This window comes from Providencia hangzhouensis (genome assembly GCF_029193595.2).
Lineage (GTDB): Bacteria > Pseudomonadota > Gammaproteobacteria > Enterobacterales > Enterobacteriaceae > Providencia > Providencia hangzhouensis.
Window position 1 is genome coordinate 2825904 of sequence record NZ_CP135052.1, and the last position, 230686, is coordinate 3056589.

Consider the following 230686-nt stretch of genomic DNA (forward strand, 5'->3'; position numbering starts at 1 on the left):
ACCAATTATCTCTTGGGTTAACCGTTATCAAACAAGGTGTTGAATTTGGCTCCGATGGCAATGACCCAATCAAATTGTTAATTGTACTGGCAGCAACTGATAGCAATAGCCATATTGGTGCTATCGCGAAACTCGCAGAACTATTTGATAATCAAGACGATGTAGATAACATCATGCAATCAGAAAACGTAGATGACATTCTAAAAATCATCGCTAAATACGAATAAGCTAAATATTAAGGTAAATATTATGAAAATTACTGTTGTTTGTGGAAATGGTTTAGGTACTAGTTTGATGATGGAAATGAGCATCAAAAATATCTTAAAAGATTTGCAAGTTAATGCAGATGTTGACCATGTTGATCTAGGCTCAGCAAAAGGCACTGTGAGTGATATCTTTGTTGGTACAAGCGATATTGCTGAACAATTAGTCGCTCAACAAGTTGGTGGCGAAATCGTTGCTCTCGAAAATATGATTGATAAAGTTGCAATGAAAGAACGTCTCACCATTGCTTTACAAAAACTCGGCGCGATGTAAGCGGAGGCACTATGTCATTTTTTCGTTTTCTGATGCAGGATGTTTTATCTGAACCAGCCATTCTTGTTGGTCTAATCGCACTTATTGGTTTGATCGCGCAGAAAAAACCCGTCACTGAATGCATTAAAGGCACCATTAAAACCATAATGGGTTTTGTGATCTTAGGCGCTGGTGCTGGCTTAGTTGTCAGCTCTTTAGGTGATTTTTCCGCTATTTTCCAACATGCTTTTGGTATTAATGGTGTGGTACCAAATAACGAAGCTATTGTTTCTATTGCACAAAAAAGCTTCGGTCGTGAAATGGCAATGATTATGTTCTTTGCGATGCTAATCAATATCTTGATTGCTCGCTTAACACCATGGAAATTTATATTCCTCACTGGGCACCATACGTTATTCATGTCCATGATGATAGCAGTTATCTTAGCTACCGCTGGAATGGAAGGAACTCTATTAGTCACTGTTGGCTCACTGATTGTTGGCTTTTGTATGGTATTTTTCCCAGCAATTGCCCACCCTTACATGAAAAAAGTGACAGGCTCAGATGATGTTGCGATTGGGCATTTTTCAACGATTTCTTATGTCCTAGCTGGGTTCATTGGAAGCAAATTCGGTAATAAAGAACATTCAACAGAAGACATGAATGTCCCGAAAAGCTTACTATTTTTAAGAGATACACCTGTCGCTATCTCTTTCACCATGTTCATTATTTTTATCATTACATGCTTATTCGCAGGCGGTGATTTCGTTCGCGAAGTCAGTGGTGGTAAGAATTGGTTCATGTTCTCATTAATGCAATCCATTACATTTGCTGCAGGCGTATACATTATTCTGCAAGGTGTACGTATGGTTATTGCAGAAATCGTCCCTGCGTTTAAAGGTATCTCAGACAAATTAGTCCCTAATGCGAAGCCTGCTTTAGACTGCCCAGTGGTATTCCCATATGCACCAAACGCCGTATTAGTCGGATTTTTAAGTAGTTTCGCTGCCGGTGTTTTGGGAATGTTCGTTCTGTATGCATTAAATATGACGGTTATTATTCCAGGCGTTGTACCGCATTTCTTCGTAGGTGCTGCTGCCGGTGTTTTTGGTAATGCAACAGGCGGTCGTCGTGGAGCTATCTTGGGTGCATTTGCTCAAGGGCTGCTTATTACCTTCCTACCAGTATTCCTATTACCTGTTCTTGGGGATATTGGTATTGCTAATACTACATTCAGTGACGCTGACTTTGGCGCAATCGGAATTTTATTAGGCATTATCGTCCGCTAAAACAGAACTCCCCATGGCAAATTTGCTAGTGGGGAGTTTTTTTACAACGCCCCTACTTTCCCAACCAAGCACCATCCCTAAATAAGAATTCCTGTAATAAAATTAAATCATCAGGTGTTACGTGGATCATACCTTCACCAGGAACATCAATTTCTGCAATCATAAATAGAGCCAACGTGGTTAATGACGGCAATATGAGTATCAACCAATTTTTCCCTTTTGTCCCGCGTATATTGTAACCAATAAGAATATTTGAACAGATAGCAAAAAAGATCAGTAAAAACCAAGTTGCATTTGGAATTTGGTGTCGCCAACTTGCCATCGTTTTTTGTTGAGAAAGATAAAGGTCGCTAAATGCACTGAGTACAGAAGCCACAATAGGGTTTGGTGTTTGACTTGCTTCTTTTACCGCGATTTCCCATAATTGACTCTGCTTTTCCAAAGAAGTCATCCGCCATTGGTTATTTTCGTCACTGATACCTGACTTAAAAAACTCAATCCGAGCTTCCAAGTATTGTTGAATAAGCTGAGAGGCTTTTCCTCTATCATCAGTGCTCAATAACTGTGCTCTCTGATATGCCGTACCAATAGCAATAGCTTCATTTTCTTCTGTTTGCTGACGGTTGTTATAGCCATTAATCGAAATTGATAAAACAAACCCTATCAATAAACCCAATAAAGATAAAATCGCCCCTAAAATAATTTTAGCTTCATCATCCGTCGCTTCTTCGTGGGCTGATTTACGCTTAAAAATATATTTACCAACGTAGGCAGAAATAACTAACAAGATAAATGTGATAACAAATAAAAGAATGGAATCGATTGGAGAATCATTGATCAACTCAGAAATATTAAACATCGTATAAACTCATGAAATTTATTTCCTGATGATATAACACAACTGCAATACAATTATCTAGACAGTACTATTTTTTTGCTAAATTTCAGATAATAACAACAATCAGGCATCATAATACGACATCCAATTAGCTAACAATAAAGCACAACCCCCCTAATACAGAATTCACTCACTATATTTACCTTAAGTTGATTATCAAAATATATTTTCATTACATTTTTTCGAAATAACCCCTAATTTTCATGATTAAATCAGGTGAGTTCTCATCCAATATATCAATATGGTGCCGTTTAAATAGTGCAGCACAGACACCCATACCGACTTTTAAAGTGCCATCAAACTGACCATTATAGATATGCTGACTACCGCACGAGGGGCTATTACTTTTGAGTACAACTAATCTCACATTCATTAATTGAATTTTTTCTAAAGCAATATACGCACCACGAATAAATTCTTGAGTGACATCGATATTATCGCTTCCGACCACACTAGCTCGCCCAGCGAGTACATCATCACCATTTCCCCCCATTATTTCTGCAGATGCTCTCGGTGTTGGTAACCCGCCAAAAACTTCAGGACAAATACTGATGGCCAGACCATCCTCATAGAGTTTTTTCAAAGGAGTATATAATTGATGCTTCCCATCATACCTTACACAATACCCTAACAAACAAGCGCTTACTGCAATCATAACTAATCCTATTAATAGACCTGACTTTTTAAGGTATTTTTCATGGTTATATTAGACAATAAGTTTACAAAATACTTCGCGCTAATAGTGCTCGTAGAACAAATAAAAACGCTTACAGCTTCATAGATCTGTAACTTGTGGCTGTTTACACCCATAACGCGGACTAAACTTATCTTAGTTTATTGACAATTAAAACGGAGACCTGTATTGTCCTTGTTTATAAATAGATGCTTAGGAAATTTAAATAAATGGCACACATTACTGTCAGTGTTGAATATGGTATCCATTGTCTACTTTGGTTTGTTGATAATCCCGAACGCTCTCTTAGCAGTAGAGAACTTGCAGAGCTACAAGGCATCTCTCCAAGTTTTCTAGCAAAAATTTTACCTCGGTTAGAAAAAGCAGGGATCGTGAGTTCGAATGAGGGAATTAGAGGTGGATATCGATTAGCATTACCCCCTGAAAAAATCACATTTCTATCTATAATTGATGCTATAGAAGGTTATAAACCGCTTTTCGAGTGCCAGGAAATACGACGCCGCTGTGCTGTTTTCGAAGAAAATGGTCTACCACAATGGGCCATTTCAGGTACCTGCTCCGTACATAAAGTCATTCTTCAAGCCGAAAATGCCATGAGAGATGTATTAGCTAACCAAACCCTCGCTGATGTGGCGCAGCGTCTATGTCAAATCGCCCCTAATAGTTTTTATAGAGATGTAAACTCATGGATGGATCAAAAAATTGAAGCTAGAACAGTGCGTTCGAGCAAAGGAGGTCGTGGTAAAACATAACATATAATCCGATAACCATAAATTATATCGTTTGTACCTAATTTTAATAACATCTTCACTGGTGCGGTTTTTTATTATTTAAAATTTGCAACTGAGCATTTAAAGTTAAACTCCAAAGGAATTCAATAATGACAGCTAAAATTGTTATTGCAGGATCTGGTTTTGCTGGCTTCTGGGCAGCTATTTCAGCAATGCGGGTAATTTCACAAGAAAATAAAGAAAATAGCATCAAAGTTATTTTAATTTCACCAAGACCGAATCTCACTATACGGCCGCGTTTATATGAAGCAAAGCTGGATAATATATCCCCTGATATTTCAAAGCAGCTAGCTGCCGTCGGTGTTGAATATATTGCAGGTGAAATCCAGAATATCGATACAGATGCAAAGTTATTAACCGTTAATCTAGCTAATGGCAACCAAACTACGTTAGTCTATGAGCGCTTTATTCTGGCAACTGGTAGCCAATTAAATGTACCTCCCGTTCCTGGATTTGATAGGTATGGCTTTGATGTTGATTCATTAGAAACTGCACATCGTCTTGAAACACATTTACAAGCACTAAAGAACAAACCGGAAACTTTAGCTAGAAATACCGTTGTTGTCGTCGGTGGAGGATTAACAGGCTTAGAAAGTGCTGCTGAAATGCCAGCCCGACTAAAAGCAATTCTTGGTGAAACAACAGAGGGCCGAGTATTTATAATTGACTCAGAATCCACTGTGGGAGCAGGAATGGGAGCCGAAATTTCACCTGTAATTCAACAAGCTCTAACTGAATGCGGCGTTGAATTGCGTGCAGGATTACGCGTCAAAGCAATAAGTCATGATGGTGTTACTCTGTCAAATGGTGAATACATAGAGTCAAATACTGTCGTATTGGCGACAGGAGTAAAAGCGAGTTTTCTAACAGAACAGATTCGTGGTGAACGTGACGCTAGTAATAGGATTATCTCGGATAATTATTTACACGCACAAGCTGTCTCAAATGTTTTTGTAGCAGGAGATACTGTCAAAGCTCCCACAGATAATCAAGGAAATCATAATTTAATGACTTGCCAACATGCTCTAAGTTTAGGTCGTGTTGCAGGGTATAATGCAGCAGCTGAGCTATTAGGTCTTCCATTACACCCTTATAGTCAACCTAAATATGTAACTTGCCTTGATTTAGGGGCTTGGGGTGCTCTTTATACCGAAGGTTGGCATAGGAAAATACATCATATTAAACAGGAAGGAAAAAAGATAAAGCAAGAAATTAATACCAAGTGGATATATCCACCTGAGTTAGAAAAAAATGAGTTATTTGCTATCGCTGCTCCGGATTATGTCATCGTTCCTTGAGATAAAGATAAAAATTAATATATTCAAATAAATCAGAGTAACCACATAAAAATACAATGAGTATGATTTGTATTGCTTTGTATCGTTTATTTTTTAATACTAATACATAACTAAATATTAATAAGGTTTCAATATGCATATTAAAAAAGTTATATTTGCTTTTTCATTAATTACTTTTGGGGCTGTATCTCAGGCCCAAGTTATTAATAATAATAATAATCCTTTAAAATATAGGCATTTTAAAACAGATTATACTACTATGCTCGAACTAGCGAATAAAGAACGCTTACCTTGGAGAGTCTTCTATGAAAGTCCTAGCGAGGGCGCCAATGCCGAATGGTTTGATGCCGTAAAGCAGGGAGATTTAGATAAAGTAAAACAGATGGTTACTGAGGGGCAAGATATAGAAGCCAAAGACACTGGTAGCTTAGACCAAACGGCTCTTGGATGGGCGGCCTTTATTGGCGATGAAGCAATGGTTGATTATCTTATCTCGCAGAATGCTAATCTTTGGGCAACCGATACAGGTGACGTATATAATGTACTAAAATCAGCGGTGCTTGGTAATAATGTCAATGTTGTAAAAAAAATTCATCATCTAATGAAAAATGAAGTAGATTTGAATAATCAACAAATTGAAAGTGATGGTGAAACATTAGTCATGATAGCCGCGAGTAATAATAGAATGGAAACGGTTAAATATTTATTATCGCAAGGAGCAGATATTAACCGGAGCACAACGACTGATGATGTAACCATGTTTTCTTATGACCAAAGTGCATTAACTTATGCATGTAAGAATAATCTTCCAGAAATGCAAAAATTCCTTATTGATAATGGAGCTCTAAATCATCGTACTGGTAAACCATCTTGTGATTGATTTATAGAAATATAGGGTAATAACAGAAAATTTTGCGTCAATCATGTAAAAATTATTTTCAGTAGCTCAAGAAAAGTATGTATTGTTAACATTCCTATGCATTTAAGTGAATATTCTAAAAAAGATATTGTATCACTTAGCATAATAAAAAGAGAGTATTGAGCGTACCCTTCCATAAATTGAATGGCCTGATTCCGGTTCAATATCGAAATCAGGCCTTATAACCCGTTGACTAAAAGTGCATAACCTTATGTGGTCACCTCAAGCTTAATAGAACGAGCTTTAACTGCGGTAATTCTTTTAATTAATATTACTGGCTATTACGCATATCCATAATCATTTTACCATCGTAATCTGCACCAACAACAATATTAGGTACCTCACCTTTATATTTATGAGCTTTAATCTGCTCAATCTCTAACTGTTTCCAATTGATCATTTCATGGGTAATAGTACGTTGCAATATCGCATTCGCTTCAGCTTCTTTCTGAGCAGCATACAATTTTGCATCTGCTTCTTGGCGCATCGCAAATGAACTTGCTTGTGCGTTACGTTCTCTGGCGATGGCTTGTTGTTCAGCAGACTCTCTTTCCGCTTCAGCAATAACAACCTTTTTCTGAGCTAATTCACGCTCTTTTTCTGCCTCTGCTTTTGCTTGGTTGATTTGCTCTTGGCGCATTTTGGTATTAACCACTTGCTCTTGTACAACCTCAGGCAAAGTAATATCTTGGATCATGATTTCTTTTATTGTATAGCCATAAGGAGAAGCATACCCTTGAATAGCATCACGAATAGATTCTTGTAATTTTCTTTGTGTATCTGCAGTATAAAGATCTTGTGCATTAGCAACATCTTTACCAAATTCTAAAATCGTTGAGATCAGCTTTTGGCGTACATATTTATCTAAAGCTTCGCTTTCTGTACCACCATTAATACGTAATACAGGAGCTTTCGCACCATCAAATTGAAGCATTACCGTAATATCAACAATAGATTTTAATTTATCTTGCGAAGGTACTCTTAGCTCTTTTAGTGATACTCGAATATCTTTTGTTGAGTACGTATCAAATGTTGTAAACGGATTAATTGGAAAATGTAAACCTGCATCATAAGCAACTGGGTCGACTTTTCCTAAAAATGTCCCCACCTTAACCGAGCCATCTTGTACAATAGTATATGAATTGATCCCTACGAGACCAATAACTAGAAGTAATGCAGCACCGACAACCAATTTAATCATTGATTTAAATTGCATGAGTTAATCCCTATCAAATTAATAATTATAATAAAGCGCCTTATTGTCACCACTTATTTTCTAACTACAAGTCTAATAATCCTAAATTTAAAAGCACTAAATCTGCTGTTTCTATTTTGGTAAAAATGAATCGCTGAGCCATTACAGATAATTTTGTTATAAACCTAGTTTTATCCTTTTAAATTATTAGTGCTTATTTTCAATCATAAAACACAGGTATGATTATTTATAATCACTCTCTCGATCAGTTTAAATAACATTCACTCCATCAAAAAGCCAAATTTGTATTATTTTAAGCCAATATAATGATAAAAATTAGAACATAGTTTCAATTAATGGTAAATGGAATTATTGCGATCTTGATCACTGTTGTTTTTAATTGATTAAATATAATCATAATGACTAAAATAAATCATGGCGGAGAAAACCATGCAAATAAAAAAATCGATTGAACGTATACCTGGTGGCATGATGGTTGTGCCATTAGTACTCGGTGCCCTAATCAACACCTTTGCTCCTCAAGCCCTCGAAATCGGTGGCTTTACAACATCACTGTTTAAAAATGGTGCCCCTGCTCTTATTGGTGCATTCTTGCTTTGTATGGGTGCAGGAATTAGTTTTAAAGCGGCGCCACAAGCTTTATTACAAGGAGGTACAATTACCTTAACAAAACTAGTCGTTGCGATTGCTATTGGTCTAGGCGTCGATTATCTCTTTGGAATGGAAGGGATTTTTGGTTTAACTGGTGTTGCAATTATTGCAGCAATGAGCAATTCAAATGGTGGCTTATATGCCGCTTTAGTTGGGGAGTTTGGTAATAAACGAGACGTTGGTGCTATCTCAATTTTATCTCTTAATGATGGGCCTTTCTTTACCATGATTGCGCTAGGCGCAGCTGGTATGGCAAATATCCCTTTAATGGCATTAGTTGCAGTTCTTGTTCCGTTAATTGTTGGCATGATCTTAGGAAATCTAGACCCACATATGCGCGATTTTCTAACAAAAGGTGGGCCAATATTAATTCCTTTCTTCGCTTTTGCACTAGGCGCAGGGATCAACTTAGAAATGCTATTACAAGGTGGACTCGCAGGTATCTTGCTCGGTGTGCTGACTACGTTTGTTGGCGGCTGGTTTAATATTCGAGCAGACCGTCTAGTAGGAGGCTCAGGTATCGCAGGCGCTGCTGCCTCAAGTACCGCAGGAAATGCTGTAGCAACACCACTCGCTATCGCACAAGCCGACCCATCCTTAGAGGCTATCGCGCTTTCTGCTGCTCCTTTGATTGCTGCATCCGTGATCACCACCGCTATTCTAACCCCTATCCTGACCTCTTGGGTTGCTAAACGCCAACAAGCAAGACAACCCCAACAAACTGAAGAGTAAGGAGTTATTTATGAAACTATTAGTTATTGCGGATGACTTTACAGGGGCAAATGATACCGGTGTTCAATTTGCTAAAAAGCATGCGCGCACAGAGATACTTCTTGATAATACACAAAAACATTCTTGGTTTGCTGATGTCGTTGTGCTTAATACAGAAAGTCGTGCATTAAATGCACAAGTTGCTTCAGAAAACCTACGAAATAGCCTGAAACCTTTTTTATCTCAGAAGGATAAACCTGTCATTTATAAAAAAATTGACTCAACATTTCGCGGTAATATCGGGGCAGAAATAGAGACAATTATGTCAGAAACAGGCTTAAAACTTGCTATTGTTGCCGCAGCTATTCCTGCGGCAGGACGTGTAACGTTAAATGGTGAATGTCTCGTTCATGGAAAAGCACTTATTGAAACTGAATTTGCTTCTGACCCTAAAACACCAATAGTTTCATCACGTATCCAAACTATTCTCCATCAGCAGACTACCCTGCCCGTTATTGAAGTGAATCTAGACCAAATACGTTCAGGGCGATTCGCAACATGGTTACAAGCACAAGCGCCAACGCAAGGCAGTATCATCGTCACGGACGCTGAAAATGATGAAGATTTAGCACTAATTGCTGAAGCCGTATTTTCAATAGATCGACCTTGCCTACTCGTTGGAGCTGCGGGCTTTGCAAATGCATTGCCTGAGAATATTTTCATGGATAAAAAGCAAGGGCTACCGTTATTTATTGTCGCTGGCTCAATGAGCAGCGCAACAATTGAACAGGTAAACTATGCACAAACACATTGTGATGCCAGTGTCATTGATGTTGATGTCACACAAGTACTTGCAGCCACTACACAAGATAACTACATGGCTGCGCTCATCAAAGAAATTAGTCAAACATTAAACCAACAAAAACACACCATCATACGAACCAGCCGAGATGTGCAAGATAGGCATCATATTGATGACCTATGCAATACCTACGGTATGACTCGTAATGAATTGGGGAAAAATATCAGCGACTTTATTAGTTTGCTGACCTTAAATACGCTGTCTGTTGCCAGCATCGGGGGACTTTTTTTAACAGGTGGAGATATTGCGATTGCGGTTGCCAATACTTTGGGAGCAAAAGGTTATCGAATTCAATCTGAGGTACTGCCATGTATACCTTGTGGCACTTTTATTGACAGTGAAATTGATGACTTACCCGTGATCACCAAAGCGGGAGGGTTTGGTCAAATAACCACTTTATGCGAAGCCATCAAATATATTGAGGAAATTTATTGTGAAAAATAATGTTGTTGCTATTACCATGGGAGATCCTGCAGGTATTGGCCCAGAAATTATCGTCAAATCCCTTGCAGAAGGTGAACTGGCAGGAGCCTCTGCCGTTGTTATCGGTTGTGCATCAACAATGCAGCGATTAATTAAATCAGGGGTAGTTCCTCAGATAAAAATCAATGTGATACAAAATATCAAAGAAGCTCAATTTTCAGCGGATACCATCAATATTATTGATGAACCCCTAGCCGACCCTAGCGCACTTATTGCGGGGAAGGTCCAAGCTCAAGCTGGTGACTTAGCATTTCGTTGTATTAAACGTGCGACTGAACTAGCTCTCGCAGGTGAAGTGAAAGCGATTGCCACTGCACCTTTAAATAAAGAAGCATTGCACCTTGCTGGGCACAACTACCCAGGTCACACTGAACTACTTGCCCAGCTAACCAATACCAAAGATTATGCCATGGTGCTTTATACCGAAAAATTAAAAGTCATCCATGTCACAACACATATTGCATTGCGTAAATTTTTAGATACATTAAATAGCGAGCGTATCATAACCGTGTCTCGTATCGCATCAGACTTTTTAAAACGCGTTGGCTATGAAAAACCACGTATTGCGATCGCAGGCGTTAATCCTCATGCTGGGGAAAATGGTTTATTTGGTGATGAAGAAATCGTATATTTACAACCAGCTATAGAACAGGTAAGGTCTGAAGGTATTAATGTTTATGGCCCTTGTCCTCCAGATACTGTATTTTTACAAGCCTATCAAGGGCAATATGATATGGTCGTTGCCATGTATCACGACCAGGGTCATATTCCTTTGAAATTATTAGGTTTTTATGATGGTGTTAATATCACTGCGGGCCTTCCGTTCTTGCGCACTTCAGCCGATCACGGAACCGCATTTGATATTGCTTGGACGGGTAAAGCAAATCCTGAAAGTATGGCCATCTCACTTAAACTTGCGATGAATGTAGTATAACTAATGAGCACAATGGATAGATTAGATTTAATACTTGAGTATCTTAAACAGCATAACCTCGTCACTGTTGAAGAACTAGTACAAGCATTATCCGTGTCAGCGGCCACTATCCGGCGTGATCTCATTAAACTTGATGAAACTGGGGTTATCTCTCGCACGCATGGCGGTGTAACCCTAAACCGTTTCATTCCTGTTCAGCCCACTACGTCCGAAAAAAACCAGCGTAATCTAAGAGAGAAACGGGCTATTGCGAAAGCGGCAGCCCGTTTAATTGAACCAGGTAGCACGGTTCTACTTGATGCAGGAACAACCATGCTTGAGCTAGCGCGAGAGCTCACTCATATGCCCCTGCGTGTTATCACCTCTGACCTCCATATTGCCCTTTTTCTTTCTGAATTCAAACAAATTGAAGTCACAATTGTTGGTGGAAGAATTGACGATAGTAGCCAATCTTGTATTGGTGAGCATGGGCGTGTTTTATTACGTAGCATTTATCCTGATATCGCATTCATTAGTTGTAACTCTTGGAGTTTAGAAAAAGGAATTACAACACCAACAGAAGAAAAAGCAGGTCTAAAACGTGACCTAATAACAAATGCTACACGCTCTGTTATGCTTGCTGATAGTAGTAAATACGGTAAATGGTCATTATTTCGTGTCGCTCAAATAGACGAATTGACAGATATTATTACAGATAACCAACTTCCACTCGATATTCAGCAAAAATTTATAGATTCTTGTCGTACTAATCTAATATTGGTTTCCACAAATGCCACTTAATGCTATTGAACTTGATTTCTTTATAAAATAAAGTAGCTCAACCTTCCAACCAAACCGCACCAAACATTGCATTTCATCTGACAACAAAATATGTAAGGAACCCCCATGAGCGAACTGAGATTAGCTTATAACAATTTATCACCTGAAGCTTATAAAGGGCTTATTGAATGCAAAAATGCATTGGATAAAAGCGGGTTAGGTAAAGAACTAATAGAGCTTGTTTATTTAAGAGTTTCACAAATCAATGGCTGTGCATTTTGCCTAGATATGCATGCAAGCTCATTACGTTCAAATGGTGTCAGTAACAAAAAAATAGACACACTCGCTGGCTGGCAGGTTAGTCATCATTTTAATTCATTAGAGCGCGCTGCATTAGCTTGGACCGAAGCTGTCGTTAATATAGCTACCAGTGGTACATCAGATGCTCTCTTTAATGAATTAAAATACCATTTTTCTGATGAACAAATTTCTGATTTAACTATCGCTATTGGTTTAATGAGTGCCTTTAACCGTATAGCAATAGCACTGAGACAATAGTAAAAATTTGTATAAAAAAAGCTTGCTACCTTTATGGCAGCAAGCTTGTAAATTCTACTTTTAACACTATTTTTCTTCATCACGTAATGTTAAAACTTCATACCCATCTTTAGTGACTAATACCGTATGTTCAGATTGAGCAGATAATTTTTTATCTCTTGTTACGACCGTCCAACCATCTTTCTTTGTTTTAATTTTCATCCCACCCTGGTTAATCATTGGCTCTATCGTAAATGTCATTCCTTCTTTTAATTCAACCCCTTTCCCTCGTACGCCGTAATGAAGAACTTGCGGATCTTCATGCATTTCACGGCCAATACCATGCCCACAATATTCGCGTACGACACTGTAACCTTTAGATTCCGCATAATGTTGAATAGCGGAACCAATATCACCCAATGTCGCACCCGGTTTAACTTGTTTTATTCCTTCCCACATAGCAGCATAAGTATCTTTAACTAATTTACGTGCTAGTGGTGAAGCTTCTGGCATTACATACATTTTACTTGAATCAGCGATAAAGCCATTTTTCTCTAGCGTAATATCAACGTTAATGATGTCTTTTGCTTTTAAAATTTCATCTGTTTTTGGAACACCATGACAAACGACTTCATTCAACGATGTATTCAAAACATATTGGTAGCCATATTGCCCTTTACTAGCAGGCCTTGCTTGTAATTCATTAACGATATAGCTTTCAACTTTATCATTAATCTCCATTGTGGAAATACCCGGTACAATAAATGAATCCAACATCTTAAAAACGCTAGCCAAAAGTCGTCCAGACTCACGCATCAGTTCAATTTCTTCTGCTGTTTTAATTGTAATATTATTCATGAACTTTTCCTTTTAATTCAATTGACTCTTTTTCTAACATTTCATTGACTAACATAGTAAATGTCTTATTCGGGTTTAGTTCAGCTTGCATACCAATTTTAATCCAAAACTCTGCCTGTGAATTAATCGAACGGGACATAACCTGGCTCGCATGACGCAGATAATCATGCAATTCATCTGAAATTTTTACGATACCCAAAGCAACCTCAACAATATGATGTGTATACAAATCATGTATAGATCATATAACAGGAAGATGATGATTCAAAGCATTCACGTTTTGTATAGCACAAAGCGCATGAAAAACAGCCCATAAATACTACTTTAAGTTGCTTAAGTTGATTCCGCCGTCAAAGTATTTGAATCGTTGATCCGCTATCATAAATTCCGAAAAATGTAATGATTATACGTAAATTAGCATTATTTTGATTAACTCGGCCATGTGCTGGTTTAACTGCCGTACTATTAATAAACTAATGATCCGATTACAACATGAGCTCAATAAATAAAAGCTGGAGAAAAACATGTATAATAAAATTTTAGTTCCTATTGATATAACAGAAAAAAGCTTAGCACATTTAGTTATGGCCCATATTCAATACCTTGCTGAATATGAAAAAGCACATATTCATTTTTTGGCAATTATTCCTACTGTTCCTTTCTATACCACAATGGGATTTGGTTTTGCTGAAAAAGCGGATAGTGAACAAGAAAACGTCACGAAGCAGCTCGCTGAAATAATTAAAGAATTTAATATTCCAAATGATAAATACAGTGCTCAAGTTTTAATGGGGACACCAAGAGATGAAATCTTACGTGTTGCAGAGGAAATTTCTGCTGATTTAATCGTTATTGGGTCAAGGCGCCCAGGTATGTCCACATACTTTTTAGGTTCAACAGCATCAATGGTTATTCAAAATTCAAAAATTTCTGTTTTGACTGTCCGATAGCCGCTATTAATTATAGTAATCTAGGTAGCCTATTATTGGGTTACCTTGTTTTTTCGTGTTAATCTTACATACATGGATTATTCACTCCACTAAGCTATGTATTGCAGATTTATTTTTCACTCAAGGAATGTAATGAAAAAACACTTACTCTGGATCAGTATTAGTATCAATATAATTTTAGCTATCGCTTTAATTACAGTTATCTACTCGTTTTTAAATATGAAAAATCAGGTGATGACTATAGTTGAGCAAGCAAAGTCAGGAAAGTATATCGAGCAAGTACAACAGCATACGAAACAACTTATTCCAAATACTCTTAATGAACTAAAAATCTTAGAAACGGGTGGCAACTCGTGTGACCAGTTTTATCAAAAAGTCGATGTAGTTATTGAATACTTACATAATAATCCAGAGATTATTGGAGCACAAACCTACACCGAACAATTATCTTCAGTAAAAATGGCCATTGATAAAACCCCGATTGTTTTAAAAAATAAAGCTTGTAAGAGTGGAGTTTCAAGTATTAATTATATCATTGAGGCACTACAACCGGATGAGCCATAATTGGCTCATTTATTAACAACATTAGAATGCTCAACATCCAACCAGCTGATAAACTGGGCTAAATATTTCAAAAATTCCTCATCAGCAAAAGGCTCTATACTTTGACGTAAAAAATAATTTATTTCATTTTGTCGTTCTGGATAATATTGAACGAATTTTTGTATATATTCAAATAATGTTTCTGGCCAGTCACTATCATTTTTCCAACGTAATATATTAGTGGAACGAATGAGCTTTCTCGATGCCGCCCGATATAATAACTTTAGCTCAGAGTCATCATGACAATGATTAATTTGATCGATATAATCATTCAATACATTAACAAAATCGCCATTAACTGCTTCTGCTATTTCTCGCGAAGGAACAAATTGGCTAAAATGTGTTGCTAAGTCATATCCATAAATGCAACGGCAATGATGCTTAATCCAATATCCCCAACTATATAGATTAGCCTCACTCATCACATCCGTAAGAATACCAATATCAAAATCAATTTTGCTGACCTCAATATGATTAACTGTTAATTGAACTTGTATTTCATTCAATCTGGTTGTTTCTAATTGAGTAAGGGCACCACATAATATAATGCATAGATCTAAATCCGATTGCTGTGGCTTCGCACAGCCTTTTGCAACACTACCATACACATACATGCTATGGAGCTTGTCTTTTAATATGCAACTCAGCCAATAAATAGATTCTGTTATTATTGACTGAAATTCTGGTTGAAACGGCCTCTCTTCAGGAACAGGAATATACTTATAATCTTTTAACTTCATAACCACCTAACTCTCAAAAATAAGTGTTTCTGTTTGTACTAACCATTCATAGTAGCCAATAACCTCGCGACCATTTAACCAACGAGACAACATATCTAATATTAACATTACACTGACTTCTTGTTTTTCTTTCTGTGAATGATTATTTGGTAAATAATGAATTCTCTGCGCATAACACATATCTGGTGTTGATAGAGCAACGTTTAAATATTGCTCATTATATTCGCCAACCACTAAACCAATAGATAAAGGATGATTGATTGCTATATTTTGAGCTCTTTGCGCTAAAATTTTCAATGTTTGTTCCACGTCAGATGGCAAAATTTGACTGGAAGAAATAGCGATCCCCGCTGAATCTAATGTCCAACTTAACAGCCCTGCGCTAAATTGTTCACTGACTATTATTTGTAATTTCCTTTCTCTTAGGGATTTGCCAATTTTTTGCGCTAAACCTTCTGTCCCTTCAAATATCAAGTTGTCCCCTACTCCTTGCTTCACTAATTGCCAATCTCTTTCCATCAATTCTTTTTGTGACGCAGGTCCCGTTAGCTTTAATTCAATAATAGGCATTGAAGAACGATAGCCTAAAACACAGTTTTCAGGTAAAGGTAAGCTATCAAATTGCTTCGCAAGACTACTTTCACTACGGCCAAAACTGGTTAGGCGTAAACAAACTGGTGGCTCTGGCAATGTAAAATGTGCTCGTAACCTTGGCAAAATTTGCTCATTCACCATAACCTTAAATTCAGAAGGAACACCAGGAGTAAAAAAAATCAGACAATCATTCAAGACTAAAGAAAAGCCACAAGCCGTTCCTACAGGGTTATCAATTAATTCAGCATTTTCAGGGAGTAGTGCTTGTTTACGATTCGTTTCAGGCATAACCCGCCCTCTGGCAATAAAATAACGCTCCATGGCTTCAACCCACTGAGAATGTTCAACTAATGGAACTCCCGCAGCTTTAGCCGCCGCCAAGGCGCTTAAATCATCACTTGTTGGCCCAAGCCCGCCGTTAACAATGAGAATATCTGCAGATAAACTACGCTCAAGGAAAGTAGCGACTAAACAATCTAAATTATCACCAACCGTTGTTCTGCTACTCAAAGGGAGACCTTGTTGAAAAAAACAGTCTGCCAACCAAGCGGCATTTGTATCAATTATTTGTCCGTGTAAAACCTCATCGCCGGTACTCAACATTTCAACAACTAACATCTATGACTCCCTGATTATATAAATCACATTAACTGACTAAATTACCTTATTATCAAGATGACTAACATCAATTTTTATTCACCTAAGTTCCCCTTTTAAAATATCCAGAACTCATTAAAAATAAATGGTTTAGGATAATTCTCACCCTATGTGGTCATAAAAAGGCTATAGTTTTATATGCAATTGAATCCATTATTTTTTCACAGCAATAATAGAGGCTACATGTTCAAACTAAAACCAATTAAATCTGTTGCATTATTTTCTTTAGTTTTATTAGTTTCTGGGTGCCAACTTGGAGGATCTCCAAATTCTAATTCAAACTCAGATTCAAAATTTGGAGATTTAAGTGAATTAAAAAAAATAGACTTTCCTTCCACAGAGGCACCTAAAGGTATTTCTGAAGGAGCATTTGAAGTTGAGTACGATAATGGTCAGCCAAAATTTAAAACATGGGTATCTAAAGGATGTTTTGATAAATATATCAAAACCTACTATGAAAATGGCAAGCCTGAATCCCATATTGAACTCAAAGACTGCAAGGTACATGGAACTGTCCGCACTTACCATGAGAGTGGCCGTAACGATATCGAAGTCAACACACTGCAAGGTAAATTATCAGGGCCATTTATAATTTATCACGACACACCTAGTAATAAACCCAATATTACGGGCACATTTAAAAATGAAAAACTCGTTGGAATAGTGACCGAATTTGATGAAAATGGAACGGTTATTTCTAAAGCTCTCATCCGCGATGGTGAAATTACCGTATTGCAATAATTCAACTAACAAGATAAAACAGATGCGTATGATTTACAAAGATAGCTAAAAATAGAAACCCGCAAGTAGCGGGTTTCTATTAAGTTGAAAATGAAGACGAATATAACTACATTAACTCTTTCACTTCAAAATTCACTTCACCGCTGAGATCAGCATCATAATCAACACCATTTAGGCCAAAGCCAAACAGACGGAGAAACTCAGCTTTATAGCCTTGGTAATCCGTTAGTTCATTGATGTTGTTATCATTAAGCTGCTGCCAAATTTCACGGCATGTGTTTTGTACGTCATCACGCAATTCCCAATCATCTAAACGTAGACGATGTTTTTCATCGGTCTCTGGCACTGCGTCATTGAATAACTTAGTGGCAAATAAGCGTTGAATTTGTTCAATACAGCCTTCATGGATCCCTTTTTCTTTCATAATCTTAAAGACAATAGAGATATATAACGGCATGACAGGAATTGCAGAGGAAGCCTGTGTTACAACAGATTTTAATACAGCAACATACGCTGCCCCACCCTTAGCTTGCAATTTTTGATTGATTGCATGAGCCGCACGGTCCAAATCTTCTTTTGCTTTACCCAATGTACCATGCCAATAAATTGGCCATGTTAAATCCGTACCAATATAAGAATAAGCTACAGATTGTGCGTTATCGGCTAAAACACCCGCTTCATCTAACGCATTCATCCACAGTTCCCAGTCTTGGCCACCCATGACTTTCACTGTATCTGCGATTTCCTGTTCATTGGCGGGTTCAACAACAGCTTCAATCAACACATCTTTGTTGGTATCCAGCGCAACAGATTTGTACGGTTCACCAATAGGTTTCAAGGCTGAACGTACAATTTCACCTGTTTCAGGCATTTTACGCACTGGTGATGCCAGTGAATAAACCACTAAATCAATTTGGCCTAAGTCTTGTTTAATCAAGTCAATAACGGTTTGACGGCATTCATCAGAAAAGGCATCACCATTAATGCTTTTTGCATACAGGCCTTCTTCTTTCGCTGCTTTGTCAAAGCCGGCGGAATTGTACCAGCCCGCAGAACCTGTTTTACTTTCACTGCCTGGTTTTTCAAAAAATACACCAATGGTAGCGGCTCCGCTGCCAAATGCGGCGTTGATACGAGAGGCCAGACCGTAACCGGTGGATGCACCAATAACTAAAACTTTCTTAGGGCCATTTTTCAACTCGCCACGTGATTTCACGTAGGCAATTTGCTCACGAACATTGGCTTCACAGCCTGCTGGATGAGCTGTAGTGCAGATAAAACCACGAATTTTAGGTTTGATAATCATAGTAATTTTTTCTTGGTAGCTAACAATCAGGGTCTAATATACCTGATATTATCCATTTACTTAAGACAGAGTGAAAATAAATAGGGTGAACAGACCAGTTTATTGGTTACTTTCCCACTAATTACCTATTTTAAATCATTGAGAGTTTCAATAACACGGCGTAATAAATCTAACTCTCGCTCAAGGTTAGTTGCTTTCTCTCTAGAATAATGACCATATATTTTTGTGACGCCAAGGCGACTGTCATTATAGCACTCATCACCCCAGCAAATATAAGACATTGAAATATAATTTTTTAAATATCTGCTGTTGAGATTAAGGAACGTATCATCATGTTCCCAGAGCAATCCTATGACGCACTTGGGAAATACTGCAAGATATTAAAGAACTCATCCAGAGGTAAAGGATATGCCTAAAACCATTACCAAGAGAAACAATAAACAGCCATAACCTGTATAAATAATTTGATAGCCGCTTATTGCGGCTTAGGGGGTATTAAATTATGTATAACCATCACTGAGTAAACAATATCTTTTTTATTGTGAATTTTGCGAAAATGGGCATTACTAACAATACCGACCATAATCTGCATGCCATCTTTCTCATAAACTCGCTTAAATGGTGTTGTTTCGTCATCAGATATTTTATCTAAGAAATAAACATTTCGTTTATAGCGTTCAATTGTTTGCTTTGGCAAACCATATACTTCAAACATTTTCTGGTTAATCGCATCATACTCAGCCAAAATGACTGATTGGTCACGGCTATCTTTTCCTTGGGAGGAAACGAGCATTAGAGTATTTTTTTCCCGAGAAAACATCAATAAAAACAGTTTATTTGCTATTTGAGGAGAGTTTGCTGATGAACATAACGCACCTCCTTCTTGAAACTCAGTACATTGCAATCCTTTTAACTGTAATTTTTTTATATCATTAGGGGTTTGCCCCCACTTAAACCCATAAGGGGCATCTAGCTTTTTCGTTGTGCAGCCAGAAGCGAGTACGAGTATTAACGTAAACAAAATTCCTTTTATCATCACTTCTCAAATTCCAATTAAGTCATCTAATTTGATACTATCAAAAATGAATAATTAATCAAAAATTAACTTTTCTATCATCATATTAAATGACTCGATTGATTTCTGTACCGTTAAAGCTGCCTTACTCTTCTTTGTTCTCCTGTTGTTTAGCCTCTGCCATAGCAATTTCTTTCAACCAATCTGCTAATAACGGTTTTGTTTTTACTGTATCTAATAACGCTCGTTCATGTTTAGTTAATCGTACAACTACAACTTCAGTTTTCATGTTAGACATAGCCTGATCCTCTTTAAGAATCAGAATAGTGACACAAAACACTAACAGAACGGTCTGACTTACGGTTTTTTACACGAATTTCGCGTTAGTTGACACAATCAAAAATACCTATGCTATTTCAAAAGAAACACATTGAATATAAAGAATAAATACACCTAATTAAACGACATCAGTTCAGCAGATACTAAATATTTGAAGGGAGTTAGATACAAAAAAACCACCTAAAGGTGGTTAATTGCTAATTTTAATCATTTCTGATTAAAATTGAGATGGTGCCCAGGGCGGGACTTGAACCCGCACAGCCTAAAGGCCGAGGGATTTTAAATCCCTTGTGTCTACCGATTTCACCACCTGGGCTAAATTGTCTTTCTCAAAAACTTGGATAAATTATTAATCTACCCGACTAACCCATGCATTTAATAAAACACATTGTGATTAGCTAACTTAAAATAAAACACTTAATAGCGTTTAATTACTTTAAGATGGTGCCCAGGGCGGGACTTGAACCCGCACAGCCTAAAGGCCGAGGGATTTTAAATCCCTTGTGTCTACCGATTTCACCACCTGGGCTAAATTTTGGAGGCGCGTCCCGGAGTCGAACCGAGCTACACGGATTTGCAATCCGGTGCATAACCGCTTTGCTAACGCGCCTTATCCGAATTTCTTTCGAAATTTGGAGCGGGAAACGAGACTCGAACTCGCGACCCCGACCTTGGCAAGGTCGTGCTCTACCAACTGAGCTATTCCCGCGTAAAGCTTCACTTTTCAGCTTATGCTTTTCAAACTGGCTGATTTACTTATTTATTTTCGTAAACCATGTTGCCGTTCGATGCGTTGCATTCTACTGATTTCACCTATCGAGTCAATACAATTATTGAAATAATTGGATCGTTCGCTGTTTTTTCAATCATTTCGATCACGCTTCGCTCAAATCACCCCATGCAGCCTTTAAATATTGGAACATTGACCAAAATGTTAAGATAGCTGCAACATACATTAATGCGATTGAAAGGTTTTCAATCAATGGCGTTGGACGCCACAATAAACCGACCAGTGACATCATCTGAGCAGTGGTTTTAAATTTACCAATCCAAGAAACAGCCACACTGCTACGTTTTCCTATCTCTGCCATCCATTCACGTAAAGAAGAAATAATAATTTCACGTGCAATCATGGTTGCTGCTGGCAAAGTCACATACCAAACATCGTAACTTTCAGTGACTAACACTAACGCCGTGGCAACCATAACTTTATCAGCAACAGGATCTAAAAAAGCACCAAACTTTGTAGTCTGCTTCCACAGTCTTGCTAAAAAGCCATCAAACCAATCAGTTACCGCTGCGATAACAAAAATAAGCGCGCATGCAAACGGCCCCCAAGTAACAGGGAGATAAAAGGCTAATACAAAAAACGGTATTAGGATGACGCGAAATAATGTCAACCACGTTGGTATGTTTAATTTCATCACGCTCACTAACTTTTTGACCAAGTTGGATATTATGAATATGTTGCCCTAAGACACTCACTGTTTCAATGCATTATAAATCTTTTCTGCAAGGGCGTATGAGATCGAGGGCACTTTTGCGATTTCTTCTATACTTGCATTACGTAAAGGTTGTAACCCGCCCATATATTTTAGCAACATCTGCCGACGTTTCGGGCCAACCCCCTCAATTGACTCTAATGCACTAGTACTTTTGACTTTTGCTCGTCGTTGTCGATGCCCCGTAATCGCATGATTATGTGATTCATCTCGGATGTGTTGGATTACATGCAAAGCTGGGGAATCAGGTGGTAATGAAAAACCTTCGCCTTCTGGTTTTAAAAATAAGGTTTCAAGCCCCGCTTTACGGTCGCTACCCTTTGCAACGCCAATCAGCAATGGGTGTTTTTTATCCCAATCAACCTCTAGTGAATTAAACACCTCCTTTGCCTGCCCTAATTGGCCTTTACCCCCATCAATAAAGATAATGTCAGGAACTTTGCTTTCATCAATGTGTTTACCATAACGCCGTGTTAAAACTTGATGCATAGCCGCGTAATCGTCTCCAGGGGTGATCCCTGTAATATTATAGCGTCGATACTCTGATTTCACCGGGCCCGATTTATCAAACACAACACAAGAGGCGACTGTTTGCTCCCCCATCGTATGTGAAATATCAAAACACTCCATACGATTGATGTTTTCTAAATTAACCACTTTTGCTAGTGCTTCCATACGTTGTTGCACCGTCGAGTGTTGCGCTAATTTTGTTGAAAGCGCAATTGATGCATTCGTTCTCGCTAATTTTAAGTAACGAGCCCTCACACCACGTGGCTGACTTTGAATATGAATTTTACGTCCCGCGATCTCAGAAAGAGACTCAGCTAATAATTCTTTTTCTGTTAATGCAAAATCTAATAAGATTTCGCCAGGTAGAGTTCTATTTTCACTCCCCTGCAAATAAAACTGACCTAAGAAGGTTTGAACCACTTCCTCAAGCTGTGTATCTGCTGGAATTTTAGGGAAATAACTGCGACTACCAAGGACTTTCCCTTGACGAATAAAAAGTACATGCACGCAAGCAAGACCAGATTCAAAAGAAACACCAATAACATCTAGGTCATCGCTATCACCAGATACATATTGCTCTTCCGTGACAGCTCTTACCGCTTGGATTTGATCTCTAAAACGCGCTGCATCTTCAAAGCGTAGTTCTAAACTTGCCTTTTCCATACGGTCAACTAAACCAGCCAAAACTTGTTTATCTTTACCCGTTAAAAATAAACGTACATATTCCACTTGTTGATTATAGTCTTCATCGGAAACCAACCCTTTAACACAGGGACCTAAGCAACGACCAATTTGATATTGTAAACAAGGCCTTGAGCGATTTCGATACATGCTATCTTCACATTGACGTATCGGAAATAACTTCTGCATTAACGCTAATGTTTCCCTTACCGCATAAGAACTCGGGAAAGGGCCGAAGTACTCGCCTTTAGCATGTTTCGCCCCTCGGTGCATCGAAATTCGAGGATGAGTTTCACTGCTTAAAAATAGATATGGATAAGATTTATCGTCACGTAACAATACGTTATAACGTGGCTGGTACAACTTAATGTAGTTGTGCTCAAGTAATAGCGCTTCTGTTTCAGTATGAGTCACCGTCACATCAATAGAGGCGATTTGCTTTACCAACTGCTCTGTTTTGCGGCTACCCACATTTTCACGAAAATAACTTGCTAAGCGTTTCTTAAGATCCTTTGCCTTTCCTACATATATAACCGTTTCCCCAGCGTCATACATACGGTATACACCAGGTTGATTAGTAACTGTTTTTAAGAAAGCTTTCGGTTCGAACTGTTCTGACACTCGAGTAAACCCTGTTTTGCTGTGATTAAACCATAACTGATAGCTATATGAGTTAATTCTACATCACTACAGATATTAAGTTTACTAAACATTCGATATCGATAGGTATTTACTGTTTTAGGGCTTAAGGAAAGGGACTCCGCTACCCGTTTTATAGGCATTCCCTGAGTGATCATTAACATGATTTCTAACTCACGCCCCGATAATAAATCATATAAATCTTGTTGATTACTATAAACTAACCGCTGTAGAGCAAGGTCTTGGGCAATATCCGGCGATATAATTCTCCGTTTAACACTTACAATTTGGATAGCTTCAATAATGTCTTCTTCTGTCACATTGATACTCAATAAACCGAAAATGCCAATATCTAATGCTTTTAAAAAAAATGCAGGGTTATTTCTTACATTGTAAATAATGATCCCAACATCTGGTTGAGTTCGACGTAATGTCTGGATTGTTTTTAGTGAGTCATAACGAAAACTATCACTACTGATTAAAATCATATTTGCTTTTTGGCATCTATTCCATGTAATCACGTGTTCTAGTGATGAAAAAGAAGCAACAATTTTAAAACGTATTTGACGTGAAAAAATAGCCTCAAAACCACGAATTACAATATTACTGTCGTCAATTATTATAATATTAATCAATTAATACCCCTATTGGATTTTAAACCTAATAGTGAAAAATAATAAATGAATAAATAAAAAAGTCATATACACTTTTTTATTTATTTTTGTTTTATTAAAAATAACTAAATTATAATTTACATGAATGAATTATGGGTATTAATAATTAAAGGCCACCTTATTGAGTGGCCTTTATATTAAGAATAAAATGATATGTTATTTTTTTCCAACTAAACGACAAATGGTTTCTGATACTAAGTAGCTTTTCTCAAAAGAGCTGATTGGTAAAAACTCAAAACATGAGTGGAAATTAAGTGCACCAGTAAAATAATTTGGGGTTAAGATACCTCTTGCTGATAAAGCAGAGCCATCCGTACCACCGCGCATTGGGATCACCTTAGGTTCAACCTCTTGAATTTTCAATGCATCAAAAATTAAATCAATCGCTGTACAGTCATCTCCTAATGAGTCGCTAATATTGCTATACACATCTACAATGTTGCACTCAATTTTTGCACGCGGATGACGCGCTTTTATTAACTCAATCGCTTGTTTTATAAAGTGTTTTCGAGCTGAAAAACTATGACGGTCAAAATCACGGATCGCCATTTTAATTTTAGCATTATCAGGATTTGCTATTAAATCTGTCACATAAAAGTAGCCTTCGCGATGCTCTGTATGTTCTGGGGTATCAAAACGATCAAAGCAACCAATAAAATCATGAGCTACACGAATAGGATTCAACAATACATTCTTAGCTGACATAGGATGCGCGGTAATACCTTTAATTGAAACTTCAATAGAAGCAGCATTAAACGTTTCGTACACAACCTCACCAAGAGCACAACAGTCAATGGTATAAGCAAAATCAACGTTAAAACGAGATAAATCCATAATTTTAGAACCGCGTAGGCCAATTTCTTCGTCGGGTACAAACGCAACGTAGATATCCCCACAATCAAAATCGGCATATTGCAGCTTATTCATTAATTCCATGACAACCGTTACAGCGGCTTTATTATCTGCGCCAAGTACGCTAGTTCCATCACTAAAAATAATCTCTTCACCGATATAAGGTGCAGCTTCAGGGTGCTCATCTGATTTAAACCAAATATTTTCTTTTTCATTTAAACATAAATCTTTGCCTTCATATCTTAAGGTTTGAGGCTTAACGATGGGAGATAACCCAACATCAACAGTATCTAAATGAGTCACAAAACCTATTTTTGGCGCTGAAGGCTTATTGCCTGGGCGCATTGCATATAAGATGGCATGGTCATCGATATAAACATCTTTCAAGCCATAACTTTCAAGCTCTTGCGCTAATAATTTTGCCAGCTCACGTTGCCCTTCTGTGCTTGGAACAACCGTGCTTGCTGCGTCACTTTGGCTTTCAATAGCGAGATAGCGGTAAAAACGCTGCTCTAATTGCTTACCTAATTCGTTCATTTTATATTCCTTGCATTAACTATATTTACCCTACCTATTTAATAGGTAGGGTATTGGCCCTACTTATGGTGCAGGATGCCATGTGTAACCACTGTCGAAACCAATTGGGATATCAAAAGCCCAGAATAAATATAATGTTGAAGTTAAAATAATTAATAGCCCAACGGTGAATGGGATCATCATTGAGCACAATGTTCCTATTCCTGCATTTTTATAGTATTTCTGGCAATACATCAGGATTAACGGATAAAACGGAAACATCGGTGTGCTCACATTCATTGCAGAGTCGCTGACACGAAATGCCGCTTGTGTTAATTCAGGTGAAATTCCGACTGCCATTAGCATAGGCACTAATACTGGCGCCATAATTGCCCATTTTGATGTCGCAGAAGTAATCATAATATTTAAGATAGCCGTTAATAGAATAACGCCAAAAACGGTCATTCCAGATGGCATATCAAGTGTACGTAATAACTCTGCCCCTGAAAGCGCTAATAATGTGCCTAAATTAGAATGTTGGAATGAATATAAAAATTGGGCAGCAAAAAAAGCAAAAACAATAAATGGGATAAGTGACTTAGTAATATTTTCCATTGCCTTGACAACATCTTTTGTTGATGTAAAAGATTTCGTCATATAACCATAAACAATGCCTGGCAAAGCAAAGAAAATAAATAATAAAGGCACAACAATTTGCATGATAGGTGCTTTAGGGCTAGTTAAGCTACCATCCGGCCCACGTAATGGAGAGTTCTCTGGCCATAATAGTGCAAATAATCCGATACCTAAAGCAATTAGTACTAAACCAGAAATACGAAAAGCACGATTCTCAGCAGCAGTAATTTTACCTAAATTTTTTTCAGAATCAGTATCAACTTCGTTTGAACTGATTGGGCAGTTTTTATTTAGCCATGGTTCAACAATCTTCTCAGTGATAAACCAACAGGTAAAAATAACCCCGAATGTACCACCCAAACTAAAGAAATAGTTACATAAAACATTTACGCTATAACCCGGCGCTAGCATTTGTGCAGCATCTTGCGTAAAACTTTGCATGATTGGGTCAATAATTGATGGCGTATAGCTTGCAGTAAATCCCCCCGCTAAGCCTGCAAATGCAGCAGCAATCCCAGCTAATGGATGACGACCACTCGCATAAAACATCATTGCTGCAACTGGCATTAAAATGACATAGGCAGAATCTGAAGCAATATGAGAAACAATCCCCACAAACACCACTGTAGGCGTTAACATTCTTGGTGAAATAAACGACAACATTTTTTTCAATGCGGTATTAATGAAACCACTGCTTTCAGCAATACCAATACCTAATGTTGCCACTATCGTGATACCAAGAGGAGGGAAATTAATGAAGTTTTTAACTGCCGCAGTGATAAATAATATGATTTCCTCATACTGAAACATATTAACTATAGCAATTTTTTCTTTTGAAATAGGATGGTAATAACTAAAATCTACGAAAGAAAGCAGATAAGATAAAAACCAACATATAATCAGGGCGTACACAAACAGCATAGTCACATCAGGCATAACATTACCGATGCGCTCGACACGGTTTAAGAACCCTTTTTTCTTGGGAAGTGTTTTTGTTGTCATATTTACAAGCTACTTATGTTATTAGAATAGAAACTTTATAACAGTAAATAACCTATATATAAAAGTAAAATATTTTTGTGATTAGTTTTTACAGGATAAACCAGTTACAAAATAAAATATTAGAATTATTTATATTAATTTTAATTACCAAAAATTACATATCTTAAATTTTATTAACTTATAGATTTAAATGCAGGGTATATCACTTAAGTATTTGACTTCGAGTCTGCGCATACAAAAAAAGGAATAATAATTACACTTTTTTTGTATGCAAGTAAATTACACTAATGTATGTTATTCACGCTTTAATTTTTCAGTATTTGCAATATAAAGTGCAACGACTAGTACCAAAATCGCCCCTGCATGCAACAAAGTTGTCATAGGGTCACTATGATCAACGATAATTAAACGAATAATCGCAGTAATACCAATATAGATAAAATACCTTAACGGGAAATGATAGCCCGACATAAAATATTTTATTATCAAGGCAATAAACTCAAAGTATAAAAAATAAATGACAATGCCTTCTAACAACTCATAGGCCGTCGCCCCTTTTGAGCTACCAAACATTAATGAAGCCATTGTCACCGTTTCTTTAGCTAAAAAGAATACAAGTACGGCAGCGAGTGAGATCAAGCCAATATTTAATATCCATTGTAGTACCCACGCGATATTACTCGCATGACGCATTCCTTTCATACTATTCATTTGTTATTCCTCTGAACAACTTCTAAACCTAGTCATTACCTTAATTGTAAAACAAATTTAAGTCGACCGCATGACAAATAAGAGGTCAATTTAACGAATAGAATCAAAAAAATATAGTCTGATCGACTGCCACTGCATTCCTTATTACTTACTATTAAATCTATAGCCACAGAGTTTAATCCGATGATGGGGACATCATTTCCATAATATCTTTCTCTGTCAACATGGGTGTTCTTTCAACAAAGTTATAATATTTGGGCTTACTATCTATGTAAATTTGCATACTCATTTGCGCATCTTTACTCTCTTTAAATAAAGCTGCTGATGCATAATATGTTGAAGGTGTGAGTAAATGATAAAAAAGGTGTGAACCACAATTTTTACAAAATGCACGTTCTCCCCATTGAGATGATGCAAAAATTGACACAGACTCTTGCCCCTCTACCATTAAATCGTTACCACAATCAACACTAAAGCCTGGGCCGCCATTCCATTTTTGACACATTCCACAATGGCATACACTGACATGACTAATATCTTTTGCTGTTGTGATTTTTACAGAACCACACAAACATTGGCCTTGATGCATAGAATTTCCTTTATGTAGGTCGTAGATTTATTACTCAATATACGCATATTTACAGCAAAAAATTCAGATATGACTTACTTTTCATGTATTCTGAATTGTCGGCCAGTAAAACGTTTATCGTTAACAATATTACGCAACTGAGAACTATCAAGTTCTTTCGCTTCCCTTTCAAACTCTATATCTGCTTCATTTTGGTCTGTATTTTGTAACACATACTCATACGCTACTTTATTGTGCGCTATAATTTCTGTTAATACTGTATTATTCGCAGCTTGGGCCGCTATTGAAAAGCCAGTCAAAATAACGATCATAATAAATATACGAGCTAGTAATGTTTTTTTCATCATTATCTCCTATTCCGTTATGACTGTTTTAGCGCAAATCCCTGTCAGAAAAAACAGGCTATAAGTAAGTGTTCTCATGATTAAGTAAAGAGACGTCAGAACTGTCAATGACGTAAATCGAAACCAAATAGGGTACTATTCCCTATTTGGTTAATACCAATATCTAGTTATAATTCTTCATGATTCGCCTTATCTGTAGAATTGACTTCTCTTAACAAATACCAGCAGAAATATATTAATACTAATATTCCAACAAATAACAATACCCATAAGGTAATCGTCAACCAGTTAAAACTACCGTCAACCACTTCCGTTATAGTTAGCCTATCTACACCACCCAACTCAATGATTGTATTATCAAGAAATAGCTGAGGATAATTTGTCATTAACTCATCAACGCTATCTGGTTTCCCTACAAGCTGGCTTGTGGTCAATTCATCAAAACTAGCTTGTTTATTCCCCCAAACAAGTAAATACGGAGCGGGACCTTGCAAATTAAAAATAAGGTTATAAGCATCTCGTTTTCCCGTTAGCCTTGGTGGCTGATCTTCCCAACTCCCTTTGAGGGCTGAAATTCTTACTTTCCCCACCATTTCACCATAGAGCGCTGTGCTCGGATTGCTAATTAAATCACCATCTATTGTTTGATTATATGCAACAATGTTAGTGAGTAATTTCCAGCTTTCACCTCTATCAGATGAATACTCTATTTTTAGTGGGATCACACGGTTTGATTGTTGCAATTGTATTTGTAATTCACTCAGTGGCTGTGCTCTTGGTAATTGATAGATTATATGATCTTTTGAAACACCATCATTCGTCATCTCAAAATGAAATAGTTCTTGACGATAAGTTGAATTAAGCACGCTAGAGGTCGTATTGACCTTTAATAAGTCAGGTATAACAATATCTGGACCACTTACTATTACAGCCATAAGATAAGGTGCATTCAATGCCTTTGAGTTGCCATTTAATAACTCAATATTATTGCTTGCAATAGTTTCTGAATTTAACTTCAAATTCATAATCGGCTGATTTGTTGCTATATTTAGCCAATTTTCTTTGTCGTCACTGGCAAAAACAAATACCTTTGCCTGCCATTCTTTCTCGCTTTTAGCCCAGTCTAATACTAGGTTTTTAATTGGCGTATCTTTAGTTTGACTTTGATTTTTCGTTAATAAATAAGCCTGATAAGCCACGTTGTCTTTAACTTGCATACTAGGCAACTCAATTCTATTCACTTTGCCAGGGATAGATTCTACTAATAGATGTTGCTTTTCTCTACGCACATCATCATGGGAGTTAACGCTATCAACCTGAGTGACCAAACGCTGTGGTGTAAAAATGATCTTTTCATTTGAAACGGATTTTTCCGTATCCGAAAATAATACTGAAGGTATTTCATTACCAGTACCATTAAAGACTCGAACATCTTGCAACGTTTTGGGGTACGCTGAGTTCATATACGCATTTACGGGAAGCTCTAACCAGTAAAAAGGAGCCGATGAATCAAGAACATTTATTTCTGAGCCTTGATAAAAACTATAAGGAGTAACCTCTTCTACTGCCTCTGCATTCAAATGACTTGAAAACAATAATGACAATGAGAAGACTGTAATGAGCCTTACTAGTCCTGTATTTTTAATTAAACTCATGGTTGTATCTCCTTTTCAACTTTCCCTTTTGTATCTTTTGGTGGTAATGGCGAAAAATACCCAACAATTAAAATTAATAATGCAACACCAATAAAAGAAATTGCACGAGAAATACCACCTTGCCCGTATATATCAATTAAGAATAACTTGGCAATAACACAAGCAAAAATACCAGCCCCCATAAACCACCAAATTCGATTTTTCTTAATAGAGGCAATAATAATACAGACTAAGGCAGCCAGTGCCCAACTGATAGAAAGTACAGTTTGCACTAAGCGTGAATCATAAAGTGTGTCATAGTTCCAATTTAGCTCAGCAAAATCTGCTATTGCACGAATTAAAATACCGTTAAACCAATAAGCAGAAAGTGCAATTGTGACTACTAACAAACTACGTAAAACCCAAAAGTTAACCGCTGTTACTTTACGTATTTTTTGAGAAAGCCCTTTACGTATTAAAACTAACGTAGCGATACTAAATAACCCAGCTTCATCTAATGGATTGATTAGCGGTATATAATTCCAAAATGTCAATTTACCATCTTCTAAATTAGCATAGCCGGACAATATAATTAGCCCGATAGCAACAGGAGTCATCGAATACCAATAAATCAGTCCATTACGTTTCATCGGCGGCATTCTATTTTGTTGTAGCCAATAGAGAACAATAATAGTTAGCGTTATGGCCATGACATAAATAAAATATCCCATTTCGTGCATGCCCCAAGGTAAAATGGAGACGAACCAATTCACTTGAGTGGCAATAAACGCAAGAATTAGCCATAAATTGGCGCTATGGAGTATTCTTTGCATCCAACGATCACGAAGCTTATATGCATGAATAACAAATAAAATAGAACTACCTAAAACAACTGGCCATATGAGAGAACCTTCACCACGCCCCATTGGGTTTTGGTCGTTTAAGAAATCTAAACCAAGATAATAATAACCTGCAATCCATAGAATAGACTGGCAAAGTAGCAAAGGTACCCAATTAATATAGATAGCATATAAATGCCAGAACCAAACTGAAATAACAACCAAGACTAGAATAATAAAGCCTTCAGACTCACGGCTCCATGATAAAATATCAGTAAATAACGGTAACCAGCACAACCAAGTCACCAAACCAATAATTAAGAAACCATAACTAAATAAAGTAAAGTTACTGTCTTCTTTACGACGAATATGGAAAAGCCCACCAGCCATAAAGCAGGCTATTAATAGCACAGGAACCATATAAGTACTACTACGACTCCAATATAAATAAGGATAATCACTTAACAAAGTGATTGCGCTAATAACAATTAATAACGAGCCGATAGCCACCATTTTTTTCTGGTTTTGCTGTAAACCGAACCAAAGGATTAACAACCCTTCTAATGACCAAATAATCGAGGTCCACTCAAATGTTAGCGCTAATGGAATAGCTAAAGTGATAAACCCAGCACCGATAATAATATTTGCTAATGCCATATTCTTGCCAGCGGATTTATAGCGTTTATGCACTTGTAAACCAGTAATCAGATATAACAAACCTACTATCAGTGAAATAAAGGCTGGCAGTAAACCTTCCCCTTCTGAAATAAAGAATTGAAGTGCAATACTGATAAAAGGAGGGACAAATAGAAGTGTATTATCAACAACCAATTGCTTACTGTGTTCAAAGCGTAGTGAGAATAGCTGTGTTAAGGCATTAAATACCACTAAATTAGCGATAATAAAAAGTTGGCAAGATAAATAATAGTCTGACTGGTAATTATCTAACCCCCATAAAATGGCAACACCATAAGTCATCACCATACCAACTAAATTTAAAGGTCGCCAAGCTTGCCACACACTAATAACTAAGATACCAATCGATAACATCAAATAATAAGAAAATAAAACAACATGGCTTCCACCGCCAGTCGAAAGCAATATAGGTGCTAAATACCCACCTATCGATGCAAGAACAGCTAAACTAATTGTGCGTTGCAATAATGCCAAAGCAATACTTGCCGCGCAAATAAGTAACATAAAGGCAAATGCCATCCCATAAGGCATCATCGTATACAGTTTAAAGGCAGCAAAAATAGTGATATACAAGCAACCAATTGCCCCCCCTTGTAAAATCAACCCAAATAATGCCTTTTTATTCCGTAGCCACCAGCCAGTACCTAATAAAGCTAAGCACCCTACTGCGCTGAAGATTAAACGCATTTGAGGTGAAATAATTTCATTTTGCACACTGTAATTCAGCAAATATGCGACACCTAGGAATAACAGTAGGATACCAATTTTAGCTACCGGGTTTCCTTTCATTAACCAACTAAAGAAATGATTGAATATTGATTTATCGTCACTGGCAGTATTTTGCTTTGTCTCAGGTTTATTTTGATTAAACCGATTTGCGTCTACTCGCTGTGCTTGCGTGTTATCAAACCTATTCGGATTGATACTTTCATTACTTAAAGGATGATTAAGGGAATTTTCATGGGTAGTTTGTTCCCTCATGAGAGGCGAGTTTTCTGTATCCGATAAATCATGCTCTTTTTCAACTGGCAGACAAGTCACATGGCTCATTGAGGAAATTTCTTGCTGTTTGTCTTGTTTAGCATCAACACCCGAAAGAGATTCGCTCCCCTCTTGCTCTATGTGCGTATTTTGTATTTCATCTAAACCTGATTGGGAAGACGTCACACTATCGACAGATATACTTGGCGTGTATTTAGCGTTTAAAAGCTGGGCTTCTAATGAAGAAACCTTCTGATTTAACAGCGAAATTTGGTACTGCATCCGACCTGTTCGATTGATGGCAATGATAGCAAGTATCGGAGCTAGCACTAGCAGGAAAACGAATACAAGTCCTATTAGTATCCAAGTGTCCACAAATAGGTTTCCTCATAAAAAAATTCACAATTTAGAATCTGGAAAATAAAGGCTGTGATTACTGCTAGTGTAGATAGCATTGATCCCCTTGCCAACCAAATGTAATAAACTGTTACAAAATAATTCATTACATCCTGCTTTAGGTATACTCCTGGTAAAAGAAACAATACCTTTCTTTGATGATTTATTAATACTCTCATTAGTCATTTTAGTAACTAAGAAAACCCTTAATCATCGTTTAATGACTATTTCGCTCATAAAAAAACAAACAATTGATTAAGCGCCTATATTTTTTTGATATTCTGTTTTTGATACTCATAATAGTACTAATAAAATTTTATTAGTACTATTATTTTTATTATGTTATGTATACAACACCTTTAACATCAATATATTAATTGAATAATTACTATCCTTAAATGATTATAGTTATTTAAAATTACATTAATTAGTTTCTTTATTAAACATTGCTAAAAACATATGTTCTTTAATTTAAATAAAAGTAACCACAAGGGAAAATATTAACTGTCATTTTACTGATTTTTATAAAGCAAAACCTACCGAAAAATATCAGGAGAGTTTTTAATGCTAATTCACATTATACTTGCCGCTTTAGGGCCCATAGTTCTTGGATTAGCCGTTGGTTGGCTATCGGGTAAATATGGGTTTATCAAACGAGAGTATTCCCAAGCCTTTGCTGACTTTGTGGTTAAAATAGCATTACCGTTTGCATTATTTCTTGCAGCCGCACAAGCACCGCCTTCAGTATTACTCAATATTGACTATTTATTAGCGCTAGCCGTAGGACTAATTGCAACGTATGTGATTGGTTTTATTTTTGGTAAGTTTATTTTTCGCCACACTAAAAAAGATGCGGCTATGCAAGCATTATCGGTGTCTTTTCCTGATATGGCCTACTGTGGGCCACCTGTATTACTTGCAACTGTCGGGTCATCAGGCTTGATAGCTATGGTATTAGGTAACCTGATTTATACCGTTATTATTATCCCATTTACTCTATTAATGATCAGCGGATCACAGCAAGGTAACAGTATCTTAAAATCAGTTGGTAAAGCCATTGCTCAACCCTTAGTTTTTCTCCCTATTCTAGGCGCAATACTAGCTATTTTAGGTGTTAAATTACCTGAAATATTACAAAACTCGGTAAACGAATTGGGCAAAACCGCGGGCGGAGTCGCTCTATTCTTCCTTGGTCTGCTCCTTTCAGGGATAAAACTTACAATTAGTAAGGAAATTATATTTAACGTCTTTATTAAAAATTTTGTTCAAGCCGCGCTCATTTTAGGCACTGGACTCGCCTTAGGTTTACAAGATGATTTACTTAAAGCCGCGTTTATCATTGGTGTACTACCCACGGCGACCGCAGTTCCCGCATTGGCAATTAGCAACCAAGCCTATACTGAAACCTCAGCAGGAACCGTGTTATTAAGTACATTAGCTGCCTTAATTTCGATTATCGGTGGTATCACTATCGTCGAAATGCTTTAATTATCAAATAAATAGTCGCCTATATTTAGGCGACTATTTCATTATGGCGCCAAATTCTCTGATGATTTAATCACCCATTATTTGCCAGACAGATCACAAAAAACGTATCATAGTGATAGGTACTTTTCTTTTATACATCTGGGATATGAACAAAAAATGAAAATTAGTGATGAGTTAGCTTCTGCTATCGCTTCCGTTACCGAGGTTGCAGCAGTGGCTGCCTTCGATTGGGTGGGAAAACAAGATAAAAACGCCGCAGATAAAGCCGCTGTAGAAGCGATGAGAAATCGGCTAAATGAAATTGATTTTCACGGTAAAATTGTCATTGGTGAAGGTGAAATCGACGACGCTCCCATGTTATATATTGGTGAACAAGTTGGCAAAAAGTCAGGTTCGATTGGCTTAGATATTGCGGTAGATCCTATCGATGGAACACGTATGGTAGCGTGTAATGAAAAAAATGCCATTGCCGTACTTGCCGCGGCTCCAACAGGAACACTACTTCAAGCACCTGATATGTATATGGAAAAACTTGTTGTTGGGGCTGCCGCTAAAGGGGCCGTTCATCTGGCAAATCCCCTAGAAAAAAATTTAGAATTCCTTTCTTCTGCACTTAATAAGCCCATTTCAAATCTTTCAATCGCAGTACTTGATAAACCTCGCCATCAACATATTATTAAAACTATCCGTAGTTTTGGTGCTAATGTGATTACCATCCCTGATGGTGATGTCCTCGCCTCATTACTTACTATCCTTCCTGAACATCCCATTGATATGATGTATGGAACTGGCGGCGCTCCTGAAGGCATTATCAGTGCAGCTATCGCTCGTGCTTTAGGCGGTGATATGCAAGCAAGACTAATTTCGCGAGATAAAGCCAAAGGAGATAGCGAAGAAAATAAACAACTCGCGGCACAAGAAATATTGCGCTGTCAACAAATGGGGTTAGAAATTGGTGAAGTGCTATCTTTAGACCAGATGGTGAGTACTTCTGATGTCATATTTGCCGCCACAGCTATCACACCAACCATCTTGATGGATGGTGTATCAATAGATGCGTACAGCCGTATTTCAAATACCATTTTGGTCAATGGTAGTGACCGCTCGCTAAAACTGATTAATAATCGCTATTTTAATTAATACGTCTATTACCGTATGTCACATATATCAAAAGGGCTTTTTAGCCCTTTTGATTACTGCGATTTAAGATGAAAATTAACGCTCAAGAGTCATACGATTTAACATCGGAGCGGTTAAAACCATCAAAATTGCAATCACACCAGTCACTAAACCAATCTTCAAGAATACGTCACTGTACACAGCCAAAGATTCGACTTTGCTGGTAAGTTCACCTTCTGGTGCTGCTGCCATTGAAGCAACGTACCCTGCAATAAATGCGGCCGCTGAGTTTGTTAAGAACCATGCGCCCATAATAAAGCCCATTAAACGCTGTGGAACTAACTGAGCTACCATCGCAAGACCAAGGCCTGAGATCATCAGCTCACCAATACTTTGGAAACCGTAACAAATAACCAGCCATTCAACAGAAACAATCCCCGCTTCATTTGCAAATTTTGCACCTAATGGCAAAACTAAGAATGCAGCAGAACATAACAACATACCAATCGCGAATTTATGTGGCATTGGTAAGTTATCGCCCATTTTATTATAAATCGCGGCTAAAATTGGGCTTCCAATCATGATCCATAATGGATTCAGAGCTTGGTATTGTGCGGGTTCAATAGAAAAACCAAAAACTTCATGTTCTACGTTATGTAATGCAAAAAAGTTTAATGATGTCGGCATTTGACTATAAAGAACGAAGAATACTATCGCTTCAAGCATTAAAATTAATGCAACAATCATTCGACGGCGAGCCGTACCTTTCAGTGCTAATGTTTCTTTGATAAAGATAACTAGAATACCCAAAGAAATAATCGCTAATGCTGTACGAGCAATACCGAGGTTATGCAATAGCCATGTAGAAATCGCGATTAATGCAATAACCCCTGCTACTGTAGCAACTAATCTTGAAAGAACAACAGGAGCAAAGTCAGGTTTTGAGCCATGTTGAGAAACCCATTTTTTACACATATAGAAGTTAATCAATGTGATAATCAGGCCCACAACACTAAGAGAGAACGCGACATCCCAACCATAATGTTTTGCTAACCATGGCGTTGCAATCATTGAGAAGAATGAACCAATATTAACGGACATATAATACATGGTAAATGCGCCGTCTAACCGTGGGTCATCTTTTTCATAGCAGGTCGATAAGAGTGATGATGGATTCGCTTTAAATAAACCATTACCAACTGCAATGGTTGCTAAACCAACATAGACCATCGATACATCATGCCCTGAGAAAGCAACAAATGCATACCCTGCAATCAGAGTGATTGTTCCAAGGACAATGACACGTTTTGTTCCAAGGACTTTATCCCCTAACCAACCGCCAACTGCAACAAAGCCATAAACTAATGCTGCAAACGCTGAGAAAAGTGTAATTGATTCTGTTTCTGACATACCCAGCACTTGGCTTAGGTATATTGGAAGGATCCCTTGAAGACCGTAGTAACCAAAACGTTCCCAGAGCTCGATAGAAAAAATAAGATAGAATGAGCGAGGTTGCTTAAACGCGTTAAGACTAACTTCCTCTTTGTTATTTGTTGTGGACACAAGTTACCTCTAGTACAACCTGTACATATGCAAAAAAACCACGGAACGCTCTATGCGCTCTCGCATTGTTATGATCTCAAGAATTCAAAGTTGAAAAGATTCACTTTTGGTAGGAGGAGTATCATTCCCTGACCTCAAAACAAACAAAACTGTGTGTAGACTTGTTTATGGATCTCAAACATAAATTCAATGAGTTAAAGCATATTTGATTATTTATTCAACATTAACTGGCAGATAACCCGCCAAGAACCCAATAATCAATTAAGCCATATACGTTATTTATGCACCAAAATTAAAGAATTAGCTAGTATTAATTACTACATCAATTAAATTTAATCGTGATTTACTTCAATTTTTTACAAAACTACCAAATTATCATCGATTACTAATTAATCATTTGTTCGTTAAATGTTAAGAATATTGTACTGCATTGAAACTATAATGCCGCTATTTATCACACTATGATTTATTGCTGTATATGTTATGGAAAGCTAAAAATATCCATTTCAAGGTAACTCTATTTTTACTTTTATTGGTAGGAAAGACGTTAGAAGATGTCGCTGAAGAAGCATTCAAACTGGAATTTTGGATAAAAAAAAGCCCAGTAACAAACTGGGCATAATGCATTCTACTCAAGGATCTTTTGCTAAATTCAAACTATCACTACGTAGGTGCATTATTACATTACTTCGTGTAAAGAAATGAATGATGAGGGTAAATATATGAATGTTTACGCAAGCAAACAGTATATAGATACTAATAAGACTGGCTAAGAAGGAAAAAAGTTCATCTTTTTTTAAAATTTTTATCTGTTCTTTGCCCAATGTGCTAATAGCAATAATTAACCATTTGATTTATTAGAATTAATATAAAATATCTTTCATATCATTGCAGGAACTTATCTAACAAGATAACGTAGCCATTAAGAGCTTAGTCCAAAGGATGTCATGTGAAAAAAATATTTTTATTGTGTTTTGTCTTTATTAACGTATTTTTCCTCCCTGCTTTTGCAGAAGAAACAACGCCACTAATAAATGAAAAAACACTAATTGCACTTGCGGAACAAGGCCAAGCCGAAGCTCAATTTAACTTAGGAATGTTTTATCAGTCTCATCAACAGTTTGACCAAGCTTTACACTGGTACCTTCTTTCTGCCAATCAAGGCTTTACAAAAGCACAAATTAACCTTGGCCTGATGTACCAGCAAGGAACTGGGGTAGAGCTAGATGAAAAACAAATGCTGCATTGGATGAAAATAGCAGCCGAAAGTGGTGACCCTATTGGCCAGATGAATATGGCCGAATATACCTTATATGGCATCAATGATTTATTAGAGAAAAACCCAGAAGAAGCTGAACGGTGGCTAAAAAAAGCGGCTGAACAGCATTTTCAACCTGCGATGCTCACCCTCGCCTATTGGTATGAAGAGGGAAAAGCTATCACAAAAGACCCGCAAAAAGCCCAAAAAATATATCTTGCTCTTGCGGAAGAAAACCATCCACAAGCGCTGTATTTATTAGGCTACCAAGCAGCAGTAGGTATGTATGACAAGGTAAACTACCCTCTCGCGTTTCAATATTTTACCCGTGCCGCAGAATTGGGCTTTTCCCCCGCTCAAAACAGCTTAGGTATGTTGTACTTAACTGGACAAGGTACCAAAAAAGATATCCAATCAGCTATAAAGTGGCTAACCCTAGCTGCTGAACAAGGTGAAGCTTCAGCTCAATTTAATGTCGCGCTTATCTATGCGCGCGGCGATGGTATCAAAGCCGACCAAGCAAAAGCCTGTCACTGGTTTATCAAAGCCGCTCAGCAAAATAGTGCCGATGCGCAATATGCAGCAGGAGCTTGCTACCAATATGGTATGGGTGTTGAGGCCGATGATAAAAAAGCCCTACGCTGGTATCAACTCGCAGCCGCTAAAGGCCATGAGCGGGCTGAAAAGAAAGTGTTAATTTTAAAAAACCAGCAGCAATAAACTCTATTTTTCCAACTTACTGTTGTACCACTGATATAAGTAAGATACAGAAAATCTGCATTGTTTATAACCAATGCAGAGCTTCTATCGATATATACTATTAATTCAAACACTCACAACTTGGCGCGGTAAATCCGTTGCGGTCGGCCAACTTTGCCATACTCAATTTCAGCTTCAATTTTATCTTTCGCTAAACAATACTCCAAATAACGTCTTGCTGTAGTACGACTAAGTTTGATGGTTTCAGCAATACTTTCTGCCGTATATTGCACATCAGGTTCAGTAAACAACGCGAGTATTTTTTCAAGTGTAATGATATCAATACCTGTTGGAAGTTCTTCCTTTGATTCCCCTCTAGCATAAGTATTAAACATATCGTCAATTTTACTTTGATTGGTTTTGCTATTTTCCTGTACAACAGATTTACGTTGAATATACCTATCCAATGTTTGGCCTAAACGTTCATAAGCAATTGGCTTCACTAAATAGTCAAAAACACCTAAACGAATAGCTTCAGAGACTGTGTCCATATCACTTGCGGCCGTCGTAAATACAATGTCTGCATTATTTCTTTCTTGTATTAACTCATGAACTAGGTCAATACCTTTTCCATCAGGTAAATAGTTGTCTAACAAGATAAGATCTGGCTTCATGTATTCAATCATTTTTCTCGCTTCCGCAAGATTACCTGCAAGCCAAACTTTGTCACATGCAGGATAGGCTTTTATATATTCGCTGTGCATTTCGGCAAGCAGCAACTCATCTTCCACTATGAGGATTTTTATCTTGATCATTTTATATCTTCACTTTCGGAATAAAAATTGAAAATACTGTACCATGCGGTTGATTTTCTTCAATAATCACTGCACCATTACAGCGTTTAACATAAGATGCAACGAGATATAACCCGATACCATGACTATCTGCTATATCTGTTTTCGTTGTGACACCACGCTCAAACCATTTGTCTTGAATTTCTGACGGGAAACCACATCCCTGATCAGCGACTTCAATGACAATCTCCTTTCCTTCATCTGAAAGGTATAACTCAACTTGCTTATTACCCTGATTATTTTTCAAACTTGCTTCAAATGCATTATCGAGTAGATTACCCAAAATGGCACAAAATTCAGTACTATTTAATGAATCAGGTAATTCATGTAACTGACTACCCGCAGTAAATTTTAATTGTAAGCCTAGTTCTTTGGCTCGGTGGTGTTTACCAAATAATAAACCAGCAACTTGCTTATCAAAAAACTGCCCACGGAGTGTATCAATTAATTGTTGCTGAGATTCTGACTCCCCTTTAATTAGCGCCAACGCTTGGTCATATTCTTTCATTTGCAATAAACCGCTTAATGTTGACATCCAATTAAGGTGCTCGTGCCGTAACGTACGTAAACTTTCTATATATTGGCGAACTTGAGTCAACTGAGAGTTTAGCGATTCAATATCATTTTGGCTACGAAAGCTAATGACCGCCCCCACAAGATGTTCCCCATCACGAATTGCCACCCGGTTTGCAATCACGTTTAGGCCATTGAATTCGCAAATCACATCATGCTTAGTCGTTTCAATATCGGTAATAAAAAAGTCGGCTGGCGAGATATGCTCCGACACAAAAGTCCCTGTTAACTGCCCCAGCGGCTTGCTTAGAGATAACATTTTCCGGGCATTAGAGTTAATATTAATAATCTGCCCTTGTATATTCACTGCGATAACACCTTCAAAAACGGCTTCAAATATCCCTTTTTGTACTAAGACTAATTGGGTTATTTCCTCAGGCTCCATACCCAACATTTGTTTTTGAATTAAACGTGAAAATGCCCATGATAAGAAGAGCAATATAATCAGTATCCCTAAAAAAGTGGCTCCTGTTTGTACGAATAACTCACTGAGTGATGTTTCTATTTTGTTGGATAGATAGCCAATAGAAACAACACCGATCACTTTACCTTGCTCATCAAAAATGGGTGTTTTTGCTCTAACAGCATTCCCCATTGAACCTTCGCCATTGATAAAATAGCTTTCCCCTTTCTCTAAGGCTCCTGGTTTGTTCCACTGCATTTGAAAACCAATTTTTTGACTATTCGGGTGATACAAACGAATCGAATTTTCATCACCAATAACAACATAATCGTAGTTAGAATCTTGGTTTAGTTTGTCAGCGATAACCTTCAACCCAGGAATATCTCTATACTTTACGGATTGAACAACACCATCAATAGAAGCAATCAGCTTTGCTTGGCTCATTGCTAACGATTGAATGTTCGCAATCAATCGATTTTCAGCTGTGTCCGTAAAATATTTACCCAGCCCGAGAGTTAAAAAAACAGAAACTATTAATAACAGAAAAAATACTCGTACTGAAAATGAAACTGAATTTACTTTTTTCAATGAGGAGAACGTATATTCTTTTTTCATGTTATATCTCGTTACTGGCTGAAAAGTAAAAATTTTGTTAACTCAAAAATGGTAGGATAACCGATAAATCGGATTCAAGCCAAAGATATAATACACATATTAATAATTAAACACATTAAAACCAAGCAATAAAAAACATATTCAATAATTAAAAACTTTAAAACCATTAAACAAATACAATCTCATTTGAGAAACATGAAATAGGTCAAATATATTAAATACAGTATCTTTAATATAAATATCAGAGAGGGTAATTAAATAAAAATTTATATTTGTTTTTATAAAAACAACCTAAGAGAATTTATTTAATTAACTTTAACATTAGCAACATTTTAAAAACATCTCTAAATGAGATGCAGGATACTATTATGTTCGAAAACATAACGTTTAACCAAGTAAAACGTCATGAGAACAGGAAACTTGCTGAAATAACTCAGTTTTTAAAGGAAAACGATTTAGAACTTGATTCAAGTATTGACGTTTTTATTACGATTTCTCGCAATGAAAAATTAATTGCGTGTGGAGGATTAGCAAAAAATGTTATTAAATGCGTTGCTATTAGCGATGATGCTCGAGGTGAAGGCCTTGCATTAAAATTAGCAACAGAACTGGTTAATCTTGCTTACGAAAATAATACAACTCATTTATTTATTTATACCAAATTTCAAAATGAAAGCTTATTCCAACAATGTGGTTTTCATACCATTGCCACAGTTCCTGATATTATGGTATTGATGGAAAATAGTTGCTGTTATCTAAAACGTTATATCGAAAGTTTAAAAGCACAACGTAAGGAAGGAAAAAAAATTGGCTCAATCGTTATGAATGCCAACCCCTTCACTCTTGGGCATCGTTATTTAATAGAGCAAGCTGCGAAGGCCTGTGATTGGCTACATCTATTTGTTGTCAAAGAAGATACATCACGTTTTCCTTATAAAGTTAGATTAAATTTAATTGAAGCAGGAACCAAAGGAATAGAAAATCTTACTATTCATAAAGGTTCGGAATATATTATTTCTCGAGCGACTTTTCCTTGTTACTTTATTAAAGATAAAACAGTTGCTAATAACTGTTATACCGAAATCGATATTAAGATTTTTCGTCAATATATTGCCCCTGCTTTAGGGATAACCCATCGATTCGTAGGCTCGGAACCTTTTTGCCAAGTCACCAACCAATATAACCAAGACATGCGCTTTTGGTTAAAAACCGATGCTATGAATTTTCCACCTATAGAACTCATTGAATTTCCGCGAACAATCATCAATGGAACGGCTGTTTCTGCCTCACAAGTTAGACGATTGCTCGCTAAAAAAGATCTTGCGGCGATTAAGCCGATTGTGCCTGAGGCAACCTATCAATATTTACAAGAGATGGTCGCCAATCAAGTCGCATCTGCTCAAAGCCACACCGAAAGTTCTGAATTAGCCATAGGTGAAATATGAAGATAAAGCACGCAGCAGTAGCTGGCACACTTGAATCAAGTGATGTCATGGTTCGCATAGAGCCACTAGAAGACACTCAAGAGGTCTCAATACAAATTACCAGTAGTGTTGAAAAACAGTTTGGGGATGCTATCGCAAAAATCGTACAAGAAGTTATCCAGCAACATGATATTCAAGGGGCACAAATCATTGTAGATGATAAAGGTGCACTAGAATGCGTACTCAAAGCCCGCTTAGAAGCCTTATTGGCTCGCGCTTGTGATATCGACTATCTGCCTTGGGAGGATAAGTAATGACTCCAGAACAAAAATCACGCACACGCAGAAGTATGCTGTTTGTTCCCGGCTCCAATGCAGCTATGTTGAGCAATTCCTTTATTTATAAAGCGGATGCTTTAATGTTCGACCTTGAGGACTCCGTCACTTTGCGCGAAAAAGATACGGCTCGTCGCTTGGTTTACCATGCATTGCAGCACCCGCTTTATCAAGATATTGAAACCATTGTACGGGTCAATGCATTAGATTCCGCTTTTGGTGTTGCTGACCTTGAAGCCGTTGTTCGCGGTGGTGCGGATATCGTCCGCCTTCCTAAAACGGATACGGCACAAGATGTTATTGATATTGAAAGTGAAATCTTGCGTATAGAAAAAAGCTGTGGCCGCGAAGAAGGCAGCACAGGTTTGCTAGCCGCTATTGAATCACCAATGGGCATCACTCAAGCTGTGAATATTGCTCATTCATCACCAAGACTTATAGGCATCGCATTAGGTGCCGAGGACTATGTCCGCAATTTGCGCACCGAGCGGTCTCCAGACGGCGTAGAACTCCTCTATGCTCGGTGCGCCATTTTACAAGCCGCTCGATCAGCAGGTATTCAAGCGTTTGATACCGTTTATTCTGATGCTAATAATGAAGAAGGTTTCCTACGCGAAGCCGCTCACATTAAACAGCTCGGCTTTGATGGCAAATCATTAATTAACCCAAGACAAATTGAGTTACTTCATAATTTATATGCACCAACTCAAAAAGAAGTCGACCATGCGCAGCATGTTGTTGAAGCCGCTGATGCCGCAGCCCTTGAAGGTAAAGGCGTAGTTTCATTGAACGGAAAAATGGTCGATGGCCCAGTTATTGACAGAGCTCGCCTCGTATTATCACGAGCAGCATTATCAGGAATTCGGGAAGAGTGAGGCAATAAAAATGACAAATAATACTCAGCGCCAGGCTCGCGTATCAGCCTACTTACAACCAAATACTGACGATGTACTACGTGAATTTAAAGATATTGGTAAAGTACAACAGCAGGTACAAAAGCCGAGAAATCGCAAATTGTGTGATGACTTGCAAGTCGCTATTCGCCGTTCTGGTCTTAAAGACGGTATGACCATTTCTTTCCATCACGCCTTTCGTGGTGGAGACCTTACGGTCAATATGGTGATGCAAGTCATTGCAGAGATGGGCTTTCGCAACTTAACACTTGCATCCAGTTCATTAAGTGCTTGCCATTCGCCACTTGTTGAACATATTCGTCATGGGGTTATTCGTAAAATTTATACCTCTGGTATCCGAGGCCCGCTCGCTGAAGCCATTTCACGTGGTGAGTTAGAAGAACCCGTACAAATCCATTCGCATGGTGGAAGAGCCAATCTAATTCATAGCGGTGAGCTAGTTATTGATGTGGCATTTATTGGCGTGCCATCATGTGATGAATACGGTAATGCAAACGGATATACCGGAACGGCCTGCTGTGGCTCTTTAGGTTATGCCAAAATTGACGCTGAAACTGCGAAAAAAGTGGTGATGTTAACGGAAGAGATACGCGATTACCCCCATAACCCATCCAGTATTAAACAAGATGAAGTCGATTATATCGTCAAAGTTAAACGCGTGGGTGATGCGGATAAAATCGGGGCAGATGCAACTCGTATGACATCGAACCCTCGTGAACTTCTGATTGCGCGTACCGCAGCGGATGTTATCGAAAAATCCGGTTATTTCAAAGATGGTTTCTCATTACAAACCGGTACTGGTGGCGCCTCTTTGGCCGTTACTCGCTTCCTTGAAGATAAAATGAGACGCCATAACATTCAAGCTGGTTTCGCACTTGGCGGTATTACCTCAACTATCGTTGATTTACATGAAAAAGGGTTAATTCGCAAATTATTAGATGTTCAAAGCTTTGATAAAGCGGCAGCTGAATCACTTGCTCGCAACCCGAATCATATTGAAATCAGTGCTAACCAATATGCCTGTTTTGATTCGAAAGGTGCTTCCGTTGATATGCTTGATGTCGTCGTACTCAGTGCGTTAGAAATCGATACACGCTTTAATGTCAATGTGTTAACAGGGTCTGACGGTGTTATTCGTGGTGCATCTGGAGGTCATAGTGATACTGCTGTAGCCTCAAAACTGTCAATTATTGTTGCTCCGCTTGTCCGAGGACGTATTCCAACGTTAGTGGATGAAGTTCTCACTTGTGTTACACCAGGTTCCAGTGTCGATATTCTTGTCACTGACCATGGTATTACGGTTAACCCTGCACGCCCTGAATTAAAACAGCAACTTGAAAGCCAAGGTATTAAAACCGTTTCAATGAGCTGGTTAAGAGAGCGAGCACAATTATTAACCGGTACTCCTAACCCAATTGAATTTACAGATAAAGCTGTTGCGGTTGTCCGTTATCGTGATGGTTCAATCATTGATGTTGTTCATCAAGTGAAGGAGTAAATATGTTTTACCCACTGCCTGATACTCAAGAGCAATTTGAAATTTCTTTACCTGAACTGTTGGATAGCCGTGATGCCCGTCAGGCTCGCCAACAAGCATGGATTGGTCTCCATCAGGTAACCTTGATTTCATTTACTGTCGTTTTTCCTGGAGCTGTCAAAGACAATTCTCTTGTTAGACATGTGTTTAATCAGGGCTTAAATGCGCTTGAACAAATTGCTTCATGCGGGCAGTGGGTGTTTTTATCACAACAATCTTGGGCATTCAAAACGGGGCCGGAATGCTTGGTCGCCGTTGATGGTGATGCTATCGAGATAAAAAAAGCGTTAATTCACCTAGAAGGATCGTCTGCTGTTGGTCGGTTATGGGATTTTGATGTGTTTGATGCGAATGGACAGCAATATTCGCGATCTCAATTAAATTTGCCACCAAGACGATGCTTAATTTGTGAAAATGAAGCAAAAATTTGTGCTCGTCAACGGACACATTCATTGGTTGAGATACTTGATCGTATCGAGGAGTTAGCAAATGCAACCTATTAAACAACTCAGCCATATCAATGAAAAATTAACTCGCTATTACAGCCAATTAGCATGGCAAGCGATGTTGGCCGAAGTGAATTTAACCCCTAAGCCCGGGTTAGTTGATAAACACAATACCGGTGCCCATAAAGATATGGCATTGACTGACTTTCATTTAAGTGCCAATGCCATCGCGACACATTTTCCACGATTTTTACAGGCAGGCGCTCAATATAAAAATTGCCCTATAGCGCAACTATTACCTTACATTCGCCCTATTGGAATGGATTGCGAAAGGTCGATGTTCCGTGCAACAAAAGGCGTTAATACCCATAAAGGCAGTATTTTTTCCTTAGGTTTAGTCTTAACCGCAATAGGTCGTTTGATTGCACAACAACAATGTGTCTCACCGGAAAATGTCAGCTTATTGGTTGCTAGTATGTGTAAGGGAATTACCAATGAACTTAAACAAAAAACCGAAAAACCCACCGCAGGCCAGCGTTTATACCAGAGCCATGGGCTAACGGGTGCAAGAGGTGAAGCCGAAGGCGGTTACTCGTTAGTAATCAAACATTCACTTCCTTATTATTTACAGCAACTTGCTAAAGGCAAACTAGCCGATATTGCCCTACTTGATACCTTGATTCTATTAATGAGCCTGAATGACGATACGAATATTGTCAACCGTGGGGGTGTCAACGGCTTAGCATGGGTAAAACAACGGGCGGAACAGTTATTAATTGCTGGTATCAATACCCGTGATGACTTAGTTAAAGTTAAACATTTTGATAATGAATGTATTCAGCTAAATGTGAGCCCAGGGGGAAGTGCAGACTTATTAATTCTAACTTGGTTCTTTGCGCGATTACCCAATCATTCTTTTATTTAACATTAAGTGATTTTTTAATTCTAATAAAATAGGAATAATTTAAAAAATAAAAAAATTTAACCAAATAAAAACCAATTAACTATTTAACTAAATTATATACCTTAGGGTGAATTACTAATGAAGAATTAAAATCATTTTATTCACTCAAGATACAGCCATATTTAAAATATCGTCATTTTAACAAATTCCTAATATTAAAGTTCATTCAATTTAATATTAAATAAATTTAATATTGATTTAATCAAGGAAATTGGCTTATGCAAAAAGAAAAAATATGGAAGCTATTCGTGTTAATAGCCATTCCAATTATTATTGCTTTAATACCAACACCAGCGGCCCTACCACATATTGCGTGGTTGCTATTCGGTCTTTATCTTGCCGCCATTGTTGGGCTGGTACTTAAACCATATTCAGAGCCTGTTATTTTATTAGCCACGATTGCTGCAAGTGCGGTAATTATTGGGGTAACGGGTACTAAAGATGTCAAAGCAAGCGAAGTTTTAAGCGGATATGCATCCGGTACGACATGGCTTGTATTTGCTGCATTTACTCTGAGTGCTGCCTTTGTTATTACTGGTTTAGGTAAACGTCTTTCTTATATTTTGATTGGTAAATTAGGCGGTACAACATTAGGGCTCGGTTATGTAACCGCAATCCTTGATTTAATTATCGCTCCTGCGACGCCATCGAATACAGCACGTGCTGGGGGAATTGTTTTCCCAATTATCAATAGTGTGGCCGTTGCTTTAGGGTCTGATCCAGAAAAAAGCCCACGTAAAGCAGGTCACTACCTCCTCGTCAACGTGTATATGGTGACCAAAACCACCAGCTATATGTTCTTGACAGCAATGGCGCCGAATGCACTCGCCCTTGCCATGATGAGTGACATTATGGGCATCCATTTAAGTTGGGGCGGATGGGCACTTGCCGCCTCTGTACCGGGTTTAATCATGCTGATTTTGACGCCGTTAATGATCTACAAACTGTATCCGCCTGAGTTGAAAAAGGTGAATAACAAAGAGATCGCAGCTAAAGGCCTTGAAGATTTAGGCCCAATGACTATGCGTGAAAAATTGCTGGGGATTGTCTTTGTTATCGCGCTGTGCGGCTGGATTTTCTCTGACCTTATCGGTGTTAGCGCGTCTAGCGTCGCGATTGCGGTCATGGCATTAACCCTGATCCTCGGTGTTGTAACTTGGGATGACGTACTGAAGAATAAAGGCGGCTGGAATACCCTGATTTGGTACGGTGGTATTATCAGTATGTCAGGCGTACTCACAAAAGCAGGCTTCTTCAAGTGGCTCGCAGATACCATGAGCCAATACCTTTCTTTCGGTGACCAAGCGATGCTGGCGTTCTTTGTCATCATGTTCATCAGTGTTGCCATTCGCTACTTATTCGCCTCTGGTGGTGCCTACGTTGCAGCCATGGTGCCGGTATTTGCCACTGTAGGTATGGTTGCAGGGGCTCCTCCGATGTTGCTCGCTCTGGGCTTACTGTTCTCGAATGCTTATGGCGGAAGCGTAACGCACTATGGTGGTGCAGCAGCACCTATCGTATTCGGTGCAGGTTATAACGATATCCGTTCTTGGTGGATCATCGGCGGGTTAGTTGCCTTCATTAGTTTATTCGTTCACATGACTATCGGTTTAGGTTGGTGGGAAATTTTAATTAGTACTGGATTAATTTAATTCTTCGTTAATAAACCGACACGACGGGCACAATCATGATTGTGCCCTATTTAACAACAAAATTATTAATTTCTCGCTGTTCCAGAGTTATTTGCAGTCTTGGCGCTATAACGTGAACTTTATTGGAGCAACCTTAATTCAGACTTAAGTTTACCCTAATAATATGAGTTAAGTTTACCGTAATAATACTTGACGGGTTTAACCTAATCGAATTCATAGGGTTACCTAATAATATTAAGTCAGTTTACCCTAAATAGTTCGCGTTGTAGCAAGGCGGCAAAACGAAGGTATCCCAAGGAGCATACATCAGTATGTGACTTGGGGGGCTGAGTGCAGCCAACACAGCTACAGCGTGAAATATGACGGGTAAACAGATGAAAAAAATTCCTTGTACACTAATGCGTGGCGGCACCTCGAAAGGTGTATTCCTTTTAGCGGACTCTCTCCCTAAAGACACTCAACAACGGGATGAACTGATCCTTGCTATTATGGGTTCTGGTCATGCTTTGCAAATTGATGGTATTGGTGGGGGTAGCCCACAAACCAGCAAAGTCGCTATTATTAGCTCTTCAACTCATCCTGATGCTGATATTGATTATTTATTCGCTCAGGTTTCTATTACTGAACGTATTGTTGATACCGCACCAAATTGCGGAAATATTCTTTGTGCCGTGGGTTCCTTTGCGATTGAAAAGGGGTTAGTTCCTATTACTGGTAAAACAACCACTGTCAGGATCCGTAATGTCAATACGAACACTTTCGTCAACTCTACGGTGCAAACGCCTGATGGCCATGTGGATTATGATGGTGATACCGAAATTGCTAGTGTACCCGGCCATGCCGCGGCTGTTGCCCTGACATTTTTAAATGCGTGTGGAACAAAAACAGGAAAATTGCTTCCTACTGGTCATGCTATTGATACCATTGAAGGCATTGATGTCAGTTGTATTGATATGGCAATGCCTGTGGTATTAATTGATGCTCCTCAGCTCAATAAAACTGGTTATGAAACTGCGGAGCAACTTGAATCCGATACCGAATTTATGCAAAAGCTGGAAACTATTCGTATAAAAGCCGGGGCAGTGATGGGGCTTGGTGATGTGAGCAAAAAAGTTATTCCTAAACCCATATTGATTTCACCCGCCATTCACGGTGGAACCATTAATGTCCGCTATTTTATGCCGCATAAATGCCATGGCGCTCTTGCCGTGACTGGTGCTATTGCCATTGCCACAAGTACTATTGTTCCTAATAGTATTACCCAGCAATATGTTCACTCTGTTGATATGAAAAACATTGCTATTGAGCATTTAAGTGGCAAATTTGACGTGTCGTTAAACCAACAAGGCAACTCACCGGAAGAGCTTCAAGCTTCAATTATTCGAACTGCAAGAAAACTCTTTGAAGGCGATGTCTACGTTCCTTAAAACTAATATCTTGGCCTGCCTCTTATCTAGAGGCAGGTGATTAATTTTATTTTTCTGCAAATAACGGTTCAAAATTGCCATCAATATAATAGGAAACTTGATGTGCCTCATCTGGCGTTGGCAACTCCAACTTCCCTGCCATTTTTTCCATAACTTGCTCCGGCACTGCATACTTACGTTGTTGATTTTGTTGCCGCCACTGTTTAAATGGCACTTCCAAGTAAACTAAATGGATTTTGGCTTGATAACGTTCAAATAAGCTGATCATGGTTCCCCGTAAAGAGGCACTTAATGATGTTGCATTCCAAATAAAATGTGTTTTAGTGCGTAACAATCGTTTTGCTTGCTCTTTAGCTTGCTGAGCTACCCACCCTTGTGCATTTTTATCTGCTGGGTTGATTTTATGTTCTCGGCGAATATCATCTAAACACACGACTGCCGTTTGTGGGTAAAACTGTTTGCTAAAATGGTCTTTTCCCATCCCCGGCAAACCACATAGCATAATCACTTCGCTCCCTATCTCTTCAAAAGGTTGGTAATCCGTAGTGCCTTTTTGATGATGAAAATAATGGAAGCGCCCAGCTGGTGAAGCGAATGATTTAGGTTTGTCCCAACAGCCCTGCTCACGACAAAATAATTCAAATAGCTCGATTCTAACTAATAATTCCGCTTTATCTTCACATGTACGCCCTATCGCATCAGCTTTCGCTAACATGCACAATAAAGGCATTTCAACGCGCAATGATGCCGCAAATAATGTACGTTCAGGATCTGGCTTTTCCATTAACCAAAGCGGTAGACCATGAAATCGAACTAAAGCCGCAATCTGTTCACGAATAGCAAAAGGTGTTTCTATTTGTCGAAATAATATATTTCGTACAGATAATTCACCTTTTTTAGCATGTCCAGGCGAATGAATCCGCCCCTCTTCATCTTCTTTTGTCGTACTGCGTTTTTCAACATCATGTAGCAACGCTGCCGCCCAAACGATTTGTTGTTTAAGTTCTGGAAGCTGTTGATATTCAGGTAAATCTTCCAAAGCCGCTAACACCATTTGAGTGTGAATGGCCACATTACCTTCCGCATGGTGCAAACGGTCTTGCAGCACATATTGCATATCACGCACAAAATCGAACTGTTTTTCAAGCTGCGCCCAATCACGACATTGGGTTAATTGCCAACTCATGGTTGTTCTCCTTGTAATTCAAAGGCCAGCTTGGCTCTCTGCCAATGCCGTTTCCAGTGGATATCTGTTTTGACATGGTTTTTACGCACATATTTAAAAACATGCGCCATAAAATCATCCACATGAAACCCTTGGCTATCACGGCTCACAATCCCTTCCATGCTACAGGCTTTCCCTGTATGTGTATCACGCGCAATAAATTGACTATCTAATGATGCCGCAGTAATTAATGAACTTGCATACTCTTGCTTATCCATCTGTTTACTGAGTGATAAATCTAATTGTGGGACAGTTGGAAAATCAAATAAAGCCGCATAAAATTGCACCTCTTCCCAACTAAGCCAATACTCCCCTTGCCTAACAGCAAACACATAGAAATAATCTTCAATATGTTGATATTCAATGGAATGTATTGCATAAAGGTTTTCGCCGAAGAGTTCGATATCCTCTAAATCATCTTTAATCAGCTGCCAACGTTGGCGAATTTGCTGGCTCCATGCCGATTGGGTTGGGGCACCATGAGAGCGTGCAAAAACTCCATGGCGGTTTAAGCAATTATTTTCACCATCCAGTTTTTCTGTGTGAACCAGTTTGTTTATATTTTGGATGTGCGACCACCAATCGCTATTGATGCGATCATCACTAGTCGTACCAGGGGAGAACGGATAGTGATACGTTCTACCATACTTTCTTGATTGCATATTCATCATGCTTTCTCTAAAGAAATAGAAATAACCACAAATCTTTTGTTAGATTTGCGTCTTTAATTGTTGAGAAATCAAGAGTAGGTATTACATATCTATTCCGAGTAATGGCCTCATTTTTGCTTGGCTAATAGTTAAAATTAGCGAAATTGAAGGAAAACAGTTGAATTTTAGTCTAATTGTCAAGAAAAAGGCTATCAATTTATTCCTAATCTCATTACTAACGCAACTATTCAACTGTTATACAATTTTCATCTAGGGAATATTTCACTACCACTTTATTACGATACAAACAATTATCCTGCAGAGTGATAGGTTCTTGTCCTTTGGTTGTCACTTTTTGCCAAATTTCATTATGACGGTATATAACTTCATTCTCTCGGGTAAATTTATGGTTTTTCTCATAAATATGGTATTTGTGTTCACGAGAAGTGCAGCTCAATAACTCCCCTTCGAGTTGATGTTCTGCAATATTAAATACCAACTGAAAAGCACTTTGTGTCGGATTATAAAAAACCAAATCGATATAATTATAAAAAATTGCCGCCCCAGAACCAAAAGGCAATACCCGCCCTTCATCTGGAAATGGGTCAAAACTATGATTAGCACGCTCAACCACTTGTAATGGAGAATGCAATACCATCCAATGAATTAAATTACTCAGTTGACAAATTCCCCCGCCAATCCCTGAACGAGCCTCACCAAACGAAAGTTCCATACCTTCAAGAAAACCTCTGCGCGCAGTTGGTTTTCCAACGAGCCGACAAAATGAGAAGTATTCCCCTGGGTAGATGATGACTCCATTCATCGCTTCTGCAGCAATACGTAAGTTTGTCACTTTGTTGTATTGTAAACGTAGGTCTGACTCACCTAATTTACGGATCAGCTTAGATGTGTGCTTGTTGTAGCGATACTCAAGACGTTCATTGGATTTTAATTTCGCATAATATTTGGCGGAAAATGCCCAATGCAATCGTCGAGCTAAACGTTTTTGGGTGACACGCAGCCAATAGAGAATAGGATGATAAGAAGAAAGCGGCCTACGCATAACAAACCTTATTGATATCATTAACCAATAAATCATGTCATAGCCCTTCGCTTTACGACATAGTAACTATCTGATAAACCCAATAATTGATAAAAGAAAATAATCCAGCTCGCAAAATAAAAACCATTTGTTCTAAATATTTTATGTCACAGCTAGGCTATAAAAAGAAAATCCCTAGGCGCATACGCAAGTATGTGACTAGGGTTTACTTTTGAAGCCAACAACGCTGTGGCGTTAAAGCCAATGAGCAAATTAATACAAGCCGATTAACGCCCCAGTCGCTAATAAAAAGAAACTAAACAACCAAATCCAACCAAACGAATAACGTAAGTGGCGGCCCATATCAATTCCAGCCAACCCCATAGCTAGCCACGCCGCTGGAGAAAAAGGACTCACGAAGGTCCCCGCGTTGTTACCTATCGCCATGGCGTAAACAACGGAAGATGGGTCAACACCAACTGTGGCGGCAATTTGTTGAATTATTGGTAGTAAGGCAAAATAGTAAGCATCGGTACTGGTAAAAATATCCATCGGCACACCTAAAATACCGACAAAAATATGGACTTTAGAAACCCATTCGGTAGGTAAGATAGCCGTTAAGTCTGTTGCGATTGACTCAAGCATGCCACCTTCCGATAAAATACCCAAAAATGCTCCCGCCGCTAATATAATAGCAACCATTCCCAACGCTTGTGGTGCATGGGCGGCCAAAATTTTCATTTGGTCTCTAGGATTAGGGAAATTCACCATCAAGGCAATGGAAAGTGCAATCATAAAAACATAAGGTGCAGATAATAAACCAAATGCTAAACACACAACGGAGGCAACAATTAACCCACCATTGATGAGTGGTTTTTTAGGTTTTTGAACCGTTTCTGTTATATCTGCAGTGTCGTCACTGACAGGTAACAAAGAATCCATTTCATATGGCGTAGTTCCTTTCAAACTGGCCGCTGCAATACGTCGTTTCTCACGTAACCCCATCAGAATAGCAAATACCACTGCGCCACCCATACCAATTAGTTGTACTGGGATCAAATGTTGCCAAAGGGTCGAAGCATCAATTCCGGTTACAGCTGAAGCTCGGCCTAATGGCCCGCCCCAAGGTACCATATTCATGACACCCATACTGGCGCACATCAGTAGCAACATTAAATAGGGGCTCATACCAAGTTGACGGTATAAAGGTAACAATGCAGGAATAATAATTAAGAATGTCGCAGCGCCTGACCCATCGAGATGGACAATACCCGCAATTAACGTTGTCATAATACAAACAACAATAATATTCCCACGAGTCATTTTAACCATTAAACGGATCAACGGGTCAAAAATATGCAGATCTTTCATTAAGCTAAAGAATAAAATCGCAAATAAAAACATAGCTGCGACTTTTGAGACTTTATTAATGCCGCTTTCAAAGAATACTGAAATTTCAGCAACAGAATAACCGGCAAATAAAGCACCAATAAAGGGGATACAAGACATTGCGATAATTGGGCTAACTTTTCCCATCATCAATAATGTTACTATCGATATAATGATTAAAATACCAATAATTGTCAGCACATCAATTTCCTTCTTAGAATTATATTTTTCAGGTGAACACAAAGCTTAGGATTAGCTAGTATCAGCTTAATAAGCTTGTTTCTTATATAAACCATTTAATATAACCGCAAGGAATATTTTATATTTTTGCCTCACAAACAATGCATTAACGCTTATTTAAATTATCATTTAAAATAAAAAAATAGTTTTATTCACTATTAGAACCATTAAAACCATAAGCAGATATTAACGCCATTTTATATTGGTGATTATTAATTTTATTTATAAGTTACAGAATTATAACAATCAAAAAATAATAGTTATTATTATATTTTATTTTTTATCTCATTTTTTTATATTTTTTCCCTCTTTTTGCATCATATTGCTAGGGAAATATACTTTTTATGGTTTTGATCAAATCTGCAAAAATTTACTTGATTTTCCTTCAACAATTCGCTGTAAAACAAATTTTCCCCTTTAATACCACACCATCTCACAAAAAAATTTTAGCTAGCTGGGTATAATATTAAAATAATTTAAGTTTGCTAATAAGGAAAGTTCCAATGAGTCACCTTTTTTCACCTGCATCAATAGGCCAAGTTTCGCTGAAAAATCGTATTATTGTTCCCCCAATGTGCCAATATTCTGCAGAAAATGGTATGCCAACAGCATGGCATAAAGCCCACTACATGAACCTTGCTTTATCAGGTGCCTCTTTAGTTATTGTAGAAGCCAGTGCTGTTGTTCCTGAAGGTCGTATTACCTACAAAGACCTAGGATTATGGAATGAAGAGCAAATGACAGCAATGCAACAAATGCTCAGCGATATCCGGCAATATTCAGATGCACGCTTAGGAGTACAAATCGCTCACGCTGGTAGGAAAGCATCAACAGATTTACCTTGGTTAGGAGGTAATAGTATTCAGTCCACACAACCTAATGGCTGGCAGACTGTAGCACCATCAGCACTGGCTTTTGGTAATAATGCAATTCCACATGCATTAACTATTGAAGAAATTTCGCAGCTCAAACAGCAATTTATTGAGGCAGCAATTCGGGCAGAAAAAGCAGGTTTTGACGTTATTGAGATCCATGCTGCTCATGGATATATACTGCATGAATTCCTATCGCCAGTTTCAAACTTACGACAAGATGAATATGGTGGATGCTTTAAGAATCGTACTCGCTTACTGATTAATATTTTCCATGAGATGAGAGAAGCCATTAGCCCTAATGTTGCAATTGGTGTACGGATCTCCGCAACAGATTGGCTTGAATCGGGTTGGAGCGTACCTGAATCAATTGAGCTAACAGAATTATTAGAAGATTTAGGTTGTGACTATATCCACGTCTCATCTGGCGGGTTATCAACTGAACAACAGATACCATTGAGCCCAAATTACCAAGTCCCTTTAGCACAAGCTATTCATGAGAATACTATGATGCCTGTCATTGCTGTCGGTCTTATCACTGAACCTTTGCAAGCAGAAGCCATTGTGGCAACTCACCAAGCAGATTTTGTGGCAATCGGTAGAGGTATATTATTTGAACCACGCTGGCCTTGGCGAGCAGCAAGTGAATTGAATGAACAAATAGACGTTGCACCGCAATATCTACGCAGCGCCCCACACCAATTCAAACACTTATTTAAGTAAAAATAATAAATTCGCAGCTATTGTTGCTTGATAATCAATAGCTGCGAGTAATAAATAATTAACGTGCGTTAGTCGAGCACTGTTGAACGAATTCAATCATGGTTTTTTGGAATTCAGGCTCTGCGGTACCTGATTTTTCTAATTCCGCATCCATACGTTTAAACTCAGCTAAACCATATTTTTCAATTGTTTTATCGTAGGCACAACCACAAATTGCGGTAACTGCTTTTGCTGTTTCACCTTGAGGATTACCAGATGCAACGACACAAGTATTAACAAAGTTGTCTTTGTATTCAGCAATTTCTGATTTTTCATCAGAACATGCAGACAACACAACCATTGCTCCTGCCATACCTAATATTAATGCTAATTTTTTCATTTTATGCCCGTTTCCTATTCAGCTTTAACTAAGGTGATAATATTAAACCGCTATTATTCCTAGTTCACGCTATTTTGGATATATCGTTTATGTTTTCAATACCATTAATCTTAATGTGCTAAATAAGAGGTTCTTATTAAGATTAATATCCCTATCACTGACTATGCATATTAATCATAGCTGTTTTCTTATAAAAAATCTGTATTGGCCCATTGTTTATTATGTGTATTTTACCTTGGTAATGAATTAGAACAACGCCATCGGTAATAGAATAGTGCCGATAAAATTAGCACACAACCAACAATTTGGACAAAAGGCATTCTTTCATTGTACCAAATAGCCGCTACAAATACGGTCATAACAGGTTCAAGGATCATAATAATTGCAGCATTGCCGGCAGTAGTATTTTTTTGACCAATAAGTTGCAATACAAAGCGTAAACTCGTTGCTATTACAACACTAGCAATAAACCACATCATGGTAGGTACGGTGATGCTACTTGGCCACTCTTCTAAAAAAAATGACAAAACTAACCCAGTCATTCCTGTACAAGCAAGCTGAATGGTCGTTAACGGCAAAAGAGGGATTGTTCGAGTATATAAACTGGTATAACAAAAATAGATAGCTTGGACAATTGCCGCACCAAGAAACCACAGTTGGCTTGCTTTAAATTCAAGCTGTGCCTTAAATAGTGTTAAACATGCCAACCCTAATACAGCGACCGGAAGTGCCTCCCAGAAATAACGTACAGGTTTATTTTTTAAAATAACCCATGCGACTAGCGGGACAAACAACATAGCAAGGCTCATGATAAAAGCCCCTTCACCAATTGAATCTGTTATCGCAACTGCGTGGATCCAGAGCACCATATTTAATGACATCCAACCGCCTGTCATTAATATTTTTGGTAATTGCTTCGCCGTTATTCTATTTTTTTTCCCTCGACAAAAAGGGGCTAAAATGATGGCTGCAAATAAAAAACGGCTACCAAGAAAGGCAAAAATAGGCATTCCCTGCACTGATTCTCGGGAAAATACCCACCCCCAAGCCGCGATTATCGTGGTAAGCACCAAGAAAAATTCTGCCTTTCTTTGTGAATACATGTGTTCCTCTGGATAAATTAACTGACTCGCAGATACATCATACTGGCTTTTGTATGTAAGCCAATCACATTTATGGCCTTTCTCTCCGACTTCCCTAAATAAAAAATATCTCGCCAAAGAACGATAAATATGACCTTAAATTAAGAGCCATTTCCTCTTAATAAAGATAATTTTACTTCTTGGCTGCCTTTTTTCTTATTAACTAGACTAAGTCTGATTTTAAACGCGATAAATGGGGAAGTTTGCATAGAATCTCATCAATTTATCTTCTTACATAGCCTGAGATAATCAAGGGTAGACAAACAATGCACAACTTGATGAAAGGTTATATCATGGTTATTCAAAAAACATTACTGATAGATAATGATAAAATCAAAAAAATTAAGACTGCGATCAATAAGAGAAAATATGCACATGCCGATGAAATAAGTTTGTTATGGCAGCACGCTTTAAAATCATCGTCAGTCTTCAGTTGGGGAAAAGTGATGCTAATTTCTATCATTAGTGGTCTTGTTATCACAATAACCACTTATTTGTAGGATGAGCTTTTAAAAAGAAGAAATCGAGCCTATTGCCCGATTTCTATTAACTTTCTTTGATATAGCTAAAATAGCTAATTCAACTAATTACCAGTAACCTAAGAATTTCCACCAAACGCTACCAATAAAGAACCAAATGGCTAAGTTAACTACGCTCATCACGAAACCTGTTTTCCACCATTCCGCAAGGGTTGCATAACCCGAACCAAAAATAATAGGTGCAGTACCCGTACCATAGTGTGTCAATGACATCATTAGTGACGATGAGAATGCTAATGTTAAAGCTAATAACATTGGTGGAGCGCCAAGGGCTAAACCTGCCGAGAAAAATGCTGCATACATCGCCGTAATATGCGCGGTTGTACTCGCAAAGAAATAGTGAGAATACACATAAATTAAAACAAGAATTAGCATTCCCCATACCCAGCTAATGCCTAATCCATCAATAGTTGCACCGACGGTTAATGACATCCACTTTATGAGACCGAGCTTACCTAAAAAACTCGCCATCATGACTAAGGCAGAGAACCAAACGACAGTATCCCATGCCCCTTTGTTTTTCAGAACATCATCCCAATTAATAACCCCTGTCGCTAATAGAACACTCAACCCAATAAACGCCGCGGTGGTTGCATTAACACTATATGCAGGCCCAAAAATCATGGCAGGAACACCAGCCCACAACAAAAGTAATAACCCAAAAACACCGAGAGTTATTTTTTCAGGTAATGAAACTGGGCCTAATTGTTGTAAACGTTCTTTGGCAAAATTTGGCGCATCCGGTGTTGAAGTAATTTCCGGCTTATACATCAAATAGATCACCAAAGGCATTAATATTAATGACACGATGGCAGGAACAAACGCCGCAATCGCCCACATACCCCAAGTTAATTCATTTTCTTGGCTTGTTTCACTAATAATCAAACTGACAATTAATGGGTTTGGCGCTGTCGCCGTAATAAACATTGCAGAAGTGATTGGGTTAATATTGTAGTTAACGAGCGATAAATAACGCCCTATCTTACCTGCGGTTCCATCTTCAGCCTTTGACCCAAAACTATCCGAGATCGAACGCATAATTGGGTGAATAATTCCCCCACCTCGAGCAGTGTTACTTGGTGTCACAGGTGCCAATATTGTTTCTGCTATTGCCAATGAATAAGCAATACCCAATGTTTTTTTACCGAATAAAGAAATGACATAATAACCTATCCTTGCCCCCAGGCCTGTTTTATTCAAGCTCATGGAAACCATGATAGAAATACCAATTAGCCAAATTAGATCATTAGAAAAGCCACTTAAAGCATCCGCAATTGCCCCTTTAGTTGATTCAGGGTTAGTGACCCCGGTTACTGCAACTAATGAAATAGCGACAATAGATACACCTCCTATTGGTAAAGCTTTACCAATAATAGCAGCGATAGTACCTACAAATAATGCTAAAAGATGCCACGCATTTGGATTAACACCTTCGGGAACAGGAATTAAGAACCAAATAATTAATGTTATTGCAACTGCGATTAGAGTTGGTACAGGTTTTAAAGGTGTTAGTTTATTCATAAGGTTATCCATACACGTATAAAGATGGAAATACAGAGTAATTTCAGTTATATATTCTAATTTTATCTTTAGATTAACAATATATAGCTCAAAAACCTTGATATTTATCAGTACGTGAATTCTTTTATGATAAATTTTAAGCCAGTTTGTAACGATGTGTAATATATTATTTCAGATATCAATCGTTCCATATTTCTTGCACAAAAAGATAAGCCTACACTTACATTAATAAGAGTAAGAATAAAACTGGGATTATTATTTGCTCTGTTACTAGGTTAACAGCACACAATCACATTTGTCACATAATCAAATTTGGTTAGTAATATACTAAAATTTCAATTTTTTTTATAGTTCATCCTCAATTTATGATTGCTGAATCGAATTAATAAAATAAAACCAAGAAATATTCAAAATTATATTGAATATATAAAAAATTATAACAATGACAACATTGATTAAAAAACACGCATATTACTATTAAATTAATACCTCTGCTTAATTAACATTAGTTATTATCTTATCTGATAATTTAAAAAAACACTTATAGTGATTATGCTCTGTTCTCAATACCATTTTTATCTCTAATCTAAATGTGAGTAATCAAACTTATCAAAATATGACTAATAAGGAAACGAAATGCCCACTGATAACATTTACATCACAAATTCTCAACAACCATGTATTGTATTATGTACAACCAATAGCCATGAAAGTGCAATTAAAATTACCCAACACTTACTCGCTAATCGCTTAGCAGCATGTGTTTCCCTACTGCCTGAAATAACATCTGTTTATCTATGGCATGGTAATATCACGCAAGATAAGGAGGTTTTACTCTTAATCAAAACGACCCAAGGAAACCAACTTAATCTATTTAATGCAATAAAAGAAATACACCCATATGAAACCCCAGAACTCATTCGCTTAGACCCAAGCCAAGTTGAAGACAATTATCTGCAATGGCTGATTAACTCTGTCAAATAATAGGTATTAATCTGAATTTAATAACTATAGCGTTATAAATTGTGAGCTAATATCATTTTTGTATAAATTAATTCAACTGGTCGGCTATGGTTTACCGTAAATTAGTGCTATATAAATAAGCTCGCTTTATATTTATTTTCCCTCCTTAATATTTGGAGGTTTTTTTTGTCTAAAATTGACTAGCGTATATTCCTTCAACCTGCTAAAAGTCCGATTTATTCGCCCCTTTGGCATTACATGGTTAGACAGCTATTATTATTATCGGCATTCTCCTTAAAGAAAAAAGCGACTGATATTAATATCAATCGCTTTGTGTATAAAAAATAGCCTGAATAAGCTAGTCTCGTAATGGCGGGTTTCTCACTTGCCTATCACCTGCTACATAATAATCTGCATTGCTTGTGGGTAACGAAGGACGGTTTCGAATTTTATCGGCAATTTTCTCTGCAATCATGATGGTCGTTGCATTTAAATTCCCTGTAATGATCAACGGCATAATCGATGCATCGATAACCCGTAGATTTTCAATACCGTGAACTCGCCCTGCACCATCCACGACTGCCATATCATCGTAACCCATTTTACAGGTTCCACACGGATGAAAAGCGGTTTCTGCTCTCTCGCGCACAAATGCATCTAGCTCTTCATCAGTGCTAATCTGTTTGCCAGGGCTTATTTCATCCCCACGATATGGGTCAAGTGCTGGCTGAGCCATAATTTCACGAGTAATACGAATGGCGGCACGAAACTCTTCCCAATCTTGCTCCGATGACATGTAATTAAACAAAATACTTGGATGTTGCTTTGGGTCTAGGGATTTCAAGCGAACACGCCCTCTACTAGGCGATCGCATTGAGCCTACATGGGCTTGAAAACCATGCTGATTGACTGCATTACTACCATTATAGTTAATCGCCACAGGCAAAAAGTGGAATTGAATATTTGGCCATGCGAATTTTTCGCTAGTGCGGATAAACCCACCTGCTTCAAATTGATTACTTGCGCCAACTCCAGTCCCTTTAAATAGCCACTCAGCGCCTATTTTAGGTTGGTTTATCCATTTTAAGGCTGGATATAATGAAACTGGTTGTTTGCATTCATATTGCAAATACATTTCAAGGTGATCTTGCAAGTTTTGCCCAACACCAGGTAAAACGTGCACAGCTGGAATATTGAACTCAGCCAAAACATCCTCAGGCCCAACTCCAGAACGCTGCAAAATTTGCGGTGAGGCGATCGCACCTGCACATAAAAGCACCTCTTTACTCGCCTTCACTACCGTAGGTGTAGTGCTATTACCTTGATAATATTTAACACCAACCGCTTTTTTCCCTTCAAACTCAATGGTATCTGTCGTGGCATGGGTAAGAATAGTCAGGTTATTACGCTTTTTCGCTTGGTCTAAATACCCTCTTGCTGTACTTGCTCGTCGCCCTTGCGGTGTAACTGTACGGTCCATTGGGCCAAAACCCTCTTGTTGAACCCCATTTAAATCATCTGTTTGCGGGTACCCTGCTTGTACGCCTGCTTCCACCATCGCATGAAATAGCACATTATTGCCATTTTTCGGTGTTGTCACACTGACGGGGCCATCTCCGCCGTGATAATCATTTGGGCCAATATCACGTGTTTCCGCTTTTCTAAAATAAGGTAAACAATCAAGGTAACGCCAGTCTTCTAACCCAGGCGCTTCCGCCCAACCATCAAAGTCTAGAGCATTCCCTCGGATGTAACACATCCCATTAATTAATGATGAGCCACCAAGCCCCTTTCCACGACCACACTCCATACGGCGGTGGTTCATATGCGGTTCAGGGTCAGTTTCATAAGCCCAATTATAACGTCGCCCTTGTAATGGGTACGCTAATGCCGCTGGCATTTGTGTGCGAAAGTCGAACCGGTAATCCGGTCCTCCTGCTTCAAGGAGCAGCACAGTAACATCAGGATCTTCTGTCAGGCGGGTAGCAAGAACGTTACCGGCTGAACCAGCACCGATAATAATATAGTCATAGACCATTGTTATCTCCTCTGTTTCAGTCAAATTAAAATGATGTGATTAAAAAACGGATGCAAATTCCCCCAGTTCCACTTGAATGGATTTCACTTGCGTATAATTTTGCAGTGTCATAACGCCATTTTCACGGCCAACGCCGGAATGCTTATATCCACCCACAGGCATTTGTGCGGGTGATTCACCCCACGTATTGATCCAGCAAATCCCAGCCTCTAATTGATGAATAACACGGTGTGCGCGTGTTAAATCTTTTGTCACTAACCCTGCAGCTAACCCATACACACTATTGTTCGCACGAGCAATCACTTCGTCTTCCGATTGATAACTCAAAATACTCATAACAGGGCCAAAAATTTCTTCCTGTGTGATTTGCATTTCATCGTGGCAATCGGTGAATACGGTTGGTGCAACATAAGCTCCCTGTGCAAAATCGCCATCCATTAAGCGTTCACCACCGCACAATAATCTCGCGCCTTGTTGTTTGCCTAACGCAATATAACGCAACACGTTTTCCATATGAGCAAAACTGACTAATGGCCCAAAGTTGGTGTTTTCGTCAACGGATGAACCTATTTTAATGCGAGCCACACGTTCCGTGATCTTGTCCTCAAACTGTGATTTAAGCGATTCAGGCACAAAAACCCGTGTTCCATTGGTACACACTTGGCCTGAACTATAAAAATTCGCCATCATGGCAATATCCGCGGCTTTATCTAAATCTGCATCATCAAAAATAATTAGAGGCGATTTACCGCCTAGTTCCATCGTCACCTCTTTTAAAGAAGAAGCTGATGCATTCGCCATTACTTTTTTACCGGTTGCGATCCCCCCTGTGAATGAAACTTTGGCAATATCAGGGTGCTCTGTTAACCATTGCCCCACTTCACCGCCTTGGCCTGTCACTACGTTAAATACTCCTGCTGGCACGCCCGCTTCAGTGTATATTTCAGCCAACTTTAACGCTGTTAACGAAGTGACTTCACTGGGTTTAAATACCATAGCATTACCTGCTGCTAGTGCAGGAGCTGATTTCCATAACGCAATTTGGATAGGATAATTCCATGCCCCAATGCCTGCCACGACTCCCAGAGGTTCACGACGAGTATAAGCAAACGAGCTATCACGCAAAGGGATTTGCTGCCCCTCCAGCATCGGAATTAAACCTGCATAGTATTCAAGAACATCCGCCCCTGTAACGATATCCACATAACGAGTTTCAGAAAGCGGTTTGCCCGTATCAAGGGTTTCGAGGTAAGCCAATTCGTCGTTACGTTCCCGTAAAATATCCACTGCACGGCGTAAAATACGTGAGCGTTCCATCGCAGTCATTGCCGCCCAGACTTTCTGGCCTTGTTTGGCGCTTTCTACCGCCCATTGGATATCTTCAAGGGTCGCAGATTGCAGATCCGCGATAGTTTCCCCATTGGCAGGGTTGATTGCAGGAAATCGCCCGCATTCAGGTTGTGAACTGTCGACATAACCACCATGAATATAAAGCTTATGTATCGGTGGATGTTGCATATTATCTCCTCTGAATTGGTTATTAGGTTCCTAAAACCTCAGCACGTTGTAGTTGCATATCGATGTATTCGTTAGTGATTTTGAGTGCATCCTTAACAGGAAATTGTTCATTACTCAAAGCACTACGTAGCCATAGGCCATCAATTAAAGCAGCCAGCCCCTTCGCTGCCATCCGCGCATCTGCCTTGTTTAGTACCCGCCCAAACTCATAGCTTAAGTTTGAATACAAACGCCGGTCATTAACCTGTTGTAAGCGGTTTAAATTCGGTTGATGCATACTGCTAGCCCAAAAGGCTAGCCACGTTTTCATCGCGGCCTCACTGGTTTGCGTTGGGTCGAAGTTGCCTTCAACAATCGCCTGAATTCGTAGTTTTGCCTCCGCCCCTGTTAACATGCGTAAACGCATTGCCACCGCAAAACCCAGCTGGTATTGAATATGGCGCATAGTGGCTTCAAGCAAGCCATTTTTATCACGAAAATAATGGCTGATGATCCCTGTAGAAACCCCGGCTTTACGGGCAATTAACACAAAACTGGCTTCCTGCATTCCAACTTCATTAATCACAGCCAATGTGGCTTGAATTAACTGTTGTTTACGTATCGACTGCATTCCTATCTTCGGCATGGTATTTGAACCTAAAAAATACATTGATCCCTTTTATTAAACGTTTTTTTGATTGAATGTTCAATCAATATTAACTATTGTTTACAACAATTCATTCACAATTAACATAAGAGAGAAGATAACAAAAACCAAATCTTGGCTGATAAATCAATAGATTAGCTTAGAAAGTAATTTTAACCTGTTAAATAAATAAAAATGTGGAATGTCCAATGACAACTCAAAATAGCCCAAAAAATAAGCAGAAGGATAAATTGAATTCTGTGGTTTTTTTTACTTCCGCCGGTCTTATTCTGGCGTTTTCTTTTTTCACCATCTTGATGACTGAAACAGCAAATCAGTGGATCGTTGCCGCGCTTGGGTGGGTATCTAAAACCTTTGGTTGGTATTACCTGCTAGCAGCAACGCTTTATATTGTTTTTGTCATTTTCGTTGCTACCTCACGCTTTGGTAATATCAAACTCGGCCCTGAACAATCTAAACCTGAATTTAGCGTGCTCAGCTGGTCTGCGATGCTATTCGCGGCAGGAATTGGTATCGATTTAATGTTTTTCTCCGTCGCTGAGCCGGTCACCCAATATATGCTGCCGCCAACGGGCGAAGGCGAAACCTTAGAAGCAGCTCGTCAGGCGATGGTGTGGACACTGTTCCACTATGGCCTAACGGGCTGGTCTATGTATGCCTTAATGGGGATTGCACTGGGTTACTTCAGTTATCGTTATAACTTACCGCTAACCATTCGCTCCGCACTCTATCCTATTTTTGGTAAACGGATTGACGGCCCAATTGGCCATACAGTAGATATTGCGGCAGTACTTGGGACGATTTTCGGTATTGCAACAACTCTTGGGATCGGGGTTGTTCAGCTGAATTATGGCCTCAAAGTATTATTCGACTTACCTCAAGGGCTCCCCGTGCAAAGTGGGTTAATTCTGCTATCAGTGATTATGGCCGTGATTTCTGCCACATCTGGGGTAAATAAAGGTATTCGGGTGTTATCCGAGCTCAATGTGCTTTTGGCATTTGGCTTGATTTTATTTATCTTATTTGTCGGCGATACCGAGTTCTTACTCAATGCCTTAGTACTGAATGTGGGGGATTATATCAACCGCTTTATGGGTATGACCCTCAATAGCTTTGCCTTTGACCGCCCAACGGATTGGATGAATAGCTGGACGCTGTTTTTCTGGGCGTGGTGGGTAGCATGGTCGCCATTTGTTGGGTTATTCCTCGCTCGTATTTCTCGTGGTCGGACCATTAGACAGTTTGTGATCGGTACTTTAATTATTCCGTTTGTTTTCACACTATTGTGGTTATCTATTTTTGGTAATAGTGCATTGTATGAAATCATTCACGGCAATAGCGAACTTGCCAAAACCGTCCTCGACGCCCCCGAAAAAGGCTTCTATTCACTACTTGAGCTTTACCCTGGCTTTGGCCTAACCGCTTCTGTTGCAACCATTACTGGGCTGTTGTTCTATGTCACCTCTGCTGACTCCGGCTCATTAGTATTAGGTAATTTCACCTCAAAACTCAGTGATATTAACAACGATGCTCCTAATTGGTTGCGAATTTTTTGGTCTGTCGCAATTGGTTTACTCACCTTAGGGATGTTAATGACAGATGGCGTCGCTGCTTTACAAAATACAACGGTGATCATGGGCTTACCATTTAGTTTTGTGATCTTCTTTATTATGGCAGGGCTATATAAATCATTAAAAGTTGAGGACTTTAGACGCGTTAGTTCGCTAAATACCAATGCGCCTGCACCGCTGTATGGCAATGGAACACTCAATTGGAAACAGCGTTTGGGACGAGTGATGAATTTCCCGGGAACGACTTATACCCAGCGGATGCTTGATTTGGTGTGCATTCCTGCTATGCAAAAAGTGGCAAAAGAGCTCAGTTTAAGGGGAGCGAAAGTGGAATTTAACACCTTGCCACCCATTGCTGATGAGCGCTTAGACCATTTAGAGCTAACTGTTGACCTTGGTGAAGAACAAAGCTTTATTTACCAAGTGTGGCCACAGCGCTATTCCGTTCCCGGTTTTACCTATCGCGCACGTTCAGGGAAATCCCATTATTACCGCTTAGAAACCTTCTTATGGGAAGGCTCACAAGGGAATGATTTAATGGATTACACCAAAGAACAAGTGATTAGCGATATTCTAGACCAATATGAAAAACATATGAATTTCATTCATTTAAGCCGTGAAGCTCCCGGTGCAACCTTAACATTCCCTGAATCTGTATAATTTGACCTCTAAGGGAGCGATGCTCCCTTAGAGTCAACAAATGAACAACTTATCAATAAGGGCGGCCCGCTTGCTCTAGCATTTTTTTCATTTGCTGGCGATCATTCATCCAAGCCATTGAATTAGGGCACCCTGCTCCCGTCGGGTTAACATCACACACATTAAAATGTTTTGAAAACGCATTTTCATCTGCATTTCGCTGCTCTAACAAAGCTTGATAACTTTGTTCTTCTTGTGGAAGGTTCTTTTTGGGATCAAAGACAAACTTTTGTTGTGTCTGTAATTTTTTAATTCCTTGGTAGTCTTGATTAAACTCGCGATCAGCGGGTGACTTTTCTTTAAATGTAAAGTCGCTGGCAAAGCCATAAGAAGTAAAACAAAGAAAAATAGCAATAATAACCTTTTTAAACATATCAATTTCCTGCTGTATCCATAAGTAAATATTATATGTCAGCAGAAACACATGGTGTTGAATAATAATAAGTGAAATTTATAAAATCCTTAATATTCAAATAAATAATTTACATATGTTATTAAATCAATTGATTGATACATCATTGAAATTGGCTTAGTCTTATTATATCAACCCTATGATGGATATTGGTGATAGCCCATTTTCTCTGAAATATTACGCCCCGCCGTTTTCAGTAATTGGACATAGTCATCAATACGCTGCTCATCAAAACGAATCGTTGGGAACGAAATCGATAGCCCTGCAACCACATGACCTAAGCGGTCATACACTGGTACAGCAATACAGCGCAGGCCTAACTCTTGCTCTTCTCTGTCTTGTGCATAATGGCATTCACGAACTGTGGCTAATTCCGTCAGCAGGTCTTCTATCGTTAAAATTGTTGTTGCCGTTTTTTGACTAAAAGTTTCATCTTTCAATGCCAAACGAATGGATTCTTCATCTTGCCAAGCGAGTAAAATCTTACCGATTGCGGTGCAATACAATGGGTTACGACGCCCAACCCGTGAATACATGCGTAAATTATAACTCGAGTCGATTTTATGGATATAAATAATGGCATCTTCATCTAATGCACCCAAATGCACCGCTTCATGGGTTAATTGGCCAATACGGCGCATTTCTTTATCTGCAATTTCTATCAGGTCAACATACTCGAGGGATTTTGCCCCTAATTCGAAGAGTTTTAAGGTCAGTGAATACTTATCTGCTTCACCTTCTTGATCCACATATCCTAACTGTTTCATCGTTTGCAGAAAACGAAATGTCGTGGCTTTTGACATCAATAAACGCTGTGAAAGCTCAGACACACCAATCTCTTTTTGCTCACCAAGGGCGCTAAGAATGCTAAATACCTTAACCACTGCTGAAACAGCATCCGTTTGAGTCGTTTTATCCATTATTTTCCCATCATCCTATAAATTGATATCGACATTACACCCTAACTAATAGCATAAGTGGCTATCATGATAAAAACAAGAACGTCGATTCTATGTTTTTAAAACGGCGTTTCATTTTTATTGAAGTTCTATTTAAAATGGGTTTTAATAGCATCATTAAGTAGCAATAGTTTACTAAGTCGTAATCGCGCAGGTGGTGAAAATGAATACACATCCGCAAGTTGCCGTTATTGGTGAATGCATGGTTGAGTTGCAAAAATCGGGTGAACTTTATAGACAAACATTTGGTGGGGATACACTCAATACCGCGCTATACCTGTCTCGTTTAACTAAAGATCACGGTGTGACAACCCGTTACATCACCGGTTTAGGTCAGGATCCATTCAGCCAGCAAATGCTAAGCAGTTGGCAACAAGAAGGCATCAATACTGAAGAGGTCTTTATTTCGGACAAACATTTGCCTGGGATGTATTTAATCGAAACTTCTGCTGATGGCGAACGCCGCTTTTTCTATTGGCGAGATAATGCCGCGGCAAAATTTTGGCTTGATGCCGTTTGTCTTGACCACAACAGCAAAGCCCACACACAGCAAATCCTAAATTCGCAACAATTTATCTATTTAAGTGGCATCAGCCTAGCCATTTTACCTAGCGCTTCACGCCAGTTGTTATTTGAAATGTTACAGCAAGCTAAACAGCATGGTGCCCAAATTGTGTTTGATAATAACTATCGCCCCGCACTTTGGTCTTCCAAACAAGCTGCACAACAGGCTTATCAGCAAATTTTAAGCCTAACCGATATCGCTTTTCTGACCTTTGATGACGAACAACTGCTCTACGGTGATATTGATGAAACTGATGCAATTACACGTACCCAACAATATGATGTGAACGAAATAGTGATCAAGCGCGGTGCTGGTGCCTGCTTTGTGATTATCGATAACGAACGTATTGAAGTCCCTGCGAATAAAATCAACCACGTGGTTGATACCACTGCAGCAGGGGATTCTTTCAGTGCCGGCTACCTTGCTTGCCGTATTTTAGGTGGCAACCCATGCGAAGCGGCAAAAACAGGTCATTTACTGGCTGGAACCGTCATCCAACACCGGGGAGCGATTATTCCATCCGAAGCTATGCCAACCACTGCTTTAGAAACATGTTAAGAGGCTTTAACCATGAATCAATTACTTGAAAGAATTAAGAAACTCAATGTTGTTCCTGTTATCACCATTAATAATGCAGAGCATGGTGCGCCATTAGCAAAAGCTTTAGTGGAAAATGGCCTGCCATGTGCAGAGGTCACCTTCCGCACCCCTGCCGCAGTACAAGCAATTAAAAATATGCGTGCTGCCTACCCTGAATTATTGATTGCTGCAGGTACGGTATTAACCACAGAGCAAGTTGACCAAGCCATTGAAGCGGGTGTAGATTTTATCGTCAGCCCGGGTTTTAACCCAAAAATTGTGGCTTATTGCCAACAAAAGAACGTGATTATTATTCCTGGGGTGAATAACCCAAGCTTAGTGGAGCAAGCCCTTGAATTTAATCTCACCACATTGAAATTCTTCCCAGCCGAAGCCTCTGGCGGGGTTGCCATGCTCAAAGCACTCAGCGCCGTTTACCCGGTTAAATTTATGCCAACTGGCGGTATTGGTGTGAAAAATATAAAAGAATACACCGCATTACCGTCTGTATTAGTGTGCGGCGGTTCATGGATGGTACCGAATGAATTAATTGACAGTGAAAACTGGCAAGAGCTTGGCAAACTCATTGCCGAAGCTGCAACTATTTAATTTATAATAAAAGTTTCGTTGTTGTTATTGCGCCCTTACTGGATGGTAAGGGCGTTTTACTAATGGCTTAGATAGAATACATTCGAGTAAAATATTCGCTGATTTTGTCATTATCTAATATTCTATCTTTAGTAAAATCTAAAGTATCAGAAACGACAATGTATTGCCTTAGAGGGATAGGTATATCTGATATTGTCGCATAAATCGTTGGCACTAAATGGCGAAAATAATCTCCCATTTTTGTTTCACCCTCATAGCCCACAGGAAAGTCTTCCCCTTGGTTATAGCCTTCAATGCCTTCAAATACAAATATTCCCTTTTGTGTTGCAAGATAAGCATCTGTCAGTTTATTACCTTCATCTAAGCGATTTTTATAACTGGTAAAAACAGTTTCTTGAGAATAATGCTTGTATCTCCAATAGGAAAATAGATCAACTGAAAAATCACCATTTTTCTGTATGCTATTTTCATATTTAGCCGATTCACAATATATAAACTCACTTAAATCAACATATAACTCACTAATATTAGGTATGTTGATATACACTTTGGGTAACCATCCCCAGCAATTATTCAGCATAAATGCTAAATAACCGTTTTTATCCATTGCAACCCATGAATAAATATTCCCCCATTCAGGTCGCCAATCAGTAGTTAACATAAAAGCCTCTCATATCGTTCACAATACAATTAAATTTTTATAGATATTGAATGAATTGGCCCTATACTTTAATTCAATGCATAAGGCCAAAATGAAACAGACTCTATATAAAAAGCTCAATAGTCATTAAATTATCAGAAACCTAACCAATAAAACGTTTTAACTGTAAACGCAACATCTCATTTTCGCGTCGGAGTATTTCATTTTGATCCATTAGGCTCATCGCCATTGCGATGCCCGGCCAGTCAATTTCTAATTCATGATAAAGACGCACGGCTCTTCTCACAATGACTACCGCTTGGTCGTCAAACAACCATTCATTAGTAGTTTCAATGGGTTGAATTATCCCAAGGCCGACAATTTCCTGTAATTCATCTTCAGCAATACCGGTATGAACGCAAAAATCAATAACGGTTAATGTGGTTAACTGTTCCATTATTTTCCTCCCCAATTTTTACGCGGGTCAAAGTGCGTATGGCTCTCAGCCAACTTCTGCCATAGCGCATCCGACTCTGCATTACTGCTATTCGGCATCACGATTTTTATAATCGCATACAGATCCCCAGCTGTGCCTTTATGTTTCAGCCCTTTGCCTTTAAGGCGTAATTTTTGGCCAGCTTGGCTATTAGCAGGAACGGTGATCACAATCGGGTCTTTTAATGTTGGAATGGTGACTTTAGTTCCGAGGGCTGCCTCCCATGGCGCAAGCGGCACGACCACTTCTAAATCATGGCCTTTGATATCAAATAATGGATGTGGTGCAATGCGGATGGTTATCCATAGATCGCCATTTTCACCGCCATTTTCCCCCGCTGTGCCTTGCCCTTTTAAGCGAATACGTTGCCCATCAATCACCCCTGCCGGGATAGTCACATTAAGTGTTTTGGGAACTTCATTTTCGATAAAACCAAAAGCGTTATAGACGGGTAAGTTATAGCTAATGGTACGTTTATGTGGTTCTTGGGTTTCTTCAAGGAAAACAGCCAGTTCAACTTCTAAGTCCTGCCCGCGGTGACTGCGTGTTTGCCTTGTGCCACCACGTGTACGTTGGGAAAACATCGATGAAAAAATGTCATCAAAACCACCCGCATCAAACCCTTGCTGAGAATATGTGTGGCTTTGTTGACCTTGGTTGGCTTGGTTAAAATAGGGATCATTTCTGTGCTCCCACATTTCATCGTATTCCGCGCGTTTTTCTTTGTCGCTGAGTACCGCCCACGCCTCTGCAATTTCTTTAAATCGCGCTTCTGCATTTGGCTCTTTACTGACATCGGGGTGATATTTTCGCGCTAAACGGCGATACGCGGTCTTAATGGTTTTTAAATCATCGGTGCGCTTAACACCCATGATGCTGTAATAATCCTTTAGTTCCATAGTCATATCTCGTTCACTTATCTGTTGAATAGAATTCTTATGGTATTTACCCAATTGGGTTAAACATCACAACGACCTTGAATTTAACTTAGGACATTTACGCAGTAATTGGAATAGCTAGGCCATGATAAAATTCCACAAAAAACAGGAAATTTACGCTATTTCAGGCTAAACCTATAAGAGTGCCGTTTGATTAATAGGGGAACTCTATGGATGCTCTTGCCAATCGCCTGAACTATAAAGTCAATTTTGCTATCTCTATTGAGGATTTTATTCGATTAATTCGCCAGTCACCATTTAAAGAAATGGTGCCAACCGATAATCTTACTCAATTAGATGCAATGCTGAATAACGCGGATTTATTGGTTAGTGCATGGGATGACGAACAGGTGGTCGGTTTTGTCCGCACGGTGACGGATTTTAGTTCTTGCTGTTATATCTGCGAACTGGCCGTTGATATGCATTATCAAAAACACGGTATCGACCGCCAATTAATGCGCCTCGTCGCTGAAGAACTCCCCGCCGACTGCCAGATTTTATTTTTCTCCACCGACAGCAACCTCACCGAATACTTAAAACTGGGGTTCACCCAATCCCCAAGAGCATGGCACACCACGGCAGAGAATTTTTTGGTTAGATCCGCAGAGTTGGATGAATAATAGAAAGTAACATCGTTAAAAGCGTTGAAATATAATAGAAAAACAAATTTAAATAAGTTTTAAAAGTACTCGATACTGATGCTCTAAATAATTCGTGCTACAGCTAGGCGGCAAGCTAGTTTAGCCCTAGGAGCATACACAAGTATGTGACTAGGGTGAACTAGTGAAGCCAACAACGCTGTGGTGCGAAGTATGACGAGCATCACTTCAATTTGCCGCGGAGGCGTTTTACAGCCTGACTATGCAGCTGACTCACCCTTGACTCCCCCACCTCCAACACCGCGCCAATCTCCTTCAGATTCAGCTCTTCTTGGTAATACAGCGTCAGCACCATCTTCTCGCGCTCTGGCAACTGCTCAATCGCGGCGGCTATTTGGTCGCGTAAACTGGAATCCAGCAACAAACTTAGCGGGTTACCGCCGTCACCTTCATCCATTTGTGGCTCACAGCTTTCCCCATGAATTTCATGCCACTCATCATAGGAAAACAACTGGCTGTTATTAGTGTCTAGCAGCGCTTGGCGATACTCAGCAAGGTCAATATCCAGCGCTTTGGCGATTTCCGGCTCAGTCGCACTTCGCCCTAAAGATTGTTCCAGCGCACCAATGGCTTTGGTCATTTCTCGTGCTTGGCGGCGCACACTACGCGGCACCCAGTCACGGCTGCGCAATTCATCTAGCATTGAGCCACGAATACGCTGCACCGCATAGGTAGCGAACGATGCCCCTTGAGTCACATCGAAACGTTCCAATGCATGCAGTAAGCCTATGCCCCCCGCTTGAATTAAGTCGTCAATGTCAACACTAGCGGGTAGTCTAACTTGCAGTTTTAGGGCTTCATGGCGTATTAGAGGGTAATAACGCTCCCATAGGCTATTTTTATTAATCACACCTTCGGCAGTATACAAATCACTCACAACCTGAATCACCCTTCAAGCTCTATAAAAGTTATTCATTATCTGTGTTGGTTTTGAATTCAATCCGTAGAGTAAGGCACTAAATATGGCTTTATTTGCCTTATCCTAAATAGGTAAAATTTGAATGATTACAATGTTAATTATTGTTTTAACACAATTTTTAGGGAATTTTACTGGTAATACAAGAGAGAGTGGTTGTTTTATTGAGATGTGATTTTGTCATTAAATTGCAGATTTGGGCTTTAGACTTTGTTATTGACTAAATTAGCCTTCTTAAAGCAAGTAAAGTTATCGGTAAGCAGCAAGCTAGCTTAACACTAAGCATGATAACCAAAGTAAACATAGCACTAGATATGGGAAATAATGACAATGAAAATAATCAGATTAATGGATTATATATAAATAATATCATTATTAAATACAATTAATATTAATTAAACATTAAGTTAATTCGAACTAACAAGGTAAACAACTTATTATTTGACAGATTTAACTTATATAATGTATTTTTACATTCACTAATGTAATAGCATATTAGTTTAATTAAAAAGTAAAATAGCATATAGATATTTTGAGGTTATTATCTTTTAATTTAAACTTAAATAATTAAGAAGAAAAATGATATACAAAATATATTTCTTTTATTTTTTCTATCTTTTCCCAATGTGGATATCCAAAACACTACAACCCATCTATTGGGAACAGCAGGCGCAATTAACGTTATTTTCAATTTCATACGTAATGATGGCAATTGCGGGGGCCTGCTCACTACTTTATGCCAAAGGGCTATCCCGATTTGGTACTAAGACTGGTTTAATTGTGGGCTTTTTACTGTATGGGTGTGGCCTTGTTCTTAGAGCCTATCCCACTGGGATGGCTATCGCCGTGACTTCAGGTTTGATGGCTGGGATGGGGGCGAGTATTATCGCTATTGCGCTAAAATCACTGATTTTTAATATTGATAAACAGGAACAAAATAAAGTCCTGTTGCACACTGATAATTTAAGCACAGTAGCACAAAGCCTTGGGGCTTTTATTGCTGGGGGGCTAGTCACAATTTTATCGATTATTGATCACCCCCCCTATCGTTCGGCTTTGTTAATTAGTGGAGGTATGGTACTAATCGCCATAATTGCCATCCCGTCATTAAAAATACCACTGAATAAAACACCATTAGCTAAGAATCCCCCCCAAAAAACCACTTCATTTTTCCCTTTTCTCAGTAAAGCAGATTTAATTTTATTCATTGCATTTATTATCAGTGGCGCCAGTTGGGCACTGATCTTACCCATTATTCCGGTGTATTTAAAAAACATGCACTTTTCAGATACAAATGTTGGCCTAGTGCTATCATTAGGTGTGATCACCGGGCTAGTACTCAAGAACCTTTTTATGTTTATTTTTTCTGACAAAGATAAACCTATCTCATTACTCGTTTTTTCTGGTTTATGCATGCTGATGCTCTATGGTATGTTTTGGTCAATAAAATTTAGTTCCCCGATTGTTTTCGCCATCTCGGTTATTGCCATGTATATGTTTAGAACCGTTTGCTCACTATTAATTAATTTGGTTGAGATGGAGATTGCACGCAAAGGAAATGCCGAGCATATTTTTGGTTTAATACAAACCGCATTTTTGACAGGGGATATCTTTGGTGGAATTGCCCTACCCTATGCTTATGAGTCTGGTTTTCTGGTCAACACCCCTCTCGCTATTATTATTTTTATTCTGTTATCAAATATATTAATTTACAGCTGTGCAAAAGCCAGCACTAAAACCATACAGAATTTACCTAAAAAACGCTAAAGCGAGCCCTAAATAGTTTGTACACAGGTAGGCGACGAAGGCGATTATCCCGAATCACGTACATAGGTACGTGATTCGGGTGACCTTGTGAAGCCAACACATCTACAACTTGAAATATGACGACCGTTCGATAAAGAAAAGGCCAGCATTGCTGGCCTTTATAACTCACCAATTACGAATTAACGTAACAGGCTCAGAACACCTTGTGGAACTTGGTTAGCTTGCGCTAACACAGCAGTACCTGCTTGTTGCAGGATCTGACCACGGCTCATGTTAGAAACTTCTGTCGCAAAGTCAGCATCTTGAATACGGCTACGTGCTGCACTCAGGTTGTTAACAGAGTTGTTCAGGTTATTGATAGTAGACTGCATACGGTTTTGGATAGCACCTAAAGAAGAACGGAATGAGTCAACTTGTTTTAAAGCATCATCAATAGCAGCTAGAGGCTCATCGGAAATTCCCATTTTAACGTCAGTAGCGGTTGATAAATCTACTTTAGCAGGATCTAACTTTCCTGTACTTGAATCAAAATCAGTTCGTTTAACTTCATAATATTTATCATCTTTTTTCAGATAAAACTCACCTTTAATAGCTTGTCCTGTTTTTTCATCCATTTTTTGAATGAGTTCTTCACCGGCTCCCAATTCGATAGCATTCATGTCTTTCTTTTCAGCTATAACTTCAGTTGCATTCGTTGCTGCCACTGGAGTTCCTACTGGAGAAGAATATTTAAGGTTTGTTGTCGTTGCTATATCTAATTGGCCATTATCTTTGAAATTATCTTCAGATAATTTTTTAAACTTACCAGTGCTTTCTTCATAATATAAATCACCATTATTATCTGCAAACACCTTACCAGTAGAACCCGTGTCGTCATATTTCACAGCTGCAGCTGGAGCACCATCAATTTTAACCTCTGTTGTAGCAAGGTCTTTAACTTGTTCACCAAGACGGCTTTTCACGCTTAAATCTAATTTATCAATATTTAATGTCGAGCTATCGATTTTTTGCAGGTTTATACCTATTGTTTCTCCATCATTAGCACCAACTTGAATATTTAATGTGCTTGTATCTTGCAATACTTTAACACCATTAAATTGAGTTTGTTCCGAAATACGGTTAATTTCATCCATACGCAACTTAACTTCATCTTTAATTGATTGAATGTCAGAGTCTGAGTTTGAACCCGTTCTTGCCTGTACAGTCAGCTCACGAATACGTTGTAAGTTATCGTTGATTTCGTTAACTGCACCTTCCGCAGTTTGTGCGATAGAAATACCGTCGTTAGCATTACGTGCTGCTTGGGTTAAACCTTTAACGTTAGCTGTGAAACGGTTAGCAATCGCTTGGCCAGCTGCATCGTCTTTTGCGCTGTTAATACGTGAACCAGATGATAAACGCTCAATCGCCGTACCTAATACGCCTTGTGAACGGTTTAAGTTGTTCTGAGTCGTCAGAGACAAAATGTTAGTGTTGATAACTTGTGCCATGATGTGATCCTTATTATTCAAATTAATGCGTTAAGCCAAAATGCTTAACTTGATGAATTTCGTCAGCAACTAGGTTATCGGCTACAAAAAAGTCCCCTTTAGGCTTTTTGATGAAAATTTTTATCTGTAAGGTTGAAAATGCCTTTGCAGCCCGCTTTTAATGCCATTATTTTTAACATTTTCATTTTTAACATATCCATTTATTTTTATTAATTTTCTTATTATTTAATTTCAATAGGGATAATTACCTACTTTTCCAGTATCAGCTCTCGCCATCACTCTTTTTCAGAATAGTCTAAAATTTTGCTCCGTTTTGCCGATAAGACTCTAAATAAATTTTATTTCAGAGTTTATGTCACAGACATAGAATAGGAGAAAACATGGCAGGAATATCCACACTCGGTATCGGGTCAAACTTAGATTTAAACGTACAAATGGACCAATTAGAAGCGATGGAGCGCCGTCGCTTAGAGCCACTGACCACACAAAAAGCCAGCTATGATGCACAAATTAGCGCCTTTGGCAAAATGCAGTCGTCCTTAGAAAAACTAAAAAAAGCCGCCGAGGACTTAAAAAAATACGGCGATATCAGCACCACCAAAGTGAATGGCGAATACAAAGCCTTTGACGTGAAAACTGACGGCAAAGCGGTAGCGGGTGTACATGATGTGATAGTCACTCAGTTAGCAAAAGCACAAACTATCGCCACCAAAGGCACACCTAACAATAGCAATAAAGAATTGCTGGGCAATGGTGCACCTGAGCGAACCATTACCATCACACAGCCGTCACAAAAAGAAGATAAAGATAAAATCGTTATCAAACTGGATAACGAGCACACCTCACTGATTGAAATTGCGGATGCCATCAATAAAACTGATAAAGGCGTTTCCGCATCCGTCATCAAAGATAAAGACAATATCTATCACCTTGTCGTTACCTCTAAAAAAGAAGGTAGTGAAAACCGTATTAGTATCAATGTGGAAGGCGATGACAAACTGGCTGCTATTCTTAATGTTGAGTCTGAAATTGATGCAGATGGTAAGGTTACCTTAAAAAATGCCGACACCAGTGGTATGGTGCAAAAAGTGGCTCCACAAACCGCCTTACTAGAAATTGATGGTTTTAAATTAGAGTCGCAAACCAATGAAGCCAAAGACCTGTTTCCCGGTTTAACCTTAACGCTGAAAAAAGAAAGCGAAGACGGTAAAGCTGACCACCTAATTGTTTCTGAAGATATCGAACCCGTCAAAGGTAAAATTAAAGCGTGGGTCGATGCCTATAATGAATTCCAAACCTTAGCCAAAGAACTCACCAAATATACCCCAACGGAAAAAGGCACTGCGCCGGATAAAACTAATGGCCCACTGATTGGTGATTCCACTTTACGCATGATCCAAAGCACCTTACGCACGCAAGTTCGTATGCCACAAGCCAGTGGAGAAATTGATACTCTGAGCAAAATGGGGATTAAGCAAAAACTGGATGGCACCTTAGAAATTGATAATAAAGTGCTGGATAAAGTCCTCAAAGAAAACCCATCGAGTGCCAAAGTATTTTTTGCCGGTGACGGTAAAGAAACTGGTTTTGGGACTGAAAACTTTAACTACTTGAAAGACACCTTGGACAGCAAAGAAGGCACCCTGCACAACGCCACCGATGGTATCCAGAAGAAAAAGAAAAGCTTAGACAAACGGATTGAGCAGACCAATAAACAAATCGAAAACACCATGGACATGTACCGTCGTCAATTCCAAAACCTCGATAAAATGATGACGTCACTGAACAGCACCAGTAATTCATTAGGCCGATTATTAGGCTAATACTTTTAGGTTAAAAACATGTATCAACGACACGCACAGCAAGCCTATCAGCAGGTCGATTTGGAGAGTGAAATCACCAATGCGACCCCATACCAACTGATCCAAATCCTGTTTAAAGGGGCGCTAAGTTCCCTAAAACGTGGGGAAATTTTTATGCATCAGGGTAAGGTGGCTGAAAAAGGTAAAGAAATCTCAAAAGCTATCGACATCATTGACACAGGGTTAAAGCAGTCGTTAAATTATGAAGCTGGCGGCGAACTTGCAGAAAATTTAGCAAGTTTGTATGAGTATATGACTATGCAACTACTCCGTGCCAACCTCGAAAACAACGTGGCTTATGTCCAAGAAGTTTACCAATTACTCTCCGATATCGCCTCTGCGTGGCAACAAATCGGTGCAAATGTGGATGAAAGATAATCAGGTGGACAATAAAAATCCTATCGATTTACAAGAAATATACCGTAATGTCTTAGTATTAAGTGAAAATTTAGTTGCCTTAGCGCAATCCGGGGAATGGGAGACGTTGGTCTCCCGAGAGACAGAATATGTCCTTGCGGTGGAAAACCTCACCAAGTTAACGCAAGCGTTCGAAAAACAGCAGCCAATAACTGAAGAGTTTATTCAGTTATTGCATAAAATTATTGAAAATGAACGCGTTACTAAAGAATATTTACAACAGCATTTAAACTTTTTAAGCAAAGAAATTAAGCAATTAGACCAAAAACGGGTACTCAATAATAGCTATGGCCAATTTGATGAGCCAGACACCCCGTTAGTCGTTCGCCCCATGGAATGAATTTAAGTGTCAGGCCAACAAGCCTGACACCCTCTTTCCTTCGGGATTACAGCCTATTGTTGCTGCTTTAGACGTTGCTGCTTTTTCAGTTTTTTCAACAGCATATTGCGTTTTAACGGCGACAAGTGGTCAAGAAACACTTTACCGTGTAAGTGGTCAATTTCATGTTGCATGACAATTGCTAAAAACTCGTCACTATCCACTTCAAACGCTTTACCGTGCCTATCGTACGCTTTCACTTTAACGCGCAGGAAACGGTCTACATCCGCATAGATTTCCGGCACAGACAAGCACCCTTCTTGATAACTGGTTTCCCCTTCACTTTCGACGATTTCAGGGTTAACAAATACCATGGGCTCATCACGGTTTTCTGAAATATCAATCACCATAATGGATTTAGTTTCAGCAATTTGCGTGGCAGCAAGGCCAATGCCGTTATCCGTGCTGTACATGGTATCTAACAAATCGTCGATTAAGGTTTGTACCGCAGCGAAATCCGTCACTGGGCTGCATTTAATACGCAGTCGTTCATCTGGAATTTCAATAATTTCTCTTACTGCCATAATTTAAACCCTATAAATTCGATTACTTTTATTCAAATATCAATAATTCAAAATATTTTAAGCGGCAGTAGCGATATTCGATAGCCGCTAACTGCCATCACAACTCTACCAGTGAAGTATGACGAACAGATAAAATATTATCGTCTTTCTATTTCATCAACAACATGCAAAAAATGGCATTGTTAATCCGAAAGAAAATTTCACTTTAAACATCAATGAATTATCACTAAGCTGTTTAGTTTAAACCCTTATGCCACACAAGGTACATAAAATTTCACAGAAAAATAACACGTTATTTTAAAAAAAACATCTAAAATAGAAAAATGGTGCTCCTTTGTAGGTTTCCAACTGTTTCTGTTTTATCGGCTAGTCGCAGTTATTTGCCTATAGATATTTAATTTTATGTTTTTTCATCATAAAAATTCAGTTAGGCCACATTCAAATTATTTTCAAATTAATATATAATAAATAATAAGTGGCTTATCTTATAATTTAATCAATTTAAAAAAACCATATATATTTACAATAGAAATATCACTGCCTTTATTCCAATCAAACACGAATATCCCGAATAAATATAATTTAAAAAATCGATTTTACCCGCCAGAGAAATGACCCTATTATAAATAAGTTGAGAAAAACAAACCCCCTCTCATTCTTCTTTAAATAATTATTTAAATAATACGGAAATTAACACATGGAAAAGAAAGCATTAGCTCGTCACTTAGTGGCTATATTACTCAGCGGTTTGTCTTATAATGCAGCAGCCAACACTACATTTTCAAAGCCCGCACCAACATTAAGCCATATCAACGCATATGGCATCAAAAATAACGTTAAAAGCATTATTGATATTAATGAAAGAATCAATAATATTGATAGCCAAATAAGCCAGATGGATTCAAGTTTTAATAATAGCATTAATAAGTTAAAGAAAAACAATAACAATAGGCTTAAATCAGAAACTACGAATATACGAAGTGAGTTAGTGAAGTTACAAGATACCGTAGACAATTCCATACTTGATTATTACAATGTAAACGCTGAAAAAATACAAAGTAATACTGATTTAATTAATGACCAAATCACATCAATACAAAAAGATAAAGAAATAGAGCACCATGCGTTTGACTCAAAATTAAAAGAAGTTGAATTATATGTACAAGGTGCATTAATTGGTGTAAATGCGGCCGACCAAGTCACCGAACAATTGAATACCAATATTCAGAATCTAGATAAAAAAGTCATTGGAAACACCTCGTCAATAAAAACCCTAAAAAGTGATGCGGCCAAAACACAAAAAGCGAACGAAGTTAAATTCACAAAATTAGAAAATAAATTTGACCATGGAGTCAGCCAGCTTGATAGCAAAATAGATAAACGTGCCCAAGAAGCCAATGCGGGTATTGCCTCCGTTGCTGCAATGAGCAATATCCCTTATGCAACAAATACCCGTTTTAGTGCCGGTGTTGGCGTAGGTAATTACAAAAATGGTTCTGCGATCGCTGCTGGGGCTCAATATCGACTAAAAGAAAATATCAACTTACGCAGTTCTGTTTCTTGGAATAACTCTGATTCTGCCGTTATCGGAGCGGGTGTCGCCTTCGGTTGGTAATTATCTAACCCCTATTTTTCATATAACCTTTATAAATTATTTATAAACATTAACCATAGTACCAATGATACATTGGTACTATTTTTAATCGCCCTAATCGGCCAATATCTAAATTAACTAGCTCTGCGTTGTAATTAATCTTGGTGATAAGTCACAATCGCAATTGGTGTTGGGTTAATGGTAACCCAAAGATTAGACATGCCTACATGAGTTAGCGATGACTCACTTACTTTATTACAACTGGTTTCAGATTGGCATTTCGAGAGAAATTCACTGGCGACTTGCTGGCTAAGCCCTTGCTTTGTTAAATAACTCATTTCATTTTCTAACTTTTGTTGGAAGTCCGCAAAATCTGGTTTTGGCGAGGTATAATCTTCAACCCCAACAAGTGTAGTGGCAACTTGAATGAGTGCGCCATCATCAAAAGTTAGTTGGTTTTCATAGCTCCAATCATTAAAAGGTTTTTGCTGCCCAAAAGTACAAACTGTTTTATTGCCATTTTTTTGGCATTTCCCCGCTTTAATAAAACTTATGCTATCCATACTTTGCCCCCAGTTTAGGCCAAATGGTGCAGTCGATGTGGTATCGCACCCTACTAATAACAACGCAGCAACCCCAACTACCATCCATTTCATACTCTCACCTCACTAGTCAATTTATCTCATGCTACAGGGTGAGGAGGCTAAATTGAAGTAAAAAAGTCATCAGCTATTAACTCAATCAACATTAATATTTATATTTTAAGTTATTTATTTAACAATAAATTTACATACAATTAATTATTATCAAAAAGATAAAGTTAATACAGATAAATCATCGTATACAGATTGCCAGATTTACTTTGGGTCTATACAATGCTCTGCTTTACAGGATCCCAGTATCACTGCAATACAGATAACTATCGTATTCTTAGTCAGTTACCCCTCTAGCAATACCTAAAACTCCCTAGATGGTTCTTGAATAACAAGATAGCTGAATCGTTACAACCTGGTTTTGTAATTAATTGCTTTTGTAGCTAGTGGATTTTGTAACTAGTTGGTGGGCGAACAGGTATTCACCAGTCGTATTATTAACAAATAACCATAACGTAAAGTACAAATTGTGAAATTACTATTTTCTCTTTCTTTAACAACCGCCATTCTCTCCGGTATATGGGCTTGGGTTGCAGATAGCTTAGGGTTAATCGGCTGGGCCGGGTTTTTAGGCTGTACTGCGTATTTTGCTTACCCCAAAGATGGGCTTAAAGGATTAGGTATTACTGCACTAACCGTCAGTAGCGGTGTAGTTTGGGGGTTGGTGATCCTGCATAGCGGTGACTACCTGCAACACTTACCTCATTTTGTTGGGTACTTTGTTACGGGTATTGTTGCCTTTTTGATGTGTATGCAAGCTAAAAAACAGTGGCTTTCTTATATACCAGGCACGTTTGTGGGTACCTGTACTATTTTTGCGGCTGAAGGTGCTTGGTTGGTAACGATTCAATCACTATTAATCGGTGTGCTATTTGGCTTTGCAATGAAAAAAAGTGGGCTTTGGTTATTTAAAAAGTACTTATCGGATAAAAACTAAAAAAAACCGCCAATATGGCGGTTTAAATAAATCAATGAAACCAAGGGAATTTCAAACAGATTCGATATTACATTAAAATTGTCTAACAGCAATATATAACATTTTGATTTAACTAGTAATTAATCGAATATTAAACTAAGTACCCTTACTTATACCCACAAATATAATAATGATAAGTTTGTTAATAAAATGATAAAATTCGGACTTGAAATTCCAATTTAGATTAATAAAGCTTATACAACTGGTCAAACATCAGTCGAATTAATTCTTTTTAATATAATCATATAGTGAAATTCAGATTTTTCTGCATCCTTATATTATCAATAAAAAAGTAAAACCTTTTCTAAGCACCAATATGTTTTTCTTTCGTTAATTGATAACTTAGACTATTAAACCAATCAAAAGTGAAATAAAAGCGTAATAAACTAATTAAATTTACATGGCTAGAACGTAAAATCAGAATCGTTTGAAAAACACACTTTCATTCCTCTGCTATACTTGAATAAGAATATCTTAAGACCTATAACTGAATGTAACGAAAGGAAGAAGATATGATTAAAAAAATTTGCTTTTTAGCCTGTTCATTAGCTGTCGTATTCTCTTTAAGCGCATGCAACACCACCAAAGGTGTTGGTGAAGATATAGAAGCAGGTGGCGAAGCCATACAAAGAGCAGCTAAATGATGGCTAACAACCATCATCCTTAAATATTAGCTACCTCGACTAGAACTGACATATATACCAAACGGTGACAGTTTCGCCGTTTGGTATATAAATTTAAAGAGCCTATAAATTCCTAAACCTTACTCTATTGAAATACAGAACATTTTAATATTGGCTAACAGGATCACAATTTAATTATGCCTCTCTTTTACAATGGGAGCCATCCAGCTAGGAGAGCATAATGAACCCGAAAAATAAAATTAATGTGTTAGACCACATTTCACCTGAAATGCAATCTGTAATGCAATTTTATGCAGAAAACCCATCCCCTTCCCCTATTGACACCAGCTATTACGGAATGCGACAAGCGTATATTGAAGATAGAAAATATTGGAATGCAGAAGCGCCAATGATGCACAATATTTACGATATTCAAGTACCAACTCAATATGGCAATATTTTGACTCGTCTATTTCAACCCCTGAAGTCACCACCAGCAACTTTATTTTATATTCACGGAGGCGGGTTTATTTTAGGTAATTTACAAACTCATGACCGCATAATGCGGTTACTAGCCTGTTATTCAGGCTGTACCGTTATTGGAATAGATTATTCGTTATCCCCTGAAGCTCGTTACCCCCAAGCCATTGAAGAAATATCCACCGTTTACCAGTATTATCAACAAAATGCCGCAGAGCATAATATCAATATGCAACAAGCTGGCTTTGCAGGTGACTCAGCTGGCGCAATGTTATCTCTTGCTTCTATACTTTGGTTGCGTGATAACACTATAGAAAGTGCCAATATTAAATCCGTTTTATTGTGGTATGGGCTTTATGGCTTACAGGATTCAATCAGTCGGCGGCTATATGGTGGGGAATGGGATGGGTTACAAAAAGAAGACTTAGAAAATTATGATAATGCCTATCTCGGGGAAAATGGTGATAGAGAAGCCCCTTATTACTGCTTATTCAATAATGACTTAACCAATGATATTCCACCTTGCTTTATTGCTAGTGCAGAATTTGACCCTCTATTAGATGATAGCTTGGCTTTATTCCGAACACTCGACGCTAACAATATATCTTGTGAATATAAAATGTACCCAGGAACTTTGCATGCTTTCTTACATTACTCTCGCATGATGCAAATATCAGATGAAGCAATTCGTGATGGTGCGAATTATTTTATCAAACAACTTTTATAATATTAACTCTATATTTATTGAAGATAACAGACGATAAAAACGAAAAAACCTCGCATTTAGCGAGGTTTTTGAATGCTTAGCGATTCGTTTATCGTTATTTAGCGATAACGTTAGCTGCTGCTGGGCCTTTAGCACCATTTTCAATGGTGAATGAAACTTGTTGGCCTTCTGCTAATGATTTGAAGTTATCACTTTGAATTGCAGAAAAGTGAACAAATACATCTTTGCTGCCGTCTGCAGGAGTGATAAAACCAAAACCTTTATCATCGTTAAACCATTTTACTGTACCAGTCATTGTATTAGACATAGAATTTCCTTTAATTTTTTAAAATTGCCATAAGGCATGTTGCGGTTTGTTCTTGTGGTACTTATGGGAATTAATTAGAAGGAATTCGCAATGAAGTGGTATCTGAGATAACGCTTAATGGTGAACATCTTAAAACTGACTAACATAAATAGGCCTGTACTTCCAAACCAGTGAGCATATTAAGCCACACTTATAACCAAATGGCAAATTTTATTTTCACATCAATTCAAGAAACAAATAGTTTGCTATTTATCCGAACCTAAAAGAAAACATATTCAGGTTTAATACCTATCAAAAACACCATAATCAGGCCTTTCGCCCCTCATCACCGCTCGCTGTTGCTCATGTACCGCTTCTCTATCGGCTCTTTTTTGTTCGGATGAACGGGCGTCTTTATGTGGCTTTGGCCATGTTGGTTTATCAGGCTCGAAAGAAGGCGTAAATGTACAACCCGTAATTAAAAATAGACAAAATAGCGAAGAGATTACTTTCATAATGGCCTTTATTTTTCCAATACAGTAATTAAGTAAAAACACTTAATCATGATACCGATATTTATCATTTATCTAAATCATTATTTGGATACTACTTTGGTAAAATGACCATTGATAATTCACAATAACAATATATAAAGTAGGATTTAAGATAACAAAAAAGCCGCATCACGCAGCTTTTAAATCTTGTAATCCATTACAGTTATGATTGACTACTTTTTTCAGTTGGGTCAAACGGAAGCCCACCAGCAAAGACAAATGATAACCCAACAATAAAGAACGAAACCATAACAAAACACTTATCAATAAATCGTTTCATACTGTTATTCCTATGCTCAATCATCGAATTAAAATATGCGAACCGATTATTATTGGCAATAAAAAATTACCCCATTACTTTCCCAACAGAGTTCTAAAAAATCAATTAATTTATTACATTCAAATAGATAGTAAAATCATACTGGCATAGACATAATTTCTTGATACGCCGCCACGAGCTTATTACGTACTTGAATTCCCATTTGTAAACTTAAACTTGCTTTTTGCATATCAACCATCACGTCATTTAAGGAAATATCTTGCTTTCCTAACGTGAAGTTTTCAACTTGCTTAGCTGAATCATTACGTGTTTTATTAATTTGATTTACGGAAGCAACTAGGTGATCAGCAAATCCAACTGGCTCTATTACGGGTTTAATTGGGTTAGTGGCTTGGGTTGCCACGACATTTAATTGTGAAATAACCCCTTCAATCGCTTGAACTGTCATTCGATTCTCTTCTTATTAAATTAATGTGAATTTTTCACTAACCTATATTGGCTAGCTTACCCTATCACACCCTTTTTAACTTGAAGCCGATAAATAACACCAATTTTATAGGCTGATTCCGTCATTAGAACCCCTTAAAACAAGAAATAATAGCAAAGTGAAAAAGTGACGTTACGAAGAGGGAAATAACATTGTTTCACCAAAAGTATTTTCATCCGTCTAGTAGTCTGCCAAGCAGGGAATATTTATGAGTGCCGCATCTAAAGACACGGGGGAGGCCAAAAAGGGTTTTGCCTCTATAGTTGAAAGGATTAAAGCTGATCCTAAAATACCGTTAATGATTGCGGCGGCTGCGGCTGTTTCAATTATTGTCGCCCTTCTCCTCTGGCTACGCAGCCCTGACTACCGTGTACTTCTTAGCAATTTAAGTGCTAAAGATGGTGGCGATATTGTTGGCCAGCTAACTCAGATGAATGTGCCATATCAAATTGCTGATAATGGTAGCGCTATTTTAGTTCCTGCAGATAAAGTGCATGAATTACGTTTAAAGCTCGCTCAATCAGGTTTACCTAAAGGTGGCAATACTGGTTTTGAATTATTAGATAAAGAACAATTCGGTATCAGCCAATTTAGTGAGCAAATCAATTACCAACGTGCATTAGAGGGTGAACTCTCTCGTACTATTGAGTCCCTAAGCCCAGTACAAAGTGCTCGGGTGCATTTAGCAATTCCTAAACCCACCTTATTTGTGCGTGAGCAAAAGCTACCAACGGCTTCTGTGACGGTCGGTTTACTACCGGGAAGAATGCTTGATGAAGGGCAAATCAGCGCCATTGTCCATATGGTATCAAGTAGCGTAACAGGCCTAACCGCGAGTAATGTCATTATTGTTGACCAAACGGGTCGCTTACTCACCAATAACGATAATAGCCAGCAATCGGCAAACAGCGCACAAATCAAAATGACTAAAGAGATGGAGTCCCATCTCAAACAGCGCATAGAAGATATTCTGTCGCCGTTAGTCGGTCGTGCCAATATTCATGCCCAAGTCACCGCGCAAATGGATTTCTCGAAAGTCGAACAAACTTCAGAGGAATATAAGCCCAACCAAACGCCAGATAGTGCGGCTATTCGTTCCCGCCAAAACAGCCAAAGTATGCAAAATAACAATGGCGGAATCGGTGGAGTGCCAGGTGCGCTTTCAAATCAACCCGTTAGTGCACCAAGTGCACCTATTGAAACCAATAAAGACAATAAAGATGGCGCTCAAACGGCGAATAACCGTAATAGCGTCTCGAACTCGCAAAGCGATGAAACCACAAATTACGAAGTAGATCGCAAAATTAGTCACACTCAACGGCAAATTGGTGTCGTCGATAGGCTCTCGGTCGCAGTTATTGTCAATTACCACTCACAAGATGGTGAAAATGGTCCTGAAATGAAGCCATTGCCACCAGAGATGCTGCAACAAATTGAAGCATTGACACGCGAAGCAATGGGCTTTTCTTCTGCACGTGGGGATTCTCTCAACATTACTAATTCATTGTTTACCAATGAGGCTCCGGTTGAAGAAACACCTTCGTTACTTGAAAGCCCACAATTTATTGCTCAGTTACTGGATTACGGAAAAATACTGCTTATTGCCATTATTGCTTGGTTTATGTGGCGTTTCGGTATCAAACCTCAATGGGTTAAATACCGTAAAGCACAACAAGCCCAAGCTGAAGCCGAGGTTTTTGTTGCCACACAACTGAAAACCCCGCTCGTGGTTGATGAAGCGATTGATGAAGAAATGGATGAGCAAACACGCCGTCGCCTGACTCGTCAACGTGTTAGTGCTGAGATCCAAAGCCAACGTATCCGTGAAATGGCAGAAAAAGACCCACAAATCGTGGCAATGGTTATCCGTCAGTGGTTAGGAAAATCCCAATGAGTTTAAGTGGAACAGAAAAAAGTGCCGTGATGTTAATGACGCTCGGTGAAGACCAGGCTGCGGAAGTATTTAAGCACCTGAATCCTAAAGAAGTTCAGCAATTGAGTATGGCAGTGTCAAACATGCGCCAAATCTCAAATAACGAACTGGCAGAAGTATTAACTGAATTTGAAGAGTCAGCGATTCAATTCGCGGCACTCAATATCAACACGAATGACTATCTGCGTTCTGTATTGGTGAAAGCACTTGGCGAAGAACGCGCTGCAAGCCTACTTGAGGACATCTTTGAAAAACAAGAAACCACGTCAGGGATCGAAAGCCTCAACTATATGGAACCCCAAACCGTTGCCGATATTATCCGTGATGAACATCCGCAAATTATCGCCACTATTTTGGTTCACTTAAAACGCAATCTTGCAGCGGATGTCCTCGAATTATTCGAAGAACGCCAACGCAACGATATTATGCTACGTATCGCCACCTTTGGTGGTGTCCAACCTGCTGCATTGGCGGAATTGACCGAAGTGTTGAACAACTTACTGGATGGCCAAAACCTCAAACGCAGCAAAATGGGTGGCGTGAGAACTGCGGCAGAAATCATCAACTTGATGAAAAGCCAGCAAGAAGAAAGCGTTATCGATGCAATGCGTGATTACGATGGTGAGCTTGCTCAACGTATTATTGACGAAATGTTCCTATTCGAAAACCTTATCGAGGTGGACAACCGCAGCATTCAACGTATTTTGCAGGATGTTTCGACAGACTCGCTGGTTATTGCCCTCAAAGGCAGCAACCAAGCACTACGTGACCACTTCCTCAACAATATGGCCGCTCGCGCTGCAGAAATCGTGCGCGACGATTTGGAATCACGTTCTCCTGTGCGTATGTCTCAAGTGGAAAACGAACAAAAAGCTATTTTGCTTATCGTTCGTCGTTTAGTCGAAAAAGGCGAAATCGCTATAGGTGGTGGAGACGACGTCTATGTCTAAGTCAACAATTCCAAATGACCAATGGCAGCCTTGGCAGCTTCGTGAGCTTAATCAATGGGATCTCAACTCAGGCATTCCTGCATTAAGTGATGTTCCTGAGCCTGACGCGCCAAAAGTCCCGTGCCTTGAACCAAAAGAAGTGTTAGAGCAAATTAATTTGCTCGATAACATCAAGGAAGATGCACAGCGGACGGGTTACCAACAAGGGCATGAAAAAGGCCAGCAAGAAGGTTACCAAGCTGGTTTTGAGCAAGGCTTACGAGCTGGAGAAGAACAAGGGCGTGAGCAGGCACTTGCTTTGCAACAACCTGTGATTGAAACATGGCAAAAACTGCTGTCTGAATTCAATTATTCTCTCGATACCTTTGATACGGTGGTGACCACTAAACTGTTGCAGATAGCGTTGACTGCGGCTAAGCAAGTTTTAGGACAATCCACCGTTTGTGATGGCACCGCATTGTTGGAGGAAATCAGCCAGTTACTCCAACAAAAACCGATTTTTACTGGGCAGCCTGAACTACACATCAACCCAAATCATTTTGAATTGATTGAACAGCACCTCGGTTCCCTACTCAACTTGAACGGCTGGCGCTTAGTCGCTGATCCTAAACTGCATATCGGTGGCTGCCGAGTCGTCGCTGAAGACGGTGAAATTGATATGACTGTGGCGACACGTTGGCAAGAATTGTGTCGTTTATATGCACCGGAGAGCTTTTCATGACGGCACGATTGGGACGCTGGATTGCTTCGTTGGACGATTTAGAATCGCGGATGAAAGGGATCCCGATGGTGCGTCGTTATGGCCGCCTCACAAAAATCACTGGCTTAGTGATGGAAGCCGAAGGCATTAAAATGCCTTTGGGGGCAACCTGCTTTATTGAACGCTCAATTAATGGTGGCTCAGATGAAGTGGTGTGTGAAGTCGTCGGCTTTAACGGCCCAAGAATGTTATTGATGCCATTAGCCGACCTCGAGGGGATCGCCCCGGGTGCCCGTGTTTATGCACAATCAACCGGTGATGACGGGCAAACTAGCCGCTTACTCCCTATTGGTAATGAATTATTAGGCAGAGTACTTGATGCCCAAGGTAATCCATTAGATGGAAAAGGCCCCTTAGAGGTAAAAACACGCGCGCCATTAATTACCCCACCAATTAACCCATTAGAACGAACGCCTATTAGTAATGTATTGGATGTCGGTGTTCGTGCAATCAATGCATTATTAACCGTCGGTCGCGGCCAACGTATGGGGCTATTTGCTGGCTCTGGTGTGGGTAAAAGCGTATTACTTGGCATGATGGCACGCTTTACACAAGCCGATATTATCGTAGTCGGGTTGATTGGTGAACGTGGTCGTGAAGTCAAAGATTTCATTGAAAATATCTTAGGGGCTGATGGCTTAAAACGTGCCGTTGTCGTTGCAGCGCCAGCCGATGTGTCTCCTCTATTGCGCATGCAAGGCGCCTCTTATGCCACTCGTATCGCTGAGTATTTTCGCGATAAAGGTTTAAGTGTGCTGTTGATTATGGATTCACTCACTCGCTACAGCATGGCACAACGGGAAATTGCGTTAGCCGTGGGTGAACCACCAGCAACGAAAGGCTATCCACCTTCTGTATTTGCCAAATTACCAGCATTAGTTGAGCGTGCAGGGAATGGGAAAAATGGTGGGTCAATTACCGCTTTCTATACCGTTTTAACGGAAGGGGATGACCAACAAGATCCAATTGCTGACTCGGCTCGCGCCATTTTGGATGGCCATATTGTTCTTTCCCGTTCACTGGCTGAGTCAGGGCACTACCCTGCCATTGATATTGAAGCTTCCATCAGCCGAGCAATGACGGAGCTCATTCCTAAAGAGCATTACCGAAAAATTCAACGTTTTAAGCAGTTAACGTCTAGTTACCAACGCAACCGAGATTTAATTAACGTCGGTGCGTACGCCATGGGCAGTGACCCCATGTTGGATACGGCAATTCAATATTACCCACGTATGTCGAAGTTTTTGCAGCAAGATATTGATGAGCGATGTGATTATCAAACCGCATGCGAACAGTTGACACAAGTGGTTCCCAACGAATAACGAGGGGATAAATGGCCAAAAATAATGCCTTAACAACATTACTCACCTTAGCTGTTGAAGCCTCGGAAGAAGCAGCAAAAGTGTTAGCTCAAGTGCGCCAAACCCACACCCAAATGGCGCAGCAACTAAATATGTTGGAAAACTACCAATCCGAATATCGTCAAAAACTCAACCAAACCTTGCATACGGGTATGGAATCGGATAAGTGGCAGAATTATCAGCAATTTTTGGTCACATTGGAACTGACCATTGAACAACAGCAGCAACAACTGAATTTATGGGGGCAACGCGTTAACGAAGCTAACCGCCATTGGCAAGAAAAACAACAGCGTGTCAACGCGTTCGATACGTTAATTCAACGTGCTGAACATACTGAATACCAACGTCAAAACCGCTTAGAACAAAAGCAAATGGATGAATTTGCTCAACGAGCGACTTTACGGAGACCTCAATAAATGGACATCAACGCCCTGAATGTGCCAACCGCATCATCGACTAAAAATGGCAATATACAACAAAATGAATCGCGCGCTGATGAAAATCAAGCCCCTGCACTCCCCTTTCAAGCTATGCTTGATAACCAGCAACCGATTGAAAAACAAAATGTCACTAATCAACCGATCAATGAAGAAGCACTTAACAAAGATATTGTTGACAACAAACTGGCAATAGCGAGTAAAGAAACGATTGAACAAACCAAGGTTGGGCAAAAAACGGCTGAAAATGCCATTGAGCAACTGAACTTTAGCCGTAACTTACGTGCTGATAGCGTGCAAACTGCACTTAACACTGAGTTATTAACAGGCAAAGATGCTAACGAGCAAGCGTGGCTAGAGAGCTTAAAACAGTCATTAACTGGCCAAGTACAAGCAACGGCAAATACAACTATTAAAACAGAAGCACACTCGGTTTTAGGCGCATTTACCCAAAAAATGCAGCACCTAACGGATAATGCAGATGGCATCATTAATGAAGATGATGGCAAACATCTGGAAGGTTCACAGCAACAAATCGCAGGCGAAGAAGATGGCCCAGAACTTGGGGTATTTATTAAGAATGAAAAAGAAGAACGTCGTGACCAGCCTCTTTTTCCCTTTGATAACCCACGAGATATACGCAGTAAAAATTTAACTGCTGATTTCATGCCATTGAATAAAAAAGTGAGTGATAAAGACCCAGTATTAAACCTACAAAATGTTTCAAGTGAAGCCCTGAACCAAACCGCGAAAGGCGCATTTACACTACAAACTGAGACTGGTGCTTTTACCACCACATCCTCACAGCATACAACGACCGCGCCAGTTAGCATGATGCCAACGACATCAACAGCCCAAGCGGCAACCATAAATGCGCCAACGGCTGCTCCAACCATGCATTTAGCCAGCCAATTAGGTAGCGAAGCGTGGCAGCAGCAATTAAGCCAACATATGTTATTTTTCTCTCGCCAAGGAATATCTCAGGCACAAATTCGCTTGCACCCTGAAGAGTTAGGATCACTAAATGTGCATTTACGCATCGAAGATAACCAAGCAGTAATGCATTTTGTCTCTCCACATAGTCATGTACGTGCAGCCATGGAATCCATGATGCCAGTGCTACGCAGTGCGCTACAAGAAAGTGGTATTCATCTTGCTCAAGGCTCTGTTGGCCAAGATAACTTGAACCAGCAATCCGATAGCTCTCAGCAAAATGCGCACCAAAACGATGGCCAAATTCAAGCGACACATCCATCCGTTGGTGCTGTTGGTATCAGCGAAGCAAATGCCACTGTTTCACCTAAAAATGTAGCATCAAGACAAGGTGGCATTAACACTTTTGCATAAAAAACAAACGAATCGCGGTAATTTCCTAGCTAAAGCGCCGAGTTACCGCCTTTTTGTTTCGTTTTTCACTCCTTTAACTCTTGGCAACCAAGCCATAATGCTAGAGATCATAACGTAAAAACCCATTTGGGTTTAGCATCCAAGAAACAGGAATTCAGCTAAATGTCGTCGAGCAAAAAATCAAAAAGTTCCAACAAAGGGTTGCTTATTCTATTTGCCCTTCTTGCCCTTGCTGGCGCAGGGTTTGGGGGTTATACCTGGTGGACGACACAACAAGGCACGCAAACGGCGAGTGAGGAAGAAAAGCGCCCGAACATGCCACAACCCATTTTTATGGAGTTAGAGCCATTTACCGTCAATTTAACCGGTGCTGCCGATGCGCCGGATCGTGTGCTTTATATCCATGTGACTTTGCGACTTGCGAACGAAAAATCGCGCAAACAACTTCATGAATACCTCCCTGAAGTGCGTAGCCGTTTGTTACTGCTACTTTCAGAGCAAAAAGCAAAAAATATTGAGACGCATGAAGGTAAGTTGCAGTTAATGAAAGATATCAAGCAAACACTCACCCCTACCCTGATCCCAGGTGATACCGATCAGGATATTTCTGATGTGTTATTTACTACTTTTATTCTGCGGTAATATTCATGAGCGATAATATTTTATCTCAGGCCGAAATTGATGCGCTGCTTAATGATGATGCACCATCAAGCAGTACGCCTGTGCCAGAGACTCAAGGGAAAGATAATGTTCGCCCTTACGACCCGAATACTCAACGTCGAGTTATTAGGGAGCGAATGCAGTCTCTCGAAATCATTAATGAACGTTTTGCTCGCCAGTTCCGTATGGGTTTGTTCAATATGTTACGTCGCAGCCCAGATATTACGGTGGGCGGTATTAAAATTGAACCTTACCATGAGTTTGCGCGTAATTTACCCGTACCGACTAACTTAAACTTAATCCATATGCCGCCTTTACGAGGCACGGCACTGTTTACCTTTGAGCCCGCATTAGTTTACATCGCTGTCGACAATCTATTTGGTGGAGACGGCCGCTTTCCTGTACGGCAAGAAGGTAAAGAGTTTACCAATACTGAACAACGCATTATCAATCGCATGCTCAAGTTAGCTTTAGGGGCTTATCGCGATGCTTGGAAGCCAATCGCTGATATTGAAGTGGAATATGTACGTTCTGAAATCCAAGTCAAATTCACTAATATCACCACCTCCCCTAATGACATTGTCGTTACCACACCGTTTTTAGTGGAGATAGGCAATACCGTTGGTGAATTCAGTATTTGTATTCCGATCGCCATGATTGAGCCATTACGTGAACGTTTAATAAACCCACCAATGGAACAAGGCCACCAAGAAAATGAAACTTGGGTCACAAACCTTGTCACCCAAGTGAAACGTTCTGAACTTGAGTTGGTTGCCAACTTTGTTGACATTCCAATGCGAATTTCTCGCTTACTGCAACTGCAAAAAGGGGATGTGATCCCAATTGAGAAACCTGACCGCCTCATCGTTAATGTTGATGGCGTTCCCGTATTAACCAGTCAATACGGTACTCAAAATGGCCAGTATGCATTGCGTGTAGAACATTTGATTAATCCTGTATTAAACACTCTAGATGAGGAAAGTACCAATGAGTGAGGCGAAGAACTCTCCTGATGCATCAACCAATCACGACAGTGAAGACCTGTGGGCTGAAGCGCTGGAACAGCAAAAAAAAGCGGAATCCGCCTCAGCTGGTGCACAGGCTTTCGACAACTTTGATGGACAAAACCCGCTAAATCAACTGTCTGATATCGATATGATCATGGACATTCCTGTCCGTCTTTCAGTTGAATTGGGTCGCACTAAAATGACCATTAAAAAACTACTGAGCTTATCCCAAGGTTCTGTAGTTTCTCTGGATGGCTTAGCGGGTGAGCCACTGGATATTCTGATCAATGGCTATTTAATTGCGCAGGGAGAAGTGGTCGTGGTTTCAGATAATTACGGTATTCGTATTACTGACATCATTACGCCTTCCGAACGTATGCGCCGTTTAAGTCGTTAATTAACCACGTGAGTCGCTGATAATGGCAATACCCAATCAAACTGAGCAGGCACCGATATCTGTGCCTTTTTTATCAACAACCGTTTCCTCCGGTGAACCTAATACTCCTGCTATTGACCACAATGATAGCTTAACGCAGATATCGGGGGCTTTAGGGGGGATCATTTTATTGATACTAGCAGGTGCTTGGTTGGTGAAAAAATTAGGATTTGCTCCCCAAAAAATGGGCAAGGAGCAAATCGTAAAAGTCAAAAGCCGTTGCTCATTAGGTAATAAAGAACGCGTTGTGGTTATTGAGGTGAATAATGAGTGTTTGGTATTAGGTGTTACGACACAAAATATCAGCCTCTTACACCAATACCCGGCTGCACCTGAAGTCACTGAGACATTGCCAACTGAACCGCTCACCTTTCAGTCTTTATTAAAGAAAAAACAAGAGGCTGCAAAATGTGCGGCTTCAGTTACACTTATGCATAAGTAATCGGAAGGGCTCATGTTACCTCTAAAATCTTTACTCACGATTACTACCCTCTTGTTTTTATTGCCAAACTCCGCTTCTGCGGCACTACCAGCCATTATTAGCCATTCAATGGCTGATGGCGGACAAACTTGGTCTTTACCTGTTCAAACGCTTTTATTTTTGACCTTATTAGGCTTTATTCCCGCCTTATTATTAATGATGACCAGTTTTACCCGCATCATTATTGTTTTAGGTTTATTGCGTAACGCACTCGGAACGCCCTCCGCTCCACCGAACCAAGTCTTATTGGGTTTAGCACTGTTTTTGACCTTTTTTGTGATGTCACCCGTTGCCGACCAAGTGTATCGTGAAGCCTACCAGCCTTTTAGCGAAGACAAAATTAGCCTCGAAACCGCTTTAGAGAAAGGGACAGCACCGTTAAGAACCTTTATGTTAGGGCAAACACGCGAATCCGACTTAGCCCTATTCGCAAGAATAGCCAAGGTAGGTGAAATTCAAGAAGCGAAAGATGTTCCATTACGTATTTTAGTCCCAGCCTTTATTACCAGCGAACTAAAAACCGCATTCCAAATTGGTTTTACTATTTTTATTCCATTTTTAATCATCGACTTAGTCGTTGCCAGTGTCTTAATGGCATTAGGGATGATGATGGTTCCACCTGCAACAGTTTCCTTGCCATTTAAATTAATGTTGTTTGTATTAGTTGATGGTTGGCAACTATTGCTTGGCTCATTATCGCAAAGCTTTTTTAATTAGGATTATTTTACTCGGAGTAGTTATGACACCTGAATCAGTAATGGCGATGGGAACTGAAGCGATGAAAATTGCGCTGATGCTAGCTGCCCCTTTGTTATTAGCCGCTTTAGCGGCGGGTTTAATTATCAGCTTACTGCAAGCCGCCACGCAAGTGAATGAAATGACGCTATCTTTTATCCCTAAAATTTTGTCGGTTATTTCTGTGATTATTATTGCAGGGCCCTGGATGCTGAATCTGCTTACCGACTATATGCGGTCATTGCTTAGCAACTTACCGTTTATTATTGGCTAACAATGCTAACCATTACCAGTGAAACACTCACGCTGTGGCTAAGCCAAGGTTTTTACCCTTTCATACGCCTTTTGGCGCTGCTTGGTACAGCGCCCTTTTTTAATGAAAAACAGGCAATTACCAAAGTTCGTGTCGCTCTGGCCTTTTTTGTTGTGTTGATTGTTTCCCCACAACTTCCTGTCGTGAATATTCCTCTATTCTCTGCTATGGGATTATGGGTTATCGTGCAGCAAATGGTGATTGGTGTTGCGATGGGGCTCACAATGCAAATGGCATTTGCTGCCGTACGTCATGCAGGGGAAGTGATTGGTTTACAAATGGGGTTATCGTTCGCCACCTTTTTTGACCCAACAGGTGGACCCAATATGCCTATTTTAGGTCGTATATTTAACGTCATCACCCTTTTATTGTTTCTCGCTTTCGATGGGCACTTGTGGCTTATTTATATCGTGGTCAATTCATTTGAACTGCTCCCAATTCAAACCGCACCATTAAATCGCGATGGTTTTTGGGTATTTACTCAATTTGCTAACACTATATTTATTAATGGGTTAATGCTAGCACTGCCGTTCATTACACTATTTCTCATTCTTAACCTTGCTTTGGGTATTCTAAACCGCATGACCCCGCAGCTATCGGTGTTTGTGGTCGGTTTTCCTTTAACGCTTACCATTGGAATTAGTATGTTAGGGCTGATTATTTCTATCCTCCCGCGCTATACCGAGCGTTTGGTCCACCAAGCTTTCGAGCAGTTATCGTTGATGTTTAATTTGTTTGTTTGAGAATAGATAATTAATCAATTAATTAATGATTAATTTATTATCAAAGTAATTTTTCGAATTTAATAATTAAAGTAGCCCAAGAAAAACTGATTTAATTTCCTATTTGTAGTCTATATTAAAAGCAACTAGTATAGTTGTAAATATCACCTATTATTTGATACATTTCTAAACTATCTAATGACAGTCTCAGTAAATACCCAATACTAAACCTAACTAAAATTTAGGTATAAAATTAATTTATTTTCGCAAGTAAATTTATATGCCAGTGTCGCTCTGAACATGTCACAATAGCCATTCTCTCACATCATTGACTTCTCATTAATATTTTAATAAACAAAATAAAAAATTATTTATTTAAAAATATAATTTTTTAATAAGTGTCATTATATTTTGTGTATTGTTTCATTTCTTTAATGAATGTATTTAAATATTGTAATTTATTTATATTTTCATAAAGAGGAAATCAGATGAATGATGTAATGGTAGTTACCCCACATAGTAGTTTCCGTGATAATTTGATATACGATGGAATCGCTCCCACAGCACATGGTAATATTTCGTTAAGTGATGCTGCTAATGTATATTGCATGAAACCTGACATGATCTGCCCTGTATGTGGTGAGCCGAAATGTATTTATTTCAGAAAACTATGCGAGGAATTATTAAAAAGCCCCAATGAGCAAGATGTAAAGAAGGCAATGGTAAAAAGTATGAGTGTTGGTGTTCCATTCGTTAGAGTTTATGATGAATACCGTAATAAAGTAGAAAACCAACTCGCTAATACCCTTCATAAGAATGGTATTATTCCTACTAAAAAAATTAGAAATGAAATGTTCTCAAAGTATATGAACCTATTTGATCTATTACATAGAAGAGTGGCGAATGGGAGGGTTCAATACATTGACAGGGATATTAAAAGTACAATATTTAGTAAAATAAACCCTAAAACGGCTACGGTTTTAACGTACTTAAATACTTTAGGTGGCACTAAAAACATTAAAAACTACCCAAAAATGATAGAGGCAATTAAAAAAGGCAACTTCAATGATGCTTCTAAAGAGTTTTACAAGAAGATGCCTCAAGATCTTGAAAGTTATTCAGCATTAGATACCCTTATTAATGAAGCTATAGCTAGAAGTCAAGCTGATAATGACTTAAAAAAAATTCAGAGTAAAGTTAAAAATGAGATTGAAAAATTACAAACAAATGAGGCAATTAAGTCTGCATCAGAAATAATGACAGATGTAGGTGAAAAAGCATCTAAGTTTTTTGGTGATAAATATAAGTCTACATCTAATAAAATCATTAATGAATTAAATACATTTAAAGGTAAAAAAATAAAAAACACAAATGATGCATTAAGAATTCTAGGAAAATCACTCAGCAATCCTTATCTTAACATCCATAAAAAAGATCTCCCCGCCATAACTCAAGCGATTAAGGCAGTTGACGGAAAAAAATTATCTGAAAATTTATATAAATTAGGAACTACCTTTAAAATTGCTGATAAATTTTTAAAATTTGATAAAATAAAAAACAAAGTTGAAGAAGGTTTTGAAACTGGTGACTGGAAACCTTTACTTTTAGAAGTTGAAGCTATGGCTTTAGCTGGAGTAGCAACACCAATTGTATTAGCATTTACCGCTGGAAGTTTAAGCTTATTATTACCATTTACCCTTTCAGCAACAGCCATTTCTGTAGCTACTATTGTACTAACAAGTGTGGTTACATCTTTTATTGATGCTAACTTTGCTGATGCGGTCAACAAAGAGCTTATTCCCTTGGCTAACTAAATTCTAGAAGAAAGAAAGGGGAAATTTTATCCCCATCTTTTTAATTTATATTTTACAGGTAAAAATATAAATGTATTTATGGCCAAACAAGTAACAATGAATATAGAAATAAAAATCGCATAATAATAAATGAAAGAAGTAAATTCGAATGCAGAGATTGAACTTAATTTTCTATTTCCAGATGATATATTATAATCTAAGAAATAATTTATATATGTCATTATACCGATAATAAAAATAGAACTTAAATAACCAAAAATTAGCGTGAGAATTCCATCATTGTATAACTTAAAGTGTTCTTTTTTTATTTCTATAGAGTTCCACATAAGTATGTAATATAACACAGAAATTAAAGGAGTTATTTTACAATATAATGCTGACATGTAGCTTTCATTTGGAAATTTATCTGAGTAAATTACAGGTAACTCACCCAACCAGTTATTAATATTAGTTACAGTAGAATTTGAGAACACATTTAGCCATATTGCAGCTAAAGGAATAGCTCCTAATAAAACAATAATAGTGAAAACCCATTTAGTATTTACCTTAAAAACTCGCATAAATCTCCTATATCACAAAACACTCAAATGAGAATAATACATATTATCATTTAATTATTAAAGTTTATTGCGTAATAAAACATTAATTCAAATTTTTTACATCAAATCTATAACATATTGTCTAACATAGCATTTTTAAAGCTCAAAAAAACCGCGCTTGGATCACTCCAAAGCGCGGTGAGTAAAAAGAATATTAAATAATTAACGGCTGCCGAAAAGTGACATGCTGTTTAAGTCTTTAAAAATACTTTGTGAGGCTTCAAACATCGCTTTTTCTTTATAATAATCTGTGGTGGTGCCAGTCCAGTTAGTTTCTAACAACTCACTTTTGCGAGCCGCATTTTGAATCGAGCGCGTATCCGCTAAAAAATCTAATTTATCAATTTCTTGTAATTGTAAACCTTGCTTAGCTTCAATATTAGAAATTTGATCTAATGCGGACTTGATGGCTCGGTTCGCTTCACCTAACTCCGCTTGCGCTTGGTCTAAATCTGCTTGTGGCGCGCCTTGCAATGGCTTTTTCAGTGACTCGATACCGGTGTTCAGCGCTTTAAAAATATTGACCACATTATTGCTATCGGTTTCAAACACTTGTGCGCCCGTGAAATAAGTCGTCATCTCACGGTCACTCGCCACATTCTGCATAATCGCTTTATCGCCACCGTGATACAACACATCACCGTTAGCATCAATTTCAAAGGGTGGTTTATCTGATTTAAAACCTGCGAAAATATATCGACCATTCCCATCAGTCGAATTACCTAACGCCACTAATTGTTCTTTCAAACCCGTGAGTTGCTCAGCCAAAGTATTACGGTCTTTATCGCTTAAAGCACCTTGGTTTGATGCCTGAATAATGGTGGTATCAATTTGCGTCGTCACATCTGTCATCTGAGTCAAAATACTCATCTGCAGCGTCATTCCTGTTTTGGCAAACCCACGGCTGGCAACATACTGTTGATTTCGGTTCTCTGACTGGTTAATCCGCACCGCTTGCGAAGACGCTTGCGGGTCATCAGAAGGTTTGCTTACACGCTTACCAGAAGCTAATTGACTTCCTGCATCCATCCAACGCGCTTGAGCGCTATTCATATCTTGTAAGCGTTGGTGATAAATCATGTTGGTACTTAAACGCATCGCTAAATCCTTATCCTATCGCTAATATTTAGAATGCACGCATTAATGCGTTAAATAAATCATCCACCGTTTTTAATACTTGCGCATTGGCATTGAAAAACTGTTGGATTTTCTGCATCTGAATACTTTCTTCATTCATATTCACGCCCGAGATAGCTTGCTCTTGCTCATAGAAGCTCTCGGTCATTTTGTTCTGTGTTTCAGAATCAATTTGCGCTTGTTTAGTTTTACTGCCCACATCATTAACTAACGTCGCATAGAAATCAGAGAACGTAGAACTACCATCAATCAATTTTTCGTCTTGCAGTTTAACCAGTTGTTTAATGTTTTCATTATCACCTGGGCCACTGTCTTTACTTCCAGCCGCCGCAAAATCGGATGCATTGCTGACCAAGGTCTGCATACCGTTGATTACACCACTTACTGGTTTTACCAAGAATGAGTCACCTTTTGACATACCAGTACTGTTGCTGATTTTGATCTCTAAACCATCAAACTTCAGTGTACCTGCCGTATTTGAATCCACAGGAACATTAATACCTTCTGGCAAACGTGTGACATTCCATTCATTGCCGTCAAAGCGCATTTCGTAGTTATTACCTGTGACTTTAGACACATCGCTATAACTGAGATCAAAGTCTGCTTTACCACTATTATGAGTGTTGCTAACAACAGAGCCTTTACCAATTTCAAAGAAGTCTTTACCGGTGTTGCCGTTGGCATCGTACCCCTTGCTGTGCACTTCATTGAATTTGGTCGCAAAAACCAATGCTAATTTATTGAGTTTTTGATAAGCCGGGTCCATAACTTCTTGACGAGAACGCAAGATACCGCTGAGTTCCCCACCACGGAATGACTCATCAGGAATTTCCCGTGCTTGGCCATTCGCGCCCACAAAGCCAATGCTAAAACGGCTATCATCTTTAGAAGAAGGGACGGCTTCTAAGCGATTCGCTTTTTCACCCGTGACTAACGGTAAGCCATTGGCAAACGTCACGTTATAGTTTCCGTTTTGCTCAATAACCTTCACACCAACCAATGAGTTAACTTCATTGACCAAACGGTCACGCACATCTAATAAGTCGTTAGGCTCAGAACCACTCACAGAACGGATCCGAGAAATTTGTTGGTTTAAACCCGCAATTTTTTCAGCGTAAATATTGATATCTTTCACTTTATTTTCTATCTGGTGATTAATATCCCGTTCCATTTCCTGCAAACGACGATCCGCTTCTTTAAACTGGCCTAATAATGCATTTGAGTTTCCTAAGAAAACGTCAATCAAGGTTTTGTCACTTGCATCGCTGGAGGCAGCGTCTAACGCGGTGAAGAAGCTACCGATATTACTTGAAATATCTTCAATATCATTAGTAAGCAAATCATCAACTTTATTGCAGTTCTTAACGTATGCCTCATAGTCACCGCTACGTGCGCGGGATTGGCTGTACTGCGCATTGATAAATTCATCAAACTCACGGCGAACATGGCTGAAATAAGTGCCGTTACCAAAATAGCCATTAGGTGTCATCGTACCGGGATTCTCCCCGAAAACAGCACTTTGGCGATGATAGTAACCCACACCTGCGTTAGCTAAGTTGTTAGAAATAACACTTAACCCGCCTTGTGCAGCGTTCACACCACTGAGCGCATTATTCATTACATTGTTCAGCATAAGCTTTTCCTGTTCTGGATGCTTATCGCCATCATTGGCTGACACAATGAAAGCGATAGCAACGCAAATTATTTAGAGCATATTTGGTTATCGGAAATTCAGCGTAATTATTTAGTCCAAACGCGCAATAATTCCGGATTTTTAGAAAATATCGTTTAAGTCTATGGTATATGCCTGAACAGCCCTTGATGCAGAGGTATTCGCCGCGGGTTGATGACCGCGTATCTGGTTAATCAAGGTGATTAGTTTGTCCGAATAGCCTGGGTCTGTGGCATACCCGGCTTGATGTAAACGGCGCGCAGCAATCTCTGGTGTCGGCGCTTTTTTGACGTCTTTGTAACGCGGGTTTTCCGTCAATAAATTGATATAATCGGCAATCGCCTCTTCATAAGAGCCATAAACGCGAAAATCATCCCGCATTTTGATGGTTTTTCCGTTGATCACTTCTGTTGTCATAATATTCGTGACGGGCCCTTGCCAGTTTTTTCCCGCTTTTATACCAAACAGGTTATGGCTGGTTTTTCCATCTGATTTCAGAATTTCTCGCTGGCCCCAACCACTTTCTAATGCCGCTTGTGCCAATAGCAGAAAATGAGAAATACCACTGTTTTGGCTTGCCGCTTTTGCAGGTTCAATTAAACGGCTAATAAAATTACTGCTATTAAGCGATAACGCTTTGATTTTTTGGAATGGTGCCGATAATGCATCGCCCATTGGTGCAAAATGGCGCATCATTTGTTCCATATTAAATGGCGGTAATGATTGCACTGTTTTTTCATCTAACGGCAACAGGCTATTGGATGTGGGCCCACTTGACGTGTGTTGGTCTCGTGTAAGCTGCTGGTACATCATTTCCCCGAAACCTAAACCTTTTTGCGACAGGTCCTGGGCGATTTGCTGGTCATACATACTGGTGAGCATGCGTGTTTGGTCGCTGGAAAATAAGCCATCTTGTGGGAGTGCGTCACGCATACTTTTTAACATCAATTGAACGAATGTTGCCTCAAGTTGCTGCGTGACATGGCGCAGCCCTTGCTCCGAATTCTTATTCAGTTCACCTTTTAACTGTCCCAGTGACTGTAAATCAAATGCGGCACCTTGCAATAGCTGCATGTCACTCATTAGATGATCTCCAGTTTTGCACGTAAACAACCCGCACTTTCCATCGCTTGCAGTATCGACATCAAGTCGTTTGGCGTTGCACCGAGTGTATTTAGGGCTTGAATAACTTGGTTTAATTGCACACTTGCGTTGACTTTTTGGAGTGCCCCACCCTGATCACGTACCCCAACATTCGTATTACGAGTGACTACGGTTTGCCCACCTGCAAATGGGGTGTCCGGTTGGCTCACTTGAGTTTGTCTTTCGACTGTGACCGCTAAACTGCCATGTGCAACAGCACAGCTGTCTAGTGTTACACTGCGGTTAATCACCACAGAACCGGTGCGTGAATTGAGGATCACTTTCGCTTCAGCCACTGGCGCACGTACATTAAGCTCCTGTACCCGTGCTAAAAAGCGCACTTGGTCGCGATTATTGGCAGGAACCAGTAATTGCACTGTCCGAGAATCTAACGCAGACGCCGTCCCCATACCGCCCATACGGTTAATTGCATCCGCAATATCTTGTGCCAATGTGAAGCTATCTTCGTTTAATTGCAGGTTAATTGCCCCGTTTTGCCCGAAACTGCTCGGTAATTCGCGTTCAATAGTTGCTCCACCGGTAATACGGCCGCCATTGAGTTGATTAACCTTAATACTACTGCCGCCGCCACTGGCTCCCGCACCACCCACTAAGATGTTACCTTGAGCCATCGCATAGATTTGTCCATCAACCCCTTTTAAGGGAGTCATCAACAACGTACCGCCACGTAAGCTTTTCGCGTTACCCATTGAGGAAACCACAATATCCACGGACTGCCCAGTACGCGCAAAAGGCGGCAATTTCGCGGTGACCATGACCGCCGCCACATTTTTTAATTGCATATTGGTACCCGGCGGCACCGTAATCCCCATTTGCGACAGCATGTTATTCAAACTTTGAGTGGTAAATGGAGTTTGCATGGTTTGGTCACCTGTCCCATCTAGGCCCACAACTAAACCATAGCCAATCAAGGCGTTATCTCGCACACCTTGAACGGTGGTTAAATCTTTAATACGCTCACTGTATGCTGAATAAGTGAAGCAAAAAAATAGTGATAGCAAAATTAATACTTTGTTTTTCATTGAATTATCTCGGCTGTTTTCTCGCTAATGTTTAATTAATAAGGCGAAACATTTAAGAAAAAGCGTTGTAGCCATCCCATGTTTTGCGATTCGTTAATATAGCCGTCACCCACATATTCAATGCGTGCATCAGCGACTTGTGTCGAACTCACATGATTGTCTGAACCGATAGTGCGCGGGTTAACCACCCCAGAGAAACGAATCGACTCAGTACCTTGGTTTATCGCGATGCGTTTCTCACCAACCACATGTAAATTACCGTTCGCCAATAATTGGTCGACTGTGACAGTGATGGTGCCTTTAAAGGTGTTGTTGGCATTGGCACCGCCTTTGCCGCTAAAGTCACTGTTACCTTTAATATCTAATTCTGTGTTTTTACCGCCAATCCACCCTTGCATGAAACCCGGTAATATCGCAGCTAAGAAACCTGTTTTCCCACTACGGTTGGCATTCGCTGAGGAGTTTTTGCTCGCACTCACGTTTTCTTGCAAGTTAATGGTTAAAATATCACCAACATTACGAGGGCGCCGGTCTTCAAATAATGGCTGATAGCCATAATAAGCAGGTTGAGCGCTTTGAAATATCGAGCCATTGGGTGCTGGTGCTGTCGGTGCTGTTGGGATTGCCGTGGTTTGTGTGTCCACTAATGGACGCGATTTGATTTGTGCACAACCGCTGGTAACTAAGACCAAAATGGCAAGTAACCCTGCCTGTTTAGGCGCTATGAAACGCGTTAGTAACGCTGCTTTTTGCTGTTGAGAAATCGTGCCGCTTTCAATCATCATGTTACTCTTTTGCTGCTGTGTACGTTTTATCATCACGAAGAGATCCCTCTCATTGATAACTCATCACTATCGCAACGAGTTATTTTTACGTATTTTTTACCCATTACAATTGCGTTAAGCGCTGTAACATTTGGTCAGAAGCGGATACCGCCTTACTGTTGATTTCATAAGCACGCTGAGTTTGGATCATGTTGACCAACTCCTCTGCCACATTGACGTTAGAGGTTTCTAACATGTTTTGATAAAGTAAACCGGCGCCATTGGTCCCCGGTGCGCTCTCATTTGGTGCGCCGGAACTTGCGGTTTCCATATACAGGTTTTCACCCATACTTTCCAAACCAGCATCATTAATGAAGGTAGTTAATGTAATTTGGCCAATTTGCTGTGGTTGGTTATCGCCATAGACGGTAATCGTCACGGTGCCATCGCGCGCAATCGACAAGCTATTCGCGTTATCGGGGATCATAATCGCAGGAACGATTTGGTAACCACTTGAGGTCACTAACTGGCCATCTTGGTTTGGCTGCAATGCCCCATCACGGGTGTAAGCATCCGTACCATCAGGCATTTGCACATGTAAAAAACCTTGGCCTCGGATAGCGATATCGTTGGTATTTCCCGTTTTATTTAATGCGCCTTGCGCATGAATACGCATGGTGGCAACAGGACGTGAACCTGTTCCCATTTGTAAACCGGATGGTAACGAAGTTTGTTCTGAACTCATGGCACCCGGCTGGCGAATATTTTGGTACATTAAATCTTCAAAAACAGCACGTTGGCGCTTGAAGCCATTGGTACTAACGTTGGCTAAGTTATTAGAAATAACATCAAGGTTAGTTTGTTGAGCATCAAGCCCTGTTTTAGCAATCCATAATGAGCGGATCATAATAATTCCTTACTGTATTTAGCTAACCGCGAGCAGTTGATTGGCGCGTTGTGCATTTTCATCAGCACTGCGGACAACTTTCATTTGCATTTCAAAGTGCCTTGCATTGGCAATCATCGAAACCATGGCTTCTGCGGCATTGACATTACTGCCCTCAATCACCCCAGCAGTGACAATGCCTCGTTCGCTTTGTGGCAAAGCATTGCCATTTGCCGCTTGCCCTTGTGGTGATAAATGAAACAAACCGTCTTCGCCACGGATCAAGTCTTGCGGCTGTGCTTCAACCACTTTCAAGCGCCCAATTTGCCCTAACATAGTCGGGGGGTCAGTCGCCAAAAGCGCAGTAACGGTACCGTCAGCGCCAATAGTTAACTCCGCATTTGGCGGAACGTTAATCGGCCCGCCATCACCTTGTAAGCGGCGCTCACCAATAACAAGCTCACCTTCACTAGACACTTGAATGTTACCGTTACGGGTATAAGCTTCTGTGCCATCCGCTAATTCAACAGCCAAAAAATGCTTATCATTTAACGCAACATCGGTTTGCTTACCCGTATAATTGAGTGGCCCTTGGCTCATATCAGCGCCGGGAGTAGATGCCACCACCAGCGTTCTGGTTTGCTCGCTGTCACCATGTATCGGCACGGCACGCATTGCGGACAATTGCGCTTTAAAGCCTGCGGTTGACACATTGGCAATGTTATTTGAAACAATCGCTTGGTTTTCCAGCGCATGACGCGCTCCTCCCATCGCGGTATAAATGACGTGATCCATGGCCACCCTCTTGTTTTATCGTAAGTTAACCAGCGTCTGTAACATCTGATCTTGTGTCTTGATGGTTTGCGCGTTTGATTGGTAATTACGCTGCATCACAATCATGCTAATTAACTCTTGGCTCATATCCACGTTAGAAGACTCCAACGCACCGCTGGTTAATTTACCGAACTGACCGACACCCGGAACGCCGTCCATCGGGTTACCTGACGCATTAGAAGAGGCCCAAACGTTGCCACCTTGGGATACCAGACCATTTGGATTTGCGAAAGCAGATAATGCCACTTGACCAACCACACGTTTTTGTTGGTTAGAATAGTTAGCGGTAATTAAGCCGTTATCTTCAATTTTGAAGGTGGTGTATTCACCGGCTGGATAACCGTCAACATCAATTGCACTAACAGAAGACTCGCTGACCTTTTGTTGACGAGTCTTACTTAAATCAACGTTTAATATTCCATTATCAGCGCCATTTAACCCGTTATACGCAAAAGCAAATGTGGCTTTATCTGCGTCTTTTAACTTACCATTACCATCAAACTCTAGTTCACCCAGTTTTTTAGCTTCAGTTTCGTTAGCGTCTTTCGCATAAGCGGTCCATTTGTTATCTGACTCTTTAACAAAGTACACTGAAATTTCATGGGTATTACCTTGACTATCGAAAGCGGTCATTGTGGTGCTAAAGTTATACGTTGCTGAATCATCAGGCTTTGTGATGTCAAATTTCTTATCTTTAACTTTATCTTCAGAATTAAGGTTTATCGTCAGTTTCGCTAACTCAGATTTTTTCGCATCCATCATATCCGTTGGGATATTCAAGCCTTCAGGTACACCACCACTTTGGATGGTAACATTGCCTTTTTCATCAACACTCGCAGGGTAACCTGTGACTACCATCCCTTGGTTATTGACTAAATTACCGCTTTTATCGCGTAAGAATTGACCATCACGGCTGTAGTAAGTATCACCGTTTTGGTCTTGTACACGGAAAAAACCATTTCCGGAGATGGCAACGTCTGTCGCTCTATCCGTACGTGTGATTGGGCCATCTTTAAAATTTTGTGTCACCGCGGCCACATTAACGCCTAGGCCAACACCTGAACCTGCAAACATATCTGCAAATGAGGTCGTCGCCCCTTTAAAACCATTTGTTGCGGAGTTGGCAATATTATTACCAATTGAATCAAGCCCCGCTGAGGCTGCATTTAAGCCACTGACTGCTTGTGAAAAAGACATATTTTCTCCATGAGTATTGGGGGTAAATTAAGAAGATGGATAAACTTTGAAAATGCTGCTCAGCGGGACGCTTTGCCCAATGCCAACATCAAGTAATGGTGCGTCAGCTCCAGGAGTCACACCGTTAACACGGGTATACCCCAGTTTGGTCACTTCGATTTCAGCTCCTGAACTAACAGCTTTCACATCAAAGTAATATTTTCCTGTTGTATCGGTGACTAAGTTCCCGTTGTTATCACGGCCATCCCATGCCATATCATAGATATCGGGTTTAACTTCCGTATCATAGGTAATGGTTCGCACAACCATTCGGTTTTTATCGCGAATGGTAATTTCAACGTTGTCCGCCAATTTCGGCAAAAAGAAGCCAAACGGCGAGGAAATATATTCAGATTGCGGCTCTTCAGTGCCCTCTTCACCTTCAATGGCATCTTTGTTACTTAATCCAAACATTGAAGGGCTATTTGGGCTGATGCCTTCGTCTGGAAGCGGGTTTGATGGCTTAATCACATTGCTGTCTTCACCTGTGCTCGCTTTTTTGAGCGGCGCTAAGATGATTTCATTGCGCGGAATAAGCACACCTTTACCAACCAGCTGAGTGGCTTGCAATGACTGACCTGAACCAATTTGTTGGGAAATACCACTCACGCTATCACTGAGTTTATTCATACTCTCAAGTGTCGCTATTTGCGCCAATTGGCTGGTTAAATCCGTATTTTCCATTGGTTTTGTTGGGTCTTGGTTTTGCATTTGTGTGACAATCATTTTTAAAAAAGTGTCACGCATATCGTCACTTTGACTTTTCTTTGGCACATTACTCGCAGCTGGCTGAGGGCCCGCAGTCGTATTATCCAAAGAGTCGTACATTGTGGCTGCAACTCCCATGAAAATGCTCCCTTACTGGCCTATAGTCAGTGTCTTTTGCAACAATGTTTTTGCTGTATTCATCACTTCTAAGTTAGCTTGATAGCTACGAGAGGCTGAAATGGTATTGATCATTTCACCAACCATGTCGACATTTGGCATTTGCACATAGCCTTTTTCATTCGCTGACGGGTGACCGGGCTTATATTCCATACGGGGTGGCGTAGGGTCTTCTATCAGCTCACTCACACGCACGCCTCCCACTTCGTGACGCCCTTGTGGTGCCATTTGAAAAACAACTTGTTTTGCGCGATATGGTTGGCCATCTGGCCCCACGATACTTTCTGCGTTGGCCATATTGCTCGCACTGACATTCAAACGTTGAGATTGCGCAGTCAATGCCGATGCGGAGATATCAAAAATACTTAGTAAAGCCATGGCAATTACCCTTGCTGTAAGACAGCCAACATACTTTTGACGCGGCTATTGATAAATGTAAGGTCGGCCTGATATTTCAGGGTGTTATCTGCGAATTGGCTACGTTCAATGTCCATATCTACCGTATTACCATCCATTGAGGTTTGGTAAGGAACACGATATTTCAGGTCAATATTTGGCGCTTTGCCCCCTCGGCCTTCAATATGCCCTTTCGAAGTGACAGCAAGAGTCACACCTTTTCCCCCTACCACACCTTTATCCATGGCTTGTTGAAGTTGACGATTAAAGTCAATATCACGTGCTTGGTAGCCGGGTGTGTCGGCATTAGCAATGTTTGAAGCTAATACAGTCTGCCTTGCTTCGCGTATTGACAAAGCCTGTTGCTGGAAAGCAAACGTGGCGTTTAATTTATCAATCATAGTGGTCCTCAATGGAGATAACGCGATCCCTGAATTTGAACGTTCGCGAGTAAAAATTAAAATTCGACCCGCATATCTTAGCGGCCTACTAAAAAATCTAATGGCGGGATAAAGGCAAAATAATTGACCTATTTGGCTCATTCATTATTACGCAGCTGCGTAAACTGCAATTGTGAAAAAGTTTGCTTACTGGGGGGATAAAACGGGATGTATTACACTAAAAAATTGCCTTTATATATGGTAATCAGTTTGTTAGGTCTTACTCCAGCGCTTTCTCAAGCGTCATTACCCCAAGATATTAACCATTATTTTCGCCAAATTCATGGCAAGAAAACCCACGTTTCAATCGAAATCAAAACACCAATTGAACGTTGGCCTATTTGCGAGAAGCCACAAATCAACCCACCTATTGGCGGGCGTAATATGGGAAATGTGTCCCTTCCTGTGCAATGTGGTAAAAAAAAGCAATTTATTCAGCTAACAGTGAATGTGACAGGCCAGTATTACGTGGCAACACGCAATATAAATAGAGGGGAACCCATACAATTTGTTGATATCGGAACCAAAAAAGGCTTATTGCATAAACTCCCCGCAGGCGCAAGTACAGACAAAATTGCACTTCGCGGAGCAATAGCTCTACGTAATATTCCAGCAGGTCAAACATTCACAAAATCAATGATAAGGCAGCCTTGGGCAATAAAAGCAGGGCAAACTGTATTTGTATTCGCTAGTGGTGATAATTTTTCAGTGAAATACGAAGGAAGAGCAATAAATAATGCTACTGCCGGCCAAAATACCCGCGTACGATTGTTAAATGGGCAAGTTGTAAATGGGGAAGCGCTAGAAAATGGCAGCGTTCAAGTGGCATTAAAATAAAGCGCCCCCCGCTTGTACTCTAAATAATTCGAGTGGCAGCTAGGCAACAAGTGAAGAGAGGCCGATGAGCATACATAAGTATGTGATTCGGCGAGCTGAGCGCAGTCAACAACGCTGCAACTTGAAGCATCACGAGTATATACTCTAAATAATTCGAGTGGCAGCTAGGCGACAAGTGAAGAGAGGCCGATGAGCATACATAAGTATGTAATTCGGCGAGCTGAGCGCAGTCAACAACGCTGCAACTTGAAGTATGACGAGTAGTGCAATATTTTGTAACACTATATACACTAAAGATTCATAAACATAAGCCGATAACTGACATATGAAAAAAATCGGAAATAGGAAAATACATTATGGCTATTGAGCAAACATCTGCAATTTCTGCACTGACTCAGGTGACAAACCGCGACCCACAAGATGCGGCTGCCCCGATGCGGGACAAAAAAGTGTCCACTAATGAAGTCGTTAAAGAAAGTTCTTTTGCTCCTAGTGAGCTACAAAAAAAATTATTGCAACCTCAAGCAAGTGATATTAATAGTGCTAAAGTTGAACAAATTAAACAAGCAATCAAAGATGGCACCCTAACAATGGATGCTGAAAAAATTGCTGATGGCATTTTGCGCGATGCTCATGAATGCATGTTATCAATGAAATAAATAACCACTATGACTGACGAATTACTGATATTACTTGAGCAACAACTCGCTCATTTGCAATCATTACAAATAGTGATGAAAAATGAAGAGCTATTACTAGGTTATCACCGTGTGCCGCCTTCGCCTTTTCAAGAAACCACTGAGCAAAAACGGTTTTTAGTTGCTGCTATCGGCCATGGTGAAACAAACCGCTTAGCGTTAGAAGCACAAGCTGAAATCAGCGCACCTTATGAAGGAAATAATGCACTAACGGGTGTATGGGAAGCCATTAAAAGCTTAACAACTGAGCTAAAAGAGCTGAATTATCGTAATCACCAAATGCTGCAACTGCATATTGAGCTGAATGCTCAGCGCCTAAACTTTGTGAAAAAACATAATAACCAATCCACTTATGGTGCTGATGGTTTAGAGTCAAAGCGCCCTGCATTAGGTAAGAAAATTTCAATTTAAGGTGTGTTTTGCCTAATTCACAACCCTCTCCTTTCATACTGAGGCTCGTCAGGCAGCTCACTCAATAGAATTACTAAAATACAGACAAAGTTGCTGCTGCAATCTCTTTTTTTCATATTCCTCTTGATGGTAGATTAGGTAAATTTCATCGTCTTAACTAAAATAAATTTATCAAAGGGATAGGATATGTTTAGGCCACCACCTATAAATATAAACTCACGTATTTTGGACATTAGCATTGAACGTTTTTTAACTACCGAACCATATTCAAAACTACAGATCTAAATGAATTTGATAGTTCAATAATTAAGAGTGCCCCTAATGATATAGCTTCAACATTAAGTCGACTAAAGTTAGAATATCGCCATTTAATTGACTTACTTGGCTGGCTATCTAGCGATATGCAATCCTATTACCTAAATAGCTTTACTCATAAAGATCTAGTTCAGCTTATCCACATAGATGGATTAACCGCATTTAAACTCGCATCAAGTACAAAAAAGATAGCTTTGAGTAAAATTGGACGAAAGCACAATTTGAAAAAAGTCCTGCGTGATGGGCAATCTGTCTTACTAACGGATAAAGGCAGAATTGTAGGGCGTTTTTTAGTCAGTTAAATACAAAGAGGCCGCTCTTAAAAGAGCGGCCTCTTCATACTTTCTTTGCGCTTTGACGAGCATTCAAATACACACCTTAGGTATAAGAACAATTTAGCTTCAAAGCGACTACATATTTATCCTACACAACCATATAACTAAAAGCAAGATGATTAACTACCACTAATCATCGACGTCATTCTTATCTTACGGTGGTCCGTCATTTCTAAATTCGACATGACCACCAGCTGCGGCAGACTGCGCCGCAAGAAACGCGATAAAATCAAGCGTAATCCATGGTTAACTAACAGCACTGTAGGCGCGCCCATCGCTTCTTGGTGAGCTACAGCTTGCTCCGCTTGAGTTTGAATAAACTGCGCCAAGTTCGGCTCTAACCCACCGCCGTTCTTCGCGGCTTGCAGCAAAATCTGCTCAAGGCTAGCCTCTAAACCAATCACTTGAATTTCTTCTGCATTACCAAACCACTGCTGTGTAATTGCTCGCCCTAATGCAATGCGCACTTGGGATGTTAAGTAATCGGTATCTTTGTTTTCCCCATTTTCTCCTGCCATTTCAGCCAAGGTTTCAATGATGGTACGCATATCGCGGATCACCACATCTTCCATTAATAAGTTTTGTAAAACGCGGTGCAAAATCGTTAATGAAATCGTATCTGGGATCAGGTCATCTGCCAATTTTGGCATCTCTTTTTTCACGCGGTCATACAACATTTGGGCTTCTTGGCGGCCAAATAAGGTGCTGGAGTTTTGCAGTAAAATTTGATTAAAGTGAGTAGCCACTGCAGTACTCGCGGATACCACGGTATACCCCTGGATTTGTGCTTGCTCACGCAAATCATCATCAATCCAAATGGCGGGTAAACCAAATGCTGGCTCTTTAGTGACATCCCCTTGTAACGACCCAGCCGCATTACCTGGGTCAATAGCCAGACTACGCCCTGGCTGTGCTTCCCCCCGCCCAACTTCCGCGCCTTTAATTAGAATTCGGTATTCACAAGGGGAAAGCGCTAAGTTATCGCAGATATGCACCACGGGTGGCAAATACCCCACTTCTTGAGCAAATTTCTTACGTAAACCACGTAGTCGCCCTAATAATTCACCTTGCTGGTCATTATCGACTAATGGGATCAACCGATACCCCACTTCCATCGCCAACAAGTCTTCTAGTTGAACGTCATCCCACGTGGCTTCAACCACTTTATTGGCTTCTTGAAAATGCTGAGATTGGCTATTATCCCCCGCACTACTTTCGGGTTGTTGGGATTTGCGGACTAAATACCAACCAAGGGCAGCCAGTGCCGCGGTAAACAGTAAAAATACAAAGTTAGGCATACCCGGTATTAAACCGATTAAACCTAGAACCCCAGCGCTCAACCACATCACTCTTGGGTTATTGAATAATTGAGTGACCATTTGTTCACCCACATCTTCATCTGTTGCCACACGAGTGACAATAACCCCAGCAGCGGTGGAAATAATCAAAGCTGGAATTTGCGCGACAAGCCCATCACCAATAGTCAGCAAGGTATAGGCACTGGTGGCATCTCCCAAAGACATATTATGCTGGCCTACACCAACGATTAACCCGCCAACCACGTTGATCACCATAATCATGATCCCCGCGATAGCATCTCCTCGCACGAATTTACTCGCACCATCCATCGAACCATAGAAATCCGCTTCTTGCGTAACCTCCGCGCGGCGTTTTTTCGCTTCATCATCATTAATGATACCCGCGTTCAAGTCGGCATCGATGGCCATTTGCTTACCTGGCATGCCATCTAACACAAAGCGAGCGCCCACTTCCGCGATACGCCCCGCCCCCTTAGTGATAACCATAAAGTTAATCAGCACAAGAATAATGAATACCACAATACCGATGGCGAAGTTGCCGCCCACCAAAAAGTGACCAAAGGCTTCGACAACTCGCCCAGCAGCATCTGGCCCTGTATGGCCATCTAACAGGATAATTCGCGTCGAGGCGATATTCAAAGAGAGGCGCAATAAAGTTGCAAATAGCAAAATGGTAGGAAATGCCGCAAAATCTAATGTGCGTTTTGTGAACATCGCCACTAATAACACCATAATGGAAAGTGCAATATTAAAGGTAAACAGTAAATCCAATAAAAAAGCCGGTAATGGCAATACCATCATCGACAGGATCATTAATATCAGAACCGGGCCGGCCAGTATTTGCCACTGCGTTCCTTGTAAATTTTTCGGCAATTTTAATAATGAAGCCAAATTAGCCATCTCGATTGTTATCTCCAGCAAAGTCCAGCGTCGGTGGCACTGGTAAATTTTTCGGTTTTTTTGGTCTGAGCCCACCTTCTCGGCGCCAGCGGCGCAACTGGTAAACCCATGCTAAAACTTCTGCAACTGCCGCATATAGTGCAACAGGAATGCTTTGGCCTATCTCCGCATGGCGGTATAGCGCACGAGCAAGAGGCGGTGCTTCTAACTGTAATATTCGGTGCTCTTCACCAATTTCTTTGATGCGCTGAGCTAATACACCTGCACCTTTCGCTAATACTTTGGGTGCCCCCATTTTTTTGTCGTCATATTTAAGGGCGACCGCATAATGTGTTGGGTTAGTGACGATAACATCTGCATTCGGAACATCCGCCATCATTCGGTTACGCGCAATCGCACGCTGCTGTTGGCGAATTTTGGCTTTAATCTGCGGGTCACCCTCTTGCTGCTTGAATTCATCTTTAATTTCCTGACGGCTCATGCGTAATTTTTTCAAATGGGAACGAAACTGATAGAAAACATCAAAAGCCACCATTGGGATAAGCAAAAATACGATTAAATATCCCGCAAAAATCACTTTTTGCAGTGCATTACTTAGCGCCGTAACGGGTGATTCCATCACTAAATGCAGTAACGATGGCCAACTTTGCCAAAGAAAAATAAACGCGCCCAAACCAACAAATAAGGATTTCAAAATCGCTTTAAATAACTCAGATAAGGCATTCATCGAAAAAATACGTTTTAGCCCTTTGATTGGATTTAACTTTTTCAAATCAAATTTAATCAACTTGCTATTAAAAACGAGCCCACCGACTAATGATGATGCAGAAATGCCAACCAAAGCTAACCCGCCAATGACTGGTAATAAGGCAAATAACGCCTCACTGACCACACGCCCTAAGTAACTGATCATCAAGCCTGTATTTTGTAAATAGTGGCCATCAAAAATAAAACCCTGACGAGTAATTTGCCGCAATTGTGCTGCGAGGTGTCCACCACTTAGCCATAGCAAGCTCACGCCTGCTAACATCATCATTAGCGAGCTAAGTTCTTTTGAACGAACGATTTGCCCATCATCTTTGGCTTTTTGCTTTTTATGGGGCGTGGGCTCTTCGGTTTTTTCTACATCACTCTCGTCGGACACCGCGGTTCCAAAATGTAATGAAAATACGAGTTATCGCTATAGCATGACAGAGTGTAAAAAAATCAATGATGGAAAATAGACGCAGTTCAAGGGGGTTATTTGGCTATTGAACAATAAGGCGGCAACTTTGCGAAGGGTTTCGCAAATAATCGCAATAAATTAAAGATACTCTGATAATGGCAATATTTGTTGATAAAATCCCTATCGTGATCGATGAGCTGTGCTAAAGTACACGTGTCATAACACGTGTATAAGGGGCATCTATGAATAGAACAAAAAAAACCGTCAGTGTCACTGTCGCGCCTGAACTCTACGAACAAGCAAGGCGGGCTAAACTTAACTTATCAGCAATACTGGCTTGTGCCTTACAAGCTGAATTAAAACGCCTCGAAGCGCAAAAATGGAAAAATGACAATGTCGAAGGCTTTAATGAGTTAAACAGGATAAATGAAGAATATGGATTACTCTCAGATAAATACAAGGATTTTTAATGCAATATTGCCTCTATCAAAACCGAGAAGATACGGTCAAATACCCATATTTACTGGATATTCAAAGTAACATTATTGATATATTGAATACTCGTTTAGTCATCCCGTTATTCGATAGCAGGCTAGTTAAAAAGCCATTACCTGTACGCTTAAATCCACAATTATCAATCAACGGGCAGGTTTTTATTTTAATGACTCACCAAATGGCTTGCGTCCCTCATTCATTATTAGGGAAAGAAATCGTTGACTTAAGTAGCCAGCGAGACACCATTAAACACGCAATTGACTTACTGATTGATGGCTTTTAACAATGAAGGGTTATTATGGATACTTGCCACCTTGTTGCCCCAGATATCACTTTAGAAGATGCCCCAAAAGAAGCCTTACGTATGCTTAATTGGCTAAAACATCAAGGTATTATCGACCCTGACTTTCAAAGTATCGAGTATGGTGAAGTAATTTATCGTCCTACGCCTGCTCACAAAGAACCCATTTTGTACGTAATTAATGATGAAATCGTCCCAACTCAACTTCCTGAAGATACGCTAAAAAACTACCTGTCTATCGTGACAGAACGAACAGTTTTTCATGCAGGGGGAAATGGCCTTGGTATTTATTGCCCACAATGTAATCAGGAACAAAGTGAGCATAGCCATGCATGGAGTGATACTGTTACGGATTGGTATGAAGGAAAACCAGAAAATCTCGCTTGTTTTTATTGCGATTTTCATGGCTCACTTAATGAATGGCAGTTTGACCCTCAATGGGCATTCGGCAATTTAGGTTTTAGTTTTCATAATTGGGATATACGCGATAATTTTATCGAGGAATTTGAGCAAATACTTGGTAGTAAAATCATTGCTGTTTATCAACATGATTAGCAATTAAATTGTTCAGCTGAATATTCATAGGCTCTATATAATTCAAGGTTTAGAGGAAAAATCCAAGGTAATCCGCATCCCCACCGCTTCTGCATATTTTAATAATGTGCCTAATTTTGGGTCGAACTGCGCTTTTTCCAAACGGGACACGTTCTGCTTCTGAGTTTGCATTTTTTCCGCAATTTGAATTTGGGTTAAATTATTGGCTAAACGTGCTTTTTTGAGTTGATTGATTAACGCCTGTCTCATCTGTAATTCAGTAGAGCACTCATTAATATCTCCATCATTTTCTTGAACTATTTCTTTTTGTTCTTTTTTTTCTTTAATAACAAAAGCAGAAATTAAATCGTTATTTATCATTGCAATCCTCCCCTTGTAACGCAAATACAATAAAACTACCCTAACCCTATGTAATTAGAGTAGTTAAATTAAAAACTTGTCGGCGATTAGAAGCCCAGCTCATCAAGCAAATCATCAACTTGAGACTGTGATGCCATCACATTCACGCCTTCTTTATTGATTTGTGGGCCATTGAGCAAACTTTCGTTTTGCGTTTTCGCACGCATTTCAGGTGGTGTATTTTCCATTAACAGTGCGAGCAGTTGCTTTTCAGCTTCTTCAACCACTTCCATCATTTTTTTGATGACTTGCCCTGTTAAATCTTGGAAATCTTGCGCCATCATGATTTCTAACAGCTCTGCTTTGGTGGTTTCGCTGTCTTGGATCACTTGCCCTAAAAAAGCTTCTGTTGACTCACGCAATTGTGCAGGAACCCCATCTCCAGCGGTTTCTTGCCACTGCTGTTGCAATACCTGCGCATTTTTATTCATTTCCACTTGCAGTGGTTTGATGACATCAATACCATTTAAGGTTTTTTCTGCCGCTTGCGCCGTCATTTGGGCGATATAACGCAGCCTATCTTTTCCGTCTGGAATACTCGCCACTGCCTGTTGAACGCTTTTTTCTAGCCCCAATTCGCGCATACTTTCACGCAGCGTTCTCATTAGCGTACCAATGCGCGTAATGACTTGTTTTAAATCATCATTACCATTGCGAATACCTTCCATACCCACTTGCTCAGTCATGAAAACCTCCTTTGGCACGCACTGTTATTGCAGCCCCATTTTTTCAAATACTTTATTCAGTTTTTCTTCTAAGATAGCGGCAGTGAACGGCTTAACGACATAACCACTCGCACCCGCTTGTGCAGCGGCAATAATATTTTCTTTTTTCGCTTCTGCTGTCACCATTAATACGGGGATATGCTTCAAAGCATCATCACCACGAATGGTTTTAAGCAGCTCAAGGCCATCCATGTTTGGCATATTCCAGTCAGCAACAACAAAATCGATGCTACCTGTACGGATTTTTTCTAATGCATCAACACCGTCTTCTGCTTCTTCTATTTTGTTAAATCCGAGCTCTTTTAATAAGTTACGGACGATACGTCGCATTGTAGAAAAATCATCGACAACCAAAAAACTGAGATCTTTAGCGGCCATAACCACTCCTTCAAAATACAATTGTGAATTCCTGTCTCGGTTTAAACCGTGACAGAAGAAAGTCTTGCTAAAACACTTGGGGCAATCTTGAGAATATCTTGCACCTCATCCGCAGCCCCCAATTCAATCGCCGCGCGAGGCATTCCAAACACCACGCAACTACTTTCGTTTTGTGCGTAAGTGATAGCCCCTTGCTTACGTAAATTTAATAGCCCTTTCGCGCCATCCATCCCCATCCCTGTCAATAAAATGCCAATACATTTTCGCCCAACACATTGAGCTACTGAATCAAACAACACATCAACAGAAGGACGATGCCGGTTAACAGGTTCGCTTTGCTGCAAAATAACTTGAAATCCCTTGCCTTTATCCGCAATCAACATGTGCGAATCGCCTGGGGCAATATATGCATGGCCTTTTTGTAATAGTTCGTTGTGTTCAGCTTCTTTTACGGTCAATACACAGAGCTTATTTAAGCGATCAGCAAAAGAACGCGTAAAACCCGCTGGCATATGCTGAGTGATCACTACCGGAGGGCATTCATGAGGTAACATTTCCAGAAATTGCCGTATTGCCTCCGTTCCTCCGGTCGATGCGCCAACCGCAATCACACGGCTATTGCAAACATAGGGAGAGAGTGCTTTCGCTTGAGAAACTGGCTCATTAACCTTTTTGTCAGGGCGGGCAAAGCGGCTGCGCTGAGTAATTTTAGACATGGCTGCTGCGCGAATTTTCTCACCAATAATATCTCGATAACTCATCATGGTTTCACGAATACCAATTTGTGGTTTCGTGACAAAATCCACAGCACCTAATTCCAGCGCTTTTAACGTCACTTCCGAACCTTTCGACGTTAATGTTGAAACCATTACCACAGGCATTGGATGCAAGCGCATTAGTTTTTCTAAGAAATCAATACCATCCATTCGCGGCATTTCCACGTCTAACGTGATCACGTCCGGTTCATGTTGTTTGATTAAGTCACGTGCAACATAAGGGTCTGGTGCAGTATCAACCACAATCATGTCTTCGTGACTATTAATAATTTCGCGCATTAATTGGCGCATCAATGCTGAGTCATCCACACATAGCACTTTAATCTTTTTCATTACCCCCTCCTCGCCGCTTGCAAGCTGTAGACGGTTTGCCCTTTAATAACGAAACTTTGTGATAACTGCGATAAATTTTCGGAATGCCCGATAAACAGTAATCCGTCTGGCTTAAGCAATGGAGCAAAACGCTCTAGCATTTTTATCTGCATCTCTTTATCAAAATAAATCATGACATTACGACAAAAAATCGCATCAAACCGATGTTGCATCTGCCAGTCATGGTCACTCAAGTTTAAGTAACGAAATTCAATCATTTGGCGCAATGCAGGTTTGACTCGTGCATAACCGTCAAATTCACCAACCCCTTTCATGAAATAACGTTGTCGCTGTAATGCCGTTAATGATTTCAGCTCTTCTACGCGGTATACGCCTTGTTTCGCTTTTTCTAGCACTTCCGTGTCAATGTCACTGGCAATCACTTTGGCATTGATGGCATTCGGCCCAAGCACATCACTTAATGTCATTGCTATCGAATACGGCTCTTCTCCCGTTGAAGATGCGGCACACCAAATATTAATGGCACTATTTTTACGCGTACGAACAAAGTCCGCTAACGTCACAAAATGGTGCGGTTCACGAAAAAACGCAGTTAAATTTGTCGTCAAAGCATTCACGAAAGCTTGCCATTCTGCATGGTGAGGCTCACGCTCTAACATCCGCAAATAATCGGAAAAATTGTCGATATTACAATCACGTAACCGCTTTAACAGCCGGTTATAGACCATATTTTTTTTATTCATGGTGAGGACAATGCCTGATTTTTTATGAATAAATCGACAAACCCGACCAAACTCATCATCAGTCAGTGGTTCTACCTGTGGTACAAAAAGCATCGTACTTGTCGTCCTATTCAATAAAAACCCAGAGGCAGCCAGTTATTTGGCTGCCTTTTAGGATGGATAACCTAAGGAAAAATAACCTGTTACGGTTATCCACCGAAAATTCAGAAACGAATTTTCACAACACTTAACGCCGATTACGATTTAAATGACTTTCGGGTAATTCAAAGAATGCAACCGTATCAACTAAGTTGTTTGCTTGGTCTTCTAACGCCGCCGTCGCACTGGTCGATTGTTCCACTAATGCCGCATTTTGTTGTGTCACTAAATCCATTTGGCTTACCGCTGTGGCGACTTGCTCAATACCACGACTTTGTTCATTGGAAGCAGAAGCAATGTTGCCCATTAATTCAGTAACTTGGTTAACAGCTGCAACTAACTCACTCATAGTTTCCCCCGCTTCATTAACAAGCTGAGAACCTTGGCTCACTCTACCGACAGACTCATCAATCAAGGTTTTAATTTCTTTTGCCGCTTCCGCACTGCGCTGAGCTAGCGCTCTAACTTCACCAGCAACCACAGAAAATCCGCGCCCCTGTTCACCTGCTCGAGCGGCTTCAACGGCAGCATTCAATGCTAAGATATTGGTTTGGAAAGCAATCCCATCAATCACACTAATAATGGCACTGATTTTTTCTGAGCTATTAGAAATGGAAGTCATGGTGTCAATCACGTCTTCGGTGATCTCTCCACCTTTCGTTGCGGTTTTCGATGCACTAACAGCAAGTTCACTGGCTTGACGTGCGTTATCCGCATTTTGCTTAACGGTTGCTGTCAACTCTTCCATACTAGCCGCAGTTTCTTCGAGTGATGCTGCTTGCTGCTCAGTACGTGAAGATAAGTTATTATTACCTAAAGCAATTTCACGAATACCGGTATACATTTGGTCAGTATTTGAACGCAAGGCGGTCACTGAAGTCACTAAAGACTCCTGCATATCCTTTAGTTTGCCAAATACCTCACCGATTTCATCACGGGTCGTCACTTCAATTTTCTGATTGAGTTTACCATCAGCCACTAATGCAAAGTGCTCTCCCATACTCTTCAGTGGGTTAATTACTTTACGTTTCATCCAATAATGAGCAAATGCAATAACCGCGATGATAATGACGATCACTGAGCAAAATGAACTCCAAGCGAAGGTGTTATACATTCTTGCTACCGCAAGAGATTCGTCGCTTTCAGCATTCAGTAATTCAAGGTATTCCTCAACAACTTGCTCCAACTGATCCTGGTTTTCTTGAGCAGGAAGTTCAATATAGGCTGCAATATCGTTATTATCTAAATGTGTTTTTAATGCTTTGAGTGTTAAGACAAATGCTTGATACCGAGCCTCTAAAGCCGCAAGATTTTCTTTCTCACTTAAAAGAGGCTGGTTTTTAAACATAGTGTAGTCTTTCTCAGCTTCTGCGAGTAATTTGTCAAAAGTCACTCTTGTTTCTTCAATCAATGGTTCATTACCACCGACTTTATGCAGCAATGCAATTTGCGTTAGGCTATTGCGTGCTTGCATTAGGTGTTTATTGGTTTCTTCAAGCATCGAACGCTTATCAGACCCCAAATCAATGCGCTCTAAGGATTTTAATTCGCTTACAACAATCCCAACAGAAACCCCGCTAGACACAATCTGCATCCCACAAAATAAAATGAGAAGAAGATATAAACTCACCGAAATCCGGATATTTTTACCAAACATAGAAATCCCCACTTGTGCCAGCTAAGAGAACTGAACCTCTGAAACATTGCCTTGTTTTCTAATGCGCAGGAACGCTGCAAAACCGTAGCTTTGCAGCGCGAAACTGAGCTTAACCTTTAGAAAGTTTCCCAATTGTCATCATCTTTATGTTCTTTCGATGATAGTTTTGTCAGATCCGGTGTTTTAACGATATTTGAAACCGTTCTTGCTGCCGGCTGAATATTGCGTATTTCACTTTGTTTTAATGGTGGTAAACGGAAGATAGAAATCAGTTGCGACAGTTTTGCCACTTGCTCTTCCAATACATTGGCTGCAACCGCGGATTGCTCAACCAGCGACGCATTTTGCTGCGTAACTTTGTCCATTTCAGCGACAGCAATACTGACTTGTGCAATTCCTTTGCTTTGCTCGTCTGATGCGGTCGCAATATGCGTCATAATGTCAGTAACACGTGTAACAGATTCAACAATCTTGGTCATTGTTTCGCCTGCATCTTCAGCTTGGCGAGCGCCTGTCCCAGTTCTTGACACCGAATCTTCAATTAACGTTTTAATCTCTTTAGCGGCATCAGCGCTGCGCTGTGCCAAATTACGCACTTCATCAGCAACAACGGCAAAACCGCGACCATGCTCACCTGCCCTTGCCGCTTCAACTGCCGCATTAAGCGCTAAGATGTTAGTTTGAAAAGCGATGCTATCGATAACTGCAGTAATATCAGAGATTTTCTGTGAGCTATCCGCAATATTCAGCATGGTGCTAACGACATTGGATACCACTTTGCCGCCTTCTTTTGCTATCACTGACGCTTGGTTTGCAAATTCACTCGCTTGGTGAGCGTATTCGGTATTTTGTTTAACAGTGGCAGTCAGTTCACTCATACTGGCTGAAGTTTCTTCTAAGCAAGCGACTTGTTGCTCAGTTCGTGCTGACAAGTCATTGTTACCTGCTGCAATTTCGGTTGTACCTTGGTAAATAGTTTCGCTACCATCTAGCACACCTCGAACCGTATTAATCAGCTCTTGTTGCATGTGTTGAACACCATTGGCCAATTCACCAATTTCATTCTTGGCAATTGTTGTCACATTCGGTGTTAAATCCCCTGAAGCAAAGACTTTAATACGTTCAATTAAGATACCGAGTGGCTCGATAATACCTTTACGAACATAGCGATAACTGAAGAAACCAATCAAAGCGAGTAAGATAGATAACGTCACCAACATGTATAATGATTGGCGATAGTTATTATCTGCATTGACGACTTCGGCCTGGAAATCAGCAGATATATCCGCAAAATAAGCGTTAAATTGCTCTTCAAATTTCACTTGGTGCCCTGAGGTTCTGTGTGCATAAAAACCTTCAAGGTCACCCTTTTCAGCGAATTCACTTAGCTTGATTAACGCATCACGATAGGTTTCATAGGTACTAAACAGCTTTTCAAATTTGGCTTTATCATAATCTGAACTTTGCATCAGCTTGTTATAACGTGCGTAAGCGTCATCCGCTGATTTAAAGTTACGTTTAGCGGCTTTAATCAAGTCTTCTGTCGTTGCATCGTCTTGAATTTTACGACCTTCGAGCAAATAGGCATTGATAGAGCGGTTTAAGTTCGCCCGGGCTTGTAACAAATTAACCCAACTTTCTGTTAATACTTGTCTTTGGCGTTGTAAGGAATTCAAATAACTAATGCTGTCGCTGTTATCGCCCAGTTTGGTAAACATCAACCCACTGGATACCAGTTGCAGCAAAATAAAGATAAAAATGACGGACAAAAGTCCCGATACGATTTTAATTCGACTGTACATGACATTTTACTAACATAATTTTGTTGTATTTTGGATATCGGTCATCCAACCAAAAACTTTAGTTAATGACTTATTATTATTTGAACAATCATTGGGGCTGAGAATTACTCAGCCATGCTGTCAATCAGCGCCATTTCATCGCTAGTTAATAATTTTTCGATATCGACTAAAATCAACATACGGTCATTTAATGTTCCGAGCCCTGTCAGATATTGGGTCGATAATGTCACCGCAAAATCAGGTGGTGGCGCAATTTGCTCTTCATTCAAGACCAGCACATCCGAAACCCCATCGACGACAATACCGACAACGCGATCTTTTAAATTCACCACAATAACGACCGTGTTATCGTTATACACTACGTTTTCATGGGAAAACTTCACCCGTAAATCAATAATTGGAATGATGACTCCACGTAAATTAGTCACACCTTTGATAAAATCAGGGGTATTCGCGATACGAGTCACTTGTTCATAGCCACGAATTTCCTGCACTTTTAAGATTTCAATGCCATACTCTTCTTCACCCAAGGTAAAAATGAGGTAGCCTTCGCCGTTTTTTTCTTCTTCGTGTTTATTTAAATCATCATCTAACATAGACATGGTATATGGCCTCTATTTAGTGCACGACAGGTTGAGAAACCTGCTGTTTCTTTTTAATCAAAATGCTGTTATTCATTTTTTGCAGCTCAGCCACATCTAAAATCAATGCAACAGAGCCATCGCCCATAATCGTTGCTGCGGAAATACCAGGGATTTTGCGATAATTACTTTCAATGTTTTTCACCACCACTTGCTGTTGCCCGACGAGCTTGTCAACTAACAACGCAAAACGGTGGCCTGCATTTTGAATAATCAGCACAATACTGTTATCTAAATTTCGCTCGGCTTCTTCGATGGAAAATACTTGGTGTAATTCAACAAGTGGCAAATATTCCCCTCGCACAAGCAGCATTTTTTCTTCTCCCGCTAAGCGATAAATATCCTCTTGCCGAGGCTGCAAGGTACTGATAATGGCACTCAATGGAACGATAAAAACATCTTCCGCTACTTTCACAGACATACCATCCAAAATGGCTAAAGTGAGCGGTAATAAAATGCGGATAATGGTACCTTTACCTTCGGTAAAACCGATTTGAATACGACCGCCCATGTCTTGGATATTTCGTTTAACCACATCCATTCCAACACCGCGTCCCGAAACGTCCGTCACCACCTCTGCTGTTGAAAAACCCGGTGCCATAATCAGCATCGCAACTTCATCATTGCTCATCCCATCATGCACATTCATGCCTTGTGACTTCGCTTTTGCCAAAATACGTTCACGATTTAGCCCTGCGCCGTCATCACGCACTTCAATACAAATGTTGCCACTTTGATGTGCTGCCGCTAAGGTCAGTGTTCCGGCTTCCGGCTTACCATTTGCCACACGAACTTCTGGCTTTTCAATCCCATGGTCGAGGCTATTACGAACAAGGTGATTTAGGGGATCAACAATGCGCTCAATCAAGCTTTTATCGAGTTCAGTCGAACTTCCTTCTACTTTCAGTTCAATTTTTTTACCTAATTTGGAAGCGATATCGCGTACCATGCGCGGGAAACGGCTAAATACGTAGTCCATTGGCATCATACGAATTGACATGACGGATTCTTGCAAAGCGCGGGAATTACGCTCTAACTGTACGATTGAGCTTAACAAATCACTGTATTCGTTCTGATCGACATGTTGACTATGTTGGGTCAACATTGATTGAATAATCACCAGCTCACCCACTAAGTTAATCAGCTGGTCAACTTTCTCTACAGCCACACGAATGCTGCTCGAATCCCCTTTCGGTTTAGCGATTGCCGTTTTTTTAGCCGTGGTGGGTGCAGCAGGTTTTGCCGAGCTTTGCGGAGTATCTACTTGAGGCTCTGTGGATTCATTTACTGCAACTTTATCGTCATTTAATAACGTTTCTTCCTTTGAAAAAGCGAGGCAATCGGCAAAAGAAATTACTTCATGGCTAATTTGCGATTCATCCACCACAAAACATAGCACCCCACTAATATCATCAATATCCGTATTAGTTCCTACCCATGCTTGTAAACTATTTGCTGTTTTTTCAGTATGATATAAATGCCCAAATAAACTGAGCTCATCCGCCAATAAATCAACTTCATTTTCTTTAAGCTGATTTAACGAGATCATAAAGTAGTGTGAATATTCACCTTGCTCCGCGGGTGTGTCTTCAACAACCGCATCTTCAACTTTAGTTTCAGCTATCGCAGTAGCTGTCTCAGCGACCTCTTCTGCTCTATTTTCAACCCGGCTAAGTACCTCACAAATACGCTTAAAGGCATCTTCATCCGGTAAAGAGTCATTTTTATAGGCATCTAACTGTGATGCCATGACATCCTTAGCATCAAGAAAAACATCAATTATGTCAGGCGTGAGGGTTAACTCATCATGACGCGCCTTATCTAAAAGGTTTTCCAATGTATGAGTTGTATTCTGCAACTGAGTGAAACCAAAGGTTGCAGCCCCTCCTTTGATTGAGTGGGCACTGCGGAAGATGGCATTTAGCTGCTCGCTATCCGGGTCAAAAGGATCAAGCTCAAGTAAATGTTGTTCCATATCCCTGAGCAACTCATCAGCCTCATCGAAAAATGTTTGATAAAACTCGGTAATATCCATGGTTTTTATCCAATTTCGCTTAAGTTTCACTTAACGCTGACTGCCGGAACCCCCGGCAGACAACTAAACAAGTTATGTAATAAATTCAAATAACAGCAATTCATCACGGTATTTTCACCGCAGCGACAACACCCACAGCCGTTTCTTGCATGGGTTTTTGCGGTTTATTCAGCACATCATTGATCGGCTTGGCGCCATCGTATTCGCGGAGAATTTGTTTGGTTTCTTCATCATTTAACACAATGATACTTATCCGGCGGTTGATCGGGGCAAAACCATCTTCTTTGTCTAAATGAATGGCTGAAGCCATCCCAACCACGCGTAATACTTTATTTTCATCCATTCCACCGCGAATCAATTCACGGCGCGAAGCATTTGCACGATCTGATGAAAGCTCCCAGTTGCTGTAATTGGCGCCGTTGGCATAAGCGAGATCATCAGTATGACCGGAGATACTAATTCGATTAGGAACATCATTAAGAAGTGGTGCTATTGCACGCAAAATATCGCGCATATACGGTTCAACCGTTGCCGAACCGACTTTAAACATTGGGCGATTTTCACTATCAACAATTTGAATGCGTAGCCCATCATTAATCATATCAATCAATAAATGTGGCTTTAATTCATTCAAACGGGGGTCTTTTAAAATGGCCTGCTCAAGGGACTCTTTTAATTTTTCAAAACGATAGTTTGCATTTCCATCAATAATATTATTGGGTTCCGGCATCACATCCCCATCACGGAAAATCGGGTCTTTACCCCCACCAGGAATAGGGTTTGTGGCATCACCACTTTTACTTCCCGGGTTGATAGCTGTACTCAAGGGAGTACGGAAATACTCAGCAATTTGTGTTAATTCTTGAGGACTTGAAATTGAGATCAGCCACATCACTAAAAAAAACGCCATCATCGCCGTCATAAAATCGGCATAAGCAATTTTCCATGAACCGCCGTGTCCGTTTTGATGATGTGAACTGCGCTTTTTAACCCGAATAACATGAGGTGTATTGGCTGCCATTCGTTTGTTACTCCTCAGTTGTTTCTTGTGAGCGAGCACCTACTTTCACTTCTCGAACTTTATCTTCAAGTTCGACAAATGAAGGTCTATCTGCGCTGTATAACACCTTACGGCCAAATTCAACCGCAATTTGAGGAGCATACCCTTGCAATGCAGAGAGGAAAGTCACTTTAATACATTCCATCATTTTCAATTGCTCACTACTGCGCAACCTAATCAGCGCAGCTAAAGGCAAAATAAAGCCATAAGCCACTAAAATACCTAGAAATGTACCAACCATTGCATGAGCAATTAAAGCACCAAGTTCACCTGCGGGACGGTCTGCTGAGCCCAAGGCATTCACGACACCCAAAACGGCCGCAACAATCCCAAATGCAGGCATAGAGTCACCGACCATGTTTAGCCCCGAAGCAGGTACTTCATTTTCTTGACGAAAAGTTTCTAATTCTTCATCCATTAATGCTTCAATTTCATGACTTTGTAAGTTACTACTCACCATCAGACGTAAATAGTCCACAATGAACATCATGGTGGACTCATCTTTTAAAATACGGGGATATTGGGAGAAAATTTCACTTTCACTTGGATTGTCAATATCTTTCTCAAGTGCAAGTAACCCTTGTTGGCGCGATTTATTAAGTAATTGAAATAACAATGCCATTAAATCCATTGACATTGTTTTATTGTAAGAGGAACGACGAAAGAGTTTTGGTAATACTTTGCACAAGGCGACGATGGATTTGCCACTGTTACCAACAACAAAAGCACCTAAACCTGCCCCTAAAATAATGACAAATTCAGCGGGTTGATAAAGCGCACCTAAATGGCCGCCGACCATTATATATCCGCCAATAACCGCAACTGTAACAATGATATACCCGATGAGTATTAACACAATATTCCCTTTCACTCCGTTGGTTAACAGATGGCAGTCAAAGGGAATATTAGGAGTGACAGGCAAAAAATTTTGCCTGCTAACCAAATCAATCCAATTACATTACCGCTTTAGTAATGCCATCCTGTCGATATACCGTAATATCGGCTAGATGTTCGGAAAGTTTACGTTTTTTTATTGCGCGTGATGGCGGTTGGCATAAACTACAAGTGAAGCTATTTTCAGGAATATGTGCGTAAGTAATAAAAGAGCCATGGCAACAACTACATTGTGAACTTTGTAACATGCCACTTTCCACAAAACGGACTAGCGTCCAAGCACGTGTTAAAGCCAACAAAGGTTCTTCGCCGGGTTCTGGAATACACTGTTCAAGGTATAACCTATAGGCTTTTAATATAGCGTCAACACCACGACATTGGCCGCTTTTCAGTAAAAATTGATAAGCATTATAGAACATGGATGAATGAATATTCTGTTCCCATGTCATAAACCAATCTGTAGAAAAAGGTAACATCCCTTTCGGTGGAGGGCTACCTCTTAGCTCTTTGTATAAACGAACTAAACGACCGCGACTGATTTGCGTTTCACTTTCTAACATTTGAAGGCGAGCGCCCAAAGAGATCAATTCCATGGCTAGTCGAATGTCATTCGCTTCTTGGACTATACTTTTTTCAGCTGCGGTACTCATCTTTTTCTCGCTATTTCAGTGTCGCCCTCATTATGCGTTTGCAATAATCGGGTCGAAAGTAAGATACCTGTATGAATTTGTTGTAATTCATCAACTCTTGAATCACGAGTTAGTTTTTCAATTGTTTCACTATTATCAAATCTAAACTGGCAGATTAGCTGGTTTGTCTCTGCTAATTTGACTAATTGAGGGAGTGTAAGGTCTGCTAAAGTAGTTGCCATTGCATCAGAGATACCTAGACGAAACATCGCAGAGGCTTTCTCTTGAGAGATGAGTTTTTGGGCTAATAGCAAATATGAGAGGTTAATATCGTATATATGCTTCAGAAAATCTGTCGTCGAGCTCATTTTTTTTCCTTTCCGAATATTATCAACATCTGTGCGATCTGTGTGCAAAAAGAACAAATATGAATTTAAAAGTATTGTGTATTCAAATTATTAAATTAAAAAATTAATTAAATTGGGTAAATGTAATTCCATTAATTTCCCCATGTTATCCATTAAAAATACCCAATTTGGAGTACAAATACACAAGCTTCCAAACTTAAATTAAATATATTTCCTGAATACCTACAACAATAAAGAATGACTAAAAAATTAGCGGTTTCCATAAAAATCAGAAATTGCTGATGTCATTATTAGTCGCCAATTATTATGCACCACTAAATTAACTATTCAAGGTACTTATGTTTCTTTTTGTATCAATAGGGTGATTACCCATTAATTCATTAAATAATCTTCATTATTTCTTTATCTTCTATTACCTTATCCTAAATATCCACAACATTTTGAGTCAACCTAAGCAAAATGCCAGGATTTTAATCAAACCAATCACTCTTTACATGTGATTATTAAGCCTAATAAACCAAGCATAACATCAAAAACAATATATTGATCCAAATCAATTTTTAGTATTAAGAAACTGAGTTATACATTACTGTATTAAGGCTTTATCGGCATTATTGGAATAAAATTTAATCATTAATTTTCAATAAGTTTGATATATATTACAGCCATCGTTCAAAATTATTCAATCGCAGTTATCATATAAACAACCATTATATTGTCATACATATTAAGTATTCACTTCCATTTTCATTAGAATCATTAAACTATAAAATAAGTATCATCACCCCGTAATATTAATAAAACTAATAAAATTTACGTCGATTACCAATAATGAAAGTTTATTCAGCTTAAATATTTTTGTAAGATATTTTTGCATATTTATTATTTCAAGTGATCATTTTGTTATTAATTCATTAAAGTAGTTTTTTTGGATTAATTAATATTTATTTTTTATGTAAAATAGCAAAAAAATTCATTTTTTTTAATAAAAAGATCAACCTACGCTAACCTATCACTTTTGTGTTAAGAGCAAAAAATGTAGGTTTCAATTAAGAACACTCCATTTTCCAAATGTTTTTTATATCATTTTTAAAATATTCAGTTGGTGCTCAAAATAAAAAGCACTAAAGGTATTATTAATTGTCTTCGTACTTATCATTTTTAGCCATTTTCACGTAACCATAATAATTTTAATAACTCAATGTTATAATAACAAATGATTACTATATACTTTTATTTTAACAAAACCCCCTAACCATCAAGTTACCTTAAGTAAAATTACTTAATCAGATAATGAAAGATTAAAAAATAAATAACTTTTAGTTAAAATAATTCAGTGAGACATTTGCTTATAAAAGAAGCTAATTTATTAGGATTTTTATGGAAAAAAATATTTCTCAATTTGCGACAAACTTCACACTTGTTTTCTTTGTTTCTCAATAATTTCCGAATAAAGCGATTCTCACATTGCTGAATTTATGTTAGGAAAATCACATTAATTGTACTAACAACCCCCTCATAACAACATGTAGGATCAATAGATACAAAAATGAAGAAAGAAATGGCCACATAAGTTAATTGATAAACTTGTTTTCCTCATGCTCCAGTGCAACACTGAGCACTCTGAAATATAATTTGAAGGAAAAATATGTTCAATTATCAGGCAACAATAGAATTTATTGAGGAAGAAAACGTATATGAAATCAATTTTAGTGATTTTCCTGACCTTCAAGGAGTTAGCTATTGTAGAGAAGATGTTGAATTAGAAGCCCAAGAAATTTTGCTAGCCTCTTTTGCAGAACATATCGAACTCAGAAAACCAATTCCATTAGCAACACAACAAAAAAATGGTGAAGCATTTACGGTTTATTTACCCATAATCTGTTGCTTAAAAATTGCCTTGCATAACGCCATTCTCAACTCTGCAATGCAACGCGTCGATCTCGCTCGCAGATTGAATATCAATGCACAACAGATAGAACGCTTACTGGATATTCATTACACATCTAAAATTGACCTTTTAGAACAAGCCTTATACATATTGGGCGTCGAGCCTTCAATTACAGTGACTCAAAAAATATTTGATAACAATATAAGCTAATCATCATCCAAGGACTATATAATAAAGTTATCACTGAAATAGCCCTAAAATTCTTGATTTACTTCTTACTGATACTAAAAAGTATCATTAACTGCTTATGTAATAGCAGAGACTTGAGTTAAATTTAGCTCCCTAGCTTCTCATCCTCTGCTATTCAATCGTTTTCCCTGTACATTTCACGTGCTAAAAAACAACTGCGTTCTATTTCAAACATCCCTCCCCTAACTGGTTAAATTTCAATCAAATCATACTTTGCCCAATCAAAAATAACTCTGCTTTCAGTTACCTCTCATTTTTTAGTTCTTAGACCTAAAAGTTTGTGATTTTTATCTTGCCATTAAGTGATACAAAATTGTGCAATAAACTTATATTCAATTCCTAAATCATGTTCCCTCTTACAATAAGAATAAAATATTAACGGAAAAAGACTAATCAATATTAGACTTATTATCTCTCATTTCGTAATTACTAAAATAATTTCTTTTAAATTATAACCCCGATGAGGTACAATAAATTAATTTTTATATAGGGCATATATATGAAAAAAAATCACTTAATCTTGAATATAAAAAGCGTTGGCCAACCATATTGGCCAACACTAAAATTAATATTAAGTTCATTAATTGTTTTTAATTTTTATTTAAATTTAGTTGATAAAAGCAAATATTCGTTGCTTATTACTGTTTTTGACTTAACATTAATTCCTATGTTTGTATTTATAGTCGCATTTATAACAAAAAATACAACATGGAAAGAGTTAAAATCTCACCTTCTTCCTGCCCTTATAATTTATTTTACGTTTCAAACAATCGACATGGTTTCACTTTACTTCACCGGTGAGTTAACTTTAAAAAAATACTTGTTTTCTCCTCAGTACGGGGTTTGGTTCTTTTTAGCAACACCTATATGGCAAGCTGTTTTTTTATTATTACCAGAGAGCTTTAAATCAAACAAATTTAACCTATCTGCAATCTTAATTACATCACTAATAATATCCCTTATAACAAAGACTTACCTAATATCGATTTCTAGCTTTTTTTCAATTATTTTATATTTCCCATTTTTTGTTATTGCTTATTTTATTCATAATCAAAATATATTTTCGTTAAGGAAAAAGCCTATTATCACTATTTTTTGTATAGCATTTTTAGCGATTACCTTTCTTAATTATCGAAACAATTTTTATGAGATAATTTTCGGTGCAATCAAGACTAATTTAATTCTCAACTCATTCATTATCTATATTTTCGATTTTGTAATAAGCCTAATACTAGGTTCGATTATTATTTACTTTGCTTTATCAACTCAAAAATATGCAAAAATATCAAATAATGCTTTAGGTGTTTATTTAATCCATCCAATTATTTGTTTTGTAATATTACAAATATTAAGTTTTTTAGATATAGAACTAAATTTATTATTAATAATAGCATTTACTCTATCTACAATTACAATTGCACTTTTACTAGCATCAAACTCAATTATTCATTGGTTTATTGAACCAGTATTGAGATTTAATAAATTGAAAGAATAGCTTTATGAAGGATATGATAGCATAGCCTCTAAATATCAAATATATTATTGATATAAACAATGAGAACGGATGTAATGTATCAAATTTAATGACCGAACATGCCAAACAAATTGATACTGTTTTCAATGGCTGCGTCCCAAATACGTCCCATACAGTCAGTATAGGTTCCGCAGCATGCTCATAACTCATTGAAAATATTGGTGGGTTGTGTGGGGATCGAACCCACGACCGAGTGATTAAGAGTCACCTACTCTGCCAACTGAGCTAACAACCCGATACAAAATATTTAACGCCTAACAATTGCTACAGTCAATATGATTCTGCTATTTTTATTACCTAAGTTAATTTTAAGTTGCGAATGTAAAATTTAAGAAAACTAATGCTTGAATAAACATCACTTCGCTCCTAACAAGATAACTTTTCCTTACTCTAATTGAGATTTGTGTCACAATATTTCACGCAAACATAACCACAAAATTAAAAAAAAGACTGTGGCTAATTATCACAAACCACTACGGACATCTTTAGTATGGAAGAAAATGCGAATTCACTATCAACACAACCCAATGCTGATCGTAATCAGCTAAAACGCAGCCTTAGTAACCGCCATATACAACTTATTGCGATTGGTGGAGCAATTGGAACAGGCTTATTTATGGGGTCTGGCAAAACCATTTCACTCGCAGGCCCATCGATTATCTTTGTGTATATGATAATTGGTTTTGTGCTATTTTTTGTGATGCGCGCAATGGGTGAACTGCTACTTTCTAATCTGAACTACAAATCATTCAGTGATTTTTCTGCTGACCTTATCGGTCCATGGGCAGGTTTTTTTGTCGGTTGGACGTACTGGTTCTGCTGGGTCATCACCGGTATTGCCGATATCATTGCCATTACATCCTATGTGAGCTTTTGGGTGCCTGATTTTCCTGAATGGGTAACCTCATTTATTTGCGTGGTCACCTTATTAACGCTTAACCTAGTTTCTGTCAGGCTTTTCGGTGAGCTCGAATTTTGGTTCGCTATGATAAAAATTGTTGCCATTGTGGCTCTCATTGCAGTAGGTGGCACATTAATTGCCATGAATTTCCAATCCCCTACGGGTCACACGGCATCTTTAAGTAACATTTGGAATGATGGCGGAATGTTCCCTATGGGGATCAGTGGTTTCTTTGCTGGCTTTCAAATTGCTATTTTTGCGTTTGTGGGAATTGAATTGGTGGGTACGGCAGCAGCAGAAACACGCGATCCAGAAAAATCTTTGCCAAAAGCTATCAACGCGATCCCTATCCGGATTATTGCATTTTATGTCCTATCTTTAATTGTCATTATGGCTGTTACACCTTGGCGAACCATATTGGCCGATAAAAGCCCATTTGTAGAGATGTTTGTCTTGATAAGCCTACCCGCAGCGGCAAGCATTGTTAACTTTGTGGTGCTAACTTCCGCAGCCTCTTCCGCAAATAGTGGTGTATTTTCCACCAGTCGAATGCTTTTTGGGCTTTCAAAAGAAGGGGATGCGCCAAAGCAGTTCAGCCAATTATCGAAAAAAGCCGTGCCGGCTACTGGGCTAATTTTTACTTGTATCTGCCTCAGCTTTGGTATTGTTCTGATCTATTTTATTCCTGATATTATGCATGCATTTACGCTAGTCACCACCGTATCTGCTATTCTCTTTATGTTTATTTGGAGCATGATTTTATATAGCTATTTAAATTTCCGTAAAAAACGCCCTGAAATGCACAAAGCATCTCATTACAAAATGCCTGCTGGAATTGTGATGTCATGGTTAAGCCTCGCTTTTTTCGCTTTTATGGTCGTGCTATTGGCATTCCAGCACGATACAAGACAAGCCTTAATTGCCACACCAGTTTGGTTTATTTTACTATTCATTGGTTACCAGTTCGCTAAGCGCAGAAAGAACCAATAATGATGAATAATAAATAGCAAAAAGGCCGAATAACAGTATCGTTACTCGGCCTTTTTCGTTTATAAACTTGCTCGATTAGCTTGCTTTATATTCTGCCTCAGCCTCATCAAAACGAGCTTGAGCTGCTGCACTTGGTGCTTTAGTCATTAAACTCACAACAACAATAGCGATTGTTGCTAATAAGAAACCTGGGATGATTTCATACAAATCAAACCATTTGTATTTTATCCAAACTAATACTGTCACAGCACCGACTATCATTCCTGCAAGTGCACCTGTACGCGTCATTCGTTTCCACATTACAGAAATTAAAACAACAGGACCAAATGCAGCGCCAAAGCCCGCCCATGCATTACTCACTAAAGCCAAAACTTTATTATTTGGGTCACGAGCAATGTAAATGGCAATTGCAGCGACCAATAACACCATAAAACGCCCTACCCAAACTAACTCTTTTTGGCTGGCACTTTTACGGATAAAAGGCTTATATAAATCTTCCGTTAGCGCACTCGCACAAACTAGTAATTGGCAACTTAGCGTACTCATTACCGCTGCTAATATAGCTGACAATAAAATACCGGCGATCCATGGATTAAACAAAATTCCCGTTAGTTCCATGAATATACGCTCATTATTTTGCATTACCGAACCCGCTAAAGCCGGGTTATTTTCAAAATAAGCGATACCAAAGAAACCGACCGCAATCGTTCCGCCTAAACATAACACCATCCATGTCATACTAATACGTCGAGCAGAACGAATAGTACGAGCAGAGTCCGCCGCCATAAAACGCGCTAAGATATGGGGTTGACCAAAATAGCCTAATCCCCAACCTAATAATGACAGAATTGCGATGATATTCATGTCTTTAAACATATCAAGATATTCAGGATTCTTAGCCTTGATCACTTCAATAGAGGTATCTATTCCCCCTAAAGAAAGGATTACAACAATAGGTGTAAGAATCAATGCGAAGATCATTAATGAAGCTTGAACAGTATCGGTCCAACTTACGGCTAAAAAGCCACCTAAAAAGGTGTAAGCAATAGTCGCTAATGCCCCTAACCACATCGCTTTCTCATAACTCATATTAAATGTGCTTTCAAATAACAAACCACCAGCGACCACACCTGATGCACAATAAATCGTAAAGAAAACTAAAATCACAACAGCAGAAATTATACGTAAAATCTTACTGTTATCTTCAAAACGGCTAGTAAAGTAGTCTGGCAATGTTAACGCATTATTATTTTTTTCTGTTTGGACACGTAAACGCCCAGCAACAAATAACCAGTTAAGATATGCACCGAGACTCAAACCGATAGCAATCCAACTTTCAGAAATCCCGGCCAAGAAAATCGCACCTGGCAACCCCATGAGTAACCAACCGCTCATATCTGAAGCACCAGCAGACAATGCAGTTACAACACTGCCTAAACTTCTTCCACCCAGAATATAATCGTCAAAGTTTTTCGTTGAGCGATAGGCCATATAGCCAATTAATAACATGCCAGTAATGTATACGACGAACATAATGATCATCGGAGTGCTTACAGTCATCCTGTTTTCTCCATTGAGTAGCTTTAAAATTGTTAGTTATCTTTATAAGTTTCCGTTGATAACTTGTAACTTCATAGTGTTGCACTTTATTGCACATATTTAATTTATCTGTGCGAACACCAAATAGGTTGTGATTGTTTGTGTTGCACTAACTTAATATCTTAGCTGCCCCATCCTAGACAGAGTCGTATTAAATTAACAAGAAATTAACTATTTTTTATTGCATAAATAGAATCCATATCACAAATGTTAAAATTTAAACTTAAATTCACAATCGAATGTTTAACTATTCCACCTAAAACAAAATAAATATAACTACATGTAAAATATAATAAATAAATCAAAAATGATTTACTTGAAAATATTAAAACTTAAAAAACCCGATATGTTTCACATTTTCTTCAGAAATCACGCTTAACAATGTTGCACAAAGTTGCAACATTAAGATAATGTGGTGTAACTTTTTGATTAAAATGACTCGTGACCTAGAGGAATTAAGATGAGTAGCACAACAACTATGGGTGTGAGACTTGATGAAGCAACTCGTGAACGCATTAAAAATGCCGCTCAGCGTCTTGACCGCACATCACACTGGCTTATCAAACAAGCTATTTATAATTACCTAGAACAACTCGATAATGGCCAAGCCTTTCCAGAGCTCGCACCGGGTATCGATGTAAAAGAAAATCAAACTTCTGATGAAGACACCACCGTTGAATCTAACTATCAACCATTCTTAGATTTCGCAGAGCACATTTTACCACAATCTGTAAAACGCTCTGCAATTACTTCTGCTTACCGAATTCCTGAAACACAAGCCGTACCAATGTTGTTACAACAAGCACAGCTCCCTACAGAACAAGCTGAAGCTGCTCATAAATTAGCTTATTCAATCGCTGAAAAACTGCGTAATCAAAAAAATGGCATCGGCCGGTCGGGTTTAGTTCAAGGCCTACTTCAAGAGTTTTCACTTTCATCTCAGGAAGGTGTCGCATTAATGTGTCTCGCAGAGGCCTTATTACGTATTCCTGATAAAGCAACTCGTGATGCTCTTATTCGTGACAAGATCAGCAATGGAAATTGGCAATCACACCTCGGCCAAAGTAGCTCAATGTTTGTTAATGCTGCAACTTGGGGTCTGCTATTTACGGGGAAATTAGTTTCTACGCATAATGAAGCTAAACTCTCAACCTCACTTAATCGCATCATTAGTAAAAGTGGTGAACCACTGGTGCGTAAAGGTGTTGATATGGCGATGCGCCTTATGGGAGAGCAATTTGTTACTGGCGAAACTATCTCCCAAGCACTCGCTAACGCGCGAAAGCTCGAAGATAAAGGCTTCCGCTATTCCTACGACATGCTGGGCGAAGCCGCATTAACGGAAAAAGATGCACAAGATTACATGGTGTCTTACCAACAAGCTATCCACGCGATTGGTAAAACATCAAATGGCCGCGGCATTTATGAAGGCCCTGGTATTTCAATTAAGCTATCTGCATTACATCCACGTTATAGTCGCGCACAATACTCTCGCGTGATGGAAGAACTTTATCCACGCCTATTATCCCTCGTATTACAAGCGCACCAATACGATGTAGGGATTAATATTGACGCAGAAGAAGCCGACCGCTTAGAAATCTCTTTAGATTTGCTAGAAAAACTCTGTTTTGAGCCACAACTCGCGGGTTGGAATGGGATTGGCTTTGTAATTCAGGCCTATCAAAAACGCTGCCCATTTGTGATTGACTCAATCATAAATTTAGCTGAACGCAGCCAACGTCGCTTAATGATCCGCCTAGTAAAAGGTGCTTATTGGGACAGTGAAATCAAGCGCGCACAAATGGATGGGCTAGAAGGTTATCCTGTTTATACGCGTAAGGTGTATACTGACGTTTCTTATATTGCCTGTGCACGAAAACTGTTGTCGGTTCCCAATTTAATTTACCCACAATTTGCAACACATAATGCACATACTCTCTCTGCTATCTACCAAATTGCAGGTAAAAACTACTACCCTGGTCAATACGAATTCCAATGCCTACATGGAATGGGTGAGCCGCTTTATGAACAAGTGGTTGGTAAGGTTGCTGATGGCAAGCTAAACCGCCCTTGCCGTATTTATGCACCAGTCGGTACTCACGAGACGCTACTTGCCTACTTGGTGCGTCGATTGTTAGAAAATGGCGCAAATACTTCATTTGTAAACCGTATCGCTGATGCCACTATTCCTCTAGATGAATTAGTTGCCGACCCAGTTAAAGATGTTTTAGAACTGTCTAAAACTGAAGGACAAATTGGCTTAGCGCATCCAAAAATTCCGTTACCACGTGATTTATATGGCCAAGAGCGTGTGAATTCGATGGGGCTTGACCTATCAAACGAGCATCGACTGGCTTCGCTATCAAGTGCCCTACTGAGTGCGGCTATGCAGCAAAAAATGGCAGAACCACTGTTAGGGGGCGACTTCCAAGCTTCGCAAGCATTGCCCGATGCGACACCAATTATTAACCCTGCCTGCCACAAAGATATTGTCGGCCACGTTCGTGAAACAACAGAACAAGAAGCTGAACATGCATTAAATACCGCTAACGATGCGGGTACTATCTGGTTCGCAACGCCTCCTTCTGAACGAGCGGCCATCTTATTACGAGCCGCTGACCTCATGGAGCAACAGTTACAGCCACTGTTAGATATTTTAGTGCGTGAAGCAGGTAAAACTTACAACAATGCGATTGCGGAAGTTAGGGAAGCGGTAGATTTTCTTAATTACTATGCAACCCAAGTCAAGAATGATTTTGATAACAACACGCACCGTCCTTTAGGGCCTGTGGTCTGTATTAGTCCGTGGAACTTCCCGTTAGCAATATTTTCAGGCCAAATTGCTGCCGCTCTCGCAGCAGGTAACACCGTACTCGCGAAACCGGCTGAACAAACACCATTAATCGGCGCTATCGCGGTATCTATTTTGCATCAAGCGGGTATTCCTCGCGATGTACTGCAATTTTTACCGGGTAAAGGTGAAACCATTGGCGCTCAACTCGTTGGCGACACTCGTGTTCGCGGGGTCATGTTTACAGGGTCAACAGAAGTCGCAGGGTTACTTCAACGTAATATTGCAGGGCGCTTAGATGCACAAGGCCGGCCTACCCCGCTGATTGCAGAAACTGGCGGATTAAATGCAATGATAGTTGATTCTTCTGCACTCACAGAACAAGTAGTCACTGATGTCGTCGCATCTGCTTTTGATAGTGCGGGCCAACGTTGTTCGGCACTGCGCATTTTATGTATCCAAGAGGATGTCGCAGATAGAACGATTCGTATGTTAAAAGGCGCAATGGAAGAGTGCCGTATGGGGAACCCTGAGCATTTATCAACCGATATAGGCCCTGTGATTGACCATGAAGCAAAAGAGAATATCGATCAACATATTCAAAAAATGCGCAGCAAAGGGAAATCGGTCTTCCAAGCAGCATTTGAGAACCATGATGATCAGCAAGAGCAACAGGAAGGAACCTATGTTAAGCCAACATTAATAGAACTTGATGATGTTAGTGAGCTGAAAAAAGAGATCTTTGGTCCTGTTCTGCACGTTGTACGTTTTAAACGAGATGAGTTAGAAGCACTTGTTGAACAAATTAATGCAGCCGGTTATGGACTGACACTTGGTGTTCACACTCGTATCGATGAAACTATCAACCAAGTTGTTTCAAAAGCTAAAGTTGGCAATCTGTACGTAAACCGCAATATGGTTGGTGCCGTTGTTGGGGTGCAACCTTTTGGTGGTGAAGGTTTATCTGGAACTGGGCCTAAAGCAGGTGGGCCATTATACCTTTACCGTTTATTAAGCGAACGTCCAGATAACGCAGTTTCAAATACCTTAGAGCGACAAGATAGCCATTTACCCATGGATGCCAGTGCTAAAACTGTTTTACTTGAACCATTTGAAGCACTTACACAATGGTCTGAAAAACAAAACTCGGTTATTTCGCCTTCCGTGATTGAGCTATTTACACGCCATAGTCAAACAGGAACCACCCGTGTATTACCGGGCCCAACAGGAGAAAGAAATACCTATACCTTGCGCCCGCGTGGTTTGATTTTATGCCTTAGCGATAATGAACAAGATTGCTTAACCCAGCTAACAGCTGTACTTTCTGCGGGTTGTCAGGTGTTATGGCCAGATAGTGAGCTCCATCAGAAGCTGTTTAAGTCACTACCTGAAAAAGTGAGAAAAACCATATCGATAACCAAAAACTGGATAGAATCGAAAGAGCCAATCGAAGGGGTTATTTATCATGGTGACAGCGATCAGTTAAAAGAAGTTTGCGCGGTGGTTGCACAACGTAAAGGGCCAATTATTTCAGTTCAAGGCTTTGAACGTGGTGAAACTAACTTGCTGACTGAACGCCTACTTCATGAACGCTCATTGAGTGTCAATACCGCTGCAGCAGGTGGTAATGCTAGCTTAATGACGATTGGGTAATAAGTAAAAGGCCTGGCTTCGTTATCTACGAAGGCCAGGCCATACATGATTACATATTTATTTAAAAATACACTTATCTCATAAGAATAACTGTCGTGCTTCCTATCAGATAAGTGCTATCCCAAAGAGCTGTCAGCTAAAAACATAAAAGGTGTCCACGAGGACACCATTACTTAAAAACAACAAAGAAAATAGCAATGCTTATTTTCAATATGTCATTCTAATTATTGCACTTTTCTGATTCCCAGAATAAATATTGTTCATATTTACGTAATGCAATATTGTAATTACTAAATGCAGAATCTGTCATTTTTTCACTCAACTCTTCTTGAACTTTACTCGCAGTAAATTCTTTCATAGAAAAATTAGAGGAAGATAACAATTCATCTAAACGGCGTAAGCGAACAACATATTCACGAACCGTACTGTGGCTCATCTCAGTCTGTAAGAATAAATACTGTTTAAATGACATAATATCAAAATAATCAGTATTACTATTGCAATAAATTTCACTACAAAAACGACAAAGTGCAGTAAATTTATCTTGCAGCTCCCCCCAAGTGCCTTCATCAACCAATTCAGTCATGTCAGCGATAGCTTCTTTATTTAAGATGTCATCGTTGAAAACTAAAGAGATGCGATCAAGGGTTTTGTGACAGTGTGCACAATGAGTTTGGCTGTGTTTAAAATCTTTGATGTAACGACTCAGAGGCCGTTTCTTTACAATAGAAGCAGACATAATGGTAAAGCCCTGTGTGTAAGTCTAAATATAAAATTGTAACCAGATAAGTCAGGCTACATACATTGTATGCCCATAGCATTAATATAATATCTGCTATGTTGCATTGCGATATGGTGAACCCATATCATATATCCTTACTTTACCTTTAGAGAACTCATCATTCTAAAAATGTACAGTAAGAAAAGTTATCGCCCTTTGTTAAAAACATTCTAACCCGTCTCTCGCTCTTTGGCGAATTTCTACGGTGAGTCAATTTTGGTATGAATTTGAGTTAGCGTCAACAAAATTAACTTAATTGTCGTTAACCCTGTACACTTATCATTAACCATAAGTTAAGCGATATTTCTTCATTAGTTCGCTTAAAAACAAAGACTCTACCTGATAATTTCATCTTCGTACAAAGAAAATTTAATTTAAAAATCAAACTGGTACCTATACAAAGGTTTTATTCTTAAATTTGTGAACTAGCTCACCTTTCACATCTATAATTGCATCTTAAATGAACAGCCATTAATTCTATAAATATTTCATAGTGAAAACTTATCATTCGCCCGTAAACATTTTGTTACAAATAAACGATTTTTTAATATATTTAATCGCATATAAAAAAACGTTATAACGATATTAAAAAGGCTTATATAGGCATTTTTATAGGTAAATACACGTATGACGTATTATTCTATCTTGGTAGCTAAAACATAATTTTCGTCAAAAAATATATTTATTAAATTAACTAACCATTATCCCCTTACCCTAATAGCCCTCATACTTCTTTTATCTGCTTTCCATTTTTCTTCCACTTACCAATTACTCTAGACAAACATAGAATAGTTAAAGACAACCTATAACATAATGATAAAAAACAACTTATTTGTCCCCGTGAATTTATGTAACGGAAATGAGCTAAAACAAAATACGATAGCCCAATTAAATTGAAATTTAATTAATTAACCGATGTATTATTTTAGGATTTGTCACGTTTGATATTAAAAACATCTCTTATATACTCAATTCGCTATATAAATAATTTTAATAAGGTTGATTATGAAAAAGTTGATTTTAGCTTGTGGTATGGGTTTATTGGCACTGACAATCACTGCTTGTTCAGAAGAAGAGAAAAAAGGTGAAGTTGCTGGCGCAACTGAAACTTGTAACGCTTACTTCGCTGAAGTTGATAGCTTAATTGCTAAAGCTTCAGAAAACCCGCAAGCAAAAGCTCAGTTAGACGCAATGAAAGGTCAACTGGAAGAGGGTAAAAAACAGGTTGCTGCACTACCTAAAGACCAGCAAGATAAAGCTTGCCAACAGGGTATTGATGCAATGAAACAGATGAAAACTGCTTTAGGCCTGCAATAAGCCCTATTCTTTTTATTCTGTAATCAAAAAGAGCCATTATTATTATGGCTCTTTTTATTTTATGAATATTAATGAGTTACAATAAATATCAAATAACCCATACGATATAGCTACCCAAAGGTGCAAGCCCCCCTTGGCCTCACACCTTTTAACATTATTTTATAACCACGTTCCAAAACGTTTAATATAAAATTGCTTCATTAGTTGAGCTACAACACAATAACTGACTAATGTGAGAGCGAGCCATGGGAAATATTCTATTGGCAACGGTTGTAACCCTATCATTTCACCAAATGAAGAAAATGGAATATATAAACCAAGAGCCATAATTAACCCTGTTGTTAACATAACAGGTAATGCGGCAGTGCTTTGTATAAACGGTATTTTTTGTGTTCTTAACATATGAACAACCAACGTCTGTGAAAGTAATCCTTCAACAAACCAACCTGATTGGAACAGCGCTTCATGAGCGACACTATTCGCTTGGAATACATACCACATTAACGCAAAAGTTGTGATATCAAAGATAGATGAGGTTGGTCCAATCCAAATCATAAAGCGGCCAATATTTTTCGCATCCCACTTGCGAGGACGTTTTAAAAACTCTTTATCCATTTTATCCCAGGGTAATGCAAGCTGGGAAATATCATACAGTAAGTTTTGAACGAGCAAATGAATGGCTAGCATCGGTAAGAAGGGAATAAATGCACTGGCAATTAATACAGAAAATACGTTACCAAAGTTAGAGCTGGCGGTCATATTTAAGTATTTAATAATATTACCAAAAGTTTCACGCCCTTTAATTACCCCCTGCTCTAATACCATTAAATCTTTTTCAAGTAAGATAATATCCGCAGATTCCTTAGCAATATCCGTCCCTGTATCAACTGAAATTCCTACATCAGCATCACGTAATGCGGGCGCATCGTTGATCCCATCCCCGAGGAAACCAACGGTATGCCCATTTGCTTGTAACCGCTTTAAAATACGGGATTTTTGCAATGGTGTTAATTTACAAAAAACTGAAACTTGCTCAACTTTCTGGCTTAACTCTTCGTCTGTCAGTTCTTCAACTTCTAAACCCGTCATGATTTCGCTGATGTTTAAGCCAACATCATGACAGATTTTTTCGGTAATAATGGCATTATCACCCGTCAACACCTTAACCGTAACGCCATTTTCACGTAATGCGGCAATGGCTGAAATTGCGCTTTCTTTTGCTGGGTCAAGAAAAGTTAAAATGCCTTGTAGTTCTAACTGATACTCGGCTTGAGCAGAAAGCGGTAAGCTGGCTTCTGCATCATTCAAACGACGAGTTGCAAGTAACAATACACGAAATCCTTGTCTGTTATAATCACTCACTAGCTCAGTAATTTTTACCCTTGCTTGGTCGTCAAGTAAATGCAGCTCACCATCTTGTTGGTAACTTTGGCAGACAGCTAACATTTCCTCCGCGGCACCTTTACAAATAAGTAGAGCTTCGCCTTTCGGTGTTCGTACTGTCACTGACAATTTGCGTCGAATAAAATCAAAGGGTAACTCATCAATTTTTTGGAATACTTTTAGCTGCTCAACTTCACTGTTCCCTCTACCACGACGAATAATTGCCTGATCCATCATATTTTTAGCCCCACTTTGGTGGAAGCTGTTTAGCCAAGCTAGTTGCAAAATTTTACTATTTTTTTGCCCATTGCTGTCCAAATAATGTTCTAAAATAATACGATCTTGCGTCAATGTTCCCGTTTTATCCGTACACAACACATCCATTGCGCCAAAGTTTTGGATAGCATTTAACCTTTTAACAATCACCTTGTGCTTTGACATGGCAATTGCACCTTTGGCTAAATTCGAGCTAACAATCATCGGTAACATTTCCGGTGTTAAACCCACGGCAACCGCCAGTGAAAATAGTGTTGCTTCGAACCAATCTCCTTTTGTAAACCCATTGATAAGTAAGACGATTGGTACCATGACTAACATAAAGCGAATCAATAACCAGCTTACGCTATTCACACCACGATCAAACGAAGTTTGCGCACGACTCCCCACAATAGATTTAGCCAGCGAGCCTAGATAGGTTTTCCCGCCTGTTGCCACCACAATTCCACGCGCCATCCCGCTGGTAACATTGGTTCCCATTAAACAAATATTTGAAATTTCTAACAGTTCATTTTCAGTTGGCGATACCGGATCTAAATTTTTGGCTGAAACATCACCTAATGTGTCGTATTTTTCTACGGGTATTGATTCCCCTGTTAGAATGGCTTGGCTGATAAACAAATCTCTTGATTCGACTAGCTTTAAATCAGCAGGAACCATATCTCCAGCGGATAACAACACAATATCCCCAGGTACTAAGCATTTGATCGGTACCTCTTTTCTAACAGAACGCCCCGTTTTATTATCACGACGAAATACAGTAGCCGTCGTACGAACTAAGGATTTCAATGCTTCCGCAGCCTTATTGGTACGATACTCTTGCCAAAAACGTAAAAAACCACTCAATAAAACCATTGTGACAATAATAATCACGCCGGTTAAATCTGTTTCTTCGCCTTGGCGTTCAGGAATAACATAATCCGTAAAAAAGCTAACAACAGCTAATACAATCAGTACGAATATAAATGGATTTTTAAAAGAAGTGAGTAGTTGCTTCCATGCTGGAGGGGCTTTTTCATGAGCAACTTCATTTTCACCTTCAGTCACAAGACGGTCCATCGCCTCATTCTCTGATAAGCCTAATAGATTTGTTTGATATTCATTGAGCACTTGCTCAATATTTTTACTCGCTTGTTCGCCAACAATAAATTTTTGGCGTGCAGCGGCTTTGACGCTTTTGCGCGGTTGTCTTATTTCAGTCATAACGTTGTCTCGAATACAACACTCGTAATTTTAACGCTATCCAACTGAAATAAAATTATCTTATTATCAGTTAGATAGCTGCGATTTACTACTCCATGACGGAGGGTGGTCGTCCATTTCAGCTCCTATAGTGAGTTAATTTAAAGTCATCAAGCTGGTAGCTCTGATGCCACTTTCCAATTGATAGCACTAACACTTTGCTCAAGGCTTATTCTGCATACCAATGCTTCAATTTCTTTTTGCTCGGCAGGTGTCGCAAGAAATTCAGCACACACTTCTAGCTGCTCAGGCTTTAGTGTGTCTGCACTACTTAACGATTGCAGCCGAATATGCAGTCCATTAATTGCTTGTAAAATAAGAGTTCTTACTAAAATTTCATCCGTTTGATGGCACATCACGCGAATTTTATAACGTTGCTCTACATCAAGTGCTTGCTGTTGTGGTTGTTTATTAATTCGTGAAGCCGCTTCTCTTAATAAAATATTGGCGCATAAAATTAATAACGTTGCCATCAAGGCCAAAGAATACTGGCCTAATCCACATAAAACACCGATCCCCGCGGAACACCAAAGCGTTGCCGCAGTATTTAGGCCTCGGATGTTCATGCCTTCACGCATAATCACTCCCGCACCGAGAAAACCAATTCCTGACACCACTTGGGCAGCAATACGACCAGGACTATCAGGTGATGTTGTTACAGAACTTAAAATAAATACCGCCGCTCCGGTTGCAACCAGTGCATTAGTTCTCAAGCCCGCCATTCGTTGACGCCACTGGCGCTCAGCACCAATTAATGCACCAAAACACATAGCAGACAGCAAATTTAAAATATCAGGGGAAAAAAGCATGATAATCCCTCCAAAAATAACTTGGATAATGATTTATATGCTTAATAAAAAGCATATAGCCATATTTTGAGTAAAATAATTACTCAAAAACCATTAGCTATTGCCTGGAGGAAATAAAGAATAAATATAGACCAACATAATACACACTCAATACAGCTATAATACGCTATCTAATGAAATACAATTATAAGGGAGTAGTATGATGAGGAGACATCAGACACCGCCCGCCGTTGTGGCAAGCAGTGAAAAGAAAAGACGATTACTGGCTTGCCATTAAATTAAGTTTTTATTCCAACTCTGACTGTCCAAGTAATAATCTCCTAAGTAAAAGATGGAAGGAGTATAAGTGGGGAAAATTATTAAGTAAAGGACAAAGTGCCCATTAAATTGAACTTATCTTTCAATTGGCGTAACAAAAATCCCTTCATCGCCTTCTTTTTCATTAAAGAACCAAATACCTTCAGGGTAATCAGGTAATGCAATTAAATACATTACCCCTTCATTGAAGGGTTCAATAAGTAAAATAGTTCCTTCTCGACGCTCTTCTCCGTCTGTTTTTACATAAACACGGTCATTAATATTCATAACATTCTTTTCCAGCAAAATATATTAACCATAAATGTAGCGCATACGAAAAAGCCCGTCATTAAAAATGACGGGCTTTAGAAAATCAGTTAAGCAATTAGCTTAGATAGCAGTTACGTTAGCAGCTGCTGGGCCTTTTGCACCGTTTTCAATGGTGAATTCAACTTGCTGACCTTCAGCCAGAGTTTTGAAACCATTGCCCTGAATGGCAGAGAAGTGGACGAAAACGTCTTTGCTACCATCAGCTGGAGTGATGAAACCGAAGCCTTTAGACTCGTTGAACCACTTAACTTGACCTTTCATTTTGTCGGACATTTGACTTTTCCTATATAACATCAAAAAAACTTGCCTTTTGGCATATACGGGCCAGAGTCAACTATTTAATCAGGGAAACACCAAGATGAAGCGTCACGGTCAAAGGCTATCTGTGATAACTTTCTTCTTTAGAACACACTAACTCAGTAATCATACATCAAATAGGACTGCTAAACAGGCCGACACTCATTAACTCATGACTTAAAGATAATAGCAACTATTTTATACGAGCAAACCTCAAAAATATGCTGTTTTTTCGATTGCGTCACTTTTATCGGCTATAACGTTAACAAAAACGCTGCATTTAGTTGATAGTTTAAAGAAAACTTTAATTTAAAAAGCCAACAACCTAATAAATGTCAGTAAGAATTATCCGATACGATGACAATCTGTGTAAATATTTTTTTTAACTGATATATAACAATCTCGACGGCTCGTGATACCCTCCTAGTATAGATATCTGACAGAGAGTTATACACATGGATATTATCAAACAAATACTCGTCGAAGATTTGGATGCCATCAATAAACGTGAAAACCGTGATGGGAAACCTTATTTTAATAGCCAATTTCTCGCCAACCACCCTTATTTATGTATTGGTATGGTTGCGGCTTATGTCCCCCTAGCCATTATTCTTTGGTACGCCCCTTATTTTGGTCCTTATTGGGCTCTGGGTATCACCATTCTTTTTATTGTATTAGCAAGTGTACTACTTTTTGACATCAAACCTGTTTATCACTTTGAAGATATTGGCGTCTTAGATTTACGTGTCTGTTATAACGGGGAATGGTTTGTTACTGAACCAGTTTCTGATAATGCGATAAGCAAAATCATTGATTCACAAGATGTTAGCTCTGCTATAAAACAAGAAATATCGCGTTTAATTGCATTAAAAGGAATGATTTCCTTTTATGATATCTATCATGTCGCTTATCCTGAAGTTTCTACGCAATTACCTGGTACACTTGCAACTCAAAATTAATTCAATATCAATTAACTAGAGTAAAACTTCGTCATAATGTGCATTGAATGAGCAGTTGGATATTTTTTCTGTTTTTATGATTGACAGCCTGAGATGATATCGTTAATATGCGCCTCGTTCTCAGGAACAAGCAATTCCTCCATAGTTCAGTCGGTAGAACGGCGGACTGTTAATCCGTATGTCGCTGGTTCAAGTCCAGCTGGAGGAGCCAAATTTAAAAAGCCCGCTTAATGCGGGCTTTTTGCTATCTGCTAAATATATATCACCATTATATCATTCATCTCTACTATCAATGATCTCCTAGCACCTCTCATAATCCATCTGGTATGCATTACGCATCATATATTAGGATAGATAACCACCAAATCGATTACTTAACGCCCACTTGGCTATTTTTTTCATTTTTATACTTTACAACAGTGAACAGGATGGGTAATATGCGCCTCGTTCTCAGGAACAAAGCAATTCCTCCATAGTTCAGTCGGTAGAACGGCGGACTGTTAATCCGTATGTCGCTGGTTCAAGTCCAGCTGGAGGAGCCAAATTTAAAAAGCCCGCTTAATGCGGGCTTTTTGCTATCTACCTAAAAATCACTCTTCTTAGCATTACTTTACTTACGGCAAATACAAGAGTTCCCACCATAAAATAAATACTTATTCTTTCTCTAGAAAAAATTGTTTAATCGTCTGGCGTAACCATTGATGCGCAGGGTCCCTATCTAACCTTGGGTGCCATGCTTGCACGATAAATATAGGCACCAATCCCAAAGGAAGTTCAATTTCAACCAATGGCAAATTAACACTCTTTACCCCTTGCAGCACATGACGAGGGAGCGGCAAAATATAGTCAGAGTTCATAGTTAACATCATGGCTGAATGAAAACTAGGTAAAGTCAATGCAACATTACGCTGTAATTGAAGGTCGCGTAATGCGTCATCAATTGGCCCCAATGTACGCCCTCGGCGCGATACGCTAATATGTGGGTAATGCGTTAAGCTTTCAGGCGTCACCTGCCCGATAATTGGATGCTCTGGGCGAACTAATGCCTGAAAAGTACTATTAAATAAGCTCTGAGCCTTAATTTCAGGGTGCCAGTCTCGAGAGGAACCGATAACCAAATCCACCTTGCCACTGCGCAAGGAATCATCTTCAGTATCACTTTCCGCGATAAAAATTAAACTACTTTATATCCATCCATGACTTAGTAGTGATTAACTACGATTAACCTCTAAACTTGAAATAATATACCGCTCATCAACTCAGATTTGTCTCAGTCTTTTCGTTAGTGTATGGCCTTGATTAATCACCACTACTCTATTTTCGATCAAACTTCCGACAGTTCGCACAGATAACAGGCAAACAAACAATTTTTTCGATATTCTCCTTTGACAATGCGGTGAGAGAAAGCTAATATCCTCTGCGTACCAAGGAGTTCCTCCATAGTTCAGTCGGTAGAACGGCGGACTGTTAATCCGTATGTCGCTGGTTCGAGTCCAGCTGGAGGAGCCAAAATTTAGAAAAACCTGCTTAAGGAAACTTAAGCAGGTTTTTTGCTATTGAACGAACTAAATAAGCCACCTATTTACGTTATTTGCGCGATCTATCCCTGAAATAAGCTATAATCGTGATTTCTCATAGCTATTTTTTTACTTTACCTTTATCATTCTATTCCGGCTTGAGCACTCGCTCATCATTCACTCTTCCCCTATGGAGCCGGTTTAATGTCAACTGTAACTACCCTAACGATCCGCCGCCCTGATGATTGGCATGTTCATTTTCGCGATGATGATATGTTAAAAACGGTCGTTCCCTATACCAGTGAATTTTTTGGCCGTGCAATTGTCATGCCGAATTTAGTGCCACCAGTCACAACGATTGAAGCCGCAAAAGCTTATCGTGAACGCATCCTAAAAGCGGTTCCAGAAGGGCATCAATTTACCCCTTTAATGACCTGCTACCTTACTGATAGCACAGATCCTGTTGAAGTGGTTCGTGGCTTTAACGAAGGGGTATTTACTGCCTGTAAACTCTACCCGGCTAATGCAACAACAAACTCTAGTCATGGCGTATCTGATATTAAAAAAATTTATCCCGTATTAGCTGCGATGGAACAAGCAGGAATGCCATTGCTGGTCCATGGTGAAGTCACCGCAAGCCATATCGATATTTTTGACCGCGAAGCGTTATTTATTGAGCAAGTTATGTTTCCATTACGGGCACAGTTTCCAAAACTCAAAGTCGTTTTTGAACATATAACCACCAAAGAAGCGGCGCAATATGTCCAAGAAGCAAATGAATTTACAGCTGCAACTTTAACACCTCAACATTTGATGTTTAACCGTAACCATATGTTAGTTGGTGGTATAAGGCCGCACTTATTTTGCTTGCCTATTTTGAAACGTAATGTACACCAAGAAGCATTACGTGCAGCCGTTGCTTCAGGTTGTGACCGTTTCTTCCTTGGTACCGACACCGCACCACATATACAATCACGTAAAGAGTCTACCTGTGGTTGTGCTGGGGTCTTTAATGCTCCCACCGCATTAGCGGCTTACGCGACTGTTTTTGAAGAGCTGGGTGCTTTGGCGCATTTCGAAGCTTTTTGTTCACTAAATGGTCCTAAATTCTATAACTTACCTGTAAACGAAGGAACTATTACGCTAACTAAAGAACAAAATATTACTTGCGAATCGATTGATTGCTGTAATGATAAATTAGTTCCTTTCTTAGCAGGAGAAGATGCGCGCTGGACAGTCGCTCTGGGTCAGTAGTTTATACACTAATGGGAAGTTCAAAGTGCTTCCCATTCTGTTTTTACAATCCTTATTGTCTGTTTTATGCATTTTCTGCTATATAAACAAAAAAAATGTTTTATTTGCTTTCTTATTAGCGAAATCTCCTTATACTAAAAGTGGACTCATCACGAGGTCATTGCTCTTAGTCAGTTATAGATATTTATTATTTATCACGATGTTTGATTAGGAGGTTTATATGAATAAAAAAAATGATGTCATTCAAACCCACCCAGTAGTTGGCTGGGACATCAGCACAGTCGATGATTACGACGCTATGATGTTGCGTTTGCACTACCTCCCCGAGCAAGATAAACACACAGGTGATGCTATTGTGGATAAAACCATGTGGCTAACGACTGATGTGGCTAAACAACTTATTCATATTCTCCAAGCAGGCGTAGACAAGATAGAATCAGGGGAATATGTTGAGTTTGATTTTAAAACACACTAGGAAAATAAATGGATATTAGTGCCACTAATATCCATTTAATTTATTCATATATATAGATAACTATATGTCTTTATATAATTATCTTATTAATTAATTACTAATTAGCAATTTCAAATAAGAACACTATTTATTGTTTTTATTAATCCTTGGTTGACTTCTCTATCAATTCCAATTTATTGTAAGCCATCTTCTTGAACAAGGATGTTCCAATGCGAATATTAGTTATTGATGAATGTTATTATACACGTCTTGGCATTACAGAATATTTATCTAAAAATAAAAAACTCGAATTTATTAGTACAGGATGTATAAAAGAAGCCATTGGTTTTATGAACACAAACCTACCAAGCATTATACTGGTGAATCTAACCTACTATTGTAATTACTCTGATTACTGCCCTACTCTACAGCAGTTATTAAGTAATACTAATAATGCACGCTTTTATATTTATATTAATGCTCCTTATCCGCAAACAAACAACCCATTATTATTAAAAGACAATTACTTTATTCTATCAAAAAGCATTATTATTCAAACGCTTGATAAAGTTATTCGTGACCATGAACAAATAGAAAAAATCACCAAACTTGCTAATAATATTGAGTCATCCATTTTCACGATTAAAGAACAAAATATTATTAATAACTGGATGAATGAGACACCCAATCATATTATTTCTCGAAAACTAGGAATTAGTAATAGTACTGTCTATTCACAGAAAAGACATATCGCATCTAAAGTTTTCGTCAAAAATAGAATTGAGTTATTTTTTATATATAATGTATTTAAATATTTATATTAAAAATGTTTTAATTTAAATCGACTAAAACAAAACTAAAAGGCCTGACTCCGTTTGAATAACGAAATCAGGCCTTACAAACCGGTCAGCAAAAGTGTCCAATATTATAAAGTCACTCTAACTGCTGCTGACGAGTCATAAATTTTAGTTCTATGATTTTATATCTTTATTTTCAATAGCGATAACTCGAGGTTTTTCTTCATCCGGGATTTCATATTCAATATCCAGAGTTAGTAAACCACTAGATAACTCAGCACTTTCTATCTTCACATTTTTACCGAGATTAAATTCAAGGGAAAACTTATTTTGCGTTATTCCTTGATGGATCCATTTCTCAGAATCATTAACTAATTCTGCTGATTGCTCACCTTGAACATACAATTTCCCGCCTTTTAGGGATACGCTTAAGTCCTCTTCCTTATAACCTGGAACACTAACCGTTAATTGATAGCTTGTTTCATTTATTTGTTTTAAATTATACGGATGCTCTGAAGTTAAAGGCCTATTACCTGTTAGCTGGCTAAACAAACGATCCATTTGGTCAAATCTGTTAGAAAGTAAGCTATCGGATAATGTTGGGAATAATGAAAAAGATCTAATGTTAGACATAATTTCTCCTTCAATATTTTTATATCAAACTAAACACATACGACTATGCACCATTACCTGTGTACCTAGTATGGGATAATGCTCTTTCTTGGTGCAATTCTTATATAGTGCCAGTTACGCGTATTTCAAGTCTTAAATTACACTTCTTTACAAAATGGCGTTACCTGCTGTAAACCATAAACAAATACCCCATGAATTTCATACGAAATGTATGGGGTATAAGCAACGTAATGACATCGAATGAAATAAATTTTTTATTTCAATTAATTTTATCTTGCTCTAATCAGCCCTAATTACAGGGCTTTCTTATTATAGAGAACATCAATAATTAGTTATCTTTATTTAATAATCCATCGGATAAACGGTGACGTGACTTATTAAAGATTTTATTACTGACTTCGCGACCTGCACGGCGTGCGCGTTGTTCTTGCTCTGGAAGTTTCATTTCTTCAGTGCAAGACGAACTGCAGCAACCTTCGTACTTTTCTGCACAGCTAGGGCATTGGATAAACAGCAAGTGACAGCCATCGTTACGGCAATTGGTGTGTGTATCACAAGGTGCACCACATTGGTGGCATTGTGCTAATGTGTCTTCTGTAATACGCTCTCCCATTCGGTTGTCAAAAACAAAGTTTTTCCCTTTAAACCTCAAAGGCAACCCTTGTTCCTTCGCCTTACGCGCGTATTCAATAATCCCACCTTCAACATGGTAAACATTTTTAAAGCCATTATGCAGCATATAAGCACTGGCTTTTTCACAACGGATCCCACCAGTACAATACATTACGACATTTTTGTCTTTTTGCTCTTGCAGCATTTCCACCGCCATTGGCAGTTGCTCTCTAAATGTATCTGAAGGTATTTCAATCGCGTTATCAAAACGCCCTACTTCGTACTCATAATGATTTCGCATATCGACGAAAACAGTATTTGGGTCATCAATCATTTCATTCACTTCGTGAGCTTTTAGATATTGACCTGTATTTGCAGGGTTAAATGTTTCGTCCTCAATACCATCAGCCACCACGCGCTCACGGACTTTCATACGCAGCACCCAGAACGATTTACCGTCATCATCAATCGCAATATTTAAACGTAAGTTATCTAATGCGGGGTCTGTTGCATAAATAAGTTCGCGCAATGCGCCCACATTAGATTCCGGCACACTGATTTGCGCGTTAATACCTTCTTTTGCAATATAAACACGTCCAAAAACGCTTAATGCTTTAAATTGTTGGTACCATTGATTACGAAATTCGTTTGGGTCTTGGATATTAAAATATTTATAAAAAGAGATAGTGGTGCGCGGCTCAACTTCTGCCAACATACGTTCTTTTAATATTTTATTTGAAATTTGGTTATGTAACACTGGCATGGTGTTCTTAATCCTATTTAACTCATTGATAATATTTTAATTTAAATAAATTCAGGCGAGCTGCCACCCTATTTAAATCTTGGTGAGTATTATCCCTCTTATTATGTTAATAAAAAACCCTTTATTTGTAGGGTTATCGTGATAAAAGTATTAACCAATCGTTTTAGGTTGAATTTTAAATCACTACGAGATATTTTAGTTTGCTTTTCGTTATGTTATAACATTTTTTTGATAAACCAATTTAGCTGACTGAATGATGCGATTTTTTCCTTTCTATTTTCTATTTCTGTTTATGGTTGCTCCACAAGTAGCGGCACACCCTCATAGTTTTATTGAAATGCAAATTTCCCTTGAAAGTAAACAAGATAAATACTCAGGGATTAGCTATGTTTGGAAAATGGATCCAATGACATCAGCGGATATCGCGTATGAATTAAAAGGCATTAAACCGGATGACCCGCGTTGGAAACAGCAAGAAGCTATTATTATGGCGAATGTATTGATGCAAGATTATTTCACTGATTTTTATTATCAGGGGAAGAAAGTCAGTTTTAAACGTATTCCTGATAGCTACCATTTAGAAAAAGATGGCTTTTCTTTAGTTTTCTTCTTTACCGCTTCATTTATGCAACCCCTGCCTATAGCAGGTTCCCATGTGGAAATTCAAACTTACGACCCAACATTCTACGTCAGCATGACTTACCAAAATAAACAGCAAGTTAACCTACCTTTAGATATTGCAGCAAATTGCCAGATGGAACTACAAGAAGCAAATGTGACCGATTCAATGCGCGCCTACGCTTTCTCTTTAGACAAAAGTGATAGCCCAGAAGAAGATTTGGCACTTGGCAAACAATTTGCACAACGGGTTGACATTCAATGTCCATAATGCCTTTACGTACGCAAAGACTAATAATTACTGCGCTGTTTATGGGGCTTATAACCTATGCCGCTTGGCAGCTATACACCCACTGGGGATCATGGTTACAACTTAGCCTAGCTTGGCAAAAACAGTTAAACCAAGGGCTATCTTACCTATTGCAAGAAACCACCTCTCGCCCATGGTATGCAGGTGGGTTACTGGTAGTTGCCAGTTTTGCGTATGGTTTTTTGCATGCCCTTGGGCCGGGGCATGGCAAATTAATTATTACCACTTATATTGCCACCCAAGCGACTCATTTAAAACAGAGTGTTATCATTAGTTTACTTGCATCGCTCTTACAAGGGCTTGTTGCGATTACTTTAGTTTCCTTAGTCTTGATCCTATTCCAACTCTCTACTAAGCATCTCAACCAAGCCAGTTTATATGCAGAGCAAACGAGTTATCTATTTGTCATTTTGCTGGGTAGCTATTTATGCATCAGCGCATTGCGTCGTGGCTGGTCAATCCGCAAATCAAGACACTTGGCACCACTCAAGATAAAAAGCATTCAACCACTGAATTCATCAACGAAAGCAATAAGTAAAACAAAAGCCCATAGCCACTCGGACAACTGTGGTTGTGGGCACCAACACGTTATCCAGTCCCATCAATTACAATCCAGTTTTAAAAGTAAGCTATTGATTATCCTATCGATGGGTATCCGCCCTTGCTCCGGGGCAATTCTTGTATTGCTGTTTTCTTATGTCATTGAGGTCTATGCGTGGGGGGTTATCGCTGCCTTAGCAATGGCAATGGGGACTGCATTAACTGTTTGTTTAATCGCTCTTTTTGTTCATTTAATGCGTGATAATGCGGTTCGTGTATCACGCTTAAAAGGAAAGTCATTTTCCCCATATTGGGCAATCACACTGAAAATTTTGGCAGGTATTTTATTTATTTTGATGGGGGTTTTGATGCTACAAAGCATCGGCTTAGAACAGTCGGTTTCGCCACTCTTGCGATAAACCATTAAAAAAGGGAGGGCTCCCCCTCCCAGGCATTTGCCGAAGTCACGGTGTGGTAGCACACCGTTTTATGCGCAATGTCAACTGCTTACTACTTATTGCCAACTACCAGATGGCTAATGGTGAAGCTATGCAGGTCCCCACCACTAGCCATCCTTACTACTTCATTTAACCAATTAACTCAATGCGAGCAGGTAAGCCTTGGCGTACCGATGCCCCCGAAACCCAATCTAACCACGTGTTAGCAACTTCACGTGTTGGGTCAGCAAACCCAAGGTCATTTAAGTTAATTCCTGAACCATTTGCCGCATTCATTGGCATAGGTTGGCCATCCAGATAATGCTGTTTCGCTCCCATCTCGGTATGCCCATAGCCATGTTCAATCGCAAGCACTCCAGGCATTACGCCATCAAGTACGCTTACTTGAGCTTCAGCATGCCCCCCCGGTGTGGTGATCCTAATCCAATCTCCATGTTTTACCCCCATTTTCGCTGCATCATCGGGGTGGATAGCAACAAGATTCGTCGGTTTCACATGGCGGAGCCGTTCAATAACGGTGGTTGAGCTGCTCATCACATGGGATTTAAATGACATCAGCTTCAGCGGCCACTCTTTTTCTGGGAATACTGCATTCACATCATCCCCATTCGCCATACGAGGCGGGTAATACGTCGGGCAACCGCTATAACGTTCACCCGTTATGGCATGGCGATTAACGGCCACCGTTGGGTTCCAAATTTGTAAGCCTTTTTTCCATTGAGGACCTGTTGCATCGCCATCCCACGCTTTTTCATAAGGCGCAAAACGGCCACCTCGTGTGAAAATATAGGCAACACGGCGAACTTCCTCTGGTTTTAAAGTCCGTGTAATAGCCGGTAAAATACGCTCCACGCCACTGATTTGGATATCTTCTGTTGCGGCTTCAGGGACTGGTTTCTCCCCTAACCACGCCATATTTGCAGCAACTCTTAAGTAATAGTCTTCCGCTGTATTGAGTGAATGCATGTTGCCATCCATATCCTCAATCACGTTATCGCCAAAGCCGGGTAAATTAAGTTCTTTCGCTACAGCAATACAGAAACTCTCCATCGAAACTGGCTGGCCGTCCGCTGTTTTCGCAGTACGTGACTCAACAATCGGCCAACGTGCTGTGCTGGCTTTGACCTGCACGCCAGACCATGGTGCACTAAACCCCCAACTTTCGAAGTTATGGGTATCTGGCACAATGTAATCTGCCAATGCCGTGGTTTCATTCATAAAGGCATCAATACCAATAATCAGCGGCAGGTGTTTAGGGTCTTTCAGTTTTTCTTCCATCACCTGACGAATACCTGCAATACCATATACAGGGTTAGTCATATTGGTGATCCACGCTTTCAGTGCGTAGGGGTATCCCATCAAGGCAGATGCTAACTGCTCTGTTAATTGACCTTTAGCAAACGGGTACCAAGGGGCTTTTGCTGGGTATGGGTTTTCACCCGCTGCCTGACGTGCTTTGAACTCATCTGATTTTTCATACACTTCATTACTGCGCGACAGCACCACACCTTTAGGTTTCACTTTACCTTTATAGCTAGCAATTTTGTAACGCGGCCCATCGTTTTCCCCGTTGAATTTACCGCCACCAACAGAAACACCGCCTTTCAAGTTCAGGTTACCAATCAATGCGTTAAGCATGATAACTGACCATGCAGTGTAAAAACCATTACCCCCCATCATACCGCCATGAGAGATGACGGCGGCTTTTCTATCATAAGAAGTTAATGCTTTACCCAACGATTCAATCGTTTTCACTGGAACATGGCAACGCTGACTGTATTCTTCCAAAGTCATACGATTTGCCGCTTCTTTTAAACATTGGAAGCTAGATTTAACGGTCACTTCACTGCCATCGTGCAAGGTGACTTGGCGTGTCACAAAGAGCTCGGCCGTAGGCGTTTCATCAGCCAGTTTTAATTCACCCGCAGCATCTTGCACTAAATAAGCTTTCTCATTGTCACCTTCCCCTGTGATATAAGAAGAAATTAACAATTTACCTGCTAATGGGTGGTTATCATCCGTGATCACTAAATGTGTTGAGTTAGTCCAGCTTTTCTCCCCCACGGCTTCCATGGATTTCTCACTTGGCACACTGAGGTATTTTGCGTTGTAACGGTTATTTTCAATGATCCAGCGGATCATCCCCATCACCAATGCCGCATCCGTACCCGGTTGCACAGGAACCCAATGACCGTGGTCATTCGCTAAAGTGGTTGTTAATGGTAATGCAGGTGATACCACCACATAGTTAAATGAATCACGTAAACGCGCTGTGGCTAACTGGCGGCCTTGGCGCTTAAATGGGTTACCTGATTGTGCAGGTGATGTCCCTAGGAATAGCGCGAAACGGACATTATCCCAATCGGGTTTAACGTGGGCATTTTTGTCCAAATCATCCATTAATGCACCGGAACCCGCACGGTAAGCCAGTCCACAATAAGAACCGTGAGCACCGAAGTTTTTACTGCCAAAGGCATTTTGTGCAAAGCGACGGATAAAGCCATCACGGCCGTCATCACCTGCGTTGGTCACTAATAATTGGTTAGCTTTTGGCCCCAATTTAGGTTGAGATGGGTCTAAAGGCGTTTCTAAGTCACGTATCGCCCGTAAGCCATCCACATGCCCCTCACCAAATAAGTCGCCTCCTTCAACCACTTCTTTAATCAGTTGTTCAAAACTGATGCGCTCCCATTTACCTTCGCCGCGTTTACCCACACGTTTCATCGGTTCAAGGATACGCAATGGGCTTGTTAAGCCTTCCATTAACGTCGCACCACGAGCACAAGCTGTCGAACGGTGTTCAAGGCCTGATTCTCCACTCATTTTATTAAATGCCGTTTTCAGTGGCATTCCATAAGGAAAGTGCTCTTCATGGGAAAGTGGATGATAAGGGTTCCCCGCGATACGCAATACTTCATTTTTTGCTGTATCGACGCGAGCACGGATACCACACTGGGTCCAACAACCAAAACACTGGGTCATCGCAACCACTTGTTCTGGATTTTCTTGCCAGCCTTTCAGTACCTGCCCTTCAGGGCGTAAAGAGTTACCATTAAGCCTATCAAGAGTGACTTTACCTGACGTACCATTAACCAGACCATCGACTGCACGTTTGGCAACATCACGGTAGCTTGCACCAAATAATGCGATACCACCGACAACCAAACCACCTTTAAGCCATTGACGTCTTGAGAATTTAGCCATGTTGCACTCTCCTCGCAAACCGGCGAACACCTTCACGAACAATAATTGTTAACGCAATCCATAAACCGAATGTACCGACGATAGCCAATAATCCATCTGTTCCCAGTGGGAAATGGTATGGGTTCGCGATAATGTTATATTTTGGAACCGCTTGAACTTCCATCAGGAAAATCCAACGTAATGACCAAGCAAAAGCCATTGAAATTAAAGCTAGAACAGTAATGTATGGAACGGAACGAGTCGCTTTTAAATTACTGACGGACATTGCGAAAGTGATTAACCACAGTGCACAAACCCCCATTAGCATCCACCAGCCTGCGCTTGCCGTATCTAACTGTTGGCGTACTGCGATACCTGAAGTGGTGTCACCTGATAACCACAACGCAAAGCACACCACAAACAATAATAATGTCACAACTTGAAAACGCGCTAAGCGATTTTGATATTGAGGTTCACGGCGAGCCCCTAAACTAATCAATGCAGGTAATGCTTGCAGAGCACTAAGGAACATCAATACCGGTATCCACCAGCTAAACCAAATTGGACGCGCGTTTAACACTGAGGCTTCACGGCCGGTATATAACAATAAACCGATGGCTGAAAATGCAGCCAACAAGGCAACCCAACGCGTTGCTTTGAATTCTTTTTTCCAAATCAGCTTCACCACTAATGCAACAAAATATAAACCAATAAATGTGGTGAATAATGGTAGTAATACAGAGCCCCACCACATCCAAGACCATATTGTTGGATGAGCGTAAAAATGCCATACCCTTGCGGTTTGGTGTAAATCTGCGGTTAGTGCTAACGGCGCGGTGATCCCCATCGTGATAGCAATAAATACAGCGATCATTTCTAAGCGGCTGTTTTCAGGTTTGTTTCTCCAATGAAGATAGCACGCGTACAGAACCGCACAAGACGCAATCCCAATGAAGAAGAAATATTGTACCGCCCAAGGTAGCCAAAAGAATTCTTGTGGCTGAGCCATTATTTCTGAAATATAAGTCACTTGGCCATTCATCAGAACACCTCCTGCCATAATGCGGGCTGCCCTTTGCCTTGCAGCGGTTGCACGAATGCGTCATCTAAACCTATATAGAAAACTTGTGGTAATGTGCCACTTTCCGGTTTGAGTACTTTGATTTCAGCCTCGTGCTCTGTCAGCATTTTACGGATAGTACTGTTTGGGTCTTTTAAATCCCCAATAATGCGCGCACCACCGACACAGGATTCAACACAAGCAGGTAATAAACCCACTTCTAAGCGATGAGCACAGAATGTGCATTTATCTGCAGTTTGCGTAGAGTGGTTGATAAAGCGAGCATCATATGGGCAGGCTTGCACACAATACGCACACCCAACACAGCGTTCGTTATCAACGACAACAATACCGTCTTCACGTTGGAAAGTCGCTTGAACTGGACATACAGGTACACAAGGAGGGTTATCACAGTGGTTACATAAACGGGGTAACAGTACGTTGGTGAACCCTTCTTCACCTTTCACTGCGACTTGATATTGATTCACTGTCGTTCTAAATTGACCTTGTGGGGTTTGGTTTTCAACCGAGCAGCTTACCGTGCAAGATTGGCAACCGATACAACGGCGCAAATCAATCAACATTCCATAGCGTTTTTCTGGATTGCCTTCTCTGCGTGTCGGGGAAAAATTTAGCCCTGCTTCTGCAATGGGAATCAACGATGCCCCCGCAGTTACGGCTCCAATTTGTTGTAGAAATTTTCGTTTACTCAGATCCATAATTGGCTCCAGTATTGACATTGCTAATGCGAAAATAAAAGTTATTAATCAATATGTTATTTGTATTACATGCGTTATTGACAATGGGTACAGTCTCGTTAAGATAACCACTGAAATTGTTATTTCTCTTTAAACCCGATGGGTTATCTTGATAAAGCTTGTAGTGCCATTGTAAGAAGAGTGGAGCCACTGCCCTATTGTGGTTTACCACATACCCGTAGCTAAATTGATCTAACGCAACGAATAACTCAAATATGTTAAAAAAATCGTCTAGACCGTTGTATCACATACTGTTAATCATGCTACTGACGTGGTCTTTGCCAGCAATTTCGGCCCAGTGGACTATCGGGGTATTGGCCTTACGTGGCCCCAGTTCAACCCAATCTCATTGGCAGCCTTTGATTGATACACTCAATGAGTCGATTCCTGGGGAGCGTTTTACGTTACAACCTCTCAATTTAGATGAGATGAAAGAGGCGATTTCCAATCGCAAGATAGATTTTTTGTTGACGAATCCTGCCCAATTTATTCAGTTAGATAACCGCTATCATTTACGTTGGTTGCTCTCCCTTCGCTCAGACGTGGAGCCCAACAGCACAACGCGTAATGTTATTGGCAGCTTGATATTAGTTCGAAAAGACAGTGATATTTCAGAAGTTAAAAACCTAATAGGCAAGAAAGTCGGAGCAATTTCACCAGATGCTTTTGGTGGCTATTTGTTAGGTTACAAAGTGTTGAGGGATATGGGCTACGACGCTGCCAAAGACTTTAAGATGCAATTTTTAGGTTTCCCTGCAGATGCATTATTATACGCACTGCGTGATGATTCATTATCCGCAGCTATAGTTCCTGTCTGTTTATTAGAAAACATGCATAGCGAAGGGTTGATTGATAAAACACAATTTCGCCCATTGATTCAACATCCAAGCTCTCTCTCTTGTTTAACTAGCACAGAACTGTATCCAAATTGGTCTTTTGCCGCCTTAAGTGAAGTGCCGGACAATTTAGTCGACAAAGTCACCAAGACATTATTATCAACAGATAAAGCCGCTATGCGTTGGGGAGCTCCCGCGTCGGTGACTCAAGTCGAAACCTTACTCAGAGACGTTAACCAACATCCGCAACAGCGTCAAATCTGGCAGGATATCGTCAGTTGGACCATTCAAAACCAAATCACTATCAGCCTTGTCGCTTTATTTTTTGTATTACTTGGGATAAATCATGTTTGGATTGCCTTTTTGGTGAGACGTCGCAGCCGCCAATTAGAAGAAGCGCATAATCGCTTGCGAGAGCAAGAAGCCAATTTACAAAAGGCACAACGGTTAAATATTTTGGGGGAAATGGCATCTGGGTTTGCCCATGAATTGAACCAACCGCTGTCTGCAATCCGCCATTATGCCCAAGGGTGTATTCTACGCCTGACTAAAGAGTCTGAAAGCCACCCATTAATTAGCGCATTAACTAAAATCGACGACCAAGCTCAACGTGGAGCCGATATCATTCGCAATTTGCGTCTCTGGGCGGGTAAACCAAGCCATGACCCCGCAATCACATTGAGCCAGCAATCGGTTAAACAGGCTATTAATCATATTTGGCAATTATTGCGTGCAGACCAGCACTACCCCAATTCGAGGTTAATTTTACCTGAAACCCCTGACGTCTCCCTGATGTTGCCAGACACGTTACTAGAACAATTACTTTCTAATTTAATCAGTAACAGTTTGCAAGCAGGGGCAACCCTACTGCGTTTCGAGTTTCATTTTTCGCAGCAACATTTTTTACTTGTTTTACAGGACAATGCTGGAGGGATGCCTGCGGGTCAATTAGAGCAAGGTATCACGCCATTTGCGACAACTAAAAAAGAAGGTTTAGGGTTAGGTTTAGTGATCTGCCAGCGTTTGATACAAAGCCAAGGCGGAGACATTCGTATCGAAAATAACCTAAGTGATGATGGGTTACATGGCTTAATGGTCACTCTTATTTTCAATTATCACAATAAAATCGTAGATTAAGCATGTTTTGCCACGTAATTGATAACATTCACATTAACTATATGTGACAATGGCTTTATTGCGATAATCAATGCTCATTATATAAAGCACCTTATTTGTCACCCTCTACACGACGAGGTATATGTATGCCAGTAATCCATCTCGTGGATGATGACCCCGATGTGACGGATGCCTGCCAATTCTTACTAGAAACATTGGGCTATAGCGTTACCGTTTGGAATGACAGTGAAACATTTATCCAAAATGCGGCATTACACCAAGAAGGTGTGGTGTTATTGGATATGCGCATGCCTAAATTAGATGGACGACAAGTTCACCAATACCTTAGGGAACAACACAGTACATTGGCTGTGATATTTTTATCTGGTCATGGCGATATCCCGATGGCGGTGGAACAAGTGAAACTTGGCGCTGTTGATTTTCTACAAAAACCCATTGATAGCCAACAACTTGCTAAGACCTTAGAACAAGCTCAATCACAAACCACCAAAGCCACTGAAGGGCATTTAATTAAGCAGCGCTATGAAACGCTCACCCCTCGTGAAAAAGATATCTGTGGTTATGTGTTGCAAGGCTTAATTAACCGTGAGATTGCTGAGGCAACCTGTGTTTCTGTACGCACTGTTGAGGTTCATCGCTCTCGCGTCATGGAAAAAATGGCGGTTCGTAACTTAGCTGAGTTAATGAGCACCATGCAGGCAATTAACGCTTTAAACGAATAATTTGATATAGTTTAATCATGCCTTTTTATTAATTTGTGACTAATATATTCGGATAACAATGATACTAGCTCCAAAATTTCAAAAACGGTTTTTCCACCCTCGTTACTGGCTAACTTGGCTAGGCATTGGCATATTATATCTTCTTGTATTATTGCCTTATCCTCTCATTTATTGGATGGGAACGCGTTTAGGGTTATTTTCTAAACGCTTTTTGAAAAAACGGGTGAAAGTCGCAGAGCGAAATTTGCAATTATGTTTTCCAGACATGAGTGAGCAAGAACGGCAACGCTGTGTTGACAAAAACTTTGAATCTGTCGGCATGGGCTTATTTGAAACGGGCATGGCTTGGTTTTGGCCTGATTGGCGCGTTCGTCGCTGGGTCAAAGTCATTGGGGAAGAAAATGCTGTTGCTGCCCGCCAAACAGGTAGAGGCATTATCGCGCTTGGTGTTCATTTTTTAACCTTGGAAATGGGTGCGCGTGCCTTTGGCATGTTAAATCCGGGCATTGGTGTATATCGCGCCAATGATAATGACCTCCTCGATTGGCTACAAACCCGTGGGCGCTTACGTTCCAACAAATATATGTTGGATCGCAAAGATATGAAAGGCATGGTTCGTGACTTAAAAAATGGTGAAATTTTATGGTATGCCCCCGACCATGATTACGGCCCTCGCAATAGTACATTTGCGCCTTTGTTCGCCGTAAAAGATGCAGCGACAACCAATGGCTCGCAAATTATTTTACGTCTGGCTTCCCCTTTAGTGGTGCCTTTTACACCAAGACGTTTACCTGCGGGTAAAGGTTATGAATTAATCATTCAACCTGCCATTGATGATTTCCCAATTGAAGATAATGTGGCTACCGCAACCATGATGAACCAAGTTATTGAAAAAGAAATCCTCAGAGCACCAGAACAATATATGTGGCTACATCGTCGTTTTAAAACGCGTCCTGAAGGGGAGCCTTCGTTATACGGGGATTTAGACAAAATCCATCATTAATTATTAACGTAATCAGATAAATTATAGCGCGGTTTTTCAACTGTTTTTTATGATGCTTTTCTTACTGTTTTTCATACTGTTTTTCCTAAATAGTCGGGTCTACAGCTAGGCGGGAAAATGAAGACATCCCAAAGAGCGTACATTAGGCAAATGAAGCCAACAACGCTGTAGAACTGAACATAACGGGAAAATTATGACGGGAAAAACAGAGTATTGGAAACGTAACCTATACGTCGTGTGGTTCGGCTGTTTTTTAACAGGTGCCGCCTTTAGCCTGATCATGCCTTTTCTCCCCCTCTATATTGAAGAACTAGGCGTTAAAGACCATGCCTCTTTGAACCTATGGACAGGGGCAGTTTTTAGTATCACCTTCTTATTTTCCGCGATTGCTGCGCCATTTTGGGGTCGATTATCCGATCGTAAAGGCCGTAAACTCATGCTGCTGCGTTCAGCACTAGGGATGGCTATCGTGATGGTGCTTATTGGTTTTGCACAAAATATTTGGCAGCTCTTAGCCTTAAGAGCCATATTAGGTTTATTGGGGGGTTTTGTTCCCAATGCTAACGCGCTGATTGCAACTCAAGTTCCCGTGAAAAAAAGTGGTTGGGCTATGGGTGTCCTCGCTACTGGTGCAGTAAGTGGCGCACTTATTGGCCCACTCATTGGCGGTTTTCTTGCTGACCAGTATGGCTTACGTCCCGTCTTTTTTATTACCGCAACGGTGCTGTTTATCTGCTTTTTTGTCACGCTTTTTTATGTCAGAGAACGCTTCACGCCTGTTTCTCGCAAAGATGCATTAACGAGCAAACAAGTTTTTGCCTCTTTACGTAATAAAAATTTAGTTATCAGCCTCTTTTTTACCACCATGATTATTCAAGCTGCTATGGGCTCAATCAACCCTGTCATCACGCTTTATGTACGTGACTTATCTGATTCCCTTGAAAACTTGGCCTTTGTCAGTGGTGTGATAGCTTCCATTCCTGGTGTTGCGGCTTTAATCAGTGCGCCCATGTTAGGTAAACTCAGTGACCGAATAGGCCCTGAAAAAGTTTTACTCGCCGTGCTGGGAGCATCTATTTTTGTATTATTCCCAATGGGGCTGGTAAGTAGTTATTGGGAGCTAGGCTTTCTCCGATTTATGCTTGGGGCTCTGAATGCTGCGCTATTACCCGCAGTACAAACGTTAATTATCTATAATATTTCCCATCAAGTAACGGGACGTATTTTCAGCTATAACCAAGCATTGCGAGATGTTGGGAATGTGACAGGGCCATTGATGGGGTCGTTTGTCGCTGCAACTTACGGTTTCAGAGCCGTATTCTTTTTCACCGCTGCGTTAGTTCTCTTCAACTTAATTTATTCATGGTTAGTCATCAGGCGCCAATCCGATGGCCTGCGAGCCTCCCCTACCGACCAATAAGCTTCTTGCTATTTTTTGTACAAAAACCTGATGATTTATAAGCTTTATTGCCTTACTTTCCTTAAAATCAAATTTTAATACACCTAACCACTTGATTTTAAATAACTTAATCGATTCAAAATTCTTTCTTTTATTGTCAACTAAAATCCTGTATCTTCCCCTAGCTTATCGTGAGAAATGAGAGTTATATCGACTTTTCACCTTAAAAACACACCTTTTACAATAAATTCATTCTGTATATAGGTGATTCTATAATAATGTATGTTAAAAATATGTTTCATATATTCATGTTAACATATCAATAACAATTGGCACTCAGGCGCACGGCTTGGTGTTTTATATCATGCACAACCTCTCAAGAGAGTATTTATGGGAGTTCACAGATGAATAATTCTGCGACTAAAACAAAAACTTTTTTTGGGCATCCATACCCATTGAGTTCGCTTTTCCTCACAGAAATGTGGGAACGCTTCTCTTTTTACGGAGTTAGACCGTTACTTATCTTATTTATGAGTGCGGCATTATTACAAGGCGGAATGGAATTACCTATTGAACAAGCTTCGGCTATCGTCGGTATTTTCGCTGGAGGGGTTTATATCACCTCGTTACCGGGTGGTTGGTTAGCCGATAACTGGTTAGGCCAACGCCGCGCCGTTTGGTACGGCTCATTAATCATTGCGTTTGGCCATTTATCCATCGCAATGTCTGCGTTTTTATCAAATACTTTCTTTTTCGTCGGCTTATTGCTCATCGTATTAGGTACAGGGTTATTTAAAACCTGTATTACCGTGATGGTAGGAACCCTGTATAAGAAAGAAGATACACGCCGTGATGGCGGTTTCTCCCTGTTCTATATGGGTATCAATATGGGGTCCTTTATTGCCCCGTTAATTATTGGCCCACTTCATGAAAAATATGGGTGGCATTTAGGTTTTGGCCTTGGTGGTTTAGGAATGTTAATTGCCCTGTTAATTTTCCGCTTTTACGCCATTCCTCAAATGCGCCGTTATGATAAAGAAGTTGGCCTTGATTCCACTTGGAACCGTCCAACGGTTGAGCGCAAAAACGTGGGGAAATGGGTTACCTTTGCCATGGTGCTATTAGCCATACTGGTTATCTTGATTGATAATGGTACGATCCCATTTAATGCCTCAATAATTGCGAAAAGTTCTGCTTATGTTATCTCGACCTGTGTGGGCATCTATTTCTTATTTATGTTCTTCCTTGGCGGTTTAAACAGCAGCGAACGTTCTCGTTTACTGGCATGCTTGATTTTACTGATTGCAGCCGCATTCTTCTGGTCAGCCTTTGAGCAAAAACCCACTTCATTTAATATCTTTGCTCGGGACTATACTGACCGCCAAATGGGGAGTTTTGAAATTCCAACCATTTGGTTCCAATCAATCAATGCCTTGTTCATTATATTGTTAGCCCCAGTATTTAGCTGGTTCTGGCCTTCGTTGGCTAAACGCAATATGAACCCAAGCAGTATGACCAAGTTCGTGATTGGTATCTTATTTGCTGCGGGCGGCTTTGCTATCATGATGGTGGCAGCAAACCAAGTACTCGCAACCCAAAGTGGCGTTTCACCTTTCTGGTTAGTTGGCAGTATCTTATTGCTGACGTTAGGAGAACTGTGCTTAAGCCCTATCGGGTTAGCAACCATGACCTTGCTCGCACCACAAAAAATGCGCGGCCAAGTGATGGGGTTATGGTTCTGTGCTAGCGCATTGGGTAACCTTGCAGCTGGTATCATGGGGGGTAACATTCGCAAAGACCAATTAGATTCGATGCCTGAGCTATTCTCCCACGTCTCTATTGCACTGGTGATCTGTGCGGTCGTATTAGCAGCGTTGATTATCCCTGTTAGAAAAATGCTTAAAAATGCAGACAAAAATGAAGCTAATGCTTAATAGCGCTGATTAATTGTCTTCTATCCGGTAGCAGCCCACACGCTACCGGATCCTCCGCATCATTCCCCACTTAATAGTTTGCTTATTATTTCTGATAAAATAGGCGCTATACTGCTCTCTCATCATCCCATAATGACTTTAGGAAATCATACAATGAGCCTTTCCGCCCCTATTTACTATGTTGATGCTTTTACAGATACCCTTTTTCGCGGTAACCCAGCAGCGATTGTATTACTCGATAACTGGTTACCAGATGAACAGCTCATTGCCATTGCCGCAGAGGTTAACTTGTCAGAAACCGCATTTTTAGTCGGCCATCATATTCGCTGGTTCACCCCTAAAGTTGAAGTAACACTCTGTGGCCATGCAACACTTGCCGCTGCTTTTGTGTTAAATCAAGTGCTCCAGCAAGACATTCATCCTTTAACATTTAATTCTCTGTCGGGTGACCTCGTTGTGACACAGAATGCACAAGGATTTACACTTGATTTTCCAATTCTTGAATCCGAACAAAGCCATCCAAAGCATTATCCACACCTCGTCGATATCCTTGGTGTCAAAATCAAAGATCTTTGGATAGCAAAAGACCGTTATCTGTGTTTTCTTGAAAGTGCAGAGCACGTTCAAAACTGTCAGCCAGACATGTTAAAACTTGCGCAGCTTTCTCTACCCGGGTTAGCAATTACAGCAGAAAGTGCTAATAGCGATTGTGACTTTGTTTCTCGTTACTTTGCTCCCGCCAAAGGGGTTGACGAAGACCCTGTAACAGGCACCTCACATTGTGCCATTGCTCCAATATGGGCCAAACAGCTGAATAAATCGCAGTTAATAGGCCAACAGATTTCATCGCGCGGAGGGGTAGTTCAATGTGAGCTAACCTCTGACCGAGTAAAATTAACAGGTAAAGCCGTTTTATTTTTAACAGGCCAAATCCACATTTAAACACTACAAATCAAATAGGTAAGCGCAAAGCCATTTATTTTCCTATCTGTTTCTCTATCCGAATTCTACCAGCGCCATTATTTTTCTCGAAATATTGGCGTCCATTCCTTATCTAAAAATAAATTTTTTAACATTTAAACAAATCTTTTAATTTCAACTCAATTTGGTTTACAATTATAATTATTATTAAAGATATAATTACAATTATAAACATTTCTAATTGAAGCTTTGGTCAATTGTTAAAAACTCATTCGATATAAGGAACTTAATAAGATGGCTATAACTAGAAGAAAATTTTTGATTGGTGGTGGTGTTGTTGCCGTTGCTGCAGGGGCTGGAATTTTAACTCCAATGTTAACTCGTGAAGGTCGATTTGTTCCTGGTAAGCCACGACATGGCTTTGTTGCAGGAACTGAAGGCCCTCTACCACAGCAAGCTGACGTCGTTGTTATTGGTGCTGGAATTCTGGGGATCATGACCGCAATTGAGCTGGTTGGACGTGGTTTAGATGTTGTTATTGTTGAAAAAGGTAACATCGCAGGCGAGCAATCATCCCGCTTCTACGGCCAAGTTATCACTTATAAAATGCCAGATGAAACCTTCTTACTCCACCACTTAGGCAAACAACGTTGGAGAGAGATGAACGCGAAAGTCGGTGCAGATACAAGCTATCGTACTCAAGGCCGCGTTGAAGTGCCATTCGATGAAGAAGATCTTGTCAATGTTAGAGAGTGGATTGATACTCGCAGTAAAAATGTCGGTTCAGATATTCCATTCAAAACACGCATTATCGAAGGTGCTGAACTCAACCAACGTTTAAACGGTGCACGGTCTAAATGGACAATCGCAGGTTTTGAAGAAGACTCTGGTAGCTTAGATGCTGAAATTGCAACCTTCGTCATGGCTGATTACGCGAAAAAATTAGGAATAAAAATTTATACTAACTGTGCAGCAAGAGGTTTAGAAACTCAAGCAGGCGTAATTTCTGATGTCGTCACCGAGAAAGGGCCTATCAAGACCTCACGTGTTGTTGTGGCAGGTGGCGTCTGGTCAAGGCTGTTTATGCAAAACTTAGGTGTGGATGTCCCAACATTACCGGCTTATCAATCTCAACAACTGATCACCGGTTCACCAACTGCACCGGGGGGTAACGTTGCTTTACCGGGTAATATTTTCTTCCGTGAACAAGCAGATGGTACCTATGCAACATCCCCTCGTGTGATTGTTGCACCGGTTGTTAAAGACTCCTTCGTCTATGGCTATAAATACATTCCACTGCTATCTATGCCTGATTTCCCTGTGCATATTTCATTAAATGAACAATTAATTAATTCATTTACTGAGCCAACAAGCTGGAAACTGGATGAAGTTTCACCATTTGAAAAACACAGAAATATGACGGCATTACCTGATTTACCAGAGCTGAATGCATCATTTGAGAAATTAAAAACAGAATTCCCTGCATTTAAGGATTCTAAACTGATTGACCAATGGAGTGGTGCTATGGCCATCGCACCAGATGAGCACCCAATCATTTCTCAAGTCAATGAATATCCTGGTCTAGTTATCAATACTGCCACAGGCTGGGGGATGACCGAAAGCCCAGTTTCTTCCGAGCTCACAGCTGACTTGCTATTAGGCAAAGAACCCTCACTGAATGTGAAACCATTTAGTCTGTACAGATTTAGTTAATACATGTTTGTAAAATTTGCTCACAAAAACCCTTCTATATGAAGGGTTTTTTTATTGCCTATTGTGGCTCTATTGCTTAGTATTCGAAACTTAAATCAAATGGAGTGATTATGAATAAATTACTATTAGCAATAACGATTTCACTATTAAGCGCCACTGCTTTCGCTGAAAAAACGTATACCGTAGAGCAATTAGAGGACATGATTGCTGACAACAATAAACCACAAATTGCCGTGCCGGTTTTAAATGGCTCAATAGCAAAAGACGACTTTCCAACGTGTAAATCAGGGTTAATCGAGTGGCTTGAAGGCGTTGAAAAATACCCTGTTACCATTGAAAAAGATATTGATGGCGAAGATTTTTCTGCCACTATTTGGGCTGAATCTAATGCGTTTTTAGTTTCTTGCGTTAAAAATGGCAGCAATGCAAAAGCAGTTCGCATGAGCGCCGAATATTTAGATAATTAACCCCCATCTTTTTTCAGCAATTTAAAGGCTCATTGTCTAGTTTTGAGTCTTTAATATTTCCCCCTATTTTTCCTAAATACGAAAATATGAAAAAACTTTTCAACTGGAACGATTCACTTCACATTTATTGCTGAATTAAATTGAGAGGAGTATTACACTTGGTCTTTAACATTTCTAATACACCCAGTAACAATTGTAAGGCAGACCATGAGCTCCATCGCTGACGATGTCATCGCACAAAAAATTGAGCAATCCATTTCTCGCGTCTCTAAAGTCGTATTTCCAACAACGACTAACCACCACAGTACTTTGTTTGGTGGTACCGCCCTAGCTTGGATGGATGAAGTTTCTTTTATTACCGCAACACGGTTTAGCCGTAAACGCCTCGTTACGGTATCAACTGAGAAAATTAACTTTACCCACCCAATCCCTTCAGGGACCATTGTTGAGTTAGTAGGTAAAGTTATTCGAGTCGGAAGAACCAGTTTAACGGTCAACGTATCGATTTTTCTAGAAGATATGTATTCAGATGGTCGTGAAGAAGTAATACATGGCCAGTTTAATTTTGTTGCAATTGATGACAACGGAAAACCCACGCCATTATTTGAGTCATAAGCTTTCTTAAGCCGTTAAAGTAAAAATTTTTCGCATATTGCTGAAGGTGTGAATTCTGTAAATTTCGATTCACACCTTTCTTATAGCACATACTATTTAATTTATTTTTTCACTTTTTATGTGTTTTATATCGAGATTTTATTAGCATAAGATATTTTTCTAAAATAATCGCCCAAAGCTTACTTATATTACCACCTGATTTATATGATTTTTCAACCACTTTCTTTATTAAGATCTTGTTACAATAAACACATAAAATGACTAAGAAACATTAAATTTCATACTTCAATATATTGTAATTTTTATTACGTATTGATATTTTTCAATTAAAATCGTAGAGTATAGAAGTAATCAATTATCCTAAAAATGCGTAAAAAGATGAGCGTGTAGCTTATTTTACATTACGTATTTTGATGTAAATTTTCTTTGTATAATATACTTTGTTGACAGTAAATCTCATCGAGACATTTTATTAAAAAATAGAAATAAACAACGCTAATATAAGACATCAATCATGCTTAGAATTCTCTCATTTATTATTTTATGTGCTTTTTCAATTAACCTAAGTGTTGCTGCAGTTCCCAAAGAAACCATCAAACGTATCGAACAGGAGGCACAAAAAGGGGATATAAAAGCGCAAGTCATGTTGGGAATTGGCTATTACCTTGGGAATGAGCTTAAACAGGACTATGGTAAAGCAAAAAAATGGCTAACGATGGCATCAAATAAAGGTAATTCTGATGCTCAGTTATTTTTAGGTGATATGTATTTAAACGGTAATGGTGTTGAAGCCAACCTCGAAACTGCCATGGATCTGTTTGAGAAATCAGCCAATAAAGGCAATGTTGAAGCTCAGAATTATATGGGCCAATTTTACTATCAAGGTATTGGTGTAAAACAAAACTATATTACGGCTTTTGAATGGTTCAAAAAATCTGCTGATAAAAAATTCCCACCAGCGCAATATCAAGTAGGTAAAATGCTAGAAAGTGGTGAAGGAATTGAAATAAACGAAAAATCTGCAGCTGAATATCTAGCTCAAGCCTGTAAAGCTGGTTTAAAAGAAGCCTGCGTAAAAAAATAAATCTGACTTAGTATTTCCCGCCATTTGCCTGATGTCGCTCATTATAATGACATCGGGCACTTCTATTTTTTGATAAAAAATCTTATTACGGCTACTTGCTCACACCCTTTCACCAATAAATTCATTACTATTAATAATCAAATTCACAATGTATGATATTGGTCTAAGCTTATAATATAAAAGAAAAAGGGAGATATTATGTACAATACAATTTTAGTACCGATCGATGTAACCGAAGATGCTCTCACTAATTTATTAGTTCCTCATGTTAACTCACTACAAAAATTGAACGATGCAACAGTACACTTTCTTGCCGTAACCGCACCAATTTCAAATTATTTGCGCTACGGTGGCACAATCTTACCAGGGGACTTCCCTGATGATGAAAAACAAGCTGAAATCATTCTTAGCGAGTTAAAAGAAAAAATTAAATTATTTGATATCCCTGCAGATAAAGTAAAGGCAAAAGCAACCGTCGGTTCTGTTAAAGACGAAATTTTGGCAACAGCAGAAGATATTAACGCCGATATAATTTTATTAGGTTCGCGCCGCCCGAGTATGTCAACCTATTTGCTCGGTTCTAATGCCGCATCAGTAGTTCGCTATGCGAAAACTAGCGTATTAGTCGTTCGATAATAAAGGCTAAAGTGCTATTTGCTGCCAAATAAACGCATTTTACAAATAAAAGGTTTAGCCTTAATGATTGTTACAAAAAACAGCAAAGACACACACTTTATGAGGCTATTTATGCACTCATTTAGGGTAAATTAAAGACTCATAAACATTTTCGTGACTTTCACGCCCTGCTTTTTTAGCAGGGTTTTTTTATGCTATAAAACTGATGAATGTTTTAATCTAAAACGCTTAAAAGGAATACCGTCAAAATCAACGATGGCTTCCTCAATAAAACCATAACGCAAAATTGCTGATACTTTCTTACGTGTTAACGGTAAGTGTATCGTGACTGACTCAACCTTCAATGATGTAAATGCCTTATTAATTATATTATTAACAATATATTTTCCCTTTCCCCAAAACTTAGGATGTAAAACTAAAGCTAAATCCGCATCGCCCGCTTCATTTTGTAGCCCTCCCCAACCAGCAAACTGACCATAAACTATAATGGCCCATACGCCATAGCCATATTGCTCCCAATGCTGCTCTTTTCCTATGACCCACTGACGGCAGGCCTGTTCATCGAATTGATTACTCCCTAAAGGCATATGTTCGAGTACGGCTGGATGAGTATTTAATGCGATAAGATCTGCAATACTAATTTGATTTAGCTGTAAAAACTGAATAGGCATCGTGACTGTTTTGTCCACATAAGAGATTCATAAACCGAAAATATAATTTAGCTATCATCCCAAAAAATAATGCCCCACTCAAGTTAGCGGGGCACTTAGGCTTTGTTATTACTGTTCTAGGGCTGTCGCCATGACTTTTTGGAAATCCTCCCAAGAACAATAGCCGCTTTTATCAATTGGACACCCTTTTAGCTCTAATGTGATATGTTTAGGAGGGGTCTGTAATGATAAATAGGTGTTATCCCTCAGCTGATCTGCTGTTTGATAAACATATTCTACTTTCATAAAATCTTTATTAGCTTGCTTATCCGTCCAGCGTTGGAATACTAATTTCCCCCCAATCGGGGTATGCTCATACTGCTCTGGTAATTGATATGGCTTAAAATCCATTGCTGACATCAATGACGCAATATTCGAATCATGACCGACTAAGAATATAAATTTTGCAGTTTCTCCTTTATCGGCCGAAACAAAACCTTTATCGATATAATTTAATATTGGATGTGCGACATTTTTGGCAATAATTTTTGGTGTAAATAACGTTTCTTGGTAAGCATTTTTTAACGTATTCAGTTTTTTCCATTTTTCAGGGGTATTCACAAGCCCCCAAGCGACTTCATTTGCAGGAAAACCTTCATAGTATTGAAGGTCTATTGCATCCACCGCTGAATTTGCAATTTTTAATGGACCACTGACGCCCGGTTCTTTTTCTGCTTCAATAATAAAACTGTTTTTTTGACTATTTAAATTACATAACTTATCTGTTTTACATTTTTGAGAATCTTTAATGTTCAATACACTATCTAATTCTTCATAACCCGCAGTTAGTGATAAACCTTTAAAATATTTTTCCATCTCAGCGAGTGCCTGTTGCTTAAATTCAGGAGAGGCATTCGTAATAATTGGGTTAAAAACAGGGTCCATCTTACCAATTTCAGGCTGATGATGAATATTTACTTTGCATCCTGGAAAGGCTCCTGCTGCAAAAAATTGGGCAGTTGCTATCGTCCTTTGTAGACTATTTGTATAAAGGTATATATCTTCGTTACTCGTTGGACACAGTTCATCTGCAAGTAATTTATTTTGGTCTATCCATTCCCTAAAATAATGCCCCATATAGACTTCAAGTGCGCCACCTTTCGTTGTGAGATATCCACTTTGTGCATCCCAAGCAGGCCATTTTTTATCAGTTACTTCAGTAAGAATACCGGTATTTACAATAGGTGTACGTAAATTATGGCGACTAAGAACTAAAACTTGATCCAAAACCATATCTGCTTTGGTCTCTGTATTCGCCAATACAGGTGCAATAGGTGTTAATAATGCCGCGGATAAACAGAGAGTTAGTAATTTATATTTCATTAAGATACCCCTACGATTAAGTCAACAAAGAAAAATACGTTTATCGCTATATAAAAAACTTGGTGAGAAAATTATGCCGTAACTTATCTAATAATGACGAAGTTGACTTTTTTTTCTGCGATAAATATCTCAAAAACAACCTTAAAGTAAATTTAAAACCAGCGGTTGACATAAGAAAAGCAAAAGTTAATATTTTCCAGTCAATATACGGAGACAATATAATGATAGTCCAAAGCGCTACACGTGCACACGATGATGATATTATTCGTGTTTGGGAGTCTTCAGTGAGGGCAACTCACCATTTTTTAACTGAAGAAAAAATTGCTGAACTAAAAATTGCTATCAAAGATATTTATTTACCACATTTAGCTGTTTTTGTGACATTCGATAGCGCAGGCAATATGACCGGTTTTCTAGGGTGCGATAAACACCGTCTTGAAATGTTATTTATTTCCCAAGAAAATAGAGGCCAAGGCACAGGGAAGAAACTTCTTCAATATGCTATTGATACCTTAGGTATTACTGAGTTGGACGTTAACGAACAAAACCCTCAAGCTATCGGGTTTTATCAGCATATGGGTTTTAAACAATACGCACGTTCTGAATTAGATGGTGAAGGCAATCCATTCCCTATTCTGCACATGCGCCTTAATAAAGAGTCGGCATGAAAATCACTGGATTAGAAACTGCACGTTTGCGGTTACGTGGCTGGCAAGAAGAAGATAAGCAACCACTTTACCAAATGAATAGCCACCCCGATGTCATGCGCTATTTTCCTTCAGTACTAAATGAGCAGCAAAATGCACAATTTATGGAAACCATCATAGATAAATTTGCTCAACAAGGAGGATGGGGACTATGGGCTGTGGAATTGAAATCCAACAAACAATTTATTGGGTTTATTGGTTTAAATATTCCTGCTGCTAATCTGCCCTTTTCCCCTTGTGTTGAAATTGGCTGGCGTTTACTTCCCGAGTATTGGCGTCACGGCTATGCGACTGAAGGGGCTCACGCCGCGATCAAATTTGCATTTGAACAACTAAAGCTAGAAGAGCTCGTTGCGTTTACCGCAGTAGTCAATTTACCATCAGAATCCGTAATGCAAAGACTTGGAATGATAAAACACCCAAATAATTTTTATCACCCTACACTCCCTGATGGCCATTGGTTACAAGAACATGTGCTGTATCGCATAAAGGCAAGTGACTATTTAAACCCGTCTCATCAATAAAAACCAAATTCGCCAATATCCCCACAAAAAAGCCATCACAATGTGATGGCTTTAAGTTATTTAGCGTCTGCTGCGTAAATTATTTTTTACTTTCAGCTTCTGCTTTAGCTTCTTTCGCTTCGACATCACGGTACCAACGAGGGTGATGTTTTCTCGCCCAACGGCGGCTAACTTTCCCTTCGATCATTCCGTTGATTGAACCTTTAACCCAAAATGCCATGTACATATGAATTAAAATGGCATGGATCAAGACAATCGCAGCAACAGCATGGATCAACAGCCCCCAACGCACCATCCACATTGGGAATAAATGTGCGAAATAAGGGCGCCAAATAATAATACCGGTGACCAAGAGCACAAAAATCAGGCTCATGATACTCCAGAACATCATTTTTTGGCCGGCGTTATATTTACCGACATCAGCCACTTCATGTTCATTGCCCTTCAATACTTCGACAATATTTTTGATCCAAGGTAAGTCTTGCTTATCTGGAATATTGTGCTTCACAAAGCGAACAAACATAAACATCAGCACAACGAAAATGAGTACGCCAAAGAAAGGGTGTAAAATCCGCCCCATTTGTGGTGTACCAAAGGTTTCCGTCAACCATTTCAGTGTTGGGAAAAATAATGCGATCCCCGACAAAGCAACCAAGAAGAAGCTGATGACAACCGTCCAGTGACACGCGCGGTCAATAAACTTAGTCCGCACAATCATTTTGCTTTTCTTACTCATGGTCATCTTTCTCCTCTTCATCACTCACTTCTTTGTTCGGACCAATTCCCACATAGTGGAAAATCAACCCTGCAAAGGTCGCGATAAATCCAACGACAGAAAGTGGTTTCAAGATGCCCTGCCACAGATTGATTGGCGTATCAATTTGTGGGTCTTTAGGCAGGCCATGATACAGTTCAGGTTTATCAGCATGGTGAAGTACATAAACAACATGCGTACCACCAACGCCTTCAGGATCATAAATTCCCGCTTGCGCATAACCCCGATTTTGCAATTTCGTTACGCGCTCTGCACCGTATTCCAACATTTCTTTTTTCGTACCGAAACGGATAGCACCCGTTGGACAGGTTTTCACACATGCTGGCTCTTGGCCTACACTCACCCTATCAACACACAAGGTACACTTGTACACTCGATTGTCTTTCGGATTTAATCGAGGAATGTTGAATGGGCAACCTGCAATACAATAACCACAACCAATACAGTGCTCTGATTGGAAATCCACAATACCATTTGCGTACTGAATGATTGCTCCTGCTGATGGGCAAGATTTCAAGCATCCAGGGTCGGTACAGTGCATACAGCCATCTTTACGGATCAACCATTCTAACTTACCCATTTCAGTGGTTTCGCTAAAACGCATCACCGTCCACGATTTTGCACTTAAATCCGTTGGGTTATCATAAACCCCAACACAGTGGCCAACTTCGTCACGGATATCATTCCACTCAGAACATGCCACCTGACAAGCTTTACAGCCGATACAAGATGACACATCAATGAGCTTACAGACTTCAAGTTTATCATCACGCGCTTGTGGCGGAGGCGTAATGCTATTGGTCGCGGAACGTTTAATAATGTCTTGAGATTGCATGGACATGTTCCCTCCCTTACGCCTTCTCAATGTTAACTAAGAATGCCTTATACTCAGGTGTCTGAGAGTTAGCATCGCCGACAGACGGCGTTAACGTATTGGTGATAAACCCTTTTTGAGTCGCGCCTTCAAAGCCCCAGTGAATCGGTAGTCCAACAGTTTCAATTGGTTTGCCATCCACCACCAGCGTTTGTAATCGAGGAGTGACAACCGCAACTGCCTTGATAAAACCACGTTTACTGCTGACTTTGACCTTATCGCCTAACGCAATTCCTTTGGCTTTCGCTAGTGTTTCGCTGATTTCAACAAATTGCTCTGGCTGAGCAATCGCGTTCAAGCGAGCATGCTTGGTCCATGTATGAAAATGCTCTGTTAGACGGTATGTGGTACCTACATAAGGGAAATCTTTGTGGTCGCCAAGACGTTTTTTGTCTTCATCAAAAATTCGCGCCGCTGGGTTAGAAACCACATTCGGGTGCAACGGGTTAGTGCCAAGTGGTGTTTCAAATGGCTCATAATGCTCAGGGAATGGCCCTTCTGCCATCTTATCGATAGCAAATAAACGACCTAAACCTTCTGGTTGCATGATGAATGGCCCTGTTCCCACTTCAGGTGCAGAAGCATTGAAGTCAGGGATATCATTACCGACCCATTTTTTACCATTCCACTCGATAAGCACGCGGTCTTTATTCCACGGTTTACCTTGGGTGTCACAAGAAGCACGGTTATAAATCACACGGCGGTTCAAAGGCCATGCCCATGCCCAACCTAATGTGTTACCGATACCTGATGGGTCGCTGTTATCACGATTAGCCATCTGGTTGCCTTTCTCGGTCCAGCTACCAGTGTAAATCCAGCAAGAAGATGCCGTTGAACCATCCGCACGTAATAAGGCAAATGAGCTGAGCAGCTCGCCTTTTTTCGCTTGTAAGTTACCGTCTGCATCATAGAGATCAACCAGTGCAACACCGTTGTTTTCTTTCGCCACTTCTTCTGATTCAGGATGGAATTGTTGTTTATAATTCCATTTCATTTGCATCAGAGGATCTTGGCCTTGGCCACCTTCTTTCTCATACAATTCCCGGATCTTATACAGAATACCGGTTAAGATTTGGCCATCGTTACGCGCTTCGCCTGGGGCATCTGCGGCTTGCCAGTGCCATTGTAACCAACGGCCTGAGTTGGCTATCGAACCATCTTCTTCTGCAAAACAAGTTGATGGTAAACGGAACACTTCGGTTTGAATCGAAGCCGTATCAACGTCATTCATCTCACCATGATTTTGCCAGAAATTCGCTGTTTCAGTGACTAATGGGTCAACGACAATCAGGTATTTCAATTTACTGAGGCAGCTAACCACTTTATTCTTATCAGGGAATGAAGCCACTGGGTTAAACCCTTGACAGATATAGCCCGTCACTTGGTCTTTGCTCATCATGTCAAAATACTTCATCACATCATAAGCTTGGTCCCATTTAGGCAACCAATCATAACCCCATTGGTTTTCTGCTTGTGCTGAATCCCCATAGAAAGACTTCATCAAACTCACGAAGAATTTAGGATAATTACTCCAGAAATTCACCTGATTTGGCAAGGTCGCTTTCGGTGTATTCGCAGTCAGGTAGCTATCAATGTTCTGATGTTTTTCAGAAGGTAATGTCAGGTAACCCGGTAAACTGGTTGATAGTAACCCTAAATCGGTTAAGCCTTGAATGTTCGAGTGCCCGCGTAACGCGTTCACTCCGCCGCCAGCAACCCCCATGTTACCTAGCAGTAACTGGATCATCGCCATAGTGCGAATATTTTGTGCGCCAACAGTATGTTGTGTCCAACCTAATGCATACAGGAAAGTCCCAGCTTTATCTGCTGCACTTGTTGTTGCTAAAATTTCACAGACTTTCAAGAAATCGGCTTTTGGCGTTCCACAAATTTGCTCAACGATATCAGGCGTATAGCGTGATACGTGTTTGTGAAGTAAATTCCACACACAACGCGGATCTTGTAATGTGTCATCGCGTAATGCGTGACCATTTTCATCAAACTTATAGTTCCAGCTGGTTTTGTCATAGCTACGCTTATCAGCATCATAACCACTAAATAAGCCATCGTTAAAGTCAAAATCGTCTCTAACAATCAATGACGCATTGGTATAGTTCTTAACATACTCAGCATTGATTTTTTGGTTTTCAATCAGGTACAGCAAAACGCCCGATAAAAAGGTAATATCGGTTCCTGAACGAATTGGCACATAATGGTCAGCAACTGATGCAGTACGCGTAAAACGCGGGTCTATGACAATCAGTGTGGCATCATTATTATTTTTCGCTTCAATTGCCCAGCGGAACCCAACAGGGTGTGCTTCCGCAGCATTACCGCCCATTACGACGACAACATCGGCATTTTTGATATCAACCCAGTGGTTGGTCATCGCACCGCGACCAAATGTTGGAGCAAGACTTGCTACCGTTGGTCCGTGTCAGACACGCGCTTGGTTATCAACTGCTAGCATTCCTAGCGATCTAGCGAATTTTTGCGTCAACATTCCCGTTTCGTTACTGGCAGCTGATGCACAAAGCATCCCTGTTGATAACCAACGGTTTACTGTTGTTCCTTCCGCATTTTTTTCAATGAAATTTGCATCGCGGTCATCTTTCATTAAGCGTGCAATGCGTGTGAAAGCATCATCCCAACTAATGCGTTCCCATTTATCAGAGCCTGGTGCTCTATATTCAGGATAACGTAAACGATTTTCGCTTTGGATATAATCGAGTAGGCCAGCCCCTTTAGGGCATAAAGCACCACGGTTTACCGGGTGGTCTGAGTCACCTTCGACATGGAATATCGCGGACTTAGCATTCATGGCGCCATCGCCCATGCTATATATTAGTAATCCACAACCGACAGAACAGTAAGTACAGGTATTACGCGTCTCTTTAGAACGAAGTAATTTATATTCACGTACATTAGCTATTGCCATTCCAGGCATAAAACCTAACGCAGCTACAGTTGTACCTGCCATCCCGCCAGCGCAGATTTTAAAAAACTTTCTGCGACTAACGTTCATTGCTACCTCTTTATATTTTTTGTATAAATCGGTGAGAGAATAGCAGTCTAATATGATTAGATATTGCCTAAAATCAATGAAAGTGAAAATAAAAGTTTAATTAATATTAACTGAGTAGTTAAACATCAATTAAAATTACTACCAATAGAGTACTTATTGTTAAATTGATTTGGATCAAATGTTACATTTTAAAAATTTAAGTTAAACATCATTTCAATTAACATTTCGTAAAAGAAAATAATGTTATTTCTTAGAAAAGAATAACCCTTGTATTTAATTTAAAATTTAACTATGGATTTAGTAATCATTTACTGAAATCCACATAAAGGAATAATTCTGTTGTCGGCTTAAATTCCACGTCACTTTAAAATAAATAATTAATTTTTTAAGGTGACGTGATAACACTGAATTCTATTTCCAACCACTAATAATGATACCGGCTCCGATCAGTACGACTAAAGCACCAACCCAGTCAGTCACGGTAAGAGAAACACCATCAACCACTTTTAGCCAAGCTAATGCCGTGACAATATAAATTCCACCATAAGTCGCATAAATTCGTCCGCTTGCCTCTGGGTGTAATGTGAGTAACCAGACAAATAGCATTAAACTTAAGGCTGCCGGGATCAATAGCCAAGCCCCACCTTGCTTTTTCATCCAAAGATAAGGAAAGTAACAGCCTGCAATTTCAGCCAACGCAGTGATAAAGAACAAACCAATAATTTTTATCGACATAGCAACCCATTCAAAATAATACCCATAAATTCACTATTATATTAGCAACTTTTATCAACACGGTTATGTGGTTTTCACTAACATCAATGAAATACGCCTTGCAATTGGTAAAACAAAAAATACGGTTGGGAAAGCTATCATCCAAGAAAGCATCCACGAGCTCAACCAGGGTGAAAACACGTCACTCGTGAAGCCCAAGGCTCTTATGGTACTAATTAGCGAAACAATTCCACTCATGACAAGGGATAAAAAGAAAGGAACAAGAAAAATCATCGCTCGAGCAGGTAACTTTGGGATACCTAAAATATAATTACGGTCTCGATGTGGCATAAAAAAACTCCAAGGTTAACAGACACACAAAGCACATAACCTATGTGTGGCCAAAAGTTATATGCGTTGGTTAACGTAAACGCTTACGAGTCCTATGACCAATTCCTTCTTATTCTATAATTTGTAAGATTTTTGTCAAAATTTAACAAAATAGAAGCATTAAAAGTTCTTTTAAGAAAAGCGATAGATCAGACTCCAATATGATTAGGTTAAAAGCCTAATAAAACTCCATCTTTTAAAACTTTTAGTTTAAATTTTAATGTCTATCTTTGTTATTATAATAACCACCTTTTCTATCACCTTATTGGCTAACAAAATTATTATGAGAGCAACATCTGAAGAAGCCCGTGTATTTATTGAAGTGGTAGAACAAAAAAGTTTTAGTAAAGCGGCTGATAAACTTAATTTAGCAAATTCCTCGGTAAGCCGAATCGTCAAAAAACTGGAAGAATAACTGGATGTCAATTTAATTAACCGCACCACAAGGTAAATTGACCTAACTGCTGAGGAAAATGAGGTTAAAAAATTTCTTTGGGCAGATGCGATTATTACCAAATGTCTGGCTGGTGGATGATGATGCCTTGGATGGTAAAAAAATATATGGATGACGTTTATACCCTCGGTCACGGCCATTTATATGCAAATGATGGTCGTACCCGCCAAAATCCAAGCAAGCAATATGGTACTGGGGGCCTACTTAATGGAAAAAGTATATGCTTTCAGTGAATTGGAATGCTCCTATCGATGCATTTGATGAATTTGATAATTTTTTTGACGGTCGAGGTGTAGATGGAGTCTATTTTGCCTTTCATAAATCACAACAATTTCTCGGATTGAAAAAATTCCCAACCTTTATGGTTAACGACGTGATCAAAGAACCTAATATTGAAAAATATATCAATGATTATAAAATACATCTCACTGAAATTTTTAATTAATCCATATTCAAAAAGGAATACATTTGTATTCCTTTTTATTATTATTTAGTAATCATTAATTAACATTATGCAATTTTACTTATTAATTTCACATCTAATGAATCGACTTTACCTTCTATCTTCTTAATAAAATCTTGCAAATGCTTTGTAACATTATGTTTATCTAATGACTCCTGATCCTTCCAAATTTCAAAGAAAATAAAAATATTTGGATTAGCATTATCTTGATGTAATTCATATTGAAGACAACCTTCATCCCTATTACTTGGCTCAACGATTGATTTAGTTGCTGCTTTCACAAATTCGACTTCATTATCTTTTGCAATTACTGTCGCAACAATTCTTATTTCTGGCATAAGCTCATCCTGTTATAAATAGATAACTTCAACTCATCTATTTATAACATAATTCTAAGTTAGAATTTAATCTTTATTATTCTATAAATTAGAAAATATTTTTCTAATTTCAATTATATCACCATATTGCAAAAATAGTGTAAAATCAAAATATAATATGATTGGTTTTTAATTACATTATATTTTATCCTAATAATGAGCATAGGATAAGTCTCAGTCAATCGTAATGTGGCAAATTTTAATTTATGCTCATTATTATCTGATACTAATCGGAGAAGGAAGATAAAATCCTCCTTCTCTTTCATTCTACCCTATTGATTTAATACCTTTTTAATCAATAGGGCTTTTTTTTCTTCCTCAATAAAGCTTGCCTGTAATGCATTTATATTACACTCAGTAAAATCAGCAGTACCCCAACCAAATATATCATGCAATAATTGGTATTCTTTATTTAATGTTACATTCGCCACTGTTCGCGCATCAGTATTTATATTTAATTTAACGCCCTGCTTCTTCAACTCATTAATAGGATGGTTTTCAATACTGTCAAAAACATTGCACACTAAATTGCAACTTGGACAAACTTCAAGTAATACATTTAACGCTTTGAGCTTTTTAATCGTATTTGAATTTTCAATACTTCTTACCCCATGTCCAATACGTGACACTTTTAATATATCCAATGTTTCAATCACACTTTCATAGCCTAAAGCCTCACCAGCATGTGCGATAACATTCCCTCCATGTTCCCTGACATACTTAAATGCCATTTCATGATTACCTAGTGAAAAACGGGCCTCATCTGCTGCTAAATCTAGTGCTACAACACCACGATATTGATACTCCACAACTAACTTTGCCGTTTCAAGACTTTGAGAGGCAGTAAAATGCCTCAAGGTACACAAAATCAAGCCCGCTTCTATTTCATACTTTTTAACTGCTGAATTAATCGCATCTAATGTTATATCAACAACTTCTCGGCTTGAAAGGCCTTGCTGAGTATGTAATAAAGGAGCAAACCGAATTTCGGCATAAATCACATTATCCATTTTGAATTGCTCAAACAAATCATCAACAGCCAGCACAATTGCAGATTTTGTCTGTAATATATTAAGTTGCGGTTCAATACAACGTAGAAAATCGCCAAGATCCTCGCATCTCGTTGGCGCAATAAAACCTTGTTTGAATTCATTAAACGTGAGTGTCGGAATAGCTTGTTTAACATAAGAAAAACTTAAACACGTATCTAAATGCACATGTAGTTCCACTTTTGGCATAGCGTTAATTGCTGTTTTTATACTTTTAGTAAATCCGCTTAAAGGTTTTAAAGACGCTTTCATGTTAGTATCCTGCGAGTTATTTTTGAATAAGCTTGCAGAGTTATTGCCATTTTAAAAAGGACATATGTCCTTTATTGCATACACCAATTTATGTCATACTGTTCTCCGAAAAGACCCATACTGAGAGAATAAATAGTGAAAAAAATTACCTCTTCTGAAAAAATTGAAGAATATTTTACTCTCTATCAGCTTGATAAAATTCTATCTGAGGAAACAATAAAGTCTGCAAAACTGCTTAAAATAGATACGTCTGAATACTTAATATCACAAAATGACAAAATTAATTTTATTTACTTTCTTGTTGCGGGAAAACTACAGGTTGAACGTTATGAAATAAACGGTGAACATGTTATTTTTTCATTTGAAAATGCCTTTTCAGTTATTGGTGATTTAGAGTTATTTCAGAATAATGACAGCAAAAAAAACCGTATCTATAGTACAATACAGGCAATTACTGAGTGTTATTTACTGGCATTTCCGTTACAGGTTATTCAGAAAAAAGAGCTTAACTCCCCTATTTTTTTACAGTTTATCTGTCAACATCTTAGCAAAAAGCTTTTTAATGCATCACAGCTACACTCTTCCTCTTCATTCTCTGCTGAATATAAATTGAGGCGCTATTTAATTTTTGCCGAAAGCCAGTATGGTTCTGAATTTAAATTGGAAAATCGCGATTCATTAGCTGCTATGCTCGGTGTATCTGTCAGGCAATTAAACCGTACACTAGTGAAATTAATTGAAAGGAAACTTATTGAACTTAAAGGTAAACACATTAAAATTATTGACCTAGAAAGCGCGTCATGATTACAAACGAATTACAAAAGGCTGCCATGACAGCCCTTCAATATTTTGCACTACTTCTTAGTTGCCAAAATAACACTAGAAGCTTTGATAATCGCAGTCACTTTACTTTTAACATTTAACCCCAACTCTACGGTACTATTATTTGTCACCACCGCAGATAACAAAGTTCCTGCAGTGGTTTTTAAATTTACCACAGAATTAACGCTTCCTTTTTCAATGGATTCAATTACACCATTAAATTGATTACGAGCAGAGAAATTATACTCTTCAGCGTTAGATACTAATACAACCCAAGGCGCTTTTATTACTGCTGTCGCCAGTTTACCTTTTTCTAAACCGAGTTGTTTAGTACTATTTTTGGTAATCACTGCCGCAATGCTTTCACCATGACCTAAATCGAGTATAACTTCATCATTTACCGCTCCCATTACAATTGAATCAACAACACCTGACAATTGGTTTCTTGCAGAAATAGCCATTGAATATCTCCTATACTTAATAAAAGTCGACTTCAGTAGTACTGTTTTTTAGTAGTTTAATCTCATTGCCATTCGAATTAAGACTTAAAATAAAGTCACATTTATAGGCAATATTCTTAGCGTTATAATCACACTTAGAATTGACGAGTAATATTGTTTGCCCCAACGCGCGTATGTCCATCATGTGATCAAACGGCTTACTCATATCTTTCCCATAAGTTACTATAGTCTCTGATATGATTGCATTATCTTTAAAATATTTTATCGTTGTTGGAAGTTTAAATTCATTATAATCATTTTTGCTATATTGTTTTTTCGTGTCAGCAAGCAGTGAGCCAGCAATAATGCCATCTTGGTTATATTGGTAGATTAATTCACCATTCGAATCTTTTTTAGACATTATTTGACAGTTATCACCTATCACCATTTCGACAGGCCCACTAACATCTCGACCAATCAATTTATTTTTAACTCGCTTTACAAAAAGATAGTTATGAGCACCATTTAAATACTCATCTTTCTTTTGATCAAAAGAAAAACTTTCCACACAACCATCATGACCAATTTTTAACATTGATTCATAATTAATTGATTTATCCTCATTATAAACAACTGATTTTATTTGCTTAACAGCACCTCTAACAGGATTGAAATCATAAAGCTGAGCCAGATTAAACACCACTGGGTTATATTGCTGTTCTTGAAACGCTAATGATGCAAAAGAAACAGGGAATAAACTTAAATAAATGATTCCCAATAGGTATTTTTTACTCATTTTTATCGTCTACCTCTAACGGCTACGGCTTGTTTTGACTTAAAAATAGCCTTTTGTATACATATTATCAGTTTTTCGATAAAAGTCAGGTTATGGACTCATAAACTTAGTACTAAAAACGAGCCTTAAATTAAATTTAAGGCCATTCTCGGTTTGCTTAAAATAAATAACAAAGAAGTTACTTAAATTGATTATGGCATAATTGGAGCCAGTGTAGGGTTGCGTTCATCATTAAAAACACGGCCAAAACGTGGGTTTCCTTGGTTCCATTCCTCAACAGCAGCATGAATATCAGCTTTAGTTCGACCAATAAAATTCCACCACATTAGTACAGATTCATTTAAAGGCTCACCACCGAGCAATAAAATATGACTATCTGAAGCTAGCTCTACAGAAATTTCAGTGATACTTTTGCCTAAATAAATTAATTCATTACTATTCACTTGCTGCCCTTCAATAACGGCACTTCCACTTACAACAAAAATACCGTATTCAAATTCAGAGCATAACGTTAAAACTTGTCGAGCGGTTTTCTTAGCAATAATATCGAGCCCGACCAAAGGGGAAAATGTCAGTGTTGGTGCTTTATAAGTACCATATTCCCCAACTAATAAGTTGAAATGCATTTCTCCTTCAGACCATCGAGGTAGCGTAGGATAATGGTCAAAACGTGGAGAAATATCTTTAACTGCTTCCGGTAAAGCGATCCACAGTTGTACAGCATGTAATCGGCGACTTTCTCCGTAGGTATCTTCGGAATGGCTGATCCCATAACCTGCCGTCATTAAATTGACCTGTCCTGGCCGAATAACTTGTTCATAACCAAGACTATCTCGATGTAATACTTCACCTTCAATCATCCAAGTGAATGTTTGTAAAGCGGTATGAGGGTGAGGTGATACCTTCATTCCCTCTGAATCCCCTTTAAAAACCGTAGGTCCAGCATGGTCAAGAAAGCACCAAGCACCTATTAGTCTACGTTCTCTTGTCGGTAAAACTCGTGCAACAGGAAGCCCACCAACATCTTTCGAGCGTGCTGTAATCAACTGTAAATTAAGTATTTTATCATTATTTTGAATACTCATGCTGACCTCATCAGTAATTAGCAAATATTATTGGCGGATATCATTGTATTCAGGTGTTCTATCGAATATTGCTTTTGCAAAAGGGCATAACGGAATAATTTTTCGTCCCTCCTCTCTCATTCGCTCAACAACCTTAGCAACTAGTAACTTTGCAATGCCTTGTCCTTTTAAGCTTTCATCAACCACCGTATGGTCAATAATCACCAGATCATCGCCAGTATAAACAAAGGTTATCTCAGCAATGCGAGTTTGCTTGTCATCAGATAAAATAAAAAAGCTATGGTGATCAGATTGGATATTCATCATAAATAACGCCCTCTAAATTAAATCAATTTAACTTAGAGTATGTGACGTATGCTGAAAAGACAATATTCTACAATTGTCGATGTGATCCAAATATTTTGAAGTTAGAATGTGGATAAAAGGAGAAAAAATGTTGCGACAGCGCTTAACTAGAGATTAAATTTAGTTTAACGCTGTTTTTCAATTGGTTAATTAATGTTCAGCACATTAATTTTCAGAAAAATTACTTATCACTGTATAGGTTAATGAGTTTTCTGAACTATCGATAACTTTTAATTTTACATTTCGATAAGAAATAATATCGCTATTCTTGAGGTTATACTGAATAGTATCGCCAAACCCTTGATTCTCAATATTCGAACCTATTTTCTGATAACTAACATCAACAACATGGCCATTTATCCCATTGAAAATTAAGGCTTCTTCAAATGAGTTACCATCAGTATTATTTAGTTTTACTTGTTCGATTTGTGCTTTATCACTACAAACAGCAACATTAACATCTGTTACGATACAAATCTCATTAGGAGTAGAGTCTTTTTTAATTAAAAGTGAATTCCAAGGCTGCCCTAAAACCTCAACAACGACCGAACCAGAGTCAACTATTTGGTCTGGCATATAAAAATCGCCTTTATCACTTGACCCCACTTTTTTGAATACACCTGGAATAATTTTGTAAGCCAAATCTATCTGCACAGGGTTTAATATTTTAATTCCGTCTATTTCGCTAATGTTGCCTTCTCTTACTAAGGGTTGCCCTACTGTAATATGGTTCACCTGACCTATTCGGGGTTCACTAATTTTCTGTGATTCAGGAACATAGTTATACTCAGTCACTGCACATCCAGATAAAGAAACAATACAAAAAACTGGAACTAATAATTTATTCATCTTGATAAAATCCATGGCATTAAGATATTAAATATTATCTTTATAAAACAATTTCAACAAGTTACTACTTATGTTCCTGCCAGCTAATAGATAGGAAACCTTCGGCTTATCATTCACTTTGAAATTTTTCCATTTTAATGAAGCCAACAACTACAATAATAGAACTGATACATTGCCCACAAATGATTATGATAATCATTTGTGATAATAGATTTACCTTAAGGCGTTAAAAGAAAAAGAGTTATTGAATTTATAGTCCAGGCTCTTCCGTTGGCTGAATAGGGTTTGTTACAAATAATAAAATATTTATTTTTATAACTTGTTGAAATTTGTCTTTTACCTCATAGAGTTTCCCAATCATCCTAATTTATGTGATTTACAATTTCATTTCTTACTCAATCAAGAGGTAATTATGACTTCATCATGTCAACATTAATACTTCCGTTCATTTTCAAACTTTTCATATAAAAACATAAGATGATCCCCCTATAAATTTCATATTAATTTTGTAAAAAAATAAATCTCATTTCTCTTTAATAAAATTAAATAGATAATCAAATTAAATTATGTAAGAAAAATATATGAATATGTTACATGCTGTAAAAAATTGATTTACATCACAGACTTTTCATACTTAATTTTCTTAAACAAGATTTATCTAGCGTGCAAAAATACTTATACTTATCATTATTCTGATAAAAAAATCGCCATATAAACTATGAATACGCATTATGAGATTATGAGTGAAATTTTCAACTAAAATACCCCATGAAAATAGAATACATTTCAAACTAAATATCACGAAATTATATTCAAATAACAATTTACATGTTGATCCTAAGTTAAATTTGTATATTATTAACAAACTAAAAAATACAACATAAAAATTTGATAGTTTAAACACCTTTCTGGGAAAAAAATTCTTAACATAGAATCTGTTCTGTGTAGGGAACTGTATGCTCTAAATTTATTATTAATTTTTAATTTAGGCATTTGAATTTATGGAATGAAGTTATCGTATACTCATACAAGGAGATTCACTTAAATGAGTAAGAAAAATCTCGGTAGTGTTGCCCCTAAAGAAAGAATTAATATCAAATATACACCTAATACAGGTGGAGCTCAGGCTGAAGTTGAACTTCCTTTAAATATGCTGATTGTGGGTGATATGACAGGTAAAACTGAAGATACCCCAATAGAAGAACGAAAAGCAATTTCAATTAATCAAAACAATTTCAATTCAGTTATGGAAAGTGCAGGTATTAATTTAAATATCAACGTCCGTAATACACTTGAAAACACCAGTGATTCTGAGCTTAATGTCAATCTAGATGTAAAATCTCTGCAAGATTTTTCACCAGATAATATTGCTCGCCAAGTTCCTGAGTTAAACAAACTTCTTGAATTACGAGAAGCTTTAGTTGCATTAAAAGGTCCTCTAGGCAATGTCCCTGCTTTTAGAAAGCGTCTTCAAGAATTACTTGAAAATAAAGAAACACGCGAACAACTTCTAAAAGAACTCGATATTGCCGCTAATCAAAAATAATGTTTATAGAGGATTATTTCATGTCACTAAATACAGAAGCTCTAGGCCAACAAGCCCCAGCATCTAACGGCTCTCTTTTAGATGAAATCATGGCTCAGTCACGTATGTCACCTGAGACTGAAGCGTATGATATTGCAAAGCAAGGCGTTGCAGCTTTCATTAGTAATCTTTTCGCAAATGAATCAGAAGACCAACAAATCAATAGATTATTAATTGATAAAATGCTGGTTGAGCTTGATAACAAACTAAGCGCCCAAGTTGATGAAATTATTCACGCGCCTAAATTTCAAGAAATTGAAGCATCATGGCGCTCCCTGAAATTACTCGTTGACCGTACTGATTTTAGAGAAAATATCAAAATCAATATTCTTCATGCAACAAAAGAAGAGTTATTAGAAGATTTTGAATTTTCTCCTGAAATTGTTCAGTCTGGTTTTTATCAGCACGTTTATTCTTCAGGTTATGGACAATTTGGCGGCGAGCCAGTTGCAGCAATTGTTGGGAACTATGCATTTAACAACACAGCGCCTGATATGAAGTTAATGCAATATGTCAGCACTGTCGGAGCGATGGCACATGCGCCATTCTTATCATCTGTTTCCCCTAATTTCTTCGGCATTAATAGTTATGCTGAATTACCTGCGATTAAAGATCTTAAATCTGTCTTCGAAGGCCCTGCACATACGAAGTGGCGCTCTCTGAGAGAAGCAGAGGATTCGCGTTACTTAGGATTAACGGCACCACGTTTCTTATTACGCTTACCATACTCCCCAACAGAAAACCCAGTGAAAATGTTTAACTATTCCGAAAATGTTAAACAAGACCATGAGCACTACTTATGGGGTAATACCGCATTCTTACTCGCAAGCTGTATCAATGATAGTTTTGCACAATACCGTTGGTGCCCAAATATTATTGGCCCACAAAGTGGCGGTACCGTCAATGACCTCCCTGTACACATGTTCGAAGCGATGGGTGAGTTACAAACTAAAATACCAACCGAAGTTTTAGTTACTGATCGTAGAGAATTTGAACTGGCAGAAGAAGGCTTTATTACCCTAACAATGCGTAAAGGTAGTGATAACGCGGCATTCTTCTCTGCAAACTCAGTTCAAAAAGCCAAAACCTTCCCAAATACCCCAGAGGGTAAAATGGCAGAAACTAACTATAAGTTAGGAACCCAGCTGCCATACATGTTTATTATCAACCGATTAGCTCATTACATTAAAGTGCTACAACGTGAGCAAATTGGCTCTTGGAAAGAGCGCCAAGACCTTGAGCGTGAACTGAATATCTGGCTTAAACAATATGTTGCGGACCAAGAAAACCCGCCAGCAGATGTTCGTAGTAAACGCCCTCTTCGTTCAGCTGAAATTAAAGTGCTTGATGTTGAAGGTGATCCAGGTTGGTATCAAGTCGCAATTCAAGTTCGTCCACACTTCAAATATATGGGCGCAAACTTTGAATTATCACTTGTTGGTCGCCTTGATAAAGAGTAACAGTGATGTCATTCAATCATGGCTGGTCCCCTAACAGCGGAGCCAGCTTATTCGATCGAATTAAGAGGAAAAATGCGAGTTTTTCCTCTCGTTCACGCACAAATACACTCATTGAATCAATTAAACAAAATTTAAATTATGTCCTGAATAGTCGGCCGAATGGTTGCCAAGGCTCACCATGTCTAGGGATACCTGATTTAAATGATGCGACTCAATCTGCGGTTGATTTTAAAACCGAATTAGAGAATAGCATTGCAAGTTGTATCCTCACTTATGAACCTAGGATCACAAGTGTTGATGTGCAATTCATTGAAAATGATGCAGATAGTTTATCTTTACAATTCAGTATTAATGCTTGTATTGACTTAGATAATCAACAGCAACTCATTGAGTTTAATATGTATTTGGATAGTAATCGTAGATATCAGTTAAAGTAGCACTCTTATGTCATCAAAAAACTATTTTACGAATGAATCAGAATACTTAAAGGATTTGGCAGAACAAGTTGCGCAAGAAAAACCGCAGCTTGTTAATCTGTTATCCAATAAAATTCAAGATCCTGATAGTGCCCGTATTATCGACGGATTATCATATTTATCGGGTAATTTACGGCAGCAAATCGATAGGCAATTCCCTGAATTAACCAATAGCTTAGCAAATATGCTATGGCCAAATTACGCACGTCCTGTGCCTAGTATGACAATTGTTGAATACCAGCCTAATTATTCTGAATGCCACCACGCGATAAAAATTTCAGCAGGCCAACTCTTTAATGCAACACCTATTTATGTACAAAATGAAAATACCAACCAAGAAACTTTATTTCAATGTCGATTTAGCCAAAGTCGTGATCTCTGGTTAATACCAGCGAAAATTACGCAAACTTTACAAAGAACAACCGCCATTGAAATAACATTTGAATTGGATGGAATACAACCTCTCGCAAACATTGGTTTAAATAAATTATGTTTTTATTTAAATGGTTCTCCATTTACAACAAATCAGCTTTATTTTTTATTAAGTCAGCATATACAGAATGCCTCACTAGTCACAGATGAGCATGTATTGCCACTTAACCAGTTTGCAGTGAAACCTGTCGGTTTTCAAAAACAGGATGCATTACTCCCTTACCCAAAAAATAGTTATGATGGCTACCGCATCTTACAAGAGTTTTTCTGTTTTCCTGAAGCCTTTCTATTTTTGGATATTCAAGGAATGGATGACATTCCCTTAGCTATCCAAACCAAGCAATTCAAACTTGTTATTAATTTTGATAAAGAAATCCCCGATGGGGTTATTCTTCATAACGATAGTATTAAACTGAATTGCACTCCCATAGTGAATTTATTCCGTGCTGACAGTGAAGCAATCAATCTCACAGGAAAAGATGAGGAATATGTATTAAGCCCTAATTACCAATACGCCCACTGTTTTGATATTTTTTCCGTTAATGAAGTTTATGGATTACGCTATCCATCTGAAGCTAAAGCTTACCCGGTCACCTATACCGCATTTGAAAGTTTTTATCATCAAAACCATCACGAGCAAAATGATGGATATTATCGTTTAAAAATAACTCAAAAAGAGCGTACCTATGGTTACGCCCATCGGCTTTCTTTTGTTCGTCAACACGAACACCAATTACAACAATGCGAAGAAACGGTTTCGATTTCGCTCAATTGTACTAATCGCTATATCGCATCCCAGTTATCTACACGCTCAATTGATTTAGACCGTTCATTTATGCCTTATGGGCCTTTATCAGCTAAAAATTTATTCAAACCAACAGTTCCCTTATACCCACTGCTCGATAAAACGTTGTATTGGTCAGAACTAACTAATTTATCCCTAAATTATCAATCTTTACTGAACCTAGATTCATTAAAAAAAATATTACAACTTTATGATTTACCTTCAGTTTATGACAAGCAGACCGCAAGGCAATCCCAAAAGCGTTTAGATGCATTAGTTGATTTACATTCAGAGCATATCGAACGTATCTACAAAGGGCTGCCAGTTCGTGGTTTAAAAACAACCTTGGTAGTACGTCAGAACGCTTTTCTTTCTGAGGGAAGCTTGTTCTTGTTTTGCACTGTTATTGCTCAATTTTTTACCTTGTATACCAGCATTAATATGTTCCATGAGTTAGAGGTTCTTAACCTTGATAATAAGGAAATTTATCAGTGGCCAGCACAAATCAACCAGCACATACTGAAATAATCGATCGCTGGCTGGAACAAGCTGGCCCATCGGTTACAGAGTATAATTTTTATCAACTTGTTGAATTATTAAATAAAATGATTCATCAAGACATGGATATCACTCGTGATAGTAGCGATATTATTCGCTTTAAATCACACTCTAATGTTGCGTTCCCAACGAGAGATGTCGTGTCTTTTGAAAAAAATGCCACTCATCAATATGAGCTAGAAGTTGCTTTTCTCGGGCTACAAGGAAGCCAGTCACCACTTCCTGGTTATTACCTTGATGAATTTGCTTGGGAAGATGCACAGCAAATCCCAGGGATTTCTGATTTTTTAAATATCTTTAATCATCGATTGCTCTCATTGCTCTATCGTATCTGGCGAAAATATCGCTACTACATCTGTTTTGAGAATAAAGGCCAAGATTCCTTCTCCCAATATATGTTTTCTCTTGTTGGTTTAGGAAATGGAGTTAATCGCGGACGGATTAAAATCAATCACAGCAAAATGCTCGCTTATGCAGGGCTTTTAGCGAGTCCGAGCCGTTCAGCAGATGTCATTAGCAGTCTAATATCCCATTGTTTTGACTTAGAAAATGTATCGGTTATTGGTTGGGAAACGCGCCGTGTTCCTATCCCAGAATCACAACAAAATAAGTTAGGTATTATTTCTCATCAACCCGGACAAAAATCTCGCCCTCGAATGTTATTAGGTGAAAATTTTAGTCTTGGATCTCATATACATGATTGCAACGGAAAATGCACTATAGAAATCAGTGAGTTAACTATAGAGCGTTATATGCGTTTTTTACCTAACGGTAGTGATTTCGCTCCTCTCGTCGCCTTCGTTTCTTACATTTTTCATGAGCAATTAGCTTGGGATTTACGTCTTAGTATTGCCGAAGATCAAGCTGAAGGTTTCTGTTTAGGTAAAAAAAATCATAACCAATTAGGTTGGCAAAGCTTTTTAGGGAAACCGGCTAAAAAGCCAAGTGTCACCATTACGGTATTGGAATAAAAGACATGGATAAACATCAGCCAACAATTTCATTTAGCATAACGAATAGTGAACAACTAGAAAGTGGTTACCTACCGAGTGCAACATTGACCCAACATGGCGGCCTAATTGGTAGTGGCAATCAATGTGACTGGAAAATTCAAGACGGTGATGGTGCTATCTCTGCCAGCCAGTTTACTGTTTTCTGGAAAGATCAGCATTTTTGTTTAAAAGTAAACTCAGGCTCTGTTTACATTAATCACGCGATTATACCGTTACATCTTGATGCGGTGAAGCTTGCCCAAGGAGATCAAATTAGAGTGGGCAAACTGGTTATTACAACCAATATTAGTTTAACTGGGCAGCCTGTACAAAATATGATGGCAGCGACACCGCAATCTATTGTTGCAAAAGATCATAATCCTTTAGATTCATTATTTGATATTGATACGGTAAATAATGAAAACAAAGAGTCCCCATTTGTTCCAACTGTTCAAGGTGCTCTCACTACAGATCCCTTACAAGCGCTAGAAAATGAAAATCTCAGTTTAATTTCTAAGAGTCAATCCGTCGTCTCAGAACCTTCTTTATTGAGTGACCCACTCTCTTATTCACCTGCCCTTGCGATATCAGATAATCAAGAGAATACCATGGTACAAGAATTTATTGATTTACCCAAAATTACACCTTTCGAAGATGAACACATGACCGATATTGATCATGTTGCCATTAACCCTCTCATGAATGGTTTAGGTATCCATCTTAATTTAGCGAGCTCTCAACAAGCTAATGACTTTCTCATAGAACTCGGTAAAACAATGAAAGCTGCTGTTGAAGGTTTACTCGCTTTGCAGCAACAGCAGGAGAGTTTACAGGATAAGCAACTTCGCCCTATTGAAGATAACCCGCTACGTCTAAACAGTAGTTATGAAGATACGATGAAATTGATGTTTACAGATGAACGTAGCCCTGTTCACCTTTCAGCACCTTCCGCCGTCACTGAAAGTCTGCACAATATGCAGTTACATTACCATGCAAATCAAGAAGCGATATCGACAGCTTTAGCAACAATGCTTGCGGCTTTTTCTCCAGAACATTTATTAAACCGTTTTTCCCAATACCGACGTGCTTCAGATAACACGCCAATGACTGATGGCTGGGCATGGGAAATGTACAGTAACTATTACAAAGAGCTTTCTTCATCGCGGCAGCAGGGTTTTGAAAAATTATTCTATGAAGTTTATTCCCATGCTTATGACCGAGCATTAAGAAAAGGCCTAGAGGAAGCTTAAAATGCAGCTTAGAACTTTCTCAGTGTTACTGTTATTTGCCTCATTTTTCATTTTGAGTGGGTGCAGTAAAACGTTACAGACAGCGTCAAAAGTGGGGCAAATTCTATTGGACCCGTCGATTCCCGTTGGCTATCCAAAAGATCAGCCATCCACTGTTGATTTAACCATCCTCGCTGAACCCTATATTAATCCTAATCAGGAAGATGAAGCTGCACCGATAAATATCCAAATTGTTTATCTTAATGAAGATTCTTTATTTGGCTCTTTAGATCATGACCAGATAGAAGCTAAAGATGGGGACTTAGAGAAAGTTCTGAAGAAAAATTATATAGACCACCAAGATTACACTATCTTGCCGGGCCAATATAAGCCCTTCCCGACGATGACACTACAGGCATCTAATCGTTATATCGGCATTATTGCCTATTATTCAGACCCTGATAATGCGGAATGGAAAAAAATAGTTAAAGCCCGAGGAAAAGGACGACACTACTTTATTTTAGCTCACATTAGAGAAAACGAAATCGAATTTAGACAAGAAGAGGATGATTAATATGTCGACTAAAAATAGAGTAATTTGGCGTGAAGGGCTATTTATCAAACCTCAACATTTTCAGCAACAGCAACGTCATCAAGATTACGTTACTGAAAGTATTTTAAAGAGCTTTATCTCTCATTTTTGGGGATTCAGTACGTTATCGTTAAGTAACGATTTATATTCGTTAGGTCGTATTGGTATTCAAGAAGCTTCTGGCGTTATGCCAGACGGCACAATTTTCTCTATTCCAAACCAAGATTTATCACCACAACCAATTGATATAAAAAACATTACTGATAGTGATAGTAATGTCATCTACCTTGCCTTTCCTTTAGCTAATGGGAACGTTGGTGAAATCTCAAATGAGCATAATGGGAGCCGTTTACTTTCACGTTATAGTGAAAGTACAGAAAATGTTCGTGATTTACATACTGAAAATGGTGATTTAAGTACTATCCACGTTGCACGATTAAACCCTATCCTCAAGCAAGGTAAAAGTGGCTTAGACGCTTACGTGGCATTGCCCATATGCCGTATTAGAGAACGTAATGCCAACGGAAGCTTAACGCTTGATAACGATTATATTCCAAGCCTCCTGAATATTCGGGCATCGCTATTACTCAATGAATTTCTTACTGAGATTGAAGGCACTTTGTATGAACGAGGTAAACAAATAGCCTCCCGAATTGGTGCCCCTGGCCAGCAAGGTGTTGCGGATGTCGCTGAATTTATGATGCTACAAGTACTCAACCGTACCTATCCACTTTATTCACATTATGCGCAAGAGCCAGTCATTCACCCTGAAAAGCTTTTTCGGGATTTATTGGAACTTTGTGGCGAGCTGCAAACATTCACGAATTCGTCTCGCTTACCCGATACCATTGCAAAATATAAGCACTTTGATTTAACAGATAGTTTTCTCCCATTAATAAAAAGTATCCGTGAAGCATTAAGTGTTGTCTTGACGCCGCGTGCAATTCCTATTCCGTTACAAATCCAAGAACACGGTATTCGAGTGGCGACTATTCATGACAAACAACTGCTCCAAAAAGCGGAATTTATTATTGCAGTTAAGTCACAGATGCCACAGGAACAACTACGCCGGCAGTTCCCACAGCAAACTAAAGTGACCACGGTAAATAATATTCGTAGCTTGGTCAGTGTTCAAATACCGGGGGTCCCTTTATCCCCTCTTTCAACTGCTCCACGGCAATTACCTTATCATTCTGGGTATAACTACTTCCATTTTGATCAACAAGGTAATGAATGGAAGGGGATCCAGCAGGATGGCAATATCGCCTTCCACGTTTCTGGCAATTTCCCTGATTTAGATATTCAGTTATGGGCAATAAGAGATGGAGCACTCTATGACTGATAATATTTTGCTTAATCACGATGTTGATAGCGGTATTTCACAGAAGAATTACCAAATCCCACTTAGGGGTAACAACATTAACCCAATGATCGATGCTGCAACGCCACTTTTAGGTATGGTTTTACGAATGAAAGCGATGTCTGAAACGCCACTTTCAGAGAAACTTTACCAGCAAGTGGTCATGGACATCACGTCTATTGAACAGCAACTGCAAATACAAGGTTACGAGCCTGGGGCCATTGTTTCGTTTCGTTATGTCTTGTGCACTTTCATTGATGAAACAGCGCTTGGATTGGGCTGGGATCAAGAAAATGGCTGGGTAAAACAGTCATTACTTGTCCACTTTCATAATGAGTCATGGGGTGGCGAAAAGGTCTTTATCTTAATTGAAAGATTATTAGGTGAGCCCAAACGTTACCTCGACCTCATTGAGTTTATCTACCTTTGTCTCTGTCTTGGATACCGAGGTCGTTACAAAGTATCTGCGGGGCAAAATGATGAATTCAACCATTTGCTTAGACGCTTACAAAAACAAATACAACAACTTAAAGGCGATGCAAAACCGATTATCCTGTTTGAAAAAGGGGATAACAAGCAGAGCCGCTACCGTTTAGGTAAGCGGTTAGGCGTACGTTACATCATCATTGGTGCGGCAATATTAGCATTTATTATTTATCAGATTTACTCATCCCAACTGAATTACCAAACACTCAGAATTGTGGAACAACTTAATACTTTACTCGGCTAGGACGCATTATGATCCAAATTGATCTCTCAACACTTGTTAACCGATTACACCCGATTGCTAAGCATGCGTTAGAAAGCGCAGCAGCCTACTGTGTAAGCCATCAACAACCTGAAATTACGATTGCTCAGTTTCTTCAGAAACTCATTGAAACGCCATTAACTGACATTCGCCTAATCAGCCAGAAGAGCACTTTGGATATTAATAAGCTGTCAGAATTATTAGATATTCAAATTCCACCTCATCAAGCTATTACACAGAGCTATCCGAGCTTCTCTCCTTTATTGGTAGAGTGGATGAAAGACAGCTGGTTACTTGCATCGACAGAATTCAACCACAGTGAACTTCGCTCAGGTGTTCTCTTTCTCACATTATTACAAATGCCGTTACGTTACCTCCCAAAACCGGTTGCAGACATGCTTTCGCAAGTTAATCGAGAGCAATTAAAACTCAGTTTTGATAAGTGGACAGAAGGGTCTGCTGAATCGCCTTTTGACGAACAAGCACCTCAAAATAACGGCAAAATCGCGTCGGACTCATTGTTAGCAAAATTTACGCAAAACATGACCGAACAAGCTCGAAATAATGAGCTCGACCCTGTTTTATGTCGCGATCATGAAATCGACCTTATGATTGATATCCTTTGCCGCCGTCGGAAAAATAACCCTGTCGTCGTTGGGGAACCAGGCGTTGGGAAAAGCGCGCTTATTGAAGGCCTCGCATTGCGTATTATCGCCGGTGAAATCCCTGAAAAATTAAGAGGATGTGAACTTCTAACCTTAGATTTAGGTGCATTGCAAGCCGGTGCAGCGGTTAAAGGTGAATTTGAGAAACGCTTTAAAGGCATCATGCAAGAAGTTTCTCAATCTCCTCACCCCATAATTCTATTCATTGATGAAGCGCACACATTGATTGGTGCAGGTAATCAACAGGGTGGCCTAGATGTTTCCAATTTATTGAAACCTGCATTAGCGCGCGGTGAATTGAGAACAATCGCCGCAACCACCTGGAGCGAGTATAAAAAATACTTCGAAAAAGATGCTGCGCTAGCCCGCCGTTTTCAGTTAGTTCAAGTTAAAGAGCCCACATCTGCGGACGCAATTATCATTATGCGTGGTTTACGCGCTATTTATGAAAAAGCACACAATGTTTTTATCGATGATGAAGCACTTCGAGCCAGTGCTGAACTCAGTGAACGTTATATTTCAGGACGTCAATTACCTGATAAAGCCATTGACGTATTAGACACCGCATGTGCAAGGGCAGCGATCAATTTATCTTCGCCGCCAAAAATGCTCTCTTCATTAAAAACAGATCTCCAGCAAATAGAGATGGAGACAGCGATATTAAAAAGAGAACATCATCTTGGCTTGGATAATCACTCAGAACGCCTTGAGGAATTAGCATCAAAAGCAAATGAGATTGAGCAAAAAGCTTCCGATATACAACAAGCATGGGAACAACAACAAGCGCTTGTTTCGCAAATTATTACTTTGCGCTCAACGTTATTAGACGATGAGAATACTGAGCCCCAATCTGAAGAAACTTGCAAAGTTGATGAGCTGAAACAGGAATTACAAACATTAGACCAGCAACTCGCTCAACTACATGAAACACATTTGCTTGTTTCGCCACACGTCGATAAAAAACAAATTGCAGCCGTTATCGCAGAATGGACAGGCGTACCATTAAACCGATTATCGCAAGATGCTTTATCTATTGTTACAGACCTTCCCAGCTATTTAGAAGAAAGCATTAAAGGGCAATCATTAGCAATACAGTGCTTACATAAACATTTGTTAACGGCACGCGCTGATTTACGCCGCCCAGGTCGCCCTCTTGGTGCATTTTTATTGGCAGGGCCAAGTGGTGTCGGTAAAACAGAAACCGTGATCCAAATTGCACAATTAATGTTTGGTGGAACTCAATACCTAACGACCATTAATATGTCTGAGTTTCAAGAAAAGCATACGGTATCTCGTCTCATCGGTTCGCCACCAGGTTATGTCGGCTATGGTGAGGGGGGGATATTAACAGAAGCTATTCGTCAGAAGCCTTATTCTGTTGTACTACTTGATGAAGTCGAAAAAGCCCATCCAGACGTTCTAAATTTGTTCTATCAAGCGTTTGATAAAGGCGAGATAGCCGATGGTGAAGGACGAGTCATTGATTGTAAAAATATCGCATTCTTCCTAACGTCTAATTTAGGTGACCATGTGATTACCGCGTATGCGGACAAGCCTGATGAGCTGCAAGATGCACTTTATCCTGAGCTCACCACATTTTTTAAACCCGCCCTACTGGCCCGCATGGAAATTGTTCCTTATTTACCTCTTTCGGCTGATATTTTACGGCAAATTGTTGATAGTAAGCTGACGCGTCTTATGATCTTATTGAAACAACGTTTTAATGCAAAAATCCAGTTAGAAGATAGCGTCCCTAATGAAATTTTACGTCGAGCTTCTCGCGCTGAAAATGGTGCTCGTATCTTAGAATCAATTATTGACGGTGCCTTATTACCGCCTCTTTCTTTGTTGCTCCTTCAATTCAGTGCCCGTAATGAAACCATCTCCCATATTCGTTTAACAACGGAAAATGATGAATTTATTGCGGAGGTTAACAAAGAAAAATGAAAGCAAGACTAAAAAATGCACTTGCTCTTCTTGAGTGCCATGACGTAGAAGCGCTAGCCGTTCAATTTTTGACATATAGTTTTTCGCGTAGCGTATTCAGCGGGCTAATTATTTCATTGGTCAATAAAACCGAAAATAGATTAGAAAGCTGGAACATTGACCACTCACTCCAAGTTCAAAGCCATTTTTTAGACACTGATATTACTGATGCCGATCACCCTTTAATTCAACTTGTATTAAAGGGTGAACCCACATTTTGGAAGAATTTACAGCAAGGTAGCTACATTAATAACGCGTCATTACGTGATTTTATTTCGCAGCTTCCTGTTAATACTGGGCTGTATAGCTTACCACTGCATGATCTGAACCATAAACCATGCGGTGCCATTATTCTTTTAGGGCAGGCCAAAGAGTTAGAAAATTTCGAGCAAGGCATTTTCCCTATTTATTGCGAGCTCTTTCATCAGCAATTAAAACGCATTCTTGAATTGGCAAATACGCAACAAAAAATTTCGCACTTGCAATATCTCAATCAGTTGCAGAAAGAAAAGGAAGTAAGCCTCAATGAGGCCTTAAACATATTAACGGCATCAATCACAAGTATGGAACCAATAACAAATAACCCAAAAGATATTAATGATTTAGAGGCTGCTGTAGAGAGCTATGAAAAAGAAATTTTATTAAACAAGCGGCGAGAGCTAAAGGGAGATATCAACGCAATGGCAGAACACCTCAACATATCTAAGCGTGCGCTGATATATAAATTGAAGAAGTACGGAGTATAAAATGAAAATACTGAAACTCTTTTTTTGCTCTTTGATGCTAGTTTTCTTCGCTTTGTCTGGAAAAGCTGAAAGCAATATTAGCCAGAAGATCGCAGAAGAACTCACCCAGTGTCGTCTAGAATCTTCTCAGCTTATTCGCTTAGATTGCTATGACAAAATAGCGCTGTCCTCGACGCCTGCAGCAAATACTTCACCTAATATTGCTCAAATGGGGAAAACTTGGCGCCAAGCTTATGAACACGAAATGAAACGTGTCGAAAATAGTGCGGGTTTCTTAGTCTCAGTACCTGAAAATGGTGATTACCCCGTCATTATGACTATCCCTGCCATTGGTTTTCAACCTCCGCGCCCTGTTCTCATGTTGAGCTGCATCGACAACATTACCCGTATGCAGATTATTTTACCCAATAAACAAGATGCAGGCAGTGTCATGGTCTCGACTGATAGAACGCAATTCACTGCAGAATGGTTTTTACGCGAAAATGGCTATGTATTGGAATCAAGCCGTGGTTTACCTGGCATAGATGAAATCAAGCGTTTATTAAATGGCGAAAAATTGACTTTAAAATTAACTAATAACGAAAAACTAACGTTCAATATTTCAGGGATGTCCCAAGAAATTAAACCATTAAGAGCCGCTTGCCACTGGTAAAAATAATGACAAACAATACCCCTTATTCTTGGAAAGAACAGTTACTTGCCCATCTTGATGAACAGCTGGTGTGTAGTGCTGTGAACGATAGTGACCCCGACTGGGAGTATATCGATAGTGAAATGATAAAATTCGGCTCTCTCAGTCACAGCCAATTAGATGTTAAAGAAATTCAACGTCGGTGTTTGCGGTTGCTTGAAACACAGACAAAGGATTTCCGCTTAATCGTTCACTTATTACGTACCTTACAGCATGCAGGTGAACCTAAAGAATTAGTTTTAGCAGCGCAGATCCTTTCTGATTTTACGCGCCAGTATTGGCATGTCTGCTATCCAACGAATATTAAGCTCAAGCTACGCTTAGCGAACCAAATTATAAAACGCTTCGAGTCAGTAAACGATATTTTTTGCCGTTCTGCTAATAGCAAAATGCGTGATGATATCCTGGGATCTTTTGCCTATTTAGCTCAATTTTGGCATGAACAGAGCCCCGAACTTTCTGAACAAATTGATGCATTGAGCCGAGGTTATCAGCGAATTGAAGAAAGCGAACAGCCCATAGTGTTAGCTTCAGCACCAAAAGAAGCCGCAATGCCTATTACTGAAACTGTACAACCACCAGCAAATAGCTTTGTCATGCCAGCAATCAATATAAATCAGCATGACGAAAGACAATGGAAGCAAACGCTACTCCAAGTTTCAGAAGTTATTTGTTTACAAATGCCTGAAAGTTCAGTTGGTTATCGCTTACGACGTTATGCTATCTGGCATTCCATTACAATGTTGCCCCAAGCCGATCGTCAAGGTAAAACCCCCTTAGCGCCGGTTTCGATGGATCGCATAATGGATTACAAAGCCCAACTTTCTCAACCATCAAACTCCCTATTAAATAATGTAGAGCAAAGCTTATCACTATCGCCTTATTGGCTAGAAGGCCACATGCTCGCAGCACAAGCAGCAGCTAAACTGGGTTATTCAGAAGTCGCGAATGGTATCGCAGAAGAGTTACGTCTTTTTTTAGCTCGCATTCCAAACCTCGTCAATTTGCATTTTTCTGATATGAGCCCTTTCGTCCCCGACAGCGTGAAAGAATGGTTAGAAGATTGTCGCCAAACAGAGAGTGGCCAATTATCTCATTCAAATACCACATTATTACAGCAAGACGTTTTACTGTGCTATGAACAACAAGGGCTTGAAGCCGCATTGAAGCTCATTGAATCAAGCCTTGTAACTGCAATAGAGCCTAGAGATAAATTTTATGGGCAATTATTGTCAGCGCAACTATTCGAGCTCTCAGGAATGGGCTATATGGCGGCCCACTTATATCAGCAACTTTATACCGCTACTTTACACTTTTCACTCGAGGATTGGGAACCCAGCCTCGTAAGACAACTCGTTCAAAAAACAGACAAAATACCAGAAACAACAATGACTATGGATAGGGATCTACAATAATGAAATTACCGTTTTTCTCCATTTCAAACATAACCAATTCGGTAAAAAAACTGTTTTTTGCTGATAGGCCAAAAATTGCCTCCTTTTTCCTATTTTTATTAGCGTTACTCCCTGCGCTCGTCATTGTGTGGATTTGGTGGTGGGGGCCAACATTCACTTATCAAGACTCAATGCCATTTAGTACACTCACCTCACGCTGGCTTGCTACGCTAATTATTATTTTGCTTGTCGTCAGTTGGATAGGTTTAGTTACATGGCGTCGAGTAAAAAAACTTGAAGCGTTAAAACTCGATGTTGAGTTAGCCGTTGTTGACCCCGTTAGGCAGGATATTGACTTCCAAAATCGTTATTTAGACTATTGGAAATCTCAATTTACTCGTCACCTAAATGGCCATTCTAAAGCTGTTTATTTGCGTCCTTGGTATTTTGTTTTAGGTGCAAACCAAAGCGGAAAACATAGCTTATTAAAAAATACGCTGAATCCATTGGATATCGCACCAAGCGACAATATCGTTAATGAACAAAAGCTGCCTTTAAATATCGAGTGCTTGTTAACGGATAGTGCCGTTCTTTTTGTTCCTAACGGCAAGCTATTGACTCAACCAAATGAACATAATGAGAAACCTCAACTCTATCATCGGTTGTGGGAAGAGTTACTTAATTGGATAAAGACTAATCGCTCAAGACAACCCATGAACGGGATTATTTTAACAGTAGATACCTTATCCCTACTCACCAATACGAAAGAGCAAAATAGCCAATTGATTGCCGACCTGCAAATGCGTATTGAAGAAATTAGAATGACTTTTAATAGTCAACTACCATTATATATCGTATTAACGAAGCTCGATTTATTACGTGGTTTCGATTCAATGTACCAGTCATTGGATGCACAACAACGTAACCAAGTATTGGGTGTTTCTTTCGACCTTAAATCTCAAAAAGATTGGAAGACGGGTTTAACGCACTTCTGGTTACAGTGGGTTAACCAAATGAATAGCGCACTACCTGAAATGATGCTACAACGAGCGGAAGGTAATCAACGTAGTGATTTATTCAGCTTTGTACGTCAAATAGAAGGGTTACAGAGCCACGTTATAACATTAATTAATGCACTGTTGATTAATAACGAACAACATAACATTTGTTTAAGGGGTGTTTATCTCACCTCTGCATTACAGATTGGCCAAATAGACGATGTCTTTAGCCAAACGGCATCCGTGCAATACCATTTACCGACAGCCCCACTAACAACTTGGCCAATCAATGATAGCCCCCCTTACTTTACACATAATTTATTTGACCAAGTCCTTTTCAGTGAGCCCAATTTAGCAGCTGAAAATCAATATTGGGTCAAAAAACACCGTTCTCGTCTCTTAGTCACAACACTGGCCAGTTTTGCCGGTTTAATTGCGCTTTGGAGTGGTTGGAATCACTATTATGATAAAAACTACCGCGCCGGTGAGAGTGTGCTTAATGAGGTTAAAGCCTTTAGAACGATAGATAATAACGTCCAAAAAGATACTGATGGTAGCTTACAACTTCCCGTCCTCAACCCATTGCGTGAAGCGACACTTGCCTATGGGAACCACCGCGATAAAAATGCGCTGTTTTCTGATATGGGGCTGTATCAAGGCCAAAAAGTCGGCCCACAAGTTGAGCAAGTTTATCTGCAATTACTGACCGAACGTTTCTTACCCGCAATTATGTCAGGGCTTTTAATTGAACTTAATAATGCAGATAAGGGCAGTGAAGATAAACTCGAAATTTTACGCATTATGCGCATGTTAGAAGATAAAACAGGGCGCAATAATGGCATGGTTGAAGACTTTATGGCGAATTATTGGAGCCATCTCTTCACTGGGCAACGTGAAAAACAAATGCTATTAAAAGCACACTTACGTTATGCGCTTGAACACACGGATTGGAAAACGGAAAGAGACAACGGTCTGATGACTGCGATTAAGGCCTTCACGCCTTTTGCGACCCCCATTAAAAATGCCCAGAAAGAACTCAGTGTGTTATCGCTTTATCAACGTGTGTACCAGGCATTACGGCTAAAAGCCAACCAAGAACTTTCAGCGCCTTTAAATTTGCAATATCAGATAGGCCCAAGTTTTAATACTGTTTTTACCGCTATTGATGAGGATAAATTAGAAATCCCACAGTTTTTAACACGTTCAGGATTATTAAACTATTTTATTCGCCAAAATGACAAATTAGTTGAACTCACGTTGCTTGATGCTTGGGTGCTCAATCTCACATCAAATACCCAATATAGTGAGAATGACCGTAAAGAAATTCAACGTCAAATCAGTGAGCAATATATCAGTGATTATATCGCTCAATGGCGTAACGGAATGAGTAATTTAGAAATTCGTGAATTTGACTCAATCCAAGATGAAATTATCGCTCTTGAACAAATCATCAGCGGAGAACAGCCTTTACGTCGTGCCTTACAAGTTTTGCGTGATAATACGGTTATTCCATCCATTGATGAAAATTTACCTATTGAGAAACAAAAAGCCTTGATGGCAGAACCTTCTTACCGTTTATTAACACGTTTAGATAGAGAATTCACACCCCAAACAGAAATACTGGTCAGTAATCAAGGAGAAAACTTACAGAATCTCAATCAAAAATTGAATGATTTGCATCGATATTTGTTGGGAATACAAAACTCTCCAGTACCGGGCAAAGCGGCACTTAAAGCAGTTTCCATGCGACTCAATGATAATAATAAAGATGCCATATTTGAACTATCACAAATGGCTAAAACATTGCCTGAACCGCTCAATCGTTGGGTAGATGAACTTGCAGAACAAGCCTGGAATGTTGTCCAGAAAGAAGCTATTCGACATATGGAAGTTGAATGGAATGAAAATGTTGTAAAACAATATAATACCTATATTGCTGGTCGCTATCCGTTTAATCCAAACTCAAAACAAGATGTTCCATTAAGTGAGTTCGAACGCTTCTTTAAACCTAATGGCACACTCGATAGCTTCTATCAACAGAACTTACGTTTATTTGTTGAAAATAACTTAGTCGATAATAGGGATAGTCAATCACTGATCCGCTCTGATGTTTTAGCGCAAATTGAAACTGCAAATCGCATAAGAGAAACCTTCTTTAATGCACAAGGTAATTTAGAAGCACAATTTGCAGTTGAACCCCTTTCATTAAGTGGCAATAAACGCCGTAGTATCTTAAATCTTGACGGTCAGCTTATTGATTATGCCCATAGCCGCAGCCATGTCACGCATCTCGTTTGGCCAAACTCGATGCGTTCAAATATTGAAAGTAAACTGACTCTAGTTCCGCTTTCCGGCGATAAATCGCCTCGTTCAATTAGTTTCTCAGGACCGTGGGCACAAATGCGCTTAGTCGACAGTGCGAAGTTAATGAATATCAAATCCAATTCATTCGATATTCGTTTCACGATTGATAGCGGTGATATGACTTATCGAGTACTCGTTGATGAGTCTAATAATCCTTTCTTCGGAGGATTATTCACAAAGTTCCGTTTACCTGAAACCCTTTACTAATGTGATTGCCTCCACTTTATGTGGGGGCATAGGATATTCAACGAGATGAAATCAGAACATTTAGTCATTAAAATCGGGAGCTCCCCTTTAGATACTCCTGAATTTATTGCTCTTAAAACAGAATTTAACAAGTTAAGTCATCCTGCACGTCCGGAGGTCAGTTGGACGCTTATTGAATCACTTTGTTTGTCTCTTTTTAAAAATCATGGTATTGACCTACAAAGCGGTGCTTATTACACAATTGCACGACTACAACGCCATGGACTCAGTGGCTTTACTGAAGGCTGTGAATTATTAGCGAGTGTTATTGTTACTCATTGGGATGCGTTATGGCCTGAAAAACCGAATCAACGAACAGAAGCACTCAACTGGTTTAATACAAAAGCTAGCGCCCTGCTCCGCCAGCAAACCTATGAAACAAAAGACCTCCGTTTGGTTTACCGCTCAGAACGCGCGCTACAATTAATCATTGATAAACTGGCTAAAACAACGTGGGAAAAACTGCCTAAAATTGAAAACTTGTTATGGTTCTTTCAAAATTTAGCCAAACAACTTGAAAAACAGGAAGAATATGCAAAACAGAATACATCCGAATCTGTCACGCTCCCGCCTTTAGTGTATATCCAACAACCTGCTAAACAGGTAGAGCAACCATCACCAACATTTATTTTTGAACCCCCAGAGCCCGCATCAACATTAACAGTAACAACTAAAAAAATGAGCGCTACCCGTGGTTTTATATGGGGTTGTGTGCTCAGTAGTGCACTCTTTTTAGTCAGTGGATTTAGCGCCTATCTTTATTTTAAACATGAAATGGAGGCTATAACATCCATTCCTGAAGGTGCTGTTGCCAAATGGTTATTTAAACCCGAAATAAATACCTATGAATATCATTTAGCTTTGCTCGAAAAGCGTTCCCCTCTCGCTAACTTGAAACTGATCGAGAACATGCAAGAAAAAGCAAAATCTTATTGGCCTGCGGATGCTGATCAGGCTTACCTCAGCCGAAATTGGCAAAACCAATATGAGGCGCGTTTAGAAAATATGCCTATTAATGATAGTTGGTCTGAAACAGCAATGTTGTTACAGCAACTTTCAAATAAAATTATTCAACAAGAAAAAAACCGAGGTAGTTTTACATTATCCTATTTAAAAACTGCCATCTATGACATTCAAAAACAGCACAATAAAGTGGAGCCTATTGAAGAAAAGCTCCGTCAATTATCGCTACAAATTAAAAATGGGCAGCCGGTTCCCCCTGCCACACTCATCAATATTGATAATAAAATTAATGGATTATTAGCTCGTTACTATGAATTACAAAAACAAGCAGAGCAAAAAGGTTTAAAACCCAGCTCATATTCATCTTTTGGATTAAGTCATGAGTGAAATAAAATATATTAAAGAAAAGCAATACTTACAAAAGCTATACAGTGAATATGCAGATAAAAAGCCACATTTAGCTGACGTATTAGATCCCCAAGATCCGCAGACAAGCTACCTATTAGAAGGGTTTGCTTTTTTATCTGCGCGTTTACAGGATAAAATTGACGATGCATTTCCTGAAATTACATTGCCCCTACTGCAACGACTAGACTCCCAAGCTATAAAAGGGCTTCCAGCAACGACTATTGTACAAATTGACCAAAGTGAATTGCTTTCTTTTCCAGTAGAGATAAATAAAGACCATCTTGTCTTAGGTAATAATGGGGCTCGCTTTAGTTTTTGTCATGAATTCGTCGTAGCACCCTATAGCCTTCTCGCTAGAAAAGTGATTCAGCACCCAAATCGTTCTTGTATTTCACTTGAATTACAGTATCGAGGTGAAACTAAATTTCATTCAACAAGTTCACTTGATGTTTTTTTAGGAGCCAATAAAAAAACATCAGAAACCTTACTACTCGCATTTAGCCAATATTTTGAAAAAATTGAAGTCATCCATAATCATATTCGCTATGAGGGAGATCCCCTTAACTACGCTTTCGAGCCCAAAATCGGAAAACCCTATAAAATTTTCCCACAAGAAAATGCATCACTCAGCGCTCCACAGCAATTATTGGAAGGCCTTTATTTACCTCATGTTCATCATTTTGTTGAGCTCAATATTCCCCAAGTTGTCACTGAGTTAGATTGGGAGCAAGAAAGGCGTTTTACAGTTAACATCTATTTCAATCAACAGCTTCCTTTGACACAAGAGGAATGTGAAAATAGCTTTTATTTAAACTGTGCTCCGGCAATGGATACCGAAGCACAACACACCTTGCTAATTGATTTTAAAGAAAATAAATCAAGTTATTTGCTTCCTATCCCTAGCCATCACTACTTGGCTGACCTCTTTGAAATTCAACTTTCACTTGAGCCACATGAACAAGAGAGAGGCATATATTGTCATTTTTATCCTACGACAGAATTAACGGCATCTTCACGCCTTATGCCTCAATACCATAAAACCCTTTTTTACTCCTTAACGATGGAGAAAAATATTACGGGGCATACTCTTTATTATTTAAACTTTTTTGATAATAAAGGCGCCCCTATGGTAACACCGCCCAGCTTACATTTTTCATGTGTTTATATAGGCTTTGAACGTAACCAAAAAAACGAAATTGGCTTATTAAACCAACACAGTGAAAAAATGCCTGACGGAATTAAAACAGGAAATATCACATTATTGTCACCTTGCTATCCTCCCATCGTTAATAACCACCATTTTTGGCAATTATTATCCCATTACAGTGCTAATGCCTCAATGCTAATGTCATTAGAAAGCGTAAAACACTTAATTGCTGATTATATTCTCTATCGAGATACTGATAGGCAAGTGACACGAAGATGTGAGCGATTATTATCTGGGCTCATTGAGCTGAAAACACATTTATATGATCATATCTTAAAAGGTAAACCCTACCGGTGCTTATCTTTATCTCTACTACTTGATAACGCTCAATATGAAAGCGAAGGTGAAGCCTTTGTATTTACCACTCACCTCTATCACTTTTTCCCATTTTGCCTATCCGCGAATATGTTATTAGAGATGTCGGTGACACTGAATAACGAGAAAAAAACAAGGTGGCATTTATCCCCATCCCCCCTAAAAGGACATAAGTCGATGATTTAACTATCTCTTAATGAGTAACTAATTAAAGTATCCCAAAGACTACCTCAATATAGTAAAGGGGAGCATAAAAAGTGTGGCGCAAAAACGCTTCAATTGCATCCCCACCCCATGAACCTATGAGGCAGCGTTGCCTGCTTTTAAAGTTTCAAGGTTGCAGTGACTCGCTGTTGTAACGGGCGAATAATCCTATCTCTGTTTAATGGCTAGAATTCATAAAACCCATCTCACTGCGGCGAAGGTATTCTTGCCCAAACTCATTGTTCAGCTCGCAATCACAAGAACTCAGTCTATTATTTAATTTATATTATTTCAGTAAATATATCATAGAAAATAAGAATGATATTTTAGATAAACTTGATTACAGGTGTAATTATTTTCCTTAATTCTAATAAATAATCAATAGCATTTACTTTGTTAGATGCATTAAAATTTAATGTTTCTAGTTTTTGGATAATGGGATCAAAGCAATAAATTTCATTTTCATTTAATCCCCCATATTTTTCAACTAAAGAAAAAAGACCATATTGATAACGACTCCAGCCTTCATTTACCCAACAATTAAGTAAGTTATCGGGTAAAATAGTTTTCCATCTCACAATATATTCAGGTGAAACATAACGAGAAGTTGTTGCTTCACCAAGACTATCGATTATTGATGCGAAGTAAAGATCTCTCATTATATTTTCTCTTTGAATCTAAATATTAATTTCATTAATTTCTGGTTCAGCCAATTGGGCTAAAATAGACAAATGAATACGTGCATCGACTTTTTGGATATGTTTAATATCAAGTTCCCCACCTAAAATAATCGCAGGTTCAAAACCAAATATTTCATTATCACCAAGAGGCCCAAGTTTTTTTACCGCTTTTTCAAAAAGACCTTCTTTACTATGTCTATCTATCTTAAAAAATGCAAATAGAGTCTCTATACTAATGTTTAAACTTTTTTCAGTATGCTGTTTTTTCAATTCTTTAGTTTGTACAAATAGAGTATTAAATGCCGTATTAATAACTACACACTGGCCAGTTCTTTCACCGCATAAATAGATATTCCCAAATCCATTAATGGCAATCGCATGAAAACTATCAATTTCCTCTAAATAAGTGTTTTCCAACCACTCATCGACAATATCCTCATAGTCATCAGGATCTACAATTGTAAATAATCCATTATAATAACTACTCCATCCTTCATTGTGCCAATAAGTTAAGAGTAATTCAGGTAACTTTCCTCGCCACTTATCGATTTCTTCCTCAGAAACAAAACGAGATATAGTGGCTTCTCCAAATTTTTCAACAAATAATTCAAAAGCTTCATCGCGCATCTTATTTTCCTTTTCCTCGGCAGACTTCTAATTCTATCGTTACTTTTATTAAATTGTTTGATTTACAGTAAGGCAAGGTATCCTGATAACCATATTAATACGGTGTTCTCTGTTGGAAATCAGGTGCACTTAAATACTCTCTTACGCCAGGATCAAACTCAACATCCATCACTTTATCTGAGTTTAAGATACTTATGATGGCGTCTAGTCCTGGCCTAATGGGACCTAAAAAATGAATATTTTGTTTCTTTTGTATCAGTACCACCGGAATTACATCTAGATCAATTTCACTCACTAATTCAGGATATTCATCGATATCAATCCAAATAAAACAATCATCAACAAATCTTTCAGACAAAAGTGTGAAAGTGTCTTTCCATGATTCACAATTATGGCACCAAGAAGCACAAAAGCTTATCACCAGTTTTTTTCCAAAGACTGATTGATAACGAATATTATCTTTATTTAAATCTGGATAATTAATCACCTCTACTCCTTATATTTATTCGATTAAAGTAACAAATATTATTGTATTTAATTTTATTACTCAGATGAAATAAGTGCCAATTTGCTATATGTCTTTCAAGCTGACAACCATTTTGAATAACCGCCTCACAATGAGAAATAGAAATAGTTTTACCTAAAAGTACTTTCCCTTTAAAATTCAGTGATAGTACTGTCCTTTTTACTGCTTCTTGATTAACTTGATTAACACTTGATGAAAGAAAACGAACTCGGCTATCAACCGCTAATTCGGCCTGTTCTACAGAGGCAAATGTCAATTCAGGTGAATTCACATCAATGCCTGTAATCAAACAAATACCTTTAAATGCTAAGCGCGATAATTCAGGGACATCAAGATAACCAATAAGATTTTGAAGATAAGCGGTATTACCGGAATTAGCATAATAAACAATCTTTAAGTAATCAGGCAGTAATTGTATTTGTTCTGATAATACAACTCCATCAAGCATAGAAGATGTATAACCCATCAATCTAGCGATATTCTCTATTATTTGTGAATGAATTAAACCTTTACTTCCTTTTAAGCTATTTTCATTTAAATACAACTGAATGAGTTGAATTAATGCGGAATAAATACGATTATAGTCATCTGAAAGCCAACTAATTGCCTCTATAGCGGCATATTTTATTGTAAGGTCTGTTTCATGATTAAAGAACTGCCATAGGTCTTCAGATACGCTATTTAGTCCCATATTTTTCGTATAGTCACATAGCGCTATTTTGACCTCTTTTGATGGGGAACTTAAATACTGTAAAAACGTTTCGTATTGAATAACCTCAGCATCATATGCTTTTATTTTCAATAGCGCGATATAAAACATAAATAAATCAATATCTTTAAGTATTGCTAATTGCGCATTTCTAGATGTGATTTCCACCCGAACTAGAGCATCTATAGCACCAATAAATGCATCAAAGCCTAATGTTTTTATCGTTCGCCAAAAATTATCAACGTCTTTCTCATTATCTAACTCATTAAAAAGCGAAGCATAAATAAAGGCATCCTCATAACCTTTCCAACGTTTTAATGCGGACAATGCTTCATGTAAACCAAGCTGCCCGGCATGATATAAACCGTCAAGGTTCGCGTTTAATAGTGCATTAAAGTGATTAAATCGCTCTACATTAATTAATGAAGAATAACGGCTTTCATGTAGCGTTTTATAATAAAACGTCGCATTATTCAGATGCTGCCGAATAATCGGAGTTGGATTTAGAAAATCAATAGAGATTACTGTTGACATATTTTTATCTACTAAACATGTTTTATTAACTATAAGGCCTAACAATCTTATGCCATACCGTTCCATCATACAGGTCTACACTATAATCACCCGCTACCACTAAAATGCCGTCACGCACATCCATATGGCCAGACAGAAGAACAGATTCATCACCATCCATCGGGCGTACCATTTCATTGCCGTCCCAACACTGTAAACGATAGTCATCACAAGCCCAGACTTTATCTTCAAACCAGCGCAGTTGATTCAGTAAAATCGTCGAGCCCCCGTGGTACAATTTTTCCCATTGGAATTGACGGCCACGCCATAGGCTGCCGCCTTCACCACCGATATACACATAACCATCTGGGGCGCACAGCACTGCGCTTAATTGTTCATTGGAGGGAAAGCCACAGGGGATCCATTGTTCACCATCATAGTGCCAGACATCCCCTTCACCGCCAACGGCATACATATCTTGCTCTGAAAAACCATCAAGATCCGTGAATCCCATATCGGTATCTGTTTCTCCACCTGGAATACCTTTTTGAAGTCGCACCCATTTACCAATGTCGACACGTTTATAAATTTCACGTGCAGAGCCGACATAATAGGCATAACCTTCAATGCATTTGATATTTTTAGGATTTGCAAAATCACCTTCCATGACCTTTTCTAAGGGAAACTTAGAACCACTACCCATAGATTTTACAAACCCATCATCCCCTCTAGAAGCAAGCATCCCTTGTTCTTTTGGTTTGAAACAAACTCCCACTTTAGGACTATCAAACCCCTCAAATCTAATATAATCAATCGGGTCATCTGGTGTATCTAAATAAATACATAACAACTGTGAAGGTATTTCACTATTCCAGAGATTTCTGGCTTTTTCATAGGGAACATCTTTGCGTAAGCAAAAATACACGATATTTTTATCTCGGATTGCACATCCAGTAAAAATATACCCTTTGATATATTTAGCCCAATGTTCTTTGGTAACATAACTCATTATCTTTCTCTCTCTTTTTCAACTGTTATTGGATTACCTCGAGAGTCTTTGGCAGGCAATCGTGCATTCTTACACATCGGCAAGTAGTAGCCCTTAAGTTGTTCTCTTATGCAATGATTAGAACAGTTGGCATATGGAAATGTTTTTTTGTGGGAACGTACCGCCGCATCAATCGCCTGATCCATACTCAGTGTATTATTATCTAATTTATTATTTTTAACTAAGCGGCTAAGTTCATCATCCATCGCCGTATGAATACGCCCATGGCTTCCACCATGCCAAGAAGTTCCTTCGACACAAACAGTTGGGGCAATTGACGCATCATAATTTGGACAGGCGTCTTTTATCATATTGGAATAAATTAAATGATGCCCCGTTTGCCCTTTGCAACACCCGCCGTTGTTGGCCGGCTCCGTTTTACTCCCTCTAGCCCCCTTAATGGCATTTTTTACAGAATAGGGCACTAAATTGCATTTTCTTGCCCGTGCGCATGCATTTAATGAGGCTAATATTTCTTGCGTGTCTTCGGCTAACTTTTGGGCTCTTTTTATTTGTTCTTCAGGTGACAGATTTTTATAACTCTCCGCTTCTTTCATCAATTTCTTGATGTCTTCGGCTTTTTCGGATAACACTTTGATTTGCTCAAGCCCTTCTTCAGCCGCTGATTTAATAGAACTAATCTCAAAGCCAGAATAAGCAAGGTCGCCCAATGTCCAAATGGCCATTGCCGCATTTCCCCACGCTGGAACAGCACTACCCACAGCTTGTTTTGCAACTGCTTTCGCCCCTACTTTCCCCAAGGCTTTCATTGCTGCATTTTCAGCCATGTCCGTTAGCTTACTTTTTAATGCATTAACGTAATCCAACTCACTCTTTAATGTCTGTATCGACTCAGACATATCATCCATGTATTCTTTCGCCATTTCCTGCATTTCTTCAGGGGTATTTCCTGATACTTTTATTTCAAGCCCAGCACAATGGTCATCCGTCCAATGCCATTTTTTGCTGTTCTTTTTATTTTGTCGTTGCTTTTTTTTTGCTAAAGCTTTTCTGAGCTTGCTCTCTTTTTTGAGCGTTTGCTGTGTCTCTGAATTATCTTTATCCGGCTCACAACGTTTTTCAACTTGCGTATTTTCTTTATCACACGCTTTTAATCCCCCAAAAACACCGCGGGAAACATAAGGAAAAGTCGGTGTATTAGACGGAAAAGAACCATGGTTGTGTGTCATTAAATCTTGATGGCGGGCAACGCCATATCCTTCAAATTTCACATTCAATGACCATGAACGGAAATAAGCCTTACCTTTGATTACTCCCGTCATCACCCCTTTAGCTAACCCATAAGTGGCAGGTTCATCGCCAGTACTAGTAGAAAAAAATGAACGATCTTCCTGGGCTACCATGGTATTTTGAATAAACACCGTTGCGGTGCCATTTGATAACGCATCCGCTTTTGACGTATTTGGATAAGGAACTACACTTGGCCCTGGAGACCAGCAAGGGTCTGGAAATGCGGCCGTTGATACGCCATCAGATGCCTTAGAGCATGCTTCTCGATCATTAACATAGACACGTGTATCCATCTATTTAACCTCTTGATATTGTAAAATAATCGCCGTTCTTTCCCCGCTATCTGCGCTAGATATCACCAATCCGCTATCTCCGGGTCCTTCTGGATGTTTCATCCATTCAAACAAGGTTGCCAACATCATCACACTGCTTGCTGCTCCTGTTTCACCTAGGCTTTTAGCAATTAAATAATGAGGATAATGTGCAACTTTTTCTTTTAACGTACGAGTTGTTGCCAACGATATTTCTTTAAAATAAAAAGATTCGCCATTAGCGTCGCTAATGTGAAATTGAGTATCACTTAATGAAAGATATGAGCCTTGGCAAGCATGCTCAATTGCCTCTGATAAACTTTTTACTCTTAAGGGTAATTTAGTTTGAAGAATATGTGCCGCTTCTAGCTGAGTATCAAAACCAAGAATATTTACATGACTGTGCCTATTGTCTGCTAGTGTCAAGACGACTGAGGCTGAACCTTCCCCAGGAATAAAACCATCTCTGTTTTCTGAGTGTAATAACCGATGTGTGTCCATATAATGGCGAATAGTTTCTGCGTTAAAATAGCTATCGCACCCAATTAGTAATGCCACGTCAGCTGTTTGAGTTGACAATATTTCCTGTACAAAAGGCAGGGCTTCACCGATCCCGGCTTTACCTCGGTTAAATGCTATCGAGTTAGTATGAAAAGGCTGTAAGACTGTCTCTGAAATCATCTTAAGCCATTGAGGGAACATTCCTGGCCTATCTTCTTCCGGTAATAATAAACACACTACAATGTGTTCTTTATCTACCGTGATGGTTTTTAGTGATTGCTCAATGACATCGTTAATTAAAGCAATAAATCGTGCAGGTCCCCATATTTGGCAGTCATATAACAGAGAGCCAATGATTGGGTGATTTAGTGTGTCTCGAAAATGAGTTTCCCGGAAATGGTCTAGCCCCGCTCGAATAGCCGCGGTAGCAGAAAATAGGTCCGTTCCCACAGGGGTACATAGTCCAGCAGAAATAATTGACAAATATGGTTTATCTTTCATCTTACCCCCGACATGTCGACACTGGTGCTTGGCGAGATACGTAACTATCTAATAATGGCCCTACAAGCACTTGTTCAACATCTTGAATAGTACGGATCTGATGATGACAACGCCAAATAACAGAGAAATAATTCTTTTCGGGTTCAAAATAGAGGGTATCTACCTTAGGTGTTAGCAATACTACCTCGCCATCACGCTGATATAATCGTACGGGGACATTATTTAACCTTGGAAGCTTGAAATGAATTTCTGGACGAGTCGGATGTATATTGGTTAACGTAATCACTTCATTACCGACAGGAAAATCAATCTGTTGGTCATCTGGTACAGATTGGAAATAACATTCATCAAAATCATCCGGTAGAAACGGTGCCGTTTCATTACGCCATTTATCATCGAAAGTTCCCGCGTATTTCACACGCTCCCCGTAATGGCGGGGTAATACTGAGAGGGCAATAGGCTTAACATCATTATCAGGTGCATCGACTAGTTCTTTTGGGTTTTCTAATTGGGGCATCATCATCTCCCCATTCGGTTTTTCTAAAGAAAAATAACCTCTTCCTAATGGATTAATAGAGTGAGAGATCATCTCATCTTGGAAATGATACTGCCCACCAAAAGCAAAACCATAATGTAAAGGAACGGTTGTAAACGGAGTCACATCACCTGCCGTATAATGTTCAGTTCCCTGTTGCCACTGTCGGTAACCAATGACAGAGAGACTTTTTTTCATTTCACCGACCTGTACCGATACCATTAAATGCTGAGTCGGTTCGGCATTCGGTGCAAACGCGTTAGCATTAAAGATCACATCACACTTATGCTTTCTTAAGACAAAGTCAGCATCATAAAGAGGAACAGAAGTTCCCACTTCACCAGTATATGTATCCGTATAAGCCAGTGCTTTAGGAGGAATAATTGGACGTGCAAGTTGATTATCATCAGGTAAATGGTAGCTAGCTTTCATCACCACAACCAGATATTCAAATCCCGCTTTATCAATCATCACTGTCGCTTTAGCCGTCGTATGTTTAGCGTTATTTATCAACTCCATATTCCTAGTCCCCTTCAATTAACTTGCACTGAACCGCCCTTAATACGGTTCGTTGCTGAAGCATAGTTATCAATATAAAGCGCTTTTATTTGCACAAAACCATCCGCAGTAAGAGTTAAACTCGACTCACCACACTGTAATGTAATAGATTCACTTGCTTGAATATGTAACTGCCCATGCTCTGGAGACGAAAACATCATGTTATTTAACGGAGTTTCTGGCAATATCATCGAATGATTGTTTTGTTGGATCAGCCCCATGATTAGTGGGTTCTGCTTATTACCATTGATAAATTGAATTGCACAAATTTTACCTATGTCTGACTCCACTATCGGCGCTAAACTCAACGCTAAAATAGGTGTATCAATCTCATTTAATGCAATAAATACACTTTTCTCACTGTAGCTAACAAGCCGAGCTAATTGAATCGATGGAAGTCTTGCTTGCTCTTCAGCCAAAGAAAGAGGTTCTGTTTGTTCAATGATTTCATCTAGAAGTGATGGATCATTTGGTCGTATTTCATTGGTTATGGATAATTTTGTCATGACTAATTACCTAAAATAGTTTTAGCTTTAAATGTAATATCGCCATTAGCTTTAAGGAACTGATCACCTGACGTTTCAATAATAACTTCATGACCCTGAATACGAATATATCCGTCTTTATCCATTCGCAATATCGATTTTCCACACACTATTTCAAATGAATCGCCCGCAACATATTGGATATTTTCCTTGACTATCGACGTCTTATTCGCACCAACCCTTTGTTGATAATTTTCATTGACGTGCAATTTTTTACTTTCACCCACTTCTTCATCTTGGTTTAGGGTCACTTTGACCATTTGATTTTTTTCAACCACCTCTAAATGATCAGCCAACACATGCGTAGTCCGATTATTCAACACTTTGGTATTCATATCCTTCTGGGCATGTATAAACACTTCCTGTTTGCCGTTTTCATCCTCAAAGCGCAGCTCGTTAAACCCTTCCCCTTTATGGGTTTTCGTCCGAAACGTGGTACGGGTTTTATTTTCAGGAAAACTGATTGGAGTCGCATTGCGACCATCATAAGTACAGCCCGTGATAATCGGCCTATCAATATCCCCATTGAGGTAACTAATCTGAACGACCGTTCCGATGCGTGGAACCGCAGAAAAACCATAGCCGCCGCCACTCCAGCCCATCGCAACACGCACCCAACACGAAGCACTATGGTCAGGCTCTCCACGTCTGTCCCAGTGAAAATGGACTTTCACCGCACCATGTTCATTGACATAGATTTCTTCACCCGGAGGGCCCACGACAGTCGCAACTTCATCACCATCCGCGGTGGGTTTATAACGATAAGGTGGCCGCCACTCTTGCGTACCAGGGATAAAAGAAACGCTGTTCGACAACTGAGTACCATCCCCTCCGCCATTGTCTGCCAGAGGTTGAACACCATGATGACTCACGCTAATAACTTGCCAACTGTCATTCATTGGGAGGTGAGGATGATTTGATAAGGTGAAGATTTTACCGGGCATCAGCGCAAAGCAGTTTGTTGTGGCACTACCCACCTTGCTCCCATTACGTAACTGTTCAAAACGAATTTGGGTGAGTGGTTTGCCCTCTTCATCTAATTGAAAGCGACCGTAACTTTCAAAGACGCTGTGTTGCCCACCCTTTTCCAATTTATTTTCATGTCTAAGCGGGTAGGAAGGACGAATGAAATTATTGTCTTTATGAATGGTTTCATCCACACACAGGTATTCACCGTACTGCCATGTCATGGCGGTACTGTCGCTGATATCCGTATCCGCTTGCGGGTTATACATCAGGTTAATTCCCGCCGTCATCCCCATATGTTCGTCACTGTAAAACAATTGGTTTTCTTCAAACCAAAAGTTAATCCCTTCCTCAAAGGCGAGACGACACCAAAAATCAAAGGCGGATTCTCGCTTTTGGGTGGTGTAAATACGTTTGGGATGTAAGTCATCACGGTAAAACTTGCAGTCCGACTTCACATGCGCTTCATCCAGCAAGGTTTTTAATATGGTCGGTACGTTTTGATTTTGAAAAATACGGCTATCTTGATTAAGGGTCATTACCCACATTTCTGGACGAATATCAAAGTGATACCACGTCTTTACGCCATCCGTATTCCCTTGAACCGCCCCGGCTAAAATGCCATTCACTTTACGGACTTGGACACCATCACGCTTGACGGTTAAAGAAGAGGCGACGCCAAGGTGTTTCTGAAAATCAATAAACGGTAAGGCACTAACAGCACTAATCGAAAGGGAAAATAACGAAGACAACCCTTCCGTTAAATTAAATTCGGTAACTTGAAAAGTTTCATCGGGTAGCCCAGCAATTGAGCATGTAAACACCAAGCCACTTTCCAGACTTCCCATGCCTAGTGCATCTAACAATGCCCCGTGAGCGGCTTGTAATGCCTGACTTTCTGAAAAAGTTTGTCCACCACCAAGTTTTAATCCACCACCAAATCCACCGCCATGGATAAGCGGGTTATTGGCTACACTGTTCAATTGGGATGTCGCCTGAGTTGCCATAGATGCCGCTGTTGATACCAAAGCCCCCCCTTGCTGGGCTAATGCTGCCGCTTTTTGTACTTTACTGGACACCAACTCATTGACTTTAGATTGCACTTTATTTTTAACTTGATTTACCGCTTCATCTTTGACAATAGAAACGGGGTCAATGGTGGTTTTTTTGGGGTCTTTGCTAAACATCACTAGTCTCCATGACAAAATGGATAAGAAGCGGGGAACGAAATAAAAGCGATGACGAGCCCAAAAGAGCCCGTCAAAAAGGTATTACGCTTCGAGCGGTGCGCGCCAGTCATCAGCACCCGATGTGCCTGCAACCGTGTGCTCCCAGTCCACTTTGCGGTAAGACAGAGAGACTTCGATTAACTGCGTGAAATCGGCTTTTGCCGGGTCTTGGCAGTGTGGCATTTGGCAGTCAATATTGACGATAGTCGCATCGGTTAACGTGGTGGTGAAGAAATGCTCTTGTTTACCTTCAACTGAGGTGCGGTACCATTTTAGTTCCACTTTCGGCAGCATTTCGCCAGAGGCTAAGGCGTTATACAGCAGTGGAACCGCTTTATTTAACGCCACGGTGAAACGGAACGGCTTGTGCGCACGTTGGCCTGAAGGCTGGCCGGATTGCGGGTCTGTCGGTACAGTCACAACGTGAGAAAATTCTTGCACCAGCATTTGGTCTTCATGACCTTGTACATAGATGTTACCCACAGAATCCGCAGTAAATGCACCGGCAGTGATGTTGCCTTGGGTTTTTCCTTCAATGGAAATATAGCATGGAGTTGGCATAGCGATATCCTTTATCAAGAATGACAAATTGAGTTAAGTAAATATAATTAACTGTTAATTTCCGTCATCTCAGCCAGTGCGCACGGTAAGATTTGAGTTAAGGATAATAAAAGCTTATGGATAGACTGTAAACCTAGCGGCCTTTTTGTATCTCCCTAGGATAAGTGACTTAGCGTAAACTGGTTGAAATATCGCTATATAATTTCAGAAAAACACTAAAAATGAATCATAACCGAATTATCATCGAACAAAAAATAGACCAAACTGCGATAAGCCCAGTAAGTTCTAATGTACATAGAAATAAACTATGTAACCAAATATTTCAATCGAAAAAGTAATTACAACAAATTGATTTTATTAAAATAGTTCCACAATCACCATACAAGTCTTGTAAGTTTAATTTTTCCTCCTTATTTTAATAGTGTATTAATCTGCACATATCTATTTTCTTGGTGGATAAATTCATATAAAATCAAACTAATTTCATTTAGCTCTGATAGAATCATTTTTTCATAGCGATAATAATTACATCATCTGTATCGTGTACGTATATTAGTTACGGTCAAGGCGTACAAGTCCAATAATAAATAACTAGACTGTACTTTGAGTATCTATCATGGTTTATGGTTATCAATCTGTTCCATAACAAACTGATATAATTTATCAAACTCGCCATCAGCTAAAACCCTCGCAGGGATAACAGTGCCTTCACCATCAGAAGCAAAAATAAACAGATACTCTTCCCTGATATAACATTCTTCTATATTTTGCCAAAATACCCTGACTAAGGTGCCCCTCGTCATATTGTCTATGTATTTCCTGTTAATTTTAACTTTGACTAGAGAATCAGGATCGCTATGTTCTTTTTCTTCATTTCTATATAAGTAATGCATTTCTATTCGAAAGGTTATATACAAGCATGCTAACGAGCTGACTAAGCCACAAAAAGAAAAAAGACCTAAGTTTTTTAAGCCAGAAAAACCATCTACAACTGAATAAGCCTTATACCCAATCATCAATAAGGCGATCCCCGATACAATCGATGCTATAGCTAATAAATTCCATAGATTAGTAAATAATCTGTATGGCATTTTTTCCTTATCTACAGTAACTGGCATTTGAATGAGTTTTCGTATTTTCTCTGCTTCCAATCTTGATGGTGAAAATTGAATTTGATAACGGCTTTTCATCAACTTTAATTCCTTAATTTATCATGAAGAATGAATACCAGAGTTGACTATACCTCTCTTCGTATTCATGCATTAGCTATGGTCAAGGTATTCCGTTAATCGGTAAGTCCGGTGGCTGTCTTTCTGAAACCGAAGAAGCCGAAGTGGAATATTTTGATAGGTGATCAAAATGAGCCAACTTGAGTAGTTGGCTCATTTGTTTTTATTACTTTGCTGATACTGACTGAAAATAATCTTTAACTCTAGAGGATTTAAAAAGAATATAAGTCAAGAAAATCATTATGATTGGTAATAATAATACACCTATAACACCGCCTGTTTTCTCTGCCATGCTTGAAAACCCATTTCCTTCGAGTGCGTTATTAATCCCTTTAAATGCAGAAAAAATTGACATTAGCGTTATGATTGACCATAGAATTTTCAATAAAGCTGCTCCAATTTTTTTCTTCATTAAAACTAAAACCACAGTTAAAACTTCTACTGTCGGTAATACAAGTTGATACAATGTCAACCCAATAATTAAGAACGCCCCATCAGAGCTACTCCAGACATCAACTGATGAACTTAATCTCAACATGCTAGAAACGTAAAAAAAAGCGCCAGTTATATGTATAAGCATGAAAAGGGAAAAAACAATTAATATAACCCATAGAGAAGCGGGCATTTTCATAACGACCTCCTGTGTCAAAGGTCGTTATGTTAATTTAACTTAAGTCAAGTGTCATTGTTTTGTTCAATGTCGCTTCTTGCATATTTTTATGCCTATTGATACTCAACGATTTTTCAAATATATATCACTGACACGAAACCCAATAATTAAAATTAATATCAATCAGTTAAATTAAATCCATGACACCCCTGTCATTTCCCTTCATTTTTCTCTCGAAAAAAAGCCAAATAGCCGGACATAACCTGCCTGGTGAGGTTGTTATCGTGGTGTTCTCTTTTTCAAGCTAGGGAATAACACTGATGGCAACTTACCGATTAGATACCGATTTAGCGTTTTTACGTGAATGCAGTAATGAAAAACTGGGCTTGCTTGTGTCTGTACTGACTCATGACAGTATTGATTCACCGTTCATTGTCTAATACACGCCACCAGAGCAGCGTCCCTCGCTGTTCGGGGCTTTTATGTCCTCACACAAGCTATTGTGAAACGGCGTTTAACGGTTGGATAAATTCCAATAGCTAAAAGTTTCTCTTTACCATCGATTCGGTATATTAACCGCCAATATTTTCCGTCATTAGTTTGAACCGATAGATACAGCCCACCACCATCAGATAGTTTTTAGTCTTTTTCTTTAGGCTTACTGGAATCAATTTGCTTAACGGTTAGCTTCATTTGGGGGTACTCAAATCATGGGGTATAAATGTACCCCATATGTACCACCTGAAGGGGGGTAGTTTTCAATAGACGATAGTAGACGTTGGAATAATGGGATTTAGTTGGAATGCTTGTTTGCTTGTTTGTTTGTATAACTTAAGGGGATTGGAAGACTTTAGAAAATGTTGCTAGAAGTGAAGATGGCGGAGGAGGGAACCACACATAGCAATCAATACATTGATAATAAATAATTATTTAAATTCTAAATTTATAGATACCCCCAAATGTACCCCCTAATATTTTTGTCATACCTGTTTTGAGGTGATTTTTAATCTCAATGTTAGCCCTACACTTTCTAGTAACATCATTGCATAAATATCAACAATGGCAATTTTATTGCAGATAATGAAACACCAACCAGAAATAACCCTGCCCGTATTTTTACTGCCTCCGTTTCAAACGGAACAATAGCAACCGAAAAATATTTTTATAGGTTGCTATCTTTAAGGCATGTGGTCAATTAGAGAATAGAGAGAAAGATACGCCAACAAATGAGAATTGATTGTTTTTAATACTATTTAGTTCAGGTTATATCCAGTAATGCGAGAAGCTAATATTTCTTTCCAATATGATTCCCTTTCATATACATCTTCTTCACTAGAATTAATATCTAGAACTTCAAGTATTGCAAATTTTATATCATTTAATCTTTCTTCATTTGTAATGTTAAACTCTTCTTTCAGCCCCTTATTGCCTCCATGACCATTATCATAATATTGACACCAGCGCCCCCAAATCCCACTTTGCCCATCAGCTTTACCAACATACAAACGCCCCGTCTTGGTATCAGTTAAGACATAAATACCTTTCACAGATTTTAAAGCAAATTTCCAAGAACTTAAGTCATTTTCAATTATCTTACCTAGTTCGTTTCGCGTTAGGTTGATTGTCTTATAACTTTGAAATTTCTTAAATCCTATTTTTTGCGGTGTTATCTCATGTATGGCTAAATCTTCTGATAACGTTTTTGCTTCAGGATAAGAATTTCTAGCCTTATATGCCGAATAAACATATAAACGCCCTTCATACTCACTTGTGGGGCTGACTTTCACCAAGTTATATTTATACTTTGTTTTTCCATTCTTTTCGTATGAATTACATCCATCGCTAATATACAAACCAGCAAAAAGCCACCTTCCAGAACGTCCAGCTTGTATAAGGGATATAACAAATTTACGTTCAAAATTTTTTCTCGCTTGGTATGACTGCCATTCGTCAAACTTAGATTCTCTATATTGATCTAAAGGGTTTTCTTTGCCATTCCATCTAGCTAAATGAACCTTTGTTTTACTTACTTCAAATTCAGGGTATAGCAGTTTTACATACTGAAATAATTGCATATTATAACCTTATATCTAGTTACGAGATTAGCAACTTACTTTATACAAGAAAGTGATTTGTTAATATTTATAAAACGCAATATCTAGTATTGTTCTATAATTTAGACCATACATCCCATTGATAATGCTCTATATCAATATTGCTGTCTTTTGTAGCTACTCCATTTTGCATCAGTGGGGGATTTTCTTTAATGCTTTTTAATGACTCTCCTTTATCTAGCCTTTCCCATATCTGAAATCTCGCCGATTTTCTTACCGTAGGGGATTTAATGCTCCCTCTAATCACTCCAGTTTTAAACATATTTTCTCCAAAAGTAACCAGTACAAACCTAATAATTAACTATCTGCGCCCCTGTTAGCTGATAACCATTAAACCATTCATAGCGGCCTGTAGCCGTGACTTTGTTTCCTTTCTGGCAGGTCATTAGCTCCAGCGCGTTAATATCGAATGCTACTATCTTTAATGGGTACGGGCTACGCTTGTCACTCTCAGCCTGAATAGTCATTATGGCCATTACTTTACCTGTAGCTGTTTTAACTCGCTCAGGGGCTTTTATTACCGTTCCTGACGTGGTGATCCTGATTGATTTTGCTTTTCTCATTTCTGGTTTATTCATCTTGATACCATCAAAATATAAGCTAGTGGTTAAAATATAATGCTAGTGGGACTCAGGAAGATCGGATAATAATCCTAATTTCTAGGGTTGATCTAAACGTTAATTTATCCATGATGATACGGGATAATCCCGTATGTATCTATAAGCTATTGATTATGCTTAATTCCGTTAAATCGACGGAATCAAAATATAATTGATTGATAACGCTTAATTCTGTCACAAAACCAGATT

215 protein-coding genes, 8 tRNA genes and 3 pseudogenes (1 of these 226 running past the window's edge) are annotated in these 230686 nt (G+C 39.2%); 106 read left to right on the top strand and 120 right to left on the bottom strand.

The annotated features are described in order from the left end of the window. The 3 genes in view from PZ638_RS12765 to PZ638_RS12775 are tightly spaced (at most 22 nt apart) and all read left to right on the top strand, a layout consistent with a single transcriptional unit that may run on beyond the window. Positions 1-227 carry the 3' portion of a PTS sugar transporter subunit IIA gene (locus PZ638_RS12765; protein ID WP_004263485.1) on the top strand. It extends 220 nt beyond the left edge of the window, so 227 of the gene's 447 nt are visible here — the last part of the coding sequence; its start codon lies off the left edge, out of view; it ends in the stop codon at positions 225-227. A 22-nt stretch (positions 228-249) separates the two neighbouring features. Continuing rightward, a complete protein-coding gene (locus PZ638_RS12770) occupies positions 250-537 on the top strand; it encodes a PTS sugar transporter subunit IIB (protein WP_004263481.1) in 288 nt (95 codons plus the stop codon). An 11-nt stretch (positions 538-548) separates the two neighbouring features. Further along, positions 549-1805 (top strand): PTS ascorbate transporter subunit IIC, encoded by a 1257-nt coding sequence (locus PZ638_RS12775; RefSeq protein WP_036958647.1) that lies wholly within the window; start codon positions 549-551, stop codon positions 1803-1805. A gap of 52 nt (positions 1806-1857) precedes the next feature. Here PZ638_RS12775 and PZ638_RS12780 read toward each other — a convergent pair whose 3' ends face one another. Then, positions 1858-2664, bottom strand: a complete 807-nt coding sequence (locus PZ638_RS12780; RefSeq protein ID WP_004263474.1) for a bestrophin-like domain — start codon at positions 2662-2664, stop codon at positions 1858-1860. A gap of 211 nt (positions 2665-2875) precedes the next feature. After that, positions 2876-3358 carry a 2-thiouracil desulfurase family protein gene (locus tag PZ638_RS12785; RefSeq protein ID WP_094961232.1) on the bottom strand — a complete coding sequence of 161 codons (483 nt, stop codon included), beginning with the start codon at positions 3356-3358 and terminating at the stop codon, positions 2876-2878. 248 nt (positions 3359-3606) lie between these two features. Here PZ638_RS12785 and PZ638_RS12790 point away from each other — a divergent pair, with 248 nt between their 5' ends. The 3 genes from PZ638_RS12790 to PZ638_RS12800 all read left to right on the top strand — a co-directional run bounded on the left by PZ638_RS12790 (position 3607) and on the right by PZ638_RS12800 (position 6366). Next, entirely contained in the window at positions 3607-4149 is a 543-nt protein-coding gene (locus tag PZ638_RS12790) for an RrF2 family transcriptional regulator (protein WP_004263467.1), read from the top strand. Between the two features lie 128 nt (positions 4150-4277). After that, a complete protein-coding gene (locus PZ638_RS12795) occupies positions 4278-5486 on the top strand; it encodes an NAD(P)/FAD-dependent oxidoreductase (protein ID WP_094961231.1) in 1209 nt (402 codons plus the stop codon). A 133-nt stretch (positions 5487-5619) separates the two neighbouring features. Beyond that, the gene (locus PZ638_RS12800) at positions 5620-6366 is read left to right on the top strand and encodes an ankyrin repeat domain-containing protein (protein ID WP_206277722.1); all 747 of its coding nucleotides are present in this window, start codon (positions 5620-5622) and stop codon (positions 6364-6366) included. 310 nt (positions 6367-6676) lie between these two features. Here the strand turns inward: PZ638_RS12800 and PZ638_RS12805 are convergent, their stop codons facing one another. Next, positions 6677-7621, bottom strand: a complete 945-nt coding sequence (locus PZ638_RS12805) for an SPFH domain-containing protein (protein ID WP_094961230.1) — start codon at positions 7619-7621, stop codon at positions 6677-6679. A 429-nt stretch (positions 7622-8050) separates the two neighbouring features. On the opposite strand from PZ638_RS12805, the gene PZ638_RS12810 reads away from it, so the two are divergent. The 5 genes from PZ638_RS12810 (at position 8051) to PZ638_RS12830 (ending at position 12579) form a co-directional block, all read left to right on the top strand. After that, positions 8051-9004: a 2-keto-3-deoxygluconate permease 1 gene (locus PZ638_RS12810; RefSeq protein ID WP_206277721.1), complete on the top strand. Its 954-nt coding sequence runs from the start codon at positions 8051-8053 to the stop codon at positions 9002-9004. 10 nt (positions 9005-9014) lie between these two features. Further along, entirely contained in the window at positions 9015-10289 is a 1275-nt protein-coding gene (gene dtnK / locus PZ638_RS12815; RefSeq protein WP_094961228.1) for a D-threonate kinase, read from the top strand. Between the two features lie 16 nt (positions 10290-10305). Continuing rightward, positions 10306-11262: a D-threonate 4-phosphate dehydrogenase gene (locus tag PZ638_RS12820; protein WP_036958696.1), complete on the top strand. Its 957-nt coding sequence runs from the start codon at positions 10306-10308 to the stop codon at positions 11260-11262. Between the two features lie 3 nt (positions 11263-11265). After that, positions 11266-12042: a DeoR/GlpR family DNA-binding transcription regulator gene (locus tag PZ638_RS12825; RefSeq protein WP_036958646.1), complete on the top strand. Its 777-nt coding sequence runs from the start codon at positions 11266-11268 to the stop codon at positions 12040-12042. A gap of 105 nt (positions 12043-12147) precedes the next feature. Beyond that, complete coding sequence (locus tag PZ638_RS12830) at positions 12148-12579, top strand: carboxymuconolactone decarboxylase family protein (RefSeq protein WP_094961227.1); 432 nt, start codon at positions 12148-12150, stop codon at positions 12577-12579. Between the two features lie 66 nt (positions 12580-12645). Here the strand turns inward: PZ638_RS12830 and map are convergent, their stop codons facing one another. Next, a complete protein-coding gene (gene map / locus PZ638_RS12835) occupies positions 12646-13416 on the bottom strand; it encodes a type I methionyl aminopeptidase (protein ID WP_004263445.1) in 771 nt (256 codons plus the stop codon). After that, the gene (locus PZ638_RS12840; protein ID WP_036958645.1) at positions 13409-13615 is read right to left on the bottom strand and encodes a ParD-like family protein; all 207 of its coding nucleotides are present in this window, start codon (positions 13613-13615) and stop codon (positions 13409-13411) included. The genes map and PZ638_RS12840 overlap by 8 nt, the downstream gene beginning before the upstream one ends. A 325-nt stretch (positions 13616-13940) precedes the next feature. Here PZ638_RS12840 and PZ638_RS12845 point away from each other — a divergent pair, with 325 nt between their 5' ends. Further along, complete coding sequence (locus PZ638_RS12845; protein WP_004263436.1) at positions 13941-14366, top strand: universal stress protein; 426 nt, start codon at positions 13941-13943, stop codon at positions 14364-14366. Positions 14367-14498: 132 nt separating this feature from the next. Then, complete coding sequence (locus tag PZ638_RS12850; protein ID WP_094961226.1) at positions 14499-14930, top strand: hypothetical protein; 432 nt, start codon at positions 14499-14501, stop codon at positions 14928-14930. 5 nt (positions 14931-14935) lie between these two features. Here PZ638_RS12850 and PZ638_RS12855 read toward each other — a convergent pair whose 3' ends face one another. Together PZ638_RS12855 and PZ638_RS12860 are read right to left on the bottom strand one after the other, a co-directional pair. Further along, a complete protein-coding gene (locus tag PZ638_RS12855; protein WP_094961225.1) occupies positions 14936-15709 on the bottom strand; it encodes a nucleotidyltransferase domain-containing protein in 774 nt (257 codons plus the stop codon). Between the two features lie 6 nt (positions 15710-15715). After that, positions 15716-16921: a nicotinamide mononucleotide deamidase-related protein YfaY gene (locus PZ638_RS12860; RefSeq protein ID WP_136134999.1), complete on the bottom strand. Its 1206-nt coding sequence runs from the start codon at positions 16919-16921 to the stop codon at positions 15716-15718. A gap of 177 nt (positions 16922-17098) precedes the next feature. On the opposite strand from PZ638_RS12860, the gene PZ638_RS12865 reads away from it, so the two are divergent. After that, a complete protein-coding gene (locus tag PZ638_RS12865; protein WP_272656661.1) occupies positions 17099-17701 on the top strand; it encodes a toxin-antitoxin system YwqK family antitoxin in 603 nt (200 codons plus the stop codon). Between the two features lie 106 nt (positions 17702-17807). On the opposite strand, the gene fabV is transcribed toward PZ638_RS12865, so the two are convergent. From fabV to PZ638_RS12950, 17 genes are all read right to left on the bottom strand, one after another. Beyond that, positions 17808-19007, bottom strand: a complete 1200-nt coding sequence (fabV, locus tag PZ638_RS12870) for an enoyl-ACP reductase FabV (protein ID WP_094961223.1) — start codon at positions 19005-19007, stop codon at positions 17808-17810. Between the two features lie 475 nt (positions 19008-19482). Beyond that, positions 19483-20043 carry a hypothetical protein gene (locus tag PZ638_RS12875; protein ID WP_094961222.1) on the bottom strand — a complete coding sequence of 187 codons (561 nt, stop codon included), beginning with the start codon at positions 20041-20043 and terminating at the stop codon, positions 19483-19485. 124 nt (positions 20044-20167) lie between these two features. After that, on the bottom strand, positions 20168-20320 hold the full coding sequence (locus PZ638_RS12880; RefSeq protein ID WP_036958643.1) for a hypothetical protein: 153 nt from the start codon (positions 20318-20320) through the stop codon (positions 20168-20170). Between the two features lie 270 nt (positions 20321-20590). Beyond that, positions 20591-20677 (bottom strand) — tRNA-Leu (locus tag PZ638_RS12885). 126 nt (positions 20678-20803) lie between these two features. Then, a tRNA-Leu gene (locus tag PZ638_RS12890) sits at positions 20804-20890 on the bottom strand. A 7-nt stretch (positions 20891-20897) separates the two neighbouring features. Beyond that, positions 20898-20971: transfer RNA gene (locus PZ638_RS12895), tRNA-Cys, on the bottom strand. Positions 20972-20994: 23 nt separating this feature from the next. Next, positions 20995-21070: transfer RNA gene (locus PZ638_RS12900), tRNA-Gly, on the bottom strand. A 166-nt stretch (positions 21071-21236) separates the two neighbouring features. After that, entirely contained in the window at positions 21237-21785 is a 549-nt protein-coding gene (pgsA, locus tag PZ638_RS12905) for a CDP-diacylglycerol--glycerol-3-phosphate 3-phosphatidyltransferase (RefSeq protein WP_004263394.1), read from the bottom strand. A gap of 57 nt (positions 21786-21842) precedes the next feature. Then, complete coding sequence (gene uvrC / locus PZ638_RS12910) at positions 21843-23675, bottom strand: excinuclease ABC subunit UvrC (RefSeq protein ID WP_262960440.1); 1833 nt, start codon at positions 23673-23675, stop codon at positions 21843-21845. Beyond that, a complete protein-coding gene (locus tag PZ638_RS12915) occupies positions 23642-24328 on the bottom strand; it encodes a LuxR C-terminal-related transcriptional regulator (protein WP_272674273.1) in 687 nt (228 codons plus the stop codon). Before PZ638_RS12915 ends, uvrC begins: the two co-directional genes overlap by 34 nt. 195 nt (positions 24329-24523) lie before the next feature. Then, the gene (gene pepT / locus PZ638_RS12920) at positions 24524-25756 is read right to left on the bottom strand and encodes a peptidase T (RefSeq protein WP_112307465.1); all 1233 of its coding nucleotides are present in this window, start codon (positions 25754-25756) and stop codon (positions 24524-24526) included. Positions 25757-25819: 63 nt separating this feature from the next. Continuing rightward, entirely contained in the window at positions 25820-27373 is a 1554-nt protein-coding gene (locus tag PZ638_RS12925; protein ID WP_004263378.1) for an AbgT family transporter, read from the bottom strand. A gap of 294 nt (positions 27374-27667) precedes the next feature. Then, on the bottom strand, positions 27668-28075 hold the full coding sequence (gene psiE, locus PZ638_RS12930; protein ID WP_172412229.1) for a phosphate-starvation-inducible protein PsiE: 408 nt from the start codon (positions 28073-28075) through the stop codon (positions 27668-27670). Between the two features lie 184 nt (positions 28076-28259). Next, the gene (locus tag PZ638_RS12935) at positions 28260-28673 is read right to left on the bottom strand and encodes a GFA family protein (protein ID WP_094961219.1); all 414 of its coding nucleotides are present in this window, start codon (positions 28671-28673) and stop codon (positions 28260-28262) included. A 74-nt stretch (positions 28674-28747) separates the two neighbouring features. After that, positions 28748-29020: a hypothetical protein gene (locus PZ638_RS12940; RefSeq protein WP_148699127.1), complete on the bottom strand. Its 273-nt coding sequence runs from the start codon at positions 29018-29020 to the stop codon at positions 28748-28750. A 164-nt stretch (positions 29021-29184) separates the two neighbouring features. Next, positions 29185-30672 carry a DUF3999 family protein gene (locus PZ638_RS12945; RefSeq protein ID WP_180312007.1) on the bottom strand — a complete coding sequence of 496 codons (1488 nt, stop codon included), beginning with the start codon at positions 30670-30672 and terminating at the stop codon, positions 29185-29187. Then, complete coding sequence (locus PZ638_RS12950) at positions 30669-33542, bottom strand: DUF2339 domain-containing protein (RefSeq protein ID WP_206277886.1); 2874 nt, start codon at positions 33540-33542, stop codon at positions 30669-30671. Before PZ638_RS12950 ends, PZ638_RS12945 begins: the two co-directional genes overlap by 4 nt. A 585-nt stretch (positions 33543-34127) precedes the next feature. Here PZ638_RS12950 and PZ638_RS12955 point away from each other — a divergent pair. After that, positions 34128-35051 (top strand): AEC family transporter, encoded by a 924-nt coding sequence (locus PZ638_RS12955; protein ID WP_004263353.1) that lies wholly within the window; start codon positions 34128-34130, stop codon positions 35049-35051. A gap of 162 nt (positions 35052-35213) precedes the next feature. Then, positions 35214-36191 carry a class II fructose-bisphosphatase gene (glpX, locus tag PZ638_RS12960; protein ID WP_377145956.1) on the top strand — a complete coding sequence of 326 codons (978 nt, stop codon included), beginning with the start codon at positions 35214-35216 and terminating at the stop codon, positions 36189-36191. Between the two features lie 75 nt (positions 36192-36266). Here glpX and dtpA read toward each other — a convergent pair whose 3' ends face one another. Then, on the bottom strand, positions 36267-37733 hold the full coding sequence (gene dtpA, locus PZ638_RS12965) for a dipeptide/tripeptide permease DtpA (RefSeq protein ID WP_094961215.1): 1467 nt from the start codon (positions 37731-37733) through the stop codon (positions 36267-36269). Between the two features lie 949 nt (positions 37734-38682). Between dtpA and PZ638_RS12970 the strand changes: the two genes are divergently transcribed. Continuing rightward, on the top strand, positions 38683-39711 hold the full coding sequence (locus tag PZ638_RS12970; RefSeq protein ID WP_110591573.1) for a tetratricopeptide repeat protein: 1029 nt from the start codon (positions 38683-38685) through the stop codon (positions 39709-39711). Between the two features lie 113 nt (positions 39712-39824). Here the strand turns inward: PZ638_RS12970 and dpiA are convergent, their stop codons facing one another. Together dpiA and dpiB are read right to left on the bottom strand one after the other, a co-directional pair. Continuing rightward, the gene (dpiA, locus tag PZ638_RS12975) at positions 39825-40505 is read right to left on the bottom strand and encodes a two-component response regulator DpiA (RefSeq protein ID WP_004263346.1); all 681 of its coding nucleotides are present in this window, start codon (positions 40503-40505) and stop codon (positions 39825-39827) included. Between the two features lies 1 nt (position 40506). Then, on the bottom strand, positions 40507-42135 hold the full coding sequence (dpiB, locus tag PZ638_RS12980) for a sensor histidine kinase DpiB (protein ID WP_094961213.1): 1629 nt from the start codon (positions 42133-42135) through the stop codon (positions 40507-40509). Between the two features lie 368 nt (positions 42136-42503). Between dpiB and citC the strand changes: the two genes are divergently transcribed. The 8 genes from citC to PZ638_RS13020 all read left to right on the top strand — a co-directional run bounded on the left by citC (position 42504) and on the right by PZ638_RS13020 (position 50834). Continuing rightward, complete coding sequence (gene citC / locus PZ638_RS12985; RefSeq protein WP_164560979.1) at positions 42504-43580, top strand: [citrate (pro-3S)-lyase] ligase; 1077 nt, start codon at positions 42504-42506, stop codon at positions 43578-43580. After that, a complete protein-coding gene (gene citD, locus PZ638_RS12990) occupies positions 43577-43873 on the top strand; it encodes a citrate lyase acyl carrier protein (protein WP_004255457.1) in 297 nt (98 codons plus the stop codon). The genes citC and citD overlap by 4 nt, the downstream gene beginning before the upstream one ends. Continuing rightward, on the top strand, positions 43873-44769 hold the full coding sequence (citE, locus tag PZ638_RS12995) for a citrate (pro-3S)-lyase subunit beta (protein ID WP_144141495.1): 897 nt from the start codon (positions 43873-43875) through the stop codon (positions 44767-44769). Before citD ends, citE begins: the two co-directional genes overlap by 1 nt. 10 nt (positions 44770-44779) lie before the next feature. Next, the gene (citF, locus tag PZ638_RS13000) at positions 44780-46306 is read left to right on the top strand and encodes a citrate lyase subunit alpha (protein ID WP_112307467.1); all 1527 of its coding nucleotides are present in this window, start codon (positions 44780-44782) and stop codon (positions 46304-46306) included. A gap of 2 nt (positions 46307-46308) precedes the next feature. Continuing rightward, positions 46309-46848 carry a citrate lyase holo-[acyl-carrier protein] synthase gene (citX, locus tag PZ638_RS13005; protein WP_004255463.1) on the top strand — a complete coding sequence of 180 codons (540 nt, stop codon included), beginning with the start codon at positions 46309-46311 and terminating at the stop codon, positions 46846-46848. Further along, on the top strand, positions 46835-47716 hold the full coding sequence (citG, locus tag PZ638_RS13010) for a triphosphoribosyl-dephospho-CoA synthase CitG (RefSeq protein WP_094961209.1): 882 nt from the start codon (positions 46835-46837) through the stop codon (positions 47714-47716). Before citX ends, citG begins: the two co-directional genes overlap by 14 nt. A 257-nt stretch (positions 47717-47973) precedes the next feature. Further along, positions 47974-49407 carry an anion permease gene (locus PZ638_RS13015; RefSeq protein WP_275612120.1) on the top strand — a complete coding sequence of 478 codons (1434 nt, stop codon included), beginning with the start codon at positions 47974-47976 and terminating at the stop codon, positions 49405-49407. 374 nt (positions 49408-49781) lie between these two features. Then, positions 49782-50834, top strand: coding sequence for a 4-oxalomesaconate tautomerase (locus tag PZ638_RS13020; RefSeq protein ID WP_094961207.1), 1053 nt, complete (start codon positions 49782-49784; stop codon positions 50832-50834). 46 nt (positions 50835-50880) lie between these two features. On the opposite strand, the gene PZ638_RS13025 is transcribed toward PZ638_RS13020, so the two are convergent. The 4 genes from PZ638_RS13025 to PZ638_RS13040 all read right to left on the bottom strand — a co-directional run bounded on the left by PZ638_RS13025 (position 50881) and on the right by PZ638_RS13040 (position 55341). After that, positions 50881-52020 (bottom strand): AAA family ATPase, encoded by a 1140-nt coding sequence (locus PZ638_RS13025; protein WP_094961206.1) that lies wholly within the window; start codon positions 52018-52020, stop codon positions 50881-50883. Beyond that, positions 52017-52727 (bottom strand): RNA ligase family protein, encoded by a 711-nt coding sequence (locus tag PZ638_RS13030; RefSeq protein WP_206277881.1) that lies wholly within the window; start codon positions 52725-52727, stop codon positions 52017-52019. Before PZ638_RS13030 ends, PZ638_RS13025 begins: the two co-directional genes overlap by 4 nt. 226 nt (positions 52728-52953) lie before the next feature. Next, complete coding sequence (locus tag PZ638_RS13035; RefSeq protein WP_226617194.1) at positions 52954-53808, bottom strand: VanW family protein; 855 nt, start codon at positions 53806-53808, stop codon at positions 52954-52956. 216 nt (positions 53809-54024) lie between these two features. After that, positions 54025-55341, bottom strand: coding sequence for a CitMHS family transporter (locus tag PZ638_RS13040; protein WP_036957833.1), 1317 nt, complete (start codon positions 55339-55341; stop codon positions 54025-54027). 542 nt (positions 55342-55883) lie between these two features. Here PZ638_RS13040 and PZ638_RS13045 point away from each other — a divergent pair. Next, complete coding sequence (locus tag PZ638_RS13045) at positions 55884-56975, top strand: NADH:flavin oxidoreductase/NADH oxidase (protein ID WP_004255488.1); 1092 nt, start codon at positions 55884-55886, stop codon at positions 56973-56975. Between the two features lie 58 nt (positions 56976-57033). Here PZ638_RS13045 and PZ638_RS13050 read toward each other — a convergent pair whose 3' ends face one another. From PZ638_RS13050 to PZ638_RS13060, 3 genes are all read right to left on the bottom strand, one after another. Then, complete coding sequence (locus PZ638_RS13050) at positions 57034-57354, bottom strand: hypothetical protein (protein WP_004255491.1); 321 nt, start codon at positions 57352-57354, stop codon at positions 57034-57036. Between the two features lie 230 nt (positions 57355-57584). Further along, positions 57585-58457, bottom strand: a complete 873-nt coding sequence (locus PZ638_RS13055; protein WP_036957835.1) for a DMT family transporter — start codon at positions 58455-58457, stop codon at positions 57585-57587. Between the two features lie 626 nt (positions 58458-59083). Beyond that, positions 59084-60556, bottom strand: coding sequence for an anion permease (locus tag PZ638_RS13060; RefSeq protein WP_036957836.1), 1473 nt, complete (start codon positions 60554-60556; stop codon positions 59084-59086). A gap of 636 nt (positions 60557-61192) precedes the next feature. Here PZ638_RS13060 and cutA point away from each other — a divergent pair. Next, positions 61193-61540, top strand: a complete 348-nt coding sequence (gene cutA, locus PZ638_RS13065; RefSeq protein WP_094961204.1) for a divalent-cation tolerance protein CutA — start codon at positions 61193-61195, stop codon at positions 61538-61540. A 337-nt stretch (positions 61541-61877) separates the two neighbouring features. On the opposite strand, the gene betA is transcribed toward cutA, so the two are convergent. From betA to betI, 3 genes are read right to left on the bottom strand one after another with little or no spacing between them, the layout of a single operon-like run. Then, a complete protein-coding gene (gene betA, locus PZ638_RS13070) occupies positions 61878-63557 on the bottom strand; it encodes a choline dehydrogenase (RefSeq protein WP_096865099.1) in 1680 nt (559 codons plus the stop codon). Positions 63558-63596: 39 nt separating this feature from the next. Further along, entirely contained in the window at positions 63597-65075 is a 1479-nt protein-coding gene (gene betB / locus PZ638_RS13075; RefSeq protein ID WP_206277776.1) for a betaine-aldehyde dehydrogenase, read from the bottom strand. Positions 65076-65097: 22 nt separating this feature from the next. Next, positions 65098-65700: a transcriptional regulator BetI gene (gene betI / locus PZ638_RS13080; RefSeq protein ID WP_094961277.1), complete on the bottom strand. Its 603-nt coding sequence runs from the start codon at positions 65698-65700 to the stop codon at positions 65098-65100. A 209-nt stretch (positions 65701-65909) separates the two neighbouring features. Between betI and PZ638_RS13085 the strand changes: the two genes are divergently transcribed. After that, a complete protein-coding gene (locus tag PZ638_RS13085; protein ID WP_275612121.1) occupies positions 65910-67952 on the top strand; it encodes a choline transporter in 2043 nt (680 codons plus the stop codon). 52 nt (positions 67953-68004) lie between these two features. Here PZ638_RS13085 and PZ638_RS13090 read toward each other — a convergent pair whose 3' ends face one another. Then, complete coding sequence (locus tag PZ638_RS13090; RefSeq protein WP_241098265.1) at positions 68005-68364, bottom strand: hypothetical protein; 360 nt, start codon at positions 68362-68364, stop codon at positions 68005-68007. A 176-nt stretch (positions 68365-68540) separates the two neighbouring features. After that, on the bottom strand, positions 68541-69323 hold the full coding sequence (kdgR, locus tag PZ638_RS13095) for a DNA-binding transcriptional regulator KdgR (protein ID WP_164565353.1): 783 nt from the start codon (positions 69321-69323) through the stop codon (positions 68541-68543). A gap of 202 nt (positions 69324-69525) precedes the next feature. Here kdgR and kdgK point away from each other — a divergent pair, with 202 nt between their 5' ends. Next, a complete protein-coding gene (gene kdgK / locus PZ638_RS13100; RefSeq protein WP_140170689.1) occupies positions 69526-70485 on the top strand; it encodes a 2-dehydro-3-deoxygluconokinase in 960 nt (319 codons plus the stop codon). Between the two features lie 12 nt (positions 70486-70497). Next, positions 70498-71115 carry a bifunctional 4-hydroxy-2-oxoglutarate aldolase/2-dehydro-3-deoxy-phosphogluconate aldolase gene (locus tag PZ638_RS13105; RefSeq protein WP_096865095.1) on the top strand — a complete coding sequence of 206 codons (618 nt, stop codon included), beginning with the start codon at positions 70498-70500 and terminating at the stop codon, positions 71113-71115. Between the two features lie 67 nt (positions 71116-71182). Here the strand turns inward: PZ638_RS13105 and PZ638_RS13110 are convergent, their stop codons facing one another. The 3 genes from PZ638_RS13110 to cbpA form a co-directional block, all read right to left on the bottom strand. Next, positions 71183-71776: a hypothetical protein gene (locus PZ638_RS13110; protein ID WP_094961197.1), complete on the bottom strand. Its 594-nt coding sequence runs from the start codon at positions 71774-71776 to the stop codon at positions 71183-71185. 142 nt (positions 71777-71918) lie between these two features. After that, positions 71919-72212 (bottom strand): chaperone modulator CbpM, encoded by a 294-nt coding sequence (locus tag PZ638_RS13115; RefSeq protein ID WP_004255543.1) that lies wholly within the window; start codon positions 72210-72212, stop codon positions 71919-71921. Next, positions 72212-73150, bottom strand: a complete 939-nt coding sequence (cbpA, locus tag PZ638_RS13120; RefSeq protein ID WP_036957843.1) for a curved DNA-binding protein — start codon at positions 73148-73150, stop codon at positions 72212-72214. The genes PZ638_RS13115 and cbpA overlap by 1 nt, the downstream gene beginning before the upstream one ends. 209 nt (positions 73151-73359) lie before the next feature. Here cbpA and PZ638_RS13125 point away from each other — a divergent pair, with 209 nt between their 5' ends. Continuing rightward, complete coding sequence (locus tag PZ638_RS13125) at positions 73360-73809, top strand: GNAT family N-acetyltransferase (protein ID WP_140170695.1); 450 nt, start codon at positions 73360-73362, stop codon at positions 73807-73809. Positions 73810-74011: 202 nt separating this feature from the next. Here PZ638_RS13125 and PZ638_RS13130 read toward each other — a convergent pair whose 3' ends face one another. Then, positions 74012-74725, bottom strand: a complete 714-nt coding sequence (locus PZ638_RS13130) for an RNA polymerase sigma factor FliA (RefSeq protein WP_272674281.1) — start codon at positions 74723-74725, stop codon at positions 74012-74014. A gap of 618 nt (positions 74726-75343) precedes the next feature. On the opposite strand from PZ638_RS13130, the gene PZ638_RS13135 reads away from it, so the two are divergent. Next, on the top strand, positions 75344-76531 hold the full coding sequence (locus tag PZ638_RS13135; RefSeq protein WP_272674283.1) for an MFS transporter: 1188 nt from the start codon (positions 75344-75346) through the stop codon (positions 76529-76531). Between the two features lie 179 nt (positions 76532-76710). On the opposite strand, the gene PZ638_RS13140 is transcribed toward PZ638_RS13135, so the two are convergent. After that, a complete protein-coding gene (locus PZ638_RS13140; RefSeq protein WP_110591531.1) occupies positions 76711-78021 on the bottom strand; it encodes a FliC/FljB family flagellin in 1311 nt (436 codons plus the stop codon). Between the two features lie 380 nt (positions 78022-78401). Between PZ638_RS13140 and fliD the strand changes: the two genes are divergently transcribed. Genes fliD through fliT form a run of 3 tightly spaced genes read left to right on the top strand, consistent with a single transcriptional unit; the run spans position 78402 to position 80640 of the window. Then, a complete protein-coding gene (gene fliD, locus PZ638_RS13145; protein WP_272674285.1) occupies positions 78402-79844 on the top strand; it encodes a flagellar filament capping protein FliD in 1443 nt (480 codons plus the stop codon). 18 nt (positions 79845-79862) lie between these two features. Then, positions 79863-80261, top strand: coding sequence for a flagellar export chaperone FliS (fliS, locus tag PZ638_RS13150; protein WP_094961190.1), 399 nt, complete (start codon positions 79863-79865; stop codon positions 80259-80261). Further along, a complete protein-coding gene (gene fliT / locus PZ638_RS13155; protein WP_094961189.1) occupies positions 80251-80640 on the top strand; it encodes a flagellar protein FliT in 390 nt (129 codons plus the stop codon). Before fliS ends, fliT begins: the two co-directional genes overlap by 11 nt. 53 nt (positions 80641-80693) lie before the next feature. Here the strand turns inward: fliT and def are convergent, their stop codons facing one another. Beyond that, complete coding sequence (gene def, locus PZ638_RS13160; protein ID WP_004255567.1) at positions 80694-81203, bottom strand: peptide deformylase; 510 nt, start codon at positions 81201-81203, stop codon at positions 80694-80696. A 697-nt stretch (positions 81204-81900) separates the two neighbouring features. Between def and PZ638_RS13165 the strand changes: the two genes are divergently transcribed. Beyond that, positions 81901-82818: a YadA C-terminal domain-containing protein gene (locus tag PZ638_RS13165; protein ID WP_226617188.1), complete on the top strand. Its 918-nt coding sequence runs from the start codon at positions 81901-81903 to the stop codon at positions 82816-82818. Positions 82819-82952: 134 nt separating this feature from the next. Here the strand turns inward: PZ638_RS13165 and PZ638_RS13170 are convergent, their stop codons facing one another. Further along, positions 82953-83453, bottom strand: coding sequence for a hypothetical protein (locus tag PZ638_RS13170; RefSeq protein WP_094961188.1), 501 nt, complete (start codon positions 83451-83453; stop codon positions 82953-82955). Between the two features lie 466 nt (positions 83454-83919). Between PZ638_RS13170 and PZ638_RS13175 the strand changes: the two genes are divergently transcribed. From PZ638_RS13175 to aes, 3 genes are all read left to right on the top strand, one after another. Continuing rightward, positions 83920-84387, top strand: coding sequence for a DUF1097 domain-containing protein (locus PZ638_RS13175; protein WP_094961187.1), 468 nt, complete (start codon positions 83920-83922; stop codon positions 84385-84387). A gap of 551 nt (positions 84388-84938) precedes the next feature. Further along, on the top strand, positions 84939-85070 hold the full coding sequence (locus PZ638_RS13180) for an entericidin A/B family lipoprotein (RefSeq protein WP_004255580.1): 132 nt from the start codon (positions 84939-84941) through the stop codon (positions 85068-85070). A 220-nt stretch (positions 85071-85290) separates the two neighbouring features. Further along, entirely contained in the window at positions 85291-86256 is a 966-nt protein-coding gene (gene aes / locus PZ638_RS13185) for an acetyl esterase (protein ID WP_096864731.1), read from the top strand. A gap of 94 nt (positions 86257-86350) precedes the next feature. Here the strand turns inward: aes and cspE (PZ638_RS13190) are convergent, their stop codons facing one another. From cspE (PZ638_RS13190) to fliE, 3 genes are all read right to left on the bottom strand, one after another. After that, entirely contained in the window at positions 86351-86563 is a 213-nt protein-coding gene (cspE, locus tag PZ638_RS13190; protein WP_036957846.1) for a transcription antiterminator/RNA stability regulator CspE, read from the bottom strand. 281 nt (positions 86564-86844) lie between these two features. Further along, complete coding sequence (locus PZ638_RS13195; protein ID WP_071585855.1) at positions 86845-87057, bottom strand: AAA family ATPase; 213 nt, start codon at positions 87055-87057, stop codon at positions 86845-86847. 455 nt (positions 87058-87512) lie between these two features. Then, on the bottom strand, positions 87513-87824 hold the full coding sequence (fliE, locus tag PZ638_RS13200; protein WP_004255594.1) for a flagellar hook-basal body complex protein FliE: 312 nt from the start codon (positions 87822-87824) through the stop codon (positions 87513-87515). A 247-nt stretch (positions 87825-88071) separates the two neighbouring features. Between fliE and fliF the strand changes: the two genes are divergently transcribed. The 14 genes from fliF (at position 88072) to PZ638_RS13270 (ending at position 100819) form a co-directional block, all read left to right on the top strand. Then, the gene (gene fliF, locus PZ638_RS13205; RefSeq protein WP_144141634.1) at positions 88072-89757 is read left to right on the top strand and encodes a flagellar basal-body MS-ring/collar protein FliF; all 1686 of its coding nucleotides are present in this window, start codon (positions 88072-88074) and stop codon (positions 89755-89757) included. Next, positions 89754-90746: a flagellar motor switch protein FliG gene (gene fliG, locus PZ638_RS13210; protein WP_004255600.1), complete on the top strand. Its 993-nt coding sequence runs from the start codon at positions 89754-89756 to the stop codon at positions 90744-90746. The genes fliF and fliG overlap by 4 nt, the downstream gene beginning before the upstream one ends. Further along, positions 90739-91467 carry a flagellar assembly protein FliH gene (fliH, locus tag PZ638_RS13215; protein ID WP_165879701.1) on the top strand — a complete coding sequence of 243 codons (729 nt, stop codon included), beginning with the start codon at positions 90739-90741 and terminating at the stop codon, positions 91465-91467. Before fliG ends, fliH begins: the two co-directional genes overlap by 8 nt. After that, on the top strand, positions 91464-92828 hold the full coding sequence (fliI, locus tag PZ638_RS13220) for a flagellar protein export ATPase FliI (protein WP_094961183.1): 1365 nt from the start codon (positions 91464-91466) through the stop codon (positions 92826-92828). The genes fliH and fliI overlap by 4 nt, the downstream gene beginning before the upstream one ends. Before the next feature lie 11 nt (positions 92829-92839). Next, positions 92840-93283 carry a flagellar export protein FliJ gene (gene fliJ / locus PZ638_RS13225; protein ID WP_164455768.1) on the top strand — a complete coding sequence of 148 codons (444 nt, stop codon included), beginning with the start codon at positions 92840-92842 and terminating at the stop codon, positions 93281-93283. After that, positions 93284-94651 (top strand): flagellar hook-length control protein FliK, encoded by a 1368-nt coding sequence (locus tag PZ638_RS13230; RefSeq protein ID WP_144141637.1) that lies wholly within the window; start codon positions 93284-93286, stop codon positions 94649-94651. A 162-nt stretch (positions 94652-94813) separates the two neighbouring features. Further along, positions 94814-95293 carry a flagellar basal body-associated protein FliL gene (gene fliL / locus PZ638_RS13235; protein WP_164455770.1) on the top strand — a complete coding sequence of 160 codons (480 nt, stop codon included), beginning with the start codon at positions 94814-94816 and terminating at the stop codon, positions 95291-95293. A gap of 5 nt (positions 95294-95298) precedes the next feature. Further along, positions 95299-96306 carry a flagellar motor switch protein FliM gene (gene fliM / locus PZ638_RS13240; RefSeq protein WP_094961179.1) on the top strand — a complete coding sequence of 336 codons (1008 nt, stop codon included), beginning with the start codon at positions 95299-95301 and terminating at the stop codon, positions 96304-96306. Next, the gene (gene fliN, locus PZ638_RS13245) at positions 96299-96715 is read left to right on the top strand and encodes a flagellar motor switch protein FliN (protein ID WP_004255621.1); all 417 of its coding nucleotides are present in this window, start codon (positions 96299-96301) and stop codon (positions 96713-96715) included. Before fliM ends, fliN begins: the two co-directional genes overlap by 8 nt. A gap of 22 nt (positions 96716-96737) precedes the next feature. Continuing rightward, positions 96738-97196: a flagellar biosynthetic protein FliO gene (gene fliO, locus PZ638_RS13250; protein WP_172412225.1), complete on the top strand. Its 459-nt coding sequence runs from the start codon at positions 96738-96740 to the stop codon at positions 97194-97196. Positions 97197-97208: 12 nt separating this feature from the next. Next, positions 97209-97952, top strand: coding sequence for a flagellar type III secretion system pore protein FliP (gene fliP / locus PZ638_RS13255; RefSeq protein ID WP_094961178.1), 744 nt, complete (start codon positions 97209-97211; stop codon positions 97950-97952). Between the two features lie 22 nt (positions 97953-97974). Continuing rightward, complete coding sequence (gene fliQ, locus PZ638_RS13260; protein ID WP_004255630.1) at positions 97975-98244, top strand: flagellar biosynthesis protein FliQ; 270 nt, start codon at positions 97975-97977, stop codon at positions 98242-98244. A 2-nt stretch (positions 98245-98246) separates the two neighbouring features. After that, the gene (fliR, locus tag PZ638_RS13265) at positions 98247-99026 is read left to right on the top strand and encodes a flagellar biosynthetic protein FliR (RefSeq protein ID WP_144141640.1); all 780 of its coding nucleotides are present in this window, start codon (positions 98247-98249) and stop codon (positions 99024-99026) included. Between the two features lie 467 nt (positions 99027-99493). Beyond that, on the top strand, positions 99494-100819 hold the full coding sequence (locus PZ638_RS13270) for a colicin-like pore-forming protein (RefSeq protein WP_004255635.1): 1326 nt from the start codon (positions 99494-99496) through the stop codon (positions 100817-100819). Between the two features lie 26 nt (positions 100820-100845). Here PZ638_RS13270 and cui read toward each other — a convergent pair whose 3' ends face one another. The 12 genes from cui to flgB form a co-directional block, all read right to left on the bottom strand. Further along, on the bottom strand, positions 100846-101379 hold the full coding sequence (gene cui, locus PZ638_RS13275) for a colicin immunity protein Cui (RefSeq protein WP_272674289.1): 534 nt from the start codon (positions 101377-101379) through the stop codon (positions 100846-100848). Between the two features lie 201 nt (positions 101380-101580). After that, entirely contained in the window at positions 101581-102516 is a 936-nt protein-coding gene (flgL, locus tag PZ638_RS13280; protein WP_036957851.1) for a flagellar hook-associated protein FlgL, read from the bottom strand. Positions 102517-102544: 28 nt separating this feature from the next. Further along, positions 102545-104188, bottom strand: coding sequence for a flagellar hook-associated protein FlgK (gene flgK, locus PZ638_RS13285; RefSeq protein WP_094961176.1), 1644 nt, complete (start codon positions 104186-104188; stop codon positions 102545-102547). 141 nt (positions 104189-104329) lie between these two features. After that, a complete protein-coding gene (flgJ, locus tag PZ638_RS13290) occupies positions 104330-105310 on the bottom strand; it encodes a flagellar assembly peptidoglycan hydrolase FlgJ (RefSeq protein WP_110591521.1) in 981 nt (326 codons plus the stop codon). Continuing rightward, a complete protein-coding gene (locus tag PZ638_RS13295) occupies positions 105310-106413 on the bottom strand; it encodes a flagellar basal body P-ring protein FlgI (protein WP_004255651.1) in 1104 nt (367 codons plus the stop codon). Before PZ638_RS13295 ends, flgJ begins: the two co-directional genes overlap by 1 nt. A 35-nt stretch (positions 106414-106448) precedes the next feature. Continuing rightward, positions 106449-107231 (bottom strand): flagellar basal body L-ring protein FlgH, encoded by a 783-nt coding sequence (locus PZ638_RS13300; RefSeq protein ID WP_004255652.1) that lies wholly within the window; start codon positions 107229-107231, stop codon positions 106449-106451. 70 nt (positions 107232-107301) lie between these two features. Beyond that, positions 107302-108084, bottom strand: coding sequence for a flagellar basal-body rod protein FlgG (flgG, locus tag PZ638_RS13305; protein WP_004255657.1), 783 nt, complete (start codon positions 108082-108084; stop codon positions 107302-107304). Between the two features lie 18 nt (positions 108085-108102). Then, on the bottom strand, positions 108103-108858 hold the full coding sequence (locus PZ638_RS13310; protein WP_004255659.1) for a flagellar basal body rod protein FlgF: 756 nt from the start codon (positions 108856-108858) through the stop codon (positions 108103-108105). A 15-nt stretch (positions 108859-108873) separates the two neighbouring features. Then, on the bottom strand, positions 108874-110094 hold the full coding sequence (gene flgE, locus PZ638_RS13315; protein WP_094961173.1) for a flagellar hook protein FlgE: 1221 nt from the start codon (positions 110092-110094) through the stop codon (positions 108874-108876). A 27-nt stretch (positions 110095-110121) separates the two neighbouring features. Then, a complete protein-coding gene (locus PZ638_RS13320; protein ID WP_094961172.1) occupies positions 110122-110979 on the bottom strand; it encodes a flagellar hook assembly protein FlgD in 858 nt (285 codons plus the stop codon). Between the two features lie 12 nt (positions 110980-110991). Further along, positions 110992-111396, bottom strand: coding sequence for a flagellar basal body rod protein FlgC (gene flgC, locus PZ638_RS13325; RefSeq protein ID WP_096864712.1), 405 nt, complete (start codon positions 111394-111396; stop codon positions 110992-110994). A gap of 5 nt (positions 111397-111401) precedes the next feature. Beyond that, a complete protein-coding gene (gene flgB / locus PZ638_RS13330; RefSeq protein WP_004255669.1) occupies positions 111402-111815 on the bottom strand; it encodes a flagellar basal body rod protein FlgB in 414 nt (137 codons plus the stop codon). Between the two features lie 237 nt (positions 111816-112052). Here flgB and flgA point away from each other — a divergent pair, with 237 nt between their 5' ends. The 3 genes from flgA (at position 112053) to PZ638_RS13345 (ending at position 113800) form a co-directional block, all read left to right on the top strand. Beyond that, positions 112053-112691: a flagellar basal body P-ring formation chaperone FlgA gene (gene flgA, locus PZ638_RS13335; RefSeq protein ID WP_136135233.1), complete on the top strand. Its 639-nt coding sequence runs from the start codon at positions 112053-112055 to the stop codon at positions 112689-112691. A 356-nt stretch (positions 112692-113047) separates the two neighbouring features. Then, positions 113048-113350 (top strand): flagellar biosynthesis anti-sigma factor FlgM, encoded by a 303-nt coding sequence (gene flgM / locus PZ638_RS13340; RefSeq protein WP_144141268.1) that lies wholly within the window; start codon positions 113048-113050, stop codon positions 113348-113350. A 9-nt stretch (positions 113351-113359) separates the two neighbouring features. Then, entirely contained in the window at positions 113360-113800 is a 441-nt protein-coding gene (locus tag PZ638_RS13345; protein WP_004255682.1) for a flagella synthesis protein FlgN, read from the top strand. A gap of 769 nt (positions 113801-114569) precedes the next feature. On the opposite strand, the gene flhA is transcribed toward PZ638_RS13345, so the two are convergent. Then, positions 114570-116669 (bottom strand): flagellar biosynthesis protein FlhA, encoded by a 2100-nt coding sequence (flhA, locus tag PZ638_RS13350; protein ID WP_004255687.1) that lies wholly within the window; start codon positions 116667-116669, stop codon positions 114570-114572. Continuing rightward, on the bottom strand, positions 116662-117813 hold the full coding sequence (gene flhB, locus PZ638_RS13355) for a flagellar biosynthesis protein FlhB (protein WP_140170721.1): 1152 nt from the start codon (positions 117811-117813) through the stop codon (positions 116662-116664). The genes flhA and flhB overlap by 8 nt, the downstream gene beginning before the upstream one ends. Positions 117814-118076: 263 nt before the next feature. Between flhB and PZ638_RS13360 the strand changes: the two genes are divergently transcribed. The 3 genes from PZ638_RS13360 to PZ638_RS13370 are packed head-to-tail and all read left to right on the top strand — an operon-like array spanning position 118077 to position 119185. Beyond that, on the top strand, positions 118077-118304 hold the full coding sequence (locus tag PZ638_RS13360) for a type II toxin-antitoxin system CcdA family antitoxin (protein ID WP_004255691.1): 228 nt from the start codon (positions 118077-118079) through the stop codon (positions 118302-118304). Further along, on the top strand, positions 118304-118612 hold the full coding sequence (locus tag PZ638_RS13365) for a CcdB family protein (protein ID WP_004255694.1): 309 nt from the start codon (positions 118304-118306) through the stop codon (positions 118610-118612). Before PZ638_RS13360 ends, PZ638_RS13365 begins: the two co-directional genes overlap by 1 nt. 15 nt (positions 118613-118627) lie before the next feature. Continuing rightward, positions 118628-119185, top strand: a complete 558-nt coding sequence (locus PZ638_RS13370) for a hypothetical protein (protein ID WP_210852622.1) — start codon at positions 118628-118630, stop codon at positions 119183-119185. A gap of 42 nt (positions 119186-119227) precedes the next feature. Here PZ638_RS13370 and PZ638_RS13375 read toward each other — a convergent pair whose 3' ends face one another. From PZ638_RS13375 to flhD, 13 genes are all read right to left on the bottom strand, one after another. Continuing rightward, on the bottom strand, positions 119228-119545 hold the full coding sequence (locus PZ638_RS13375; RefSeq protein ID WP_231136035.1) for a helix-turn-helix transcriptional regulator: 318 nt from the start codon (positions 119543-119545) through the stop codon (positions 119228-119230). Between the two features lie 86 nt (positions 119546-119631). Beyond that, complete coding sequence (locus PZ638_RS13380) at positions 119632-120270, bottom strand: protein phosphatase CheZ (RefSeq protein ID WP_094961165.1); 639 nt, start codon at positions 120268-120270, stop codon at positions 119632-119634. 24 nt (positions 120271-120294) lie between these two features. Then, a complete protein-coding gene (gene cheY, locus PZ638_RS13385; RefSeq protein WP_004255705.1) occupies positions 120295-120687 on the bottom strand; it encodes a chemotaxis response regulator CheY in 393 nt (130 codons plus the stop codon). Positions 120688-120728: 41 nt separating this feature from the next. After that, positions 120729-121796: a protein-glutamate methylesterase/protein-glutamine glutaminase gene (locus PZ638_RS13390; protein ID WP_094961164.1), complete on the bottom strand. Its 1068-nt coding sequence runs from the start codon at positions 121794-121796 to the stop codon at positions 120729-120731. Further along, positions 121796-122632 carry a CheR family methyltransferase gene (locus PZ638_RS13395; RefSeq protein ID WP_094961163.1) on the bottom strand — a complete coding sequence of 279 codons (837 nt, stop codon included), beginning with the start codon at positions 122630-122632 and terminating at the stop codon, positions 121796-121798. The genes PZ638_RS13390 and PZ638_RS13395 overlap by 1 nt, the downstream gene beginning before the upstream one ends. Before the next feature lie 133 nt (positions 122633-122765). Continuing rightward, positions 122766-124334, bottom strand: a complete 1569-nt coding sequence (locus PZ638_RS13400; RefSeq protein ID WP_275612122.1) for a methyl-accepting chemotaxis protein — start codon at positions 124332-124334, stop codon at positions 122766-122768. 116 nt (positions 124335-124450) lie between these two features. After that, complete coding sequence (locus PZ638_RS13405; protein ID WP_096864706.1) at positions 124451-126136, bottom strand: methyl-accepting chemotaxis protein; 1686 nt, start codon at positions 126134-126136, stop codon at positions 124451-124453. Between the two features lie 104 nt (positions 126137-126240). Then, on the bottom strand, positions 126241-126738 hold the full coding sequence (gene cheW, locus PZ638_RS13410; protein WP_004909833.1) for a chemotaxis protein CheW: 498 nt from the start codon (positions 126736-126738) through the stop codon (positions 126241-126243). 16 nt (positions 126739-126754) lie between these two features. Then, positions 126755-128812 (bottom strand): chemotaxis protein CheA, encoded by a 2058-nt coding sequence (gene cheA, locus PZ638_RS13415; RefSeq protein ID WP_144141260.1) that lies wholly within the window; start codon positions 128810-128812, stop codon positions 126755-126757. A 103-nt stretch (positions 128813-128915) separates the two neighbouring features. Further along, a complete protein-coding gene (motB, locus tag PZ638_RS13420; protein WP_004255726.1) occupies positions 128916-129833 on the bottom strand; it encodes a flagellar motor protein MotB in 918 nt (305 codons plus the stop codon). A 7-nt stretch (positions 129834-129840) separates the two neighbouring features. Further along, positions 129841-130728 (bottom strand): flagellar motor stator protein MotA, encoded by an 888-nt coding sequence (gene motA / locus PZ638_RS13425; protein ID WP_164455780.1) that lies wholly within the window; start codon positions 130726-130728, stop codon positions 129841-129843. Between the two features lie 97 nt (positions 130729-130825). After that, entirely contained in the window at positions 130826-131416 is a 591-nt protein-coding gene (gene flhC, locus PZ638_RS13430; protein ID WP_004255732.1) for a flagellar transcriptional regulator FlhC, read from the bottom strand. Next, positions 131413-131763: a flagellar transcriptional regulator FlhD gene (gene flhD, locus PZ638_RS13435; protein ID WP_036957860.1), complete on the bottom strand. Its 351-nt coding sequence runs from the start codon at positions 131761-131763 to the stop codon at positions 131413-131415. The genes flhC and flhD overlap by 4 nt, the downstream gene beginning before the upstream one ends. 1648 nt (positions 131764-133411) lie before the next feature. Between flhD and PZ638_RS13440 the strand changes: the two genes are divergently transcribed. Together PZ638_RS13440 and PZ638_RS13445 are read left to right on the top strand one after the other, a co-directional pair. Then, the gene (locus PZ638_RS13440; protein ID WP_094961159.1) at positions 133412-133864 is read left to right on the top strand and encodes a type II toxin-antitoxin system HicB family antitoxin; all 453 of its coding nucleotides are present in this window, start codon (positions 133412-133414) and stop codon (positions 133862-133864) included. A 538-nt stretch (positions 133865-134402) separates the two neighbouring features. Next, positions 134403-135398: an acetyltransferase gene (locus PZ638_RS13445; protein ID WP_257468697.1), complete on the top strand. Its 996-nt coding sequence runs from the start codon at positions 134403-134405 to the stop codon at positions 135396-135398. 198 nt (positions 135399-135596) lie between these two features. Here PZ638_RS13445 and PZ638_RS13450 read toward each other — a convergent pair. Next, positions 135597-135672: transfer RNA gene (locus tag PZ638_RS13450), tRNA-Lys, on the bottom strand. Between the two features lie 255 nt (positions 135673-135927). On the opposite strand from PZ638_RS13450, the gene cycA reads away from it, so the two are divergent. Then, on the top strand, positions 135928-137328 hold the full coding sequence (gene cycA, locus PZ638_RS13455) for a D-serine/D-alanine/glycine transporter (RefSeq protein ID WP_096864671.1): 1401 nt from the start codon (positions 135928-135930) through the stop codon (positions 137326-137328). A 75-nt stretch (positions 137329-137403) separates the two neighbouring features. On the opposite strand, the gene putP is transcribed toward cycA, so the two are convergent. Then, entirely contained in the window at positions 137404-138888 is a 1485-nt protein-coding gene (putP, locus tag PZ638_RS13460) for a sodium/proline symporter PutP (protein ID WP_004255751.1), read from the bottom strand. Between the two features lie 499 nt (positions 138889-139387). Here putP and putA point away from each other — a divergent pair, with 499 nt between their 5' ends. Continuing rightward, positions 139388-143371 (top strand): trifunctional transcriptional regulator/proline dehydrogenase/L-glutamate gamma-semialdehyde dehydrogenase, encoded by a 3984-nt coding sequence (gene putA / locus PZ638_RS13465; RefSeq protein ID WP_144141549.1) that lies wholly within the window; start codon positions 139388-139390, stop codon positions 143369-143371. A gap of 220 nt (positions 143372-143591) precedes the next feature. On the opposite strand, the gene fliZ is transcribed toward putA, so the two are convergent. Then, entirely contained in the window at positions 143592-144110 is a 519-nt protein-coding gene (gene fliZ / locus PZ638_RS13470) for a flagella biosynthesis regulatory protein FliZ (protein ID WP_004255757.1), read from the bottom strand. A gap of 1047 nt (positions 144111-145157) precedes the next feature. Here fliZ and PZ638_RS13475 point away from each other — a divergent pair. Continuing rightward, positions 145158-145469: a DUF5339 domain-containing protein gene (locus tag PZ638_RS13475; protein ID WP_004255760.1), complete on the top strand. Its 312-nt coding sequence runs from the start codon at positions 145158-145160 to the stop codon at positions 145467-145469. Positions 145470-145628: 159 nt separating this feature from the next. Here the strand turns inward: PZ638_RS13475 and mgtA are convergent, their stop codons facing one another. The 4 genes from mgtA to cspE (PZ638_RS13495) all read right to left on the bottom strand — a co-directional run bounded on the left by mgtA (position 145629) and on the right by cspE (PZ638_RS13495) (position 150079). Then, positions 145629-148331: a magnesium-translocating P-type ATPase gene (mgtA, locus tag PZ638_RS13480; protein ID WP_144141551.1), complete on the bottom strand. Its 2703-nt coding sequence runs from the start codon at positions 148329-148331 to the stop codon at positions 145629-145631. 149 nt (positions 148332-148480) lie between these two features. Next, positions 148481-149179: an MgtC family protein gene (locus PZ638_RS13485; RefSeq protein ID WP_004255789.1), complete on the bottom strand. Its 699-nt coding sequence runs from the start codon at positions 149177-149179 to the stop codon at positions 148481-148483. 393 nt (positions 149180-149572) lie between these two features. Next, the gene (gene dsrB, locus PZ638_RS13490) at positions 149573-149764 is read right to left on the bottom strand and encodes a protein DsrB (protein WP_004255792.1); all 192 of its coding nucleotides are present in this window, start codon (positions 149762-149764) and stop codon (positions 149573-149575) included. Positions 149765-149866: 102 nt separating this feature from the next. Next, a complete protein-coding gene (gene cspE / locus PZ638_RS13495; protein WP_004909801.1) occupies positions 149867-150079 on the bottom strand; it encodes a transcription antiterminator/RNA stability regulator CspE in 213 nt (70 codons plus the stop codon). Positions 150080-150558: 479 nt separating this feature from the next. Here cspE (PZ638_RS13495) and PZ638_RS13500 point away from each other — a divergent pair, with 479 nt between their 5' ends. The 3 genes from PZ638_RS13500 (at position 150559) to PZ638_RS13510 (ending at position 151604) form a co-directional block, all read left to right on the top strand. Continuing rightward, positions 150559-151062 carry a YlaC family protein gene (locus PZ638_RS13500; protein ID WP_004265669.1) on the top strand — a complete coding sequence of 168 codons (504 nt, stop codon included), beginning with the start codon at positions 150559-150561 and terminating at the stop codon, positions 151060-151062. Between the two features lie 135 nt (positions 151063-151197). Further along, a tRNA-Asn gene (locus tag PZ638_RS13505) sits at positions 151198-151273 on the top strand. Between the two features lie 255 nt (positions 151274-151528). Beyond that, a tRNA-Asn gene (locus PZ638_RS13510) sits at positions 151529-151604 on the top strand. A gap of 111 nt (positions 151605-151715) precedes the next feature. Here the strand turns inward: PZ638_RS13510 and PZ638_RS13515 are convergent. Further along, on the bottom strand, positions 151716-152201 hold the full coding sequence (locus tag PZ638_RS13515) for a LysR substrate-binding domain-containing protein (protein WP_226617105.1): 486 nt from the start codon (positions 152199-152201) through the stop codon (positions 151716-151718). 294 nt (positions 152202-152495) lie between these two features. Here PZ638_RS13515 and PZ638_RS13520 point away from each other — a divergent pair. From PZ638_RS13520 to PZ638_RS13535, 4 genes are all read left to right on the top strand, one after another. Next, a tRNA-Asn gene (locus PZ638_RS13520) sits at positions 152496-152571 on the top strand. A gap of 212 nt (positions 152572-152783) precedes the next feature. Beyond that, positions 152784-153833 carry a dihydroorotase gene (gene pyrC, locus PZ638_RS13525; protein WP_094960765.1) on the top strand — a complete coding sequence of 350 codons (1050 nt, stop codon included), beginning with the start codon at positions 152784-152786 and terminating at the stop codon, positions 153831-153833. A gap of 220 nt (positions 153834-154053) precedes the next feature. Then, positions 154054-154308, top strand: coding sequence for a biofilm formation regulator BssS (gene bssS, locus PZ638_RS13530; protein ID WP_004255804.1), 255 nt, complete (start codon positions 154054-154056; stop codon positions 154306-154308). A 209-nt stretch (positions 154309-154517) separates the two neighbouring features. Then, on the top strand, positions 154518-155111 hold the full coding sequence (locus tag PZ638_RS13535) for a LuxR C-terminal-related transcriptional regulator (protein WP_153673605.1): 594 nt from the start codon (positions 154518-154520) through the stop codon (positions 155109-155111). A gap of 147 nt (positions 155112-155258) precedes the next feature. On the opposite strand, the gene PZ638_RS13540 is transcribed toward PZ638_RS13535, so the two are convergent. Continuing rightward, on the bottom strand, positions 155259-155717 hold the full coding sequence (locus PZ638_RS13540) for an Hsp20 family protein (RefSeq protein WP_036957864.1): 459 nt from the start codon (positions 155715-155717) through the stop codon (positions 155259-155261). A 328-nt stretch (positions 155718-156045) separates the two neighbouring features. Beyond that, a complete protein-coding gene (gene trhO / locus PZ638_RS13545; RefSeq protein WP_004255839.1) occupies positions 156046-157092 on the bottom strand; it encodes an oxygen-dependent tRNA uridine(34) hydroxylase TrhO in 1047 nt (348 codons plus the stop codon). Between the two features lie 253 nt (positions 157093-157345). On the opposite strand from trhO, the gene PZ638_RS13550 reads away from it, so the two are divergent. Together PZ638_RS13550 and PZ638_RS13555 are read left to right on the top strand one after the other, a co-directional pair. Next, positions 157346-157981 (top strand): DUF1007 family protein, encoded by a 636-nt coding sequence (locus PZ638_RS13550; protein WP_094960764.1) that lies wholly within the window; start codon positions 157346-157348, stop codon positions 157979-157981. Next, complete coding sequence (locus tag PZ638_RS13555) at positions 157972-158979, top strand: nickel/cobalt transporter (RefSeq protein ID WP_226617107.1); 1008 nt, start codon at positions 157972-157974, stop codon at positions 158977-158979. Before PZ638_RS13550 ends, PZ638_RS13555 begins: the two co-directional genes overlap by 10 nt. Before the next feature lie 168 nt (positions 158980-159147). Here PZ638_RS13555 and ttrA read toward each other — a convergent pair whose 3' ends face one another. The 3 genes from ttrA to ttrB are packed head-to-tail and all read right to left on the bottom strand — an operon-like array spanning position 159148 to position 163980. Further along, the gene (gene ttrA, locus PZ638_RS13560; protein ID WP_272674295.1) at positions 159148-162222 is read right to left on the bottom strand and encodes a tetrathionate reductase subunit TtrA; all 3075 of its coding nucleotides are present in this window, start codon (positions 162220-162222) and stop codon (positions 159148-159150) included. Next, complete coding sequence (ttrC, locus tag PZ638_RS13565) at positions 162215-163261, bottom strand: tetrathionate reductase subunit TtrC (RefSeq protein WP_414703340.1); 1047 nt, start codon at positions 163259-163261, stop codon at positions 162215-162217. Before ttrC ends, ttrA begins: the two co-directional genes overlap by 8 nt. Beyond that, the gene (gene ttrB, locus PZ638_RS13570; RefSeq protein WP_036957869.1) at positions 163243-163980 is read right to left on the bottom strand and encodes a tetrathionate reductase subunit TtrB; all 738 of its coding nucleotides are present in this window, start codon (positions 163978-163980) and stop codon (positions 163243-163245) included. Before ttrB ends, ttrC begins: the two co-directional genes overlap by 19 nt. Positions 163981-164234: 254 nt before the next feature. On the opposite strand from ttrB, the gene ttrS reads away from it, so the two are divergent. The 11 genes from ttrS (at position 164235) to PZ638_RS13625 (ending at position 176486) form a co-directional block, all read left to right on the top strand. After that, entirely contained in the window at positions 164235-165992 is a 1758-nt protein-coding gene (gene ttrS, locus PZ638_RS13575) for a tetrathionate respiration histidine kinase TtrS (protein WP_036957871.1), read from the top strand. A gap of 125 nt (positions 165993-166117) precedes the next feature. After that, positions 166118-166714 (top strand): tetrathionate respiration response regulator TtrR, encoded by a 597-nt coding sequence (ttrR, locus tag PZ638_RS13580; protein ID WP_004255863.1) that lies wholly within the window; start codon positions 166118-166120, stop codon positions 166712-166714. 58 nt (positions 166715-166772) lie between these two features. Continuing rightward, positions 166773-167717, top strand: coding sequence for a Kdo(2)-lipid IV(A) acyltransferase (locus tag PZ638_RS13585; protein ID WP_144141239.1), 945 nt, complete (start codon positions 166773-166775; stop codon positions 167715-167717). A 193-nt stretch (positions 167718-167910) separates the two neighbouring features. Continuing rightward, on the top strand, positions 167911-169137 hold the full coding sequence (gene mdtG / locus PZ638_RS13590; protein ID WP_004255869.1) for a multidrug efflux MFS transporter MdtG: 1227 nt from the start codon (positions 167911-167913) through the stop codon (positions 169135-169137). 383 nt (positions 169138-169520) lie between these two features. Next, positions 169521-171050, top strand: coding sequence for a peptide MFS transporter (locus PZ638_RS13595; RefSeq protein WP_004255871.1), 1530 nt, complete (start codon positions 169521-169523; stop codon positions 171048-171050). 153 nt (positions 171051-171203) lie between these two features. Further along, positions 171204-171992: a PhzF family phenazine biosynthesis protein gene (locus tag PZ638_RS13600; protein ID WP_136135473.1), complete on the top strand. Its 789-nt coding sequence runs from the start codon at positions 171204-171206 to the stop codon at positions 171990-171992. 273 nt (positions 171993-172265) lie between these two features. After that, positions 172266-173684 (top strand): NAD(P)/FAD-dependent oxidoreductase, encoded by a 1419-nt coding sequence (locus PZ638_RS13605; RefSeq protein ID WP_164455789.1) that lies wholly within the window; start codon positions 172266-172268, stop codon positions 173682-173684. Positions 173685-173794: 110 nt separating this feature from the next. Next, the gene (locus tag PZ638_RS13610; RefSeq protein WP_004255879.1) at positions 173795-174151 is read left to right on the top strand and encodes a hypothetical protein; all 357 of its coding nucleotides are present in this window, start codon (positions 173795-173797) and stop codon (positions 174149-174151) included. Positions 174152-174358: 207 nt separating this feature from the next. Then, on the top strand, positions 174359-174766 hold the full coding sequence (locus PZ638_RS13615) for an acyl-CoA thioesterase (RefSeq protein ID WP_004255881.1): 408 nt from the start codon (positions 174359-174361) through the stop codon (positions 174764-174766). Positions 174767-175280: 514 nt separating this feature from the next. Beyond that, the gene (locus PZ638_RS13620; protein ID WP_004255883.1) at positions 175281-175850 is read left to right on the top strand and encodes a tetratricopeptide repeat protein; all 570 of its coding nucleotides are present in this window, start codon (positions 175281-175283) and stop codon (positions 175848-175850) included. Positions 175851-176048: 198 nt separating this feature from the next. Continuing rightward, positions 176049-176486 (top strand): universal stress protein, encoded by a 438-nt coding sequence (locus PZ638_RS13625; RefSeq protein WP_004255887.1) that lies wholly within the window; start codon positions 176049-176051, stop codon positions 176484-176486. A gap of 194 nt (positions 176487-176680) precedes the next feature. On the opposite strand, the gene PZ638_RS13630 is transcribed toward PZ638_RS13625, so the two are convergent. Together PZ638_RS13630 and agp are read right to left on the bottom strand one after the other, a co-directional pair. Continuing rightward, the gene (locus PZ638_RS13630; RefSeq protein ID WP_257468699.1) at positions 176681-177175 is read right to left on the bottom strand and encodes a GNAT family N-acetyltransferase; all 495 of its coding nucleotides are present in this window, start codon (positions 177173-177175) and stop codon (positions 176681-176683) included. A gap of 90 nt (positions 177176-177265) precedes the next feature. Beyond that, positions 177266-178519 carry a bifunctional glucose-1-phosphatase/inositol phosphatase gene (gene agp, locus PZ638_RS13635; RefSeq protein WP_180312027.1) on the bottom strand — a complete coding sequence of 418 codons (1254 nt, stop codon included), beginning with the start codon at positions 178517-178519 and terminating at the stop codon, positions 177266-177268. 221 nt (positions 178520-178740) lie between these two features. Between agp and PZ638_RS13640 the strand changes: the two genes are divergently transcribed. Then, positions 178741-179187, top strand: a complete 447-nt coding sequence (locus PZ638_RS13640; RefSeq protein ID WP_036957876.1) for a GNAT family N-acetyltransferase — start codon at positions 178741-178743, stop codon at positions 179185-179187. Continuing rightward, on the top strand, positions 179184-179750 hold the full coding sequence (locus PZ638_RS13645) for a GNAT family N-acetyltransferase (RefSeq protein WP_144141245.1): 567 nt from the start codon (positions 179184-179186) through the stop codon (positions 179748-179750). Before PZ638_RS13640 ends, PZ638_RS13645 begins: the two co-directional genes overlap by 4 nt. A 79-nt stretch (positions 179751-179829) precedes the next feature. On the opposite strand, the gene fdnI is transcribed toward PZ638_RS13645, so the two are convergent. From fdnI to PZ638_RS13670, 5 genes are all read right to left on the bottom strand, one after another. After that, positions 179830-180486 (bottom strand): formate dehydrogenase-N subunit gamma, encoded by a 657-nt coding sequence (gene fdnI, locus PZ638_RS13650; protein WP_004255903.1) that lies wholly within the window; start codon positions 180484-180486, stop codon positions 179830-179832. Further along, entirely contained in the window at positions 180479-181366 is an 888-nt protein-coding gene (gene fdxH / locus PZ638_RS13655) for a formate dehydrogenase subunit beta (RefSeq protein ID WP_004909723.1), read from the bottom strand. Before fdxH ends, fdnI begins: the two co-directional genes overlap by 8 nt. A 10-nt stretch (positions 181367-181376) precedes the next feature. Continuing rightward, positions 181377-184424 carry a formate dehydrogenase-N subunit alpha gene (gene fdnG / locus PZ638_RS13660; protein WP_206277849.1) on the bottom strand — a complete coding sequence of 1016 codons (3048 nt, stop codon included), beginning with the start codon at positions 184422-184424 and terminating at the stop codon, positions 181377-181379. Positions 184425-184835: 411 nt separating this feature from the next. After that, positions 184836-185159, bottom strand: coding sequence for a YnfA family protein (locus PZ638_RS13665; RefSeq protein WP_004255956.1), 324 nt, complete (start codon positions 185157-185159; stop codon positions 184836-184838). 63 nt (positions 185160-185222) lie between these two features. Continuing rightward, entirely contained in the window at positions 185223-185489 is a 267-nt protein-coding gene (locus tag PZ638_RS13670) for a DUF2798 domain-containing protein (RefSeq protein WP_094960756.1), read from the bottom strand. 322 nt (positions 185490-185811) lie between these two features. Here PZ638_RS13670 and PZ638_RS13675 point away from each other — a divergent pair. Further along, positions 185812-185940, top strand: a pseudogene (locus tag PZ638_RS13675) (helix-turn-helix domain-containing protein); the annotation flags it as partial. Between the two features lie 63 nt (positions 185941-186003). Then, positions 186004-186427, top strand: a pseudogene (locus tag PZ638_RS13680) (NAD(P)H-dependent oxidoreductase); the annotation flags it as partial. A gap of 65 nt (positions 186428-186492) precedes the next feature. Here PZ638_RS13680 and PZ638_RS13685 read toward each other — a convergent pair. Together PZ638_RS13685 and add are read right to left on the bottom strand one after the other, a co-directional pair. Then, positions 186493-186783 (bottom strand): putative quinol monooxygenase, encoded by a 291-nt coding sequence (locus tag PZ638_RS13685; protein ID WP_004255970.1) that lies wholly within the window; start codon positions 186781-186783, stop codon positions 186493-186495. A 311-nt stretch (positions 186784-187094) separates the two neighbouring features. After that, on the bottom strand, positions 187095-188123 hold the full coding sequence (add, locus tag PZ638_RS13690) for an adenosine deaminase (RefSeq protein ID WP_272674301.1): 1029 nt from the start codon (positions 188121-188123) through the stop codon (positions 187095-187097). Between the two features lie 135 nt (positions 188124-188258). On the opposite strand from add, the gene PZ638_RS13695 reads away from it, so the two are divergent. Continuing rightward, positions 188259-188927, top strand: coding sequence for a Crp/Fnr family transcriptional regulator (locus PZ638_RS13695; protein ID WP_181489573.1), 669 nt, complete (start codon positions 188259-188261; stop codon positions 188925-188927). A 50-nt stretch (positions 188928-188977) separates the two neighbouring features. Here the strand turns inward: PZ638_RS13695 and PZ638_RS13700 are convergent, their stop codons facing one another. The 5 genes from PZ638_RS13700 to PZ638_RS13720 all read right to left on the bottom strand — a co-directional run bounded on the left by PZ638_RS13700 (position 188978) and on the right by PZ638_RS13720 (position 192460). Next, on the bottom strand, positions 188978-189406 hold the full coding sequence (locus PZ638_RS13700) for a TOBE domain-containing protein (RefSeq protein WP_004255976.1): 429 nt from the start codon (positions 189404-189406) through the stop codon (positions 188978-188980). A gap of 16 nt (positions 189407-189422) precedes the next feature. Then, entirely contained in the window at positions 189423-190181 is a 759-nt protein-coding gene (locus tag PZ638_RS13705) for a YnfC family lipoprotein (RefSeq protein ID WP_110591491.1), read from the bottom strand. Positions 190182-190372: 191 nt separating this feature from the next. Continuing rightward, a complete protein-coding gene (locus tag PZ638_RS13710) occupies positions 190373-191266 on the bottom strand; it encodes a pirin family protein (protein WP_206277929.1) in 894 nt (297 codons plus the stop codon). Positions 191267-191293: 27 nt separating this feature from the next. Next, complete coding sequence (locus tag PZ638_RS13715) at positions 191294-191572, bottom strand: GNAT family N-acetyltransferase (protein WP_004255982.1); 279 nt, start codon at positions 191570-191572, stop codon at positions 191294-191296. Between the two features lie 204 nt (positions 191573-191776). Further along, positions 191777-192460: a hypothetical protein gene (locus PZ638_RS13720; protein WP_187367839.1), complete on the bottom strand. Its 684-nt coding sequence runs from the start codon at positions 192458-192460 to the stop codon at positions 191777-191779. A 1045-nt stretch (positions 192461-193505) separates the two neighbouring features. Here PZ638_RS13720 and tssB point away from each other — a divergent pair. Genes tssB through PZ638_RS13800 form a run of 16 tightly spaced genes read left to right on the top strand, consistent with a single transcriptional unit; the run spans position 193506 to position 214845 of the window. Further along, positions 193506-194006: a type VI secretion system contractile sheath small subunit gene (tssB, locus tag PZ638_RS13725; RefSeq protein ID WP_004908059.1), complete on the top strand. Its 501-nt coding sequence runs from the start codon at positions 193506-193508 to the stop codon at positions 194004-194006. Between the two features lie 20 nt (positions 194007-194026). Continuing rightward, a complete protein-coding gene (gene tssC / locus PZ638_RS13730; RefSeq protein ID WP_036957880.1) occupies positions 194027-195505 on the top strand; it encodes a type VI secretion system contractile sheath large subunit in 1479 nt (492 codons plus the stop codon). Between the two features lie 5 nt (positions 195506-195510). Further along, positions 195511-195942 carry a type VI secretion system baseplate subunit TssE gene (gene tssE, locus PZ638_RS13735; protein ID WP_094960750.1) on the top strand — a complete coding sequence of 144 codons (432 nt, stop codon included), beginning with the start codon at positions 195511-195513 and terminating at the stop codon, positions 195940-195942. Between the two features lie 7 nt (positions 195943-195949). Continuing rightward, positions 195950-197725: a type VI secretion system baseplate subunit TssF gene (tssF, locus tag PZ638_RS13740; RefSeq protein WP_004255992.1), complete on the top strand. Its 1776-nt coding sequence runs from the start codon at positions 195950-195952 to the stop codon at positions 197723-197725. Then, positions 197689-198726: a type VI secretion system baseplate subunit TssG gene (gene tssG / locus PZ638_RS13745; RefSeq protein ID WP_110591490.1), complete on the top strand. Its 1038-nt coding sequence runs from the start codon at positions 197689-197691 to the stop codon at positions 198724-198726. Before tssF ends, tssG begins: the two co-directional genes overlap by 37 nt. A gap of 5 nt (positions 198727-198731) precedes the next feature. Beyond that, complete coding sequence (gene tagH / locus PZ638_RS13750; protein ID WP_004908049.1) at positions 198732-199997, top strand: type VI secretion system-associated FHA domain protein TagH; 1266 nt, start codon at positions 198732-198734, stop codon at positions 199995-199997. A gap of 1 nt (position 199998) precedes the next feature. Continuing rightward, the gene (gene tssJ / locus PZ638_RS13755; protein WP_004908047.1) at positions 199999-200550 is read left to right on the top strand and encodes a type VI secretion system lipoprotein TssJ; all 552 of its coding nucleotides are present in this window, start codon (positions 199999-200001) and stop codon (positions 200548-200550) included. A 1-nt stretch (position 200551) separates the two neighbouring features. Then, entirely contained in the window at positions 200552-201910 is a 1359-nt protein-coding gene (tssK, locus tag PZ638_RS13760; protein ID WP_004908045.1) for a type VI secretion system baseplate subunit TssK, read from the top strand. Further along, entirely contained in the window at positions 201903-202658 is a 756-nt protein-coding gene (icmH, locus tag PZ638_RS13765) for a type IVB secretion system protein IcmH/DotU (protein WP_004256004.1), read from the top strand. Before tssK ends, icmH begins: the two co-directional genes overlap by 8 nt. A gap of 8 nt (positions 202659-202666) precedes the next feature. Beyond that, positions 202667-205288 carry a type VI secretion system ATPase TssH gene (gene tssH, locus PZ638_RS13770; RefSeq protein ID WP_094960748.1) on the top strand — a complete coding sequence of 874 codons (2622 nt, stop codon included), beginning with the start codon at positions 202667-202669 and terminating at the stop codon, positions 205286-205288. Beyond that, positions 205285-206073, top strand: a complete 789-nt coding sequence (locus PZ638_RS13775) for a helix-turn-helix domain-containing protein (RefSeq protein WP_004908041.1) — start codon at positions 205285-205287, stop codon at positions 206071-206073. Before tssH ends, PZ638_RS13775 begins: the two co-directional genes overlap by 4 nt. Before the next feature lies 1 nt (position 206074). Then, a complete protein-coding gene (vasI, locus tag PZ638_RS13780) occupies positions 206075-206725 on the top strand; it encodes a type VI secretion system-associated protein VasI (RefSeq protein WP_004256010.1) in 651 nt (216 codons plus the stop codon). A 5-nt stretch (positions 206726-206730) separates the two neighbouring features. After that, entirely contained in the window at positions 206731-208179 is a 1449-nt protein-coding gene (gene tssA / locus PZ638_RS13785; protein ID WP_144140134.1) for a type VI secretion system protein TssA, read from the top strand. Continuing rightward, positions 208179-211727 carry a type VI secretion system membrane subunit TssM gene (gene tssM / locus PZ638_RS13790; protein WP_272674305.1) on the top strand — a complete coding sequence of 1183 codons (3549 nt, stop codon included), beginning with the start codon at positions 208179-208181 and terminating at the stop codon, positions 211725-211727. The genes tssA and tssM overlap by 1 nt, the downstream gene beginning before the upstream one ends. A gap of 45 nt (positions 211728-211772) precedes the next feature. Continuing rightward, positions 211773-213116 carry a VasL domain-containing protein gene (locus PZ638_RS13795; protein WP_242439566.1) on the top strand — a complete coding sequence of 448 codons (1344 nt, stop codon included), beginning with the start codon at positions 211773-211775 and terminating at the stop codon, positions 213114-213116. Then, positions 213109-214845, top strand: a complete 1737-nt coding sequence (locus PZ638_RS13800; protein ID WP_004256025.1) for a type VI secretion system baseplate subunit TssF — start codon at positions 213109-213111, stop codon at positions 214843-214845. Before PZ638_RS13795 ends, PZ638_RS13800 begins: the two co-directional genes overlap by 8 nt. Positions 214846-215189: 344 nt before the next feature. On the opposite strand, the gene PZ638_RS13805 is transcribed toward PZ638_RS13800, so the two are convergent. The 13 genes from PZ638_RS13805 to PZ638_RS13865 all read right to left on the bottom strand — a co-directional run bounded on the left by PZ638_RS13805 (position 215190) and on the right by PZ638_RS13865 (position 227784). Then, positions 215190-215522, bottom strand: coding sequence for a GAD-like domain-containing protein (locus PZ638_RS13805; RefSeq protein WP_094960744.1), 333 nt, complete (start codon positions 215520-215522; stop codon positions 215190-215192). Positions 215523-215540: 18 nt separating this feature from the next. Then, positions 215541-216170 carry a GAD-like domain-containing protein gene (locus PZ638_RS13810; protein ID WP_180312030.1) on the bottom strand — a complete coding sequence of 210 codons (630 nt, stop codon included), beginning with the start codon at positions 216168-216170 and terminating at the stop codon, positions 215541-215543. Between the two features lie 94 nt (positions 216171-216264). Next, the gene (locus PZ638_RS13815; RefSeq protein WP_180312031.1) at positions 216265-216657 is read right to left on the bottom strand and encodes a thioredoxin family protein; all 393 of its coding nucleotides are present in this window, start codon (positions 216655-216657) and stop codon (positions 216265-216267) included. Further along, complete coding sequence (locus PZ638_RS13820; RefSeq protein ID WP_094960770.1) at positions 216650-217939, bottom strand: hypothetical protein; 1290 nt, start codon at positions 217937-217939, stop codon at positions 216650-216652. Before PZ638_RS13820 ends, PZ638_RS13815 begins: the two co-directional genes overlap by 8 nt. A 25-nt stretch (positions 217940-217964) precedes the next feature. Beyond that, positions 217965-218927 carry a beta propeller repeat protein gene (locus PZ638_RS13825; protein WP_094960741.1) on the bottom strand — a complete coding sequence of 321 codons (963 nt, stop codon included), beginning with the start codon at positions 218925-218927 and terminating at the stop codon, positions 217965-217967. Beyond that, on the bottom strand, positions 218927-220510 hold the full coding sequence (locus PZ638_RS13830) for a PAAR-like domain-containing protein (protein WP_140170760.1): 1584 nt from the start codon (positions 220508-220510) through the stop codon (positions 218927-218929). The genes PZ638_RS13825 and PZ638_RS13830 overlap by 1 nt, the downstream gene beginning before the upstream one ends. Further along, positions 220511-221530 carry a 3-oxoacyl-ACP synthase gene (locus PZ638_RS13835; RefSeq protein ID WP_180312032.1) on the bottom strand — a complete coding sequence of 340 codons (1020 nt, stop codon included), beginning with the start codon at positions 221528-221530 and terminating at the stop codon, positions 220511-220513. A 1-nt stretch (position 221531) separates the two neighbouring features. Then, positions 221532-222584 carry a DUF2169 family type VI secretion system accessory protein gene (locus PZ638_RS13840; protein ID WP_094960738.1) on the bottom strand — a complete coding sequence of 351 codons (1053 nt, stop codon included), beginning with the start codon at positions 222582-222584 and terminating at the stop codon, positions 221532-221534. 14 nt (positions 222585-222598) lie between these two features. Then, positions 222599-223129 carry a DUF6484 domain-containing protein gene (locus tag PZ638_RS13845; RefSeq protein ID WP_094960737.1) on the bottom strand — a complete coding sequence of 177 codons (531 nt, stop codon included), beginning with the start codon at positions 223127-223129 and terminating at the stop codon, positions 222599-222601. A gap of 2 nt (positions 223130-223131) precedes the next feature. Then, positions 223132-225321, bottom strand: coding sequence for a type VI secretion system Vgr family protein (locus PZ638_RS13850; protein WP_180312033.1), 2190 nt, complete (start codon positions 225319-225321; stop codon positions 223132-223134). An 84-nt stretch (positions 225322-225405) separates the two neighbouring features. After that, complete coding sequence (locus PZ638_RS13855; RefSeq protein ID WP_004250011.1) at positions 225406-225924, bottom strand: Hcp family type VI secretion system effector; 519 nt, start codon at positions 225922-225924, stop codon at positions 225406-225408. Positions 225925-226538: 614 nt separating this feature from the next. Then, positions 226539-227114 carry a YcxB family protein gene (locus PZ638_RS13860; protein WP_094960735.1) on the bottom strand — a complete coding sequence of 192 codons (576 nt, stop codon included), beginning with the start codon at positions 227112-227114 and terminating at the stop codon, positions 226539-226541. 205 nt (positions 227115-227319) lie between these two features. Next, positions 227320-227784: a hypothetical protein gene (locus PZ638_RS13865; RefSeq protein ID WP_096864213.1), complete on the bottom strand. Its 465-nt coding sequence runs from the start codon at positions 227782-227784 to the stop codon at positions 227320-227322. A 299-nt stretch (positions 227785-228083) separates the two neighbouring features. On the opposite strand from PZ638_RS13865, the gene PZ638_RS13870 reads away from it, so the two are divergent. Continuing rightward, complete coding sequence (locus PZ638_RS13870) at positions 228084-228203, top strand: DUF3944 domain-containing protein (RefSeq protein WP_377145485.1); 120 nt, start codon at positions 228084-228086, stop codon at positions 228201-228203. Positions 228204-228279: 76 nt separating this feature from the next. Here PZ638_RS13870 and PZ638_RS13875 read toward each other — a convergent pair. The 4 genes and pseudogenes from PZ638_RS13875 to PZ638_RS13890 all read right to left on the bottom strand — a co-directional run. After that, positions 228280-228456: pseudogene (locus PZ638_RS13875) on the bottom strand (Arm DNA-binding domain-containing protein); the annotation flags it as partial. A gap of 560 nt (positions 228457-229016) precedes the next feature. After that, complete coding sequence (locus PZ638_RS13880) at positions 229017-229838, bottom strand: GIY-YIG nuclease family protein (RefSeq protein ID WP_247047439.1); 822 nt, start codon at positions 229836-229838, stop codon at positions 229017-229019. A gap of 94 nt (positions 229839-229932) precedes the next feature. Next, entirely contained in the window at positions 229933-230139 is a 207-nt protein-coding gene (locus PZ638_RS13885; RefSeq protein ID WP_154632348.1) for a hypothetical protein, read from the bottom strand. 28 nt (positions 230140-230167) lie between these two features. Continuing rightward, the gene (locus PZ638_RS13890; protein WP_247047440.1) at positions 230168-230455 is read right to left on the bottom strand and encodes a hypothetical protein; all 288 of its coding nucleotides are present in this window, start codon (positions 230453-230455) and stop codon (positions 230168-230170) included. Positions 230456-230686: the final 231 nt, after the last annotated feature.

Bases quoted from the DNA above. Each gene is read 5' to 3' on its own strand.
- PZ638_RS12770 (WP_004263481.1), top strand. From the start codon at position 250: ATGAAAATTACTGTTGTTTGTGGAAATGGTTTAGGTACTAGTTTGATG.
- PZ638_RS12775 (WP_036958647.1), top strand. From the start codon at position 549: ATGTCATTTTTTCGTTTTCTGATGCAGGATGTTTTATCTGAACCAGCC.
- PZ638_RS12780 (WP_004263474.1), bottom strand. From the start codon at position 2,664: ATGTTTAATATTTCTGAGTTGATCAATGATTCTCCAATCGATTCCATT.
- PZ638_RS12785 (WP_094961232.1), bottom strand. From the start codon at position 3,358: ATGATTGCAGTAAGCGCTTGTTTGTTAGGGTATTGTGTAAGGTATGAT.
- PZ638_RS12790 (WP_004263467.1), top strand. From the start codon at position 3,607: ATGGCACACATTACTGTCAGTGTTGAATATGGTATCCATTGTCTACTT.
- PZ638_RS12795 (WP_094961231.1), top strand. From the start codon at position 4,278: ATGACAGCTAAAATTGTTATTGCAGGATCTGGTTTTGCTGGCTTCTGG.
- PZ638_RS12800 (WP_206277722.1), top strand. From the start codon at position 5,620: ATGCATATTAAAAAAGTTATATTTGCTTTTTCATTAATTACTTTTGGG.
- PZ638_RS12805 (WP_094961230.1), bottom strand. From the start codon at position 7,621: ATGCAATTTAAATCAATGATTAAATTGGTTGTCGGTGCTGCATTACTT.
- PZ638_RS12810 (WP_206277721.1), top strand. From the start codon at position 8,051: ATGCAAATAAAAAAATCGATTGAACGTATACCTGGTGGCATGATGGTT.
- dtnK (WP_094961228.1), top strand. From the start codon at position 9,015: ATGAAACTATTAGTTATTGCGGATGACTTTACAGGGGCAAATGATACC.
- PZ638_RS12820 (WP_036958696.1), top strand. From the start codon at position 10,306: ATGGGAGATCCTGCAGGTATTGGCCCAGAAATTATCGTCAAATCCCTT.
- PZ638_RS12825 (WP_036958646.1), top strand. From the start codon at position 11,266: ATGAGCACAATGGATAGATTAGATTTAATACTTGAGTATCTTAAACAG.
- PZ638_RS12830 (WP_094961227.1), top strand. From the start codon at position 12,148: ATGAGCGAACTGAGATTAGCTTATAACAATTTATCACCTGAAGCTTAT.
- map (WP_004263445.1), bottom strand. From the start codon at position 13,416: ATGAATAATATTACAATTAAAACAGCAGAAGAAATTGAACTGATGCGT.
- PZ638_RS12845 (WP_004263436.1), top strand. From the start codon at position 13,941: ATGTATAATAAAATTTTAGTTCCTATTGATATAACAGAAAAAAGCTTA.
- PZ638_RS12850 (WP_094961226.1), top strand. From the start codon at position 14,499: ATGAAAAAACACTTACTCTGGATCAGTATTAGTATCAATATAATTTTA.
- PZ638_RS12855 (WP_094961225.1), bottom strand. From the start codon at position 15,709: ATGAAGTTAAAAGATTATAAGTATATTCCTGTTCCTGAAGAGAGGCCG.
- PZ638_RS12860 (WP_136134999.1), bottom strand. From the start codon at position 16,921: ATGTTAGTTGTTGAAATGTTGAGTACCGGCGATGAGGTTTTACACGGA.
- PZ638_RS12865 (WP_272656661.1), top strand. From the start codon at position 17,099: ATGCAATTGAATCCATTATTTTTTCACAGCAATAATAGAGGCTACATG.
- fabV (WP_094961223.1), bottom strand. From the start codon at position 19,007: ATGATTATCAAACCTAAAATTCGTGGTTTTATCTGCACTACAGCTCAT.
- PZ638_RS12875 (WP_094961222.1), bottom strand. From the start codon at position 20,043: ATGATAAAAGGAATTTTGTTTACGTTAATACTCGTACTCGCTTCTGGC.
- PZ638_RS12880 (WP_036958643.1), bottom strand. From the start codon at position 20,320: ATGTCTAACATGAAAACTGAAGTTGTAGTTGTACGATTAACTAAACAT.
- pgsA (WP_004263394.1), bottom strand. From the start codon at position 21,785: ATGAAATTAAACATACCAACGTGGTTGACATTATTTCGCGTCATCCTA.
- pepT (WP_112307465.1), bottom strand. From the start codon at position 25,756: ATGAACGAATTAGGTAAGCAATTAGAGCAGCGTTTTTACCGCTATCTC.
- PZ638_RS12925 (WP_004263378.1), bottom strand. From the start codon at position 27,373: ATGACAACAAAAACACTTCCCAAGAAAAAAGGGTTCTTAAACCGTGTC.
- psiE (WP_172412229.1), bottom strand. From the start codon at position 28,075: ATGAAAGGAATGCGTCATGCGAGTAATATCGCGTGGGTACTACAATGG.
- PZ638_RS12935 (WP_094961219.1), bottom strand. From the start codon at position 28,673: ATGCATCAAGGCCAATGTTTGTGTGGTTCTGTAAAAATCACAACAGCA.
- PZ638_RS12940 (WP_148699127.1), bottom strand. From the start codon at position 29,020: ATGATGAAAAAAACATTACTAGCTCGTATATTTATTATGATCGTTATT.
- PZ638_RS12945 (WP_180312007.1), bottom strand. From the start codon at position 30,672: ATGAGTTTAATTAAAAATACAGGACTAGTAAGGCTCATTACAGTCTTC.
- PZ638_RS12955 (WP_004263353.1), top strand. From the start codon at position 34,128: ATGCTAATTCACATTATACTTGCCGCTTTAGGGCCCATAGTTCTTGGA.
- dpiA (WP_004263346.1), bottom strand. From the start codon at position 40,505: ATGATCAAGATAAAAATCCTCATAGTGGAAGATGAGTTGCTGCTTGCC.
- dpiB (WP_094961213.1), bottom strand. From the start codon at position 42,135: ATGAAAAAAGAATATACGTTCTCCTCATTGAAAAAAGTAAATTCAGTT.
- citC (WP_164560979.1), top strand. From the start codon at position 42,504: ATGTTCGAAAACATAACGTTTAACCAAGTAAAACGTCATGAGAACAGG.
- citD (WP_004255457.1), top strand. From the start codon at position 43,577: ATGAAGATAAAGCACGCAGCAGTAGCTGGCACACTTGAATCAAGTGAT.
- citE (WP_144141495.1), top strand. From the start codon at position 43,873: ATGACTCCAGAACAAAAATCACGCACACGCAGAAGTATGCTGTTTGTT.
- citF (WP_112307467.1), top strand. From the start codon at position 44,780: ATGACAAATAATACTCAGCGCCAGGCTCGCGTATCAGCCTACTTACAA.
- citX (WP_004255463.1), top strand. From the start codon at position 46,309: ATGTTTTACCCACTGCCTGATACTCAAGAGCAATTTGAAATTTCTTTA.
- citG (WP_094961209.1), top strand. From the start codon at position 46,835: ATGCAACCTATTAAACAACTCAGCCATATCAATGAAAAATTAACTCGC.
- PZ638_RS13015 (WP_275612120.1), top strand. From the start codon at position 47,974: ATGCAAAAAGAAAAAATATGGAAGCTATTCGTGTTAATAGCCATTCCA.
- PZ638_RS13020 (WP_094961207.1), top strand. From the start codon at position 49,782: ATGAAAAAAATTCCTTGTACACTAATGCGTGGCGGCACCTCGAAAGGT.
- PZ638_RS13025 (WP_094961206.1), bottom strand. From the start codon at position 52,020: ATGAGTTGGCAATTAACCCAATGTCGTGATTGGGCGCAGCTTGAAAAA.
- PZ638_RS13030 (WP_206277881.1), bottom strand. From the start codon at position 52,727: ATGAATATGCAATCAAGAAAGTATGGTAGAACGTATCACTATCCGTTC.
- PZ638_RS13035 (WP_226617194.1), bottom strand. From the start codon at position 53,808: ATGATTTATTGGTTAATGATATCAATAAGGTTTGTTATGCGTAGGCCG.
- PZ638_RS13045 (WP_004255488.1), top strand. From the start codon at position 55,884: ATGAGTCACCTTTTTTCACCTGCATCAATAGGCCAAGTTTCGCTGAAA.
- PZ638_RS13050 (WP_004255491.1), bottom strand. From the start codon at position 57,354: ATGAAAAAATTAGCATTAATATTAGGTATGGCAGGAGCAATGGTTGTG.
- PZ638_RS13055 (WP_036957835.1), bottom strand. From the start codon at position 58,457: ATGTATTCACAAAGAAAGGCAGAATTTTTCTTGGTGCTTACCACGATA.
- PZ638_RS13060 (WP_036957836.1), bottom strand. From the start codon at position 60,556: ATGAATAAACTAACACCTTTAAAACCTGTACCAACTCTAATCGCAGTT.
- cutA (WP_094961204.1), top strand. From the start codon at position 61,193: ATGCCCACTGATAACATTTACATCACAAATTCTCAACAACCATGTATT.
- betA (WP_096865099.1), bottom strand. From the start codon at position 63,557: ATGGTCTATGACTATATTATTATCGGTGCTGGTTCAGCCGGTAACGTT.
- betB (WP_206277776.1), bottom strand. From the start codon at position 65,075: ATGCAACATCCACCGATACATAAGCTTTATATTCATGGTGGTTATGTC.
- betI (WP_094961277.1), bottom strand. From the start codon at position 65,700: ATGCCGAAGATAGGAATGCAGTCGATACGTAAACAACAGTTAATTCAA.
- PZ638_RS13085 (WP_275612121.1), top strand. From the start codon at position 65,910: ATGACAACTCAAAATAGCCCAAAAAATAAGCAGAAGGATAAATTGAAT.
- PZ638_RS13090 (WP_241098265.1), bottom strand. From the start codon at position 68,364: ATGTTTAAAAAGGTTATTATTGCTATTTTTCTTTGTTTTACTTCTTAT.
- kdgR (WP_164565353.1), bottom strand. From the start codon at position 69,323: ATGGATAAAACGACTCAAACGGATGCTGTTTCAGCAGTGGTTAAGGTA.
- kdgK (WP_140170689.1), top strand. From the start codon at position 69,526: ATGAATACACATCCGCAAGTTGCCGTTATTGGTGAATGCATGGTTGAG.
- PZ638_RS13105 (WP_096865095.1), top strand. From the start codon at position 70,498: ATGAATCAATTACTTGAAAGAATTAAGAAACTCAATGTTGTTCCTGTT.
- PZ638_RS13110 (WP_094961197.1), bottom strand. From the start codon at position 71,776: ATGTTAACTACTGATTGGCGACCTGAATGGGGGAATATTTATTCATGG.
- PZ638_RS13115 (WP_004255543.1), bottom strand. From the start codon at position 72,212: ATGGAACAGTTAACCACATTAACCGTTATTGATTTTTGCGTTCATACC.
- cbpA (WP_036957843.1), bottom strand. From the start codon at position 73,150: ATGGAACTAAAGGATTATTACAGCATCATGGGTGTTAAGCGCACCGAT.
- PZ638_RS13125 (WP_140170695.1), top strand. From the start codon at position 73,360: ATGGATGCTCTTGCCAATCGCCTGAACTATAAAGTCAATTTTGCTATC.
- PZ638_RS13135 (WP_272674283.1), top strand. From the start codon at position 75,344: ATGATATACAAAATATATTTCTTTTATTTTTTCTATCTTTTCCCAATG.
- PZ638_RS13140 (WP_110591531.1), bottom strand. From the start codon at position 78,021: ATGGCACAAGTTATCAACACTAACATTTTGTCTCTGACGACTCAGAAC.
- fliD (WP_272674285.1), top strand. From the start codon at position 78,402: ATGGCAGGAATATCCACACTCGGTATCGGGTCAAACTTAGATTTAAAC.
- fliS (WP_094961190.1), top strand. From the start codon at position 79,863: ATGTATCAACGACACGCACAGCAAGCCTATCAGCAGGTCGATTTGGAG.
- fliT (WP_094961189.1), top strand. From the start codon at position 80,251: ATGAAAGATAATCAGGTGGACAATAAAAATCCTATCGATTTACAAGAA.
- def (WP_004255567.1), bottom strand. From the start codon at position 81,203: ATGGCAGTAAGAGAAATTATTGAAATTCCAGATGAACGACTGCGTATT.
- PZ638_RS13165 (WP_226617188.1), top strand. From the start codon at position 81,901: ATGGAAAAGAAAGCATTAGCTCGTCACTTAGTGGCTATATTACTCAGC.
- PZ638_RS13170 (WP_094961188.1), bottom strand. From the start codon at position 83,453: ATGAAATGGATGGTAGTTGGGGTTGCTGCGTTGTTATTAGTAGGGTGC.
- PZ638_RS13180 (WP_004255580.1), top strand. From the start codon at position 84,939: ATGATTAAAAAAATTTGCTTTTTAGCCTGTTCATTAGCTGTCGTATTC.
- aes (WP_096864731.1), top strand. From the start codon at position 85,291: ATGAACCCGAAAAATAAAATTAATGTGTTAGACCACATTTCACCTGAA.
- cspE (WP_036957846.1), bottom strand. From the start codon at position 86,563: ATGTCTAATACAATGACTGGTACAGTAAAATGGTTTAACGATGATAAA.
- PZ638_RS13195 (WP_071585855.1), bottom strand. From the start codon at position 87,057: ATGAAAGTAATCTCTTCGCTATTTTGTCTATTTTTAATTACGGGTTGT.
- fliE (WP_004255594.1), bottom strand. From the start codon at position 87,824: ATGACAGTTCAAGCGATTGAAGGGGTTATTTCACAATTAAATGTCGTG.
- fliF (WP_144141634.1), top strand. From the start codon at position 88,072: ATGAGTGCCGCATCTAAAGACACGGGGGAGGCCAAAAAGGGTTTTGCC.
- fliG (WP_004255600.1), top strand. From the start codon at position 89,754: ATGAGTTTAAGTGGAACAGAAAAAAGTGCCGTGATGTTAATGACGCTC.
- fliH (WP_165879701.1), top strand. From the start codon at position 90,739: ATGTCTAAGTCAACAATTCCAAATGACCAATGGCAGCCTTGGCAGCTT.
- fliI (WP_094961183.1), top strand. From the start codon at position 91,464: ATGACGGCACGATTGGGACGCTGGATTGCTTCGTTGGACGATTTAGAA.
- fliJ (WP_164455768.1), top strand. From the start codon at position 92,840: ATGGCCAAAAATAATGCCTTAACAACATTACTCACCTTAGCTGTTGAA.
- PZ638_RS13230 (WP_144141637.1), top strand. From the start codon at position 93,284: ATGGACATCAACGCCCTGAATGTGCCAACCGCATCATCGACTAAAAAT.
- fliL (WP_164455770.1), top strand. From the start codon at position 94,814: ATGTCGTCGAGCAAAAAATCAAAAAGTTCCAACAAAGGGTTGCTTATT.
- fliM (WP_094961179.1), top strand. From the start codon at position 95,299: ATGAGCGATAATATTTTATCTCAGGCCGAAATTGATGCGCTGCTTAAT.
- fliN (WP_004255621.1), top strand. From the start codon at position 96,299: ATGAGTGAGGCGAAGAACTCTCCTGATGCATCAACCAATCACGACAGT.
- fliO (WP_172412225.1), top strand. From the start codon at position 96,738: ATGGCAATACCCAATCAAACTGAGCAGGCACCGATATCTGTGCCTTTT.
- fliP (WP_094961178.1), top strand. From the start codon at position 97,209: ATGTTACCTCTAAAATCTTTACTCACGATTACTACCCTCTTGTTTTTA.
- fliQ (WP_004255630.1), top strand. From the start codon at position 97,975: ATGACACCTGAATCAGTAATGGCGATGGGAACTGAAGCGATGAAAATT.
- fliR (WP_144141640.1), top strand. From the start codon at position 98,247: ATGCTAACCATTACCAGTGAAACACTCACGCTGTGGCTAAGCCAAGGT.
- PZ638_RS13270 (WP_004255635.1), top strand. From the start codon at position 99,494: ATGAATGATGTAATGGTAGTTACCCCACATAGTAGTTTCCGTGATAAT.
- cui (WP_272674289.1), bottom strand. From the start codon at position 101,379: ATGCGAGTTTTTAAGGTAAATACTAAATGGGTTTTCACTATTATTGTT.
- flgL (WP_036957851.1), bottom strand. From the start codon at position 102,516: ATGCGTTTAAGTACCAACATGATTTATCACCAACGCTTACAAGATATG.
- flgK (WP_094961176.1), bottom strand. From the start codon at position 104,188: ATGCTGAACAATGTAATGAATAATGCGCTCAGTGGTGTGAACGCTGCA.
- flgJ (WP_110591521.1), bottom strand. From the start codon at position 105,310: ATGAGTGACATGCAGCTATTGCAAGGTGCCGCATTTGATTTACAGTCA.
- PZ638_RS13295 (WP_004255651.1), bottom strand. From the start codon at position 106,413: ATGAAAAACAAAGTATTAATTTTGCTATCACTATTTTTTTGCTTCACT.
- PZ638_RS13300 (WP_004255652.1), bottom strand. From the start codon at position 107,231: ATGATAAAACGTACACAGCAGCAAAAGAGTAACATGATGATTGAAAGC.
- flgG (WP_004255657.1), bottom strand. From the start codon at position 108,084: ATGATCCGCTCATTATGGATTGCTAAAACAGGGCTTGATGCTCAACAA.
- PZ638_RS13310 (WP_004255659.1), bottom strand. From the start codon at position 108,858: ATGGATCACGTCATTTATACCGCGATGGGAGGAGCGCGTCATGCGCTG.
- flgE (WP_094961173.1), bottom strand. From the start codon at position 110,094: ATGTCTTTTTCACAAGCAGTCAGTGGCTTAAATGCAGCCTCAGCGGGG.
- PZ638_RS13320 (WP_094961172.1), bottom strand. From the start codon at position 110,979: ATGGGAGTTGCAGCCACAATGTACGACTCTTTGGATAATACGACTGCG.
- flgC (WP_096864712.1), bottom strand. From the start codon at position 111,396: ATGGCTTTACTAAGTATTTTTGATATCTCCGCATCGGCATTGACTGCG.
- flgB (WP_004255669.1), bottom strand. From the start codon at position 111,815: ATGATTGATAAATTAAACGCCACGTTTGCTTTCCAGCAACAGGCTTTG.
- flgA (WP_136135233.1), top strand. From the start codon at position 112,053: ATGGTAATCAGTTTGTTAGGTCTTACTCCAGCGCTTTCTCAAGCGTCA.
- flgM (WP_144141268.1), top strand. From the start codon at position 113,048: ATGGCTATTGAGCAAACATCTGCAATTTCTGCACTGACTCAGGTGACA.
- PZ638_RS13345 (WP_004255682.1), top strand. From the start codon at position 113,360: ATGACTGACGAATTACTGATATTACTTGAGCAACAACTCGCTCATTTG.
- flhA (WP_004255687.1), bottom strand. From the start codon at position 116,669: ATGGCTAATTTGGCTTCATTATTAAAATTGCCGAAAAATTTACAAGGA.
- PZ638_RS13360 (WP_004255691.1), top strand. From the start codon at position 118,077: ATGAATAGAACAAAAAAAACCGTCAGTGTCACTGTCGCGCCTGAACTC.
- PZ638_RS13365 (WP_004255694.1), top strand. From the start codon at position 118,304: ATGCAATATTGCCTCTATCAAAACCGAGAAGATACGGTCAAATACCCA.
- PZ638_RS13370 (WP_210852622.1), top strand. From the start codon at position 118,628: ATGGATACTTGCCACCTTGTTGCCCCAGATATCACTTTAGAAGATGCC.
- PZ638_RS13375 (WP_231136035.1), bottom strand. From the start codon at position 119,545: ATGATAAATAACGATTTAATTTCTGCTTTTGTTATTAAAGAAAAAAAA.
- PZ638_RS13380 (WP_094961165.1), bottom strand. From the start codon at position 120,270: ATGACTGAGCAAGTGGGTATGGAAGGTATTCGCAATGGTAATGATGAT.
- cheY (WP_004255705.1), bottom strand. From the start codon at position 120,687: ATGGCCGCTAAAGATCTCAGTTTTTTGGTTGTCGATGATTTTTCTACA.
- PZ638_RS13390 (WP_094961164.1), bottom strand. From the start codon at position 121,796: ATGAAAAAGATTAAAGTGCTATGTGTGGATGACTCAGCATTGATGCGC.
- PZ638_RS13395 (WP_094961163.1), bottom strand. From the start codon at position 122,632: ATGCTTTTTGTACCACAGGTAGAACCACTGACTGATGATGAGTTTGGT.
- PZ638_RS13400 (WP_275612122.1), bottom strand. From the start codon at position 124,334: ATGTTTGGTAAAAATATCCGGATTTCGGTGAGTTTATATCTTCTTCTC.
- PZ638_RS13405 (WP_096864706.1), bottom strand. From the start codon at position 126,136: ATGTACAGTCGAATTAAAATCGTATCGGGACTTTTGTCCGTCATTTTT.
- cheW (WP_004909833.1), bottom strand. From the start codon at position 126,738: ATGTCTATGTTAGATGATGATTTAAATAAACACGAAGAAGAAAAAAAC.
- cheA (WP_144141260.1), bottom strand. From the start codon at position 128,812: ATGGATATTACCGAGTTTTATCAAACATTTTTCGATGAGGCTGATGAG.
- motB (WP_004255726.1), bottom strand. From the start codon at position 129,833: ATGGCAGCCAATACACCTCATGTTATTCGGGTTAAAAAGCGCAGTTCA.
- flhC (WP_004255732.1), bottom strand. From the start codon at position 131,416: ATGAGTACCGCAGCTGAAAAAAGTATAGTCCAAGAAGCGAATGACATT.
- flhD (WP_036957860.1), bottom strand. From the start codon at position 131,763: ATGAGCTCGACGACAGATTTTCTGAAGCATATATACGATATTAACCTC.
- PZ638_RS13440 (WP_094961159.1), top strand. From the start codon at position 133,412: ATGTTCAATTATCAGGCAACAATAGAATTTATTGAGGAAGAAAACGTA.
- PZ638_RS13445 (WP_257468697.1), top strand. From the start codon at position 134,403: ATGAAAAAAAATCACTTAATCTTGAATATAAAAAGCGTTGGCCAACCA.
- cycA (WP_096864671.1), top strand. From the start codon at position 135,928: ATGGAAGAAAATGCGAATTCACTATCAACACAACCCAATGCTGATCGT.
- putP (WP_004255751.1), bottom strand. From the start codon at position 138,888: ATGACTGTAAGCACTCCGATGATCATTATGTTCGTCGTATACATTACT.
- putA (WP_144141549.1), top strand. From the start codon at position 139,388: ATGAGTAGCACAACAACTATGGGTGTGAGACTTGATGAAGCAACTCGT.
- fliZ (WP_004255757.1), bottom strand. From the start codon at position 144,110: ATGTCTGCTTCTATTGTAAAGAAACGGCCTCTGAGTCGTTACATCAAA.
- PZ638_RS13475 (WP_004255760.1), top strand. From the start codon at position 145,158: ATGAAAAAGTTGATTTTAGCTTGTGGTATGGGTTTATTGGCACTGACA.
- mgtA (WP_144141551.1), bottom strand. From the start codon at position 148,331: ATGACTGAAATAAGACAACCGCGCAAAAGCGTCAAAGCCGCTGCACGC.
- PZ638_RS13485 (WP_004255789.1), bottom strand. From the start codon at position 149,179: ATGCTTTTTTCCCCTGATATTTTAAATTTGCTGTCTGCTATGTGTTTT.
- dsrB (WP_004255792.1), bottom strand. From the start codon at position 149,764: ATGAATATTAATGACCGTGTTTATGTAAAAACAGACGGAGAAGAGCGT.
- cspE (WP_004909801.1), bottom strand. From the start codon at position 150,079: ATGTCCGACAAAATGAAAGGTCAAGTTAAGTGGTTCAACGAGTCTAAA.
- PZ638_RS13500 (WP_004265669.1), top strand. From the start codon at position 150,559: ATGGATATTATCAAACAAATACTCGTCGAAGATTTGGATGCCATCAAT.
- pyrC (WP_094960765.1), top strand. From the start codon at position 152,784: ATGTCAACTGTAACTACCCTAACGATCCGCCGCCCTGATGATTGGCAT.
- bssS (WP_004255804.1), top strand. From the start codon at position 154,054: ATGAATAAAAAAAATGATGTCATTCAAACCCACCCAGTAGTTGGCTGG.
- PZ638_RS13535 (WP_153673605.1), top strand. From the start codon at position 154,518: ATGCGAATATTAGTTATTGATGAATGTTATTATACACGTCTTGGCATT.
- PZ638_RS13540 (WP_036957864.1), bottom strand. From the start codon at position 155,717: ATGTCTAACATTAGATCTTTTTCATTATTCCCAACATTATCCGATAGC.
- trhO (WP_004255839.1), bottom strand. From the start codon at position 157,092: ATGCCAGTGTTACATAACCAAATTTCAAATAAAATATTAAAAGAACGT.
- PZ638_RS13550 (WP_094960764.1), top strand. From the start codon at position 157,346: ATGATGCGATTTTTTCCTTTCTATTTTCTATTTCTGTTTATGGTTGCT.
- PZ638_RS13555 (WP_226617107.1), top strand. From the start codon at position 157,972: ATGTCCATAATGCCTTTACGTACGCAAAGACTAATAATTACTGCGCTG.
- ttrA (WP_272674295.1), bottom strand. From the start codon at position 162,222: ATGGCTAAATTCTCAAGACGTCAATGGCTTAAAGGTGGTTTGGTTGTC.
- ttrC (WP_414703340.1), bottom strand. From the start codon at position 163,261: ATGGCAGGAGGTGTTCTGATGAATGGCCAAGTGACTTATATTTCAGAA.
- ttrB (WP_036957869.1), bottom strand. From the start codon at position 163,980: ATGGATCTGAGTAAACGAAAATTTCTACAACAAATTGGAGCCGTAACT.
- ttrS (WP_036957871.1), top strand. From the start codon at position 164,235: ATGTTAAAAAAATCGTCTAGACCGTTGTATCACATACTGTTAATCATG.
- ttrR (WP_004255863.1), top strand. From the start codon at position 166,118: ATGCCAGTAATCCATCTCGTGGATGATGACCCCGATGTGACGGATGCC.
- PZ638_RS13585 (WP_144141239.1), top strand. From the start codon at position 166,773: ATGATACTAGCTCCAAAATTTCAAAAACGGTTTTTCCACCCTCGTTAC.
- mdtG (WP_004255869.1), top strand. From the start codon at position 167,911: ATGACGGGAAAAACAGAGTATTGGAAACGTAACCTATACGTCGTGTGG.
- PZ638_RS13595 (WP_004255871.1), top strand. From the start codon at position 169,521: ATGAATAATTCTGCGACTAAAACAAAAACTTTTTTTGGGCATCCATAC.
- PZ638_RS13600 (WP_136135473.1), top strand. From the start codon at position 171,204: ATGAGCCTTTCCGCCCCTATTTACTATGTTGATGCTTTTACAGATACC.
- PZ638_RS13605 (WP_164455789.1), top strand. From the start codon at position 172,266: ATGGCTATAACTAGAAGAAAATTTTTGATTGGTGGTGGTGTTGTTGCC.
- PZ638_RS13610 (WP_004255879.1), top strand. From the start codon at position 173,795: ATGAATAAATTACTATTAGCAATAACGATTTCACTATTAAGCGCCACT.
- PZ638_RS13615 (WP_004255881.1), top strand. From the start codon at position 174,359: ATGAGCTCCATCGCTGACGATGTCATCGCACAAAAAATTGAGCAATCC.
- PZ638_RS13620 (WP_004255883.1), top strand. From the start codon at position 175,281: ATGCTTAGAATTCTCTCATTTATTATTTTATGTGCTTTTTCAATTAAC.
- PZ638_RS13625 (WP_004255887.1), top strand. From the start codon at position 176,049: ATGTACAATACAATTTTAGTACCGATCGATGTAACCGAAGATGCTCTC.
- agp (WP_180312027.1), bottom strand. From the start codon at position 178,519: ATGAAATATAAATTACTAACTCTCTGTTTATCCGCGGCATTATTAACA.
- PZ638_RS13640 (WP_036957876.1), top strand. From the start codon at position 178,741: ATGATAGTCCAAAGCGCTACACGTGCACACGATGATGATATTATTCGT.
- PZ638_RS13645 (WP_144141245.1), top strand. From the start codon at position 179,184: ATGAAAATCACTGGATTAGAAACTGCACGTTTGCGGTTACGTGGCTGG.
- fdnI (WP_004255903.1), bottom strand. From the start codon at position 180,486: ATGAGTAAGAAAAGCAAAATGATTGTGCGGACTAAGTTTATTGACCGC.
- fdxH (WP_004909723.1), bottom strand. From the start codon at position 181,366: ATGTCCATGCAATCTCAAGACATTATTAAACGTTCCGCGACCAATAGC.
- PZ638_RS13665 (WP_004255956.1), bottom strand. From the start codon at position 185,159: ATGTCGATAAAAATTATTGGTTTGTTCTTTATCACTGCGTTGGCTGAA.
- PZ638_RS13670 (WP_094960756.1), bottom strand. From the start codon at position 185,489: ATGCCACATCGAGACCGTAATTATATTTTAGGTATCCCAAAGTTACCT.
- PZ638_RS13685 (WP_004255970.1), bottom strand. From the start codon at position 186,783: ATGCCAGAAATAAGAATTGTTGCGACAGTAATTGCAAAAGATAATGAA.
- add (WP_272674301.1), bottom strand. From the start codon at position 188,123: ATGAAAGCGTCTTTAAAACCTTTAAGCGGATTTACTAAAAGTATAAAA.
- PZ638_RS13700 (WP_004255976.1), bottom strand. From the start codon at position 189,406: ATGGCTATTTCTGCAAGAAACCAATTGTCAGGTGTTGTTGATTCAATT.
- PZ638_RS13705 (WP_110591491.1), bottom strand. From the start codon at position 190,181: ATGAGTAAAAAATACCTATTGGGAATCATTTATTTAAGTTTATTCCCT.
- PZ638_RS13710 (WP_206277929.1), bottom strand. From the start codon at position 191,266: ATGAGTATTCAAAATAATGATAAAATACTTAATTTACAGTTGATTACA.
- PZ638_RS13715 (WP_004255982.1), bottom strand. From the start codon at position 191,572: ATGATGAATATCCAATCTGATCACCATAGCTTTTTTATTTTATCTGAT.
- PZ638_RS13720 (WP_187367839.1), bottom strand. From the start codon at position 192,460: ATGAATAAATTATTAGTTCCAGTTTTTTGTATTGTTTCTTTATCTGGA.
- tssB (WP_004908059.1), top strand. From the start codon at position 193,506: ATGAGTAAGAAAAATCTCGGTAGTGTTGCCCCTAAAGAAAGAATTAAT.
- tssC (WP_036957880.1), top strand. From the start codon at position 194,027: ATGTCACTAAATACAGAAGCTCTAGGCCAACAAGCCCCAGCATCTAAC.
- tssE (WP_094960750.1), top strand. From the start codon at position 195,511: ATGTCATTCAATCATGGCTGGTCCCCTAACAGCGGAGCCAGCTTATTC.
- tssF (WP_004255992.1), top strand. From the start codon at position 195,950: ATGTCATCAAAAAACTATTTTACGAATGAATCAGAATACTTAAAGGAT.
- tagH (WP_004908049.1), top strand. From the start codon at position 198,732: ATGGATAAACATCAGCCAACAATTTCATTTAGCATAACGAATAGTGAA.
- tssJ (WP_004908047.1), top strand. From the start codon at position 199,999: ATGCAGCTTAGAACTTTCTCAGTGTTACTGTTATTTGCCTCATTTTTC.
- tssK (WP_004908045.1), top strand. From the start codon at position 200,552: ATGTCGACTAAAAATAGAGTAATTTGGCGTGAAGGGCTATTTATCAAA.
- icmH (WP_004256004.1), top strand. From the start codon at position 201,903: ATGACTGATAATATTTTGCTTAATCACGATGTTGATAGCGGTATTTCA.
- tssH (WP_094960748.1), top strand. From the start codon at position 202,667: ATGATCCAAATTGATCTCTCAACACTTGTTAACCGATTACACCCGATT.
- PZ638_RS13775 (WP_004908041.1), top strand. From the start codon at position 205,285: ATGAAAGCAAGACTAAAAAATGCACTTGCTCTTCTTGAGTGCCATGAC.
- vasI (WP_004256010.1), top strand. From the start codon at position 206,075: ATGAAAATACTGAAACTCTTTTTTTGCTCTTTGATGCTAGTTTTCTTC.
- tssA (WP_144140134.1), top strand. From the start codon at position 206,731: ATGACAAACAATACCCCTTATTCTTGGAAAGAACAGTTACTTGCCCAT.
- tssM (WP_272674305.1), top strand. From the start codon at position 208,179: ATGAAATTACCGTTTTTCTCCATTTCAAACATAACCAATTCGGTAAAA.
- PZ638_RS13795 (WP_242439566.1), top strand. From the start codon at position 211,773: ATGAAATCAGAACATTTAGTCATTAAAATCGGGAGCTCCCCTTTAGAT.
- PZ638_RS13800 (WP_004256025.1), top strand. From the start codon at position 213,109: ATGAGTGAAATAAAATATATTAAAGAAAAGCAATACTTACAAAAGCTA.
- PZ638_RS13805 (WP_094960744.1), bottom strand. From the start codon at position 215,522: ATGAGAGATCTTTACTTCGCATCAATAATCGATAGTCTTGGTGAAGCA.
- PZ638_RS13810 (WP_180312030.1), bottom strand. From the start codon at position 216,170: ATGCGCGATGAAGCTTTTGAATTATTTGTTGAAAAATTTGGAGAAGCC.
- PZ638_RS13820 (WP_094960770.1), bottom strand. From the start codon at position 217,939: ATGTCAACAGTAATCTCTATTGATTTTCTAAATCCAACTCCGATTATT.
- PZ638_RS13825 (WP_094960741.1), bottom strand. From the start codon at position 218,927: ATGAGTTATGTTACCAAAGAACATTGGGCTAAATATATCAAAGGGTAT.
- PZ638_RS13830 (WP_140170760.1), bottom strand. From the start codon at position 220,510: ATGGATACACGTGTCTATGTTAATGATCGAGAAGCATGCTCTAAGGCA.
- PZ638_RS13835 (WP_180312032.1), bottom strand. From the start codon at position 221,530: ATGAAAGATAAACCATATTTGTCAATTATTTCTGCTGGACTATGTACC.
- PZ638_RS13840 (WP_094960738.1), bottom strand. From the start codon at position 222,584: ATGGAGTTGATAAATAACGCTAAACATACGACGGCTAAAGCGACAGTG.
- PZ638_RS13845 (WP_094960737.1), bottom strand. From the start codon at position 223,129: ATGACAAAATTATCCATAACCAATGAAATACGACCAAATGATCCATCA.
- PZ638_RS13850 (WP_180312033.1), bottom strand. From the start codon at position 225,321: ATGTTTAGCAAAGACCCCAAAAAAACCACCATTGACCCCGTTTCTATT.
- PZ638_RS13855 (WP_004250011.1), bottom strand. From the start codon at position 225,924: ATGCCAACTCCATGCTATATTTCCATTGAAGGAAAAACCCAAGGCAAC.
- PZ638_RS13860 (WP_094960735.1), bottom strand. From the start codon at position 227,114: ATGAAAAGCCGTTATCAAATTCAATTTTCACCATCAAGATTGGAAGCA.
- PZ638_RS13865 (WP_096864213.1), bottom strand. From the start codon at position 227,784: ATGAAAATGCCCGCTTCTCTATGGGTTATATTAATTGTTTTTTCCCTT.
- PZ638_RS13870 (WP_377145485.1), top strand. From the start codon at position 228,084: ATGGCAACTTACCGATTAGATACCGATTTAGCGTTTTTACGTGAATGC.
- PZ638_RS13880 (WP_247047439.1), bottom strand. From the start codon at position 229,838: ATGCAATTATTTCAGTATGTAAAACTGCTATACCCTGAATTTGAAGTA.
- PZ638_RS13885 (WP_154632348.1), bottom strand. From the start codon at position 230,139: ATGTTTAAAACTGGAGTGATTAGAGGGAGCATTAAATCCCCTACGGTA.
- PZ638_RS13890 (WP_247047440.1), bottom strand. From the start codon at position 230,455: ATGAATAAACCAGAAATGAGAAAAGCAAAATCAATCAGGATCACCACG.